The following is a 230,686-nucleotide window of genomic DNA, read 5'->3' as shown; positions in this document are numbered from 1 at the left end:
AGGTTTAGAAATTATTGCGGTCCCTTCCAACCAGTTTGGCGAGGAAGAGCCTGGTTCTAATACCGAAATTCAATCCTTTTGCAAGGTAAATTATGGGGTTACTTTTACTGTGATGGGTAAATCTGATGTGCGTGATGAAAGTGCCTTGGATTTATTCAAATATATGATTAAAGAGCAACCATTTAAAGGGTTCCCACCTAGTGATAAGACAGAAATGCTTACAGACTATCTCAATGGCATTGATCCTAACTATTTAAAGGACGATGAGGTAAAGTGGAACTTTACTAAGTTTGTTATAGATCGTAAAGGTAATGTGGTAGGGCGCTTTGAGCCTGTTGTAAAACCGATGGAAATGGAATCTTTTATTGAAACATTATTATGATTTTGGCAGACGACTAAATTTTAGGGAATAAGTGACATTGATTTATAATATCTCTTGCTTCTTAAAAGAGTTCGTTTAGTAGTGTCCTTAGTATGGTAAAGAAAAGAACCGCTAGTTTTGTAACTAGCGGTTCTTTTGCGTATACAGTAATGGAAGATGTTTATGTGCCTAGAAAACTAAATTTTCTAGGATATGTTTTGTATCTGTGTAGTTAGTTTTGCACCGCTGTAAAGCGTTGACGACCAAATTTGTGGTTGTTGATTTCGTCTACTAGAATTTGTGCGAATGTATCATAAGAGATATAAGGCTTGCCTTCTCTGTTTACGATAACATTTTCATTACCTAATATATAGTCATTAGATTCTGGACCTTCTGCATCTAAGATTGGTGGTGGGGTAAACATTGTCCAGTCTACATTGCTAAATTTACGCAAGATATCGTCAGATTTACCATGGGTTTTGGAACGAACTAGAAATTCTGGAGGAAACTCTGGTGTATCATTTAGTTGAACTGTGTGATCTTCGTCTACATAGAGGCTACCTGCACCACCTATAGCGATGAGGCGTGTATTTGTGTTAGCTAATGCTTTCACGAGCAATAATGTCAAATCTGCTGGTAAATGATACATATCTGGTGTGAAAGCACTTGTAGCGTTTACTACTACATCAAATTGACTTAGTTCTTGTTTTGTTAATTGCAATGCGTCTTTTACGATAGTTGGAATACCTTTAATCGCACCTTCACGGCGAACAACGCCTGTTACTTGATGACCCGCTTTAAGGGCTTTTTCTACAATACGACGACCTGCTTTACCATTTGCACCGATCACTAAAATGTTCATGTTGATTCTCCTTTTTATGTAAAGTGCCAAACAATTAATTCTAAGCTTGATGGCCTATGGCCTAGGCAAAGTTGTTTAGAACTAATCATTTGCTACTACTCTAACATATGATTAGTGAATATATGTTCATCTGATGACATCATTATATAGAGGTGCATCTATTTTGAACAGTAGAATCATTTGTGATAGGTACTATCAAAAATGATAGAATTGTGATGATTACTAAATAAAAAAAAATTCAAAAAGTTTTGTACCCTAAAAAAAGATACCATAAAATGCTTGAAATAGTAAAAATATGTGATAACATTTGAATTATATTAGAGCGAAAAGGAGAATCACCATGGCAGAGCAACTCGTAAATGTTCATGATTTAGTGGGCCGCTGTCCCTATGCAACGAGCCAAAAGTTATTAGCCGGCAAATGGTCTTTATTGATCATGCACGAATTATCTGAAGGTCCTGTGCGCTTCCGTGAGTTAGAGCGCCGCTTATACCCAATTACACAAGCAACACTTACTAGAGCGTTACGCCAATTAGAAGATGATGGCCTTGTACACCGTGAAGTATACGGCACCATTCCACCAAAGGTTGAATATAGCCTTACGGAAGTCGGAGCTGGATTCAAAACTGTTCTTGCATCTCTTGAAATATGGGGGAACCAATATATTGATTATATGAAAGCCGCTGGCCGCATGTAAGAAGCGGCAGCGGCATTTCTGCCCTATTACGATTAAACATATGTGTTTTATAGAGCTCTTTGTACGAAGTATAAAAGGTCTTTTGTTTATGCCATGTATTAAGAAAAATATGGTATAATAAACAATACGAATGATATAAATTCTCAATAAATGAGAGGTATTGATAATAATGATAAATGTTACTTTTTTAGCGCATAGCGGCTTTCTTGTAGACGACGGTAAGCGTTGCTATGTGTTTGATTATTATAAAGATCCTAACAATATTGTTTGGCAATTAGCAAAGCGTGGTCGTGAGCTTTGGTTCTTTGTAAGCCATGTTCATGCGGATCATTTTAATCCATCCATTACAGAGTTTGATGGTCCTCAAACACGCTACATTTGCCATCAAGATGTGCCCTTAGAAGGCAAGGTAAAGAAATGCATTACCATGCGTCCAGGTCATGATGCTACATTAGATGATGTAGGCATTCATATGTATGGTAGTACCGATGAAGGCGGTTCTTTCTACGTAAAGACAAATACTGCTAACATCGATTCTGATTCTATCTTCCACGCCGGTGACCTCAATTGGTGGCATTGGCTTGGTGACACGCCAGAGAATAATGCTGATGCAAAGCGCATGGCGTGGCGTGAATTCAAAGAATTGGATGGTTTATCTGTCGATGTAGCGATGTTCCCTGTAGATAATCGTTTGGAAGATGCTATGGAGTGGGGCGCCATTGAGTTTTTGCGCCGTGTAGAGGTGAAAAAAGCTTTTATTCCGATGCATCTAAATGGACCACTATGGACACCATCTGTGTATTTTAAAGCTCTCTTTGGCGATGTCCCTGTATGGGAACCTCAAAAAGAAGGCGATGAATGCACATTTTAACTGAAGTGTTAATCGGATGCTCTAGCAGATGATTGATACACATATTAAATATACTTTCACAAGTTGTTGTAGTACGTGAAAGTTCGTGGCCTCTATGGTCACTACGTTATATGGGGAGAGTCTGTATACGTAATTTAGTAAGTTAGGATCAAGTGATGATGAAAACTAAACCAGTGGCAACCACCCTATTGGTTGTCATGGCGATTATATTTTTAATTTCATATCCACAACGGCAAGATATGTTTTGGGCATTTATCATGCATGTATCTGGGGCCGCTATGATCGGTGGCTTGGCGGATTGGTATGCGGTGACGGCGCTCTTTACAAAACCGTTGGGGATACCTTTTAAGACTGCTATCTTACCACGCAGTAAGGAACGTCTTATACAAATGGGGCGCACCATGCTCAGTGAAGAACTATTGCGCGTGCCTCAAATGTACTATGCCATCAAAAAAGAACGGGTTATGGTCCGCATTATTGAATATGGCATGAGTGATGTAGGACAAGACCAAATGCGTGATATTTTGTATGGCGTAGGCAATCAGGTCTTGTCTCATATGGACATTGAACCTATGCGTCAGGAAATCAATAAAGCCATATACAAAGGCGTGACAAACTGGAAGGCGACACCGCTCGTTATCTTGTTTGGCCGCTGTATGTTAGAACGCCATACGGCGAGCATTTTCTGGCTATATTTTAACCGTACTTGTCAGCGCGTCATAGCATCGAATCAGGTATATCCGTACTTGTACCGCGTAATGTTAGACATTATGAAAACCTATACGAAGGATTCCTTCTTCCGTGAATTGGCTATTGCCTTTGGTGGTGATGGGCTTTCACCAGAACGATTGGTAGAAACGGTACAGAAAAAGGCTGTTCAATTCCTTAAGGATAATGAGTCCATCGACTCTGATTTAGGCCGTTACATATGGGGCCAAGCCATTCGCTTCTTCAATAATTTGGAAACGAATGCAGAGTGGCAAGCTTTCATCGAAGAGCATAAAGATCAATGGATTAAGATGGTTCTCGAAGAATGGGAAGGCAAGCTCATCGACGGTGATACTGTGGACTGGAAACGTCTCATGGACATCGTTATCGGCCGCTTTAACGTGCTCGGTACAGAGATTTTGCTGAACCCAGACAAGCAAGCACCGTTTGAACGATTTTTCTTGTTACGCAGCATTCCGTGGTTACAAAAATTAAACCCTCTCATCGATAAGGTGGTAGGGCAAGAGTTATCTCGATATTCCCCTGATGAAATCACCCAAATTGTACGAGGCAAGATGTACTATGACCTTCAAATGGTTCGTATCAATGGATCCCTCGTAGGGGCTGTTTTAGGCGGTATATTCTACGGTTTATACCTTTTGGTAGAGGGGGTGCTCAAATGATTCAGTATTTGAAATCCCTCACCTTACGGCAGCGTGCTAATGGCATTCTTGGTTTGACTGCTGTATTGTACTGTTTTGTATTCATAGGTCAATTTTTCTATGGTCGTGAAAGTTGGTATCAGCCTCTTTATTGGGCTGTGCAGTCCGCACTTATCGGCAGTGTGGCAGACTGGTTTGCCGTAACTGCTTTATTCCGTAAGCCACTAGGTTTCCCGTATCATACAGCATTAATTCCTCGTAATAAGGATCGCCTTATCAACGGTGTTATCAAGCTCGTTGAGACAAAGATGCTCACGAAGGAACGGTGTAAAGTGTTATTGAGCAATGTTCAATTTGTACCATTGTTTGAGAAATTCTTGCTATCTCCAGAAGGGCAACGGGCAGCGCGCCTTGTAATCCATCAAGGGTTACATCTCTTATGGAAGTCTCAAACGAACGAGGAATGGGCACAATGGGGGGCAAAACGCATTCGTGGATTGCTTCAAAAACATTCTCTTGTACCGGTTTTGAAACACGTATTGCTCGACTTATGTGAACATAATCGCTATGAAGGCATGGTTGTACAGGTATTGAACGTAATTCAAGAACGTATTAACCATCCAGCTATGGTTACATGGCTTACAGCGGTTGTTGCAGAAGAGGCGCATAAGAAAAAGAGAAAGGGCTTCTGGTCTGATTTCCTCATCTCCATGTCTGAAGCTACGGATGTGGTGAACTACAAAGAAATAGCGCAAGCTATTGTTCAAGAGGCTTATGCTATGCTTGAAAATTGGAAGCGACCAAATAGTCCTGAACGGACTGCATGGCTTCGCCAATGGGTAGACCCAATTCGCCATATAGAAGAAAACCGCGAGGTTTGTGACGCTCTTGATGAAGCGTGGGAACGCTGGATTCGCGAACAAGATTGGGAATCTGTCATTGAGAACCATTTATGCCCGTATGTAGAGGAACTATTACTTGTAGGGGATGAAAATGGAGAAACACCAGCACAAGTCCTCGTAAATATTGCCCTTGAATTGTGGGCTGTATACGGTCAATCCGAAGATTTGAGAAATCGTATAGAAGATACATTACACAATATTGGTATATATGTGCTTGAACAGGGCTATGACCTTATTGAAACCATCATACGCCAAGTTTTGGGCGGCCTTAGCACAGAGAAGTTCATCTACTTCATCGAATCTAAGGTAGAGGATGACCTCAGCTGGATCCGTATCAATGGTGCCATTGTTGGTGCTATTGCAGGGCTCGTTGTATGGACCTTCCTCGAATATGTGTATATGCCACTATGGCAACAATTCATAGGCTAAACAATTAAATGCTAAATAATTAAGCGCTTCATAATAAAAGGGACTGACCCGTTGGTCAGTCCCTTTAGTTTATTCTTCTGTTCTGTTGTACGGCAATCGTACTGTAAATGTAGTTCTTACTTGTGGCTCGCTTGCGGCTGTTACTGTGCCATGGTGCAAGTTAATTACCTTATTTACAAAGTATAAGCCAAGTCCAATACCGTGATTTGATTTCTTGTTTCGAGATTGCTCTGTTTGGTACATGCGATCCCAAATATGCTCAAGGTTTTCTGGCTCGATACCGATGCCGTTATCTGTTACTGTAATAATGAGTTCACCGCCGGCAAGCTTGGCTGAAATGTCGATGGTGGAATTCGTAAACTTGATAGCATTGTCCACCAAGTTTGTAATGGCACGACGTAAGGATACCTCATGGGCAACGATACTCATATGCGGTTGAATATTGGATGTGATAGAAATCTTTTTTTCTGTATTCTCTGCAACGAGTCGTGTATAGTCATGAACCATATTGGTTAACATCAATGATACATCTACAGGTGCTAAGTTGAGTTCATGCGCATTCTCTAGACGTGCTACATCGAGCAATTGACTTACGAGGTTAGTCATAAACTTGGCTTGTTCTAAGATATGTGTTAAGCCTTCTCGCAAATCGTCCTCTGTACGGCCGTATTTTAAAGCGAATTCACTTTCTGCTTTGATAACAGCAATTGGTGTACGCAACTCATGAGATACGTCAGAACTAAACTGTTTCTCCCGATTAGAGGAGTCTTCCAGACCTGAAATCATGCGGTTGAATGTGGTGGTAAGCTCATATATTTCATCGCGCGCAGTACGAGCAGGAATATCAATACGGCGGCTCAAGTCATTGTTCTTACCGATAACCTTAGCTGTTTTCGTTAAGGTTCGGACCGGCTTGAGGCCTTTTTTGATGAATAGATAACCACCTAGTGATGAAATCAACAAGAAGATAACATCACCTAATAATAAACTATATAATAGGTTTTCTGTCTTTTTAGAGGCTGTTTTTACCTTTGTAACAGCACGCAAAATACCACGATAGTTTGGTTCGTTAACCGGCGTATCGTAGTAATAGAATGTGTCGTCACCAACAGCAATTTCTCCAACCTGTCCTAGGGAAAGGACTGTTTGGTTTGGGAAGCCGTCTGGTAAGGCGCCTTTAATAATATAGCCGTCTTGGGTGGAAACAAAGAAGAATGTATTATCTTGGTACGGTTTAAATTTGCGAATATCCGTAGCCATAATCATTGCTTGCTGCTGCAAGCGCTCACGTACTTCTTTATTATCGGACTCGTGCGTATATGCATAAATCCATGCAGAGGCAACCATCAAAATGATGAGCAAAAAGATGGTATACCAAGACATAATTTTAAAAGTGAGGGGCAGCCGATTAAATAAATCGGTAGCTGCCCCAGACATGGTGTCTAGATCTCGGTGAGGATCATTAGTTTTCTGTTTTGAGGACATACCCTACTCCACGAACTGTTTGAATGAGTTTTACATTCTCGTCAGTATCGATCTTTTTACGTAAATCTTTGATGTATACATCGATAAGATTAGAGTAGCTTTCATAGTCGTATTCCCAAACATGGTCAAGGATTTGTTGACGGGATAATACGATGTTTTCGTTACTTGCTAAATAGAATAAGAGGTCGAATTCTTTAGCAGTCAATGTGATTGTTTCACCATCGCGTTTAACGGTACGTTGTGGCACATTGATTGTAAGCGGACCTACGTGGATATCATTTTGTGCATGGCGCGCATTACGACGAGCCAATGCATAAATACGAGCTGTTAATTCTTCAAGATCGAAAGGTTTTACAAGGTAATCGTCAGCGCCTGTGTTGAGGCCTGTAACTTTATCTTGTAAGGAATCTTTTGCAGTTAAAAGCAATACAGGTGTTGTATTGCCGTCGTTACGCATTTGTGCAAGAGCGCTAATGCCGTCAAGAACTGGCATCATAATATCCATAACGATAACGTCATAGCTGGATGTATTTACATAATCAATAGCTTGTTGACCATTGAAGCATGTGTCAACTGTCATATTCTCTGCACGCAAATATTTGGCCGTAATGCCATTCAGCATTTCTTCGTCTTCTACAAGTAAAATTTTCATTCTCTGTTCTCCTTATGTATGAGTTAAAAATATAGCTCTCCAACTACATTAATATAGTCATTATATATATATGCTTTCATGTTGGTGAAAGCCACAACACCATATAGAGTTGACTATATATATAATATTATATAACTTATTTATCTATTATCATACCTTATACAACAGGAATGAGCAAAAGATGAATGTATATGCGAGTTTATAAGCCTGTTCTTCATGTTTTGAGAGCTTAAAAACGAAAAAACTTGAAACTTAATGAATTCTGCTAATGAATGAAGATGAACTATATCGAAGATTGCCGTATGCGCATAGATGAACAGGATTTTGCCAATTTTAGCGAGTGTGAAAGAAATCACTAAAAAAACTTATGATAATAATTATCAGAGAGTTAAATACCAATAATAGCCGTAGAAATTTGATGATTTTCGATGATTAAAATCTAGGTAGTTTTAGTAGGAATTTAACGGATATTAATTATTATGAACAGTTTGGTAATCTTATAAAGTCAGTATTAATAAGACTTGTTAAGGGTCTAACGGAAATAAAAATATACAAAAATTTCGGAACCGAATTACTTTCGTAATATCCTTAACTTCCTGTATGAAATATTCATAAATCTATTTTAAATGTTCATAAGTAAACAAGAAAAATACTAAGTGAAATAAATTATCAGTTAGATTAATCGAAATTAATTATGCATAATAGGGTTTAGACATCATACAAAATGCTCTCTATAATTATATGTAAAGCTATAAGAAAAGTCGCATAAGTATGGGGCTTTTCTTGAAAGAAAAATGATTAGGTTATCAAAAATTTTTATAAGTTTTTGAAATGAGATAGTCTAACAAGTTTTCTTATTAATAGGTAGTTATGAGGAGGTCATTATGGAACAGTTTGATGTTCTAGTAGTAGGTAGCGGTGGCGCTGGTCAACGCGCGGCTCTTGAAGTTGGTCGTCGCAAAGGCTTAAATGTAGCTCTTATTACTAAAATTTTCCCAACTCGCTCTGCAACAGCAATGGCGCAAGGCGGTGTAAATGCATGTTTGAACAACGTTGCAGCTGAAGACACAATCGAAACACATACTTTCGACACAGTAAAAGGTTCTGACTATCTTGGCGACCAAGATGCGATCGAATTCTTCTGCTCTCGTTGTCCAGAAGGCGTACTTGAAATGGACCACATGGGTGCTCCATTCTCCCGTACTCAAGAAAACAAAATTGCGCAACGTAACTTCGGTGGTCAATCCTATCCACGTACTTGCTACTCTGCGGATAAAACTGGTCACGTTATTTTGCACACAACTTACGAACAATGCTTGAAAGAAGGCGTACACTTCTTACAAGAATGGTACCTTTTAGATCTTGTTAAATCTGCAGAAGGTCACGTTGGTGGCGCTGTAGTTTGGAACATGAAAGAAGGTCGTGTAGAACAAATTAAAGCAAAAGCTATTATCTTGTCTACTGGTGGTGCAGGCCGTATCTTCTGGACTCGTACTACTAACCCATTCCTTTCCACAGGCGATGGTATGGCAGCAGCGTTCCGCGCTGGTAATGCATTGAAAGATATGGAAATGATCCAATTCCATCCAACTGGTCTTGGTCGTACTGGTATCTTGATGTCCGAAGCGGTTCGTGGTGAAGGTGGTTACCTTCTTAACGCTGAAGGCGAACGTTTCATGAAAAAATATGCGCCTAACAAAATGGAATTAGCATCCCGTGACGTTGTAGCGAAAGCAATCGAAGATGAAATCGCTGCAGGTCGTGGTTTCGGTTCTGGTCTTAACGCATACGTAGTAGCTGACCTTCGTCACTTAGGACCTGAAGTTATCATCGAAAAACTTCATGGTATCCGTGACTTGGCTATGTGCTTCGAACATTGCGATCCATTGACTCAACCAGTACCTATTCGTCCTACATGTCACTATACAATGGGCGGTATCGACGTAGTAGATTACAAAACTTGTGCATGTGAATTGCCTGGTTTGTTCTCCTCCGGCGAAGCTTCTTGTATCTCCATCCACGGTGCTAACCGTTTAGGTGGTAACTCCTTGGCAGACGGCGTAGTATTCGGTAAAGTATCCGGTGCTGGTGCAGCTGACTATGCTGAAACACATGAACAAGTTAACGTAGATGCAGAATTAGCTGCAGCTGCTAAACACTGGGAAGAAAAATTCACTGAAGTAACGACTCGTGAAGGTGGCCGTCCAGTAGTTGAAATCCGCGATGCATTGGCTGATGCAATGTGGAACAAAGTAGGTATCTTCCGTAATGAAGAAGGTATTACTGAAGCATTAAAAGAAATCGACCAATTGATGGAAGATTACAAAACTTGTTATGTAGGTGACCCTGAACGTACTTACAACATGGCATTCGTAAACTATTGTGAAATCGGTTCCATGTTAACAGTAGCTAAAGCTATTGCTATGGGCGCTTTACACCGTCGTGAATCCCGTGGTGCTCATATCCGTGAAGACCATCCAAAACGTAATGATGAAAGATACTTAAAACACTCTTTGATCAAATTGGGTGCTAACGGCGAGTACGAATTGACTGAACGCGACGTAGTGTTCACTAAATACGAACCACAAGAAAGGAAGTACTAAGATGAGACAAATCACCTACCATATTCACCGTTACCAACAAGGTCGCGCGTTTGTACAGACTTTCAAATTCGACTATGAAGCTGACCGTACAATTCTTTGGGGCCTTCAAAAAATTAAAGATACTCAAGATCCAACTTTAACATTCTTGGCAGCTTGCCGTTCCGCAGTTTGCGGCGCTTGCTCCATTCGCGTAAATGGCGAAGCAATGCTTGGTTGCGAAGCTAAAATCGACGAATTAACAGAACGTTATGGTACTGATGAATTGACAATTGCACCTATCGGCAACTTCCGCGTTATCCGTGACTTAGTTGTTGACTGGGAAGCAAAAGTTGATCGTTTGAAAACAGTTGCTCCTTGGATCTTCCTTAAAGCAGAATTCAACGAAGGTGACAAAATCGTTCGCCAAACTCCAGCTGACTTCAAAAAATTCGTTGCTGGTACAGAATGTATCCTTTGTGGTTGCTGCGCATCTGAATGTAACAAATTGACTGCACGTCAAGATGACTTCTTAGAACCATATGTATTCACAAAAGCTAACCGTTTCGTATTGGATAGCCGTGATGATGCACCTATGGCTCACATTCAACCTGCATTCGACAACGGTCTTTGGAAATGTGTTCACTGCATGAACTGTATCTCCCGTTGTCCTAAACACTTAAAACCTGCTCAAGATATTTCCAACTTGCGTAAAGAAGCTACAAAAGCTGGTCTTACTAACAGCAAAGGCGTTCGCCATGCAGTTGCTTTCAAAGAGGACCTTTACAAAACTGGTCGCTTGAAAGAAGTTTCTATGAGCTTGAAATCTGATGGTGTTGTAGATTCCGCTAAACAAGCATTCTATGCTTTACGTTTGTGGAAACACAGCAAAATCAATCCATTCGAACTTGTAGTACCTCAAAAACCTGTAAATGGTATTGATGGTGTTCGCAGACTTATGAAAGCAGCTGAGGAGGTAAGCAAATAATGAAATACGCATTTTTCCCAGGTTGCGTTCTTGAAAGCGCTGCCAAAGAAGACTACTTAGCAACAGTTGCTGTAGCTAAAAAATTAGGCATCGAGTTGGAAGAACTTGACGGTTGGACTTGCTGCGGCGCGTCCCACGTTCAAGACATCGCTCCAGAAATTACACTTGCTACAAATGCTCGTAACATTGCATTGGCAGAAGAAAAAGGTTTGAACCTTTTAACTGTATGTAACACTTGTACTTTGATGCTTCGTGAAGCTAAAAACGAGCTTGATAACAACGAAAAAGAAAAGAACGAAGTTAACAAAAAATTAGCTCAAATCGGTAAACAATACCGCGGTACAACTGATATTACTCATTTCTTATGGGTATTGATCCGCGATTACGGTTTGGATAAATTGAAAGCTAAAGTTGTTAAACCTTTAACTGGTTTACGTGTAGCTGAATACTATGGTTGCCATATTCTTCGTCCTCAAACTGAATTGGGCTTCGAAGATTATCAAATGCCTACATCCTTAGCAGATTTGATCTCTGCTATCGGTGCTACACCAATCGACTTCTCCCGTAAACTTGATTGCTGCGGTTTCCATGCTGTATACCCTGCACATGATTCCGTAATGCAAATGACTGGCTCCATCAACAAAGATGCAGCTACAGAAGGCGCAGATTGCGTAGTAACTCCTTGCCCACTTTGCCAAATGCAACTTGATATGTTCCAAAAAGAAGCAAAAGAAGTTGTTGGCGGTGGCAAAGATATGCCAATCTTGCACATGTCCCAATTAGTGGGTCTTGCTCTTGGCATCTCCCCTGAAGAAATGGGCATGCCTAAACGTCACTTAACTGATACTGCAGCAGTGACTAAATTCGTTGGTTAATTCGTTTGATTTAGACATGACCTCAGTTGGTCCTCGTACTGTCTTAAATCTAAACCTATTATCATAATTACCAGAAGAACCCCCTAGCTTTGGCTAGGGGGTTTTTCTTTTGATATCAGGTCATAATTGTAGTATAATAAATACATTAATTGTATACACTTATATGAGTAACAGCTAATGTGTTGTTACTTTTAATTAATTATAGAGATATATAATCTATTTGAATAAGAATGGATATGAACAAATATGAGGCATGTGTAATGAGTGCACTTACTTAGCCTAGATGGAGAGTTTTGTATTCAATAATTTAGATTCTGTATAAATGGGAGTATTAGTGTTGTAGAGTGTTATACAAGGGGAGGCCGTAATGAATGATATGTTATTAGAATATATCGATCGCATGATTGATCAAGAGAAAGACCATCGTGTTTTTCCTGTAGAGTTTAACGATAAAACCTATTATGTAAAGCAAGATATCAGTAATCGCCGCTCCAGTTGGATTAAACCATCTCCTAGAGCTGCCTTTGATTATGAGTTCTATAAAATATCCTTTATAAATACACAGCTACCTGTAGCGCCTGTAATTGCTGGTTTTAGAGAGCATTATTTCGTTACAGAAGGGTCTGGTAAAACATTAACCTATTATAGTGAATTGCCGGCGCAACATCCTGATGATGATAGTTTACAAGATATGGTGACTCATATCTTCTATAGTTTTGGTAAAACATTGGGACAACTTCATGACTATGGTTTATCTCATGGGCGCCCTGCCATGAGAGATATTACCTATGATCCTGATACAGATAAGATTACTTTGTTAGATTGGGAAAATGGCCGTCGTTGGCCTGAATTAACAGCGCAAGGTTGGGATTTGCTGATCTTCGTTCACAGCTACTTGCGTGAAGATAATTTGCCGATTTCTTACCTATATGCCATGATGAATGGTTATAGCTCTGCTCGTACGGCTCGAGATACTGTATTACATGTGAAAGATGTTTTACGTAAACACGAATATCTCTTTAAATTCTGTCGCATGTTAAATCCGTTACACTTTGTGGATACAGAAGCAGCTGTTAAAGCCTATGACTTCATGTTAGCCTTGAAAACCGAATAGTGTTGAACTTAAGCGTTTTAACATACCAGTACTATTGCTAATGGTGCTTTATAGTGTTTATAGACCTTTACGGTTCCTAGTTATATATCTAGGAATAGTAAAGGTCTTTTTGTATTTATTTAACCTTATTGCTTTAATACTGCTATAAGGTTAATGAAATATATGTAGTTAGTTTTGAATCTATATAGCTGCTATAAGAAGTATGTAGTTACCGCCATAAGTACAGAGTTAGAGCCGTAGTTCCCAGACTTTCACAATGATTACCGTAATTATTCTAGAGGGGGTTGTCGAGAGGGAACCTCAGGAATATAAGAGGGTGAAAGGAGGTGATACGATGGCTAACATTAAACGCACAAAATTGGTATTGCGCTTTAACATCGGCACCGAAGATGCGCCGAAGTACAAAGACGTAACCTATACTCGTGTTGCAGAAGAAGCGTCCGACGATAATGTGAAAACCGTTGGTAATGCGCTGGCAGCCTTGTATGACCACAGCTTGTCCGACGTGGTCCGCGTCAATGAAGTATCCTTAGGACATTAATCAAGATGATTAAATTACTTTTGTAGGTGATCCAAACACATCCTTATTGCTGATTTTATATACCTATAAATAGTCGTAACAAGGTATAGAAATCGCAAGTCCACACATTCCCATCCTTATTGATATGAATCGTAGATAGACATATTTGATCTTAGAGGAACTATATAATTCCAACGATTGCCTCGTTCTATCTAGATTTGAGAACTTGTTTATGAAACGTGAAAGGAGGCGCCCACATGGCGGAAAAACGCGTTGTATATCTTACATTTTCTACGGTCGGTGGTAAAAGCACATCAGTCACAATTAGTGCTCCTCGTGCTGGAATTACTTTACAAGATGCTAAAACAGCGGCTAACGCGCTAGTAGCTAACAAAGTAATCCTTGGTTCTGGTGATGCAGAACTAGCTGCATTTACTACGGCTCGTGAAGTAACAACTCAAACTACTGAATTGCAATAATCGTATACAGTTAAATAGTAAAAAGGCTTTCACCTGTGGTGAGGGCCTTTTTATTATGGTAAAATATAAGGTATACCGAATAGGTATGATAACAATGAAAATGCTATGTGCAAAATTTTGTACATGTGGAACCCATATGGGAATTTAAAAGGGGTAAAACAGTGGAATATATTATTTCGTTCATGGAAACGTATGGCTATGCAGCCATGTTTATTGCAATGGTTCTGGAAAATGCTAACATTCCTATTCCTAGTGAAATCGTTCTTGGCTTTGCAGGGTATCTGATCGCTCAAGGTATATTTGATTTGCATACGACTATGGTTGTAGGTATTTTAGCAGGGATTGTGGGCTCTATTTTATCCTACTGGATGGGTGAGTACGGCGGACGTCCGCTCCTTTTGAAATACGGTAAATACATATTCTTTAATGAACATAAATTTGAGCTAGCTGAAAAGATGTTTAATAAATATGGTGGTGCTGCGGTATTCTTTGGCCGTTTGTTGCCAGGTGTTCGTACATTCATTTCTTTCCCAGCTGGTATGGCTCGCTATCCTATGTGGCATTTTGTCATTTGGACTGTACTAGGTACGATTCCTTGGACAATCCTTCTCGTTTACTTAGGCAAAGTGCTTGGGGAAAACTGGAAGGATCTAATCCAATACAATCATGAGTTCCTAGTTGTTATGATTGTTGTATTCGTTGTTATAGCTGCTGTGTTGGGCTTTAAATACTATCGCAATCGCCGATAAGGAGGCCCCTTATGAAACTTTCACGATTAACGCCAGTCGTATTTATTGTATGGCTCGTTTTTTATTTGTTTGGCAATAATATGTTGCCTGTTACCGATCCTGTTGAATCCAACTATGTATTAACTGCTAAAGAAATGGTTCTCTCTGGGGATTGGTTGTCGCCTCAAATTTACGGTACCTATTGGTACGATAAACCGATTATGATTTATTGGCTCATCGCTCTTGGATTTAAAGTCTTTGGTATCGCCGATTGGGTAGTTCGTTTACCAAGTGCTATCTTTGGCGCGTTGTCTGTGGCGACCATGTATCAATCGACGCGCACTATGAGTGGTAAGTGGGCTCTTGGCTTAATTGGGGCCGCTGTACTTGGTACATCCCTCATGTTCTGGACCGTAGCCCATGGCGTCATTACGGACATGGTGCTATTGTATACGACGATCATGGTCATGATTTATTCCTATAAGGGTATGGTGGAGCAGAAACCACATGCTATGATTGTGGCCTATATCTTTGCGGCCCTCGGGGTGCTCACAAAGGGGCCTGTGGCACTTGTTTTGCCAGGTATGATTTTGCTCGTCTTTGCCGGTATCAATCGCTCTTGGTCAATGGTGAAAGCCATCTTTGACTGGCGTGGTATCCTTGCTTTTTGTGTAGTCTGCTTGCCGTGGTATGTGTATATGTACAGCGTTCATGGTCAGGATTTCATCAATGGCTTCTTAGGGCTTCACAATGTAACACGGGCCACTCAATCTGAACATCCTGAAGATAATGTATGGTGGTATTACATCGCAATCTTCCTAGGTGCATCTATGCCGTGGACTGGTGCCGTTATTTACGGTATCATCGATGGCTTTAAACAACGACATACTGGGTTTATTTATAATTTAACTTGGGGTGTAGGCATTCTTTTATTCTATACCTTAATGGCTACAAAATATCCTTTATATACATTCGTCAGCTTAGTTCCATTTAGTGCTATTGGTGCTATGGGCGTTATGAAGATTATACGTAAAGGTAAATCGAGAGCTATAAAATGGGTTATTATGGGGCCTACATTACTCTTATGGATCGCTTACGTTGCGGGCTCATTCTTCGCACCGTGGGGCTTCTATTTCTTGCTCTATGTTGTGGTGGCTGTAGCCGTACTCCTTTTATTCCACGCATGGTATACGAAAAAAGGGTATCGCCTTGTTAGTATTATTGTCCTAGGTACTATGGTTATTTCCTCCATCGTTGTTGTGGAAGGTTTAGAACCATTTGTAAAACAGCGTAGTAATATTGATGTAGTGCCTGTTGTAGACTCTTATGATGGTGATATCTATTACTACAACGGGTATAGTACAGCTGCTGTATACTATACAGGTCATAAGATTATTAAGATTAACGGTGATGAAAGTCGCTGGGACGATCGGGATAAATTGAAAAAGCGCAGTGCTGAATGGTCCAAGAAATATCTTATGGAACAAGTTGACGAAGAGGAGTTTAACAAGATTATCGCATCTGGTAAACCTGTGATGTTAATCGTTCCAAAAGGAGAGATTAAGCACTTCCGTCAATCTTCTATTTATCCAAATGTATCTGAATCTAGCGAAGCAGGTACATCCGAGGTATATGTATTAAATAAAAAGACTTTGTTCAAGTAAATATATACATATGCAATATCAGTAAATATATACATATGCAATATCAGTAAATATATAGAGTATAACTAAATATATATGAAATAACTTAATACAATGTGTGAATAGACGCATATAAAAACAGGTAGTATCCGATGGATACTACCTGTTTTGTATTTCGTGCGTATCTTTTGTTTGTTTTGCTATTAGCTAGTAGCTACTATGCTTATTGTTATATGTGTAGTAGAGTGCCTATATTGATACTTTTCGCGCCTAAATAATAATACCTACAATATTACTGTGTTTTATTGACAGAATTAATACATATTGTTATAGTAGGGTATAAATAAGTTTAGAAGACGAGGTATTCTAAAGCCAGATTTCATCTAGGTTTTAGAAAAGTGCGAAAAATGACATGTGTCAAAAACGCCCCTTGTTGTGAGGTAGAAAGAGGGGAAGTTATGAAGAAGACCTGGTATCTAATCATCGGAGTGGTTCTCTTGGTTATTGGCTGCATAGCATATGGTTATTATGAACACCATAAACCAAAGACGGCACAAGAATTAAAGACTGTACGCGTAGCCTATTTACCAATTACTCATGCATTGCCAGTATTTGCTACAAAAGAGTTGGAAACGGCAGATGGTCCTGTACATGTAGAGCTTGTTAAATATGGATCTTGGCCAGAGCTTATGGATGCGTTAAATACTGGTAAGGTAGATGCCGCAGCTGTTCTTGTTGAACTTGGTGTAAAGGCTCGTGAACAAGGCATTGATGTTCGTGCTGCTGCTCTTGGTCATACAGAAGGTAATATTATCATCGTAAATAAGGATATTAACTCCGTTCAAGATTTAAAAGGCAAATCCTTTGCTATCCCTCATAAACAATCTACTCAAAAAATTCTCGTGGATTGCATGCTTGAAGAAGCGGGTCTTTCTGAAAAAGATGTACAAATCGTAGAAATGAGCCCTCCAGAAATGCCTTCTGCTCTATCGGTAGGACAAATTGCTGGGTATAGTGTTGCCGAACCATTTGGCTCTCTAGCCATTGAAATGGGAACTGGGAAGGTCTTCGAAGATCCTGACCATCTCTGGCATGATAATATTTGCTGTGCTCTTGTGTTTAATGGTCAATTCGTCGATGAACATCATGACTTGGCAAAAGCTTTCACAAAAGCCTATCTCGATGCAGGTGAATACCTAGATGAGCATCCAAAGGCACAAGAAGAGATTTCCTTAAAGTACATGAAGTTTAATGACCCAGTTATTGAACGTTCCCTCAAGGTGATTGGGTTTAAAGATTTAGCCCTTACAGAGGACCGTTATAATGCGCTTGTGCATCACATGACACATATTGATTTAATCAAAAAAGTGCCGGCCTATTCAGAGTTTGTAGATCAATCATTGTTACCATAGGAGGGGGACCATGAAGAAATATACATATGTGCCAGGTTCATTTATCGCAGCTTGGCTAATTTGGGAGTTAATCGTTTGCCTCGGCGGTTTTAATGAAGCGCTATTGCCAACGCCGTATAAGGTGTTGGTCGGCTTTGGTGAACTCATTGGAGACGGTGTCCTCTTTAAGGATATTGCAGATAGTTTAGTACGGTTCTTCATTGGTTACATCATTTCTGTTGTGGCTGGTGTATTCTTCGGCCTTATCTTGGGGTGGTATAAGGGGATTTGGAACTACATCAATCCAATCGTTCAAGTCATTCGACCAATTTCTCCTGTGGCGTGGTTGCCCTTTATCGTTCTCTTCTTCGGTATCGGCCAAGCACCAGCTATCGTTATCATCTTTATCGCAGCATTCTTCCCGGTACTATTGTCCACCGTGTCTGCTATTCAAAATATTGACCCTGTGTACATCAAGGTAGCGCGCAACTTTGGCATTAAACAGCCTGAACTGTTATTTAAAATCGTGTTGCCTGCCGTATTCCCTGGCATCGCATCTGGTCTTCACATTGCCCTTGGTACGGCGTGGATTTTCCTTGTAACAGGCGAAATGGTAGGCTCCCAAACAGGTCTTGGCTTCCTCATCATCGATATGAGAAATAACTTGCGTAACGACCTATTGATGGTAGCCATCTTGACCATCGGTTTCGTTGGGCTTTTACTCGATTGGGGCGTATCCCTCATCGAAAAATGGATTTACAAACGTTGGGGTATTGAGAAATAGGAGGTGGCCTCATGGGTTACATTTCGGTGCGCAATGCACACAAGGAATTTATGAAAGATGGGGAACCACTCACCATTCTTGAAGATATTAATTTAGACATTGAAAAAGGCGAGTTTATTTGCCTCTTAGGTCCTTCTGGTTCTGGTAAAAGTACGCTATTAAATGCTATGGCAGGCTTTGAGCTCGTTACATCTGGTTCTATTACTATCGACGGCGAAGAGGTGAAAGCCCCTCAGCTCAGATATGTAACAGTATTCCAAAACTATGGCTTGTTGCCATGGCGTACAGTAGAAAGCAATATTGAGCTTGGCCTTGAAAGTAAAAAGGTACCTAAAGAGGAACGTCCTGCTATTATCGATAAATACGTTAAGATGGTAGGTCTCGACCATGCCCGTAATCGCTATCCTGCAGAACTATCTGGGGGCATGCAACAACGTGTATCCATCGCTCGTGCACTAGCTGTTGATCCAGATATTATCTTCATGGACGAACCATTAGGCGCACTTGATGCACTAACACGTATCAACTTGCAAGACGAAATCTCTCGTATCTGCCGTGAAGAAGGCAAGACGGTTGTATTCGTTACCCACGACATTGAAGAAGCCGTAGTTCTAGCGGACCGCGTTGTAGTACTAGCAGCAAACCCAGGTCGAGTACAAACTATTATCCCTGTAAACATCATCGATAGAACCGACCGTACATCGCCGAACTTTGTTAATATACGGAACCACATCTTCGAACAATTCCAATTGGCAAAAGAAGACAAAATCGAGTTCTATATTTAGTTTTATATATCAGTTATATACATCTCAAAATAAACACTCAAGAACTTTTCTGCTTGGGTGTTTTATAATAGACAAAATCCTAAAATAATGTATACTATAAGTAGCTGAAGGATTATAAGAATTCACTGTTAGCACAAAAAAACTCCCTCAAGAACGGCGAAATACTTGAGGGAGTTTTTTATTGCTTATGGTCGTCTAAGCTAACGGGGTTAATCACCATGAAATTTCCTATCTAACCACTTGCAAATGAGATAGCTGGTCACATTTACCATGATAGGAACTAGAAGAATTATAAGAATATCTTTCACTGGTGCACCTCCCTTCTGTACCTGTTTCCCCAGAACGGAGTGGTGACATCTTGATTGTAGTACATATGACTATATATTTCTTATGCAATTCGTGTAATTATCATGTATAGTAGATATATATCGGTAATAACATATGAAATTTAAATTGGAGGCTGTATGTCTTTATTTGAGTTAGAGAAGACCTTGTCTTTTGATGAATATATAGGGTCCTTTGATACAGAGCGCGTAGAGAAGGTGCGCGGTTTTGTAGATTGGCTCTCCCAGTATTCGGGTAGTCTTGTCCATAATCCTTGGGGTGAGGTTAATCCTGATTTAGAGATTGTCACAATGGGCTTTGATGCGGCACAGGTGCGTCGAGATAATTTGGTCGCTTATTTATTGCCGCGCTTGGGTCAAGCTGAGGTCTTTGTAGTGGCTGAGGCAGTAGGATACCAAGGAGGACGCTTTACAGGGATTGCCATTACTTGTGAAAGAATGCTACTAGATAAGCACAAGACCATTCGTGCGAAGGATATCACGACTATTCAGTTGGAACGTACTAGTTCACCTACTAGCTCTTTGTTAAAAGGAACACAGCAAAAGGATGGTTTTAATGAACCTACTGACACTGTGGTGTGGAGTGCTATTGTTGAAAAGGGCATCAATCCTTATGACACATTGCTATGGAACATATTCCCGTTTCACCCACATAAGGATGGAAATCCATTGACTAACCGCACACCTACGGATAGAGAACAACAACTAGGTTGGGAATATACAAAACGCTTGTTGGATTTACATCTTGAACTCGGTGGTGTAGAACCTCTCGTGCTCGCAGTAGGGCAAAAGTCTGCTGATACAATGGGCAAATTTGGTCTGGCTGCTATTGGTTTGCGGCATCCCGCAAATGGTGGAGCTAATCTCTATCGACAAGGATTTGCTGAGGCGGTAGATACCTATTTAAAATAATAGGTGATTGAGATTATTAAAATAATAAAAGATTGAGAGTTTCGGAGAGAAGTTTATGAAACGTTATTGTGATGCTTGCCGTCATTATTGTGATGAGGCGGCTATGTTTTGCCCTACCTGTGGGCAGTATACAGTGGCAACAGAGGTGGAGCGTATCGCGCCAGAAGGCGATGTAATCTATCCTTTCGCCCATTACCAAATGAGTTATAAGGATACATTCCTCTATGTAATGGGAAAAAAGTTTATGGATACGGATGGACGTGCCTCTCGTAGAGAGTTTTTCCAGTTTCTATTGTTGTGGCATATTGCTATTGTCGGCTTGCTAGCAGTATTTTATGGCTTAACAGCCATATTCCATACGGGTCCATATCTAATCGGATTAGCAGGTCTTATCGTTGCCATACTCAGTTTAGTTTCCTTGATGCCTTTGGCTGCGTTATCTGTACGACGCCTCCATGATACGGGTAAAGGTAGTGCTACATTGTTGCTGTTTCTCATTCCCTTTGTAGGACCACTGATCGTATTAGGATTATTATGCTTAAAAGGTCAGCCTCAAGACAATCAATATGGTAGTGCGTTGCAGCATCTTGTTATAGACAAGCGATTGGCATCTATTATGAAAGTATCTCCTACGAGCAGTGCTCTCACAACACGCGTTCTTGTAGGTATACTTGTGGTTGTAATTTGTGTATTTGGTGTATCTTTACGTTCGATGGGCCCAGCTAATGAAGTATTCCCTGACGGATGGCTTACAAACTCTATCGTTGGTGAAGGCAGTGCAGAAGCGGCGCGAGCTGCTGTACAAAATTATTTTGATGCTGTAAATAACAAGGATTATGATAAGGCTTTCACCTATATCATTAGCCAAGCTAGTACAAATTCGACAGAAAAACAAAAATGGCTAGCATCTATGAAACAAGCGCCAAAGGTAGATGTAGTGTCCTTAGGTGCTACACGGGTGAGTCGCACAGGAGACTTGAAACGTATTGTTTTTGAGGCGAATCTACAAACGACAACAACAGGCGCCGGAATTGTGGAAGCTACGCCGATGAAGCGCTATATTTCTGTTATCGAAGAAAATGGTGCTTGGCGGATTGAAGGTTTTTACAAAACTATGCCAAAAGATGATTAAAACTATACTTTAGCGTTAACAAGGGGGCTCCCCTCTTTTGTTAACGCTATTTTTATGTTACAATAACAGTAACGTATGAAAGCGAGGCTTTCATCAAAATCGATCGGATTATATTGCAAGACCCATTGGATAGGAACGAAGAGAACGTACCCGTCGCGGCTGACATGTCTAATGATGGCAATATACTCATTTGCTATGGCAAATGGTCACAACAACACTAGGAACGGCAAAAGTTGATAGCGCATTTTTGCGCCCATTTGACGAGACGCTAGTATTTTAGCGCCTTTTTCTTTGTGTGGCCTCCATAGCATAGATCAATTCAAGTGATAGGTGAGAAAAGAAACTATGTTAAATAAAATAATGAACAAAATTTTAGGAGGAACTGTGAATACAACAGATAATCAGGTTACTGCACAAGTGAAAGCAGAACCAACAGTAGCGAAAACTGCTACTCGTACAGCTGCGGCTGAAGGCGAACATAAACAAGCTCGCCGCCGCACTAATACACGTCGTCCTGCTGGCGAAGGTCGTACTCGTCAACATGCAGCAGGTGAAGGTGAAGGAACAACACGCCAACGCCGTACAAATACTCGTACAAATGCAAATGGTGGTCGTACTAATACGACACGCCGTACAAATACACGTCGCAATGCTGAACAAGGTGAAGGTCAAGAACGTACAGAACGTAAACCTTGTCAAACTCGTGCACCACGTGGTGAACGTAGTGAAAATACACGCAATACGCGAACTAATAATGGTCGCAATGGTCAAAACCGTAATAACAACCGTCCAAATAATCGTTCCACAAACCGCAATAATCAAGAGGCTCTTGTGGAATTAGTCGGTCGTACACCAAATGGCGCTAACAAGGGTAAATTCCAAATCATCCCATTAGGCGGCCTTGGCGAAATCGGTAAAAATATGACCATCTTCCAATATGAGGATGAAATCATCGTTCTTGATGCGGGTCTTGCGTTCCCTAGCGAAGATATGCTTGGCGTAGATATCGTTATTCCTGACATGAGCTATATCATCGAGAATAAGGACCGCGTAAAAGCAGTCGTTATCACGCATGGTCACGAGGACCATATCGGTTCCTTGGCGTACCTTATGAAGGAAATCAATTGCCCAGTATATGCAACAAACCTTGTTTGTGGTTTGATCGAAGGCAAATTCAAAGAGCATAAAGTATCTCCAAAATGTCTTCGTACGATTGCAGCAGGCGATGAAGTGCAAATTGGTCAAGTTAAGGTTGGCTTTATCCAAACCAACCACTCCATTCCTGACTCCTGCGCTGTGTACTTCGATACACCAATCGGTACTGTACTTCATACAGGGGACTTTAAAATCGACCAAACGCCAGTTGATGGTCGTTTGATGGATATGCACAAATTTGCTGAGCTCGGTAACAAAGGCGTATTAGCGTTGATGTCCGACTCTACAAATGTTGAAAAACCAGGTACTACAGGTTCTGAAAGCTCCGTAGGTCCTGCTATTAAACAAGCTGTGGGTGAAGCGAAAGGTCGCGTTGTATTGGCTACATTCGCATCTAACGTATCCCGTATTCAACAAGCTATTGATGCAGCAGTTATGTATAACCGTAAGGTTGTCGTTATGGGCCGCAGCATGGTAAATGTTACAGAAATCGCTCAAGAACGCGGTTACTTGAACATTCCACCAAATACAATCATCGACGTAGATGTAATGCACAACTACACGGATGATCAAATCATGATCTTAACAACAGGTTCTCAAGGCGAACCGATGGCAGGCTTGTCCCGTATGGCTACTAGCAATCACCGTACTGTAGAATTGGCACCGAATGATACTGTTATCATCTCTGCTACACCAATTCCTGGTAACGAAGGTGCTGTAGGTAGAACTATTGATAACTTGCTTCGCCTAGGTTGTCATGTAGTATATGGTAAGGATCGTGGTATCCACGTATCTGGTCATGCGAGCCAAGAAGAGCTTAAAACAATGCTTAACCTTGTTCGTCCAGAATACTTCATCCCAGTTCATGGTGAGTACCGCATGTTGCGCCGTCATGGTGAACTCGGTGTTGCTATGGGCGTAGATCCTAAGAAAGTCCTTATCGGCGACAATGGTCAAATCTTTGAATTCGATAAAGATGGTGGTCGTAAAGCCGGTCGTGTACAAGCTGGCGCTATCTTCGTAGATGGCCTTGGCGTTGGTGACGTAGGTAATATCGTTATCCGCGACCGTCAACAATTGGCTCAAGAAGGTATGGTTATCGTTGTTATGGCGATGGACAAAGCTTCTGGTACAATCGTAGCGGGTCCAGACCTCGTATCTCGTGGCTTCGTATACGTACGCGATGCAGAAGAACTTATGATTGCTGCAGAACATCGTGTAGACCAAGTCCTTGAAGAATGCGAAATGCAACGTATTAAAGATTGGACTACTATTAAGCAAAACGTACGTGACGCGTTGGGTAAATTCTTCTATGATAAAACTCGCCGTCGTCCTATGATTTTGCCGATTATTCAAGACGTATAATCAAATACAATATATGAAAGTACCGCACCTCAAGGTGTGGTACTTTTAACATTTTAAAAAGGACCTATGAAATCTACTATAAATAGCGGTGTTATCGCATTTGTCTACTACATAGGGTATTTGAAGTTACCTTTTTAAACTGTTATAATTAAAAGATACCAATTAATCTATCTTCTTTTATTTAGAATGGAGATTTATGAAACAAACAAATACAAGAGCGATGGTAGAGACAGCATTTGTATCGGCCATCGTTGTTATGTTAACCATAGTAGGTTCTACGGTTCCTATCCTCAGTTTGTTGGCAACCTTGGTTGCGCCAGCTGGGATTGCAATCATTGGTATCCGTTGGGGCAGCCGATATAGTTGTGCTGCATCAGTGGTAGCATTCGTTCTTGTTTCCCTTTTAGTAGGCCCATTAATGGCAATGGCGACCATCTTGGCATATTCCTTGCCTAGTATTTTCCTCGGTGAAGCTTTCAGAGCCGATTGGTCCTTTGGTAAGCTCATCGTTATACCAGCTATTGCACTTACGTTAACGAGCCTCATCGGGATTCTCGTGTCTGCAGGACTTACATCCTTTGATTTATCTCAGATTAATCATATGATTGATGTAGACCTTAAGAATGCTATTATTGAGTCTGTGAAACAGCAACCTATGACACAAGAGCAAATGAATGAGTATATTAACCGCTTAGATTTTGCTTTTGATCAAGCAAAGCGTATGCTGTTAGCATACTGGTTTGCTGCCAATGTAATCGTAACCTATATTTCAGCAAAGCTTGTATGCTATATTGGTCGTCGCACTAATAGTGTTATGCGTACATTGCCAACAATGGATACATGGCGCATGCCGATTTGGGGTGCTGGTGTATTAGCAGTAGGTATTATCCTTGCTTATGGCGGACAGTATTTAGGCTATGCTAATGGCATTCTTTCAGACGTAGGCCTCAATATTGCCTTATTTGGTGGCATGATATGTGGTCTAAATGGCATTACATGTTTGCTATCCATTATGAAGTCTTATAACTTGGCAGGCCTCTTTAAGTTTGCTATTATAGGCTTCTTGTATGTGATGAGTCCTATGGCACTTGTTATATATGGTATTTTAGATATGTTTTTAGATATGCGAGTACGTTTCCAAAAACGTAGCTTGTAACAGAAAGGAGGCCGTTATGAAATCCTTTCAACGAAAATGGGAAGGTTTAGAAGTTACCATTATTACCGTTATCGTATTGTTGTTATTATTGCTGGCCTATTTGAACTGGGCTGTCGCAGTTTTAGCATTAATTATCGTAGTAGCGGCATATTTGGTAAACTACAATACCCTTCATAACCGGCGTCGTTTAGCAAGAGAACAGTTTGGGGCGATGATGAAAAACGTCACACAAGCTTCTAACTTTGCTTTACAAAATTTACCGATGGGCATTGTCCTTGTTAATAAACAAGGCACCTTGGTATGGAATAATAGCGTCTTTGCAGACTGGGTTACAGTAGACTGGAATAAATTCCAAAAAATGTCTGCTCTATTGCCTGGATTCCGTATCGATAAAATCTGGGGCAAATCCGGATATATGACGGAGAAATATGATGAAAGATATTTCCAAATTATCTATAAATTCATCGACCCTCGCGATACGCGACCAGATATTCATAGTGAAGATGAATTGGCTGAACATGCAGTAATGGCTCTGTACTTTAAGGACATTACGGCTCTCGAAAAGGCCCGCATTAAAGCTGAAGAGGATCAGCCTGTATGGGGCATGATTCAAATCGATAATCTCGAAGAATTGACTAAAGGTCTTAGTGACCGTGAGTATACTAGTGTTTGGGCAGATATTAACAATATTATTATGGATGAAATTGACCGCTATGAAGGCTTTATCCGTAACTTCCAAGACGATATGTATACCTTTGCTATTTCTCGTGGCGCCCTTCATGAGATGGAGGAAAATGGCTTTAAAGTGCTTGAACGCATTCGTAAATTGCCTTCTCCTCGTCAAGTGCCAGCTACGATTTCTGTGGGGATTAGCGAGAATGTAGGCTCTGTAAAAGAGGTGTCTAGTCGTGCTCGTGCTGCCTTAGATATCGCATTAGGTCGCGGTGGTGACCAAGTGTGTATTATGGATGGTGAAAGTACCCGCTTCTTCGGTGGCAATACAGCTGGCGTCGAAAAGAATACGCGCGTTCGTGCTCGTGTGGTATCACAAGCTTTACATGAGCTTATGCTTGATTCCGATAAAATTCTTGTAATGGGTCATAAACGTGAAGACTACGATGCATTAGGTGGTATTATCGGTGTTGTAGCCATTGCACGTACCTTGGGTAAAGAATTGCGCATCGTGCTTTCAAAAGAAACGAGCGCCATCGATAAAATGGTGACTGTTCTTAAAGAAGATGAGTTCTGGACGGAACATATTATCACCCCTGATGCAGCAAAAGCGTGGGTAGATGCGAATACGCTCACTATCGTATGTGATACGCATCGTCAAGAAATGGTAGCCGCTCAAGAGGCTCTTGAAATTTCTGAACGACGCATCGTTATCGACCATCACCGTCGTGCAGCGGACTTCGTAGAAAATCCATTGCTTACGTACTTGGAACCAACGGCGTCATCTACATCTGAGCTCGTAACAGAGCTTGTACAATACGCAGGTGGTGGCGTAAAACTTTCAAAAGCTGAAGCTACAGGTATTTATGCGGGTATCGTACTTGATACGAAGAACTTTGTTCAACAAACTGGTGCCCGTACCTTTGAAGCGGCAGCATTCTTACGCCGTGCAGGGGCGGATATTGAAAAGGTTAAACAATTATTTATTGAAACCTTCGATTCTATCCAATTGCGTGCTAAAATGGTATTTGAAGCCAGTCGAACTGAAGGGATTGCTATTTCTGTAGCACCTGAAGGTTTGAAGGATATGATGGCATTAGCTGCACAAAGTGCGGATATGCTCATCAGTAATGAAGATATTGAAGCAGCCTTTGTACTTTACTCCTTGAATGACGGCGGTATCGGCGTTAGCGCTCGATCCAAAGGCAAGGTAAATGTACAGGTTGTAATGGAAGCCTTGGGTGGCGGCGGTCACAGAACTGTGGCTGGTGCCCAATTACAAGGTATGACAATAGAGGAAGCGAAGAAGGCTATCTTAGAGCATGCTCTTGAAGCCCTTCATTCCGCTGAGAAAGAGGAGGAAGAACAATGAAAGTAGTATTGTTAGAAGACGTTAAAAAGGTTGGTAAAAAAGGCGAAATCGTTGAAGTTAGCGATGCATATGGCCGTAATGTATTGATCAAAAAAGGTCTTGGCCTTGAAGGTACAGCAACTAACGTAAATAATGCGAAACAAAAACAAGAATCCATCGCTCACCACAAAGTTGTAGCGAATGACGAAGCTAAAATCTTGGCAGCTCAATTGGCTAAGGTTGAAGTAACTGTAAAAGTTCGCATGGGCGAAGAAGGTCGCGTATTTGGTTCTGTTACTGCAAAAGACATTTCCGATGCAGCTAAAGCGCAATACAAAGTAGATATCGATAAAAAGAAAATCGAAATCAAAGAACCATTGAAAACATTAGGCGTGCATGACGTACTCGTTCGTGTTCATCCTGAGATTACAAGTACTATCAAGGTTAACGTAGTAGCTGAATAATAGTGTTCACCATGCTCTTTGAGTATGGTGAATTCTTTTATCCATAGTGGTTTTGTAAAGGGGATTATCATGGATGTACGCATTCCACCGCATAATCTAGATGCGGAAAAGGCCGTTTTGGGGGCTTTGTTAACGAATGGATCCAACTCGGGTGCTGTTGTTGATACAGTGACGAGTATTCTAAAATCTGAAGACTTTTACCGCGATGCGCATCGTATTATTTATGATGCCATCTTAGAAATCGTGCATGCTAACAAGACGGCGGACTTCATCACCGTAGGTGAAGAATTAGACCGCCGTAAGCGACTCGATGCGGTAGGTGGTCTTGCTTATATTACATCTCTCGCCAATGAATCTGTATCCTACAATGTAGAGGAACATGCGAAGATCATCAGCGAGAAAGCTCAGTTGCGCCGTCTTATCGATGCAGGGAATAAAATCGTAGGTATGACGTATGCTGGTGAAGATGAGCCAACGGCTATTCTTAACAAGGCAGAGCAAATGGTACTAGACGTAAGTGGTCAAACACAGTCTGAATCATCCTTTGCGCCTATTGGTGAGGTAGTATTATCTAACTTAGATAAGCTAAATGCATTGCAACAGCATGATGGTGCTATTACAGGCGTGCCAACGGGCTTTAAGGACGTAGACCATGTATTTAATGGTTTACAAAAATCTGACCTCATCCTCGTAGCAGCTCGTCCTGCGATGGGGAAAACGGCTTTCACCTTGAACATCGCTCAAAACGTAACGATGTTGTACGATAAGACGGTAGCATTCTTCTCTCTAGAAATGGGCAAGGAACAGCTCGTTGGTCGTATCCTCTCCTCCGTGGCAGGTGTAAGCTCTGAAAAGTTGCGCCGTGCGAATATGGACCCAGCTGATTGGGAAAAGGTTATCGCTGCGGCGGATCGCATGAGTAAATCCAAGCTCTTTATCGATGATACGCCGGGCCTTACCGTACAAGATATGCGTTCTAAACTGCGCCGCCTCAAGGTAGAGCATGGTCTCGATCTTGTTATCGTCGACTATATCCAGTTGATGCAAGGCCGTAACGGTGGCAAGGGCAGCGAGAACCGTCAACAAGAGGTGTCTGAAATCTCTCGTAACCTCAAATTGATCGCCCGTGAGTTTAACGTGCCGCTCATCGCCTTGTCTCAGTTATCGCGTAGTGTTGAAAGCAGACCAGATAAACGGCCTGTGCTTTCTGACCTTCGTGAATCTGGTTCCCTTGAACAAGATGCGGATATTGTTATTTTCTTGTACCGCGATAAATATTACGATGAAAACTCCGAAAAAGGGGACAACGCAGAAGTCCTTATTCGTAAACACCGTAATGGTTCCGTCGGCACTGTGGAACTTCAATTCATCGGAGAATTAACACAATTTAGAGACGTGGAATTCCGAGACATGGGACCGGAACAATAATGAAAACTATCGGGGCGTGCCTATATTGATGGGGCCCCGTAACATAGCTACATTTTAACTAAAAAGAAAGGACTATACTTCTTTGCTCCTCGTGACCTGATGTCGCTGCATAAGTATAGTCCTTTCTTTTTATCACTGTACATATGAAGGTGTCCCATCAATATAGTGGCACTAGATAGTTTTCGTTGTATTGTTGGAAGAACTGGGAATAGAAGTTTTGGGGTATGTTAGTAGAAAATAAGTCTTATTAAAGTGTATAATAGTACTAGATAGATTTTATTAGTGTCGTACAATATGTAAGTATTGTGAGATGGAATATAAGGTTTCCATCCTATGTATGATGAATTTAACTATTAGTGGAAAACGAAATATTGAATTTTATTTGTTGATGGTTGGATTAGGTGCTGCAGAGGCTTATAAATATAATCGTATTAGTCTAGGTGTATTTGAGAGCCTGCATTATCATTTGTCCATGATAGATTTAATTGATGAATACCAGTTGTCAAAGGACTTAAGGGAGATTGTTTTCCAAGGTATGGGCATGGAAGATATTGTTGATGCAGCAGAGTGGTTTGAAGACTTTGATTGGGAAGGTCATTTGCGTGATGCGATAGATTACTTGGAACTAGATTGTGTATCTAGATTAATGGAACCCTCATATCATACTTGTATTAATGATTTCACCTTGTTTGATGTACCTAATACGGATAGTGTTGATCATCTCTATATTTCTTTTCTATCTCATTATAGTTTTGAGCAAATTATGATGATTTTTATGCTAGGGTATACAGTGTTTTTGAGTGAGTTAGGTGAGTATTGCGTTGATGCCTTTGATACTTTTAAACGTAACTACCTTACTACTCTTCGAGCTATAAACTGTAATCAGTCCGAGGTTTTAAGTGAAGCTCTTGAATTATTTGATTCTTGTGATAATCGGAAAGATTTTTTGAGCAATAAACGACAAGAATTGTGGTTAAGAAAGATTTCTATAGATCTTAGGGGGCATTTTTGTAGGCTTAAAGAGACTAGCATGGATTATAGAAGTGAAAAGGGATTAGTTTATTATAGAAGTCCTAAAGAAACCATATTGGGTTAAGTTATATGCGTACTTAAGAGTACCTACTATTAGATTTGATGTCTAATAGTAGGTACTCTTTTTATTTTTTATGTTCAAAATTTACTGATATAATAACAAACATATGTTTGAAAATACTCAGTATTTTTGTTATACTAATCATAGAAATTATTCTTCTTGTAAAATCTAGTGATTTAGCGGTTTAAGGAGGTGTTGATATGGGTTCAGCTGATACGGATCGGATGTATATGTGCATTGATTTGAAGAGTTTTTACGCGTCTGTGGAGTGCGCTGATTTGGGGCTGGATCCGTTTACAACGCCTTTGGTAGTGGCCGATGGGTCTCGTGGCAAAGGGGCTATTACGTTGGCTATTTCACCGGCCTTAAAAAAGTTAGGCGTTAAGAATCGCAGTCGTCTTTTTGAGATTCCTCCGCACATTGAATATTTAACGGTAAAGCCCCATATGAAGCGGTATATGCAGGTATCCGCTCAGATTTATGGGACCTTGCTCAAGTATGTGGCACCGGAGGATGTGCATGTGTACTCTATCGATGAGTATTTCATTGATATAACTCCTTACTTGCCACTTTACAAGAAAACGCCTCGTGAGCTAGCGCAGATGTTACTTGATGCAGTGCTCAAGGCGACTAACATTTATGCTACTGTTGGAATTGGAACGAATTTATTCCTCGCCAAAATTGCTCTCGATATCCTCGCAAAACATGCACCTGATTTTATAGGGTATCTTGATGAAAGCCTCTTTAAAGAGAAAATTTGGTATCATCAGCCGTTGACCGATATTTGGCAGATTGGTAAGGGTATAGCCAATCGTTTGCACAAGTATGGCGCTTATGATTTACATGGCATCACCATGGTGCCAGAGGCTAAGTTATATAAGGAGTTTGGCATTAATGCAGAGCTCATTATCGATCATGCTTGGGGCCGTGAGCCGTGTACGATTGCAGATATCCATGCGTATCGTCCTATTAAGCATTCTATCTCGCATAGCCAGATTTTGTTGCGTAACTATACTTACGAAGAGGCGTACGTGCCTATGCGAGAAATGGTGGAGTCCTTGGTATTAGAGCTTTTACAAATCAAAGGGGTTACGAACCATATTCATGTTCATATTGGCTATGCAGATGATATGGTGCGCTCTACTGGAGGTTCTAAAAAGCTTAAACAGTACACTGATTCGTTGCAAACATTAACGACGGCAGTAATTAAATTATATGAACAACATTGCCATAAAAATGAACTTATACGGCGTATAGGCGTAAGCTTTGAGGATTTAGTCAATCGCTCTGCTATACCTCAGGAGGTAGATTTATTCAGCTCTCTTGCGACGGAGGAAGAGGAAAAGGAGCGGCAAGTACATGAGGCGATGTTATCTATCAAGGAGCAGTTCGGTAAAAACTCTATTTTACGTGCCTCTAGCTTGCAAGATGAAGGGACAATGCGCTTTAGAAATACCTTGGTAGGTGGCCATAATGGGGAATAAATAGTGTAATGGATACAATGGCAATTGAACGAAGAATACAATTGAAAATAGATTAGTCGCATAAGGGGAGGTATACATTAATGAAACATCGTATGTCTCGTTTGCAACGAGCAAAACAATTTATGCCCTTTGCGGCATTAAAGGGATTTGAAGTATTACTGGCAGCTGTGGCACGGCCTAAAGAGCATCGTGTAGAGCTATCGGAGGATCAAGTAGATGAGTTAAATAAGGTTTTACAGACTATACATTGCGGAGAATGGGTGCGAATTGTTTACTACAATAAACAAAGATATACAGAGCTTATAGGGGCTGTTGATATGATTAGTGCGCAAATGCAAATTATATCTGTTCAAGGCATAGATATTCCCTTTAGATCTATTAAGGAATTGAATCTGTATGATATGACAATATAAAGAGTTGTCTTTATATATGGTTTAAGGGCTAGAGTTAAGGTGTGATTCGGTATACAATGATGAAAAGGGTTGTAATTTAATTATATTCTCGTATAAAAATACCCTATATGATTAGCTGTTATATGACTATATATACTCTTTGTATTGTTTTATGAGAAAGGCGGTATCTGTAATGCATGAGGTCATATCATTACTTATCAATCGCTATGATTTTTTCCTCCAGTTGTTATGGGAACATATAGAAATTTCAGTATTAGCTTCTGTTATTGCTACCATCATCGGTGGATTATTGGGTGTGTTTATATACGAATATAAACGGCTAGCTGCGCCCGTTATGGTAGTGGTTAATTTCCTATATACGATTCCATCTATATCGATGTTAGGCCTTTTGTTGTATGTATCGGGTGTTGGTAATACGACCGCTATCATTGCATTGGTTATCTATGCCTTATTACCGATGGTACGAAATACATTTACTGGTCTTAACCAAATTGATCAATCTATGTGTGAAGCGGGAATTGCGTTAGGGCTTACGCGGATTCAACGTTTGTGGAATATAGAGATTCCCTTGGCCATGCCAACTATTATGGCTGGTATACGGACTATGCTCGTTATGACCATTGCCTTGACAGGTATTGCATCCTTTATTGGTGCTGGTGGCTTAGGTGTGGCGATTTATAGGGGGATTACAACGAATCAAAGTGCTTTGACAATTGCAGGCAGTCTACTGATTGCCCTATTAGCCATTACCGTTGATGCTCTCTTTTCTCTAGGTGAAAGAGTAACGCGTATTAGCCCTCATATGAAGCGCTATACGATTATATTTGTTTCGATTATGATGATAATTGCGATGGGTATAGGTGGCTGGGCTATGTATTGCCGTCATGTGAAGACTGATGTTATTCATATTGCAACGAAGCCTATGACGGAACAGCTTATTTTGGGGAATATCTTAAAAGAATTAATCGAGAAGAAGACTGATTTAACCGTAGAGGTTACAGAAGGTGTCGGTGGTGGTACATCAAATATTCAACCAGCTATGCTTTCTGGCCAATTTGATATATATCCTGAATATACTGGTACGGCTTGGTCTGCTGTGCTAAAACGTACAGATACGTATGATGAAAGTCTATTTAATGAGCTTTCACAGGCCTATAAAGAGAAATATAATTTTGAGTGGGTCGGCATGTACGGTTTTAATAATACCTATGGCATAGGAGTGCGTAATGAAATTGCTCAGAGTTATGGCGTAAAAACGTATTCGGATCTTGCTCGTATAGCACCATCCCTAACATTAGGAGGGGAATATGATTTCTTTGGACGTGAAGATGGCTATGCTGGATTACAACGCGTGTATGGCATGAGTTTTAAAGCTACTAAAGATATGGATATAGGGCTAAAATATACGGCTATTGGTCGTGATGAGGTGGATGCAATGCCGATATTCACGACTGATGGTCAATTAAGTATTACACCGATTACGGTGTTACAAGATGATAAACATTTATATCCATCTTATATGTCTGGTAATGTGGTGCGTAGCGAAGTATTGATTGCTCATCCTGAACTGCGCCCTGTATTAGAAAGTTTGAATCATACGATTACAGATCAAGAGATGGCGAAGATGAATTACGCCGTTGAAACGGAACACCAACTGCCAGCTGATGTAGCACATAAATTCCTGGTAGAACGAAATTTGATATAAGGTGAATATAGTTAGAACTAAAGTAAATAAAATTTGATATATGTTGAATATGATTTTGTATTGACATTTAATCTCCTTTGATGTAATATAAACATATGAACAGATATTCATATAAATAAAATATCTGATGAAAAATGTTTAGGAACATATATAACAAGATATGAAACAAGATATGTCTAATAAGTATTAGAAAAATATTACCTATTAATTTACAATACAGGATAGAAGATTTCACTATTATCAAAGGAGATATCATGGAAGAAACATTGCTATTGAAGGATTTGAACTGTCCGAACTGCGCAGCAAAAATTGAAGATCGTATCCGTAAAATGGATGTGGTAGAGACTGCAAATTTCACACTTGCTACACATCAATTAAAATTAACCGGCTCTTGGGAAGACCGTGAAGCTCTTAAACGTGACATTCAAGACATTTGTGATACCATCGAAGAGGGCGTAACCGTAGCAGATTATGAACGTAAATCTAAAGCGGCTATGAATGATCATGGTTCTGACCAGGATCGTGGTAGTGATGCTGTAACAATTGCAGTCATCGTAGCAGGCTTGTTATTTATGATTTATGACGTTTTGTCATCCTTTGTCCCATCTATCAGCTTGCCAGAGAGTATTGAGACTCCAATTTACTATGTTGCGTATATTCTTCTTGCGTTCCCAGTATTGCGCATCGCAGGTCGCAATATCTTAAAAGGCCAAGTGTTCGACGAGAACTTCTTGATGTCTATCGCTACATTGGGCGCTATTGCTATCGATGCATTGCCTGAAGCCGTAGGCGTTATCTTGTTCTACCGTATCGGTGAGTTCTTCGAAGAAAAAGCAACTGATCGTAGTCGTACAGAAATCATGAACGCTGTCGATATGCGTCCTCAAGAGGTGCGGGTTGTAGATACAGACTGCGGTGGTGAAATCGTAGTTATGGCTCCTGAAAAGGTTGAAGTAGGCTGGACTATCGAAGTTCGTCCTGGCGATTTAATTCCTCTAGACGGCACAGTGCTTGAAGGTGAAACACGCGTTAATACAGCGCCTGTAACAGGTGAACCTGTACCTGTTCGCGCCGTACCTGGCACTCAACTTATGTCTGGTTGTATCAACGAATCTGGTCGCATTACAATGCGTGTAGATAAGGTTCTTGAAGAATCCATGGTTACTAAAATTCTTGATGCCGTGGAAAATGCAGCATCTTCTAAACCTAAAATCGACCGTTTCATTACGCGTTTTGCTCGCGTATACACTCCAATCGTTGTATTCCTTGCTCTTGCTGTTGCCATTATTCCATCCCTTATTACAGGTGAATGGCATAAATGGATTTACACAGCCTTAACATTCCTCGTTATTTCTTGCCCATGTGCATTGGTGCTTAGCGTGCCACTTGCATTCTTCTCCGGTATCGGCAATGCGTCTAAACACGGTATCTTATTAAAAGGTGGTCGTGTTATCGAGGCATTGGCTAATGTGAAAGCCGTAGCTCTTGATAAAACTGGTACCATCACATCTGGTGAGTTCAAAGTTCACAGCGTAGAAACTGTAGGCTCTCATGTAAGTTCCAGTCAATTGTTATCCATGGCGGCAGCTATTGAAGCCGTTTCTACACATCCAATCGCAACAAGCATCGTGTCTGAAGCAAAAGATCAAGGCCTTACAGTGGAACCTTCAGATTTCGTTCAAGAGTTAGCTGGTGAAGGTATGGTAGGTATGACTGATGGTCAACAAGTACTTATTGGTAACCGTCGTCTTATGGAACGCTATAATGTTCAAGGCTATCCAACAGAAGCTGCTGAATATGGCACAGAAGTTCTTGTTGCAGAAGGCAATACATACTTAGGTCGTATCATCATCGCCGATGAAGCTCGCCCAGACTCTGCTGAAGCGATTGCTAATCTTAATGGTCAAGATATTAAAACTGTTATGCTTACAGGTGATGCTGAAGCAAGTGCGAATTACATCGCTAAAGAAACTGGCGTAAGTGCTGTACGTGCTCAGTTGTTGCCTCAAGATAAATTGTCCGTTGTACAAGATATTCGCTCTGAATATGGTCCAACTATGTTCGTAGGGGATGGCATCAACGATGCTCCAGTACTTGCAGGTGCTGATGTAGGTGGCGCGATGGGTAGTGGTGCTGATGCGGCTATCGAGGCAGCAGATGTTGTGTTCATGCGTCCATCTTTGACTGCTATTGCACATATCCTTGACTTGTCCAAAGCGACATTGCGTGTAGCATGGCAAAACGTTGTATTCGCTATTGCTGTTAAAATCCTTATCATGGCGCTTGGCCTCATGGGCTATGCATCCATGTGGTGGGCAGTATTTGGTGATACTGGCGTATCCATCCTTTGTATCTTGAACTCTGTTCGTATCTTGCGCCGCAATTAAGTGAAAGCAGAGTTTATATCTCTGTAGAGGAACGAAATAAATTACATTCTCCTGATCTGAATGATTAGGGTTGATATAAATAACCTCTAGGTTAGTAACTGACTAACTTAGAGGTTATTTTATTGTGTGGATTAAACATTTACGATACTTTTACTATATACATTTGTACATCATAAATAGACATAAAACTGTATATGTATGTTCTAGATACACAAAACTTTCACAATTGAATTGAATAATAGCTATAAAATAGTATATAATTTATTAGATGATTACTATAAGTTCGTTGGAAGGAGGGATAGCATGATTACGGTGTATAAACATATAGAAGAAGAGTTAGTTTCCGATAGCACTGTATCAGATGCCACAAAAGGTTCTTGGGTAAATTTGGTGAACCCAGACCCCGATGAGTTATCCCTTATCAATATTTTGACGGAAATCCCAACGGACGTTTTAAAGACCGCTCTCGATATGGAAGAACGTTCTCACGTGGAGTTAGAGGATAACTACATCTTTATCGTTATTAATATTCCGGTTATCCGCGGTAACGATATGTATGATACAGTACCGCTTGGTATCTTCTTGACGCCAGACTTCTTCATTACCATCTGCTTAGAAGAGTCCGAAGTATTGTATCCATTTATTTCTAATCAGATTTCTACGTTCTATACATACAAAAAGACGCGTTTCTTGTTCCAAATCTTGTATCGTACAGCGACTATGTTCTTGCGTTACTTGCAACAAATCAACCGTCGTACCGACGATATTGAAATCCAATTGCGTCATACTACAAAAAATAAAGACTTCTTCCAATTGTTGGAATTACAGAAATCCATGACATACTTTACCTCTGCATTGCGCACAAATGGTACTGTTATGGAACGTCTATTGCGCTTGCGTGGCCATAGCTCCTATAAACACCTCCTCAAGATGTATGAAGAGGATGAGGACTTACTAGAGGACGTTATTATCGAAAATAAACAGGCCATCGAGATGGTTGAAATGTACTCTAATATCTTGATGAACATGATGAACGCCTTTACATCCATCATTTCTAATAACCTTAACTTGGTTATGAAAATGTTGGCTACTCTAACGATTGCCATGGCAGTTCCTACCATCGTATTTAGTTTGTGGGGGACAAACGTGCCATTGCCATTCCAAGAGGATCCAAATGGCTTCTATGAGGTTGTAGGCATTGCACTACTTTGCTCTATTATTGCCATTATTGGGATGTGGAAAAAAGATTTGTTCTAATTTTTGAGAGTTAGTTGAATGCTTAATTCCGTAGCAAATAGATGAAAGTATAATTTGATAGTAAATAGTTGAAAACTTTACTCAACATTAAATACACATGGAAAAAGCTGGCTTTGAGCCAGCTTTTTTCTTGTCTTATATTACGTTGTTGCTTATTATTGGGCCAATCTGATATAATAATACCGTTATGGAGAGGTGTCCGAGTGGTTTAAGGAGCTGGTCTTGAAAACCAGTGACTCCGCAAGGGGCCGTGGGTTCGAATCCCACCCTCTCCGCCACAATTTAGAAAGCCCTTTAGGTTATGCCTAGAGGGCTTTTTATTGTATTTTGTTAATCTTTGAAGTTTGTAATATACCCTGTATTTATAGTATGATTACTTTATATGTTTTTATTCTGTAGAAAGGAGCTCGTATGAATCGACTTAGTTTCTCACGAACTCAGATTTTAATTCTTGTCAGCGTATGGCTAACATTTTTGATTAGTTTTGTTATGCGCTTATCTTGGGCGTCCTTGATGCCTATTGTTAATGAAGCGTTGAGTTTCACGCCTCAAATGGGTACGGCTTATTTATCCGCCTTTTATATGGGTTATGCCATCATGGTTTTACCAGGTGGTATCTTAGCGGATCGAATTGGTTACCGTTATACCATTTTGTTTAGCTTGCTTGCCATGGCTGTTATTACGGCATTAATGAGTACCATCGATAATTACACCTATGGTTGGGTATTGCGCTTCTTATTAGGTATCGTATCTGGTCCAGTTCAAGCATCTTGCTTAAGTGCTATTGGGGATTATTTTGGTCCTAATCAACGTGGTGCTGCAGTGGGTATTTTTATGTCCTGTACATCCCTTGGATTGACCACTGTAAACCTTTACGCACCATATGTAGCTACTAATTATGGTTGGCAAAATGCATTCCTCTTAACAGCTGTATTACCAATCCTTGTTTTCATTCTTAGCTATTTCACTGTTCGTAAACCAAGTGCTGAAATCTTGGCGCAACGAGAAGCAGAGGCGAGTGCTGCGTCTGCGCATATAGGGGAAAAAACTTCCTTAAAGGAAAATTTGCTACATGTTTTGAAAAATCGCAATATTTGTTGTCTTGCCTTTGCAGGCTTCTTTGCTACAGGTGCTACCTGGGCCGTGGCTCAATGGTCAAATTTGTACATGGTTAAACAGCTCGGCGTTAATGCTATCTATGCAGGTCATGTAATGTCTGCCTTTGGTTTAGCAGCCCTTATTGCAAAGCCGACCATCGGTATCTTGTCGGATATCTTACCGATTAAGAAAAACCATTTAGTAGCTCTTGTTATGTTCTTATTCGCACCAGCATTGATCCTCTTTGCGAGCACTACAAATCCAGATATGCTCTTTATAACAGGTCCAATCCTTGGTATTGGCGCTTTCATGCATAGTGCATTGACCAATGCTCTCGTAATTCAATCCGCAGCACCTCATTTACGAGGTACAACAGCAGGATTTGTAAACTTATTTAACCAAATCGGTGTTATGTTGGCACCTATGATTTTAGGTAGCATGTTAACTGCTACAGGTAGTTATCAATCTGCATTGATGACTCTTGCCATCGCTCCTGTTATCGGTGCCATCGCATTGTTCTTTGTACGTCTTAAATAATGTGAAAGTATCAATATAATACATTCATCTGATCGTATAGAAACAAAATATGAAAAAAGAGACTGAACAGTTCTCCTAAGGTAGGAGGCTGTTCAGTCTCTTTCGTTTTTATATTAGTTATATTGCCTATGGTTTTTGTGGTGCGTGATAGTCCGGTTGCGGTCTCCATTCACTCATAGGTGTATTAGGATCTGGCATATCTTGATTTTGGATATCAAGGATCCAGTCACTAGGTCTTGGACCTTGTGGAGAAGGTGGTGGGACAGGACCATATACACCTAGTTTAGATGGTGTTAACCGTGGTTGATTAGAAGTATAAGGTGATTCTAATTGGTTTAGCGGTTTATATACGCCTGGTGGTGGTTGAACACCAAATAATGGCTTACCTTCTGTAGGAGGTGGTGTATTGATTGGCTTATATGGACGTGGCGGTACATAGGGGTTCGTAGAAGTATATGTAATACGTTCCATTTCCAATGCATTATGTAAAATAAATTGTCCTATTTCAGCTACGGCAGAACCCTTTGTAGCGACATGAGCACCTGTAGATAGGACGGAGCGCTGATTGTTAGCAGCTCCTATAGGAGCACCATTTACTTGGTAGAATTTCGCCGGTGCTACATGCCAATCCATAAGATAAATATCTTTAGATGTATTACCTCGATGATATGTATAATTAGTTGAATAATCGGCTATGATATTCTGATTTTTATACAGACTAATTGTACGAGCATGAAGCGTACTATACGTAGGACCTGCCTGTGCTAGACTGATTGTACTTAAGTCGATATACACAGTCTCTGAAGGGCTATTATAAGCTACTTGGTATTGCGTAGGCTTGTTCTCTAATTCATATTGTGAAATGGCACTAGCAGATTGTAATGTTGCTAATGCTAGTATTAAAAAGGGATATAGTTTTCTCATCTTTGACCTCTCTTATGTGGAATTAGTATACCATAGTCATACATGTAATTCCATGAGAAATGCATATAAAACTCCATAATATGTATATTGTGTATAATCATCTTTTTGTTATATGATTATTGCATAGTATAGGAGGTCTTGATATGGAAATTATCTGTTTTGGCGATAGTATTACCCGTGGTTATGATGTGCCTTATGGCCAAGGATGGGTTGAAATCTGTGATGCATCTATAGAGAATGTACATTTTACAAATTATGGTGAAGATGGATGCTCTGTGCAAGGCATGATTTATAATATTGAAAAATGGCTGCCTACAGCTGTAGCTGACCCAACGCGTCATATCTTCTTAATGTGTGGCACTAATGATATATTGCAAGGTCGAGATAGTGCGTATGTGTTCAAGACCTTGGTGAAAGCCATTGAATTAGCGAGCACAAAGGGGAAGGTAATTATTGGTTTGGAAACACAAATCGATAGCGATATGGATGGGTTAGACCTTGTTGTGCGAGATGTAAATGAACAATTAAAAGCTTATGCAGAAGAGCATGACTTAAAGGTTATAGACTTCTATACAACTTTATATGAAGCAGATCAAATCGGCCAAATTGTCTTTGCTGGTGAAGTACATCCCAATGCGCGTGGCTATCGTTTGATGGCCTATAAGGCATTAGAGATCTTTACAAGACTATAATTAAAGAATCATAAAACTAATCATTCATCAATTCATCAATTCATCAAGTTTAGGACCTAGTTGGTAATATGCGACATCTTAATTTGCTTAGGTATGAAGGTTAGCCCTTAGATCCTGAGATTTATAATTAGCTAAAAAAATCCCCGAATGAGATACCTCATTCGGGGATTTAGTGATTTATATAGTCTTTATATGTGAAGGCTTGTAGCTTTCACCATTATATTTAATTCGTAACGAATTGTAGTTTAAATTAGCGAGTACGTGCGTTAGATACGCGAGCGGATTGAGCGATTGCGTATGCAGTACCTTTTACTAAATCGTAAGCATCAGCAGTGTTGCCAGATACTGTTACAGCAGCTACAGTGTCATCAGTTACTGCGAACAATGCAGTTGCGTAAGGGTGTTGTGCACCGTTTGGAACAGTTACAGCACCGGATTTAACAACGATGTAACGGCCGCCGTTGTTGAATACATCGTAATGAGCAGCTTGTTTTACACCATCATAGCTTTCATTGTAAGCGAACAATGCCGCTACTTCGCCACCTGCTACTTGACCAGTTTGTTGCATGGAACGCAATTTAGCAGCTGCTACAGCTGTTGGTTGAGTCATGTTAACAGTGATACGCAAGGAGTTGTTGTTTACAACTGCTTCAGTGATTACGTTTGTAGAGAATACGTTTGCAACGCCGTCACCAGCACGGTTATAGGAGCTAGCAGTTTTAACTTGGTAGCCGTTAGTGTATGCTGGCAAGTCGTATGTATAGGATTTGCCGTTCAACAATAAGTCGAATGCGTTCAATTGGTTAGTTTTGTAACGGGAAACATATGCACTGCCGTTGCCATTAGCTGTTACGGAAGTTACAGTTTCTTGGTATACAGGTTGGTTGTTAGTAGCGATAGGATCCATGATTTGAAGACCTACAGCTGTTGTTTGAGGTGCTACAAAGATTGGGTCGCCCAATTCTTTGGATACAGGCATTTGTTGAGCCATGTCACCTGCTGTGTAAGGTACTGCTGGTAATGGTTTGTAACCAGGGCGTGGTGCGCTTGTTACATAACCAGATTGGTACGCTGGTGTAGCTGCTTGAGGTGCAGCGTAAGTATATTGTTCAGCTGCAGCACGTTCGTAAGCGCGTGCGTTAGCATCAACGGATGCTGCGAAAGCAGAGAAAGACATAGTTGTAGCTGCGAATACTGCGAAAGCAGCTGCTAAATGTTTTTTGTTCATAATAATTCACTCCTAAATACATGATTTTTTACAAATAACACAAATACTAATCTGTATTATATATGAAATTCTGTTAATTGTAAATAAAATATAAAATATTTTCTTAATTATAAACAAATTTAATCTAATGAGTCAAATATTGTACAATTTGCCTTTAATTACCCCATAATTAGGCACAGAATATCATATTACTATATAATAATACGTAGTATAGTAATATATTATATCGAAAAATTTAGTTTAAATCTATACCTAAGGAAAAGAAATTTAAAAATAAGATGAAGTTTGTGATTTCTATAAATTGAGATGGTGAAAGTTTCACTAGGGAGGTCTCATGAGTATTAGCGTCTATTATGGACGAGCAGGATCTGGTAAGACACGTGCCGTATATGAACGGATACGTCAAGTCATGACCGATTGTCCAGGGGAACCGATAATCTTACTCGTTCCTGAACCAGCGACCTATCGGGTAGAACGGGAGCTTGCTGAATTTATGCCTGAAAAAGGCTTTACTACAGTTCGCGTCGTAGGCTTTGGTCGTTTGGGGTACCAAGTATATCAATCCATAGGCTCTAAGGGGGCCGGTCAATCAAGCTTATCTAGCTTTGGCCGGTCTATGTTGTTGCGCCTTGTTATGAAACGAAAACAAAAGGAATTAGGCCTCTTAGAACAGGCTACAAAACGTCCTGAGTTTTCTTCTGTATTGCAACAACTCTTTTCTGAGTTTCGCGCATTCCGCGTAGGTCCTACAGACCTAGAACGTGGAGCGGAGTCTGTTAAAAATAAAGTATTACAAAAGAAATTGCGGGAACTTGCCATTTGTATGGCCGCTTATGAAGAGGAAATCAGCCGTCATGGGGAACGCGATATCGATCCTATCATGGAAATTGTTGAGGCTTTGCCACAGTCTCCTCTGATGGAAAATAGTCATGTCTTTATCGATGGCTTCCATTGGTTTACGCCTACACATTACGAGTTGATCTATACCTTATTTGATTTGGCTAAGGAAGCGGTTATAACCATCGACTTACCGATGGCTCCGAAGGCGTTAAATCTCGCTCGTCGAGGGGAACATCTCTTCAGTCGTCCTTTAGAAATTTATGACACCTTAGTGGCTCGTTATGGATCTAGTATTAACTGGGTTGGTTTTGACGGGAAACGGGGCCCTCAAATCGTACAAGAATTAGAATCTAATTACTTTACTAGTCCTAGCAAGCAAAATACTACAGATACTACGATTCCGCTTATTCGTGGCTATAACAGAGAACGGGAAGCTGATGCGGTGGCTCGCCGTATTTTAGCCTATGTGGAGTCTTCTCCAGAGGCACGTTACCGCGATGTATGTATCATGCTTCGCGAGTCCGAAACGTACGGAGATACCTTAGAAAAGGTTTTTGCCCGCTACGGTATTCCACACTTCATCGACCGCCAACGGCCTATGAAAAATCATCCCTTAGGCGAATTATTGACGGCTCTCTTTGATATTGTGCGCCATAGTTACAGCCGAGACAGCATGTTCCTCTTGCTGAAAACAGATTTGATGCCTCTTACTCGTGAGGCTGTAGATGAATTAGAGAACTATGTGCTCGAGTTTGGTATTGACCATTATAAATGGGAACGTGAAAGCTGGCCGTACTTACGCGGTTTCCACGAGGGGCAAGATGAAGAAAGTCACCCTGATGCACCGCGTAGATTCCGTGTTAATCAAGCACGACAAACCATTATGGATATATTATCTCCATGGTTTGACTTTGCTGCTCATAGCGAAGGCCATACGGGGTCTGAATGGGGCGAACAGCTCTATGGTCTATTAGAAACCTTGCAAGTTCCACAGCGCCTCTATGAGTGGGCGAAGGACGCAGAAGCCATGGGCGATCAAGAGTCCAAAGCCAGCCATGAACAGATGTACAATGCAGTTATTTCTTTCATAGACGAAATCTCTATGGTCATGAAGGATGAAGTGTTGACCTTAGATGAGATAATGTTGCTCCTCGAAGAAGGCTTGAGCGATGTAAATTATTCTATGATTCCTCCGTCCTTGGACCATGTGGTAATCACCACCATCGAACGTGGTTATAGCCAATGGTGGCCTAAGGTATTCGTCATGGGCCTCAATCAAGGCGTATTCCCACAAAGCATGGGCGATGAAGGCCTTATTAAGGATAAGGAACGCCAAGAGTTAGCCGATGCAGGTATTACCCTTGCTGAAGGTGCTTTGCCGAAGGCTTTCAACGAAAATTTCCTATTATACCTAGCTATGACGCGGGCATCCGATTCCTTGACGCTGTCCTATGCAAGTTCTGGTGAAGATGGAACCGGTCTTGAACCATCCCTCGTGGTGAAGCGCTTAGAATCCCTCGGGTATGTCGGTAAGGCTGTAGATATTCCGTTATCCATAGAGCCTGATACAGAGCAGGAATATGTGTGGCGTCCGCTCCAAAGTTTATCCTTATTATCTGAGCGTTGGGGTGCCCTCTTTAGTGGTCATGAGGTCAATCCACTGTGGTGGGGCCTCTATAACTGGGCTCGTGAAAGCGACACTTACCGTCCACGTTTAGGTGAGGTGTCTCGTGGTATTCGAGATAATAACGATGTACCGGTCATTACAAAGGATTTAGTGAATGGATTGTTCTTATCTAAAGGCTACATGTCTGGTTCTGTGACGCGTTTAGAGCGATACCAACAATGTCCGTTCAAGTTCTATGCTCAATATGGTTTGAAGCTAGAGCCACGTCGTGTGCGTTCTTTTGGTGCTCCTGAAATTGGTACATTCTTACATGCTAATTTAGAGCGTTTAGGTAATTATCTACTAGAAAATAATAAACAATGGCGTGATCTTAACGAAGAAGATCAACTTAACCTATGTCGCTCTGTAGCAGATGAAATCTTACAAGAAAATCATTCTGGTGAGGAAACGAGCGATGCTTACCAAAAGGCAATCGAGCAGCGTGTACAACGAACATTACATGTGACGGTAGACCGCCTTGTTGAGTGGTCCAAGCGCAGTGATTTTGATACAAAATACTTAGAGCAAGATTTTGGACGTCAAGGCGGCTGGGATCCGATTCGGGTGCCTCTTGGGGAAGACCGTTATTTACGACTTATTGGTCAAATTGACCGCATCGATGAATATACTCGAGATGGTCAAACCTATGGTATGGTTATTGACTACAAATCGGGTGGCGCTCATGTAACAGCCCAAGATGTGTACTATGGTCTTAAATTGCAGCTCATGACCTATCTATTGGCCTTAGAATCCGCTTATGGCAAAGCAGAAGGAAAATCTATGTCGCCTGCGGCTGTAGTGTATTCCTATGTGAAGAACCCTAAAATCCCTGCAGGTACACCTATATCTTATGAAGATGCAGTGTCATTGGCTAAGGAAAGTAATGCATGGCAAAATAGTGGGTACTTCTCAGATGATATTGAGTTGTTGACGCATATTGATAATAAGTTCTTATCTTATGGTGCAAAACAGGGCCCGTATGTGCCAATTGCGACGAAGAAGGATCAAACTATTTCTAATAGAGACTTGCGCAAGGTTAAGAACCCAGGAGAATTTGATGTGTTGTGTCGTTATACCAATCACGTCATGGCTGAAACAGGGCGTAATATTGGAGATGGCCAATTCCCAATTAAGCCATATCAATTGAATGGCTTTAGACCTTGTACGTACTGTGATTATCATACGGTATGTCGTTTTGACTCTAGTCGTAATAAATACAATTATCTGTCAGGATTATCTGAAGATGATGCATTAGAACGAATGAAAGAGGTCTTAAACGACGGAAACAACAGTAACGATAGAAATAATAGTAACGAAGGAGGTGAAAACTATGGGTGTTAAATGGACGCCAGAGCAGGAGTCTGCCATCATAGCTCCTAAAGATTCGTCTTTAGATAATCAAACCTTGCTCGTAGCAGCAGCGGCTGGCTCAGGTAAAACGGCAGTTCTCGTAGAGCGTATCATTACGCGTTTAAAGGATATGGATAATCCTTTGTCCGTACAAGAGCTCATGGTTGTAACCTTTACAAAGGCGGCGGCACAAGAGATGAGTGCTCGTATTGGGCTTGCTTTGGCAAAAGCCATGGAGTCTACCGATGATGCGGTCATGCAAGAGCGTCTTGAACGACAGCTTAATCTCTTACCGTCTGCGCATATTTCTACGTTGCACTCTTTCTGCCAATGGGTGATTCGTTCCTATTTCTATAAGCTTGATATTAATCCAACGGCTCGCATTGGTAACGAAGCAGAAATGGCACTCTTACAACAAGAGGTATTAGCCGATTTATTGACTAAATCCTATGAAGAGGGCCTTTATAATATCTATGAATTGGCGGACTTTTTCAGCGATGATAAATCTGATGCAGGCTTAACGGCAAAGATTATGTCTTTGTATAACTACGCTATGTCCCTTGCTAATCCTGATGGATGGCTACGTAAAGCATTAGCACCTTATAAAGAGGCAATGGAAATAAACCCAAGCGATACGCTATGGGGCCAATATATGTGGGATCAACATATAGCTGTTATAGACCGCATTCGTGAGCGCTTAGAGCGGATGGAACAAATTTTGCTAGATCCAGTGGGGCCTCATAAATGGCAAAACATATATGATAACCAATTGGCTGCACTAGGCATGCTTTCAAATGCTCAAACCTGGGATGATATGGGCGAAGCGTGTAAGCATATAGACACCTTTATTAAAGATCAGTTCCGCATGGGTTCAAAAGAGGCTCAATCCTATGACCCTATATTAGTAGCTGAGTTTAAATCCTTAGGTGCTCAAAATAAGGATGACCTAAAAGCCATGCAAGCTTCTGTATTCACAGTGCCAGAAGCTACCTTGCAAGAGCAGTTCAAAGCTCAATATCCTATCATTGAAGGTCTTGTGGAGCTCACCATTGCGTTCCACCAAGCCTATCGGGATATGAAGCAAGAGCAAGGCATTATGGATTTTAGTGACTTGGAGCATTTATGCTTAGCCCTTCTCGTTGAGCCTGGCACAGAGGATGATCCTCAGCCGTCTGACGTAGCGAGGGAATTGCAAGATACTTTCAAAGAAATCATGGTCGACGAATACCAAGATACAAACGGTGTGCAAGAGACGATTATCAACTTGATTTCTCGCGTCGATAATCGCTTCTACGTGGGTGACGTGAAGCAGGCTATTTATAGCTTCCGTATGGCGGACAGTTCTCTGTTTATGGAGAAATATAACACATACGGTGGTAATGATGCGGTAGAGCGCCGTATCGATTTGGCGAAGAACTTCCGATCTCACGAAAATATCTTGGCTGCCACGAATTTCTTGTTCTATCAAATCATGACGGAAGAGGCGGCAGAGCTAAATTATACTGAGGCTGAATCCCTCATTCCTGGCCGCATTGTAGAGGATGCGCCTGAGGATTGGGTTGGAGGCGACGTGGAATTGCAGCTCTTAGATGTTAGTAAGGATACCCTCGGTGCTAGTGAAAGCGACGAAGACGAAGGGGATGACCCTGAGAATAACGAGCGAGAGCTAGATTTTATCATTCAAAAGATTAAGGAAATCCACGCTGCTAAGAAGCAGGTGCAAAATCCAGATGGCACATTCCGTCAAATCGAGTGGCGAGACTTTGCGATTTTGCGTAGATCCTTGGCCGGCTGGGGCACCCGTGCCGTAGAAGCCATGCGCCAAGCAGGCATCCCTGCGGTAGTAAATGAACGGGATGGTTACTTTGAAGCCCAAGAAATTCAGCTCTTACTAGCGTTGTTATCCATCATAGATAATCCTGAACAAGACTTGCCGATGGCAGCGGTATTGCACTCTGGTCTAGTTGGGCTTGATGCAAATGAACTAGGTGCGTTACGTTTATCTGGTGAGGGCTCTTTGTGGTCTCTCATGCCTGCTTATGCAGAAGCGGCTCAAGATGAGCGCTTATTATCCTTTATTGGACATATGGAGCGTTGGCGTACCTTATCACGTCGTCACGGTGTGACCGATTTATTGTGGGATATTTACGAATCCCAAGATTACGTAAACTATGTAGGGGCCATGCCGAATGGTCTTGTGCGCCGCGCGAATGTGCTCGCCTTATATGACCGTGCCAAGGGCTATGAGGCCTCTGGATTCCGAGGTCTATTTAGATTCTTGCGATTCGTTGAAAGCTTGCGTGATAGCAATCAAGATATGCCTCTTGCCAATGTAGTCAGTGAAGCGGACAATGTAGTGCGCATCATGACTATCCACAAGAGTAAGGGTCTTGAGTTCCCTGTTGTATTCCTATCTGGGATGCAAAAGAAATTCAATATGATGGACCTTCGGTCAGAACTTCTCATCGATAAGAATGCAGGGCTTGGTCTTAAGGGGTACTTCCCAGATATTCGAGTATCCTTCCCAACCATGCCGTGGTTCTACGTGAAAGACGTTAAAGAGGCGGCCCTGAAAGCCGAGGAACAGCGTATTCTCTATGTAGCCTTAACACGGGCGCGAGATAAGCTGTTTATGACAGGCTTTGTGAAAGGCTTTAAGAATTCTAAGGGCGGATTGAGTACCTTAGGTGAGCTCATTAAAAATGCTGCCTCTGTAGAGGGGCAACAACTACCTACAGATATTATTACCCAAGCCAATACATATTTAGAGTGGCTCATTATGGGCTTTGCTCGTCATTTAGACGGCGGCAATCCATTGCGTGTAGCTATTGAGTACGAAGGGCCCACCTATTTTGACTTACCAGACAAGAAATGTCGTATCAAGGTTGAAATTCACGATGGCTCCCTCTATGGTGATCTAGACTACAAAGCAGATATCGACGAAACCACTATCAACAAGGTGCGTGAGTTAAAGGCTGTTAACTCTGTAGAATTACCGCAGGAAATAGTAGACCGCTTTAACTATACCTATCCGTATAGCGATGCCACACGTCGCACTGCTAAAATCTCTGTTAGTGAATTAAAACGACGATTCCAAGAACGAGAACTAGAAGCAGGGACAATTGATACTCTTAATACACCTACTGAAGCAGTAGATATGGTAGAGGCTGGCTCTCAACGAGCTGTTTCAGGTGCGATTTTAGGTCAATCCAATGATTTAGCGAATTCTGTATTCGGTCGTAAACCACAGGCGTTACAGTCCGAAGAGGATGTGTTAACAGGGGCTCAATGGGGTACCTTAATGCATGAGGCTATGCAGTGGTTACCTCTTACCGAGTACACGCAGGATTCTTTAACAAAAGAACTTGATGCACTTGTAACGAAAGGGACTTTCACAGAGGAAGAACGAAATTTATTAAGTGATACAAGTCTTTATAAATTCTTCAGTTCTAATCTTGGGAAACGTCTCATCAACGCGAAGCGTATCGAACGAGAATTGCCATTTAGTATGCTCTTTGAAGGGAAACGGGTATACGATACGCTTGAAGATGGAGAAAATCTATTCCTTCAAGGTATTATCGATACCGCTTTTGAAGAGGACGGCGAATGGGTTCTTGTAGATTACAAGACGGACCGCGTTAAATCTGGGGAAGATCTCATCAAGCGCTATAAAATCCAAATGGACCTCTATAAAGAGGCCTTGCAACGATTGACAGGAATGCCGGTAAAAGCATGCTATATCTATAGCTTCCGCTTGCATGATGCCATCATTATAGACTGATTAATATAAAAAGCTCTCTATCCACGGATAGAGAGCTTTTATGTTCACTGTGTATTTTATTATATTATTTATTACAAGTTATAAGCGACATGTTATAAGTCGATATGCGGTAATTTAGGCAAATTCAAAGCTTTTTTCTTTTTGTGTTTTGCTGGTGCAAATACTTTTAGTACACGCGGCAATACTTCGATATCTACCGGCATGGATGGACCTTGATCGCCGTCCATATTAGTAGGTAAATCACCGATATCAGATAATAGTTCAATTTGAGCTTTTTTCACAGTTAATGATGTTGTATAACGAGAGTTATAGATGGCACCACTGAGGATAAGTGGTAATACGCTGAGGATATCGAGGATGAAGTATTCCTTGAAGATGATGATACGCATATAACCGTCGTCTACAGAGGCTTCCGGCATAAAGCGTTCAAAGCTAGACACTACATTGGTAAGCAATGCAAGAACGAGCGGGGATTTACAAATAAAATCGTCGTTCTCTGTTTTGATGCGGTATGTGTAGTCTTTCGTTGTGAACAAGGCTTGGCCTGCGCGCAAGAAGTAGGCGAGTGGTCCTAAAATACTTTTTTCCTTTGGTGTAACCTCTTCGATTACCTTTGGAATCACACCGGCTGCGATATTGTTGCAGAAATATTTATCATTGCAACGACCGATATCAATGGTACGCGTTTGATTGATATCAATGCGTTTGATTGCTTGTGTTGGATTTTGATGAATGCCAAGGGCACGAGACATATCGTTAACAGTACCTACTGGTATAAAACCAAAGGTAGATTTGAAGCCACCTTGGGCAATACCATTTACGGTTTCATTTACGGTGCCATCACCGCCCATGCAGAATACAGCATCGAATCCGCGTTCGCAAGCATCCTTTGCAAAACGTGTAGCATCTCCTTCACCGGTGGTGAATTTGACCTCAATCGTTTCGAATAAGGTGCTCAATTTCCATTGTAAATCGAGGGCATACCGGCGCGCCGCACCGCCACCCGATACAGGGTTTATGATTACCAAACAACGGCTCATGATATAACTTCCTTACTTTCAAAAATGAGATATAGCTATTATCTATCGTTAAATTGACAGTCTTAGATATGGGCTCTATAATTATATTATATGCACTAAATCATATATGACATATTTATTCAAAATATAAAATATATCGTACAATATATTATACTCATTTTAGCCGTTCTTTGAAAGTATGAAAGATATAACGGGACACAAGATTAGGGGATAGTAATGGGAAAACAAGATTCGAAAGATAAATATAAATTGTCCGCTGTGGACTCTATTGAAAGATTACCTCTCAGTGAACAAGTGTATTTAACATTAAAAAGAGCTATTTTAACAGGCGAATTGATGCCACAAGAAAAGCTTAACGAAGTAAAAATTGCAGAGCAATTGCAAGTGAGTGCAACACCTGTGCGTGAAGCATTCCGTAAATTGGCTAAAGATAACCTCGTAGTGATCGTTCCTTGGAAGGGCGTTACTGTAAAGTCCGATACTCCAGAGGAAATCATTGCATTGTATCAAGTGCGTGAAGTAATGGAAGGCCTTGGTGCAAGACTTTGTGCACGTCATGCTACAGACGAACAAATTAAAGAATTGCGTGACATCTGCAAAGAAATGCATGAAATCGAAGATGCTACAGAACGTGTTGAAGTAAACAGTCGATTCCATACAATGATCGCTCATTACTCTGGTAATGAACGCGTTGTAGAGTACCTTGCTAGCTTCCGTGAACGCGTTAATCGCGATATGTACATCAGCTCTTTCAATGCAGTGCGTACGCATGATTGCGACGATGAACATGATCATATTGTAGATGCTATTGAGCGTCATGATGAAGTGGCAGCAGAAAATGCTATGCGTCAGCACATTAATAATGCATTTATCTTCAAAAAGGCAAATGCAGAAGTGCAACATAAAAAACTTAATGAAGTATAATGCCTTTTGTTGGGCATGCTATATGAAAGGCTTCGCTATTGGCGGAGCTTTTTATGTAGTAGATGTTTACTGTATTTAATTAATTTAATTTAACTTAGCTTAGCTTTGAATCAGCTTTTGCTGGTGTATTGTTACGTGTATGACTTAGAAATTCTAATCGTTTGTAGTGTGATGAAAGATGTGCATTACAGCTTTTATAATCTACGATGCGTAGCCTTATGAGTTGTGCTGCGTCAATTTGGAATGCTTCAGCGATTTTAAATAAAATCTCTAAGGACATGCCAGATATACCTGTGCCACATTCTAGCTTGCTCAAATAACTGCGGCTAATGCCCACGTGGTGTGCTAGCTCATATTGAGACATATTTAGAGATATGCGAATATGGGCAATTTTATGGCCTAAACAAACATACTGATGCTGTAAGACCGGATCTTCATAGGTGTTGATTCGTAGCTCAGTTAGAGGTGTCGATGCAGATTTCATAGGGATTCCTTCCTTTTCCCTGCTCTCTAAATATAGTATACTGAGACTATTGGTGATTGACTAATATAGAAAACTAGATAATTATCGGTTATTTCAGATAATTACACGTATTGTGAAAATCGTAGGATAGTACTGTAAGTAGTGGAGGCAATATGGAAAAATACATTGCAGTTGCCCTCGGTGGAGCCGTTGGAGCGTTATGTCGTATGGCTCTTGGTGAATGGGTTATGACAAAGGTGAGTTCCTTTCCGTATGGAACGGTCGTAGTAAACCTCATCGGTTGCCTCATTATTGGCCTTGTACTAGGTCTATACATGCAAAAGCCAGATTTGCCGCAGTTGGCGAGATTTTTCCTCGTTGTAGGTGGGCTAGGTGCATTTACAACCTTCTCTACCTTTGCTTTTGAAATGCTACAACTAATGATGTCTGAGTCCTATGTACAAGCTTTATTCTATGGCTTTGTACAAGTTGTAGGTGGCTTAATCCTTTGCTGGATTGGAATACTACTTGCGCGCATTCTCTGTGCAATTTAAGGTGATTTGCGTTACAGCATATATAAAGCCATTTTTATATGATTAATACATAAGACTATTTAGGTCTTATTCGTAAGATATTTATATACTAATTTGCAAGATATTCATAATAGGATTAGATACATTTTGTTGTTATAACATACATTGTATAGAATTCAGAATTTAACATTTGAGCAGATTTTAGAATTTAACACTTAAGCTGACTTTAGAATTTAACACTTAAGCTGACTTTAGAAATTAATATGTGAGTAGAATTTAGAACTCCATATATGGGAAAGATTTTTGAGTTAAAGGGGAAAGAAATGAAATCTATTAGAACACAAGATGCTGTAGGGCATGCGTTAATACATGATTTAGTACGTATCGTCATCGGTGAGGTGAAAGATACGCCGTTCCGCCGTGGCCATGTGATTACGGAAGAGGATATTCCAAAATTATTAGACCTTGGTAAAGAGCATATCTTTGTAATGGAACCTGAAGATGAAGGGTTCTTGCACGAAGAGGATGTGGCACGCGCCTTGTACAATATGGCAGGTGGCGAAAATATGCATGACGGACCTATGGCGCAAGGCAAAATCGAAGCCATTGCAGACGTAGACGGCCTCTTTAAAGTTGATGTAGATCGCTTACATGCTATTAATAGTATTGGCGAGCTTACCATAGTAACGAGATTTAACAATACACCTGTGAAAGCAGGCGATAAATTAGCAGGCATGCGTTGTATTCCATTGTTATTAGAGGAACAACAAGTAGAGGATGCGAAGAAAATCGCTAATGGTCATCCTTTACTCAATGTAAAACCATTCGTACGCAAAACAATGGGTATCGTTACTACAGGTTCCGAAGTATTTGAAGGCCGCATTAAAGATGCTTTCACCCCAATCATTGAAGAACGTTGTGTTGAATTCGGTGTAAAAAAAGTAGCTCATGAAATCGTAACAGATAATACAGACGATATCGTGGCGGCTATCGACAAGGTAAAACAAGCTGGCGCTGATATTATTTTCTGTACTGGTGGCATGAGCGTTGACCCAGACGATTTAACACCAGGAGCCATTAAACGTTATGCAGATCGCGTAGTGACTTATGGTTTGCCTGTATTGCCAGGTTCCATGGTTTGTATCGCATATTGCGCAGATGGTACGCCAATCCTCGGCGTTCCAGGCGGTGTATTATTCAGCAAACCGACTGCCTTTGACGAAATCTTGCCACGCCTTGTCGCAGACGATGAAATCACAAAAGAGGATTGTATTCGCATGGGCCATGGTGGTTTCTTGGGATAATCCCTTTATGGAATATCTAAAAACTGTATAAATCTATACAAAAAGCGGGTAGATATCTACCCGCTTAATTTGTTCGTGCCATTATAGTATTAAAATGATTTTTTCCCTAGTGTAGGATGGCTACAACGCTTTAACGTAAGGGTGTCAATCATGTGGACTGCTTCGTCCAAGGTGATATCCTCACGCTTTGTCGGTGTTTCCAGAACTGCCAATGGCTGGTCGGTGCCTACCTCACCAGAGGGCAAGTAAATATATTCTTGGTTAACAGTATCACCAAAAATATAGCCCGCTTGTAAATGTTCTTTATGAATGCGACTCATGGTCTCTCCTTACATAATTTCTTTTAGTCTAAAGTCTAGATAGTCTGCAGATACTAGCTCTAATTTTGTGGCGCCAAACTCCTTTGGAATACGTTTAAATGATATTTGATCGTGTAAATGTCCAAAGATACACGTATCTACCTTGTATGTCTCCATGAGATACGTAAAGCCAGAATGCGTGTTGGACTCATTGAATGGAGGATAGTGTAACAATAGGATTTTTGTTACTGGTATCTTGTCTATATCTATGGTTGGTGGATTGTTTTTATTAGAGTCTGTAGTATCCACGTGTATTTCTGAGTTGAATGATTTCATTAGTGTTTCTACAGCTTTATCCATTTCTTGCAGCGCTGCTTCGGTGCGCATTAGTTCTCTGTCGTAAATGGATTGGTCTGTTTCTGGTGTGAAATGGGAGTCTCCAGGGCAGAGGTAGGCGCGTGTTCCACCAAAGGCGATGATGCGAGGGCCTTCTTCTGTTTGAATAAGCTGTGCTGTACCGTGACCTTGCAAGAAGGTGATAGCATCACCCATAAGGTTTCGCATTTTGTTGGCAGAGGCCCACCAGTAATCGTGGTTGCCGCGGATCATATATTTCTTGCCCGGCATGGATGCAATTTCTTGTAAGTCGTAAGCCGCTTCATCGAGGCGAAGGGCCCAACTCATGTCACCTACAAGAAAGACTATATCTTCGTCTGTTACACGGGTCATCCAATCTTCTTTGATGCGGCTCCAGTGATTATCCCAATGGGGACCAAAAATATCCATCGGCTTCGTCGGAGGATTGCCAGATAGATGGAGATCGCCGATGGCAAATACTTTCATAAACATCCTTTCAAATATAGCAAAATTATTTAGATACAATATGCATGAGTAAAACTATTTTGACGCGTGGAAGTACGGCGCAATGTCTTGGATGATTTTTGCAGCCCGCTCTTCATCGCAAGTTTGAGGAATTTTATAGCCCACATAGAGTGGTGTTGTTACGTAACGGGCCACAACCTTGATATAGTCGTAGCCGTCCTCAAGATTATATACAAAATAGTTATAGGAATGGCTATAATTGGCGATGCTGCGCAATACATAACGCAATACTTGTTGTAATCTTAGCGCTACGGAGCGTACAGGTGCATCTGGTTTAAAGCGTATATTGTACTCGAAGAAGCCAATGATAGGCTGCGTGGACAAGGTAATGCGTACATCTTGATCTTCGTACAAGAGCCAGCCTTCCATATTTTGGGCCGTAATATCTTCGTGGTAATCGTAATCCTCAAGACCTATAATTTGGCTATGCGGATGACGGATAGAACCGCCAGACATGTATCCGTGATTTTTGAAGAAGAGTACGGATTTGAACTCTTTCCGTTCCCGTGTTTCACGCCATTTATCTAGGCCAAATTGGAGAATACGAGCTGCTTCATCGGCAGATAATGTAGAAAATTCGCCTTCGTCCGTTTCTGTTTCAATAATAACCGTTGGCCATGTTTTATCTAATACAGGATATTTGTTCATGAGCCATATGATATGACCTGATGTATCTAGAATATCCGTTAATTTTGAACGATCACAGAAGGGGCAGCGCACTTCTTCGTTGCGAATATTAACAGGCTTTGTGCGCCCTAGTGCGATGTTAAATCGTAGTGGTTTATTCATCATGTGCCTCCTTCCTCGTAAGAAAATCTATACTCTTAATCATACCATAATTAGCCCATTCGTACATGAAATAATGGTATAATAATAGGGTATTATATAAATGATTAAGGAGGCTCTATGAAACCGACGACGCTTGTATTTCCTATTGATGAACAAAATCGTATATTGCTAGGTCGTAAAAAACGCGGTTTCGGGGCTGATAAATATAATGGGTTTGGTGGTAAACTCGAGGCTGGTGAAAGCTTCCGAGACTGTGCCATCCGTGAGTTGTTTGAGGAATCTGGCCTTCATGGTCGCTCGGAAGATCTAGAATGTGTGGCGGCTTTTGACTTTCAATTTCCTTTTGATGAAAGTTTAACACATGTAGGTTATGTGTACTTTTTGCGTACTTTCACAGGTAATGTAGAGGAAACCGACGAAATGGAGCCTCATTGGCTGACAGTAGATGAAATTCCCTACGAGCACATGTGGGATGGTGACAGTCAATGGTTGCCGATGCTGCTAGAAGGTAAGAAATTAAAAGGGCCTATCGTATTTGGCCGAGACAATAGCTCTGTAGATAAAATGGATTTAACCACCGTCGATACCGTTCTTGAAAGTGAACACTTGGCGCGCATTGATCTATATATTAATGGTTAAGAGGTAATATGACTGATAAAAAGAGCCCCAAGTGGGTGCCACAGCTATTGGCGTGGTATGATGTGAATAAGCGGGATTTACCGTGGCGCGATTGTGGAGACCCTTATAAGGTTTGGGTTTCCGAGGTGATGAGCCAACAAACGCGCATTGAGGCGATGAAGCCCTATTATGATAACTGGATGCGCCTATTTCCAACCTTAGAGGATTTGGCAAAGGCGTCTGAAGATGATGTAGTTCATGCTTGGCAAGGGCTTGGCTATTATAGTCGAGCTCGTAATTTGCGCCTTGGTGTAAAGGACGTTGTGGAAAATTATGGTGGTATTGTGCCTCATGACCGAAAGACCATGGAGTCCTTGAAGGGCGTAGGTTCCTATACGGCTGGGGCGGTACTATCTATGGCGTACAATGAACCAGAGGTGGCTGTAGATGGCAATGTACTGCGCATTTATGCTCGTTTATATCGCATCTTTGATGATATTTTGAGTACTAAAGGTAAGAAGGCCATAACCGCTATCGTAGAGGAAACATTGCCTCACGACCGACCTGGCGACTTTAATCAAGCATTGATGGACTTTGGGTCTGCCGTGTGCATTCCAAAAAATCCACGCTGTGGAGAATGTCCTATTGTAAACATGTGCGAAGCATATCAACATAAGGATACTGACAAACTACCTGTACGCATAAAGAAAACGAAGGTAGTAGAGGTACCTCTGTTTGTGGGCATTTTGCAATACAAAGACCATTATCTATTGCACAAACGTCCTAACCGTGGACTGTTACGGTCCATGTGGGAATTCCCATCTGTGGAAATGGTATCTGCCTTTGAGGTCGGAGAACAAGGTCTTGAGGCTTTAGTAAAGGACTTAGGTTTTGACCTATCTTTACAACCAGTATTAGTAAAAGAGATAACTCATATTTTCTCTCATCGAAAATGGTTTATGAAAGCATTCCGTGGTGATTTAACGTATGCAGGAGATGCTAAGAATATAACAATCGGAGATATCCAAAAGCAATTGCCGAAGGATTGGATGCTCATCAAGCGCGACGAGTTCGCCAACTATGCTTGGGCAGGTCCTCATGGTAAATTGACGGAGATGGCAAAATAATTTCTAGGAGCTATGAATGAGAATTCTATTTAATATCATTTTTTCTGCTATCCTCATAATAGGATTGGTAGGATTTTGGGCGCTTTTCCTGAACTTGTGGAAGCCTAAAAAGAAATGGCCTGCCTGGGTGGGCTATATAATTATTATCGGTGCGTGGTTCGCTGCCATCCGATACTATATACTCAATCAAGTGGATCTATACGGAACGATGTATTATCCGTTGATGAATCTATTCCGTACTGAAAGTTACGGTTCCCTCTTTGGCTTATTCTTGGCTATTCCTGTATTCATCGTCCTCGGTTTACTATACTGGGCGGTTAATAAAATTTGGAGCAAAACGCCAGAGGAAAATAGAACAGGCCGTCGTGCTTTCTTTAGAACGGCAGCCACAGTGGTGCCGTTAGCAACAATCGGTGGTTCTAGCTATGCAGCCTATGTAGGTCAACATGAGATTGAGGTTACTCATGAAAGCTTTGGCTATACGAATTTACCACCTGGCTTAAAGGACTATAAAATCGTTCAACTCAGCGATATCCACGTTGGGCCAAGCATCGATTTAGATGATCTTGATGAAATTTTAAAACTCGCCCTTGTAGAGAAGCCTAATCGCGTTGTCATCACTGGTGATTTAATCGATAAAATCGCTTGGTTACCACAAGTCTGTGAAAGACTGACAACCTTTGCAAAACAAATCCCAGACGGTGTCGATTTCATCTTGGGCAATCATGAGTACCATCACGATGTGAATAAGGTACTAGACGAATTGAAACACAATACACCGATGAACATCCTTGTGAATAGCAATATTCAAATTATGGGTGGTAAGCAACCTGTATACATTGCTGGTGTTGCGTATGACAATGATCGGGAAAAAGAAAAACGTGAAGCTATGATCGATAAGGCTTTATCTGGTATTCCGGACTATGCCTTTGTTATCTTACTAGCACATCACCCTGAATTCTTTGAAGAAGCCATTGAACGTAAAATTCCATTGACCCTCTCTGGTCACACTCACGGTGGTCAAATTGTCTTTATGGGTATGCCGTTGGTACCAACAGGCACACCATATACAAAAGGTCGCTATGTAGAAGAACAAAGCGTGTGTTACGTTAATAATGGCTCAGGACATTGGTTCCCAATCCGCATTAACTGTCCACGAGAAATTACAGTCATTACATTCTTTGACGGAGTAGCTTAGAAATAAAGGTGAGCTCCTTAAAATAAAAGATAAGCTTATTAAAGGGATACTATCATGTATAATACATCCTTTATCCATAAAATCCTTATATGTATTATTGTGCTCATGCTATTTGATATCTCTCTAATCTACGATATGACAGCGGATATATATAAGGGATATCTTAAAATAGCAATACTCGTGGCCATTGGATGCCATTTAGATATATACTTGGAACTCAGTAAACAAGAGGAATTACTGATACAGGCATTTAAGAATAATACATTTAACGAGACCTATGAACTATTAAGTACGAAACAGATGGTTTTTATCATATCTTTGATTCTGTTAATGACTATAAAACTTGTGAGATATTAGAGAAGTAAAAAGTGGAGTATAAAAGAGTATTTATATAGAGTTTTTTGTTTTGTGGGAGTAGTAATGTGAAACGTGTTTTTAAATTTTTATTTTATAGTATTATAATCGTAGCTATTATATTTCCTATAGTTCAGATTGTATATCGTCTTTTAAATGGTATTCCAATTGATGAATTGCTAAGCTCATTACCATATGTATATTTTGGTGTAGTAATATTTTATGCTTTAGGTTTTCTTCTTATTAAATATGTAATGAAGTCGTAATTTAAAATAAAGCCCCGATACGTTATGTATCGGGGCTTTTTCCGTTCATTTGAGGTATGAGAGGATGTTACAGATATGTCATAGAGATGAGGGAGGTTTTATTTCATGCGAACTGCTTCAGCAAATTCGTCTTCAGTCATAAGTTTTTCTTCCAAGATGATTTCTTTGATAGAGCAACCGCGTTTGTACGCTTCTTTTACGACTTTAGCGCTCTTGTCGTAGCCGATGTATGGTGTTAAGGATGTAGCAATCATGAGGGATTGTTCTACAAAGAAGTTGAGTTTTTCCGGTACAAATTCTACACCGTCGATGCAGTGTGTTGTGAAAGAGTTCATAGCGTCTGAGAGGAGGCGACAGCTTTCAACAAAGTCATAGATCATAATAGGCATGTACACGTTCAATTGGAACGCACCGCTGCCTGCACAGAGTGTCATAGTCGTATTATGGCCGAATACTTGGGCGCATACCATGGCCAAGGCTTCACATTGTGTAGGATTTACCTTGCCTGGCATGATGGAGGAGCCCGGTTCGTTTTCAGGAAGATGCCATTCGCCATAGCCACAGCGAGGGCCAGAGCCTAAGAAACGGACGTCGTTGGCGATTTTGAATAGTGTAGTAGCCAACGTATTGAGTGCACCGTGAGCCATCATGAAAGCATCTTTCAAAGATAGGCCTTGGAATTTGTTGTTCTTCATGCGGAATGGAGCACCTGTTACCTCTGGCAATACAGTTTCCATAACGTCTAGATAGCCTTTAGGTGTGTTGACACCAGTACCAACGGCAGTGCCGCCGAGGGCTACGTCGAGTAGGTAGTCAGCGTTTTGGACAAGCATAGTTTTGGCAGTTTTTAGGCCGTCTACAAAGGCGCTGATTTCTTGGTCCACCATGATGAAAGTAGCATCTTGTAAATGCGTACGACCAACTTTTTGCAAGCCTTTACCTTTTTCTTGCAAATTTTCAAAGGATTGGATAAGGCCGTCCAATGCAGGAATTACGCGTTTTGTAATTTCAAAGTACGCGCAGATATGCATTGCCGTAGGGAATGTATCGTTTGTACTTTGGCCGCGGTTTACATCGTCGTTAGGATGAAGCGGGTTGCTTTCATCTAACTGTTTAGCCCGGTGAGCGATTACCTCGTTCACATTCATGTTAGTTTGTGTGCCAGAACCTGTTTGGAATACAGTCAATGGGAATTCGTCATCCCATTTGCCGTCCACGATTTCATCTACTACTTGAGCAATGAGTTTTGCTTTTTCCTCAGTTACTGCTCCACATTTTGCATTGGTTAAAGCACATGCTTTTTTTACAAGCGCAAGCGCTTTGATTTGTTCAATAGGGATGCGGTGGTCACCGATCTTAAAGTTATTGAACGAGCGTTGCGTTTGAGGTCCGTAAATTCGTCTAGCGTCGACTTCGACTGGTCCCATTGAATCATATTCAATTCTTGTTTCCATAATGTTTACAACCTCCTTAAAAGACATGCCGACCTTATCGTCGGTAATTTAATTATATAAAATCCTGTATATTTGTACAGAATAAAAGATAATGATTTCTATTTTCATATAGAGAGGTCTTATATATGCGATTTGTGCATATACACTAATATCTTCCTCTCCGATATATATGCGATGATTTATATTTAATTTGTATACATGTTTCATAGAGGGTTGATTTGAGAGGGGAAAGGCGATAGTCCAAAAATGACTTAGCGGCCCCGCGTAGCGGGGTAGGTGGCTTTGGAGGCTTTTGGACTGTTGCCTTTTTCTACATAGTTAATGGTCTAATGAAACATGTATACATTATAAATATCGCATATATATTGAAATCAGCGCTTTAACACGATAAAATGGAAGTAGCTTATTATATGTTGTAAGCTCTAGTTTCACAGAGGAGGTAAGTACTTATGAAACATGACTTTATGAGCCATGACCTTCATCTGCCGGAACTGACACTACGTGGGATGCTACTTGGTGCATTGATTACTGTAATTTTTACGGCATCTAACGTATATCTCGGTTTGAAGGTTGGTTTGACATTCTCGTCATCCATTCCGGCAGCCATTATTTCAATGGCAATTTTACGTTTCTTCAAGGATTCTAACGTTCTTGAAAACAACATGGTACAAACACAGGCTTCTGCAGCCGGTACTTTGTCCGCAATTATCTTTATCTTGCCAGGTCTATTAATGCTTGGTTATTGGAATGGCTTCCCATTCTGGCAAACATTCTTGCTCTGCGCATGCGGTGGTTCCCTTGGTGTGTTATTCACTATCCCATTGCGTCGTGCTATGGTAGTAAATAGTGATCTACCATATCCAGAAGGCCGTGCAGCAGCAGAAATCTTGAAGGTTGGTTCCCATAATGGTGGCCAAGGTCCTCAATCTAGCTCCGGTATGGGAGATATCGTATCCGGTGGTCTTGTAGCTGGTATTATCAGTCTTTGTGCGAATGGCTTCAAAGTGCTTGGCGACAGCATGAGCTTCTGGCTTCCTGTAGGTAGCAAAGGTATTACTCAAATTCCATTGGGCTTCTCTACAGCGTTGTTAGGTGCTGGTTACCTTATCGGTATCGCTTCCGGTATCGCTATCCTAGTTGGTGTACTCATCGCTTGGGCTGGCTTCGTACCTTACTTGACTAACATGCTTGCTCCAGATGGTGGTGCTACAGCTAAATTTGCAATGGCTGTTTGGAAATCTAAAGTTCGTTTTATTGGTGCTGGTGCTATTGGTATCGCAGCGATTTGGACTTTGATTACATTGATCAAACCTATCATCGAAGGTATGAAAATTTCTGTTAAATCCATGAATAGCAGTTCCTCTGAACGTGAATTGCATCGTATGGATACAGATATGAGCACAAAATCTGTTATTATCGTATTCGGTATTATCCTTTTAGGCTTAGTTCTTACATTCTGGGACTTCGTATCTGCAGTACCTATTAGCGCAGGCTTAATGTGGACACTTGTTATCGTAGGTGTTCTCGTAGCATTGCTAATCGGCTTCTTCGTAGCTGCTGCATGTGGTTACATGGCAGGCCTTATCGGTACATCTGCATCTCCAATCTCTGGTATTGGTATCTTGGCGACTATTATTTCTTCTCTAGTGGTATACTTCATCGCTTCTGAAAATAACTTGTTTGCTACAGAAGCAGGCGTACAATTCGCTACAGCTATGGCTATCTTCATGACATCCGTAGTTATCGCGATTGCATCTATCTCTAACGATAACTTGCAAGACTTGAAAACAGGTCAACTCGTTGGTGCTACACCTTGGCGTCAACAAATTGCGTTGTTACTTGGCTCCGTAGCTGGTGCGATTGCAATCGCTCCTGTTCTTAACTTGCTTTACCAAGCATATGGCTTCACAGGTGCGTTACCACGTGCTGAAATGGATCCTAATGCTGCATTATCCGCTCCACAAGCAACTTTGATGACTACAATTGCTCAAGGTATCTTTAGTTCTAGCATGGATTGGGACTACATCTTGATCGGCGTTGGTGTTGGCGTAGTAGCAATTATCGTTAACTTAATTCTTAAGAGCACAACAGCTTCTTTAACATTGCCTCCATTGGCAGTTGGTATGGGTATCTACTTACCTCCAACATTGGAAGTACCTCTTATCTTAGGTTCTTTCATTAGCTATTTCGTAGGTCGTTACCTAGTAGCTCGTGCTAAAATGCGTGCTGGCGAACTTGCTGAGTACGATGTTGAACAATCTAACCGCCGTGGCGTTCTCTTCGCTTCTGGTTTGATTGTTGGTGAAAGCTTGATTGGTGTAATCATAGCTGTTATTATTGTATTGTCCGTTACAACTGGTGGTGGTGAATCTCCACTTGAACTAGTAGGCCCTGATTTTGAAAGCACAGCACAATGGTTAGGATTGCTTGCATTCATCTTCTCTGGTTTATACCTTGTTCGCCGCGTTGTAACTCACAAATTCAATAAAGAAGAAGCTTTAGCAATGAAAGCTGAGCAAGAACAACAATAAGAGGTAAACAATGAAATTAAAACAGTCTGTACTCATCATGATGGCTGCTGCATTGCCAGTAGTATCCTTCGCAGCAAGCGAAATTCCTGTAACTAAAGACACTGCTACAGTGCAAGCTGATACGAATAAAGTAAATCGCAATGATTTAACATACCGTATCTCTAGCACTGCTACACCAGAGCAAAACCGTGCGTTACGCTCTGTAGCAACTAAAGTTGATCGCAATGCAGTTGAAGTAGTAGCACCAAATGCGGACCGCTATATGGACCGTAAAGAGGTGGCTGTATCTCCAGTGGAATCTACTACAGATCATCTTGATCTAGTGTTCCCAACAGTTAAATCTGTTAGCCCAACTGTAGAAAAAGCAATCAATAACACTATCAAAAAATACGTTGCTAAAGTACAAAATGACGTAGAAAAATTGAATGCCAAAGAAGCTGATAAAACAAATGTAGTTATGTACTACGATGTTAAAATAGATAAAAATGGTATCTTCAGTGTATTGATCCATACGTACACAATGCGTGACCGTGATGCTAATGGCGTCAACTATGTAAAAGGCTTTACATTCAATACTACAACAGGTCGTCAATTATCCTTGTATGACCTTGGTGGTCTTAATAAAAAGGAATTAGTGAATGCTATTGAGAATAATCAAGATGTGAAAAATCAATTAGGCGGCGAAGTAAATATCGATAAAATGCCTACTGAATTCTACACAACTGATGATTATTCCGTTGTAATGGTTTTACAACAAGACGTGGATACAATCCACAGTGCAGGTACCGTATATGTACCAGTTGGTAACTTACGTGACCGCCAAAATGATGTAACAAAAAAATAATCGAACTGTGTGAATTCGATTATGTGTGTATAGTAACAGCTGTTTAATTGTGAGAAGAACCGCTCCTTCGGGGGCGGTTCTTTTTTGTATTATAGCAATTAAAGTATAAAGGGAGATTACTATTTAGTTTTGAATGAGGGTAAAACAAAAAGCCGTGTAGGAACACGGCTTTTTATTGTTGAGATTATTTAATTATTTATTTGTTGTATCGTAGTAGTTTACGCGTGGAGGCAATGGGAATTGGATAGCTGCATCCGGTTTTACTGTCTCAGGTTGTGGTAATTGTACGACTACATTGTTTTTGAATTTCTTTTTGAAAGCTTTCACAGTGTCCTTTTGAACGGAGTCGGCTGTAATGATAAGAGCGCTTGTATCGTCGTTAGGACGGATGGAGATGATGTTACCTTTTGGCTCTTTTGCTTTGTATAAATCTAGCGCATCAGATTGGTAATCTTCAAGTTGTGCTTGATTTAACTTGCCTTGAGATACAACAAGGGCACTTTCAAGTTGAGGATCTTGCGCTTCAGAGATTGCATGAGCGACAGCCTCTGCTTTTTTCTTATCGGTTAAAGACGCATGTAACTTGCCACCATCCCAGAAGAGGGCACCGTCTTGACGGAATTTTGTGAAATCATTGCCATAGCCCAATGTTTTATCGATGATAGTAGCTGTTTTGCTTTCTACTTGTTGCTTGAACAATGTGTTATGGAACGCAAGAGCTTGTTCTGTTTGCGTCATGCGATATGCAATTTCAGCTGCTTCAGCACGGGTTACATATTTTTCAGGGTTAAATAATGTGCCAGGAGCGTAGTTTGTGAAGCCAAGGTATGCAAGTTCACGAACTGCATCTTGAGCCCAAGGAGCTACAAATTTTTGGTCTCCATAAGCAATATTATCAAGGGCTGTTGGATCTTCTGTTGTGTATCCTAAGTAGTGAATGTAGTTGTCTGCTACGACTGCAAATTCTTGGCGAGACATATATTTTTCTGGTTTATATGTGTTATCACCATAACCGCTGATGATGTTTTTACGCGCTACAGACTCTATAGCGAGGGCAGACCAGCGATCGGATGTAATATCTTTAAATTTGCTAGATAAGAAGGCAGCTGTACCATCATCAGTAATGTTGTTGAAGAGAGCCGCTACTTCTTCACGAGTCATAGGTTGATTAGGTCGGAATGTACCGTCAGAATAGCCTTTCATTAAATTTGCTTTTGTTACAGTACTGATAGAATTGGCAGCCCAGAAATCGCTAGGCACATCGGAGAAGATATGGGCACGGATTTTTTGAATGTCTTGTGGCGTACCAATAGATGTATTTACGACTACAGGGGTAGCAGCTTTAGCGGCATCAAATTTATGATTCTCTGCTTTAGTTGTTGCTACATTAGGAGCATCTGTGTTTATAGTAACTGCTTGCGTGGAGGCCGCTGTAGGCGCTTCAACCTTTGCGGATGCTACTGCAGTAGCAGGAGCATGAGTCGTAGTATTTGCAGAAGCAAAGCCAAAACTTGTTGTGGCTAATAATGTGCCTAGAACGAGGGCACGTAATGCGTAAGGGGTATTCTTGTACATAAAAATCCTTCCTAATTATGGTAAAGGCTAGTGCCAAGTAGCCATAGAATATAAACTTTCACCAACAATAAAATCTATATTCATTATATAGCGAATAATAGGGCATGCATAGTGATATAAACAAAGCAGCGTAATACTAAACGTATACGCTGCCTTGGCTAGTTGAGTGAACGCCGATTAGCGTTTTACTGTCATTTTTACTTTGGAACCGAATAATTTTGAGATCCCTTGTTGAGTTGCTTTAGATGCAGTTGTTACAACAGCGTAAAGTTGGTTGTTTTCTACATCTGGGAATGTAGCTAGAATTGTGCCAGCTTTTTCGTTTTTGTTGTAATAGTTGCGGAAGTTCGCATCGATTGCATCGTATTCAGTTTGGCTGTATTGGGATGGTTCAACTACAACGTAGTTATTTACAGTGGAATCACCACGTGCTGCAAGATTTGCTTTAACTGTGGAAATATCGCTATCTGTTTTCAATGCTACGTGCAATTGATTGTCACGCCAGTACATTACACCGTAATCTTGGAAAGCATCTTCTGTTTTGTATGTTTTATTCAATTCAGCGAATACTTTATCTTCCAAAGCAGCTTGTTGTTTTTGATCAAGTGCTTTTAACGTGCTGCGACGAACAGGACGAACTGTGCGAGTAGGTTCAGTTTTTTGAGCTACTGCGGCATTTTTATTGCCCTTTACGTCTTTTTCAACTTTTTTTGCATCAGCTTTTACGGCTTTGTCAGCTTTAGCTACATCTTTTTTAGCATCTTTGCTTACTTTGGACGCATCTTTTTCTGCTGCTGTATCAGCTTTTTTTACATCTTCTTTTACAGCTGTTTCAGCTTTTGCTTCAGTTGTAGTATGTTTTGGTGTTGCAAGACCAGCACCATTAAGCATGCGGTTCAAGATTGTTGCCGCTTGTGCTCTTGTTACAGGTTGTTTAGGGTTGAAGTTTTCAGTCGCTCCAGATGCTACGATGCCACGTTGTGCCATGTATTGGATATCTGCCAAGTAAGCAGAGGAGATGCTAGCTTCGTCTTTGAATGTTACTTTTTCTGTTTTTACAGGTGTAGAAAGATTCAATTTTTTAGCTAGGCTAGCTGCGGAAGCAACGAATTGTTCGCGGTCCATAGTTTTGCTAGGTGTGAAAGCTGTTTTAGATGTGCCTTCCATTACGCCTGCAGCACTTACTAATTTGATAGCAGAGCTAGACCAACGATCTGCTTCTACGTCAGAGTAGGAAGTAGAAGCTTCTTTAGTTACAATATCAGCTAATTCTTGTTCGTTTAAGTTATGTTGTAATACTTTACCGTAAATAGCCGCAGCTTGTTCACGAGTGATTTGTGCACTTGGTTTGAATGTATTATCAGCATAACCAGAAAGGTAACCAGCTTGTGTCATTGCTTGGATCGCATCGCGAGCCCAGTTATCTTTTGTGTCAGGGTATACGCCAGCAGGTAAGTTTTCTTTAGCTTTTACAGCTTTTTTACCTTCTACTTTAGCAGCATCTTCTTTTACATCATTTTTAACAGATGTATCAACGCGTTTAGCGTCATTTTTTACAGAAGTGTCAACACGTTTTGCATCGTTTTTCACAGATGTATCTACACGCTTAGCATCGGCTTTAGCGGATGTATTAGCATGTTTTGCATCATGTTTTACAACTGTAGTGCCATGTTTAGCATCATTTTTTACGGATGTATCAACGCGTTTAGCGTCATTTTTAACGGATGTATCAACGCGTTTAGCATCATTTTTTACGGAAGTATCTACGCGTTTAGCATCGTTTTTTACAGATGTATCTACACGGTGTTCATCAGCTTTAGCTGCTACTTCAGCTTTATTAGCTGTAGCAGATATTTCAGATTTTACATGAGCCGCAGTTGTTTCGGCGTGAGCCATGCCGAATGTGGAACCGAGGGCTAATGTAATAGCTAAGGATAAAGATAATTTATTTAGTTTCATTGAAAAGGCTCCTTTCAAACTATACTTATATAAAATAAATTATAACACTTTTTAAATTTATACTCTACTATAAGAAAATGTAATATATGAGGATAAAAATTACATGAATTTGGTATTTCTCTGTTATTTATATAAATATTCAATGAATTATAGGTAAAATACGATATACATCACTCTAAAATATGCGAAATGATAAACATTCCCAAAATCTAGATTTTATGTGGCTTTCACAAGAAAAATTTATAAATAGAATGGCATTTGTGATAAAATGCAATGTTTGTTATTACAAAAAGTCATAACGATATAGGAAATAAAAGGGTACATACGAATATAGCAATCCTTTGGACATTTTCTATATGATTAATTTATAATTATATCGATAAAGCTTTTGAATATTTATTTGAAAGCATAAGTAATGTTTCGGGCGGAAAATTATTGAAAACTTTCACTAGAATTCTTGCCATAACACATACATATCAAAATTTTTTATTAGGTTAAGTACTAGAAAAGACGAGGACGATAATATGAAAATTCATCTTTTCCAACAGTGTTTGATTGACATGTTCTACCCACATGTAGGCATGGCTGGTGTAGAAGTACTTGAAAGATTAGGTTGCGAGCTCGTAGTGCCTAAGAAACAAGTATGTTGTGGCCAAATGTTCACTAACTCTGGTTACAATGATGCAGCTATGGATGCCATTAAGAATACAATCGAATGCTTCGAGAACGCTGAATATGTAGTCAGCATGTCCGGCTCTTGCGCATTTGCAATCCGCGATGAATATCATCATTTTTTGAAAGATCAACCTGAGTGGTTGGCACGTGCAGAAAAATTGAGCGGCAAAATTTATGAGTTCACTCAATTCATTACTGACGTATTAGGTGTTGAAGATGTGGGCGCTCGTTTCAACGAATCCGTTACATATCATACATCTTGCCACGTAACTCGTTTGATGGGCATTAAAGAACCTCCATTCAAACTCCTTAGAAATGTTAAAGATATCAACTTGATTGAATTACCACGTGCAGACCGTTGCTGTGGTTTCGGCGGTACATTCTCCGTTAAGAACCCTGAAATTAGTGAAGTTATGACACGCGAAAAAGCCTTGGAAATCGCTGGCACAGGTGCTAACGTTATTTCTGGTTCTGACCAAGCGTGCTTGATGAACATCGCTGGTATGCTTGACCGTCTTCATAAAGAAGGCGAAATCGATCGCCGTATCAAAGTAATGCATATTGCTGAAATCTTAAACTGCCGTTAAGGAGGAGACGACATGGCACTTATATATGACAATCGCCCCTATAAAACACGTATAAAAGAATGTTTGGCTGACGATTTCAAAGTTGCAGCTATCAAAAAAGCACAAGACGTGTTTTATGATAAACGTAATACAGTAGTTGCGGACGTTCCTGAATGGTTAGATTTCCGCGCAGAAGCAGCTAAACTTCGTGATCACGTTCTTAACAATTTGGATTACTATGTAAACCAATTCGCTGAAAACGCAGAAAAAGCTGGTTCTAAAGTTCACTTTGCATTCGACGATAAAGAAGCGACTCAAATCGCTTTAGATATCCTTCGTGAACGCGAAGCTAAAATGATCGTTAAATCCAAAACTATCTTAACTGAAGAAATTGGTTTGAACGAAGTTCTTGAAGAAGCTGGTATCGAAGTAAACGAAACTGACTTGGCTGAATTCATTTTGCAAACAGCAGTGAGCCCACCATCTCATATCGTTGTACCAGGCCTTCACTTCGAACGTAACAAAATCCGCGAAATTTTCGCTGAAAAATTAGGTTACACTGGTACTGAAAACCCTACAGAAATGACTCACTTCGTACGTGGTTATGTACGTGAGCGCTTCTTGAAAGCTGACGTAGGTGTTAATGGTTGTAACTTTGCGGTAGCGGCATCCGGTACTTGTACTATCGTTTCCAACGAAGGTAACGGTCGTATGTCTAGCTCCATTCCTAAGACTCAATTGATCTTCTTAGGTACAGAACGTATCGTTCCTGACTTCAAAGCTCTTGACGTTATGATGGAAATGTTGAACCGCTCTGCAGTAGGTGCTAAAATTTCCAACTACTTCTCCATGATGACTGGCCCTGGTCGTGCTGGTGAAGCAGACGGTCCTGAAGAAACTCATATCATCATTATTGATAACGGTCGTTCCGGTATCTTAGGTGGTACATTCCAAGAAATGTTACGTTGTATCCGTTGTGGTGCATGTATGAATATTTGTCCTGTATACCGTCACATCTCTGGTCACGGTTATGGCTCCGTATATCCAGGTCCAATGGGTGCTGTATTGACACCATTGTTCAAAGGTTACGAAGTAGCAGGCGATCTTCCATATGCGTCTACATTGTGCGGTGCATGTACAGAAAACTGTCCAGTAGCTATTCCATTGCATGAATTATTGATGGAACACCGTCATATTATGGCTGACATCGAAAAAACTCGTCCAAAAGCAGAAGAAGCAATCTTTACTGCAGCAGCTAAGATGTTCGGTAACTCCACATTATTCGACCTTGGCACAAAAGCTGGCGCTATCGGTATGAACTTGATTAGTAATAAAGAAGGCAATATGCCTACATGGACTCAAGCTGTTCCAGTTATGAACGGCTGGACTAAATCCAAAGAAATGGGTACATTGAAGTTCAAAAAATTCCGTGACTTATATGCTGAACATGAAAAGAACAAGAAGAAGGAGAAAAAATAATGGATGAAGCTAAACGTAAACAATTTATTGCACGTTTATCTCGTGCATTAGGCCGTGATCAAGAAATGTGCCCTGCATTCGTAGAGGGTTTTGATTACAGCCATGGTCCTCAAGAAACTATGTTCAAAGATTTGAATAAAGATCAAATTTTGACAATGTTTAAGGAACAATGTCAACGTGTTGGTACAAAATTCGTTGAAACTACACCTGATAAATTAGGTGAAACAATTTTGGCAGCTATTGAAGACTGGGGTAACGGTAAAGTTGTATTCCCAAGTGTTCCAGAAGTAAAAGAATATAAATTAAAAGAATTATTCGAACAAGATGCAGCTAATAATGGCGGCATTCGTACATACTTCCAATGGGATCCAGCTAAAGGCCGTGAAGAATGTATCTCCAACACTGCTAATGCAGATATCGGTATTACATTCCCATACTGCGGTATTGCTGAAACTGCTACTGTAGTACAAGCGTCTGGTGAAGAATCTGGCCGTTCTATTAGCTTGTTGCCTACTACACATATCGCTGTATTGTACACTGATACAATCAATCCACGTATGACTCAAACAATGGAACATTTGGCTGAACGTTATCACAACGATCCATCTAAATTCCCTACAAATATCTGCTTGATTTCCGGTCCATCCCGTACAGCTGATATTGAGTTGGTTACTGTAGATGGTGCTCATGGTCCTATCCAAGTAACTTACGTTTTAGTTAACAGATAATCCTATAACTAGGTAGTGTTATAACTAAATACATTTAAAGGTGATCTTCCTATGGAAGGTCACCTTTTTATATGCGTACCTTTCTATTGTGATATAGAGCATCTTGAAAAGGCAAAGGTATCGGTACATCCATGGAGATTAAGATATTTAGAAAACTTGCAGAATCCGCATAGAAAAACTTATATAATTTGAATTATTTTACTTGTAAATTTTTCGATATATGATATACTGAGTTCATAACCTATTATTGTGATATGAATTAGAAGAGGTGTATTATGAATATTCCATTCTTTACAGATTACCTCATGCTAAGCAATCCATTAAGTATCGGTATTATCGTAGTGTTTGTACTTGCGTTAATCGGTATTTATGCTTTGCAACGCAAGGGCACATCCTTTGGTAATCTCGTTATTATTGGTACTATTGTTGGTGCCGTACTTGGTATTGCTATTCAAATTATTGCAGGCTTCCCAGATGATCCATCTAAAGTGGTTTACATCAAGGAAAGTACAAAGTGGTTCTCCCTTGTAGGGGGCGGCTTTATTGATTTGATCCGCATGCTTGTTATTCCTATCGTATTTATTTCCATTGTACATGTTATCTTGCACATGGAAGCAGGTGCAAATCTTAAGAAATTAGTGGTTGCCATGGTTTCTACAAATCTTGGCATGGTAGCTGTTGCTGCTATCATTGGCCTTATCTTGGGTAATGCTTTCGGCTTAGGTCAAGGCTTTGATATTGTTGAATCTGGTAAAAAGATTCGTGAAATCAAACCAATGGTTGATACATTCCGTGCATTGATTCCAAGTAACCCAATTCAAGCTGCAGCTGAAACAAATGTTATCGGCATCGTAGTATTTGCAATCATCTTGGGCAGTGTTGCTCGCTTGTTGAAGAAAACAGGCACAAATAGTATGGAAATCTTTACAAAGCTATTTGATGAGCTTCACCAATTAATTTCTTGGGTTGCAGACTTCATTATTGGTCTTATGCCATACGGCGTAGTTGCATTATTGGCATCTACATTGGCAACACGTGGTTTGCAAGCTATCTTAGATATGGGCCTATTCGTAGTATTGCTTTACGTTGGTCTTTTAATTATGTTCGTTGTTCAAGCTATCTTGATTTCTAGCTTCGGTTACAACCCAATTACATACTTCAAAAAAGCAAAAGCTCCACTCTTGTTAGCTTTCACATCCCGTTCCTCTATGGGCGTATTGCCTTTAACTGTTGAAACATTGACAAAACGTCTTGGCGTAAATGCTACAACCGCAAATACAGTAGCATCCTTCGGTACTACTGCAGGCATGCAAGGTTGTGCCGGCGTGTTCCCAGCGCTTGTTGTTGTGTACATCTCTAACGTAGCGGGTATCCCATTTGATTTGACTATGTACATTATGAGCGTTATCGTTATCGCTATTGGTTCCGTTGGTATCGCAGGCGTTCCTGGTACAGCTACAATGGCTGCATCTGTATCCCTTAGCGGTACAGGTCTTGGTGCATACTTTACATCCATCAGCCCAATCCTTGCTATCGATCCATTGATCGACATGGGCCGTACATGCTTGAACGTATCTGGTTCCTTAACAAATGCTCTCGTAGTAGATAAGATTATGGGTACTATCGATAAAGACGCCTATAATAACCCTAATGAAGGTCGTGTCTAATCCTAGACCATAGAACTGACTTGAAAGAATAGTTAGTTAACATTAAAACTAAAAAAAAGAACAGTCTTTGGACTGTTCTTTTTTTTATCTACTCTTTACTGATCTAACTCTTATTAAAAGTAATAATTATTACAGATTGTAAAGCCTATTATTTGTAATTGATATTAAAATTGTGAGCTTGGCTACTAACATACGTATGCGTGTATGGTATACTAACCAATACAAAGTTTTGTATTATGCTTAATAGATATAAGCCAAGAGGGTAATAGTATGATTACACAAGAATTGAAAGATCGATTAATTGCAGACTATCCGAAGTTTGAAGATATGACGCATAAATTCTATAAGAAAGAAATGTCTATTGCAGACTATAAGGGCCAATCTGGTACCTATGGTAGCTACGCAGAACGCGGTGCTAACTCCGGTATGAGCCGTTGGCGTTTCAATGGGGGACGCATGACTCGTCAGCACATGCAGTTCTTAGCGGATGCTATTCGTAAATACAATTTACAACACGTACATTTTACTACTGGCCAATGCTTGCAAATGCATGGCCTCGATGGTGATACAATTCTAAATCTATATAAAGAATGTTATGATCACGGTATCTATAACCGCGGTGCTGGTGGTGACAATCCAAATGTGGTAGCTAGTATTTTGCGCGGTATTGATCCTCGTGAAACCTTAGATATTACGCCATATGCAACGGCTATTAGCGAGTTTCTTCTAGAGCAAATGTTCTACATCAAAATCCCTCGCAAATTTAAAATGGGTATCGATAATGGCTTTGATAGTACGCCGCATGCTACGTTCAAGGACCTTGGTTTCAATTTAACGAAACACAATACCTTTGATGTATACGCTTGTGGTGGTATTGGCCCAAATCCTCGCATTGGTATTCCTGTGGCCCATGATGTGGCGCCTGAGGATGTTTTATATCATGTGAAAGCTATGCTTATGGTTTTTGCTAATCATGGTAACTTTAAAAACCGTGGCAAAGCTCGTACCCGTTACATGCCTGCGGAAATGGGTGGGGCCGAAGCTTTCATCAAGACCTATGAAGAAACATTGGCGATGGTGAAAGAAGTTGAACAATTAACAATTAATCCTGCTGATTATGCTTATGAAATTACAAAAACTGGTAAGCGTGATGATTCTGTGGAAAATGATCGCATTCACCGTCAAAAACAAGAAGGTTTATACTACGTAGAATACCATCCAGCAGGTGGCGATGCGAATGTAGAACATCTATTGGCTGCGCTTGATTATGCTGTAACACTTGATCAAGTAGAAGCGCGTATTGCGCCAGACCAAGCCTTGTTCTTTATCAACCTTACTGCTGATGAGGCTCGTAAAATCGCAGAATTAACAGATGACAGTGCTAAAAATGATTTCCGTCGTTCCGTATCCTGCGTAGGCTCCACAGTATGTCAAATTGGTATGCAAGACTCTAATGGCCTTTTGAAAGATATTTTTAAACACCTTGAAGAAAAAGGTGTAGATACAAGTAAACTACCTCGTCTACACATCTCTGGCTGTCCACACTCCTGTGGTACACACCAAATCGGTGAAATTGGTTTCCACGGAGCTGTAAAATTAGTAGACAAGAAACCTACCGTAGCCTTTATCCTCGTAGACGGTGGTTCCGAACACATGGGCTCCGAAAACTTCGGTAAAATGGCAGGTAATATCGTAGCCACAAAAATCCCAGAATTCCTAGAAGCACTAGCAAATATCCTAAACCAATCCCCAGAACCAGACTTTGGATCCTGGAGAATGACACACAAAGCGGAATACATGGAACTTATAAAAGCATTTGAGTAAATTCCTTCTCCGCTTGTGATGGGGTCCCAGCAATTGAGCAGATATTATGTCGTTTGCTATGGGGCCCCGTTTCACTACGACAACTTAATTAAAAATAAAACTAGGTATCTCCTTGCTCCGTCCTTCGTAAAGTCGCTGCAGAAATACCTAGTTTTATTTTTATAACACCTGCTATGAATTAGTCCCATAGCAAACAACATCTACTGCTTAGTATACAGAAATCCCCATCACAAGCTACATCTGATCTTTACTCAATATGCTTTTATGTGATGGGGGAAGGCACCACTACTATAAAGCCTAGCCGCAGGCTAGCTTCTTCCAGATGGAGGGCGTGGCGCCACTACTCTAAAGCCTTTTTATATAGATCAATCAGGTTATCTAGGTATTATGTGTTTTATGTGTGTAGTTCTATTTTGATGGGACGCCTTTATGAATATAGTTATAAAAAAGTACAAATATACTTGTGCAGCGACTTTGCGAAGGACGGAGCAAGCAAGTATATTTGTACTTTTTTAACTAGGTTGTAGAAATGAAATAGGGCCCCATCAAAATAGGGAGAATAACCTTGAAAAGCATATGTTGCCTAGATAACCCTTGATTGATTGTGTTATAATAGGCTTTATAGTAGTGTTTGGAGGATTTATCAGATGTTATTTACCGTCAATACAGAAGTCTGTACACGATGCGGCCTTTGCGTAGCTGACTGTCCAACAGGCTTGCTAGTGATGTCCGAAAATGGGCCTGTGACTGGCAAGGGAGGTTGTATCTCCTGTGGGCATTGTATTTCCGTATGCCCAACGCTTGCTCTTGATAGTGATATGACACCACGTAAAGAGCAAATCGATATCACAAAAGAACAAAAATTAACGCCAGAGCAAGCTGAGTTATTCTTGCGCAGCCGTCGCTCTATTCGTAATTATCAAAATAAACCAGTTCCTGCTGAGCTTATTCGCAAGGTGTTAAACGTTGCGAGAATGGCTCCAACAGCAACAAATACACAAGGTATTTCCTATATTGTAATTCGGGACAAACAAAAGTTGCGCCGCATTGCTGATCTCGTTCTTGAGTGGATGCATTTGGCTGCGAAAACTGTGCCGATTATGCGTCTTTATGCTCGTGCAGCACAAGCTGAGGTCGATAAGGGTAAGGAATACATCTTGCGCGATGCGCCTGCGTTAGTAGTGGCCATCGGTTCTAAAAAAGATATTCACCGTACTCACGATAGCGGGCATTCCTGCTTGTCTTATGCAGAGTTGTATGCACCAACATTAGGTTTAGGCACTTGTTGGGCTGGCTTCTTTGAACATGCAGGCGAAGCAGAGTATAAACCACTATTGGAACTATTAGGTGTACCAGAGGATAAAATCATCGCTGGTGGTATCTTGATGGGCTATCCAAAGGTTCGTTACCGTAACATCGTGGAACGCCAACCATTGGACGTAACATTCGATACTGAAGAATAGTAGTGATTGATTACTAATAATAGTGATTGATACTAAAGAATAAAATAAAAGCGATACTCTAAACAGTTAGGGTATCGCTTTTTGGCATTATACATATTTTGCTGTAGTTACTACATTTGTTATGGTGATAGTCGTATTTATAAATCTATAAAAGATTGTTTATCAAAAAGACCGGCCTCGTATTGAGGTCGGTCTTTTGGTTAGTTTGCAGATGTAATGCTACCTTTGAAAGTATCGTTGATGAATTGTTTAATTGCATCAGATTTGTAAATGTCTGCAATTTTTTTGTAAGTTTCGTTGTCTTTGTCTTCACTACGTACCGCAAGTACGATGACTGTTAGTGGTTCATCTTTTGATTCGAAGAAGAAGCCTTGTTTTTCTACACTAAGGCCAGCACTTTGTACATAATTCATTGGAATAACTGCAATTGTTACATCATCTAGACTACGAGGTAATTGAGCTGCTTCTAATTCTTGAATCTTTATATTTTTCGGGTTAGATGTGATATCTGCAACAGTTGCTTTGAAGCCGACACCATCTTTTAACGTAATTAATCCAGCTTTAGCTAATAATACTAATGCACGACCACCATTAGTAGGGTCATTTGGAATAGAAACCGTAGCGCCTTCAGGTACATCTTGTACGCTATGTACACTATTACTATATAATCCCATACGCACTAAAAGGGTTTTACCGATTGCTACTAAGTTGGAACCATTTTGTTTGTTAAAGTTTTCCATAAATGGCACGTGTTGGTACGCATTCAATTGAATGTCGCCATCAGCAAGAGCTTTATCTGGTGTTACATAATCGGAGAACTCTACAACTTTAAGGTCGATACCTTGTTTTTTAGCTTCTTTTGCAACTGCTTCAGCTACTTGAGCGTGAGGACCTGCAGTAGCACCGATTTTAATTTCTTTTGGTGCTTGGCTAGATTGATTTGTATCTGTGCCGCAACCTGCGATGGCGAATGCTAGAACGCCAACGAGAAGAGGGGCAATAAATTTTTTTAATTTCATGTGAACATCCCTTTCTACTTATACATATAATGTATATATCCTATCATGTGAATGGGATTTTGTATATAGAGCAAAAGATATCGGTTAGCTATAGATTAAAGCTATGGCTTTTATGAGCTCGCTAATGATAAGGGGTGTAGCATATCTAAGAATATCGAAAAAATGATATAATAGATATAAATTTCGTACAATTAGACTTATAGGTTTTATATGATATACATAGGAGGTCACTATGTTTAACTTTGATTTTTATAACCCTACACATATTGTATTCGGTAAAGATCGCTTGAGCGAATTAAATGCATTAGTGCCAAAGGATGCAAAGGTGCTCATTACGTATGGTGGTGGCTCTGCAGTGCGCAGTGGTCTTATTGACCGCATTGTTGCAGCTCTTGGCAGTCGCAAGGTAGAACAGTTTGGCGGTATTGAGCCAAATCCATCTCTTGAAACTTGTGAACGTGCCGTTGCTTTCATTAAAGAACATGGCGTAGATTTCGTCCTCGCTGTAGGTGGTGGTTCCGTAGTGGACGCTACAAAGCTCATCGTTATGGGTGCTACTTACGATGGCCCAGTTATTGAGGTTATGAAAGCTGGTGTTCCAGAGGTTCCAGTGGAAATGGTGCCAAATCCATTACCATTTGGTACAGTTATGACATTGCCTGCCACAGGTTCCGAAATGAACAATGGCGCTGTTATTACCTATGGTGATGGTAAGTTCCCTGTGTTCAGTAGCTTAGTTTTCCCTAAGTTCTCTATGCTCGATCCAACATTGACTTTCACATTGCCAGAAAAACAAGTTAAGAATGGCGTTATTGATACATTCGTGCATACCACAGAGCAATATTTAACATATCCTGTAGACGGCCGTATTCAAGATCGTTTCAGTGAAGGTATTTTGAAAACTATGATTGAAATCGGCAAAGAAACCGTAGAAAATCCTGAAAACTACGATGTTCGTGCTAATCACGTGTGGGCCTCTACCTTGGCGTTAAATGGATTGATTGGTGCCGGTGTACCACAAGACTGGGCGACACATCTTATCGGTCATGAGTTAACGGCGGTTTACCATCTAGACCACGGCATTACATTGGCTATCGTATTGCCTGCATTGTTAGAGGTGAAAAAAGCAGATAAACTCGATAAATTGGCCCAATATGCTACACGTGTATGGCATATTACAGAAGGTACAAAGGAAGAGAAAGCGGATAAGGCTATCGCAAAAACTCGTGAATTCTTCGAGTCCCTTGGTGTATCTACCCATTTAAAAGATTATGGTCTTGGTGCTGAAGCAGTTGATAAAATCGTAAAACAATTAGAAGACCATGGTATGACACGACTTGGTGAAAAAGGTGATGTAACACCAGAAGTAGCTCGCGAAATTTTAATGCGTGCTTTATAATAAATGACATTAACACTTTAAATGTATATGATGTGGAAGGGAGGCAAGCCCTATGAATGAAATAAAACATCGAAGTGCATTTTCCTTTGCATTTCCTATTATGGTTCCTATGGGCATTAGCTTCTTTTTCATAGGTTTAGGATTTGGTTTATATGCAACGAGCCAAGGGTTCCCTTGGTGGACAGCGCCAGTTTTAGCAGCTACCATTTTTGCAGGCTCCATGGAGTTTGTGACGATTGGCATGTTGATGGCCGGATTTGATCCGATTAATGCGTTTATACTGACCATGTTCGTTAATGGACGCCATTTCTTTTATGGACTATCTGCACTACAACGATATGTACATATGGGCTGGAAATGGTTTCCTACGGTTGCTTGGATGTGTGATGAAAGTTTTGCCATTAATATGGCTACTAAGCTGCCCGATGATGTGGATGAAAAGTGGTTTTACTTCCACGTGTCTTGGCTCAACTATGTGTTCTGGGTATTTAGCACCTTTGTAGGTGGTCTGTTTGGTAATCTATTGGCTACCGTAGATTTACGGGGTATCGATTTTGTATTACCCGGTCTGTTCATAGTGGTATTTCTTGAAATGCTACTCAATGCAAAAAATAATAAGATTAGAGCCTTTGGTGTAGCTGGTGCAGCTATGGCCATAGTTATGCTCTTATTGGTAGGCAAATCACTCTTTATGCTTTTATCTATGAGCTGTATGCTAGTAGCCTGCTATATTGCGTATAAGTGGGGAGGTGTGCATCTTGACTAGTACAGAAATGGTCATCACCGTTGCTATTGTTGTAGTCGGTACATTACTCACTCGTTTTGGTGCCTTCCTCGTATTTCCACCAGGAAAAAAGGCGCCAGATTTTGTACTCTTTTTAGGTAAGGCTTTGCCGGCTGCCGTTATGGGTATGCTCGTTGTGTATACCTTTAAGGAGACCGTCGTTTTAGCATATCCCTATGGTATCCCTGAGCTTATAGCATTAGTCATTACGGTTGGATTACATTTGTGGAAACGTAACATGCTCATATCGATTGCTGCCGGTACAGTAATTTATATGATACTAGTACAAGCCGTATTTAATGTACCAAAATAAAATAAACCACTTATATCTATCTAACTTAGATATAAGTGGTTTTTTACATATATTGTTTTATTTACTTTGTCATCATAGTTGTAGTGTGTATTATAATTGATGCTAACTACAAATAGGAGTTAGTATGTACTATTTAAGTTGTAATAGTCGTTCAAGACCTGGTGCTGTATGGTGATCTTCTAAGAAGTCTTGTTGGTCTAATAGTTCCATAACGTCCATATCGATGTTTGTGAGCTTGAAATCGAATACATCAAAGTTAGCCTCCATATGGCTTACGTTATTTGCCTTTGGCAATGGAATGATGCCACGTTGGATGTGCCAACGCAAGATGATTTGATGTTTAGACACTCCGTATTTTTCAGCCAAGCTTTTGATGATAGGATGGTCAAAAATAGGTTGGCGGTCACGAGTGAATGGAGACCAAGCCATGCCTACTACTTGATGCTTTCTCATCAATTGGATAAGAGATTGGCGTTGGTTGAATGGGTGACATTCAATTTGGTTCACTACCGGTTTCACATTGCAGTGATATAGCAAGTCGATTAAGCGATCTTCGTAAAAGTTAGACAGGCCTAACCCACGCAATACGTTTTGATCGTATAACTCTTCCATGGCACGCCAAGAACCATAATAGTCGCCAAGGGGTTGATGTACGAGCATAATGTCGATGTAATTAGTGTCTAATTTTTTTAAGGAGCTTTCAACAGCACGCATTGTATTATCGTAGCCTGCATCGGTATGCCAAATCTTGGTAGTTACAATAATGTCCGTACGTTTAACGCCAGATGCTTTGATGCCTCTGCCAACGGCCTCTTCGTTGCCGTAGTAGGCAGCTGTATCGAGTAATCGATAGCCTACGTTTAGTGCGTTGGTTACGGCTTGCTCTGTTTCTCCTTCGCTGCCTGTTTTATAGGTGCCATAACCGATAGAGGGAATAAAGCTACCGTTATTTAAAATTCTAAAATCCATCCGTTCTTCCATGAGAACCTCCGTTATATCCATTAATTAAAGGAATTAGCTTTCATACAATTCTAATTGATTTTATGATATACTAAGGTATTGATAAAAATCAATATGACAGGAAGTGACAGAATGAAATTAAAACGAATTTATTCTGTAGTTGCTATGCTTGGTGTTGTGATGATGGCCTTGGCCATCGCTGGTTGCGGTACGAAAACGGTATCCGTTGCTGATGTAACATACAAGGATATGCCACTGCAGATCCATAATGACGCCAATGTAACAGCTCTCAATAAGGCGACGGTAACGCCGACGTTGACGGGGCAGGTCGCATATGCTGTGAAAGTAGGCGACCAAGTACAACAAGGTCAAGTCTTGGCCACTGTAGATACATCGGCTTTACAGCAACAGCTAGCATCCTTACAAGGTCAGTTAGCGCAAGCCTCAGCTCAGTCCTATGCGACGTCTGTGACAACTACGACAGCAGCGTCTGTAGATAGTGCTCAATTGGCACAAGCTCAGAAGATGCGCGAAGCGGGCATGATTACTCAAAAAGAATATGATCGCATTGTAGAGCGGTCTCAGCCACAAACTACGACAGTAACAACTGGCGGTGGCGGCGGTGGTGCTAATACGGCGGCTATTGAGGCTCAAATCGCTCAAGTATCTGCACAAATGGCAGCATCTACAATTGTAGCGCCTATAGCTGGTACGGTAACAGCTATTTACAATGAAGACCGTCAAATGGCGATTGCAGATCGTCCATTCATGATGATTCAACAATCTACACCGATGGTAGCATCCCTTAGCATTCCTCGTGATGCGGCGATGAAGTTAGGCACACCTGACGCTAAAAAGGGGATTAAGGTACTCCTCAAGGTAGGCGACCAAGAATTACCTGGCGAATTGACCTATGTAGATGTAACACAGCCAGAAAATGTACCAAGTGTTCTTGTGAAAGCTACTTTCAACAATGACAAAGGCCTTATCAAGGCTGGCGAGTTCTATACGCTCATCATCGAGTCAGATATAAAAGCGAAAATGCTCACTGTACCAAGTAAAGCAGTTCGTGAAAACCAAGACGGTAAATACGTGTATGTATTGACTGAAAATAATACAGTTGACGTACGTGTCGTTGAAGTAGGTATGACAGAAGACGATGATGTAGCCATTATTTCAGGCCTAAACGAAGGTGACAAGGTAATCACAAGTGATGGAACCTTTGAATTAGGCGAATCCGTTAAATTATAATGAACAACATTAAACTTTCACTGATGGTGAATACCTCGACTGAGGAATCTGATAGGAGGGATTATTATTTTAGAATTTAAACGTTTTGAACTAAGAGATAAACCATTAATCGATAAATATTTTGAACAACATCATTACGAAGCATCTGATAACTGTTTTACTACATTGTTTATGTGGCAAGATGCATATGGCATTCGTTGGGCTGAGGAAAATGGTGTATTGTACATCCAAGGTGGTGGCAAACGTGAACCATTCCTATTGCCTCCATTTGCCGGTAAAGATGCAAAGTTCCTCGATGGTTTATTGCGCGCTAAAGAATGGTTCGTAGAAAATAACTTACCATTCCGTTTCAAAGGTGTTAGCAAAGTTGTAAAAGAACGGATGGAAGAGTTATGTCCTGGCCGTTATGAATTTACACCTGACCGCGATAACTACGAATACATTTATAAGTCTGAAGATCTTATCAACTTGTCTGGTAAGAAATTCCGTCAAAAGAAAAACCATTTGAATCAATTCCGCATGCAATATTCTAACTATGAATATATGCCAATCACTGAAGATATCATTCCATTGTGCCGCGAAACAGCAGCATCTTGGGTAGAAACTCATCATGAAGAAGGTATCGAAGATGAATTGGTAGCTATTAACTTGTTATTCGATAACTGGGATGCGTTAGGCCTTAAAGGCGGCGCCATCAAATTGTTTGGCCGCGTGGAAGCCTTCAGTATCGGTGAATTGTTGAATGATAAAATGGCGTTGATTCATATTGAAAAAGCAAATCCAGATATTCGTGGTTTGTACCAAGCCATTAATAATGAATTCATTCGTCATGAATTTAGCGATGTAGAATTCATTAACCGTGAAGAAGATATGGGCTTGCCTGGTCTTCGTCAAGCAAAAGAATCTTACAATCCAGATCACTTTGCTGAAAAATATGACGCAGTATATGCTAACGAAGCAGACAATGCGACAGGCGGTAAATAAAAATCTGAGCTATGAAGCCGATGTGCTTCATAGCTCCTTTTGTTATAATAGAAGTGTTAGCCTATCTATTTGACTGTATGTTTTGTATCATCATGGCGATGCGATGCGATGCGATGCGATGCGATGCGATGCGATGCGATGCGATGCGATGCGATGCGATGCGATGCGATACGATACGATACAACAGATAGAAAGTAGTTTATTACTATAACGAGGATATACTTATGGAATTTAGAATTGCAACGGCTCAAGATACGCCACATGTGGAAAATCTATGGGCATACTGCTTTGAACCAAAGGAAGATCCATTCTTCCAATATTACTTTACAAATTGCTATGAACCAGAAAATACAATGGTTGGTCTTGAACAAGATCAATTATTGAGTACCGTTCATTTGCGTCAATATAATATCAATGTTCGTGGTGCTGTATTGCCTACAAGCTATATGGTTGGCGTAGCCACACATCCAGCGGCTCGTCGTGGTGGCGTAGGTGGTGCGTTGTTAAAGGCTTCTCTTGAAGAACTTCGCAACCGAGGTCAAGCATTGACGATTTTGATGCCTTCCAAGGCTGCATTCTACCAACAATATGGTTGGGAACTCTATGCTCATCAATGGGTGAACGCTATGTCTCTTGAGGACTTGCGCCCTATGACTGATAAATCCTTGAGCTTTGGTTTACTTAATAGCGTTGACCAATGGACATTGCTTGATCCTGTATATAAAACATATACAGCCCGTCTTTCTGGTTATGCAGAGCGCGGTGAAAAGGAATGGAAACGCTTGCTCGGCAGCTTCTTTGCGGAAGGCGTGAATATCGCTGTAGTGCGCAATGATGAAGGAAGTATTGAAGGCTATGCGGTATATCGCTTAGGTCAATCAGAAATTCCAGTATCCGAATTAGTTTATACTACACGCCGTGCCCAACGAGCATTGTTGAACTACTTCTATAACCACCGTTCCCAAGGCACTACTATTCGTTGGAATGAGGGCCTTCACGATACATACTATCGCTTCTATCCAGATGGTAAAAGCGGACATTCCACAATGCCGTACATGATGAGCCGTATTGTGGATGTGAAAACTGCCTTCGAATCCATTCCTGTAAACCCAGAGGCTTTGATGATGCCTATTACAATGACCTTTGGTGTGAAAGATAGCCTTTGTGAGTGGAATGAAGGGTGCTATGAAGTCCAATATGGCGGCGCATTGACACCAACTGTTAAAAAGGTATCTGACACATTAGATGGGGACGCAGATATTACTGTTGAAGTCGGTGCTTTAAGCCAACTCTTGATCGGTACATTAACAGCTCGTGATCTTGCCTTTGAAGGTAAACTTTCAGCTAATGAAGAATGGCTAGAGTTTTTTGATATCTTGTATCCTGAACAAAAAACATATATTAACGAATGGTGGTAATATGAGCTGGAAAACGTATACAGTGAAAGAACCGACAGAATTGACGGTTTCTAAATATGTAAAGGAACGCTTTTCCTTATCCTCTCGGGATATTCAAATGATGTTCCGCAAGAAACGGGTGAAAGTAAATAGCCGTGTAGCCCATTCCCAGCGTTCCCTCAAAAAAGGTGATGTATTAACCTTGGAGTTGCCACAGGATAAGGACTATGGTGTGGACGTAGAAAAAGGGCCTATTACCGTGCTCTACGAAGATTCCCATACCTTGGTAGTTAATAAAGCACCATTCATGCTTGTTCATCCTGCAGGACAAACTAAATCTGGTACATTGAGTAACTATGTGGCTGGATACTATGCGAAAAAAGGTGTAGTGCACAAGGTGCGCCCTGTACATCGCCTTGACCGAGATACATCTGGTTGTATTCTTTTTGGTAAAACAAAGGAAGCTCAGCAATATTACACCGATGAACTACAAGCGGGGCGTATGGATCGCATCTATACGGGCTTAGTAGAAGGCGTTATTAATGAAGATGGCGTGGTTGATGCACCTATCGGCGTTGATCCAGTATTTGATAACCGTCGCGTTGTCGATGAATTTGGTCAACCGGCTCAAACGGAATATACCGTTCTTGGTCACGAAGGCGATCATACATTACTAAAGTTCAAGTTACTAACAGGCAGAACACACCAAATCCGTGTGCACATGGAACACATTGGTCATCCTATCGTTGGTGATGCCATGTATGGTATACGGAACAAGCCATATACACGCCAATGCTTGCACGCATCAGAACTCACCTTTGTTCCCTATGGTAAGGATGAGCCTATGACGGTAACCTGTGAAGTAGGGGACGACTTTGGTCGTGAAAAATAGTAATTGCTTTTATAAGTATCATCAATTATAATTTATACGATGATGTGGTCATAGAGCATGCCACGTAAAATAAAGAAAGCTCAATCGTTAGATGTGGACATAGAGCGTGCCACGTAAAACAAAAAAAGCTCAATCGATGAAAAAATATATCACTTGATGCTTATGTATACATGTATACAAAAAACAATGGTGATAAAAATGCATAGTCTATGACTTAAAGTCATAGACTATGTTTTTTTTATATTTTCAATTCACAGTGGACAGGAGTATACTATGTATAGACAAAAATTCTATAGAATTTAAAACTTAGATGAGGTTATGGACGATCACAGCCGATAATATCACTACAGAATGGATTCTTTAGAGGTAGTTTATAGTTTATACTTTCACCAAGACCGAACGGAACGATGCCGCAGAGCTTGGATTGATCAAGTGATATGAAGGAGTGCACGTTATGGATATGAATCAGAGCACAATCGAGCAACAACGTCTAGATCAAGCTAGACTAGAAGCCAATGGTATGTACAGCAGCCAATTTGAAAAGGATGCGTGCGGCATGGGCTTTGTCGTTAATATTAAAGGGAAAAAATCCCATGATATTATCGATGATGGCTTGCGCATTTTAGAGCGTCTTGAACACCGTGGTGGTGCTGGTGCAGATAAGGACACAGGGGATGGTGCCGGTATTTTGGTACAAATTCCGCATGAGTTCTTCAAACGCGAATGCGAAGTGCTTGGTATCAACTTGCCTGCAGCTGGTGAGTACGGTGTGGGTATGATATTTGCTCACAAATATGAAAGCCTCCGTAACGAGCAAAAACGCATTTTTGAAGAGGTGGTACGTGAAGAAGGTCAAGTAGTTCTCGGCTGGCGTGAAGTACCAGTAGATGGTACAAAGGTTGGTAAAGAAGCGGCTGCTATCCGTCCTTGGATGATTCAAATCCTTATCGGCAAAGGCCCAGACGTAACGAATAATAAAGAATTTGAACGCAAATTATATATTATTCGTAAATTAGCGGAAAAACGTATTGTTCCATTGAGCAAGGAATTATCTAGCGATTTCTATATTGCATCCTTGTCCTCTAAAACAATCGTATATAAAGGTATGTTGACACCTGGTCAATTACGTGACTTCTATCTTGATTTGAGTGACCTTGACTTTACATCTGCATTGGCTATGGTTCACTCCCGTTTCAGTACGAATACATTCCCAAGCTGGGCTCGGGCGCATCCTAACCGTTTCTTAGTTCATAACGGTGAAATTAACACAATCCGTGGTAACGTAAACTGGATTAATGCTCGTGAAGGCAAAGCAGAATCTCCATTATTCCCAGATATTAAAAAAGTATTCCCTGTAGTTGATGACAGCGGTTCTGACTCCGCTATGTTCGATAACACATTGGAATTCTTGCACATGACAGGTCGTTCCTTGCCTCATGCGATTATGATGATGATTCCTGAACCTTGGGAACGCAACAATCTCATGAGCCAAGAAAAACATGATTTCTATGAGTTCAATAGTTTCATGATGGAACCATGGGATGGTCCTGCAGCTATGGGCTTCACAGATGGTACTGTTATCGGTGGCGTACTTGACCGTAATGGTTTGCGTCCTGCTCGTTATTATGTAACAACTGATGACCGTGTTATCATGGCATCTGAAGTAGGTGTAGTCAACGAAAACGCTGAAAATATTCGCGCTAAAGGTCGTTTGGAACCAGGCAAAATGCTTCTCATCGATACTGAAGAACAACGTATCATTTCCGATGAAGAAATCAAACAACGCGTTGCTACTGAATTGCCATATGATGAATGGGTAAAAGAACACGTTATTCACTTGTCTGAAATTACTCAAGCTGATGAAAAAGACGTTCCAAAAGTTGAAGATTTATTCAAAAATCAACAAGCCTTTGGTTATACTCAAGAAGATCTTGTACGTATGATCGTGCCTATGGCAAAAGATGGTAAAGACCCTGTAGGTGCCATGGGTGCCGATGCTCCACTTGCTATCTTGTCCGATAAACCACAATTGTTATACAGCTACTTCAAGCAAATGTTCGCGCAAGTAACAAATCCTCCAATCGACTCCATTCGTGAGGAAATGGTTACATCTACACGCGTTATGCTTGGTAACTCTGGTAACTTAACAGATCCTAACAAAGCTGGTACCTATGCATTATCCATGCGTACACCAATCCTTACTAACCAAGAATTGGCGTCCATTAAGGCTCTTGATTGCCGTCGCATGAAATCTGTTACATTGCCAATCCTCTTCGATCCAACTAAGGGTGCTGATGGTTTGCGCGATGCATTAAATGAATTATGCGAAAAAGCAGAAGAAGCAGCACGTACAGAGCAAAATGTATTGATTTTGTCTGACCGTGGTGTCGATGAAAATCATGCACCAATTCCTGCATTATTGGCTGTAGCAGCTGTTCACAATCACTTAATCAGAAAAGTATTGCGTACAGAAATCGGCCTTATCCTCGAATCTGGTGAACCTCGCGAAGTACATCACTTCTGTACATTGATCGGTTATGGCGTAACAGCTATCAACCCATACTTGGCTCTTGAAACTGTACGCGATTTACAAGCTCGTAAACGCCTTGGTGATATTACACCAGAACAAGCAGAAAAGAACTACATCAAAGCTGCTGTAGGCGGTATTATGAAGGTTATGTCCAAAATGGGTATCTCCACAGTTCGTTCTTACCATGGTGCACAAATCTTTGAAGCCTTGGGCTTGAATACAAACTTCATCAATAAATTCTTTGTAAATACACCAACACGTATTGGCGGTATTGGCCTTGTAGGCGTTGCCAACGAAGCATTGGCTCGTTTTGACCGCGCTTTCAAATCCGATGAATCCGTACTCGAACCAGGTGGTTGGTATGGTCCTGTAAAAGATGGGGAAGAGCATTTATTCAATCCTAAAACAATCGATCTTTTACAAGAATCCCTTATCAACGGCGATTATGCAAAATATAAAGAATACTCTAAAGCGATCCGCAACGATTACCATGTAACATTGCGTTCCTTAATGGAATTAAACTACCCTGTAGGTGGCGGTATTCCTATCGAAGAGGTTGAACCTGAAGAATCCATCGTAAAACGCTTTAAAGCGGGCGCTATGAGTTATGGTGCCATTAGTAAAGAGGCCCATGAAGCTATCGCTATCGCTATGAACCGCTTAGGTTCTACATCTAACTCTGGTGAAGGTGGCGAAGACGTAGCTCGTTTCAAACCATTACCAAATGGGGACAGCATGAATTCCGAAGTAAAACAAATTGCATCTGGTCGTTTTGGTGTAACTGCAAACTACCTCATTCATGCAAAAGAATTGCAAATCAAATGTGCACAAGGTGCGAAACCAGGTGAAGGTGGTCAATTACCAGGTAAAAAAGTATACCCTGAAATTGCAAAAGCTCGTCACTCCACTCCAGGCGTAGAGCTCGTATCCCCACCACCACATCATGATATTTACTCCATCGAAGACTTGGCAGAGTTGATTTACGATTTGAAATGCGTTAACAAAGATGCTCGTATTTCCGTTAAATTAACATCTGAAGCAGGCGTTGGTACTATCGCTGCTGGTGTAGCAAAAGCAAAAGCAGATAATATCTTGATCTCTGGTTACGATGGTGGTACAGGTGCGGCAGGTCGTACATCTGTAAAACACGCTGGTGTGCCTTGGGAATTAGGTTTGTCCGAAACTCATCAAACATTGATGCTCAACAGATTGCGTGACCGCGTTAAATTGGAAGTAGACTCCAAGTTGATGACTGGTTTCGACGTAGCTGTTGCTGCTATGCTTGGTGCTGAGTTATTCGGTTTCGGTACATTGCCACTCGTTGCTGTAGGCTGTAAAATGGCTCGTGTATGTAACCTCAACACATGCCCTTACGGCGTTGCTACACAAGACGAAAAATTGCGTGCTCGTTTCACAGGTAAACCTGAGTATGTAGAAAACTTGATGATCTTCATCGCTCGTGAATTGCGTGAAATCATGGCTCGCTTAGGCATTCGCTCCGTAGCTGAACTCGTAGGTCGTATCGATCTCGTTCGTCAAAAATCTCAAGACGATAACTTCAAATTGTCTCGCGTTGACCTTAAACGCGTATTGTTCCACCCATACATCGATGCATCTGTAGGTCATATGCACATGATTGACCAAGATCATGAATTGGAACGCACATTGGATATGTCCAAGCTCTTGCGTATGTGCCGTCCTGCCATTGAGGACCAAAAACCAATTCGCGCTAAATTGGCTATCAACAACATTAACCGTGTTGTAGGTACCTTGGTTGGTTCTGAGGTGACACGTCGTTATGGTGAAAGCGGTTTGCCAGATAACACAATCAAGTTGAACTTTGAAGGCTCTGCAGGTCAATCCTTTGGTGCTTTCATTCCTAAAGGCATGACATTAGAACTTGAAGGTGATGCGAATGATTACCTCGGTAAAGGCTTGTCCGGTGGTACAATCACTGTATATCCGCCTAAGAAATCCATTTTCGAAGCGGACGAAAACATCCTTATCGGTAACGTTGCCTTCTATGGTGCTACATCTGGTATAGCCTACATCAATGGTGTAGCTGGTGAACGTTTCGCTGTTCGTAACAGTGGTATCACTGCTGTTGTGGAAGGCTTAGGTGACCATGGTTGTGAATACATGACTGGTGGCGAAGTTCTTGTACTCGGTAAAATCGGCCGTAACTTCGCAGCAGGTATGTCTGGTGGCTATGCATACATCCTCGATTGCGATGAACGCTATGTAAATACAGGCCTCGTAGAATTACGTCCTGCTAATAATGATGACCTTAAACGCATTAAAGAATTAGTAGAACAACATGTATTGCACACTAATTCCGCTAAAGGCCGTCACATCCTTGAAAACTGGAATAACTTTGTAAACAGATTTACAAAAGTTGTACCTGTAGCATACGAAGAAATGCATGCTGCTATTGAACGCTATAAAGAACAAGGTTTATCCTTGGAAGAAGCTCAATTAGCTGCATTCAAAGAAAAATATGCAAAATAATTTCTAATCTAACTGTATCCTTTAGATAAGACATATGAAATGCCTCTATAGCTTTGACTATAGAGGTATTTTCATGTATAATATTTGTATTGCAATATTGGATCATGGCAGTTCTCGGGCCTGTGCAATGGGGGCCTGTGAATCGTGTCAGGACTGAGAGGTAGCAGCACTAAGCGGTAACCTTCATGTGCCACGGGGAACCCGGGGGCTGTCGTGATCGAATATTGCAAGGCGGCCTATGGGGCCGCTTTTTTTATGTCTAATTTAGGATAAATGATACTTTATTTTGAACTATACGATGTTTTATTGTGAACCATATGATGAAATTTTGACTAGGCAATATCAGCATTATTTATAAGTAAATATATTACTTTCGTATTGGGGAAAGAACTTTATTAAGGAAGTCAGAATTTCCTGAATATGGTATAATAAAGTATTGTAATTTTCGGAAAAAGGGGGTGTTCCAATGGCATATATTGCGTTATATCGTAAGTACCGTCCGCAGACCTTTACCGATGTGGTTGGTCAGCATCAAGTATCGGATACGTTGATGCGCGCTATCCGCGAGGACAAGGTGGCTCATGCGTATTTGTTTGCTGGTCCGCGAGGGACTGGTAAGACGAGTATGGCCAAGATTTTTGCACGCGCTATCAACTGTGAGCATGGGCCAACGGATCATCCTTGTAACGAGTGTAGTGCTTGTAAATCGATTTTGAGCGGTCAGTCCATGGACGTTCTTGAGATCGATGCTGCATCCAATCGTGGTATCGATGAGGTCCGTGCCCTTCGTGAAAGCGTTAAATTCATGCCAGTTGAAGGGCGTAAAAAGGTATTCATCATCGACGAAGCGCACATGCTTACGACCGAAGCGTGGAATGCACTCTTAAAAACTATCGAAGAGCCACCGGCTCATGTTATGTTTATCTTCGCTACTACAGAGATTGAAAAGTTACCTGTTACCATCGTATCTCGCTGTCAGCGATACACCTTTAGACGGATTACGTCTGACGATATCGCTCAGCGCTTATCCTATGTAGCGGAACAAGAAGGCTTTGGCTTAGATCCTGCAGCGGCACAGCTTATCGCAGTTCATGCAGACGGCGGTTTGCGTGATGCGTTGAGTATATTAGACCAATGTGCCGGTATGGCTACAGGTACTATTACACCTCAAGTCGTAGAGGAATTGATTGGCCTTGTTAGCAAGGAATGGATCATTCATTTCTTAGATGCCTTACGTAATGGGGATGGCCCCAAATTACTGTCCTATATTCACGATGCGTTATCAGAAGGTCGCGATGCAACGCAGATTATGGAAGCCCTCATTCAGCACGTACGTGCCTTGCTCGTTGGCAAGGTCGCTCCTGATGCGGATGAGCTCAAGGTATATGATGCCTTTAAAGATGAGTTTTTAGCTCAAGCTGAAAGTATCGATTTTAATGAGCTTAACCAATATGTGCGCAGTGCTCAATCCATTATGAATGATGCGAAACAGGTGGATAATCCACGAACCATCATCGAAATGGGCTTGCTCGTTTTATGTGCTAAATTAGGTTCTGTTGATGAAAGCCTAGAAGATCGTGTATATGCATTAGAGTCTTCAGAACGGTCTGAACGGAATGACTTATTGAACCGCATGGCTCAATTAGAACAACGAGGTCCGGCGGCTTCTACGCCTGCTTATGGTGCCAATGCATTTGGTCCGCCTAGCGGCTATGCAAATAGCTTTGTTCCTGTAGACAATACGGCTACTGCACAGAGTACTCCTTTGAGTAGTGCTCAAAATACTACTGTTGGTACAGTGCCTCCTCCAAGTGGTGTAGGCATGACACCGCCGCCTGCGAGTGTAGGCATGACACCTCCACCGATGGGATTACCAGGTAGCACACCGCCTCCTATGAATGGAGTAGGTATGGCTCCGCCTCCAATGGGCGGCGTTGGTATGGCACCACCACCAACTACAAGTAGTGCACCAGAACGACCTGCTAGAAATCAAGCCAAAGGTCGTGGTAAAAAAGGCATTAGCACGCAAGCTATCATTAGTGATCAAATCTTGTCTGCTCAAGAGTATCGAAATATACAGTCTAATGTCATTAAATACTTGAAGGACAGTAATCGCAATATGACCTCCACCGTTATCGGTCAGGGGCAGCTTGTCTACGTGGACCAAAGTAAGGCGGTTATGGCCTTTAAAAATACATTGCACCTCAATGTAATGACCAACGAAGTAAACTTAGCAGAAGCGGCAGATGCTTTTACCTATACACTGGGCTATCCAGTACATGTAGAAATCGTAGATGCTCTTACACAAGTTTACAAAGACTATAAAAAGGCCTCTGGTAGTACGACACAGCACCAAGTAAAAGCGCCACAACGACCACCAGAACCGATGGTTGATGTACAGAAAACCTCTGGCGGTCAGCCGACGCAAATGGATTTAACAAATCCATCTGCACCACAAGGCACTAACAATGCATTAGTGGGAAATAGTTCAGCAGCGGCTAATAGCGCTCAAGGTAGTAACGCGTCACAAGCTCAACAACCTGCTGCACAGGCTGGAGGTTCAACTACTGAAAAACAAGCTAGCAAACCTGATTCTGCAGCAGTAGATGCGGCAAAGGCGGCAGCTTTGGCCTTCTTAGCGAAGAAGACGGGCGGTGCCAATGCTGCTAGCAGTAGTGTGAATACAGGTACAACAGTTGCTTCAGCAGAAGGTCAAACATCTGGCGGAGATGTGCCGATTACATCCTTTGATGGTAGTCCGTCTACTCAGGTTCCAGATGGAGAGATCCCTATCGAGTCGCTAGCAGGTTCTATTGAAGGTGATGATATTCCTGTTCATTCCTTTGATGATGTGCCTGTAGATGATATGGAGGAATCCTATGTATCATCCTTAGATGATATGCCACCACATCCGTTAGATAGTGTTACTGTTATTAGCGATGATGGGGAGGTCTTAGAACGCCCTATGGATAGCGGTGCGCATATTGAGGTAGAAGCTGTCCCAAAGTCTAATGGGGGCGAACAACAGGGAACCCCTTATCAAAGTGATGATCAGGCTGTGCTTTCACAAGCACCTATTGAAGTAGCACCCATCGATAGCGTGACGGTAGCTCGTGAATACGCATGGGATCCAGAACATATGACGGAAGAGGAGCGAAACAATCCTCTTTTGGCAGAAACATTAGAGAAATTATCTGAAGACCACGATATCATCGTCGAGGTCATCGAAGAATAAATTAATTAACATATGAGTATAGGACGCAGGTCCTAAAAGGAGGAATTACAATGTTTGGTAAAGGTATGGGCAATATGGCTGGCATGATGAAAAAAGTTCAAAAAATGCAAGCAGATATGAAGAAAATGCAAGAAGAATTAAAAACTCGTACAGTAGAGGCTTCCGTTGGTGGCGGTGCTGTAACAGTTGTAATGAACGGTGAAAAAATCATCGAGTCTTTGAAATTGAACCCAACTGCAGTTGATCCTGAAGACGTAGAAATGTTAGAAGATTTAGTAATGGCTGCTGTAAACGAAGCTAGCAAAAAGGTAGACGACCTCTTGGCTCAAGAAATGGGCAAAGTAACTGGTGGTCTTAACTTGCCAACAGGTTTATTCTAAATGACAAATGCTTTAGAACGGCTCGTAGAGCAGCTGCGCCGCTTGCCGGGTATTGGCTCCAAGTCGGCTAGACGCTTGGCCTATCATTTGGTAGAAATGCCGAAGGAAGAGGTAGACCGTCTCGTGGAAACCATCGTGGAAGCGAAGGGGGCTACGCGTCACTGTTCTATTTGCTTTAACTTATCTGCTCAAGACCCTTGCGAATTCTGTAGCAATCCAAACCGCGATCAAACGACAATCATGGTCGTTGAAACATCTCGCGATGTCATTGCTATCGAGCGCAGTGGTGACTATAAAGGCTTATATCACGTATTAGAAGGCGCCTTGTCCCCTATGGAGGGTATCGGTGCTGACGATATTCGCGTAAAAGAATTGATTGCTCGCCTTCGCGATGGTGTCGTTCAAGAGGTTATCCTCGCTACTGACCCAGACGTAGAGGGGGAAGCGACTGCTCTCTATTTGGCGCGCTTGTTAAGCCCAAGTGGCATTAAGGTAACGCGTATTGCCCGCGGTGTTCCTGTGGGTGGCGATATTGAATATGCCGATGAATTAACGTTAGGTGGTGCTGTAGTGAACCGCCAAGAAATGAAAGGATAATATGGAAGCTTTATTAGCATCAACGCCTATTTCAGCAGTTATTTCTATTGCTGTAGCCTACATCGCTTTTAAAGTAGCATTTTTCACGCTTAAAAGAGTGGTTTTAAATGCTGTAACAGGTGCTTTAACGTATTGGGTATGTGTGAATGTGCTTAATATTCCTATGGACATTGGTATGGGTACATGGGCATTGACTGCAATTTTAGGCCCTATTCCAATGATTATCGCTGCTGTATGGCACAGCGTATTATAAGAGGAGGCTATCATGCTTATCAATCGTGAACAACAACGCGTTATTGATGAAGTTGAACAGAATATCCTCTTGTTAGCGTCCGCTGGGACGGGAAAAACGAATACACTTGCTTATCGAGTGGCTCACCTCATCGAGGGCGGCTATGCGAAAGCGGAGAATATCTTGTGCATGACCTTTACGAACAAGGCGGCAAACGAGATGAAAGACCGCATTCAATCGCTCGTAGGCAGTCCTGCAAAGGCTGTGGAGGTTAGTACATTCCACAGCTTTTGCTTTTTCGTGCTTCAACAAGAGGGCAAGCGCAATGAAACCTTATATACGGACGTGACCATCTTTGACGAAGAGGATTGCAAGGAGTTGTCTGAACCGTATCGTCCAGGTAAATTGCGAGAAATGTCCTTTGCGAACATCATCGCCATGGTGAAAGAATATCGTTCCTTATACGGTTTTTATTCTGATGATCTCCTAGGCGATTATAAACGAACTATAGAGCGTTTGCAAAAGGAACAACGATCCTCAATTGAGCAACAGTTCTCTAGCTTTGGCAATGTTCTATATAGTGAACTCCATGATTTCTTGAACCATGGTCATGAATGGATTGCTCGTTATGATGAAAGCTTAGCTTCTGTACACGGTCTAGATTTTACGGATCTCATCTGTGGTGTTCATCGCTTATTCCAAGATCTTGTAGTTCGGGAGCGTTGGCGCAGTCGTTATAGCTATATTTCGGTAGACGAAATGCAAGATACAGGCGTACTAGAGTATAAGGTTCTCGAAATGCTATGGGAAGGTAATCACGTTCTTTTATGTGGTGACTATTTCCAAACCATATACGAATGGCGCGGGTCTGATCCATTTCGCTTGCTCAAGCAGTTTGATGCGGACTTCAAGCCTTTAAAAATCATTTTCTACGAAAATTACCGCTCTAATTGGACGCTCTTTACGATGGCTTTCAGAACATTACAAAATATGTTCCCTGACCTCGTAGGTTCTATTTATACTGAATTGCCACGTGCCAATAGTGAAAGAAAGGGTAAGCCCGTCCTCATTAAAGACTGTAAAAACAGTTATTTAGAGGGCCGATATATTTACGAAGCCATCTGTGCCTTGCCAAAGGATGCCAATATTGGTGTTCTTGTGCGGGATAATAAAAAGGCGCAGCGTCTGAGTGACTCCTTTGAACGCCTGAACAACGAAAAACCTGAAGAAGAACGCCGTCATTTCATGATTATCGACGAGTTCAAATTCTTTAGACGTCAAGAAATCAAGGACGTTATGGCTTACTTCAAACTGCTCATGAACCCGAACGACTCTGTCAGTGCTAAGCGTATTATTAAACGCTATGTTGCAGGTATTGGTGACGCTCGTATTGCCGCTATTGAAAGCCAAGAGACGCGTCAAGTAGGCTTAAAATTGACGGATTTTATGGATATGCCTATCTTTGAAGCGGAACCTTACGCTAAGCTTGTCAGTGGTTTAGAGAACCATGAGGTTGTAGTATACGATGTGGAAAGTACGGGCACTGATACGTCTCAAGACCGCATCATTCAAATTGCAGCCATCCGTATCGATGAAAACGGACAAGTGTTAGAGACCTTTGAACGTTTTATCAACCCCGGTGTGCCTGTGGGGCAATCCGAAGAGGTACATGGCTTCTCCGATGCGTATTTACAAGAGCACGGTGAAGACCCAGCTACGGTGCTACAAGCCTTTAAGGAGTTCTCCAAGAATGCCATTATCGTAGGTCACAATGTAAACTATGATGTGACTATCTTTACGAATGAATTGGCACGGCATAATTTAGGAAATCCTCAGTTCAAGGCGATTTATGATACCTTAGATATTTATCGTCGTTTTTACCCTAATTTGCCAAATCATAAATTGGGCTTCCTAGCATCCGAGTTCCCTATCCATCATGAGCCTACGCACAATGCGATGGACGATATCTTGGCCACTGCACAGCTTTTAATCTATGCGGTGAAAGAAAACATCGTGCCTACAACGACTGGTCGTATGGTGGCGATTAACAAATATAAAGCGGCTTTCACCAATATTGCGTCCCAAATGGCAACCTTGCGTAGAAAGGCCTATACGGAATTACCAACGAAATTATTGGCGTACATTATGAACCAAATGGGGGTTCTAGAGTACTATAAATCCCATGGGGAATCGGCGAAGGTAGAGCATATACGGGATCTATATCGCATCATGGAAAAACTAGATGCAGCCTATGAAGGGCCAGCTGGTTTGGCTCGATTAAATCAAATCTTGCAGATGGCAGCCCTTACAGCCGGTGAACCTGCTCAACAGGTACGCAACGAAGATCGCATTCCAATCATTACCATCCACCAAGCCAAAGGTAGCGAGTTTGACCACGTGTTCTTGGCAGGCCTCAACGAAGGCACCTTCCCAAGTCCCTTTGCCATTGCAGAAGGTCGTGAAGACGAAGAAAAACGATTGTTCTATGTGGCCATAACACGGCCTAAACAAGAGCTGACCATTACCTTTGAACAAACTAATATACGTGGCCGAGCTGTTCAACCAAGCTCGCTACTGAACTACATGCCACGAGACCCTGAACTCGTAGAAAGGAGATACTAATGGCCCGAAAAACACATCGTCCAGACGATATTTTGTGGACTGTCACTGCCGCAGATATAGAGGCTGCACGTAGTGAAAAAACTGAGGTTACACTTGGTGCAGTACTAGATACTCGATATCCTCGTAAGTCCTTAGTTAAGCTATTTGAGGAAAAACTAATCCACATCAACGGCCATAAGGCGACGCCAAAGGATATTATCTCCGAAGGTGATGAGATTTGGATTGCTATGGCGAAGGAAAAAATCGATTACGAACCAATTGAAATGGATCTACATATCTTATATGAAGATGATGATCTCCTCATTGTGGATAAGCCAGCTGGTGTGACAGTAAACTCTAAAGACCAAGTATCCCTTGCTAATGGGGTAGCATACTACTTCAAAGAGAATGGTATTAAGCGGAAGGTTCGTTTCTTGAACCGCTTAGATAGAGATACAACGGGGTGTATCGTAATTGCTAAAAGCGGTTTAGCCCAAAGTCTTTATCAACAGCAAATGGATGATAATACCTTTGAGAAGTGGTACATGGCTGCTGTAGAGGGTATTGTAGAGGTGGATGCTGATTCTTTAGTATTACCTATGGATCGCAGTACTGATGGTATTCATTATGAAGTCAATCCAAAGGGAAAAGAAACGCGCACAGATTATTCCGTCCTATGTAGACATCCTTCACAACCTGTGGATAACTCTGTGCATAAGTTGGTAAATTCTGTGGATATAGCTCAAGAAAATGTGGATATAGAATTACAAAATGTGGATAAACATGGTGCAAATGTGGACAAATCTGTGCATAACTCCCAAAAATGTGGATATACAGAGGTTTTAGTTCGTTTGTACACAGGGAAAACACATCAAATTCGTGTGGCTTTTAGTCATATCGGTCACCCTCTTGTAGGGGATACATTATACGGTGCACAACCAACGGGGCAGCCGTTCCAATTGCGGGCTCAGAAGGTAGTATTTACACATATGCGCACAGGGGAGCGCATTACGGTTACCGCGTAATTTGATCTGATTACATTATTGTTAACAATAGATTTGTACTATAAATTGTGAAGTCACAATACATCAAATATTCTAATTGAGAATTGAGAATTATTGATAATTCAGTAATTACAATGATTTTATAAAAACTTTTCAAAAAATATGATGACAAATGATAATCAATAAGCTATAATAAGAACATAAATAAATCGATAGGCTTCGATTTATAGCTTAGTTAAATGAATGTAAGAGGTGTAGTATGATTTTGCAAGAAAATAGTGCAGCACGTAATCGGGGGATTACGCTTGCCAGTATAAAAGGTATTATTGGTAATGTCGTTCTCGTTATCTTTAAAATGATTGTAGGTCTTGCGTCTAACTCCATCGCCATCATCCTTGATGCGGTGAACAACTTAACGGACGTATTGTCCTCTGTATTGACCATTGTTGGTACAAAATTAGCAGCCAAAGGTGCCGATAAAGAGCATCCATTTGGTCATGGTCGCATAGAATATATGACCACCATGGCGATTGCCTTCATCATCCTTGGTGCAGGTATTGGCTCTCTTAAGGAATCGATTGATAAAATTCTTCACCCTGAGGTATCTACCTTTGATATTCCAAGCCTCGTTATCATCGCCGTTGCTATTGTGGTGAAAGTTGTGATGGGCCGCTATATCAAGGCTCAAGGTGAAAAATATAAATCTGATGCGCTTGTAGCGTCTGGTATCGATGCGTTATTTGATGCGGTGATTACTTTTGCCACATTGGTATCTGCAGGCTTAGTATTCTTCTTTAACTTTGACATTCAAGGCTATGTAGGCGCAGCAATCTCTGTTTTGATTTTGAAAGCTGCTTATGACATTTTAAAAGAAATGTATAATCACTTGCTTGGTGTTCGTGCAGATGATAACTTAATCCGCGATATTAAAGAAACTATCGCACAACATCCAAATGTAGGTGGTGTATATGACTTGGTTTTGAATAGCTATGGTCCAGGAGAAACAATTGGTTCCGTCCATGTTTCCGTACCAGATACGATGACTATGGCTGATATCCATCCATTAACAAAAGGTATTGCTGTTCATCTTTATAAAAAATTTGGCATTAATATGACCGTTGGCGTGTATGCTGAAAACCAACCAAGTGTGGAAGTGCTTGAAATTAGACAAGCTCTTGACCAAGTTGTAAGCTTATATACACATGTTGTACAAGTACATGCCTTTTACGTACACGAAGAGAAGAAAGTTATCTACTATGATATAATCTTTGACTTTGACGAAGAAGATCCACATGGTACATTAGAAAAAATTAAAGCAGAAATGCAAAAACGCTGCCCTGACTATGTACAATTTGCTATTGTAGATACAGACTTTAGTAACTAATAGAATATAAATAAAGGCTTCAACCAATCATCGACGAAAATATTTCGCTAAGAAATGGTTGAAGCCTTTTCTTTTACTAGTTGATAGATTTAGCTATACTATAAGTAAGAGAGAGGGTGATTCTATGTTACGGTGGAATCAGGTAATTAAGAATACAAGTTCTACAAAGTTAGACTAACTTGAAATTTATGCACTAAGTGCATATAATATATTGTGTAAAATATAATTTGTTTAGGGAATCCTATATGAGGAGAGATAGAATGAAGAAATTTGCTCTTACAACACTAGCTGTAATGGCGGCCGTTGGTGTGTTGGCGGTTCAGCCTGCGGATGCGAAGAAGGTGCAACAAGATTCTGTAGTATCACCTATTGAAATGCCTATGAATGATGAAATTCAACAGGTTAATGGTGTATCCAAGTCCACCAATAAAGAGACACAACGTTTATCTAATAAGTTAGCAGATGCTACAAGAGTGATGATAAAGAAGAATTGGAAGACTATCTATATTAAAGCAGTGCCTACAGGAGATAAAGCGGCTGTACGTTTCTATTACACAGATAAAAATGGTCAAGTCTATAATGGCCAAGTGATTAGAAATACAGGACTATCCAAAGGCAAATATATGACTGGATCTTTACGACAAGTTGAAGCATTACAAGAATTAGTAAACCATTTGCAACAGAATGGTCAAGAGGTACCATCCTCCATTGATCTTATCATTACCCAAGGCGGATATCGTACTAAGACGATTTTCAATTATGGTGAAGACACAAGAAATCTACCAGCTTATCAACAACAATATGAACAACAAAACTTCCCTACTATGAAGTAATAAAAAGCCCGTGCTATGCACGGGCTTTTGTGTTAGATGATGTAATCGTCAGAATCATCTTTTTTAGGTTTTTTGTAAATTTCTTTTACACCAGCCATTTCGATAAGTTCTTCGCTAAGAGCATCTTCATCGTCCGTATTAAGCATGGAGTAGAAGGCCCAGAGGATAACGAACCAAATCGGTGTGAACAAGAGGGCAATTCGAGTGTCTTCGTTTAAGGCAAGAATACCTAGAATGAAGACAAAGAATGCAAGGATGATATAGTTCATCACAGGGAATAGAGGCATTTTGAATTTAGATTGTGCCGCTAATTCAGGATTTTTCTTGCGATATTTGAGGTGACAAATAACCATCATGGCCCAAATAAAGATGAAGCAGAATGTAGAGATAGAAGTAATCATAACGAATACTGCTTCTGGCATTACATAGTTGAGTACAACCGTAATCAATAGTACAGCAGCAGAGAAAATCGTTGCTTGATATGGTACGCTACTGTGGGTTAAGCGACGCATAGAGCTTGGTGCATGACCGCGTTTAGCGAGGGCATAAATCATACGGCCTGTACTAAAGATACCAGAGTTTGTAGCAGAGGCAGCAGATGTAAGAACTACAAAGTTTACGATACCTGCAGCGGCTGCAATACCAACTGCTGTAAATACAGCCACAAATGGGCTAGCAGAAGGGTTAACGGCTGTCCAAGGGTAAATACTCATGATGATGGCCAAAGAGCCCACATAGAACAAAATAATGCGTAATGGGATGTTGTTGATTGCCATAGGAATAACCTTTTCAGGATCTTCTGTTTCACCAGCTGTCAAACCTACGAGCTCGATACCTGTGAAAGCGAAAACAACCATTTGGAATGATAAGATAAAGCCCATCGTTCCGTTCGGGAACCAGCCCCCATAATTCCACATATTACTAAAGGCGGCAACGCCCGCATCTGTAGTAAAGCCTGTAACAATCATGATGATACCGATGATGATGAGGGAAATAATGGCGATTACCTTAATCAAGGCAAACCAGAACTCCATTTCACCGAAGTATTTTACAGCTGTTAGGTTCATCAATAGCAATGCGACCAAGACGACAAGGGCCGGTATCCATTGAGGCAGCCATGGTATCCAGAACTGCATATAGAGGCCTACGGCTGTTAAATCGGCCATGGCTAGTGAAAGCCAACAGAACCAGTATGTCCATCCTGTGATAAAGGCTGCTCGATCACCTAAATACTCTTCTACGAAATCGATAAATGAGTGGTGGTTCAAGTTAGACAATAATAATTCGCCTAATGCTCTCATGATAAAGAAGCATATAATACCTGTAATTAGGTAAGCAAAAATGATGGATGGACCTGCCAAGTGAATGGCGCGGCCGGAACCTAAGAATAAGCCTGTACCGATGGCACCGCCAATGGCGAGCAACTGTACGTGCCGGTTCTTAAGGCCCCGTTTTAACTGATGCGTATCAGACATAGTAAAGACCTCTTTTCTACAAACTATCTACAAATATAAAAAGCCATGGATGACCATAGCTTTTATAATCTATAGAATCTATAAAACTATTTTCTTATAATACAGTATCTATTGTAAAAAGTCAAATGTATTTATACAGTAGACATATACTAGAAATAGTATTATTAATATACGAATAAAAGAGTGCTTATTCATGCAAAAAGCATTCTATCATACAAGGTATAAAAAGTTTGCTATAATGATACGTAGATTATCTTATACGTAAACTCGTGGAGGCTATATGAGACGACAAGATCGTAAGGTTACAGATATAGATGAAATTAAAAGTATTTTAAATAGTACTCGTATCATTCACCTAGGTATGATGGATGGTGATTACCCTTACGTAGTACCCCTACATTTTGGATACGAATTTATAGATGAGGTGCTTTATATCTATGTACATGGGCATCATGAGGGTAAGAAGTTTGACTTGATTAAAGCAAATCCGCATGTATTTATCGAAATTGATGGCAGTGATGAGGTTCTTGTTTCAGGTGGAGATATTCCTTGTAAATATAGTTCAGTTTATTCCAGTGTCATGGGACGAGGATTGGCGACTTATTTAGAGAGCATTGATGAAAAGACTCATGGATTACAAGTTTTGATGGACCATCAAACAAATCGTGAATTTGCTTTTAGGGAAGCTATGGTAAACTCTGTGGGCGTAGTTCAAATTAAAGTGGTGGACTATACTGCAAAACGACGAAGACAACTTGAACAAGATATTATTATGCCTCCATTAACTAAATAATGATACAACATCCTATTGAGTTCTTTTAAGATATAGCGCTCAGTAGGATGTTTTTTATATATCAAACTCGTAAGCCCTAGAGATAGTATTAGTTGATGACTATACTTTCACAAAAGGAAAGATAAAAGTTTTGTGAAGTAGCTAGGGCAACAGAATCGGTGGCTTGATTCTGATATAAATAAGAAAATATATCATTATATGTGTGAAGTATATTATAAATTTTTATAATAGGAGAGAGTATGAGCAAAACAATATATAAGTCCATTTTAGCTGTTATAGCAACGGGTCTATTATCTGTAAGCTATGTATCAGCAGAGACTGTTGATCAGTCTGTATCTACTAATAATTCTGAGGCCCTATCTAATTCTAAAAATGTTACACCAAACATGGCTAATGCTTCTGTAATTATTCAACTACCAAGAACGCAATTAGTAGGTTGGCCTTTGATGACTCAAGACAGTGCTCGTAACTTTAAGGGCGTAGTAGAGGCTACTCAGAAATTACCGTATGAGGCTGAGGTACCTAGTTATATACCTTATGGATATCAGCTGTATACAGCGCGTCACGATCGAAATGATGTACTAGAGGTTGTATATTACAAAAGAAATGCACCTATCTATCAGGATGGGAGAAAATTCATTACTAATGCTATGGCCTATCGAATGGGATACTCATTGGATACCGTAAGAGATACAGCGTATATTCCTGCAGAGTATAAGGACTATGAATGGTCTGAACAAGGTGAATCTGGCAAGGTGTATTACACAGGTAATCCAGGAAAACAATTGATTCGTAGCATTACGTGGACGGAAGGTGGAATGGCATATTCCTTATTCTTCTTAGAACCTGTGAAAGCAGCTGATGCAGAATTCTATAAGGAACATATCGTGCCTGTTAAAACTATAGATAGCTCACGTTATGAACTATTAGGAAACTATCCGATTACGAAGACTTTTACTAAAACAAAAGAACGAATAATTCCTTAGGAGATAAACGGGATGTAATACAAGCTGTATGTAATACACACCGTATCTAGAACAATATATTGTGTAATAGCGGTGAAATATGTAATCGCTTAACGAGGAAAGAAGATGAATAAAACTATATATAAGTCCATCTTAGCTACTATAGCTGTTGGGTTACTATCTGTAGGAAGTGTAACAGCAGATACTGTAGACACTGCTATATCTGCAGATAATTCTGTATCCACTAAAACACTTAAGCTAGGACATAATTTTAAAAATGTCGAGCCTAGAATGGATGGTTTACAGTGGCGCTTTCATGATTGGCCTATAGAGAATACACAAAAGGCTCATACATTTAAGGGAAACCTAAAAGAGGCAGCGAAGAAGCTTCCATATGAGGTTAAGGCCCCTAGTTATATCCCTTATGGCTATGAAATTTATACAGTACGTCAAGAAAAAAATGATGTATTAGAGGTTGTATATTTTATAAAAAATTCCCAAACATATCGAGTTGGGAAGAGAAACTCTGGTAGTATTTTCGTTTATAGAATGGGCTATTCCGTGAACGATGTAAAAGATGTACCGTATGTTCCCGGTGAGTATAAGGATTTTGAATGGTCTGACCAAGGCGAATCTGGTGAAGTCTTTTACACCGGTGATCCAGCAGCACAACTAATCCGTAGCATTACGTGGACAAAGGACGGTATGGCGTACTCCTTATTGTTCTTAGAATCTGTGAAAGCAGTTGATGCTGAATTCTATAAGGAGCATGTGGAGCCTGTGAAAATATAGATGCTCACGTAGCAAATTATTTGGAACAAAGCGGTAACGTATGTAACCGCTCAAAGAGGAGAGAATATGAAGAAAATATTAACATCTGCTGTGTTATGTGCCGCTATGGCTACGGCAGTAAGCACCTTTGGCGTACAGCCAGTTAATGCTACATACCCGTTAATAGATAAAAATGGGAACACTGTTCCTGTTGAACGAGATGTAGATAATAAAAAGCTTATCGATGATAATGAAAAACTCGCTGATCGCTATCGCTGGTATGATCAAGTTGGTGATAATGATTTAGTCGAACCTAATATAGAGAGTGTTGCGCAGGAATTTGGCTATCCTATACAAGTTCCGTCTTATATGCCTAAAGACTATGCAGTACGCGATGTAACGGCCAAGGACCATGATGTATTAGAAATCGTTTATACAGAAACAGGCCATGATGGTGAATATGGTCCGAAATTAACCTTCTCTAATACAGATATTGTATATCGCATGGGTTGGGCTATCGATACAGTAGTAAAGCCTATATTAGAAAAGACAAATTACAATGCTAAGGATGCAGTTACATTTACTACGCCTAATGGAATCTCTGTACATATCTTAGGCCCTAGCAAAGATGCTATTCAAATCGCCTACTGGGAAAAAGATAATAAAGTGCATATGCTCTACTTTGCTTCTTTAAGAAACCAAAACTATGTCAACAAAATTGTAGACTCTGTAGGCCCGCTCACTAACGTAGCCGCTGATGATACTCGATTACGTGGTGTCCGCAATGATGAGCAACATGTTGAAGAAAACGATGCAAAAAAGGTTAAACAAAATGACGAGCCTGAATGGCCTCCTTATGAATCGATTGGGCTGCCATTACGTACACATACAAATTTTGTGTGGCCTATACTTACCAGCAAAACTATTGGTCTACCTAGCGGTGTAATCGATGCATCTCATAAGATGTCCTATGACGTATCTGTACCAAGTTACTTGCCTCTTGGCTATACATACTATGCTACGCATTATTATGATAATGATGTATTAGAAACAGTATATTGGAAGCAAGGTCAAGAGTATCAAGAGCGCAGTGGCCGTTGGGTAACTCATACGATGGTCTTCCGCATGAGTTACTCTATGGATACTGTATGGCCAGAAGAATATATTCCAACCGAGTACCATGACGTACAGTGGACTGACTCTACGCCATTAGGTGATGTTGACTATACAGGGGATATAGATAAGGGCTTAGTACGCAGTGTTACGTGGTACAAGGATAATATGGCGTATTTCTTGTTCTTCCAAGTGCCTGTGAAAGCATCTGAAGCAGACTTTTATAGAGATCATGTAGTTCCGTTAAAGGATATCGATCCAAGTCGTACAGATTTAATCGGTGTAAAAACAATTCGTTAGTACTGAATTGTAATAAGATTTTAGAGCATGATTTACCGATGATATACGGTATTAGTGTTTAGTATAAAACTGTACATAAAAAAGTACATAATAAAAAGAACCTATCTCCTAGATATTTTACTAATATCTTTAGAGATAGGTTCTTTTAGGTATTAATTAGAAGAATACGTAGCGGATGATAACGAGTACCGCCAATACGTACATAATCCAGTTAACTTCTTTTGCACGGCCTGCAATGATTTTGAGTAGAGGATATGCAATAAGACCTGCAGAGATACCATTAGCGATGCTGTATGTGAACGGCATCAAAACGATAACGAGGAATGCAGGGAAGCCTTCTGTCCAATCATCGAAGTCGATATTGCGAATAGCACCTAACATGAGGGCACCGACAATGATAAGAACAGGAGATGTGGCTGCATTTGGTACCAAGGATACGATTGGAGCCAAGAACAAGCAGATTAAGAATAATACGCCTGTTGTGACAGCCGTTAAGCCTGTACGGCCACCAGCACCTACACCTGCTGCACTTTCAACAAAGGCAGTAATCGTAGAAGTACCGAGCAATGCACCAGCACTAACGCCGATAGCATCGACAGTCATGGCTTTACCAAGACCTGGGAATTTACCAGATTTAGGATCTGCAATTTTCGCCTCTGTAGCAGTACCAATCAAAGTACCCATGGAGTCGAACAATTCTACGAAGGTGAAGGAGAAGATAATCGTGATTAAGCCCATGTGGAGCGCACTAGGAATATCTAATTGAAGGAATGCTGCTTTAGAGAAATCAGGCACTGCCAATACAGTGAAGTTCTCAGGCATTGTGGAGAGGCCAGTAGCATAGGAAAGAATTGTTGTTACTGCCACACCAATCAAGAGAGAACCTTGAATTTTACGAGCCATTAATAGAGCCGTAAAGATGAGGGAGAATAGGGCCAACAATGTTTCGCCACTGTGCAAATTACCGAGCGTCAAGAGCGCTTCGGATGCTGGAGGTACTAAATTACCATGTGTTTGCACAACTTGGCCTAAGGAGTTTGGAGACAAACTAATAGAAATTGCCATCAAGCCGGATAATTTCAAGCCGATGATAGCGATGAAGAGGCCAATACCAACAGTAATGGCAACCTTCATAGAGGCTGGGATGCCTTCAACGATCATTTGGCGTATCGACGTAAGTGTTAATACGAGGAATACGAGACCGGAGATAAATACAGCACCCAAAGCTGTTTGCCATGTTACGCCCATACCGAGAACTACGGTAAAGGAGTAAAAGGCTAAGAGGCCAACCCCTGGAGCGAGGGCAATTGGATAGTTTACAAATAAACCCATAGCAATCGTTACAAGGCCACCACCTAAGGCTGTAGCGATGAGGACTGCGTCTTTATCCATCCCTGCAAGACTAAGAATGTTAGGCGCTAAGAATAGGATGTACGCCATCGTGATAAACGTAGTAATACCTGCTAAAATTTCAGTTTTAACAGTGGTACCACGCTCACTGAGTTGAAATAGTTTATCTAACATTAGATAACATCCTCCTATATGAAATTAAAAAATACCCAAATAAAAATATTTCGATATATGTATAGTGTATCATATTTCCCACCATTTTTTGTATGAATTTGTGATATACTATAAATATATTATGAATGATTTAGAGGTTAACTTATGAAAATATCTACTAAAGGGCGTTATGCTCTACGGATATTGGCTGATATTGCAGAGCACGGGGTAGAAAAAAATGTACCAATTCGTGAAATTGCTGAACGCCAAGGATTTTCCGATAAATACTTAGAGGGGATTGTATCTCGCTTATCCTCCGCTGGCCTCGTTAAAAGTGGCCGTGGTAAATACGGTGGATATCGCTTGGTGAAATCGCCTGCTGAATACAATGTATATGAAATTTTATATGCTGCAGAGGACTCCATTGCTCTCGTATCTTGTTTAGAAGATGATGTTGAGCCATGTCCTATGTTTAATGATTGCTTGACTGCTCCATTGTGGCAGTATTTGCAAGATGAATTCCGTCACGTTATGGAACGCGTATCCTTACAGGATGTAATGGATCACAAATTTCCAACGGAATAAATGAGAGAGTCGCGTTTTATATGCGGCTCTTATTTATATAGAATGTAAAAGTATATTGCTATATATACTTTTATATATGAAGGGAGGCAACGAATGAGCACAACTGCATATGATGCTCGTGGTGGTATGCGCAATGTATGGATTATTACAGCTGCCATGACGGTATTGGCCGTATGTTACACCATGATCATTCCGTTTTTGCCTATCTATCTTTTAGAGTTAGGTGTGCCAAAGGCTGATGTAGCTCTTTGGTCAGGCCTCGTTTTCGGTATTACCTTCCTCATCGCCGGCATTATGGCTCCTATATGGGGGAAGATTGCGGATAATAAAGGTAAAAAACGGATGGCTTTGCGCGCCGGCTTTGCCATTGCCATCTGTTATGTATTAATAGGTTTAGTTACAGACCAATATCAACTACTCATGGGGCGTGCGCTCGTTGGTTTTGCCAATGGGTTCTATCCAGCGGCGATGACCATGGTATCCCTCAGTGTTGATGAGAAACAGGTTGGTAGGGCTTTAGGCATCTTCCAAACGGGGCTTATCTTGGGTAATGTCATCGGTCCATTTTTAGGTGGCGCCGTTGAAAGTGTGGTAGGCATGCGCCCTGTGTTTTATGTATCTGGTATCGCTGTATTTATTGCGACTTTGGCCGTATTGTTCTTTGTGAAAGAACCAAAATTACATGCTAAAGGTGCTGATGGAAAGGAACAGCCGGCTGAACCTACTAAATCTACATCCTTACGTGAAGACTTTAAAGCTGTTCAACAACAGCCAGTATTAGTACGATTACTTTGGATTTTCTTCTTCATGCAATGTGCTATCATGATGTTGCAACCTATCTTGGCTCTTTATGTAGGAGATATGCAAGGTACCATGGAAGGGGCGGCTATGATCTCTGGTACAATCCTTAGTATCGGCGGCTTAGCAGGATCTTTAACGACTAACCTATGGGTTCGTCTTGGCGAACGTCGTGGTTATTTTAAGACCATATCCTACTGCATGATGGGGAGTGGCATCGTCCTTCTACTTCAAAGTTTGCCAGTAGGCATTTGGTGGTTTGGCGTATTACAAGTCTTAATTGGGTCATGTATTGTAGGTATTAATCCATCCTTAAGTGCAGCGGTAACACTTAATACAGATCCAAGCTTTAGAGGTCGCATGTTTGGTATGACAACAACAGCCCAACAATTTGGGTCTATGGTTGGCCCTGTATTTGCCAGTATTGTATCCACTTATATAGGTATATCCTATGTATTTAGTATTACAGGCCTGTTATTGTTATATATGGCATTCCAATCTAGAAAACTATCTGCCAAGCACGAATAATACCATAAAAGAAAGCTCCACACGATTATGTGTGGAGTTTTTATTGTTTGGACAGATTATTTAGATAGATTAGATATACTCATCAGGATTGAATAATATGACCAATTTTAATAAGACCGTGAAAATAGGATATAACAAAAAATTATGTTAATCGTTAATCTAAGAATACGGTTTTAGTGCATAATAACTGGCTTTCATACGGTTTTTGTGAATAGCAATCCAATATAGCCGGATTGATTGCTTTTACCAAAATATTGGTATATAGTTAGTTTAAGGTAAGTCATTTGTCTCACCCTGTGGGACGGAAAGGAGTTATTATGGTCCGTATCGGTCATACTGTACTCGGTGAAAAGGGTACAAAGATATGTGTGCCTATTGTGGGTACAACAATGAAAGAAATTTTAGATGCCACTGCGGTTGCATGTAATACACCATGTCATGTAGTGGAGCTACGCATTGACTATTACGAGCGGGCCCACTCCATTGACGCTATTATTGAACTGTTAATGCTCATCAAGCCTCAATTAAAAGGTCGTGCTTTGTTATTTACATGGCGTACAAAGGGTGAAGGTGGGGAGAAATCTATTTCCTCACAAGACTACTTCACAATGTTAGAGCGTATTATTCCTACAGGTTTAGTAGATGCTATCGACATTGAACTATTCTTTGATCAAGATAGAATGCTCAAAACCATTGAGTTTGCCAAGGTACATGGTATTACGATCATTATGAGTAACCATGATTTTAATGGCACCCCAAGTCATGAGGTTATTGTAAATCGCCTCATCCAAATGAAAGAATTCTTAGCAGACGTGCCAAAGATGGCGGTCATGCCGCATACAACGGGCGATGTTCTTACGCTCCTCGAAGCGACGGCTGAAGTAAAGGCCTTATATCCATCAGATCCAATTATTACGATGGCCATGGGTCCACTAGGGGCTGTGACACGCGCTGCCGGCGCTCTATTCGGCAATGCTATGACCTTTGCCTCTGCAGGCAAAGCATCTGCACCAGGCCAAATCGATGTACATGAACTAAAACGAATTCTTGACACCATCGACGTAGATGGCGTATTCGACGAACAACAACATAAACGCGTAAAAGTACATTGAAAAAGTCGGCGAGAGCCGACTTTTTTATATGTTCATACCTTGTGCTAGTATTTTATTAATTATTACAGTTTTATTTTTTATAGAGTATAAGATAATATAATGTTTTGTGACCATTTTTCGTAAATTTTTCTTATTATATTTTCCGTGATATAAAGGATACCTTTCAGGAAAAATATCAAGGGAGAATGCATTATCAATGATTTCTGACTGATGTTGAAGAATAAGGTTTAAATCTTCTGTTTTTTCCTTTAAAGATAATAGTATATTTCGTAGGTCTTTCTTAGCGATTTTAGATAGTACAATCTTATGTATCATAAGAGAAGACCCTCTTTCTTTAATTCAGAAATAACATCTTCTAAAGGCGTTAGATTACCTTGTTCTATATCTATATATGACAAGTCCAGTAGTTGGTCGATTTCTTCGTCAGTAAGAAAGTCTGCATTCATAGAGTCACAAGCAAAAGGCTTGTTTACTGACTTAGGAATTGCTTTTGAAAATTGTATTTGTTTAGATACAAGTGTAATAGTTTGTGATATAGTTAATCCCATTTCTTTTAAGATAGCTGTTGTTAGTGTCTTAACTTTAGGGTTTATCCGGATATTGAGAATGCCTGTTTTATCAATTTTGTCAAAGGATATTTCTATTTCATTTGCTGTTGATTCTGCGTATGTATTTATAGTATCTGAGGCCTTTAATGTAGTTTTTGGTTGTTCATATGTGCCATTTTTATTGAGTGTGCTTGGTGTAGGCGTATCTTCTGGAGTTGTTGTTGGTAAAGCAATGGCAAATGGGATACGGCGTTCTTTGATGATTTGACGAAATAGTGCATCTAGCATAGATGTATAGGATAGGCCCTGTGCCTTTAATATGCTAGATACTTCTTGCTTTAGATCTTCGTTGATGCGGACTTGTAGGTTTACGGTTTTCATGGTATTCTCCTAGTATTTTTTGATTGTGACTGAAATGTTTTGCTTATATTGTTAATTGTATATTCAAAGGTATTTAAGTAATCAACCCTATTTTGTAATTACATTGTAATTGCAAATGTAATTTTCTACAAATACATATAATACATAGAACATAGAAAAAAGCAGTAGTTATCTTAGGGATAACTACTGCTTTTCAGTTTATATCATTGATGTCATGATATGAGTTTTAGTTTTATCTAGAAAGACCGATGTAAAGCATTCTAAAAATACGCTATACAAGCTCTTACAATAAGTTTGCTTCGAAGTCTTCTAGGATAGCCGCTACTGTTTCTGGTGCATTGCGGTTATGTTCTACGATGCATTGAGCAAAGCTTTCATACATTGGTGTACGAATTTCTTCGAGCTCGCGTAAACGGTCTAGACCTCCACTAGAGAGTACGCGGCCGGTGGTAGATAGGTTTTCTACTGGTTGCGTTAATTGGTAGATACGACCATTTTGTCGTAGGTGCGCGAAGTTTTTAGGCACTGTTACACAGCCACCACCAGTGGAGATCACAAGGCCAGTTTGAGTGCCGAGTTTGGCAATCATTTCTGCTTCTTTTTCGCGGAACGCTGGTTCCCCTTGTTCCGTAATATAGGTAGAAATGTCACCGATTTCTTTTTCTAGTTCTTGATCCACATCAATGCAAGTACGGCCCATTTTTTCGCCAAGGGCTTTACCAACTGTTGTTTTACCTACACCAGGCATGCCAATGAGGATGATATTCTCCTTTTCACGTCGCATATCGCGCAAGATTTGCTCGATTTCTTTCGTGCCAAAGCTTTGGCCTTGGAAATGGTTAGCCGCCTCAACGCCTTGAGCTACAAGGAATGGCAAGCCATCACAATGAGGAATTTCCATCATTTCTGCTTGTAATAGTAAAATCGTGCGGCGTGGATTGTAGATGAGGTCTACAACACCTTCCAATTTAGAAAACTGCGTAATATCGATGAGATTGGCTGGATTATGAGGGTACATGCCGATAGGGGTGCAGTTAATAATAATCTGCGCTGTTTCATAATAGTTTGGCGCATCACCATAGAATGGAGCCGTTTTGCGAGATAAATGGACGATATTTTTAGCGCCTAAATCTTCGAGGGCTACGTGAACGGTAGCAGAGGACGCACCATCACCAAGAATGATACATTCCTTGCCAGCTACATCGATGCCTGCATGTTGTAGGGTAAACACAAAACCATCATAGTCTGTATTATAGCCGTGCCATTTGCCATCCTTGCGAACCATTGTATTTACACAACCGATACGTTCAGCACGAGGATCCACCACATCACAAGCTTCAAGGGCATTTACCTTGTAAGGAATGGTAATGTTAATACCTTGTAATTCTGGATCAGCGAAGAACTCTTGTAATTGGCTTGGTTCGCGCTCAAATAATTCATAATTTGTATTCCCTAATGCACTATGAATGCGAGGGGAGAAGCTATGGCCCAACGTACGGCCAAGTAAACCAAATTTCATAGGACCTCCTAGGTCAATATACATAGAATGGCTAATAGGCTGGTACCTATTAGCCATTGGAATTTTATAACTATATTCATTGTACTATATATGCCCTTATAGGCACTAGTACGGATGAATATATTAGTTTTCTGGATAATTACCGAGCAAGCGGAACTTATCTTGGGATGTATGAAGCTCTGCTAGAACGGATAATACCTTCGGATCCGCTAAAGATGCCTCTAAATCGAGGTAGAACAAGAACTCAAAGTTATGGCCTACGATAGGGCGAGACTCGAGTTTTGTAAGGTTGACACCGATGTTAGCAAATTTGGTAAGCAATGTACCAAGACCACCTGGAGCGTGACTTGCTGTGGTTACTACAGAGATTTTGTTAGCCCCTGGATACACATGGAAGTCCTTGCTAATGCAGATAAAGCGGGTATAGTTGTTATCGCTGTTTTGGATGTTGCGCATCAATGGAGACAAGTTGTACAAGTCTGCACATTGAGGTGCTGCGATAGCGGCTACACCAGGATCATCACTAGCTGCTACTAGCTGTGCAGCACGTGCTGTATTATCAAAGGAGCGCAATTCGACACCTTCTAATTTTTCTAGGAAGTGGCTACATTGGCCCAATGCTTGTGGGTGAGAGATGATAGTATGAATATCCTCTAGTTTTGTACCTTTTTTTACGAGTAGGTCGTGAGAAATCCATAGGCGTGTACCGCGTACGATATAGCACTTGCGATCTTCTAGAAGGTCGTATACCTCTTTTACAGAGCCATTAGAGCTATTTTCGATAGGTAATACACCAAATTGACATTCGCCAGACTCAACGGCGTCGAATACGGCGCGGAATCCTGTTACGTAGTGAATTTGGCTAAGTGGTAATAATTTATCGCATGCCACTTGTGCATTGCTACCGAATACGCCAGCACAAGCTACGCTGCCTCGTTGAGGCGGCAAGGTAGGGGATTGCTCAATGGCTTTTTTCATTTTTACAGTGAACTCATTATCTTGGAATAATTGTTCAGACTGGTACGTACGGCTCAAGCTAAATAATGCTTCGAAGAAACGACGCGCATATAAATCGAGGTCAGGACCTGCATCCCTTGTGACTTTGTCGAGAATATCGCGCTCCCGTTTAGCATCGTAAATGGCCTTATTCATCTCTTTTTTCGCCGCTGCTACGTCTTTGGAGAGTTCCATGCGCTCTTTGAATAATTCGAGCATTTGATCGTTTATGTCGTTAATTTTAACGCGTACTTCATCTAAGTTCATGGTCAATATCTCCTAAGAAATCAAGAATAACGAGGGCTGTTACAGCTTCGATAACAGGTACTGCACGAAGCGCTACACATGGGTCATGACGACCTTGAATGGTGAGCAATGTGTCCTCTTTTCGTGAAAGTGATACAGAATGTTGTTCTTTATAAATGGATGGTGTTGGCTTGATGCCTACTTGCATAACGAGCGGCAAACCATTGGTAATACCGCCTTGGATACCACCGCTATTATTGGTAGATGTTGTAATCTTGTCACCGTCCATGATGAAAGCATCATTTACTTCGGAACCAAGCTTAGTACACATGTCGAAACCGCCGCCGAAGGATACGCCCTTAATAGCAGGTACACCAAAGATAACGCGAGCCAAACGGTTTTCGATGCCGTCAAAGTTTGGATTGCCAAGGCCAATTGGTAGGCCTGTAGCAACGACTTCAACGATACCACCGGTAGAGTCGCCATCTTTTTTGAGCTTCATGACCAAGTTTTCTACTTCAGTACGTTTTTCTGGATCAACCATAGCAATCGGCTCTGTAGCGATGCTAGCTAATGCTTTCATATCTGGATGAACCATATTGATAGGAGCATCTTGGATCGTTCCCACTTGTTTTAAATGGCCGTGGATTTCGATACCTTTTTCGCGTAATAGTTGAAGGGCAATGCCACCAGCTACGCAAAGTGGTGCTGTAAGGCGAGCTGAGAAATGGCCACCTCCGCGCATATCTACCTTATCACCGTAGCGCATGCGAGCCGTGAAGTCCGCATGAGATGGGCGAGGGATATCGCGCAAGTTATTGTAATCGCTAGAATGCTGCGATGTGTTGCGGATCATAAATGCCAATGGAGAACCACTGAGCATACCGTCTACGATACCTGCTAAGAACTCCGGTACATCGGCTTCCTTACGTTGCGTTGTTAATTGATTTTGCCCTGGCGCACGGCGCTTTAAAAAGGCTTTTAATTCATCGATATCGATGGTATGTCCACAAGGTAGACCCTCTACAATACCGCCGATGGCATACCCGTGAGAGGCGCCAAAGGTAGATACTTGTATGGTTTTACCGAAATTAGATGCCATTATATTAACTCCTACTATATAGTACGTACTATTTCTATTATCTATTAGATTAAACCAGATACGATTAGAAATCTAAACTGGTTGTGCATTACCGCCCAGTAAGTTCCAGTCCTCAAAGAAGTCTGGATAGGATTTTGTGATAGCTTCGCTATCTTTTAAGGTAACAGGGGCTTCACTGATGAGAGCCATCAATGTGCCAGCCATAACGAGGCGATGGTCATTTACGCAATCACCTTGGCCACCTTTAAGTATACCACTACCGATGATGTATAGGTCATCACCGTCTTCACGAACTGTACCGCCTAAGTCTCTTACGAGATTAGCAACGGCTACGAGACGATCCGATTCTTTTAAGCGTAGGCGAGCACCCTTAACAAAGGCGCTTTCACCAGAAATAGAGCAAGCAAGGGCTGCCATAACAGGCAACATATCAGGCATTTGCTCAAGGTCTGCATGAATCGGTTTAGAAGCGCGACCTGTGACCGTCACATTCATACCATCCCAGACAACATCACAACCAGCATCAATCATAACTTGCATGATGCGGCGGTCCGCTTGTACAGAGTTTTTATTCATACCTGTAATCGTAATTGGTTTGCCAGTCATACCAGCTGCTACCATCCAAATCGCTGCATTAGACCAGTCGCCTTCGATTTGGTAATTATCGCGACCGATGAAAGATGCACCAAATGGAACGGTGAAAGCCTCATTAATATCGGTATCTGGTAAGGTATGCTCTACTTCTACACCAAAATCGCGCATAGTTTCAGTTGTTAATGTTACATAATCGCTAGATTGTAGTGGCGTAGTAGCGGTAATAGTAGATAAGCCGATTTGAGGAGCAGCCAACAATAAACCAGAGAAGAATTGGCTACTCACATCGCCTACCATGGAGAAATTGCCCCCTTGAAGACGACCTGTCATAGTAAATGGCGGTTTATCTTGGGAAAAAGTTACGCCGTGCGCTTTCATTTCACCTAGCATAGGTTCTAGTGGACGATCTGGTAAACGACCTTTAGCATCTACATCTACATCATTACAGATGGATGCTGCTACAGGTAATAAAAGGCGTAATGTAGTACCTGATTCGTGTGGTACTACATTGCCTTTTGCTGGAGCTGGGCCAGGAGTAACGGTAACAATTTTATTTTCATATACTACGTGAGCCCCTAAGCCTCGCAAGGAGTCCATCGTTGCATCGATATCCTTAGAGGTACGACTCAGTAATATTGTAGATGGAGAGGTAGCAAGGGCTGCACAAATCAATGCGCGGTGTGCATGTGCCTTTGCTGGAATGGACGCAATCGTCCCTGTAGGAATGGCGTTCGTTACGGAATGCATATAAATCTCCTTAATCTAAATAGGTGGCAAGCTCTTCGTGTGTTACCACCTTAAGTTCACTATGTCCATAGCTTGTTGGAACTACGATTTTTATAGTTGCCCCGTCGCTTTTTTTATCATGTTTAGCAGCTGCTAAGATCTCTTTTTTCGTTATGGTCGTAGTAGTTGGCAAATCGTGTGCTTCGATGAGGGCTTTTAATTTTTCTAATGCCTCTACATCTAATTCTCCATGTTTTACAGCACCTTGTGCCATGAGGACCATACCGATGGCTACAGCATAGCCATGGTGGACCTCAAAGTGACTGGCCTTTTCGATGCCATGACCAAAGGTATGACCAAGGTTTAAGAGGGCACGAACACCGGATTCGCGTTCATCTTGCTCAACGATATCCGCTTTTGCTTGAACGCAGCGAGCGATAACGGCACTTACGCTATCGCGATGTTTAGTTAATGGTTTATGTTCGAGTTGGGTTAATAAACCTGGTACATCGAGGAAACCGTATTTGATAATCTCGCCACATCCATTTTTCCATTCCATGTCTGGCAATGTATTGAGCGTAGTTGGATCGCAGAGAACAAGGATAGGTTGTTTGAAAGCACCCCAAAGGTTTTTGCCAGCTTCGAGATTAACCGCTGTTTTACCGCCTACAGAGGAGTCTACTGCAGCTAATAGAGATGTAGGGACCTGTACATAGTCGATGCCACGTAGGTAGGTAGCTGCTGCAAAGCCTGCCATATCGCCTACAACACCACCGCCAAGGGCGATGAGAAGGTCTTTACGCGTTAACGATTGAGCTGCCATATACTCTACTAAATCGATGAGTTGATGAGCATTTTTGGAGCTTTCACCAGCAGGGAACACATAATCACAAACAGTATAACCCGCATGTTCCATATTAGCTTTCACAGAATCCAAATAGTGTGGTGCCACGTTGCTGTCGCTAACGATGATAACACGGCAATTTGGTTTTAACGGTTTAATATAATCGGTGATGCGTTGTAAAGCGCCTTCCTCGATGACAACATCGTAAGGTGTGGACGCGTTAATGTGGATGCGAGTCATAACGGTTCCTTTCATAAAAGAATAAGCTAGTATCTATTATAACGGATACTAGCTTATTTGTGTGCTGTTTAAGATTATTTAGTGCATTCTACCAATGCTTGGCGCAATGCGATAACTTCTTTCATAAGGCTAGTGAATTGGTCTGGACGTAATGCTTGAGGGCCGTCGCATAATGCTTTGGATGGATCGTTGTGAACTTCAATCATAAGGCCATCTGCACCGCCGCCTACGGATGCAAGGGAAAGTGGACGAACCATGCGGCTCATACCTGCAGCGTGGCTAGGGTCCATGATGATTGGCAAGTGGGATAATTCATGCATCATAGGAATTGCTGTTACGTCTAATGTATTACGAGTTTTAGTTTCGAATGTGCGGATACCACGTTCGCATAATACAACTTGTTCATTGCCTTCAGACATGATGTATTCAGCAGCCATCAACCATTCTTCGTATGTAGCAGATAAACCACGTTTTAAAAGAACTGGTTTGTTTAATTTACCTACTTCTTTTAAAAGTGTGAAGTTTTGCATGTTACGAGCGCCGATTTGAAGCATATCTACATTATCGAAGTATTGTAATTGGGAGATATCCATAACTTCGGAAACGATAGGTAGACCTGTTTCTTTTTTAGCAAGCTCTAATAACTCCAAACCTTCAGGACCCATGCCTTGGAAGGAGTATGGAGAAGTACGAGGTTTGAAAGCACCGCCACGAAGAATTGTAGCGCCTGCTGCTTTACAAGCTTTTGCTGTTTCTAATACTTGCTCAGGCGTTTCTACGGAGCAAGGGCCTGCCATTACTGCGAAGTGACCGCCACCGATAAGTGCACCACCTACGTTGATTACAGAATCATCTGGATGGAATTTACGGTTTGCTTTTTTGTATGGTTCTTGGATGCGAGTTACTTTATCTACGAAATCAAGAGATTCGATTTGACGAGCATCAAGAGATGCAGTATCGCCGATAAGACCTAAAATATTATAGCGTGCACCTTCTACAGGATGGATAATGAAGCCTTTTTCCTCTAATTCACTGCGTAAACGAGACACCTCTGTTTCTGCTGCGTTTTGTTTCAATGTAATAATCATGATAAATCCTCCTTGTATACTACAGTGAATAGTAGGGCTCACCATACGGGATAGCAAACAAAAAAGGGCTACCCGTAGTCTAATACGGGCAGCCCTTTTACTATTCTAAGCAACTAATAATGACTCAATCTTAATTAGCGTACCACAAATAGTTCCTTACCCGTACGTTGGATAAAGAACCAATAAAAGTATTGTTTTGTAGCTAAGCTAATTTGGTTAGTCATCTTTGGTTGCTCCTTTCTAAAAATTATGGGTATAGTATAAACCCAAATGATAAAATTATGCAATACCTAAAAATGAATTTCATAGAAGTTTTAAAATATTTTGGCTGTGGGAATTAATAGAATTTAAGATGTTTGTTGGAATTAAGCGTGTTTTTGATATAATAAAAATAAGAAGTTTTCAGTGTTTATATTATGTTTCGTAATAAGCTTAAATCGATTTTTATAAATATACTTATTCTGCGAAAGGGTTACCTATGATTATTCAAATCTTAGATCATATAACTGATGAAATAAAACAAATACGCATTGATGTGTTTATGAAGGAACAGGGTTTTGAAGACGAGTTTGATGAAATCGATGAGACTGCAAAATTTGTCCTCTTATCCATAGATGGTAAGCCAGCTGGCACGTGCCGATATTTTCCTAGTGACGTAGCTGGAGATGCCCATATTGGCCGTATGGCGGTACGTAAGTTATATCGAGGACAACATCTAGGCACTAAAATTATGATGGCTGCTGAAAATGCTATTCGTCGCGATGGATATAAAACTTGCTCCTTATCTGCACAAGTGCAGGCAAAAGCATTCTACGAATCCCTTGGCTATAAGGCAGAAGGAGAGGAATATCTCGATGAAGGTTGCCCTCATATCTTGATGAGGAAGGTTTTATAAGTCGTTATAAGATAACAATAAGTGGATACTTATATGAAATAGATTCCTATAAGATTCGTAATGGAAAATAGGTAATAAATAGGTAAGGTAATATATTTTTGGTTGTGAGGTGAAAATTCATGAAACTAGCGGAAGCATTACAAGAGCGAGCTGATTTGAATTATAAAATAAGCGATTTAGAGCTTCGTTTGACTCAAAATAGTTTAGTGCAAGAAGGGGAAGCACCAAATGAGAACCCTGAAGAGCTCTTGAAAGCATTAGATCAATGTGTAACTAGACTTCAAAAGTTAATTGCAGATATTAATTTAACAAATTGTAAAACTATTGTAGAAGGTCGCTCTATTACTGAAATTATTGCGGAAAAAGATAGTGCTGCATTGCGTCTAAGTGCTTATCGGACATTGGCGTCTAGCGCAGGTAGTATCAATTTTCGTGCGAGAGGGTCTGAAATCAAATTAATCCCGACCGTCAATGTCAAAGATATCCAAAAAGAAGCTGATTACATCGCAAAACAAGTTCGTTTATTAGACAATCTATTACAGTCTGCTAACTGGACCACCGAATTGATTGAAAGCTAATATCTATATAGTTGGTAGTTTGATACAGGGTGGACACAAAACTTTTGCTTTTACCAAGCGTTTTATGAATACATTCATGGGGCGAATGCGAATCTACAGTGTAGGCCTATTTGTGCACAAATGTATTGATACAATTTATAATGTATTACCACGTGTCGACTGTAAAAACGAGGGTGGCGTTGGGGACTATTTCTAAATATAAACGATAAAAAGATACCCAATTCAAAGATCTGGATTGGGTATCTTTTTTCTTAGTATTCTAATTTATCGAAATCAAATACCGCTACCTTTGATTATAGGTACGTTAGCAGCATGATATATTTAATTTTTTGATAAGAATATTAATTTTACTTCTACTTAGTGAATTATGTTATAATATAATTGAATAATAATCATTATTTAATTATATAGAATTTCTTAAGTAAGGAGATTTCATTATGACAGCAGAACAAAAAGCAGCTACGGCAGCAACAAGTTCTACCGCAGCTAAACCAATACCTGAACAAGGTACTGAATGGATAATTTGCCGTGTATGCGGATATATTGAGGATGCTAAGTACAGGGATCAACCTTGTCCAACATGTGGTTTTCCTCCAACAGTTTGGATGGATTACAAGCCACGTCGCATTGATTCAAAACGTGAAAAATTGCTAGATCTTCATTTACATCCAATTGCGGTACATTTCCCAATCGCAGCAACAGCAGCTTCTTTCTTAGTACCTGTTATTGCATTGTTGATTCCATCTATTGCAAATGTATTATTTCCTGCCATTACATTAGTAGTAATGATTTTACCACTTCTCGTTATTATTGGTGGTATTTCTGGTTATATTGGTAGTAAATTACGTTACAAAAAAGGAACATCTAAAATTCCTAAAGCAAAGATTTACTTAACAGTTATCTACTTTATTCTTTCCTGTGCACAAGCCTACATCGCTATTGCTAACGGTGTAAATGCTGATAACGCATGGATTATGATTATTTTAGGTATTGTAGCTTCTATCTTTGCTGCCAAACTTGGTAAAATGGGGTCCTATCTATTTGCAGGTCGATTCGGCCCATATACAGCTGGCTAACCGTTATTAACTGAATAACCTTTATAATGAAAAAAGTGATTCTCCCACCGTGAGAATCACTTTTTCTTTTATCATTTTTTTTATTATTCTAAATCATCGAAATCAAATGCCGCTGCTTTTGTATAGTTTGTAACTTTTGCTTCGAAGAAGTCAGTTTTTGTGCTATTCAAGTTGGAGAAGCTTTCAATCCATTCCATTGGATTGTCCTTGATTTCAGGGTATAGGTGAGGCAAGCCGATTGCTTCTAAGCGGATATTGGCAAGGTATTTGATATAGCGTTCAATAAGAACGTTGTTAAGGCCGAGGATTTTATCATCAGTGATGTATTGACCCCAAGCGATTTCGTTTTCTGCACCTTGGCGAATCATGTCAGTGATTTTCGCTTCCAGTTCAGGCGTGAACAAGTCAGGGCGTTCACGCCGTAACTCGCGGATGATGTTTTGGAACAATACAAGATGAGTTACTTCGTCGCGGTTGATATATTTGAAAATAGTGGATGTAGCTGTCATTTTACCTTGGCGTGCCAAAGTGTAGAAGAAGCTAAAACCAGAGTAGAAGTAGATACCTTCTAAGATATAGTTGGCGATGATTGTGTGGATAAGGTTTGCTTCGCTAGGATCGTCGCTGAAACGTTGGTATGCATCGGCGATAAAGCGGTTACGAGCAAGCAATGTCTTATCTGTACGCCATTCGTCATAAATTTTGTCACGTGTAATAGGATTTGTTACAGTGTCCAAAATGTAGGAATAACTTTGAGCGTGAATTTCTTCTTGGAATGCTTGGATATTCAATAAAGATGCCACTTCAGATGCTGTAATATAACGGCTCAAGTTAGGTAAGTTTTCAGATTGAATAGAATCAAGGAAGTTCAAGAATGCAATAATTTTGTCGAATGCACGGCGTTCGTAATCTGTTAAGTATGGGAATTGCTTAACGTCTTCGTTCAAGGAAATCTCTTCAGGAATCCAGAAGTTGTTGAGCATTGTACGGTACATTTGGTTCGCCCAGTCGTACTTGATACGGTTCCATTCGCGAAGGTTTGTGGTGTTGCCGCCAATCATAGATTGCGTGCCACGTTCACCATGTTCGTTGAAAATCAGTTTTTTATCCATAGTAGGACTCCTTTATACAACGATGCGACCTATACTGCTATAGGTCGTCATCAGATTTATATACACATCTCGTATTAGGAGGAGCAGCTAGTGCACTCATCCATTTCAAGGGATTGATTACGGATGTAGTAGATTGTTTTGATACCTTGTTTGTAAGCCTCAACGTATAGGTCTAGAATTTCTTTTGCTTTCATTTGAGGTGTGATATACAAGTTGAAAGATTGTGCTTGGTCAATATGACGTTGACGTACTCCACAAGCTTTGATGGACCATTGTTGGTCGATTGTATGCGCCTCTTTGTAGAGCCAGAATGTTTTGTTGTTCAAATCTGGTGCAGTTTTTGGTGTGAAAGAACCTTTCTTCTCTTCGATAAAGAATTTTTTGAAGATAGGGTCGATACCAGCTGTAGTATTTGCAATGTTGGAAGTAGAACCGGTAGGCGCTACAGCCATCAAGTAACCATTGCGGATACCGTATTTAGCAACGTCTGCAGCCAATTGTTTCCAACGATCAGATGTGTAGCCACGACGCGTGAAGTATGCACCAGTTTCCCATTCGGAACCTTTGAATGCAGGGTATGCACATTTTTCTTTAGCCAATTCCATGGAAGCTTTGATGGAATAGTACGCGATGTTTTCGAACAATTTATCTGCTACTTCAATGTGCTCATCAGATTCCCATTGGATATCGTGGTTTACAAGGTAATGGTGGTAACCAGAAGTACCAAGACCAATAGCACGGTATTTATCAGAAGTCATGCGAGATTCTGGAACTGGTGCTTGGTTGATAGAAATAACATTGTCTAACATGCGGATTTGAAGAGCGATATTTTCTTCCAATTCTTCGTCAGAAATACGGCCAAGGCTGATGGAGTTCAAGTTACATGTAACCATGTCGCCTGTATTTGTTTTTGTAGTGATAGTGCCGTCTTCGTTGATGATTTCTTCAGCAAGGTTTGTGAAGCCAACGTTTTGTGCAATTTCGTGGCACAAGTTGGACGCGTAAATCATACCTGCATGTTTGTTAGGGTTTGCAGCGTTTACAGTGTCGCGGAAGAAGATGAATGGTGTACCAGTTTCAACAGCAGAGCGCATGATTTTTTTCATCATGTCTAGTGCTGGCACTTCGATGCCGTGTAAGTTCGGATCTTGTTCACATTCAAGGTAACGTTTTGTGAACTCTTTGTTATCGTCTGTGTCGTAGAAGTCCTCTAGAGCATAGCCTTTTACAGCCAAGATTTCATGAGGGTCGAAGAGGGTGAAGTTTTCACGGCCGATCATGCGTTCCATGAAGATGTTTGGAACAGAGATAGCAGGGAAGATATCGTGTGCTTTACGACGGTCGTCACCATTATTTGTACGAAGCTCTACGAATTCGTAGAAGTCTTTGTGCCAAATATCGAGTGTTACTGTAGCACCGCCTTTGCGTTTACCCAATTGGTCTACTGCAACCGCTGTATCGTTGTATAAACGGATCCAAGGAATAACGCCACCAGAGGAGTTTTTGAAACCGCGGATATCGGAGTTCAATGCACGAACTTTACCAAGGTAGATACCAAGAGCACCACCGTGTTTAGATACGCGGGAGAATTTGCTGTTTACATCGTAAATGGACCATAAGTTATCATCTACACCAGAGATAAAGCAAGAGGACAACTGATGGAATGGTGTACCAGCGTTTGCCAATGTAGGTGTAGCTGTTGTCATTTTTAACTGGCTCATCAAATCGTAGAATTTCTTAGCGTATTCTACTTTGTTTTCACCCTCTACCAATGCCAAGTGCATTGCTATAGCCATGAAGCGTTCTTGTGGCAATTCAAAGATTTCTTTGTTGAAGCCTTTTACCAAGTAACGGTCAGCCAATAATTTAAGACCTTCATAGTTGAAGAGGTAGTCGCGCTTAGGTTTGATGTAATCGCCTAACTCTTGCAATTCATCAGGTGTATATTCTGTAACGAAGAAGTCAGCGTATTTTTTCTCTTCTACAAGCATGTGTACAAGATTTGGGAAGTTGCCATAACCGAATGCTTTATAACGACGAGTGATAGCGGCTTCTTTATAGAGATCGAACAAGAAGAGGCGAGCTGCTACAAACTGCCAATCTTGGTTCATTTTATTAACTTGGTTGCCGAAACCGTCGTCTTTTTTAGAGATAACCTTTTCGATAGCAGTTTGTACTAAAGTTTTTTGAATCTCTTTAGTAGTCATGCCATCAACGAATTGTAACTTCGCATCTAACTCCAATTCTAGTGGATCACAAGAATCTAACCCCAAACATGCGAAGGCAATCATACGTTTCGTTTTTTCAACGGATAAAGGCTCGAAATGGCCATCCCGTTTCTTGATCATAATCTCCATTACTGTTCCCCTTGAGTCTTAAAAGTAATAAAACTGTTAATCTAAGCATATATAAGATTAGACTGAAAAGTATAAAATATCTTTAAGTTAAATCTAATCAGAAAAATAAGAAAACTACTATATGTTGTAGTTTTCCTATTAATCTTATACATTATGTTACGATTATAGCGAAAAAAATCTATACATTCAATATTGACATTTAGAAATTTATAAATATAGTATGCTTAAATTTATCGATATAGTTATAAATACTAGAAAATACTATATGGGATGCATATATGATGATTTTGAATGCTATATCTCTTTTGAGAATAGTAAAATAGTACGTGGCAGTATATAAAATTCCGTTCTATATCGTTCTGTATACTATTGTGATTTATTTTATTAAAAGCATGTCATACATGTCCTATAATAGATATATAGTAAATAGGAGGTAAGACATGAAGTCTATTGTTATATATTCATCCCTTACGGGAAATACTAAACAAGTGGCAGAGGCTATTACTAGCGTATTGCCTGCAGGTACACCATGTGTATCTATGAAAGAAGTGCCGTCCGATTTATCATCTTACGATCTTGTATTTGCAGGATTCTGGGTGGATAAAGGGACAGCTAATAAAGAGGCCCGTGATGTACTAGGCATATTACATAACCCTCATATTGCTCTGTTTGCTACAGCTGGCGTACCACCGCAAATGGCACATGCTAAGGAGAGCTTAATCAATGCAGCAAATTGTTTACCCGATGGCATAGAGCCTGTAGGAACATTCATTTGCCAAGGTAAGGTAGATCCTAAGGTTATCGAAATGATGTACAAGATGTTCCCGAAAGGGCATAGCCACGGTCAATCTGCTGATCGCGATGCACGTCACAAACAAGCTGCAGTACATCCAAATGAAGACGATTTTAAAGCGGCCCAAGATTTTGCCCAACATATTCTAGTCAAGTTAGATCGATGAATAAAAGCAGTACCCTGTGGGGTACTACTTTTGTCATATTATATATGATGTTGTAATTATTACTATTTTGTATTATATGCTTAATTATAAAGTACGTTAAATTTAAGTTTACGTGTATCGAATTGGTTTATGAAGTACGACGTAATCAATAGCTTATATCCATTGCCTTCTATAATGACAGGATCGATAGCTGTTTTATCGACTGTAAGGAACTTATCATAAATATGATGCACCTCTGTTATTCCATTTGGTAGAGACACCTCTAAATCAAGGCCGTTGTTGAGGAACTTGAAGGAGATGGAGTCGAAGTTGGCAGACTCTACTTGGTATTCTTTAAGATCTTGTTCGTATACAATTAACTCGATGTTTTCAATGTATTTATCGTATCCTGCAATAGAGATAACCTTTGGTGCAGACAAAGCATCAAAATTGATATACTCGACGCGTCTGCCGTTTGTTGGATTTGTATCTGGCAGTTTTAAATCATCTACAGGTACATATGGTGTGCCGTAGTCTGTGAAGTTAGAATCAAAGGTAGCAGCTATTGGTAGGCTTGCATGCCATTCGCCATCGACTTTAGTATAGGTCACAAATTCACGATACGTTGTATAGCCTATGAATGGCGTCAAGAGAACAGCACCTAAGGCAAGAGCCATAACTGTTGTGTGTACAGAAGGTTTTAAACCCTTCACAAGAGAATATACATTGTGTACTAAGAAGATTAAATTGAATGCACTCACGTAAATCGTATTGAGCCAGAGAACTGGTTCATTAATCACACGTTTACCGATAAGAACTAAGCACAGTGTAGTTAGTGTAATGAACAAGAAGCATAGGATTTGCTGTGTTCTGCTACTTTCACTGGATCTAAAGCTAGCCAAGTAGAATAGGTAGAAAATGGCTACATACGGATAGTAGGTATAGAAGAAACGCGTATCTTCTCGAAGCCCTAACAGAATCAAGACTAAATAGATATTAGCTAGAATGCCTGTAATAATCGACGCCTTAGGCAAGATGATGCCGAATACAACAGTAAAAAATGAGTTTGGCGCTGGAGGACCTGCGGGATCCTCTTTGTAAGAACATACCATAGATAGACAAATGAATATATTAATGGATGCGAGTACCTTAAAAATGGTTTCTTCAAAGTTGAATGGTTGGTCCACGATGATGAAGAAGAACCATAAACTCATGATGATAACAATGTTATATAGCGTAGACGTAACAAGGGTGATGCCAATCCGTTTGATGCGGTTAATGATTTCACCGATGTAGTGTTCACCAGGCGATGTGAAATACAAGGCAATCATGGAGTACAGCCATAGGTACGATATGTTTTCCGTAGCTAGTTCAATACCCCGCACATAGCCGTAGCTTTCGTGAATCATATAAAGGCCAACGCCGATTCCGATACTTACTAAGGTATATAAAATGGAAAACTTTCGGGTTCTTGTTATATAGCTTTGTAATATAACGATAAAGAAATACAGTGAGTATAGCTTAATGTCGATTTCGGCAAACCAATCTTGTTCAATATACAACGGTGTACATGAAAATATGGCAATTAATGCCAGTAATATAGGCGACTGCGTTGCTAGGTCCCGCAGCGAAGACCATAAATGTTTAATGGCAAATTTCATAGATGTTCTCTCCCTCTATAAATATAAATATAAATATAAATACCTCTCTTATTATTAGTATACCTGTTTTCTGGTGAAAGCCCTATGAGGTTTTACATGCTTTTAAATATCCTTTACAATAACACTAAGAACTAGTTTTCAAAGAAAAGAGGTTATCACATGGAATTCTCTTATTTTTTACCTGTAAACATCCAATTCGGTTGGAATAAAGTAGATAATGTTGCTGATTTTGCTGCACCGTATGGCAAGAAAGCACTTATTGTAACTGGTCGTACTAGTGCTAAAAAATCTGGTTTATATGACCGGGTGGTAGCAAAGCTTGATGCAGCTCATATCGGTCATGTATTGTTTGATCAAGTAGATGCCAATCCATTGACCACGACAGCCTTAGACGGCGCTGCATTAGCTAAATCTGAAAGCTGTGATATGGTTATTGCTATCGGCGGTGGTTCCATCATGGACTGTGCCAAAGGAATTGCCTTTATGGCGGTGAATGAAGGCGATATTAACGACTATATTTTCAACCGTAAAGTTAGTGATAATGCATTGCCTCTTATTGTTATTCCAACGACTTGTGGTACCGGCTCTGAAGGCAACGGGTTTGGTGTTCTTACTAATCCTGAAACAGGTGATAAGAAATCCTTACGCTGCAATGCTATTGTGCCAAAGGTTTCTATTGTAGACCCTGCTGTAATGGGTACAATGCCACCTCATGTATTGGCATCTGTAGGCTTTGATGCACTATGCCACAACATCGAGGCCTATACCTCTAAAACGTCACAACCTTTCACCGATGCGTTAGCTCATTATGCAGTGACATTATTAGCACAATATCTTGTACCACTATATAAACATGTGAAAGCAACGGCGGAAGGCAAATCAGCTGTTCTCAACGAAATTCAGCTTACAAAAGCTTGGGAGTCCGTTACATTAGCTAGCACAATTGGGGGCATGGTTATTAACACAGCTGGTGTAACATTAGCACATGGTATGGAACATCCAGCCAGTGGCCTTAAAGATATTACCCATGGTGTAGGCCTTGCTATTATTGAACCTGTTGCAGTGGAATATACATGGAGTGCAAACCCTGATAAATTTAGTGCCTTAGCTCGGATATTTAACCACGGAGATGGTTCCGAACTAGGAGAAGCATTACGCCTAATCGTACATGACCTAGACCTTACTACAAACCTTACAGAATTAGGATTTACGAAAAAAGACATTCCATGGCTCGTAGATAATGTATACGTTGTAGCTACAGGCAATATAGCTAATACAGTAGCTGAAATAAGCCGTGAAGATATTGAAGCGTTGTATAAAAAGATGTTTTAAGTGCTGTCATTATAGGAGAGAGTTTTGTTCGAAGGATTTTATGGCTTATTAACGGTTATGCTATGCGTGTTGTTTACAATTGTGGTAGTGCTATTTAATATAGCACCTATTACATATATTGTTTTTGGCATAGCCATAGTATCGAGTATATTTCTACAATATAGGCGCTTTAAGAAACAGTCCATATCTGAAAAAAGGCACACTCAGTTGGCTTGGTGTTTGTATATTGCCTTTACCCTCAGCTTTTCTTGGTTAGTAAGCGATTGGTTTAGGTACGACTTAAAAACAAGCATTGAGCAATTTGATTCCTTCGAGTATAGTACCATGGATTGGACTCAAGGGTGGCCTAATAGTGGAGAACTACCAGAGGGGTTAAAACGACCAGGAAAACTTCCCGACGGTATTTATAGAGCGTCTGCTTTTCGTAGTAGTTTAGCTTGGGCTAATGCATATCCAGAGAGATATACTGTACTTGAGGGGGACCCTAAAGTAATTGCACAATATGAGGCAATAGCAAAGCAAAATGCAGCCTATACAGCGCAAATTGATGCGGATGGTGTATTGCGTGATTTAGATACGGGGGAGAAAAAGCGTTTTATATCTCACCCTAATAGCTATAATATTGTAGAGAGTATAGAAGAAGAATCCCTCAATTTGCCAGAACGGACTTTTATTGAGTGGCTACGCTTTGCACCTCGAAAAGAAACAAAAACAGTAGTCAAGGATACATATAATTCTACTCGAAATCATAGACTATATGTCTTTGTAGACGATGGGAATACTAAAAGACCTCATTTTGTAGAATTGCTAATTAGTAATGATGGGACACGAGCTGTGTTTTATCAATCTAAGTAATTAGAATACATATCCAAAAGATAAAAATGTATTGGTTAGGGACATAAACAATTATTATGAGATTATCACTATTCAACGACAAAACTGGAAATTATTTCCCTGGTTAATTGATGGCAGCCAGAGTGTCGGTGATGATCCTAATGAAGATTTTTATTATAGTACTCGTGTATCAGTTGAGAAATATGTAGTATATGTTGTTTACCATAACTTTGATCATGACCAGCCAAGAGTGATTTACTTTATGTTTAATCCGGAACGAACGCGAATGATTACTGTAGATATAGATATGTATCATTAGAGTTGGGCAGAGTTTGTATATAAAATTTGGAACAAAGGGGCTGTTTTGTTACAGCCCCTTTGATGATTCTACAAGTATTAAAAGGTACAATACTAGTAGAGATTGAAGTTGATTGTAGTGGTTGTTATAAAGCTAAGGAGTTGTATTGTGAAAAGAATATATTCATACATTGCTGCACTGTTAATGCTAAGTCTTATGGCTTCACAAGTACATGCAAAAGAGCCGGTTACTCAAAGTGATATTTCTGGTAGTGCTAAAGAGAAGTGTGTTAGTAGTGAACAAACTAATGATAAGATTGAAGCTGATTTACAAAGACATTTGGAAAGAATGAAGTCAGAGGACATAGCTAAGGGGTATTTACGTGAAGAAAAAACGTATGCTGAAGAAGTTAGTTTAGTTCGGGGCAGATTGTATCATTCAACGGATAAGCTCATTCATGATGAGAAAAAGACTACTCTTTTATCGTATCCTGTGGAAAGGAAGGTTCCTTGTAAGAAGAGTTTAAAGGATATAGATTCATATACAGACACAATTACTCGTAAAGGCATGACATTCCGCATTCCTAAAGGTGCAGAGTTGAAGATGTTCTATATGTTAGATAACAATATTTTTATAGTGTATGAGATAGGAGATATTTGGTATTCTATTCAGATTATTCCTTTAGATGTAGATCATCCTGATAGTAAAGATATAGAAAATAAGGTGCTTGTAGATAAAGAGTATAATTTTTATCACACATTGCAAGTATATTGGCGTATGTGGGGAATCTTTGATGATTTACAAAATCCTACTTATTCAGCGGTATGGAATAATGGCTTGCCTGGAATGTTAGTGGATTCATACAATCCAGATAAGAAATCTAATTTACTATTTGCTGCATATGATGGACGGTATGCTGTATTTAATCAGCTTGTATATAATCCAAGTACGAGTCCTTTTACTCATGAGCAGTTAAGAAATACAATTGAATATTTTGATTCTAATAACAATCCAGAGTTTAAGGCTAAAAAGCATAGATTATTCCCTGATGAGAGGATAATTCGTATATATGAGTACTAGTACAAACCTTATATTACTAATTATATAATTTGTGTTATACTTCTATATAGAATAATATCGAATTAATAGAAGGCTAGTTGGCATATTCTGTGCAGACTAGAGATTAGAATGAAAGATAAGTCAGTATTACCAATTGAGGAACAATTAAATAGATTTCTTCAACCAAAATGCCTAATCCCTGGTGGCCTAGGCTTGTGGGAGGATTATTTCCGAAAGATTTGTACTGCTTGGGGCGAGATTAGTGGTGAAATTCGACCTCAGCATATCATATTTTCTGCTGATAATGGTTGTAATATGGAAGGCTATGTAGGTTATAACTATGAGGTAACGCAAAAGCAGTCGCGTAATATGCTCTTGGGTCGTTCGTCGGCTACACAGTTTTGTAACTTTAACAACATTCCTTATGAAGTTGTGGATGTAGGAATTGCCTCAGATGATGGTATCGGAGTGGATCGCAAGGTCGCAAAGGGGACAAAGAATATATTAAACCACCCTGCTATGACTGAGGATGAATTTAATAGTGCCTTTCAAGCTGGCTATGAACGAGTTGAACATTATGTAAAGCAAGGGATAAATCTTTTTTCCTTTGGTGAAATGGGACTTGGTAATACGACGACTTCTGCCTGTGTGTTGTCTGCCTTAACTGGAGCTGATCCCACTGAAACAGTAGGACCTGGTTCTTGGCCGAATAAACCAGATTTGATGAAACGAAAAATTGATTTTGTGCGCGCTGTATTAGATAAGCATAAGGCTAGTATTGTTTCTGATAGTGAAGTTGAAAGAGTTCGTAAAATTGTAGCCCATGTAGGGGGCTTTGATATTGCTGCTATTCTTGGGGCTATGCTGTCTTGTGTTGAGTTTAAAAAGCCTTTTGTCATTGATGGCTTTATTACAGCTGTAGCGGCAGCTTGTGCGGTACATATGAACGAGCGCATTACAGACTATGCATTGCCGTCACATCATTCCCGCGAAAAAGGCACAGAGCTAGCTTTAGCAGAGGTAGATATTACACAAGACATGGTTCCTATTCAAGCCCACATGTCGATGGGGGAAGGGACAGGAGCTATCTTAATGGTTCAAATGTTGAAAACGACACAGCATATGTTTGTAAATGTAGGGACCTTTGCAGATTTGATGAAATTATAAGGAGAAAGAATGAAAATAAATAAATACTTTGATATACATTTTGAGCGCGCTGATGATGCAACTATCTCTAAAAGGTTGATAGGTGGGGCTAAGATTAAGGGACCTGCGTTGGTTACCCTGATTCTCTCCATATTTATCGCCTCTATTGGGTTGAATATGAATAGTACGGCAGTTGTTATTGGTGCTATGCTTATATCACCGTTGATGGGACCTATTTTAGCAACTGGTTTTGGCTTTGCTACGCTTAATTTTACAGTTGTAAAAAGCGGTATTTTAAGATTGTCCTTACAGGTTACGATTGCTGTTTTGGCATCTGCTTTATATTTTTATATTTCTCCCGTTCAGGCGGCTACATCTGAACTATTAGCACGTACAGAACCGAATATTTTTGATGTATTCATTGCTATATTTGGTGGGTTAGCTGGGATTATTGGGCAAACGCGTAAGACCTTAGATAATGTTATACCAGGTGTTGCGATTGCGACTGCACTTATGCCACCACTATGTACGGCAGGATATGGACTGGCTAATGGAAATTGGCAATATTTCATTGGGGCTGGCTATCTATTCTTTATAAATGCATTTTTCATCTTCTTTGCAGCTTTTATTGTTTTAAAGGGTGTATATAGTTTGCCATTCCATAAACAAGCAGAAGAGGTTAATCGTCGTAACCAGCTAATATTTCTCGTGATTGGTCTTATTATGGCTATACCAAGTATTTATGCAGGCTATGATATGACTATCAAGTATTCTGAGTCAAACCATATGGAGCAGTTTATTAAGAATGATATTAATCAAGAGGGCCGTCGACAAGTGATTGATTATTCATTAGATCAAACGAATAAGCTAGTAGACATAGTAGTTATAGGAGCTCCTGTGACTTCAGAGGAGCGAGCCCAGTTGGATAACAAGTTACAGAAGGATGAGTACTTGCAGAATTATACATTACGATTTGTTAATAGCGTAGATGAGAAAAAATCTACTATGGATAAGACGAACTTGAATAAATCTTCAGAGAATCTTGAAACATATAAAAACTTGAATAATCTATACCAGCCGACTTATCAATTAGTAAGTGAAACTATAAATACTATGAAAACGACAGAAGCTGAAGCAAAGGCGTTATTCCCGTTTGTAAGCAAAGTGGAAGGCATGCCTTTAATAGATAATCTAGAACAGCCTAAAGCGAGTCGCTATATGGTGATCATCCATACTACATCCGCTGTATCTGATGCAGATTTGGAACGAATAAAAGCTTGGTTAGAGGCTAAATTATCAGCACCTGTAACTATTTCTGTGGAGCAAACAACGTCAACTCCATAAGTTGATTTTTGATTTTGAGTATATTGTTTATTATATAGAGCGATATTTATAACGGTACTAAGTTTGATTGTACCCATTAGGTATATTACCTAGTAGTACGGGGAATCATCTTAGTACCGTTTTTATGTACTTGGCATAGCTAAATGTAATTACTCTTATCTTGCTATAGATTAAAGTTATATTATTACATATATAAAATCTATTATACGAGTAGGAATTAAATTGCTATACTTACTACATCGAAATTATTAAATAATCAAATGTAGATACAAGATAAGAAAAATAGATTTATTATAATATCTACGAATGTTGTATACGTATGAGTCCTCGTCCGAGATGGAGGTTTTCATCGTAGATAGGAGGATTACATGAAAAAATGGTTAGCATTAGCAGCGACGGCCGTACTGGGTGCGTCCTTATTGATTAGTGGTTGTGGTTCTTCCACAAATAACGCGAGCTCTAGTGGCTCTAAAGAGGTATTAAAGATAGCAGCAAATCCTGTACCTCATGCTGAAATTTTAGAACAAGTTAAACCTATTTTGGCTAAGGAAGGTGTAGACTTACAAATCGTTGAATTTACAGACTACATCCAACCAAATATGGCTCTATCTAGCCATGAAGTAGATGCAAACTTCTTTGCAAACGTACCTTACCAAAATAACTACAATAAAGATCATGGTACAAACTTTGTAAGCTTTGCACCAGTTCACATCGAACCATTGGCTATCTACTCTCAAAAAATTAAAGACTTGAAAGACTTGCCAAATGGCGCAAAAGTAGCTATCCCGTCTGACCCAACAAACAGTGCTCGTGCACTTCTCTTGTTGCAAAGTGCTGGTCTAGTAACATTGAAAGATCCAACTGGTTTGACTAATACACCATTCGATGTGACTAGCAATCCTAAAAACATCCAAATTGTTGAGTTAGAAGCAGCTCAAATTCCTCGTTCTATCCAAGACTTAGATGCAGCAGTAATCAATGCTAACTATGCGTTGCCAGCTGGTCTTAATCCTACAAAAGATGGCTTATTCGTAGAAAAAGCTGACTCTCCATATGCAAATCTTCTTTCTGTTAACCCTGGTGATGAAAATAAACCAGCTATCCAAAAATTAGCTAAAGCATTACAATCTCCAGAAGTTAAGAAGTTCATCGAAGAACACTACAAGGGAGCTATCATCCCAGCGTTCTAATTGATCGTTAATAATATATGTATCTGATACAATACCTTCTCATGACAAACTCTATAGATACGAAAAAGGCGTAATACCAATGGTGTTACGCCTTTTTTATTATATTATGGATGAATTGGTTTTGCATATTTTTTCCGATATGAATGTGGTGTTTCAGTGGTAGCCATTTTGAAAATTTTACAGAAATAACTAGTTCTGTTATAGCCCAATGTTTTACTGATCTGATTAACTGTTAGTTGGGAATATACTAATAGTTTTTTCGCTTCTTGTATGCGCAATAGTGTTATATATTGCACTACTGAAAGCCCCGTATCATCTTTAAAAATCTTAGAGAAGTAGGACTCGCTTAAATGAATATGTTCCGAAATCCTTCTGAGCGACACTCGTTTGCTCAGATTTTTTTCTATATATAACATAGCCTTTCGAATTTCTGGACGATTAATAGGTCGTTCAGACTCCACAAAGTCTGGTAATTGTTCATAAGGCATCTCTTCTGCTATGGCATCGTTAAATGGGAAGTAGTGTTCTACCAAAATCCGTAAAACCTTTGTAGCACTGTAGATTTGTTCTGCTGTAAGAACTGGTAATGCCTGATATAGTGCACGAAGTTTGGTGTCATCATGCCAATCGGTTTGGGTAGGCAAAATAGGTTTGATTGTTGTATCTTCTGTTTTTGTTTGTCCTGCCATGATGAAGCCTAAGATGGCGCCATCTTTCATGATGGGCACGGAGAAATCTATAAGGCCCATATGACAGCGGTACGGACAGGAGGATAGTTCTTTTGTAGCATCTAGTCCACCATATAAGTCGCATTGATTGCAGCGTTTGGCGTAAGCTGGATTGCGTCTTACAACCTTGCAAAAAGGAGAAAAGTTATATTCTTGAGATAACACTTTTCCACGATTATTAACAAAAATAGCCGCAATCTTTGTTATGTTTGTAAAATCGCGCATGATTTCATTAATAAGCTTAGTATCTTCATTCGTACAAATCATGGTAAAACCTCCAATCACAAATGTGTTAAGAGGTCTAGTAAGCACACCGTTAAATAGCTCTACTTGCTCTCTATCTAATGGGACGGCTCTAAACCTGAGAAAAGAGAAAAGTGACATACCACCTAAAATTCATATACCTATAAAATTAAGTTATTTCTTGCTTTTATATGTATAAGTATAACAGGATTGTCGTATTTTAGTAATAGAAAAATCGCATTTTTCGAATATACATAAAAAAGTTACATTTAATAATTTTTATAATAAAGGTAGATAAAAGCCTTATAGTACATGTATTTAGAAAGGATTGAGTCCGATGGGTTGTGACTGAATAGCAAGGCATGCTCTATAGCAATATATGGTGTACAGAATCTAGGGTTGCATACATATGAATAGTTAAAGAAATGATAAAAAATATAAAATGGTATACCGCAACATAGTTTTCTGTACATAGATACTTTGATACTTTCATTATACGTATGGAGGGTATTATGGCGACAACATGTGGATTAACTGAATTTGTAGGGACTAGTAAAACTGGTGATACTATTGGTCTCGTAATTGCTAACGTAGATCAACAAGTATTAGATGCGATGAAACTAAAGAAAAAATATCGTTCCATCGGTATTTTAGGTGCTCGTACTGGTGCAGGCCCACACATTATGGCTGCTGATGAAGCAGTAAAAGCAACCAATACTGAAATTGTTAGCATTGAATTACCTCGTGATACTAAAGGTGGCGCAGGCCATGGGTCGTTAATCATTTTTGGTGGTGATGATGTATCCGATGTAAAACGAGCTATTGAAGTAGCATTAGCTGAAGTGGAACGTACTTTTGGCGATGTATACGCAAACGATGCTGGTCATATTGAACTTCAATATACAGCACGCGCTAGTCATGCAGTAAATGCAGCATTTGGCGCTCCCGAAGGTAAAGCTTTTGGTCTTATCGTAGGTGCTCCAGCAGCTATTGGCGTAGTTATGGCCGATGTAGCTGTCAAATCTGCAAACGTTGATGTAATCGGTTATGCATCTCCTTCTGCAGGTACAAGTAATTCTAACGAAGTAATTTTACAGATTTCTGGCGATTCTGGGGCTGTACGACAAGCGGTTATTTCTGCTCGTGAAGTAGGTAAACAATTGCTCGGTACGATGGGTGACGAACCAGTGAACGGAGCCCCTTCCTATATCTAATCTGAAAGGATGGTATGCCCTATGAAATCAAAACGTTTCGAAGTCTTAAGTCAACGTCCTGTTAATCAGGATGGTTATGTAAAGGAATGGGTAGAGGAAGGTTTTATAGCCATGGAATCTCCTCAAGATCCAAAGCCTAGCCTCAAAATCGAAGGTGGTCGCATCGTTGAACTCGATGGTAAACGCCGAGAAGATTTTGATCTTATCGATACATTTATTGCAAATTACGGTATCGTTTTCGATGGTGCTGAACAAGCAATGGCAAAGGATTCAAAAGAGATTGCTAATATGATGCTTACACCATCAGTACCTCGTGAAGAAATCGTTAAGATTTGTAAATCTATTACTCCAGCGAAAATGTTGGAAGTTGTTTCTTCTATGAACGTTGTTGAAATGATGCAATGTATGCAAAAAATGCGTGCTCGTCGTACAATGGCTAACCAAGCCCATGTAACGAACGTAAACGACAATCCAGTGCAAATCGCAGCTGATGCTGCGGAAGGTGCACTTCGTGGGTTCGCAGAAGAAGAAACAACAGTAGCAGTTGCTCGTTACGCACCACTCAATGCGATTAGCTTACTCGTAGGCTCTCAATGTGGTCGCCCAGGTGTATTGACACAATGCTCCTTGGAAGAAGCGACAGAATTGGAACTTGGCATGCGTGGCTTCACAGCATATGCAGAAACAATTTCCGTATATGGTACAGAAGACGTATTTACCGATGGTGATGATACACCTTGGTCTAAAGGATTCCTCGCATCTGCTTATGCATCTCGTGGTCTTAAAATGCGCTTCACCTCTGGTACAGGTTCTGAAGTACAAATGGGCCAAGCAGAAGGTAAATCTATGTTGTACCTTGAAATCCGCTGCCTATATATTACAAAAGGTGCTGGCGTACAAGGTATCCAAAATGGTTCTGTAAGCTGTATCGGTATTCCAGCAGCTGTACCTTCTGGTATCCGTGCTGTATTAGCAGAAAACCTTGTAGCAGCTATGCTCGACCTTGAATGTGCATCTAGTAATGACCAAACATTCAGTCATTCTGATTTGCGTAGAACAGCTCGTACATTGATGCAATTTGCACCAGGTACTGACTTTATCTGCTCTGGTTATAGCTCTACACCAAACTATGACAACATGTTCGCTGGTTCCAACTGGGATGCAGAGGACTATGATGACTGGACAGTTATCCAACGTGACCTCAAGGTAAATGGCGGTCTTATTCCTGCTCGCGAAGAAGAAGTTGTAACGGTTCGTAATAAAGCGGCTCGTGCACTACAAGCGTTGTTCAAAGCATTAGGCTTGCCTCCAATTACAGATCAAGAGGTAGAGGCTGCTACATATGCAAATGGCTCTAAAGATATGCCTCCTCGCGATAAGGTTGCAGATATTAAAGCGGCTCAAGACTTGTTAAACCGCGGTGTTACAGGCGTTGACTTCGTAAAAGGCTTAGCTAAAGAAGGCCATCAAGATGTAGCACAAAGTATTTTGAACCTATTAAAACAAAAAATCTCCGGCGATTACTTACAAACATCGGCCATCTTTGACCGTGATTTCAACGTTATCTCCGCGATTAACAATAGAAATGACTATCAAGGTGTTGGCACAGGGTATCGTGTGGAAGGTGAAGATTGGGAACGTATTAAAGATATTCCAAACGCCATTGATCCACGGGATATATAAGGAGGTGTCATGATGGCTGAAATTAACAGAGATGTATTACGCTCTATTATCCTAGACGTTTTACAAGAAATGGGTGGTGTTCATGAGGCACCACAATTTAAGGCTAATGTTGGTGAAAGTGCAGCACCTAGACATGAAGACCCAACTGGTGACGATAGCTGGCTACAAACTGGTAGCCCTGCACAACCTGGTACTAGCGCAGATGAAGTAGTGATTGCTGTAGGTCCTGCCTTTGGTCGCAGTCAACGCCAAACCATAGTTGGTGTACCGCATCAAGAGGTAATTCGTCAATTAGTAGCTGGTATCGAAGAAGAAGGATTAAAAGCTCGTGTAATCCGCGTATACCGTTCCTCTGACGTAGCGGCCGTAGCCGTTGAAGGTGATTCTATTTCTGGATCCGGTGTATGTATCGGTATTCAATCTAAAGGTACAACCTTGATTCACCAACGGGACTTACAACCACTTTCAAACTTGGAATTATTCCCTCAAGCACCGCTATTAACAGCTGAAACATACCGTGCTATCGGTAAAAATGCTGCTAAATACGCTAAGGGCGAATCCCCAACACCAGTACCAACATTGAACGATCAAATGGCTCGTCCAAAATACCAAGCATTGTCTGCGTTGCTTCACATCAAGGAAACTAAGCATGTAGTAAAAGGTAAGCCAGCTGATGAAGTTCGTGTCACTGTATAAGGAGGTTTACTATGGCTAACGAATTAGAAGCCTTAATTCGGCAGATCGTATCTGAAATAGAAGGGGCGAAAGGCAGTACAACACAGTACTCAGCGCCTCATACACCATCTACAACAAATACAGTAGATAGAGTGGTTACAATCGAAGATTATCCGATTGCTAAAAAACATCCAGAATGGATTGATCTTGGTCAAGGCCGTGATTTGAGCCACATTACGATGGATAACGTAATGGCAGGTCACATCACAATGGATGATTTGAAAATTTCTCCATCCATTTTGAAAGCTCAAGGTCAAATTGCTAAGGCTGGGGGCCGTGATCAAATTGAACTCAACTTCTCCCGCGCCGCAGAAATGACGAAAGTTAGCGATAAACGCTTACTTGAAATGTATAATGCACTTCGTCCATATCGTTCTTCTAAACAAGAACTTTTGGATATTGCTAGCGAACTTGATGGTCTAGGTGCTCCTATTTGCGCAAACTTTGTACGTGAAGCAGCAGAAAACTACGAACGTCGTAAAAAACTGAAAGGTGATAATTAACCTATAGGAGATGTCATTATGAAACGAATTGTTGGCATCGATATCGGAAACTCTACAACAGAAGCGGCCTTGGCCGAAATTCATAGCAATGGAGAGGCAAAGTTCTTATCTTCTGCTATTGCTAGCACCACTGGTATTAAAGGAACGCGCGAAAATATCGTAGGCCTCATGGATGCCCTCAAGTCGCTAATCAAGTCTGCTAATCTTACACTACGAGACATTGACTTAATTCGCATTAATGAGGCTACACCAGTTATCGGTGATGTAGCTATGGAGACCATTACGGAAACCATTATTACGGAATCTACCATGATAGGTCACAATCCTAAAACACCAGGTGGTTTAGGACTTGGTGTAGGCTATACAGTTCCTATTGAACAACTCATCGACAAGCCACAAGATAAGCCATACATCGTGGTAGCTCCTAAAATTATCGATTTTGAATTGGTAGCACAGCTTATCAATGCGTACTGTCAACGCGGTTATGATATTCGCGCTGCTATTCTTCAAGCCGATGATGGAGTACTCGTCAATAATCGATTAGATCATAAAATTCCTATCGTAGACGAGGTTGCGTATATCGATAAAATTCCAATGGGAATGCTTTCCGCTGTAGAGGTTGTAGAACCGGGGCAAGTGGTATCACAATTATCTAATCCGTATGGTATTGCCACTGTATTTGAGCTTTCACCAGAGGAGACAAAGAATATTGTACCCATTGCTAGGGCCCTCATCGGGAACCGCTCTGCAGTAGTTATTAAAACGCCTGCAGGGGACGTTAAAGAACGGGTAATACCGGCAGGATCCATCATTGTTATGGGAAATGACCGAACTGTATTCGTCGATGTATCTGCAGGGGCAGAGAAAATCATGGAAACCCTTGAATCCGTTCATCCTATCGAGGATATCAGCGGAGAAGCAGGTACGAATGTAGGTGGCATGCTTGAAAAGGTTCGCCTCACAATGGCGCAATTGACGAATAAATCACCTCAAGACGTATATATTCAAGATTTACTAGCTGTAGATGTGGCTGTTCCTATTAATGTGAAAGGCGGCCTTGCAGGTGAGTTCTCTATGGAACAAGCTGTAGGTATTGCCTCTATGGTTAAGTCAGATCATCTACAAATGGAAATCATTGCGAAGCAGGTAGAAAAAGAGTTAGGCGTTCCTGTTGAAATAGGTGGCGAAGAGGCTGAATCAGCTATCTTAGGCGCTTTGACTACACCGGGGACAGCCAAACCAATGGCCATACTCGATTTAGGAGCAGGCTCTACCGATGCATCTATCATCAATCAAGAAGGAAAAATTAAGGCCATTCATCTTGCAGGTGCAGGAAATATGGTAACAATGTTAATCAACTCCGAGCTTGGTTTAGAGGATATGCATATTGCGGAAGCTATTAAACGAGATCCATTGGCTCAAGTACTCAGTGTATATCACATTCGTCACGAAGATGGAACGGTGCAGTTCTTTAATGAACCACTTCCGGCAGCATTGTTTGGCCGCGTTGTTATTGTCACTCTTGATGGGCTTGTTCCTGTAGAGCGAGATATCCCACTAGAAACGATTAAACGTGTTCGTCAAACCGCCAAGAAACGGGTGTTTGTAACAAATTCTCTTCGTGCTTTGGCATCTGTTAGTCCTACTCATAATGTGCGAGATATACCATTCGTAGTTATCGTAGGTGGTTCTGCATTAGACTTTGAAATTCCTCAACTCGTCACCGATGCACTTTCACAATATGCATTAGTAGCAGGTCGAGGCAATATTCGAGGCGTTGAAGGTGCACGTAATGCGGTAGCAACAGGTTTGGTATTATCCTATGTACAGAAGGGAGGCCTATGATGGACCAAAGTATCGTTAGTAAGCCAACCATATTGCTGTATGCTACAGAGTATATCAGTGAGGATATACTAAAACCCGTTCTATATGGAATTGAAGAGGAAGGTCTACCTGTTGTCATTGAGTCCCATAGTGGTACGCATATGACATTGGCCGACCTAGCATCTCGTAATTCCGCTTTATCTGTTGGGATAGGCGTTGATGATGAGGCGATTGTGTTGACCTATAAAAACATACCAATGCATCAATTTATTTATCGACTTACGGGTTATGCTCAATATCCAGATAGCTTACGCACCTTAGGTGTCAATGCAGCCCGCCTTGTAAAAGGTAATCCTTTCGTTCCTGATGAACGATTGGAAGTAGCTTTTTAAATCTAACTAACTTTAGAGGTGGTGCATATGGCTATTTATACGAAAACCGGTGATGCAGGTACAACGGCCTTATTTGATGGCACTAGAGTACCTAAAAATTCACTTCGTGTGGACACATATGGAACCTTTGATGAATTAAATGCACAGGTTAGTGTATGTGAGAAATTAGTCGTCTCACCAGACAATAAACATGTGCTTCACACATTACAACATCAGCTATTCCGCTTATGTGCGGAGGTAGCCACGCCTCATGTGGAAAATCTAAGTGAAAGTAGTAATCTAATTTCACAACAAGATATAAGCGAATTGGAATACATGATTGATGACTATACTAAGCGATTGCCACAGCAACATAGCTTTATATTAAGCGGAAATTATCTATCTGCTGCAGAGCTACACGTGGCACGTACTATTTGTCGTCGTGGAGAACGATTGCTTATAAGCTTAGGTTCTGTAGAACCTATTCGCGATGAGGTTCGTAAATTTATTAATCGACTATCTGATGCTCTATATATCATGGCTCGCATGGAAGACTATATACAATTTGTAGAAACAATTGTAGAACGCGTTTCAGAACGTGTAGCAACTAGTCGCGAGGAAATACTGACAGGAAGCAATCAATGCGTAGGTAATATAGAGCATTCTGCTGAAAATGGAGTTAATGATATGACAACTGGAACAGAGTTAGAGCATATTATGACGAAGCTTTCACAAGCGGCAATGGACTACGCTCAGTCCATAGGCGTACCTATCGTTGTATCTATAGTAGATGCAAACGGTGTATTAATGTATTTCCAACGTATGTCAGATGCATTGCTCATCAGTAACGACATCGCTCAGGCAAAGGCGTACACCGCAGTAGCGCTTAAATCAGCAACTCATGAAATACATCAAAGCGCACAGCCTGATGGCGATCTATTCAACATAGAATCCATGGTAAACCGTAAAATTTGCACCTTTGGTGGCGGATATCCAATCATGATTAATGGAAAAATGATTGGTGGACTCGGCATTAGCGGTGGTACCGTGGCACAGGATATGGACATTGCATCTCATGCATTACAATCTCTGTTAACTCAATGAGGTGAAAACAATGGACGTAACGCAAATGTATATTAGTGAGTTTGTTGGTACTGCCGTTTTAATTGCATTTGGTAATACTACTAATGCATCTATCTTGTTAAAGAAAACCATTGTTAGTATTTTTGGTACTAACTGGCTACACATTATCTTCGGATGGGCATTTGCCGTAGCCTTTGGTGTATATGTAGGGATTACACTTGGTGGCCCAGGGCATTTGAACCCTGCCGTTACCTTTGCTCTTGCTGTAGCAGGTATATTCCCTTGGGATCAAGTCATTCCAATGTCCATAGCTCAAATTGCAGGTGGTTTTACAGGTGCTGCCATTGCTGCATTGTTCTATTATCCACACTTTAAAGTAACCGGTCCTGACGAAGGAAACTGTGTAGGGATTTTTGCAACAGGTCCAGCAATCGATAATAAACCTTTCAATTTGATATCTGAGATCATAGCAACATTTATGTTTATGCTAGCGATTCTCTGCTTAGGAAAAATGGCCGATGGTTTAGCACCTATGGTCATCGGTATCTTGGTAGCATCCATTGGTATGTCCTTTGGTGCAACTACTGGATATGCATTAAATCCAGCCCGTGACTTTGGTCCACGGTTAGCATATTTCTTATTACCGATTCCTAATAAGGGAACTGCGAACTGGCAATATGCATGGGTACCATTTATTGGACCATTGATCGGGGCAGGCTTAGCCGTGTTGTTCTTCCAATTAGTGGCACCTTAACTATAGCTAGAGTATATAAAACAACGACAAACTATAACATGTCAGTATAGTTTAAAGAATACATATTAAATTAGGAGGAGACTATATGGCCTTTCAAGAGGTAATTGATGCAAAACAGCGCATCATACAAGAGTTTGTACCCGGAAAGCAGGTTACGATAGCTCATGTTATTGCCAATCCTAAGCCAGATCTATTTAGAAAAATGGGGCTTGAGGAAAAAGGACGCAATGCCATTGGAATTCTTACCATAACACCTGGTGAAGGGACCATTATTGCAGCCGATATTGCAAGTAAATCTGGTGATATCGAAATCGGTTTCATCGATAGGTTTTCGGGGGCACTTCTCATAACTGGTGATGTATCTGCTGTTGAATCTGCTTTGCGCAGCGTAATTGAAGGTCTGCAACGCATATTAGGATTCTTCCCAACGGATTTAACAAGATCCTAATGAAAGGGTAATTATGAGCACCGAAAAGAAAGAAAAACGCATCCTTCTAGTAGGTCGTAGCGGTTGTGGTAAGACTACATTAGCAGATACGATTACTCATGGCTCGGCTACGTATCATAAGACACAAGCCATAACGAGAGTGGGAAACTTCATCGATACCCCTGGAGAATATATGGAGAATCCTAATTACTATCGAGGCATTATCTTACACGCCTATGATGCGGACGTAGTGATTTTCATGATTCCTGCAGGTGATGAAACAACCATATTCCCACCAAACTTTGGAAACTCCTTAAATCGCGAGGTTATAGGGGTTGTATCAAAGGTGGATACGGGTAAAGATGTTGAGGCGCCTCGGCGCAATCTTAAACTAGCGGGAGCCACTAATATTTTTGAAATATCAGTTCACGACGAAGAGTCGTTAAAACAATTATGTAACTACATATATAGTTAGTTGAAAGAAGGTTTTTCCATGGACAAAGTGTTTGAAGAACAACTTAATCAATTTATTTTAAATAAGGCGATCATTCCAAAAAGCTTGGGTCTATGGGAACGATATTTCAAAAAAATGTGTCTCGCGTGGCAGGATATGAAACCTGAGATTCAGGCTCAGCATATTATCTTTTCTGCAGATAATGGTATTTCCGTAGATGGCCTAATCGGTTATAACTATGAGATTACTCGTAAACAGTCTCAGAATATGATTGATGGTAAAAGTGCAGTTGCTAATTACTGTATCTTTAACCATATTCCTTATGAAGTGGTAGATGTAGGCATTGCGTGCCCACAAGGTATTGGGATAAATCGAAAGGTAGCTCAAGGCACAAAGAATATATTAGACGGTGCTGCTATGAGCGCTGAAGAATTTGACCTAGCGTATCAAGCGGGATATAACCGCGTTGTCTACTATGCAGAATCAGGTATCAATCTATTTTCCTTCGGTGAAATGGGTGTTGGTAATACCACAACTTCAGCAGCTGTCTTGAGTGGTCTTACAAAATTAGACCCACGGATAACCGTAGGTCCTGGATCTGGTCCTGATGAAGAGGCGTACATGAATCAAAAACGAGAATTTGTACGTACTGCACTATCTCATCATAAGGGACACTTAAACAGTCCAAAAGAGGTAATCAGCCGCGTAGGTGGCTTTGATATAGCCGCTATTACAGGCGCTATGGTAGCTTGTACAGACCTACATATTCCATTTGTAATCGATGGATATATTACAGCAGTTGCTATGGCTTGTGCTACTCAAATGAATGGAGAGGCTCCATTATATGGCATTCCATCTCATTATTCTCGTGAGGTAGGGATGGCAGCAGCATTAGCCTATGCAAATATTCGTCTTGATGAAGTTCCAATCCATGGGCAAATGGCATTAGGTGAAGGAACTGGTGCCGTATTAATGGTACAACTGCTTAAAACAGCACACTTTGCCTTTATGAATATAGGCACTATGGTGGAACTATTAGAAAAATAAATTTGTAATCTTTGCTCTATGTTTTGTAAAAGGAGAGAAAACAGATGACACAAGAAGCATTAGGTATGGTGGAAACTAAGGGCCTAGTAGGCGCTATTGAAGCAGCTGATGCAATGCTTAAAGCAGCTAATGTAGAACTCGTAGGCAATGAAAAAATTGGCTCTGGTCTCGTTACTGTTATGGTTCGCGGTGATGTAGGTGCTGTAAAAGCTGCTGTAGATGCAGGTGCAGCGGCTGCTGAACGCGTAGGCATTGTTATCTCTACTCATGTAATTCCAAGACCACATAAAGATGTAGAAGGTATTTTACCAACAAAGGGTGAATAATTATGGCCGATACTAAAAGTATGGTAGATGAGATTTTAAAGCGCGTATTGATGCGTATCGATGGTGCTGATTTAAGCAAAACTACAGGCGCAACAGGTAATGCATCATGTGTTTCGTCACCTGTAAGTTCACCTACTACAAATCAACTACAAACTTCAATGATTACTGAACACGTAGGCAGTACTACAACAGGCGATACAATTGGCCTCGTAATTGCCAATGTAGACAGTCAAGTATTGGAAGCTATGAAGCTCACTAAGTCATATCGATCTATCGGTATCTTAGGTTCACGTACAGGTGCAGGGCCGCAAATTATGGCCGCTGATGAAGCTGTAAAAGCAACGAATACCGAGATTGTTAGCATTGAACTTGCCCGTGATATGAAAGGTGGCGCCGGTTCTGGTTCCCTTATCATATTTGGCGGCGATGATGTATCTGATGTAAGACGTTCTGTAGAAGTAGCATTGCGTGAATTAGAACGTACCTTCGGCGAAGTATATATGAACGAAGCAGGTCATGTGGAGGTTCAATATACAGCTCGCGCAGGAGAAGCATTAGTGACTGCATTTGGAACACCAGAGGGTAAAGCCTTTGGCTTGATCGTTGGGGCCCCAGCAGCTATTGGTGTAGTTATGGCAGATACAGCAGTTAAATCAGCTAATGTAGATGTAGTAGGCTATCGTTCTCCATCGAGTTCAGCTATGAGTAACGAAGTTATTTTACAAATCTGTGGTGATTCTGGCGCTGTTAAACAAGCTGTAAAAGCAGCACGTGATGTAGGATTAGCTTTACTAGAAACTATGGGAGATATACCTAAGAATAAAGGTAATGCTTACATTATTTAATGAATGTTGCTTCAAAGAGACATTCATTCATTACATATGATTACGTCACTATAGATGATACTTTCACAATGTGAATAGGAGGATTCATAATGGCAGAACTAAATGAACAAATGTTACGGGCTATCATTATGGACATAATGGATGAAGTAGGTATGCTCAAGGATGAGCCTGTTCAGGTGACACCGAAAGAAGAACCTAAAACAGAATCTCAAGAACCAAAGTTAAAAGATTTGATTCGTCAAATGTTAGTAGATATGCAACGTAGCTAACGTTATAGGAATGCATGAATCCTGTTGCGAATCATCAACAGAAATAGACGTCGGGAGGTGGCATAGTGAAAGATTCACTAGGGTTACTAGAAGTAGCTGGTTTACTGGGGGCTATCACCGCATCAGATGCAATGGTTAAAGCTGCAAATGTACGGTTGATAGGCATAGAAAAGACGAGAGGCCTTGGCTGGATGACAGTAAAGGTTGCCGGTGATGTAGCAGCTGTAGAAGCGGCTGTTCAGACCGGTGTGGCTCTTACAAAAGGGATGAACCTGTATGTAGCTCATAAAGTAATTCCACGGCCTGCAGAAGGCTTAGTAGAATCCTTTAATGATGACTTTACAGATAAGCCAGCTAAAGTATCTGATGATACACAGTTAACTAAGGCGAGTGCTAGTGTTCAAGAAACTAAAGAAATTATAGAAACTGAACCAGTCAAAGCTGAAGTTACAACTTCTAAAACAGAGAAACCCAAATTAGATGAAAAGGTTGTTGAAGTGTTAGATGAAATTGTATCTACTATCATAGAACCGAAAAGTTCTAAGTCCACAGGTACAAAGAAAACAACGCCAAAGAAAAACTCTAAAAAGAAATAAAGTAGTAAAAATAAAGGAGATTATCATGAATAACGCATTAGGCATGGTAGAAACAAAAGGTTTAGTAGGCGCCATTGAAGCGGCTGACGCAATGGTAAAAGCAGCTAACGTTACATTAGAAGGTACTGAAAAAATCGGTTCTGGTCTTGTAACAGTAATGGTTCGCGGTGATGTAGGCGCTGTAAAAGCAGCGGTTGATGCAGGCTGTGCAGCAGCACAAAAAGTAGGCGAAGTAGTATCCACTCATGTAATTCCACGCCCTCATAGCGACGTAGAATTAATCTTACCTAAGAAAGGATAATAGCTTATGGATCGGGAACAGATTCGTGCTATCGTACGAGAAGTGATCGAAGCCATGTTCGAATCGTCCATTCCCGTAGGTGTGAGCAATAGACATGTCCATCTATGTCAGGCGGACTGGGATGTATTATTCCCTAATCAGGCAATTACTAAGAAAAGTGACTTAAAACAAACTGGAGAGTTTGCTTCAGAACAAACAGTTACTTTAGTGGGGCCTAAAGGAGTCATTCAAAATGTCCGCGTACTAGGTCCTCTTAGAAAGCAGTCACAAGTGGAGGTATCGTTGACCGATGCTCGTACATTAGGCATAAAGCCTCCTATTGTGCTATCTGGTCATTTAGAATCAGCCGTAGAGATCACTTTATGTACGGAAAACGGGGAAATAACAAAACCTATTTGTATCGTTGCAAAGCGACATATTCATATGTCGCCTGATGATGCAAAACGGCTTAATGTAAATAATGGCGATAGCGTTAATGTTGAACTTCAAACGCCAGAACGCACCACTGTATTTGGTGATGTCATCGTTCGGGCCGTGCCTGGTTTTGTCCTAGAACTCCATATTGATACAGATGAGGCGAATGCTGCCAATGTACAAGGTACAGTGATGGCGAGAATTGTACAGTAAAGTAGGTGATACGATGAAGGGTTTGAAAAAGGCAAATAATACATTGCAAGAGTTCTCTGATCTTGTAGAGTCCAAACAAGTGAGCTCGCATAATCAAAAGAATTTGCGTGTAGGTATTGACCTTGGTACATCATCTATTGTCCTATCCGTAGTTAACGACAAAGGTAAACCTATTTATGGTGCCTTTGAATACAATGAGTCCATTCGAGATGGCCTTGTAGTTGACTATGTGGGAGCTGTTACAATTACGCGAGCGTTAAAGGCTAAGGCGGAAGCAGCCTTAGGCACAGAACTTGTATATGCCGCAGCAGCTGTTCCACCTGGAACGATAGGCAAGAATAAAGATGTAGTAGGTCACGTTCTAGAAAGCGCCGGTTTTGAAGTGACTTGTATTCTAGACGAACCTACCGCTGCTGCTAATGTGCTAGGCATTACTGATGGCGCTGTTATCGACGTCGGTGGTGGGACTACTGGCATAAGCATTTTAAAAGATGGCCGAGTTGTATATACCGTAGATGAGCCTACAGGAGGCACCCATATGAACCTTGTTATTAGCGGGGCCTATGGGATTTCCATCCCTGAAGCGGAGGCTTATAAGCGGAATGAAGCTAATAAACGCGATGTATATGCAACCATACGGCCTGTTGTAGAGAAAATGGCAGCTATTTCTAAGCGTGCGTTACAAGAGGGTGGCTATGAAAAGGGGACTCCTATTGTTGTTGTAGGTGGTGCTTCTAATTTTGAGGAGTTTACCAAAACTTTCAGTCAATATATAGGATTACCCGTAGATAAGCCATTATATCCAGAATTTGTAACGCCCTTAGGGATTGCCATGGGAAGTGAGCATTAATATGGATGCATTAGTTAAACTGGTGCTAGAACGCCTAGAAAAGCGCATGACATCCACTGCTACGTTTATGGTCACAGAATGCAATAACTATGATGAACATATATTGTTGCAGAATCAACTCATTTCTTTTGCTGGTATAGATTATGGTCATATACGAGAGTTAATGAGCGATACATTGGTGCCTTGGGTAGCCTGTTTGCACCGTGCATTAGCCTATGACTGTGAGGTGACAATACGACTCGCAGTCCCTGTAACCTCGTTGCTGAATCCATCAGTTATTCTAGATTGGCCTATCAAATTTCTAGATAAATTTGGTCGTCCTATATATGCCAGCCATCAAGGATGGATAACGGCCTCTTTTGTAAGATCTTGTGAAAGTCAGTCTATTATCGTCATATATAGGGGACAACGGTTTACCATGGCTGCTCGAGATGAAATTGAGCGCTTACATATCACAATAATTGAAGGGAACGAGAAGTATGCAAGTCGGTAAAGTAGTGGGTAGTATCGTATCTACTCAAAAGCATGAATCTCTAAAGGGAATGAAACTGATGATGGTGGACATTCTCGATGGAGAACAAGAGTTGACGGGGCGCATAGAAATCGCCGTCGATACAGTATGTGCTGGTGAAGGTGAATATGTGCTTCTAACTCGAGGCTCATCGGCACGGCATATTTTCGAAGATGATAAAGGCACCGCAGTAGATTGCGCTATTGTGGGTATTATTGATAGTTTTGAAAAATAATTGTATAGGAAATAGCTGGTGCCAGAGTTAAACCTAGTTATTGTGTCACATCATGAATGTATCCTTGATTGTGTACACCGTTAGTTGACATGGTCATTGCATCAGCAATGCAACCTATATGGAGGTTCATGATGGAAAACAATACACAGTTGAAAGAAATGATCCGCTCCATGGTTATAGATGTATTACAGGGGCAAAAGCAAGAAGCAGCCTCATCAAAACCTTTTAAACAAGCGCCTAGAGGTCAAGTTGAACCAGGTGTATTTGATACCGTTGATGAGGCCATTCAAGCAGCAAAAGCAGCGCAAGCGCGCTTTGAAGATTGCACCTTGGCAACCCGTGAAAAGGTAATAGCAGATATTCGTACTGCTATGCGCCCACGAGTACAAGAGTTGGCTCAAAAAACTGTTGAAGAAACAGGAATGGGTCGAGTTGCAGATAAAGTATTGAAATTAAACCTTACACTCGATAAAACACCGGGTGTAGAAGATCTCGTTACAGAGTGTGAAACTGGTGATAACGGCATGACATTATACGAATTGTCTGCCTACGGTGTCATCGGTGCTATTACACCAAGTACAAATCCGGCAGAAACGTTAATATGTAATACAATCGGTATGCTAGCTGCAGGGAATGCCGTATTCTTTAGTGTTCATCCTGGCGCTAAGCATCTTAGTCGATTGCTAGTTAGTGAACTTAATCAAATTATTGCTAAATCGATTGGCATTGAAAACCTTATCGTAACACTTCGTGAGCCATCTATTGAGTCCGCTCAAGAGATGATGTTGCACCCCGATGTGAGTCTATTAGTTGTTACTGGTGGCCCTGGGGTTGTAAAACAAGCACTTCAAAGTGGTAAAAAGGTTATCGGTGCCGGTGCTGGTAATCCACCTGCCTTTGTAGATGAAACAGCAGATATTAAAAAGGCAGCTCAAGATATCGTCCTCGGTGCTAGCCTCGATAATAATATTCTATGTATCGCTGAAAAGAGCGTCGTTGCCATGCGCCAAATCGAGTCACAGCTAGTTCAAGAAATGGTGAAAGCAGGATGCGTCCTTATTGAAAATCAACAAGATATTCAACGCTTAGTGGATTTAATTGTATTACCGAATGGGACACCAAACAAAAAGTTCGTCGGTAAGAATGCAAGCGTCATTCTTGATGCGGCACATATTCCGTACAATGGTGATCCACGGTTGATCATCATGCGTACACCAAAAGACCATCCATTTGCAGTGATTGAAATGTTAATGCCTATTCTACCGGTTGTAACGGTAGATAGCTTTGATGAAGGCCTCGATGTATGCTTGATGTTAGAAGCGGGCTTACATCATACGGCAACAATGCATTCCTTAAATATGGAACGCCTCAATCGGATGGCTCGTAAAATGAAAACATCTATTTTTGTTAAGAATGGTCCATCTTATGCAGGGCTTGGTTTTAGTGGTGAAGGTACGACAACCTTTACAATTGCTACACCAACTGGGGAATCGACTACATCAGCGCGCTGCTTTGCACGACGTCGTAGATGTTGTTTAACAACAGGATTTAACATTCGATAGGTGGTGAGCATATGAATAAATGGACTTTTCCAACTCAAATTTATGCAGGACCAGATTCGTTGAATCGTCTTACAGAATTTAATAATGAATCCATCCTTATCATATGTGATCCATTTTTAAAAGATTCTCCGAGCCTTACGTATGTGATTGGCTTAATGGACAGTAAAAATAAAGTAACTATCTACACTGATGTGGTACCTGATCCGCCCATAACGCATGTAGTAAAGGGCATTGAATTTATGGAAGGCATTAAGCCATCCGTCATTATTGCCATAGGTGGGGGCTCCTGCATTGATATGAGCAAAGGGATTGCTTATTTTGGTCGTAAATTAAAGCATATGGATATCAAATCCTTTATTGCCGTGCCAACGACTAGTGGCACAGGATCTGAAGTGACCTCTTTTGCTGTTCTTACTGATAGCGAAACACAAATTAAGTATCCTCTTGTGGATGATGCGGTATTACCTGATGAAGCTTTATTAACGCCATTGTTTGTAAAAACATCTCCACCAAGTGTTACTGCTTTTAGTGGTATGGATGTACTCGTTCATGCGCTAGAAGCTTATGTAGCGACTGCTGCTAATAATTTTACTGATGCATTGGCCCAACAGGCGATTGAGCTTGTTTTTGAATATTTACCAAAATGTCATAAGCCAACAGCAACAGAACAAGACCTCATGTCTATGCATGAAGCATCATGCCTTGCAGGGCTTTCCTTTAACAAGGCTGGCTTAGGTATCGTTCATGCCATGGCTCATCAGTTGGGAGGACAATTCCATGTGCCTCATGGCCTAGCTAATAGTATGCTCTTGCCGTATGTAATTGGATTTAATTGCTCCCACAATCCGGCGGTAGCTAAAAAATATGCTCATTTATCTGCTAAATTAGGCTTTGCAGGTCATAATGCATCAGAGGTGGATAAATTAGCTGCTCTTATAGAAGCTATCGTTACATTGCAACATACATTAGACTGTCCAATGAATCTGACAGCCTTTGGTGTAGATAAAGCTGTATCGGAAACTAAGCTCGACCTTATGGCAGATAGAGCACTAGAGGATATGTGTTACAGATTTAATCCATATCCAGCTAACCATGATGATCTTATTGGTTTATATAAAAAAGTATTGTAATTTATATAGATTGAGTACTATATAGATTGAATACTAAAACTAGAAAATATAAGACCGAAAAAAGAGACTTTAATGACTTCATTGAAGCCTCTTTTTTATTTGTATAGGAATAGATAGTATTACTGAGGTTATGTGCCATTAGGTACACCTTTTTTCATCTTAGAATGATATAATAACTTTTACATCCTATCTCGATGTAGAGGTATTATTCAAGTTTAGTCATATTCCATATAACTCATTGGAATATAGAATAACATAGATTTTATCTACATTTGTTGTATAATATGTATAGGATATTTAAAAAATTAGATATTTTTGTGAAAGTGTATCCTCGCCTAATTTAATTAGATGCTTAGTATATTTTATGTGAGCTTCATAGTAAATGTACTACTTTCACAATATGAGTATGATCTTGTGTGGTCATACGGTTTTTGAAAAGAGAGGTATTTATGCAACACATGCTACGCATGGGTATTGACGTGGGCTCTACAACAGTTAAAGTTGTACTATTAGACGAACACGATAATTATTTGTATAAAAAGTACATACGCCATTATGCGAATATTTTGGACACAGTATATACCTTGCTCCAAGAGGCTCAAGTGGGTCATGAAAATGATCAAGTTCATGTATGTATTACCGGTTCTGGTGGTATGGCAATGGCTGATAAAGTACGTATTCCATTCGTACAAGAGGTTATTGCTGAAACGCGTGCTGTAAAAGCATTATATCCAGAAACTGATGTTATCATCGAACTTGGTGGTGAAGATGCGAAGGTAACCTATTTAGGTCAAACGGCAGAACACCGTATGAATGGTTCTTGTGCAGGTGGTACAGGTGCTTTCATCGACCAAATGGCGACTTTATTGCAAACTGATGCATCTGGTCTTAACCAATTGGCCATGAATGCTGATACGATTTATCCAATTGCAGCACGCTGTGGCGTATTTGCTAAAACAGACGTACAAGCTTTGTTAAACCAAGGCGCATCTCATGAAAATATTGCAAAATCCGTATTCCAAGCGATTGTAAACCAAACAATTGCGGGCCTTGCATGCGGTCATAAAATTGAAGGTAATGTAGCGTTCCTTGGCGGTCCATTGACATTCTTGTCTGAATTGCGCCAATGCTTCTGCGATACCTTAGAACTAGATGAAGCGCATCGCATTATCCCTGAGAATGGTGAATTGTTCATCGCTTTAGGGGCGGCTTTGATGAAAGAAGACTGTCGTGAGATTACAGTTGGTCAATTAACAAAAGAAATCGGTGCCCTCATCGGTATTCCTATGGAGGCTACAGATCGTGTAGAACCTCTATTTAAAAATGAACAAGAATTAGAAGAATTTCGCGCTCGTCATGCTAAGGCAGTAACGCCAAAGGCAAATATTGAAGATGCGCAAGGTCCTTGTTACCTTGGTATTGATGCTGGTTCTACTACACTTAAGGTAGTTCTCATCAATAGTAATAAGGAAATTATCTTCTCTCACTATGGTCCAAACCATGGTAAACCATTAGAAAAATCTCGTGAAATGATCGAGAAAATTTATGAACTCTTACCAAAAGGCGCTTATATTGCGCATTCTGGTGTAACGGGTTACGGCGAAGCGTTCCTTAAACGCGCCCTTGGCATCGATATTGGTGAAGTAGAAACAATGGCTCACTATCGTGCAGCTCGCTACTTCTGCCCTGATGTTTCCTTTATCTTGGACATCGGCGGTCAAGATATGAAATGCTGTAAGGTCCGCGATGGCTATATCGAAGATATCGTATTGAATGAAGCATGCTCCTCTGGTTGTGGTTCCTTCATCGATACATTCGCATCCGGTCTACGCATTCCAATCGACCAATTCGCGAAGGAAGGTTTATTGGCATCCTTGCCAATCGACTTGGGCTCTCGTTGTACCGTATTTATGAACTCTAAAGTTAAGCAGGCTCAAAAAGAAGGTGCTACGGTACAAGATATCGCAGCAGGCCTTGCTTACTCTGTTATTAAAAATGCCCTTTATAAGGTTCTTAAGGTAAAAGATCCTAAAGAATTGGGCGATCATATCGTTGTACAAGGCGGTACATTCTACAATGAATCCGTATTGCGTGCCTTCGAGAAATTGATGGGCGTAGAGGTAATTCGTCCTGACGTATCTGGCTTGATGGGTGCGTATGGTATGGCCCTTCTTGCAGCTGAAACAGCAGAAGAGTTACAAAAGGAAAAAAGTACTTTGCTCGATAGCAACGGTCTTAACTCCTTACAAGTATCTACGACAATGCGCAATTGTGGACTTTGCTCTAACAATTGTATGCTTACCATCAACGCTTTCTCCGATGGTCGTACCTACGTAACGGGTAACCGTTGTGACCGCGGTGCAGGTGGTATGATTCAAGAGGAACGCAAAGCAGTTCCTAACTTAGTAGACGTTAAATTGCGTCGTTACTTCGACTACTACTTAAAGAAAAATATTCCAGAGTTCGAAGGTAAAATGCGCGTTGGTATTCCTCGCGTCCTCAACATGTACGAGGATTTCCCATTCTGGTTTACATTCTTTAATACACTTGGCTATGAAGTAATCCTTTCCGATTACACAACGAAGGACCAATACAACAAGGCTATCGATACAATCCCATCCGATACAGCTTGCTATCCAGCAAAAGCGGTTCATGGTCATATTCGCGATCTTGCGAATGCACAGGTAGACTTTGTTTGGTATCCTTGTATTCAACATGGCCCTAAGGAGTTTAGCCGCGACAATAATTACCATTGTCCAATGGTTATTTCCTATCCAGAACTTATTAAAAACAACATGCAAGACGTGTTAGGGGATACTCCATTCCATGCACCATTCTTGCCGTTAGCTGATAAGAAATCACTTGTTCCTGCTCTTGTGAAAGCATTGGACTTCTTGAACCTCAAGAAGAAAGATATTGCTAATGCAGTAGAAAAAGCTTGGGAAGAACAAGAAAACTGTAAGGCTTCTTACCGTGAAACAACGAAGAAAACCGTATCTCGCCTCGTAGCAGAACAAATTCCTACCATCGTATTAGCTGGCCGTCCATATCATTTGGACTCCGGTATTAACCACGGTATTCCAGAGCTTATTACATCTCTTGGCATGGCTGTTCTTACGGAAGATGGCGTTGCTCCACTAGGTAATGAAATTAAGCATTTGCGTGTTGTAGACCAATGGTCCTACCATAGCCGTCTATATCGCGCTGCTGAATTCGTAAGTAGAACTGAAGGCTTCCAAATCGTTGAACTTAACTCCTTCGGTTGTGGCCTTGACTCTATCGTAGCGGATCAAGTTAAAGATATACTTTCAGCAAACCATAAAATTCATACCTTACTCAAAATTGATGAAGGTACAAACCTTGGTGCTGTAACCATCCGTTTGCGTTCCTTGCAATCCGTAATGGAACGTAGCTTGCGTCGTCATCATAACCCAGAAGCACCAGAAGTGGTGGAAGAGCAATTACCAACGTACGATTATAATCGCGTTGTGTTCACTGAGGAAATGCGTAAGACTTATAAAATCTTGGTGCCACAAATGTCACCATTGCATTTTAGTCTCTTAGATCCAGTCCTCAAAAATGAAGGCTATGACTTTGAAATGTTGCCAGCTCCAACGCGTGACGACATTGAAGTGGGCTTAAAATACATCAATAATGATGCATGTTACCCAGCGATTATCGTTGTAGGTCAGCTCATGTCTGCTCTATTATCTGGTAAATATGATATCAATAAAACGGCTGTTATCATCTCCCAAACAGGTGGTGGTTGTCGTGCTACTAACTACATCGGTTACTTGCGTAAGGCTTTAATCGATGCTGGTATGAAGCAAGTACCAATCCTATCCCTCAATGCGAGCGATATGGAACGTCAACCAGGCTTCAAATTGACAAAAGGTTTCTTACATCGTATGATCCAAGCCGTTGTTTACGGTGATGCCCTCATGCAATGTGTATTGGCTACACGTCCATACGAAACTAACCCAGGCTCTACAGATGCATTATGTGATTACTGGATTAAAAAATTACAGCAAAACATTACATCTGCAAGCCTTCGTCAGTACAATAAGTACATCAAAGAAATCATTCATGACTTTGATAACTTGCCGGTTAATAAAGATGTACAAAAACCTCGCGTTGGCGTCGTAGGGGAAATTTATGTTAAATTCCATCCAAGCGCTAACAACCATATCAATGAACTCATTGAAAAAGAAGGTGGCGAAGTTGTTACATCTGGCCTATTAGACTTCTTCTTGTACTGCGCAATGGATAGCACATACCGTGCTAAACACCTTGATGGTACATGGCTATCTGGCTTCTTCGGAACATTGGCTCGTGAAGCCCTTGAACTCTACCGATTGCCATACGCTAAAGCCGTAGCGGCGTCCAAACACTTCGACCCTCTACAACGTATGACAGAAGTAGCAAAAGAAGCTGCTCAATTCATCGGACTTGGTAACCAATGTGGTGAAGGCTGGTTCCTCACAGGCGATATGATCGACCTCATCGAAAAAGGGGCAAAACAAATCGTATGCTTGCAACCATTCGGCTGCTTACCAAACCACGTAACAGGTAAAGGCATGGTAAAAACACTATCCGCTGCCTACCCAGACGTGCGCATTGCCGCTATCGACTACGATCCAGGCTCCAGTGCAGTAAACCAAGCAAACCGCTTGAAACTACTACTATCGACCATGTTCGAGTAAGTAGTTAGTGTATTGCTAATTTTAGCTAAAATAATAGTTTTGTAACTCGATGGAGCTATTGTAAATAAGCGATAAGGTGCTTCCATTTTATAATGGGGCCCGGATACAACTGCATATTATTAGTATAGAAAAAATACAGCCCTCTCTTGGCTCAGTACGTCACTACGTTCCGTAAAATCGCTGCAGAGAGGGCTGTATTCTTTTTTTCCTACAATCAGTTGGACAGTAGCTTTCCGTTATTGTGCCTAGGTATTTGTAGAGTTAAAGAATTAATCTATTTTGAAATATGCTTGTAAAGTCCCACAATGGGACGCCTCCACAGGTAGTGTTAATATAAATAAGATACCCCTTTCCGCAGCGATTTTACGAAGTACTGAGCAAGGAAAGGGGTATCTTATTTATATACTAAAATATGCTGTTGTAAAGGGGCCCCATTGTGGGACTTACACAAATGTAAAATAGATTATTCTTTCTCAACTAAACCATATAGGCACAATAAGGAAAGCACTGCACATACTAGCATTGTAATCCCCATGGGTACCCCTGTATGATCCCCACCAATACCAACGAGTGGAGATACGATGCCTGCCGCAAACATGCTAGCAAAGCCGAGTATGGCAGAGGCACTACCGGCCATTTTTCCATATTTGGTCATTGCCATGGAGAAGGACGCGGATCCGAATAGGGATACGGTACATACGGTAAAGAATAGGATAGTTGTTACAGGAATGAGTGACCATTCGAAAATCATGGCAATTAAGAATAGTAAGGAACCGATTGTAAGTTGCCACAGGCTGAATGTTAGTAATTGTTTAGCTGTTATCACATTACTAACACGACTACTGATGGCACTAGCTAAGACAATACCACAGCTGTTGATACCAAACAGATAGCTAAATTCTTGGGCGGAAAGATTAAAAATATTTTGGTATACAAAGGATGAACCTGAGATATATGCAAAAAATCCGCCAAAAGCAAATAATTGGATTAATGTTTGTCCTAAGAATGGTTTATCTTTGATGAGCGTAATATAATTTTTTACTGCTACACCTACGCCACCAATAACACGTTTTTCTTTTGGTAAGCTTTCACGGAATAGAAGTGAGCCTGCTAATAGAATAGCAGAGAATACTGCTAGAATTACAAAAATTACACGCCATGTAGTGAATAAGAGCAATTGGCCACCTATGAGAGGGGCAAGTACTGGCGCTAAGCCGTTAACCATCATGAGTAAGGCAAAGAGTTTTGTCAATTCTTGACCAGAGGCAAAGTCTCGAGCGATAGCCTTGGCGATTACAACACCTACAGAACCAGTTAAACCTTGTAGGAATCTACCTAGTAAAAGTATTTCGATGCTAGGTGCAAAGGCACAAATGATGCCAGAGATGACACATAGTAAATTGCCTACGATGAGTGGTAATTTACGACCCATTGTATCGCTAATAGGACCCCCAAATAATTGGCCTACTGCAACACCAAAGGTCATAATACCAATGGTCATTTGAATATTAGATGCGGTTGTATTTAATTCGCCAGGCATAATCGGCAATGCTGGCAAATAAAGATCTGTTGCAAGCGGTGTTATGGCTGTTAACATGCCAAGGAATACTACTAAGATAAAGGAAACCTTAGCAGAATTTTCTTGATTCATAAAATCCTCCTATCTTAAAATGGGAAAAATAAAAGCCTGCGAATCGCACTTCGCAGACTGCATTTAATTTTTTCTATTTGATACGATGTATTGTAACATGATTAGTAGATAATTTCTATAGATTTTTCTTAATAAGAATTATGATTTGCTATCTTTTCTCTCATCGATTACAATAAGTTATATTATTTATATCTAAAAGTATCAATTTGATTTATGTGGGTAGGAGAGAATTATATGAAAAAAATGGTAAAATCTTTGATTTTGACTGTAGTAGCTATCCTGAGTAGTACTATAGTATCCTCAGTGGAAGCTATTAGTTCTGATGAGGCCGTACAAAGTGCATTGGCACGCGTACCAGGTGCAACGATTGCAAATGTAACTGAGTTCAATCGCGATTATGATCGTGGCCGTTTAGAGTATGAAGGTGAAATTCATTATAATGGTTATGAATATGACTTTGAAATCGATGCAGATACTGGTACATTTACAAAATGGGAAGTAGAGCAAGAGGTCTATTAATAGACTGAGATCTTATAATGTGTAACAATGTGGATTAACTCCTTAAGGAGCATTATTGGGAGTATCCTAATATATAACAATAAAAAAGAACAGCTCATTAAGAGCTGTTCTTTTTATGTTACCAAATCTTAGAAGAAGAAGTGGTGAATTTCATGGATGAAATGTTGACCGAAGAAGGAGATACAACCATGCATAATGATGAAGATCAAGAAGTATTTGAACGCGCTGTTCATGATAACGCTTGCTTCGATTTCATGTTCTAAGTTGTGAGCTTCTTCAGAGTTAATTTCTTTGTGGTTTTCTAGGTATGCTTTCAAAGCAGGACCTACGGCACCAATAGAAATCGCGATGGATTGTGGGGACAACATTTTACCGATACCAGCTGCACCGGAGTTAACAGCTGCCAACCAGAAGCCAAGGTCTTCGAAGTTTGTAGGATCTAAACCTTGAGCTGCAGCGATTTGAAGTGGGCCAAACAATACGTTGGAGTTTGTACCGGAACCAGTTAAGAAGGCACCCAACGCACCTACGATAGGAGCGAATAGAGGATACAAGGAACCTGTACCAGCAACCATTGCTTTCGCAATATCTGCAGTCATACCAGAGTAAGTCATCAATTTAGCTGTCATAACAACTGTGATGATTGTAAGGTATGTGAATTTCAAGTTTTTAACTGTGGAACCCAATGTACCGAAGATTTCGCCAGCTTTTGCTTTTTGGATGAAACCACCAACAATACCAGCGATGAAGATCATGATACCAGGAGTTGCAATCCATACGAATGTGTAAGGTTTTGCACCAGCGCCTTGGTAAATAGGTACAGATGTTTTAATGGATGCAAGAGGACCATTAATTGCAGGGAATAATTTGGAAGTTAATAACAATAATACGAAGATCAAGATGAATGGCATTGCGGCAATAAGGCCTTCGCTACCAGAAACTTTAGGAACTTCGCCAGTTTGTTTAACTGCATATTCAGGATCATTAGGAGGCATAATTTTTGCACAACCAATGATAACTGCCATAATTACGATGGATGCAGAAATTACGGATAATTCTGGACCCATTACAGCGTTGATTATAGTTTCAGGAACAGCTAATGCTAAACCGGAAAGTAATGTAACAAGGAATACGCCTTTTAACGCTTTGATACCGCCACCAATAATCATAACAACGAAGAATGGAGCGATAAGGTTAAGTAAGAATAATTGTACGGAAATGAATGTACCTAAATGGCTTGGATCAAGGTTTGTTAAGGATGCCAAAGTAGTTGTTGGAATACCGATGGAGCCAAATGTTGTTGGTACGGAGTTCGCAACGAGACATGCGATGATAGATTTTAGTGGATCAAAACCTACTGCAACCATCATAGCAGCTGGAATTGCAACGGCAGTACCAAAGCCAGCCATACCTTCCATGAAGGCACCAAAGCCCCATGCAAGTAACAATGCAAGTACACGAGTATCAGATGTTACAGAAGAAAGCATTGTTTTAATAGTTTCCATTGCTTTCGTATGTACTACCAAGTTATAAACGAAGATAGCAGCTGTAATAACTAATAGGATTGGCCAGATTGCCAAAGCGGCACCTTCAAGGGCACCAGTGACCATAATGAATGGGTCAGATTGGAATGCTGTAATAGCGATGATGAAAGAACCGATTGCAGCAACACTTGTTGCTTGCCATGCAGGTAATTTCAAGATGGATAACGCTACGATCAACCAAATGATTGGAGATAGCGCTAATAGAACGGTGATAGCACTCATTTCTAAAATCATCCTTTCAAGAAAAATAAAAATATATGCTTAACAGGACGATGTAGCTTAATCAATTTAATTGATGAGTAAATCGCTATTGTATTAAGTTGTAAAAGTTCAGTTAAAATAAAAGCTTACAATAAAATAACAGATAAACTTATCATAAAAATTAATATATCTCTTAAAATTTTTTAACCTCATGGTTTTTGAGGTTAATGAGATTAAAAAAATATAAGAGAGGGGACATAAACAGTGTTTATGTCCCCTTCTTTACTGACTACATGTCCACGTTAGGGCCTTTGTAAGGTCTTAGGTATTAGTAGTTACCTTTGAACATTGTAGCAGGAGCTTCTGGTACATAATCGCCGAAGTAGGATTTGAAGTCTAAACCTAATTCATTGCAAAGGTCTTGAACTTCAAGCATTGTACCGTTAAGTACAGGGATGCCTTCAGCTTTAACTTTAGCAACAGATTCATGTTCTTTTTCGCCATGAGTGTAGATACGGTCTTGACCTTGAGCTTTAGGAGCTTCACGTAATTCTTGTAAGAATTGGGAGAAGTGTTTTTTGATTTCAGCTGGGTCACCGAAGAATTCAGGGTTGATAGCCATGAAGCCGTGGCAGATGTTGGATTTACCGCCAACCATACATTTGTTGGAAGTACCGCCTTGAGACAAGATGGAGGAGAATAATTCAGCAATCATGCCGTTACCATAACCTTTGTGGCCGCCAAGAACTTCTGTAGCACCACCTAAAGGAAGGATACCGCCGCCTTCATGACGGGAGATGTTGCCCAATACTTCAGCTGCGTCAGTGGAAGGAACGCCGTCTTTGTTAACAGCCCAGCCATCTGGAGTAGCTTTGCCCATTTTGTTGTACATTTCAAGTTTACCACGAGTTACTACTGTAGTGGAGCAATCGAAGAAGAAGTCAACAGGATCAGCAGGTACAGTCCAAGCGATAGGGTTGGAACCAAGCATAGCTTTACGAGCATATACAGGAACCATGATTGCTTCGGAGTTTGTACAAGAGAAACCGATTAAGCCTTGGTCGGAAGCCATTTTGGCATAGTAACCAGCGATACCATAGTGGTTGGAGTTACGTACGGATACGATACCAACACCGGATTTTTTAGCTTTTTCGATAGCCATTTCCATAGCCATGTGACCCAACAATTGGCCCATGCCGTCATGACCGTCGATAACTGCGGAAATTGGAGTTTCTTTTACGATTTCAGGTTTTGCGTCGATTTTGATCAAGCCATTAGTGATACCTTTGTGGTAACGAACCATACGTTGCATACCATGGCTTTGAATACCGAACAAGTCGGAAGTCAAAAGTACGTCTTGGATGATGTCAGCTTCTTTTTCGGAGAAACCGAATTTTTGGAAAGCGTCCATGCTTAATTTTTTCAATGTTTCATAAGGGAATAACACAGTGTTTTTTGCGTCTGCCATCGTTAAAACCTCTTTTCAGAAAATATGTACCTGATATAGTAACATCACTCTAAAATATCATGAAATTTAAATGATATCTTGTGAGCTCTATATCCTCTCAAATGACAATGTCAGTATAGCACAGAAAGATGTGAGATTGAATAGTCTTACAGTCTGAAACACATTACTAAATACGCATACGTACCGGTGATGTTTGTCACATATTCCTAGGGTAGTTACTGAAACAACTGATTATACCTAAAACTATATGGTTATGACTTTTAGTTATGGTTGCATAATTTTTTTATAGATTTGCAGTATTTTTATAGAGCTTATTAGTATATCTGTTTAGGCTTTGAGTAAGAATGAGAATGGATAAATATCGATAAAACTTGAAATGTTTAGTGTTATATATAAAAAATATTGATGAGTATATTAACGTATTGTGATAACTGAATGTATTGTTATGCAATATATGCAGTATTCTTAATCTTTACAAAGTTAGAAAATGTATTAAAGGTTACACTTATACAGAGGATGCTGTAATATAATATAAATATACATCCTATAGTTTATATAATTTATAAGCGAGGTGCTTATTTTGAAAGAATACAAATCAGTATGTCCATATGACTGTCCAGATGCATGTGGTCTAATCGTATCGGTAGATAACAATAGAGTGGTATCTGTTCGTGGTAACAAAGATCATGCTTTTACAAGAGGTACATTATGCCCTAAGATGGCGCATTATGAACGAGTGGTTCATTCTCCGTTGCGTTTACAGTACCCAATGAAACGGGTTGGCAAGAAAGGTATTGGAGAAGATCAATATGTGCGTATCAGCTGGGATGAGGCATTAGATATCATTGTTAATAATTTTAAAGATACCATTAGTACTTATGGTAGTGAAAGTATTTTACGCTACTCCTATGCCGGCACTATGGGAGTTATTCAAAGCCCAGCAGCAGATTACTTTTTCCGCTGTATTGGGGCGACAGATCAAGACCGTGGTATTTGCTCTCCCGCTAAGCAGGCAGGTTTCCGCGCTGTTTACGGTGATACATTAGCCATTAAACCGCAAGAGGCACAACATAGCGATTTAATTGTTTTATGGGGCATTAATGCGACTGCTACCGATGTTCATATCTTACATGATGTAAATATAGCCAAAAAGAATGGCGCTCGAGTTTGGATTATAGATACTCATAAAACATATACCTTTAATCAAGCTCATGAACATATTTACGTAAAACCTGGTAGTGATGTCGCCTTAGCGTTAGGTATGCTTCATATTATTCATCGAGATGGATTAGCAGATATAGATTTTATTAAGAAACATGTACAAGGTTATGATGAGCTTGTAAACGATGTGTTGCTTGATTTTACACCGGAAAAAGCATCTGAGCTTTGTGGCGTTTCCGTAGAGCGTATGACCGAGTTTGCTCATGCATACGCTAACGCTAAGGCTCCATTCATTCGTCTTGGCAGCGGATTGTCACGCTATGGAAATGGTGCCATGAGTTGTCGTGCGGTTAATGCATTACCTGCTGTAGTTGGTGCTTGGCAACATTTAGGAGGTGGTTTGCTATCAAGTGCAAGTGGCAGTAAGTTTGTTGGTAAAGACGTAATGCAACAAGCTGATGTCGATGCACCAGCCAAGCGATTGATGCCTATGATTAAACTAGGTGAAATGCTTACAAATCCATCAGGTACGGCTGTGCATAGTCTTTATGTGTTCTCTAGTAATCCTGCCATAACAGCACCTGATCAAAATGTGGTGCGAAACGGTCTGATGAGAGATGATCTGTTTACGGTTGTTCATGAACGGTTCTTTACAGATACATGTAAATATGCGGATATTGTGTTGCCGGCCACTACATCAGTAGAGCATGACGATATATATAACTCCTATGGGCACTATACAATCGGAACTGGCTATAAATTAATCGATCCTGTTGGCGAATCTCGCTCTAACTGGCAAGTGATTTCTGAATTAGCTAAACGTATGGGGCTTGAAGATGAATTCTTTAACCTTAGTGAACGGGAGCTAATAGAACAAATTGTTCGTACATCTAGTCGTATATCTGGGGTCGATCAAGATGTAATCTTACAAGGTGAACCTGTAGAGATGACATTACCTGAAAATTATAAATTAGACTTTAAAACGCCATCTGGAAAAATAGAGCTATATAATCCAAATGATGTGGAACCATTAATTCGTTATTTGCCTCCATATGGAGATAATGCACCGTTTTGGCTCATCATAGGGAACGATATTCGTATTTTAGATTCTAGCTTTTGTGAACTCGAGTTTGATGATCCTGAGCTTATGAAACTTCGTATCAATCCTGAAGATGCAAAGGTATATAACATTAATGATGGGGATGAAGTAGAAATCTATAATAATCGTGGTAGTGTAAGAATTAAAAGTTACTACGATGAAGAGGTACAACGAGGTACATTAGTAACACTTGGCGTGTGGTGGCAATCACAATCTAGTGATCCAAATGTAGCTATCAATGCGCTTACTGCAGACAGACCAACTGATCAAGGTTGGGGCAGTACATTCTACGATGTACAAGTTCATATCAAAAAGGCGGATGTTTAATCCCTTTTACTTACGGGAATAGTGTTATGCTGATATATCATGATAAGGATATTTTTATTGCATACATATACTCGTTAGGATTATAATAGTAATATTATTTCTATATATAACCTAAAGGGGGTTACTTTTATGAATGGTAATGATAAATTATCTGCCCGTGCCTATTGGGCTATAGGCATGATGTTATTCGCCCTATTCTTTGGGGCAGGGAACTTGATCTTCCCAGCGGCCTTAGGTCAACATGCTGGTGATAATGTGGGTTGGGCTTTGTTCGGCTTTGTATTAACCGGTGTAGGCCTTCCACTATTAGGTGTTGTAGCTATGGGCTACTCCTCTTGTAAAGATGTTGAAGAGTTAGCGAGTCGTGTTCATCCAATTTATGGCTTAATATACACTATCGCACTTTACTTGAGTATTGGGCCTATGTTTGCCACACCGCGTACTGGTACAGTGGCTTATGAAATCGCCATCAAGCCATTTGCTGAAGGCTTGCATATGAATATGGAACCCATATTCCTCGCCATATTCTTTGGTGTATCTTTATGGTTATCCATTAGCCCTCACAAGCTTGTAAATCGCATTGGTAACATTTTAACTCCAGCTTTATTATTAGTTATCTTGTTACTTATTGTTAAATCCTTTATTACGCCAATTGGTGGTTATCCATTGCCACAACCAGCGTATGGAGATGCACCTACTGCTGTGTTACAAGGATTCTTAGATGGCTATAATACAATGGATGCGTTAGCTTCTGTAGTATTTGCTATTCTTGTTATCGACTTTGTTCGACTTAGTGGCGCTACAAATCATGAAGTAATTACTAAAACCGTGATGGAAGTTGGTGCTATTGCCGTAGGTCTTCTCGGTATTGTGTATGTATTTATCGCTAACATTGGTGCTACTAGTGTTGAACGTTTTGGTCTATTCGATACAGGTGCGCCTGTCCTTTCTACAAGTGCTAACTATTTATTTGGTGATTTTGGACAAATAATTCTGGCTATTATCGTTCTCTTGGCTTGTTTGTCTACAAGTATCGGTTTAATTACTTCTTGTGGTACATACTTCCATAAGTTGACACCGAAGATTAGCTATAAATTATATGTAGTAATCTTCTCCGTAGCAGCATTTGGTCTTAGCATGTTCGGTTTGAAAACAATCATCAGTGCTGCCATTCCTGTGTTAATGTTGTTGTATCCATTGACAATTGTAATCATTTTACTCGCATTAATTAACGATGTCTTTGGCGGTCGTCGTTGTATATATGCATGGACAATTGGTCTTACAATGATCTCTGCACTTATGACTGGCTTAGAAACCGCTGGTATTGCACCAGATGCTTTAGAGGGGTTATTTACTCAATATATTCCGTTCCAAGCAGCCGGTATGGGTTGGGTGAGCTTTGCAATACTCGGTTTTATTGTAGGTCTTATCCATAAAGGGCTCGTGTCCGAAAATAAATAATAGTATTAAAGGTTCTATACTTTCGTTTTTGGTGAAAGTATAGAACCTTTTTGTGTCTTAAGGGTTGTCATATAAAATTGATTTTGTGAGTAGAAGTTTCTATAATAAGTATAATAAGAATATAGATAATGAAGGAAGGAAGATTTTATGCGTAGTACTCATTGTTTACCTAGTTATAGTTTTGGCGGTCATGAGGTGTTCGACACTATTCCCAAATTTACAAAATTATATGGTAAGTCTGTAGCTATCATCGGTGGTGAGACAGCTCTTTCTAAAGCTTTGCCACACATTCGTCCAGTGCTTGATAAAGCAGGGATTAAAGTGCTAGATATTATTCACTTTGGTGGAGAGTGTACTTTCTCTCGAGGTAAGGAAATTGCACAAATGGCTTCTGTAAAAGATGCGGACTTTATGTTTGCTGTTGGTGGCGGTAAGGCCATGGATACGGTAAAAGTAGTAGCTCTAGAGTTAGATGATAAACCATTCTTTACAATTCCGACCATTGCCTCTACTTGTGCTGCAACGTCAGAAGTAGCAGCTGTATACACTGCAGAGCATACTTTTGATGACGTAGCCTTTGTAAATCATCCTCCTGTGCACTGCTTTATTGATGCTGATATTCTCGTAGAAGCACCAAGCCGTTACTTGTGGGCGGGAATGGGAGATACTATTGCAAAACACTATGAAACTCATCTTTCTGCTCGTAATCGTGAGCAAGATTATAATACTCAGTTAGGCCTTACTCTAGCTTCTATGTGTAGTGAACCAATTTTAGTACATGGTATACAAGCCTATAAAGACAGTCAAGCTAAAAAACGTAGTGATGCATTTGATACCATTGCTATGACTGTTATCTTTACTACCGGTATTGTATCGGGTTGTGTTCCTATGGCATATAATAGTAATATGGCTCATGCTGTATGTTATGGCTGTGTTACTAATAAAGAAACAGAAGAAAACCATTTGCATGGTGAAATGGTAGCATATGGCTTACTTATTTTGTTAACCGTTGACCAACAAATGGATGAATTACAACGGTGGTTGCCAATATACCGCGAATTAGGTTGGCCTACTAAACTTTCACAGTTAGGTCTTACTGCATCGCATATTCCTCAAATTGTTGAAAAGGCTACATCTGTTCATGATATTGATGTATCTCCGTACAAAATTACTGCAGATATGTTGACTAAGGCTATTCAATATATGGAATCTCTTGATTAATATAATTTGTAACCGTTTGTGTATGTTATGTGATGAGGTTATAAATGCGAAAAATTGTAAAGGGTGGCTTATATCGTCATTTTAAAGGCATGTACTATTATGTGTTAGATGTTGCAACTCATTCGGAAACGAGTGAACAGTTCGTAGTGTATCAAAAATTATATGATCAACGTGACTTATATGTACGACCACTAGATATGTTTTTGAGTGATGTGGATCAAGAAAAATATCCTGATGTAGAACAAAAAGAACGGTTTAAGCTAATGAGCGGACGTGATTAGGAGGGCCTGTGGAACAGAAGTTTTTCTTTTTCGATATCGATAATACATTAGCTGTATGGCCAGAAGGTAAAATCCCTGACAGTGCTCAATATAGCTTAGATGAATTAAAGCGCCGTGGCCATCGGGTAGCACTAGCGACAGGCCGTATCCAAGTAGATGCAAAGCGCTTTGCGGAACAAGCGGGGCTTACAGATTTTGTAGCAGATGGCGGACATAGTGTGACCGTTAATAATGAATTAGTATCCATGATTGGTATGGATCGTGATGCGTGTATTAAGTACTTGGAGTATTTAGAATCTCACAATATTCCTTGGGCTGTAACAGATAGGAATAAATTAGGACGTATTACACCGTATAAAGAAATTTTAGAGTGGCATCCGAATTGGGATGTATTTAAAACGACAGTAGACCCTAATTTTGACTTTCATAGTGTAGAAGAATTTTACAAGATTTATGTATTCTTTAAAGAAGGGGAAGAAGAGGAGAAAGAAATTGAGCATATGACACATAAGCTCATCCGTTATGGTGATGGCTGTGTTTTGTATGAACCAATGGAAAAAGCCTTGGGCATTCGTAATATGCTGGATTATTTTGGCATGAAGCCTAATCAAGCCGTAGTATTTGGCGATGGGTATAACGATTTATCCATGTTTAGACCGGAATGGCTTAATATTGCCATGGGTAATGCACGCCTTGAATTAAAAGAAAAAGCTGATTATATCACTACTGACTGTGATAAGGACGGTATCTATAATGCGTGCAAGCATTTCAAGTGGATTGATTGAGTTCTAATGTCCTCATTGTAGACTAAAAAACTGAACAATTTGATGGTAAATAATTACTGATATATAACTGAAAGTATAAGGTTATATAAATTGGTAAATTTAATAATTATTTAAACCAAATTTTCTCTAAAACATGATATACTAAAAAAGAGCCGCTCACGGGTTGAGCGGCTTTTCTATGTGAATTTTACATACATGTTAGTATAAACAATATATTGGGGGAACTATGAACTGGAAACGCTTAGCTTTATGCGCAATGTTGGGGATTACAATGCTTGGTACAGCAGCTTGTGGTACAAAAAGTGGGGAGCAACCACAAGGTAATACTGTAAAGGCAGAATCTGTAACCATGCCTAATTTCTCTAATGCGCCAATCGCTGATGAGTATGCTATTTTTGATACAAATTATGGTCAATTCAAAGTTCGTTTGCTAGGATCTAAGGCGCCTATTACGGTAAAAAACTTTGATTATCTAGTGAAGAAAGGTTTCTATAATGGTGTTACATTCCACCGCGTTATTGAAGGTTTTATGATTCAAGGTGGGGATCCAGATGGTACAGGTGCTGGTGGCCCTGGTTATACCATTCCTGATGAGTTCTCCAACGATTTACACTTCAATAAAATGGGCGTCCTTGCTATGGCGAACCGTGGCCCTAATACAGGGGGTTCTCAATTCTTCATTACCTTGGGACCTACAGACTGGTTAGACAATAAACACACTATCTTTGGGACTGTAGTACAAGGTATGGATGTAGTTGAAAAAATCGGTAAAGTAAAAACAGGCCGTAATGATAAACCAGTAGAACCTGTAATCATTAATACCATTACATTAGAACCGATTACTGACGATGCGAAAAATGGCAAATAAAGACGCTAAGTCTGAAGAGCGACACTATGTGTATTTAGTGCGTTGTGCAGATGATTCTTTGTATTGTGGGTGGACTACCGATCTTGAGCGTCGTATGGAGGCTCATAATGGCCATGTTCCAGGCGGTGCGAAATATACGCGGGGGCGACGTCCTGTTACGTTGGTATATTCTGAAAGCTTTTACAATAAACAGGACGCACAACGTAGAGAATATGCCATAAAACAGATGACAAAGACTAAGAAATTGCAACTCATTGAGGGTGCAAAATAGTCCTTAATTATGGTATAATATGATGATTAATTACTGCCATGGAGGTTACGAAATGAAGCGGGTTCTAGTGTCCGTAAAAAGTGTACAACGAGATATGGACGGCAAGGATACCGTAGTGGAGCTGATTTCCCCTGGCACGTCACATAAAAAGGGTAATACACAGTATGTGCGTTACGAAGAATCTAGTGTGACGGGCATGGATGGGGTTAAGACGACCATTAAAATCCATGATGATTCAATTGTGCTGCTTCGTACAGGGGCGGTTAATATGCGTCATCAATACGTCCGTGGTGAAGAGCGCGAGTCCGTGTATGAAACGCCGTATGGCGATTTACACATGGCCGTAAAAACTCATGAATTAACAGTAGACTTTCACGAAGGCGTAGGTCATGTTCATTTAGGATATGATATTTCCGTCGAAGGTGAATGGCAATTTTATAATCAGTTAGATATAGACGTGCGGGAGGATACAGAGCATGGACATGAAGGAAATCCTGAAATCGGGGATTGAACAGGCATTACAAGATACGATTAACAGTGGTGGCTTACCAGCTGGTGAATATCCAGAAATCGTTCTCGAAGTGCCACCTCAAAAAGAATTCGGTGATTTTTCTACAAACATTGCGATGCAATCCGCTCGTGTAGCTCGTCAAAATCCTCGTGCTATTGCTGAGGCTTTGATTAGCCATATGAATTTTGACTGGCTTGAACGTGCTGAGGTTGCTGGTGCAGGTTTCATTAACTTCTTCTTGAAATCAGATATGGTATACGATACGTTGAAAGCCATTTTAAATGCTGGTGATCAATATGGTGTACAACCATTGCGTGCGCGCGATACGATTCAAGTTGAATACGTAAGTGCGAACCCAACAGGTCCTTTGCATGTAGGTCATGGTCGAGGTGCTGCATACGGTAGTGCTCTTGTAAACTTGTTGCGTGCAGCAGGTTACAACGTACAATCTGAGTACTATATCAATGATGCGGGTAACCAAATCGATAACATGGCTATCTCCATTGAATACCGTTTCCAAGAGTTGCAAGGTGCTACATTAGTATTCCCACCTAAGCGCAACGAAGACGGTTCCATGCCTGATTTCGACATTCCAGAAGGGGCCCTTGTGTTCCCTGAAAATGGTTACCGTGGTCCAGATATCATTGAAACGGCTAAAGCAATTGCTGAACGCGAAGGTTTCGATAAATTGAATGCTATGAACGAAGCTGATCGTGTAGCTTTGTTCAAAGAAGAAGGCTTGAAAGAAAAATTAGCTCGCTTAGAAGAAACATTAAGCAACTTCCGTGTTACATTCGATAATTGGTTCTCTGAACGTACAGTTCATGAAACTGATGAAATTCATCACTCCGTAGAGGCGTTAAAGGCTCTTGGTAAAGTGTATGAAAAAGACGGTGCTTTGTGGTTGAAATCCACTGACTATGGCGACGATAAAGACCGCGTAGTTATCCGTGATAATGGGGTTCCTACATATTTGGCGGCGGATATTGCATACCACCGCAATAAATATGATCGTGGATTCAAAGAAATGATCGATATTTGGGGCGCTGACCACCATGGCTATGTATGCCGTGTTAAAGCGGCTATGGCTGCCTTTGGTTATGACCCAGATAAATTAACAGTATTGTTATTACAAATGGTAGCATTGTTCCGTGATGGACAACTCGTTAAATTATCTAAACGTAGCGGCGACAGCGTTACATTAGATGAATTGATTGAAGAGGTTGGCGTAGATGCATCTCGTTACTTCTTCTTGATGCGTTCTCTAGATAGCCAACTTGATTTCGATATTAACTTGGCTAAATCTCGCAGCAATGATAACCCAGTGTATTATATCCAATATGCTCATGCTCGTATTCACAGCATTTACAACCAAGTGCGTGAAGCTGGCATCGCATTTGGCGATTATAGTGAAACTGATTTCACAACGCTTACAAGCGAAATGGAATTAGAATTGATTAAGAAATTAGCTGAATATCCAGAAGAGGTAGTTCAATCTGCCGAGCATCGTGCACCACATCGTATTGCTCGTTACTTATACGATTTGGCAAGCATGTTCCACTCCTTCTACCGTCAAGGTCGTATCATTGGCGTAGATCCAGCGTTGCAACAAGCTCGTCTTGGATTAATCACAGCGATTGCCCTCGTACTTCGTCAAGGCTTGGGTATTTTAGGTATTTCCGCTCCGGAAAAAATGTAATAGGTGGGAGGCATCATGGCAACTAAGTATATTTTCGTAACTGGCGGCGTTGTTTCTTCTCTTGGTAAAGGGATTACAGCAGCATCCTTGGGTCGCTTGCTCAAAAACCGCGGTTTCAATGTAACGATTCAAAAATTTGACCCATACATTAATATTGACCCTGGTACGATGAGCCCTTACCAACATGGTGAAGTATTCGTAACAGATGACGGTGCTGAAACTGACCTTGATTTGGGCCACTATGAACGCTTCATCGATATTAACCTTAGCAAACGTTCCAACATTACAGCTGGTAAAGTATACTGGTCTGTAATCAATAAAGAACGTAAAGGTGACTACTTGGGCAGCACTGTACAAGTAATTCCACACATTACAAATGAAATTAAACAAAACGTATACCGCGTAGGTAAAGAGGATAATGCTGATGTAGTTATCACTGAAATCGGTGGTACAGTAGGTGATATTGAAAGCTTGCCATTCATGGAAGCTATCCGCCAAGTGAAAAAAGAAGTAGGCCGTAATGACGTACTTTATATTCACGTAACATTGGTGCCTTACATCAATGCTGCAGGCGAATTGAAAACTAAACCTACACAACATAGTGTAAAAGAGTTACGCAGCATCGGTATTCAACCAGATATCTTGGTATGCCGCAGTGAAAAACACATTTCTGATGAAATGAAAGAAAAACTTGCTTTGTTCTGCGACGTAGAGCCAGAAGCTGTTATTGAAAACCAAACTTGCAGCTCTATCTATGAAGTGCCATTGATGATGCAAGACCAAGGCCTTGATGACATTGTTATCAAAAAATTAGGTCTTGAAGAACGCCCTTGCGATATGACTGAATGGAAAGAAATGGTTCATAAAATCTTGAACCCAAGTAAAGACATTACAGTTGCCATCGTTGGTAAATATGTAGCATTGCATGATGCATATTTATCTGTAGTGGAAGCATTAGATCATGCAGGTATCGCTACAGGTACTAAAGTTAACCTTCGCTGGATTGACTCTGAAGAACTTGATGATACATCTGTAGACCCTAAAGAAGTATATGAAGGTATTGATGGTATCGTTGTACCTGGTGGTTTCGGTTCTCGTGGTGTAGAAGGTAAAATCCGTACAATCCAATACGCTCGTGAAAACAATGTTCCGTTCCTTGGTTTATGCCTTGGCATGCAATCTGCTGTAATGGAATTTGCTCGTAACGTATGCGGTATGGAAGGTGCTACATCTAGCGAATTCGACGAAAACGCTAAATATAAAGTAATCGACTTGATGAGTGATCAAGTTGATGTAGATAAAAAAGGCGGTACAATGCGTCTTGGTATCTATCCATGTAAAGTGGAAGCCGGTACAAAAACTCATGAAGCTTATGGTAAAGATTTGATTTATGAACGTCATCGTCATCGTTATGAGTTCAACAATGAATATCGTCAACAATTGACTGATGCTGGTCTTGTTATCTCCGGTACATCTCCAGATGGTCGTTTAGTTGAAAGTATCGAAGTGAAGAACCATCCATTCTTTATTGGTACACAAGCTCATCCAGAACTTAAATCTCGTCCGAATAATGCTCATCCTTTATTCCGTGGCTTCGTGGACGCAATTTTAGAACTTAAAAAATAGAGAATAGACATGGGATCCATTTTATCTATTATAGGTATCTTTATATTAGCTGCACTTAAATTAGAGCAGTTCGTATATGGTAAATCCGGTAAAGAACAGTCTACAACAGGACATATGGCGCGACGTGGGCTCGCTAATATAGCAGGCTTAATCGCCTTTGATCATTCTACGGTGAGTAGTAAGTCGGTTGTAGTACGTCAAAAGAAGAAAGATGCTCAGAAATGAGCATCTTTCTTCTTTTTTTATTTATATCGAAAAAAGTTAGAAAAATATATCGATAAATTTAAAAATAACACTTGCAATCTTGAATGATATTTGTTATTATATAGACAAAGATAGATATAGATTTGGTGATAAGTACACCGATAATATATAACTGTTACATTAGAACTCAAGTAAGGAGGACATAACATGTCTATTATTGGTAAAAAACTTCCTGAATTTACTCTAGATGCTTTCAAAAAACCTGAATTAGTAAAAGTTAGTACTGCAGATGTATTGGGCAAATGGTCCATCTTCGTATTCTATCCAGCAGACTTCACATTCGTTTGCCCTACAGAATTAGAAGACGTACAAAACTCCTATGCAGAGTTGAAAGAACTAGGTTGCGAAGTTTACTCCGTATCTTGTGACTCTGAATTTGTTCACAAAGCATGGTCCGATGCTTCTCCAAGCATTAATAAAATCGAGTACTACATGTTAGCTGATAAAAAACATGAATTAGCTGATTTCTTCGATGTATTCCAAGAAGAATCCGCTATGGCTTACCGTGGTACATTCGTAGTAGATCCTGAAGGTTTCGTTCGTACAGCTGAAATCCATGACATGGGTATCGGCCGTTCTGCTGAAGAATTGGTTCGTAAAGTACAAGCGGCTCAATTCGTAGCAAAACATGGTGATCAAGTGTGCCCTGCACGTTGGAAACCAGGTAAAGACACATTGAAACCAGGTCTTGATCTCGTAGGTAAAATCTAATTTAGAAACTAACCTAAAACGCTAGAATAATCTAGACAACTCCTCAAATGACAAAACGGGCGCGCATCGTTTTCCTGACGATACGGTAAGTCCCAATACCAGATGAACCCTCTCCAATTCATCATGGTAAACCTCATATAACAAACTACAAACTATACGCAAAAGGACTGGCCTTCGGGCTGGTCCTTTTGTGTTATGTAAAATAGTTAATGTATCGATATGTGTGATTGCTAGTCTAATAATAGAATAAAATAAATCAATAATATAGGCTTAGACCAATAAATATAAGGGTTTTAAATATCCCTTTGTAAAAGTAGGAAATAAGTTCTTGCATTTTTGAATTTAGTGGTCTATAATGAAATTAATTCCTATTGATATACAAGGTTTTATAAATGAAGTAGGATGAGTGTTTTATAACATGGGGTGTGTTAGCACTAACTTTTATAAAGAGAGGCAAGATATATGAGGATTTCCACAAAAGGTCGCTATGCATTGATGGTTCTCATCGATTTAGCAGAGCAAGGTCAGGATAAACCGGTTTCTTTGCGATCCGTTGCAGAACGACAAGGTATATCTGAGAAATACCTTGAGGGTATTGTGGCTCGTTTGGGTGCCGCTAACCTAGTGGATAGTATTCGTGGTAAATACGGAGGCTATCGCTTATCTAAAAGCCCTAAAGAGTACACTATTATTGAAATTTTGCTTGCCACGGAAGAATCCATGGCTATCATCTCCACTCTTGATGAAGGGGTGAGTACTGATACAGTAATCAATGAAAGAACTGTTGGTTTCTGGGCAGGATTACAAAACTATATTCATGATTATCTAGAAAACGTAACTCTTCAAGATGTAATTGATGGAACTTACGCTAAACTTGATACAAAATATGATAATTGGGATGGTTCTATTTAATAAGGAGTAACTATTATGTCTAATATTGCAAAATCTTTCGTTGAATTAATTGGTAAAACACCTTTGTTGGCAGCTACACGTTTTGGTAAAAAATATGGCGCAGATGCAAATATTTTTGCTAAATTGGAATACTTTAATCCAGGTGGCTCTGTTAAAGATCGTATTGCTGCAGCAATTATTCAAGCAGCTGTTGAATCTGGTGAATTACAACCAGGTGGTACAATCGTAGAAGCTACATCTGGTAACACTGGTATCGGTTTATCCGCTGTTGGTGCTGCTCTTGGCTATAAAGTTGTAATCGTAATGCCAGAAACAATGTCCATCGAACGCCGTAAATTGATGCTTGGCTATGGTGCTCAACTCGTGTTGACTGATGGCTCTCTTGGCATGAAAGGTGCTATTGCAAAAGCTAAAGAAATCGTAACAGCTACAGCTGGTGCCATCGAGGCGGGTCAATTCGTAAATCAAGCAAACCCAGCAATTCACTATAAAACAACTGGTCCTGAAATCTGGCAAGATACAGATGGTACAGTAGATATCTACGTAGCTGGTGTTGGTACAGGCGGTACTTTGACTGGTGCAGGTCGTTATTTAAAAGAACAAAACCCTGACGTAAAAATTGTGGCTGTTGAACCAACTGATTCCCCAGTATTGTCCAATGGCAAACCTGGTCCTCACAAAATCCAAGGCTTAGGCGCTGGCTTCATTCCTGATACTTTAGATACTTCCATTTATGATGAAGTAATCCAAGTAACTAATGATGATGCATTTGCTACATCTCAAGCATTTGGACATACAGAAGGTATCTTAGTTGGTATTTCCTCTGGTGCTGCTCTTTGGGCTGCTCAAGAATTGGCTAAACGTCCTGAAAATAAAGGCAAAAACATCGTAGTAATTCTTCCTGATACAGGTGAACGCTACTTGTCCACTGCATTATTCCCAGAAGTATAATAGAATATGATTAGTGAAAGCAATAATCTGCCTTTCCTGATATAGTAGAGCCCCTCGGTAGAGGGGCTTTTTCTAATGTTACAATTTTATATAAGAAAAAGGAGCTACTAGATAGCTCCTTTTTTGTTATGGTATGTATTTAGTTGTTATTATCTACCGTTTTTAACGATATTATCCATCCAGTTGAATAATTCATCTAAATCGTAGTCTCCAGAATGGTCTACACCAAATGGTGTTGCCATATCAACATTGTACCCAAGGTTTTGAGCACGTGTACCTACGATCAATGGAATAGCTACGGATGTATTACTATCAGCTGTACCATAGCGGATACGATAGTAGCGTGCATTTGTCGCTGCTGGAGAACCGAGATAGTTCATTGGGTTCATCATAGTAACGATTTTAGCATTTTCTACGTATACATCTTGGTTAGATGTTGTATCGTGTAATGCAGCAGTAATGGTAAAGTGATTATTATCTGTAGTACTTGTACCGAACAGACTATTTTCGCCAGAGTCATTAGAACGGGAATCGAATGCACCTGGTGCTTTAGAACGGCTCACAAATTGGTTGTAAGCTTCCCAGTTAATGTCTTTGATCGCGCCTGTTTTATTATCTCGTACAAAGTATGTATGTTTAGATAAATCAGTACCTTTAGCTTGTGCTTTATTAGCTGCATCGATGATGAATGCTTTCACATAATTTTTGAAAGTACCATTGCCATTCTTATCGAGTTTCAACACACGACCCATGGCATCACGCAATTGTAAATTGTTTACGTATTCAGGGAAGTGTTCACTTAATAAGTTGGAGTATGCCACATCATCAGCATTCAAGTTTACACGTTGTATAGTACGTTGCGGAGGAGCTGTATTACCACCTACGTTGGCTTGAGGCAATTCGCCTTGGCCCATTGTTACTTTATTGAAAGAAGTGATACCTTTATAGCTCCATTCATATGCCATATCAGCCGCATCAAGATTTGTAATAGGTGCATAGGCAGAAACTGCATATACATTGGTAGCTGCTGTAGCAGCACCTAATGCTTGTAAATATGGTTGGAAGTCGGAGTTATTACCAGTGGCACCTTGCAATAAGGATACGGCACCACCAGCACTTGTACCATTTGTGATAATACGGTTTGCATTACCTGGCATTGTGGAGTCGTTAGCATGTAAGTATGCTGTGGCAGCTTGCAAGTCAACGATTACAGCGGGAGCTTTACCGATGAAATTGCCATCGGATGCTTTATTTGTACGACCACGTGTAGCTGGGGATGCTACGACATAACCACGAGATAATGCGTAAAGAACACTGTTAGGTTTGCCATTCTCAACTTTAGGCGTCATAGCTTGGCTAGGCATGTATCCACCTACCGCATTTGGCATGAAGATAGGGGCTGTTTGCGTATTATAACCATTTACAGTGCCATTATTAAAGTATTCTTCTGGTACATAGATATTCATGTACTGTTGATCGATATCGATAGGATTAGCCACGTAAGGGATATATTCAAAGGCACGATATTTGATTTCCTTATTATCTACTGTAGTAGACATGGACTCATAATTTTTCGCATCGAAGGCAAGGCTAATTTTTGCAGAAGAATCAGCTTGCAATGGTGGTTCCATTGGTTGAGATAGAATATTTTTCTCTTCTGTTACAGCAGAACCTTTTGTAGAAGCTTCATTTCGTGCATCTACATAAGATTGAGGTAATTTGCTTTCTTGAGCTTTAGTAGCTTCTGCTTCAGCCTTAGCTTTTGCCTCTGCCTCAGCTTGAGCTTTAGCAGCCGCTTCAGCTTCGGCTTGTGCTTTAGCCTTAGCTTCTGCCTCGGCTTTAGCTTTTGCTTCTGCCTCAGCTTGAGCCTTAGCAGCAGCTTCAGCTTCTTCTTTTGCTAATTGTTCGGCAGCTAAACGTTCTTGCTCTTCTTTGATAGCAGCTTGTCTTGCCATTTCTGCTTGTTGAGCAGCAATACGATCTTGTTCAGCTTTTAGAGCAGCTTGGCGCTCAGCTTCAGCTTTAGCAGCAGCTTCTGCACGTTGACGAGTAGCTTCTTCCGCAGCGATACGTTCTTGTTCAGCTTTTAAAGCCGCTTGGCGTTGAGCCTCAGCTTGCTCAGCAGCAATACGTTCTTGCTCAGCCTTTAAAGCAGCTTGGCGTTGAGCTTCAGCTTGTTGAGCAGCAATACGATCTTGTTCAGCTTTTAGAGCAGCTTGACGCTCAGCTTCAGCTTTAGCAGCAGCTTCTGCACGTTGGCGCGCAGCTGCTTCAGCCGCAATACGTTCTTGCTCCGCTTTTAAATCTGCTTGGCGTTGAGCTTCAGCTTGCTCAGCAGCGATACGTTCTTGTTCAGCTTTTAAAGCAGCTTGACGTTGAGCTTCAGCTTGCTCAGCCGCGATACGCTCTTGTTCAGCTTTTAAAGCAGCTTGGCGTTGAGCTTCAGCTTGCTCAGCAGCGATACGATCTTGTTCAGCCTTTAAAGCCGCTTGGCGTTGAGCCTCAGCTTGCTCAGCAGCAATACGTTCTTGCTCAGCCTTTAAAGCAGCTTGGCGTTGAGCTTCAGCTTGTTGAGCAGCAATACGATCTTGTTCAGCTTTTAGAGCAGCTTGACGTTGAGCCTCAGCTTGTTGAGCTGCTAAGCGTTGCTGTTCAGCTTGGATAGCAGCTTGGCGTTGAGCTTCAGCTTGCTCAGCAGCGATACGCTCTTGCTCAGCTTTTAAAGCAGCCTGGCGTTGAGCTTCAGCCTGTTGAGCCGCTAACCGTTGTTGTTCCGCTTGTTGTTGCGCTGCAATACGGCGTTGTTCTTCTTGGATACGAAGACGTTCTTGTTCTGCAGCTTGACGTTGAGCTTCTGCGATACGAGCTTGTTCAGCTTGCTCCGCGGCAATACGTTCTTGCTCAGCTCTTAGAGCCGCTTGGCGTTGAGCCTCAACTTGTTGAGCAGTCAAACGTTGTTGTTCCGCTTGCATAGCAGCTTGACGTTGAGCTTCAGCTTGTTGATCGGCTAACCTTTGTTGTTCGGCTTGTTGTTGTGCTAAGCGTTGCTGTTCTGCCTGCATAGCCATTTGACGTTGTTGCTCTGCTAGAATAGCCGCTTGGCGCTGTGCTTCAGCTTGCTTTTGTGCAACCATTTGCTGATCAACTTGATTTGCACTTGATTGTTGTGCTGCTTCTTCAGCTGCTAGTTGAGCTAATCGTTCACGCTCTGCACGTTGAATATCGCGAATAGTTAATCTTTGTTTGGCTACAACGGCTTTAGTTTGAGTTGTATTAGCAATCACTAAAGGTGTTGTAGATTCTTGTTGGACCATTACAGGCGTACGTACCACTTGCGTCGTTTGTACTTGCTGTTTGCCATCAACTTGTTTTTGTACTGTAACAGGTTCTGTTTTACGTTGTACATTCATCAAGCTGTGCATAGCCAATGTTGGTTCCATTACAGCATTAGTTTGTTTATTAACAACATATTGTGGCTGTGAAACGGCTCTTTGTTGATCAGATAAAGCTTTTGCGATATCGTTTACCGGTACTGGACGTACACGGGGAATTAAAGGTGTTACCTTTGGAGCCGCTTGTGTGGTAGCACTTGGTTGCATAACTTGTTGTGTTTGCATTACCGGTTGTGCTTGTGTAGGAACCATTTGCGGTGGTGCTACGCGAACTGGAGCCATTGGTTGTGCCTGTACAGGTCTTACGGCTGCTTGTTGTGGTGCAACAACTATTGGTTGTGTAGTTGCAGGGGTAGGCTGAGTAGCCATAGGTCGCACGACTGGCGTTGCTACATTTGTAGTACCTTGTGTCGTTGATTCAGTGGTAGTGTTCGAACCTACCAAATCATTCATGTTGAGGGTAGGGGCTGCGTGGGCAACACCACCCAACGCTGCAGCTGCAAAAAATGCAGCGGTAACCTTACGTTTCCTAGATGATTTCATGAATTACTCTCCGAACTAGATTTCAAATAATAATTTATAATTTTAAAATTTATTTATATTTATATAGTTTAACATAAATCGATATATTTGTACAATTTATGAAAATATAGATGAATACTGGATGGGTGTAAAGAAGATGAGATTAGGAAAATATAAATAAATTTAAAGTGCATAGAATATTACATATTGCTTCTAATGATTTGAAGTAGTTTTTTATTATATGTACATATTTCCATAATATATGATATGCTTTTGATAATTTGATTGACTTTCAATTATAAAGGAGAGAGTATGCTTAGAAAATTTTTACTAGCGTGTATGGTGCTAGGAACTTTCACCATACAGACACAGGCTATATCGATTAATGAGTTGAATGGATCACCACAGTTTAAAAATGTGTATGAAAAAACATATTCTTATGGTGATGGTTCAAGTAATAGGGATGTATTCTTTTTAAATACCTATTCTGTAGAGTCTCTAGAATATGCAGCACCACATTATAAATTGAAAGGTACTGTTTATTCTGTAAACGAACGTGCTCGTGATTGGGCTATTACGGAATATGAATTGACTGCTACCTATGATACGAATTATTCCTTGGCTAGCTTAATACAAGCCCAGCAGAGTGTAAAACCATCGCCAGCTATGTATGCTGTGATTAAGGCTGCACAAGATGAGTCTGGTATACAAATTGAGTTACAAGCGGTCAAACGATACACTTGGGATGGAACTGTGGTTAATAGCCCAGCTAGATTGCTACATGAATCACGACCGCTTGACCGTAGTCGTTCAGATCAAGATCTCTTTACCATAGCAGATGCCATGTTTGTCGTTGCTTATCAGCAACATTTTGATGATATTGTCGTGAAATGAGGTGCCATATGAAACGTTTCTTATTTTTTATGGCCATCTTATGCGTATGGTGCGTGTCTTTTACTTCTGTGAAAGCCGTTTCTAATGTTGAATTACGAGATACAAGTCGTTTTGAACATATTATATCTAAAGGTGATACTGGTGGTGGAGATGGTAAGTACATTGAGTTGAGTACAGTCAAAGATGTATCTACAAGTGCCAGTACCAAAAGTATAGAGGCTAAGATTTATGTTGTATTACCTTCGTCTAATTTGATTCGAGAATACACAATTCATTATGACTATAACTTAAATTACTCCTTTGCGAATTTAGTCGCAAGAATGCCAGAGTTTAAACAACAATTTCCGGATTTCTATTTAGGTGAAATATGGAATATAAAAATGGATGATTCTGGAATTGTTGGTACTGTTAAGGCTCAACAGGATTACACGTTGCATGGTGAAAGAAAACCTACACAACCAGGTTATAAAGGATATGAGCATGTAACCTTCTTAACACCTACAGACTTTGATTTTGAAAGTTATCACGTTGCAAATCGTGTTTTCAAGAAAGTATTTGGCGTATTTTATGATGATGTAATCCGATAGTGTTACATAAGAAAAGGACTAGAACTCTAGGAGTTCTAGTCCTTTTGCTATATGTACTTATTTAGCATATGTACGTTTTGCTATATCTACTAGTATTATACTAGCTTTCACCATTATTTTTTTAGGCTTGGTTTTAATAGTGCCAAGATGATACAAGCAATAACGGAGCCGATTGCAATGGATGCAAGGTAAAGAAGTGGGTTACCGATTGTTGGAACTACGAAGATACCGCCGTGTGGAGCATGTAGTGTACATTCGAAGAACATGGATAACGCACCAGCTGTACCAGCACCGATGATGCAAGCTGGTAATACGCGAACTGGATCGGCAGCTGCAAATGGGATAGCGCCTTCTGTGATGAAGGAAAGACCCATGATGTAGTTTGTGATACCAGATTTACGTTCAGCTTCTGTGAAGCGGCTAGGGAAGAATGTAGTACAAAGAGCGATTGCCAATGGTGGAACCATACCACCTGCCATTACAGCAGCCATGATACCATATTCGCCAGTCGCAAGAGCACCTGTACCGATAACGTAAGCAGCCTTATTCACAGGACCGCCCATATCAACGGACATCATAGCACCAAAGATAAGACCTAACAATACGCGGCTAGTAGTGCCCATGGATTGTAAGGAGTCCATTAACCAGTGGTTAAGTGCAGATACAGGAGGGTTGATTACGAAGGTAATAGCGAGACCGATGAACAATACGCCTAGTACAGGATAGAAGAGTACTGGTTTTGTACCTTCTAATGCTTGAGGCAAACCAGATACTAATTTCTTAACTAATAATACTAAATAACCTGCTGCAAAGCCGGCAATCAATGCGCCAAGGAAACCAGAGCCACCTTGGTTAGCTAATAAGCCGCCAACGAAACCAGCTACAAGACCTGGGCGGTCAGCAATACTCATAGCGATGTAACCAGCTAATACTGGCAACATGAAACCAAAGGATGCACCACCAATTTGCATTAAGAAGCCAGATAAAGGGGTGCCGGAACCGAAATTTTTAGGGTTTGCAGGATCAAATGTATCGAATAAGAATGCAAGGGCAATCAAGATACCGCCACCAATAACGAATGGCAACATGTGAGATACGCCGTTCATCAAGTGTTTGTAGATTTGACGGCCTACACTGTCAGATGCGCTAGCAGCGATTTCAGCGGATTCGCGGTCAGCAGCAGATGCGTGGTATACAGGTGCTGTACCAGCTGTAGCTTCACGCAATAATTCCTCTGCTTTGTTGATACCATTCGCAACTTTAGTTTGAATCATAGGTTTGCCATCGAAGCGAGCCATTTCTACTTGGCGGTCAGAAGCGACGATAATGCATTTTGCATGTTCGATTTCTTCTGCTGTAAGCGCATCTTTTACGCCAGATGCACCGTTCTTTTCTACTTTTAAGGAAATGCCCATTTCTTTAGCTTTCCGCTCTAAGGACTCAGCAGCCATGTAGGTGTGGGCGATGCCTGTAGGACAACCTGTAACGGCTAATACTTCATAGTGAGGATTGTCTACAGAAATTTTAGGAGCCACCTTTTCGATAGCTTCTGTAGCTTTTTCTTCAATAGCTTCAGTGATGCTTGGTGCTTCTTGAGTTTCAGGTTGTTTAATAAAGCCTTCTACAGATGGATCAAAGTTGCCGTCTTCTTTAGCCGTGATAAGCTCTAAGAAGCGGTCTACAGTACCTGCTTGAATTAAAGCGTTTTTGAAGTCTGGATCAATGACCATAGTTGCTAATTTGCTCAATACCTCTACATGGGTATCGGCAGCGCCTTCTGGTGCAGCAATCATGAAGAATAAGCGAGATGGCTGACCGTCGAGGGCTTCGAAATCAACACCATTAGGTACGACCATAGCGGCAAGGCCGGCTTCTTTTACACCTGTAGATTTAGCATGTGGTGTAGCGATACCATCACCAAGGCCTGTGGAACCAGATTCTTCACGAGCGAAAACAGCTTTTAAGTATTCTGCTTTATCAGATAAGTTGCCGCCTTTTTCCATTAATTCACCTAAGGTGTAAATGGCATCGGCCTTACTTACTGGATCTGCATTCAGTAGAATGGATTGAGGTTTTAATAAATCAGTGATTTTCATATGTGTACTCCTTGATGCACATAAAATAGAAAACTAGTTAACTCGTACTTGTGAAAGTAGTGCTTCTACTTCTGCCAGAGTAGCGAGATTTTCAGAGTAAGCGGAGGCAGAACCACTGGAGATACCCCAGTAGAGCGCCTCTTGTAGGTCGCCTGTCTTTTCAAAGCCTGTAATAAAGCCAGCTACCATGGAATCGCCGGCGCCTACGGAGTTTACGAGTGTACCCTTAGGGGCAGGACTTGTATATACAGTGCCGTCAGCAGCTACTAAGATAGCTCCATCACCAGCCATGGAGATGAGCACATGTTGTGCGCCTTTCTCTTGTAATGCCTTAGCTGCCTCTACTAGGTCATCCTTTGTGGAAAGGGTACGACCAAAGATTTCGCTAAGCTCGTGATTGTTAGGTTTAATTAAGAACGGTTTATAAGGTAAGACCCGTGTAAGCAAATCTTTTGTAGCATCTACGACAATGCGAATATTTTTATGTTGTAAGCGCTCCATAATGAGTTCGTACATATCGCTTGGTAAGCTAGAAGGAATACTGCCTGCAAGGATCAATGTATCCTGCTCAGTTAATGCATCGAGCTGTTTATAGAGGGCTTCTAGTTCGTCGTCTGCGATGATAGGGCCACGGCCGTTAATTTCTGTTTCTTCGTCAGAGGCTTTCACCTTAACATTGATGCGCGTTAAACCTTCGCGGAGACGGATGAAATCCTCTTTCACACCGAATTGGTTCAGTTGTGTTACGATTTCTTCCCCTGTGAAACCGGCGATGAAACCGAGTGCCGTTGTATCCATGCCTAGGTTGTTGAGCACGATGGATACATTGATACCCTTGCCGCCACCGAGAACGTACTCTTGGGTGGTGCGATTAATGGTGCCCGTCTTGAGTTGATCAAGACGAACAATATAATCTAGGGCTGGATTAAAGGTAATGGTGTAAATCATACAAATTCCCCTTTAAGATAAATTTAATTAGCCTATGATTGGTTAATCTTGTAATTAGTGTAAATTTGATTGATTTTGTAATTAGCGTAAATTCGATTGATTTTATAATTAACGTATAATTGGTTGATCTTGATTCCGTAGTCGTAACCAGTATAGGAGTGGTACGAGGTATAGGAAGAAGGCGAATGGTACATAGCCAGCTGTACTAGTACCCATCATAACTACAGGTACATAAGCAGCGATGTTCCATGGTTGTAATGGAGCAATGAGAATGCCGCTGTTTTCAAAGTCGAGCATCACATCTTCATCTTGAATGCCTCTCTGTGCATAGGTAATGCGCATAATAGAGTGGGTCATCACCACCGCAATAGCTTGACTACAACCTACAGCACCTGTTAAAAAGGCGAGACCTACGTTTGCCGCAAATACATCACTTCGTGTTTTCGCTCGTTCTAATAGCTGTCTCACATCGTTCCAGAAGCCAACCCCTTCGAGCATGCCAGAAATGGCAGTTGCCATAAAAATGGAAAGGGTAGGGATGAACATCGTTTGTAAGCCGCCGCCGTGAATGATATCTGCTAGTGGATTATAATGTGGTAGTTCAAAGCCTGTTAAGGTATACCAGCCTAAATCAGAAAGGGTAGCTCCCTGATTGGTATAAGCTAGAATTGCCGCTACTAATGCACTAAGGCCGATAGGCCAACGGATAGATACTTTCAAAGGCAATAGACCAATGACGATGATTACAGGAATCCACAAAGTCCAATCGATGTTGAACACAAAGTGAATCGTATCAGACAGTAAGCTATTTGCATAGTTGAGAGGGAACCACTGCGATAGTATTAGGTAGAGCACTGTGGAAATAACAAGTGCTGGTAGACCATCTTTAAACATAATAGGGATGTTGGTCGATACCTTTGTATGCGTTAAGGTCGCTACGAGAGAGGCGCTAGACGATAAAGGCCCGTTCCGATCACCAAAGTAAGCGCCAGCAATGATGGCGCCTGCTACGATATTTTCTGGAATGTTACCGGCTTTTGCCATCGTAATGAGTACAATACCTATGGTACCCACAGTGCCAAGGGCAGTTCCTAATAGCATGCTCACCAGTGCTGTTAATAAAAAGGCACAAGCGATAAAGATAGAAGGATCAATCAAGTCGATGCCTGTGGCGATAATCATAGGTATAATACCTGCCGCTTGCCACATGGCGATGAGCCAACCGATGAGCAGGAATATTTGCATCACTACAATAGATGTTTTAGCACCTGTCCATGATAGGTTTAGTAGTTCCTTTGGTTGGTACCCTTTGCGGTAGAACACATAAGCCATAATGCACCATACTACAATCAAGGCGTAACCGATGGCAATGCTATTGGCTACGGCGATGATGATGACGAGTATGGATAGGAGTAAGCCTAAGAGGGGCTCTGTATTTTTCGGCATCAGTGAACGGCCTTGTTGATACTTTAGAAACGCATTTAATATGAGTTGTAACCACTTCATCTTAATCGATAGGAAGTTCTGTTTCGAAGACTTCCTCAGCAGGGCCTGTCATGAGCACCGTGCCATCCTCCAAGTATGAAATATGCAATGTTCCTAAGTAAAGTTCTACGTCTACTTCGCGACCTGTTAAGCCTTTTTCGAAGGACATAACGGCAGAGGCACAAGAGCCTGTACCACATGCTAGTGTAGCGCCAGCACCGCGTTCCCATGTGCGAACCTTGATGTGTTTGTCGTTTACTACTTCAATGTAGTTAACATTTGTATTGGATGGGAATGCATCGTGTTTTTCAAGGATTGGACCTTGTGTCGTAACAGGGGCGTTTGTAATATCTTCTACGTAAACCTCTGTATGCGGTACACCGAGCAATACAGAGCTCACTGTTACAGTTTCGCCATTTACATCAATGTCTACGTCGATGACCTTATCCATGTCTACATTCATAGGTACATCTTTACTGTTAAAGAATGGCTTGCCCATGTCTACTGTTACTAGTGTAACCACACCATTTTCGATGGTTAAGGTTGGCTTCATAACACCGGCTAATGTTTCGATGGTGAAAGTTTCTTTTGTAATTTCTCCGTGTTCGTAAGCGTATTTGGCAAAGCATCGAATACCATTGCCGCACATTTCAGCTTCACTGCCATCGGAGTTGATGATGCGCATGCGTACATCACATGTGTCAGATGGTACAACAATAACTAAACCATCAGCGCCAATGCCTGTACGACGATCGCAAAGGCGAATGGCTAAATCAGTATAGTCCTTGTTAGCACCTTGAGGGTCGGCAAAGAGGATAAAATCATTGCCAAGACCATGCATTTTTGTTAATTTCATAAAGTCTCCTATCAATAAGTAAGACTTTCACCATGAAGCCCGTGAAAGTCTCATATGTATATTATTATATATTCTATATTATTATATCATAAATGGCTTTCAATTATGGGGTGTAACTTTATAAAATTAAAGTAAAAACAAGCAAAAAATGACCTCCTTTTAAAGTACTTGTTATAGTACGTATTAAGACGGTTGAGAAATATGAACATGAGGTAAAAATTAACCCACGTGGGACAACCTGAAAGGCGGATATATAGGGCTCTATTACTTTATTGTTTACCGTAGAAATGATAAAATAAAGAGTAATGTAGTTTATCGTAATAGAAAGAGGAACACATATGCGAATTCAAGGGATTTCTGGATCTCGTGGCGTTGCAGTAGGCAATGTATATAGATATATTCAAGAGGAAATTGTCATTCCTGATTACACTGTAGCAGAGGGTCAGGTCGAAGCGGAAATTGGTAAGTTTGCTGCTGCTATGGCATCTACCTTAAAACAATTGGATACAATCCGTCAAAAGGCTTTGAAAGAAATGGGCCCTGAAGAGGCGGCTATTTTTGAAGCACATATGCAAATTGCTCAAGATCCATCTTTATCTGATGGTATTAAATCCCTCGTTGAGTCTAGCCATACTAATGTTGTAGCGGCTACAGCTCAAACCATTGAAACCTTTGCCAATATCTTCCTCGGTATGGAAGATCCATACATGCGCGAACGCGGCGCAGATATCAAAGATATCGGTGATCGTTTGATGCGCAACATGTTAGGTATGAACCCTCGTGGCTTATCCCATATTTCTGGGGAGGTTATCTTAGTAGCTCATGATTTAGCACCATCCGATACGGCATCTCTAGATAAAAATGTTGTAAAAGGCATTGTAACAGCTGCTGGTGGCCCTACATCTCATGCGGCTATCATGGCACGTACATTGGAAATTCCTGCCGTTATGGGCGTTGGTGATATTGAAGGCTTTGTTGATGGCGAGAAAGCCGTTGTACTTGGTACAGATGGTATTGTCGAAACAAATCCATCTGATGCGGATTGGGCTGAATATACAAATCAAGCTACTGCTTACCAAGAGGAATTAAAACGCCTACGCGAATCTGCCAATCTTGAAGCTAAGACTACAGATGGTCATCATGTAGAATTATTTGGCAATATCGGTAAGTCTAAAGATGCTAAACATGCTCTTACAATGGGCGCACAAGGTATCGGCTTATACCGTACAGAATTCTTGTACATGGAAAACGATGAATTGCCAGCAGAAGATGTACAGTTCGAAGAATATAAAAAGGTTGCAGAAGATATGCAGGGACAGCCTGTTATCATCCGTACCATGGATATCGGTGGTGACAAGGAGTTGAAATGCCTTGATTTGCCAACGGAAATGAATCCATTCCTTGGTTACCGTGCCATTCGTATTTCCTTGAACCGCCCAGATATCTTCAAAGTACAATTGCGTGCGTTATTGCGCGCTAGTGCCTTTGGTGATATTCATATCATGTACCCTATGATCGCTTCCGTAGAAGAAGTGAAACAAGCGAATGCTATGCTTGAAGAATGTAAGGCAGAACTTACAGCTGAAGGCAAAGAATTCAATAAGGATATTAAGGTTGGTATTATGATTGAAGTACCAGCAGCTGCTGTTATTTCTCCGATCTTGGCAAAATACGTAGACTTCTTCAGTATTGGTACCAACGATTTGTGTCAATATACATTGGCAGTAGACCGTATGAACGAATCTATTGGCGCTCTATATCAACCATTGCATCCAGGCGTATTACGTCTTATCAAACATGTTATCGATGCGAGCCATGAACAAGGTAAATTTACAGGCATGTGTGGTGAACTCGCTAGTGATCCTGTGGCTACCATGATCTTATTAGGCTTGGGTCTTGATGAATTCTCCATGACAGCATCTTCTATACCACTTATTAAGAAAATCTTGCGCTCTGTTTCTAAAGCAGAATGTGAAGATGTGGCTAATAAAGCACTTTCCATGGATACAGCAGAAGAAATTACAGACTATGCTAAATCTGTACTAGCTGAAAAAGGTTTACTATAATTCTGTTGTATAGCAAATAACTTTCAATATACTTGAATTGAAAGGCTTGAAATTGATACAATATATCTATTAGAACGTATGGGATAGGCACAGCCTATCAAGATAGAAAGAGGTTATCATGAAAGAATTAACAGTAGAAATTACTAACGAATCTGGTTTACATGCTCGTCCTGCTACAGCTTTCACACAATTGGCTGCTAAATATGCTTCCAAATTGACAATCGCTGCTAACGGCAAAACAGCTGATGCTAAATCCATCTTAACTGTATTGACTTTGGGCGCTACAAAAGGTACATCCGTTACATTGACAGCTGACGGTGCTGACGAAGACGATGCACTTACTGCATTAAGCGAATTCTTAACAACTAACCACGACTAATACAATGTGGTAATACAAAGGACTCTACGAATGTAGAGTCCTTTTTTGTTGATCTATATGTTTTATGTATATGATTTTTGTATATGTTTTATGTTTTGGTTGATTTGATTAAATGTTACCTTTAATTTAATATGGCGAATTTACAAAACTATTAGCGTGTAGTTTCAAGTAAAAAAAGAAGAGGCGGTTTAGCCTCTTCCTTATTTTCCCATGTTTGCAAAGCGCTCTACAGCCTTTGTAAAGTCGCTAATGGTTTTTTCTACGTCACCGTGTTCGATACCATCTCGTACGCAGTGGTTGATATGCCCTTCAAGGACTACTTGACCTACTTTATGTAGTGCAGACTTAGCTGCATTAATTTGGCTCAACACATCTTCGCATGGAATGTCTTCTTCAATCATTCGATCAATAGCTTGCACTTGACCAAGGATTTTACGCAATCGACGATGTAGATTTTCTGAATCCATACATTGTTTCATAATACTCCTCCAATGGGCATGTTTTTTATCATCCTTATTATTATACTCCATGTAAAGTTTGTAATACAACTTAATAAGTATACCTAATATGCATTAAATCTACATATATAGATTTATATATCCTCTTCTTAATTGATGTGATACAATACATTTAATACACAATGTGTTTGTATATGTATATAAGGTGCTGTAAAACATAATAGATTTTAAATTTGTCTATGGGGATATACTACGGACCTTTATGAAATAGGTGAAAGCAATGAAAGTGTTTCGCTACCTTCGAAACTTAGTGGTATTTGTGCTAGTTATGATACTGGCCGTGTTTATATATGATGGATACCATAGGGTTCAAGGTACAGATCGTGAAAGCAACGCGCATACAACTGTTGAAAAACGCATAGAACAAGGTGAAGATACCCTTAGTCGCACCGATCGTATTATACGATTATTTACCTTTAAAGAAAAGGTAGAGACGGCCCTGAACCAACGTGTTTCTAAGGAGCATTGGGTAAAGGGAGATGTCATTCCAGAGTATACAAAGAATGCACTCATCGCCATAGAGGATAAGCGATATTATAAGCATGGTGCTATAGATGTACTTGGTATCATTCGTGCTTTTTATACGAATACCATCGCTGGTGAAACTGTAGAGGGTGGCAGCACGATTACACAGCAAGTAGTAAAAAATCTTTTCCTTTCATCAAAACGCATTATGAGCCGTAAGATAGAAGAAGCTATCTTGGCGAGTGAAATGGAACATTACTACACGAAGGAAGAAATTCTCACCATGTATTTAAATACTGTATATTATGGTCACAATTACTACGGTATCTACGAAGCAGCACATGGTTACTTTGGAACAAGCCCGAGCCGATTGACATTAGGTCAAAGCGCTATGCTCGCAGCCTTACCTAATGCACCATCCTACTTAGATCCTTATACGAACTATAAAGGGGCTAAGGCACGACAAAAACTAGTGCTCGAACAAATGGTAGACCAAGGTATGATTACACAAGCCGAAGCTGATTATGCATACAAACAAGATTTGGGCCTTGTGGACGAATAATTAAATAACTATAGTAACATCTCTGTTAGTTGATTGGTAATTGGCTAACAGAGATTCTTTTGTTACATTAAATAATAGACACATTTAGAGAGAGTTTTAACTATTAGGAGTGTAAATATTGGATAATGTTGAATTAAAGCAGTATGAGAAAGGTAATTATTTATCTATTTATATAGGTGCAAAACCTATTATTAGGTTTGCTATGCTTAGATTGGAGAATTTTATATCTTATTATTTAAGAGGACCTGGAGGATTAGACTATAAGTCTGAAGTACTTGCTGTTGATTCTTATGCTCGTGAAATATTTTATATTGAACAAGCAGATGTTAATAAAATAGAAAACTGGATAGTTTATTACGATGATGAACATGATTGTATGGCTGTAAGATATTGCTTTTGGGATAAAGCATTAGATAGAGATATTCTAATGGCAGATGAATCTTTAAGGGTGCAAGTAAGAGAAAAATATATCGTTGATAAAATTCCCCATATTAGTAATCAAACTATTATTGGTGTAGATAAAACGATAAAACATAATATTTTAAATAGTATAAATACTTTTGATGCAGCGATATCTAAGATGAATATATTAGAACTATTTGAGAATGTAGACTACTCTAAAGGTAATTATAGAATTACAAGATCTTATGATTTAGATGTTCGTATTGAAGCTATTATCTGTGAGGAACAAAGTAATCTTCATTCCATCATAAATGAAATTAAGTCTTTGGTAGTGGGAAGGGTAAAAGAACCCATTGAAACAACTGACTACGAGATTGCTTTGGATTACCAATTTTCACCTATTGATATCAAGTAAGGACAGACGGATAATCGTAAGAAGTGAAGCTATATCTAGTGCTAAATTACTAGATATAGCTTTTTTATAATTGATTAGTTCGGAAACGAAATATATTATTAAAATGAATAAAAATAATGCTTGCATTTATAATTATACAGGTGTATACTATTTTTTGTCAGAAAGAGGGAGTAACCGTTGAGCTAGATGCCACGGTGTTTTCACAATTATCTGATATAATATTGATTATATGAGTTTAAATACATAGTAAGTTTTTTATGAGGTGTTATCATGGGTAAAGCAAATAAAGTAGTACTCGCATATTCTGGTGGTTTAGACACATCCGTTATCATTCCTTGGTTAAAAGAAAATTATGGCGCTGAAGTTATCGCCGTATGCGTAGATTTAGGTCAACCTGAGGATTATGATGCAGTTGAGAAAAAAGCAATCAAATCTGGTGCTTCTAAAGCGTACATCGTTGATGCTAAAGAAGAGTTCGTAAAAGATTATGTATGGCCAACAGTAAAAGCTGGTGCAGTTTATGAAGGTAAATATTTATTAGGTACATCCTTCGCTAGACCTTTAATCGGTAAAATCCTTGTAGATATTGCTAAAAAAGAAGGTGCTGATGCAATTGCTCACGGTGCGACTGGTAAAGGTAATGACCAAGTTCGTTTCGAACTTGCTATCAAAGCATTGGCTCCTAATATGAAAATCATCGCTCCTTGGAGAGAATGGGATTTGAAATCCAGAACAGACTGCATGGAATATGCAGCTAAACATGATATTCCAGTTGTAGCTACGAAATCCCATCCATATTCCATGGACCAAAACGTATGGCATTTGTCCCATGAAGGCGGCGATCTTGAAAATCCAGCAAATGCTCCTAAAGATGATGTGTACTTGGTAACACATACTCCTGAACAAGCTCCAGACGAAGCTGGTTATGTAACTGTATCCTTCAAAGACGGCGTACCTGTAGCGGTAGATGGCCAAGAAGGTACTCCATTACAATTGTTAGAAAAACTCAACGAAATCGGTGCACACTATGGCGTAGGCGTTGTAGATATCGTTGAAAATAGATTGGTAGGCATGAAATCCCGTGGCGTTTATGAAAACCCAGGTGGATCCATCATCATGTATGCTCACAGAGAACTTGAATACCTTTGCCTCGACAGAGCTACATACCACTACAAAGAACTTATTGCTAACAAATACGCTGAACTTGTATACGATGGCATGTGGTTCGCACCATTGATGAACGCTTTGCAAGCATTCGTTGATGAAACTCAAAAAACTGTAACTGGTGAAGTAAAACTTAAATTGTACAAAGGCAACATTATCTCTGCTGGTGCAACTTCTCCATACTCCTTGTACAGCGAAGATTTCGTAACATTCGAAGAAGATGATGTATACAACCAAGCTGATGCGGCTGGTTTCATCAACTTGTTCGGTTTACCTCTTAAAATTAATGCATTGATGAAAGAAAAGGCAGGTAAATAATGGCTAAATTGTGGGGCGGGCGTTTCACAAAAGGCACTGATAAAGCGGTAGAGGATTTTACATCCTCTATCGCTTTTGATGCGCGGATGTACGCCGAAGATATTGCAGGTAGTAAAGCACATGCGACTATGCTGGCAAAACAAAATATTATCTCCGACGCAGATCGGGACGCTATTGTAGGGGGCTTAACAAAGATTAAAGGCCAAATCGATAAAGGAGAGTTCCCATTCTCCGTAGCTCTTGAAGATATTCATATGAATATTGAAAAACGTTTAACTGATGACATTGGTGAGGCAGGTGGTCGTTTACATACGGGCCGTAGCCGTAATGACCAATGTGCAGTGGATTTACATATGTACGTTCGTAAAGCTGTTGTAGAAATGGGCGAGCTTATCGTAGATATGCAAAAGGCTCTCATCGAAACGGCTGAAAAATACAGCGATGTTATCATGCCTGGCTATACACATTTACAACGTGCTCAACCTGTATTATTTGGTCATCATATGATGGCGTATTTCTCCATGCTAGAACGGGACTTTGATCGTTTGTTGATGGTCTTCAAACATGCGGATATTATGCCACTTGGTGCAGGTGCATTAGCTGGCTCTACATATGGTATTGATCAAACGTATACGCAAAAGCTCTTAGGCTTCTCCCGTATTTACGAAAATAGTATGGATGCCGTATCCGACCGTGACTATGTAGTTGAATTCTTGTCCTTTGCATCTCTTGTGATGATGCACTTGAGCCGCCTTAGCGAAGAATTGATTTTGTGGTCTACCAATGAGTTTAACTTCATTGAACTCGATGATGCTCATTGCACAGGCTCTAGCATTATGCCACAAAAGAAAAATCCTGACGTATGTGAACTTGTTCGTGGTAAAACAGGTCGTACCTATGGCCACTTGTTAGGTTTATTAACTACATTAAAAGGCTTGCCACTTACATATAATAAAGATATGCAAGAGGATAAAGAGGGCATTTTTGATGCTATCGATACAGTACACTTTGCATTGTCCATTAATGCGGCTATGGTCCGCGGTATGAAGGTCAATGGGGCGCATATGAAAGCTGTCCTCGATGATGACTTCTCTAATGCTACAGATATGGCCGATTACCTTGCGAAAAAAGGCGTTCCATTCCGTGAAGCTCACGAAATCGTAGGTAATGCTGTACATCATTGCATTGAAAAAGGCTGCGTATTACTTGATTTATCTGTTGAGGATTTCAAAGCTATCTCTGATCACTTCGATGCAGATATCCTTGATGCTATTTCCATCGAAGCCTGTGTAGCAGGACGTAATAACTACTCTGGTACAGCTCCAGAATGTGTGGAAAGACAACGTAACAATGGTAAAGCTGTTATCGCCGGAGAGGAAAAACAAATTGCTCAGTGGAAAGCAATTGTTGAATCTGTGCAAGCATAGCTGCTTTAGTAATAAGCCTAATGTTTTGATTTAGGGCCACATCCTGTATAAGAGTAACATTCAGAGTAATCGTTACTTGTGACATTGAAAATTTAAGATCGATATACATATAAGTCTTATGTTAAAGCGCTTTATATTAACCTTTAAGCTTATGTGTATATCGATTTTTTTATTTGAATGATAGATAATTTCTAGAAAAGCGTTATTCTAATTGATAAATTACTATTAAAATGGTGTAAATTTATGTACGTATACAGTGGACTGCTCGAAAACAATAGTCTTGTACTACGACACTATAATCATGATAGATAGTAAAAATTACATATATACACAGAATAAAATGGGGTAAAAATATACCCTGTCATTGTTAAAATGAGTTCTGTTCGTTTTAGATGATAAATTAACTATAATTTATTCAATTCGTGTAATAATGCTTGTCCGCCAATAAAGTACTTTCATTTTGGGTTCATAGGTGTTATTATTTAATTCGTAATAAGAATAACAACGGTAAATTCACATTCAAGCCCATCACAGCACGAACTGAATTTACTTAGCGGTATATTATATTTAAGTGAATTATGGACGAGAAAAAATTCACCTTTCGAAAGGGGATTGATACATGAAAACCACCGCTAAAAAAATGTCTGTATTCCAGCTAACCACAATGGTAGCAGCCAATATGCTAGGAGCTGGGATCATTATGTTACCAACTAATTTGGCTCAAGTTGGTACTATTTCAGTTTTATCTTGGCTCGTAACAGCTGTGGGTGCGCTTTTACTAGCGTATATTTTTGCTCAAGCGGGTATGTTCTCCCAAAATAAAGGGGGCATGGGCGGTTATGCAGAACACCGCTTCGGTAAAACTGGACATTTTATGGCGAGCTATGCTTACAGCATATCTCTCATCATTGCTAATATCGCCATCGCGGTTTCTGCCGTAGGTTATGGCGCAGCTTTCTTTGGTGTTGACCTTAATGCAACACAAACAAGCCAAGTAACAATTGTGCTCTTGTGGTTTGCAGCGATTTTGAACTTCCGTGGTAATCGCTTCACAGGTCGACTCAGCAATATGACTATTTGGGGCTCTATTGTTCCGGTTCTTTTAATCGGTACAATCGGCTGGTATTGGTTTGATCCGTCTATCTATTGGGCGGCATGGAACCCAAATGATCTTCCGTTTTACGATGCAGTAAAACAATCCATTTCCCTCACTTTGTGGGGCTTCCTAGGGTTTGAGTCCGCAGCGGCTAATGCTGATGCTGTTGAGAATCCAAAGAAAAACGTACCTATTGCAACTGTTGCGGGTACATTAGCAGTGGCGGTGATTTACATCTTGTCCACAAACGTTATGGCCGGTATCGTTCCTAACGTTGACTTATTAAATTCTAACGCACCATTCGGTTTGACATTCGTATACATGTTCAATGATACAATTGCAAACATCGTTATGGCTGCTATGGTTATTTCTTGCTTTGGCGCTTTACTTTGCTGGCAATTCACATTGTCTCGCGTATTCAAAAGCGCAGCGGAACACGGTTACTTCCCTAAAGTATTCGCTCGTGTAAATAGCAAAGACGCTCCTGTTCGTGGCGTATTCATTTTACTCGCTGTTGAAACATTACTTACTTTGTTCACTGCAAGCGACTCCTTGCGTGAACAATTTGAAATCTTAGTAAACTTAGCTGTTGTAACTAACGTAGTACCGTATGTATTGTGCATCTTGGCAGTACCTACAATGATGCGTATGGCTGGTGTAGCTGAAAGCCGCATTAAACGTTCCAACTACCTGTTCGGCGCAGGCGTTATCTACTGCTTGTATGCAATCTACGCATGTGGCTTTGATGCTATGGTAGGTAGTGCAGTAGCGGTAAGCATCGGTTTCGTGATCTATGTTTTGCGTAAAGCGTGGGATACACGCAGAGCACACCGCTTACAACAAAGTATCGATTAATTAAATAACTCTCGTCTTATAAGAGGCTGTTACTTAGTAACAGCCTCTTTTTGGTATATTAATCAAACTTATTAATTATGATTTTATTGATTATAAATAATTGATAGTTGCTAAAGTGATTAAGAGTTTTTTCGGTATGTATAAAAAAAATTCATGAGAAAATTACCATTATAATAATAATTAATATATATACAGTTGGATACAGTTAATACGGAAAAAATCATATATATAAAGTGATTTGTATGGGTTTATACATAAATAGAGACTTGTTCAGTAATCGATAATTTTTATTAGTATAAAAATTACATTGAAAATCTACGATGTACGAATACCCCTAAGGGGTATATGTATTGTAAACATAATATTAATATAGTATATTTATAATCGATAAAAATGAATGAACTAGTGAGTGTCGGTATTCACCGAGCGTAAAAGAGGAAAATGGGTGTAAATCCCATACTATGCAAATAGCTGTAATGAGGAGCAAGGTTTCATTATAGGGTCACTGGGAAACTGGGAAGGCCGAAATATTGCGATGAATCATGAGTCAGAAAGCCTGCTCTAAATATATGGTATTGTACATACTATACTTAATTTAGGTTAGTCAGGTGGACTAACCTTTTTTGTCGTTTTCCTATATGCACCTCTGCTATATCGGGAGAGATAAGCATATTAGTTGTTCATTTAGATTATTGTAGTATTTAGAGAGTATAGGAGGAGGCGCCTATGGGCAAACGCTTTGCTAAACAGCTAGGTCAATTCATTGTTACACTGTTTGGCATTACTTTTTTAACATTTTGTCTCACTTATTTAGCACCAGGCGATCCAGTTACGATGTTACTAGAAACGGCAGATACTATCGTGTCTCAGGAGCTTATCGATGAAACTCGAGCTCAGCTTGGGTTAGATAAACCGTTTATAGTGCAATATGCAAACTGGGTTGTGAATGCTGCACAAGGTGACTTAGGGATGAGTTACTCTGCTAAAAAGCCTGTTGTAGATCGTATGTTGGAGGCTTTGCCAGGGACAGTTATGTTAGCAGGTACATCATTAGTATTTACATTGCTTTATGCATTGCCGGCAGGGATTATAAGCGCCTTAAATCGAAACAAATGGATCGACTATCTGTTGCGCGTTGCTTCCTTTGTAGGCGTGTCTATGCCATCATTCTGGTTAGGCCTTGTACTGATTTATATCTTTGGCCTTAAATTAGGACTTGTTCCTATTGCATCTTCTCGTGTAACTCCTATCGGTGTAATTCTACCAGCCGTTACATTAGCTGTTGTAGTCGGGTCCAAGTACATGCGCCAAGTTCGTCTCGTTATTCTTGAAGAAATGCAAAAGGATTATGTTATCGGCGCACGTGCTCGTGGTGTGAGTGAGATGAAAATTTTATTCGGTCATATTTTGCCTAATGCAGTATTACCACTTATCACTATACTGGGTGTTGTTATCGGTTGGTTATTAGGCGGTGTTGCAGTTATTGAAATGGTATTCTCCTGGCCTGGCCTTGGGAATATGGCAGTATATGCCATTACCATGCGCGACTATCCATTGATCGAAGGTTTTGTGTTGTGGGTTGCCTTAGCATATATGTGTATTAATGCATTAGTTGATGCGTCATATATCTTGTTAGACCCTAGATTAAAAAGGGAGAGAGCATAATGGCAGAATTTATTCAAAAACATAAATTGTTCTCTTTCTACAGTGCCTTGATGATTGTGGTAGTTCTCATAGCTATATTTGCACCATGGCTTGCTCCGGGTGATGCTTTTAGCTCAAATCTGAGTCAAGCATTACAAGCGCCAAGTAGTCAACATTGGTTTGGTACAGATAAGCTTGGTCGTGATGTATTGTCTCGCATCATTTATGGTACACAGTTATCCTTGTTTATGGGTGTCAGTATCGTTGTTATCATGGTAAGCATTGGTACTATTATCGGTGCCGTAGCTGGTTATTTCGGCGGGAAAATCGAAATGGTCCTCATGCGTCTTGCGGACATTATGCTATCCTTCCCGGGTGTAGTATTAGCCATTGCCATTGCTGGTATTTTGGGTGGTAGCATTGTGAATACGATTATAGCGCTATCTGTAGTTGGTTGGGCAAAATATGCTCGTCTTGTACGGTCTATGACGTTGAAAGTTCGCGGTGAAGAGTATGTAACGGCGGCTGTCATGATGGGGGCCTCTACAACGACTATTCTAAGACGTCATATCATTCCCAATATCCTTCCTCTTGTTGTTACAACAGGTGCACTTGATATTGGGGCTATCATGATTGAAGTAGCAGGTCTATCCTTCTTAGGTTTTGGTGCTCAACCGCCAACACCAGAATGGGGCCTTATGCTCAACGAAGGTCGTCAATATTTACAAACCAGTCCATGGCTGATGGCCTTCCCTGGTATGTCCATTCTTATCGTAGTTGCTATCTTTAACCTTTGGTCTGATTCCTTACGGGACGTAGTGGATCCTAAGAACCAAGGTTAGTTACGTGTGATGCTTATTTATAGGTTGTGTTGTGAAAGTTGTTATATAAATAGGCGGTAATAAGGTTTTTCCATTATGACTATTGTAGATTGTAGTGGTCATGATGTGTATGTTTTATGTTTATATGTAATGGTACAAGGAGATTTTACATGAAAAAATCTTGGAAAAAAGCCCTCTTAGCAGGTCTTAGCATTGTAATGATGGGTTCCTTCATCGCTGGTTGCGGCTCTGATAATAGTGGTGCTGCTAATAAGGATGTTTTAAAAGTTGGTGTAACTAACTTTGCATCCACATTAGAACCTACAGAAAACTTCTTCGCATGGGTTGTTATGCGCTATGGTGTAGGCGAAACATTGGCTAAGTTTGACGAACAAATGAAACCTCAACCATGGATTGCATCTAAATGGGAAGTATCCCCAGACCATAAAACGTGGACTTTCACAATCAATGATAAGGTGAAATTCTCTAATGGTAAAAAAGTTGATGCTGCAGCAGTTAAAGCATCTATCGAACGGGCTTTTGAAAAATCCAATCGTGCAAAAACATTCTTCGAATATGACTCTATGGAAGCTAATGGTCAACAATTAGTTATTCATACAACAAAAGAATATCCTAATATGCCTGGCCTTTTAGCGGATCCGTTATTCCTAATCGTTGATGTACAATCTGAAAAAGATGGCCGTAACTTTGCGAAGGAAGGTCCTATTGGTACAGGTCCATACGTAGTTAAATCTTTCACAAAAGAACGTGCTGAGATGGCTGCTAACGAAAACTATTGGGATGGTACAGTACCATTTAAAACTGTAGAAATTCCTTCCATCGATGACCCTAATACTCGCGCTATGAGCTTACAATCTGGCGACGTAGATATGGCTGTTAACATCGGTCCTGGTGAAATTGGTTTATTCCAAGGCAATGATAAATTCAAAGTAGATGAAATCGCATCTCTTCGTGTCGTATTGGCTCGTATTAACCAAAAAGGTGTTCTTGGTGATGACAAAGTACGTGCTGCAGTTATTTCTGCAACAGACCGTAAAAACTATGCTGATGTATTGTTAAAAGGTACATTCATTCCTGGTTCCGCACCAATTCCACCATCCATGGACTATGGCTTCAAAGATTTGAAAGATCCTAATGCGTATAACCCTGAACGTTCTAAACAATTATTAGCAGAAGATGGTTGGAAAGATACTGATGGGGACGGCATCCTTGATAAAGATGGCAAACCATTGACATTTGACTTCGTAGTATATAATTCTCGTGCAGAATTACCACTTTATGCAGAAGCTGTTCAAGCAGACCTTAAAAAAGTGGGTATCGACATGAAAATCAAAACAGTTGACTATAACTTGATTGATAAAATGGGTCAAGATGGCGACTATGATATGCTTATCTCCAACATCGTAACTGCTAATACAGGCGATCCAATCTGGTTCTTAGCTAACTACTGGCATACTAATGTGGATGGTTCCAACCCTCAAAACGGTTCTGGTTACTCCAATCCACAAGTTGACCAATTGTTAGATGCTGCTGAAACTGAATTTGATCCTGCAAAACGTCGTGACTATGCAATTCAAATTCAACAATTATTGATGAATGATGGTGCTGCATTGTTCTTAGGTTACCCTAAAACTAATATCGTTACTGGTTCTTACTTGAAAGGTGCTGTCATGTACCCAAGTGACTACTACTGGATTACTAATAAAATTACAAAATAATAAGGAGCTATAATGGCAGAAAACATACTAACTGTAGAGAACCTTAACATCGCGTACCAAGGTGTGCCTGCTGTTATGGATGTAAACTTTACCTTGGAACGCGGTAAGGTATTGACCATTGTAGGGGAATCTGGATCCGGTAAAACTACCGTGATCCGGGCCCTCATGGGTTTATTGCCTATAGGTGGTGAGGTCACAGATGGTACAATGCTCTTTAATGGTCAAGACCTTCGCACCCTATCTAAGTCTGAATGGAGAGCTATACGTGGTAAAGACATGGCCATGATTTTCCAAGATAGTGGTAGTGCTTTAGACCCAATAGTTCGCATTGGTAAACAGTTTAGAGAATTATTTAAATCTCATATAGAAATTACCAATGATGAATGTGATCGACGAGCAATTGAGTTATTAGAATCTGTTTCTCTCCCTAATGGGGCAGATATATTGCGCCGTTATCCACATGAGTTATCCGGCGGTCAACGCCAACGTGTGGGCATTGCTATGGCATTAGCGCTGGATCCTGCGTTATTAATTGGTGATGAACCTACATCTGCTTTAGATGTAACAACACAATCTCAAGTAGTTATGCAAATGCTAGAACTTGCTAAAGAGCATAATTCTGCTATCGTAATGGTTACGCATAACCTTGGTGTAGCGGCCTATATGTCCGACTATATCATTGTTATGAAAAAGGGCCGTGTTGTTGATGCTGGCACACCGCAAGATATTTTAGAAAACCCATCTAATGAATATACGAAACAATTAAAAGATGCTGTACCAACATTGGAAGGAGGTCGTTACATTGACTAACTACGCTGTAGAATTAAAAAATGTATGTAAACGATTCCCACTTCCTACTGGTGGTGAGCTCGAAGCGTGTAAGAGTATTAATATCACCTTAGAAAAAGGCGAGTCCCTTGGGATTGTAGGGGAATCTGGCTCTGGTAAAACTACATTGGTTCGTATGATCATGAAGATGCTTCCGATTACGGAAGGTGAGATTTATGTAGATGGCGTAGAAATCCAACATATGAACTCTGAGCAAACGAAAGAGTACCGCAAGAAGATTCAAATGGTATTCCAAGATCCATCAGCAGCCTTCAATCCACGTATGAAGGTAAAGGATATCATCCTCGAACCGCTATACAATTTTGGGCTTCTTGAAAAGGGCAAAGAAGAACAAATAGCTGGTGACTATCTTGAGATGGTAGACCTACCTCGTGAGTTCATGCATCGCTATCCTCATGAAATGTCTGGGGGCCAACGCCAACGTGTGGCCATTGCCCGTGCCATCGTACTGGAACCGGAAATTCTTGTGCTAGATGAAGCAACAAGTGCTCTAGACGTTTCTGTACAGGACTCTATCGCGTACCTATTAGCGCGTTTACAAAAGAAGAAAAACTTAACATACCTATTCATTGCGCATGACATTGCGTTCATTCGTACCATGTGCCATAAGGTAGTGGTTATGTATAAAGGTGCTATTGTTGAAGAGCTAGATGCATTCCATTTAGCAGATGCAAAACATCCTTATACGAAGGTTCTGTTGAGCTCTATCTTTGAAATTGGTAAAGATCATAAGCCGCTTACGTTAGAAGAAGCGACTAAAGAAGCATAAGGTTTCAGTATAATGTATCAGTGCTTTTACTATAGGCACTGTCTGAGATGAATCGCTTACTATAGTAGGAAAATAATAGGTATATAAAATAGCAGTTAGCCAAATGGCTAACTGCTATTTTTTCGTTTACAAAGCTATTCTCACATACATGCAAATATATCGAAATTTTTCTTAAAAAAGATTGTGTTAACACTGAATATATAGTATAGTTGACTAAGCAATATACCCCCATGGGTATAATTAAAATATGCTCATATGAAGTGATATACATATAGATATATAGGAAAAGGATAGGTGTAAATGAAAGGACTGCGTAAGGCTTTATTAATTGGCATGACTCTTGGTGTCACATTGCTTAGTACTGTAGGTTGTATGAATCAATCATCTAATTCATCTAATGATGTATTAAAGGTAGGGGCTATTAGCTTTGCTGGTACATTAGAACCAACGGAAAATTATTTTAGTTGGGCCGTTGTGCGATATGGTGTTGGTGAAACACTCATAAAATTTGATGACCATATGAATGCTACACCATGGTTGGCAACATCATGGAAACAAAGCGATGATAAGATGAGCTGGACTTTCACCATCAACGATAAGGTTAAGTTCTCCAATGGTAATCCTCTTACAGCAGAGGCTGTAAAAGCATCCTTGGAAAGAACCTTTGCTAAGAGTAAACGAGCTAAGTCATTCTTTAACTACACAGAAATGACAGCTAATGGACAAGAGCTTACCATTAAGACTGATAAACCCTATTATAATTTGCCAAACTTGTTGGGGGATCCATTATTCTTGATTATGGATGTAACGGCTGAGGCAAATGGTCGTGATATAGCGAAGGAAGGCCCAATCGGTACAGGTCCTTATGTGGTGAAATCCTTTACAAAGGAACGGGCTGAGCTCGCTAGAAATGAAAATTACTGGGATGGTAAAGCTGGTTTTGCCAAGGTTGAAATTCCTTCTATTAACGATGCGAATACGCGTGCTATGGCACTACAAGCAGGCGATGTAGATATGGCTATTAGCATTGGTCCTGGTGAATACAGCATCTTCCAAAACGATAAGAACTTTACAATCTATGAAGAGTCATCTCTTAGAGATGTATTCGTTCGTATGAGTCAAAAAGGAAAGCTCAAAAATGCTAATCTTCGAGCGGCTCTCATTGCAGCAGCAGATCGTGAGTCCTATGCGAAGAACTTGATGAAGGATACATTTATCGCTGGTAAGGCTCCATTGCCACCATCTATTGATTATGGATTTAATCAATTGCGGGACCCTAATGGCTACAATGTGGAACGTGCCAAAGCCTTGTTGAAACAAGAAGGTTACGTAGATACGAATGGCGATGGCATTGTCGATAAAGATGGCGAAAATCTAGTGCTAGATTTCTATGCGTATACATCTCGACCTGAATTGCCATTATATGCAGAAGCATTACAAGCAGACTATAAGAAAATCGGTGTAGATTTACACATCAAGATTGTAGACTATGCAGTGATTGACACATTAGCGCAGTCCGGCGATTACGATATGTTAATCTCTAGTGTAGTAACGGCCAATACAGGACAACCAGTATGGTTCTTGAAACAATATTGGGGAACAGGTTCTGAAACGAATGGTTCTGGATTCTCTAATCCACGTTTTGATGAATTGTTAACTCTTGGTGAAAGCGCCAATGATCCAGTGGTACGCAGAAATGCAGTTATCAATGCACAACAATTGATGCTTGATGACTCTGTAGCATTATTCCTTGGATACCCTAAGATTAATATTGTAGGAAATAAACATATTGATGATATCAAAATATCTCCATCAGAATACTACATCATTACGAAAGATTTGAAGCGTAAATAATGTAAGTTATTTCTCGGTATTTAGTATTTAGTGATTTAAAATATAATAACTAACAAAATAATAGAATCAGATGGATAAAAAAGAGGACCTACTGTATAAGTAGGTCCTCTTTGTATTGTTCTTATTTTTTCTTTTGATCTGTTGCATCAAGTTCTGCCATATTTACGACATTTGCTTTACCAACCATTTTGTTATATTTAATAAATAGTTGTGTATATGCTTCGCCGTAGGAAGAGTTGATGATGATATAGTTACGAGCCTCTGCAACAAACTCTTTCACAGAGTCTTGATACTCACGTACTGCATTTTGTGTTTCTGATGTAGTACCAGGTTGCAATTTATTAATACGTTGTGTAATTTGTTGCAAGTTTGCTTCGACCTTTTGGGTATCTGTATTTCCATCTGGATCGATAAGGTCAATTGTTTGGGCAGTCATGAGATTTAACTCAATAAAGTTAACTGCATTTTCACGTTTTTCCCCTTGATACTCGTTCATGCGCTCTGTATAGAGCTCATTATTACGATTATCTAAGGCTAAATCTAACGCATTGTATGTAGCATAGAATTGTTCAGCTAGTGGTACATATTGTGCAGCTAATTCATCGCTACCTTTGAAATTATCTTTTTCGAAACGACGCTCTACATAATAGGCTTGCAATTGATCTGCAACCGGAATTAATTGGTCTAGAATCGCTAATACATCATTAGTCGATTGGTTTACATCTTCGTATGGAGTTGGACTATCTTGTTTTGCAGCCTCTAAAGCTGTTTTAAGGTCCTTATATTTTGGCAATGTTATGGTCGTGTTATGGGACCCATTACGCAACTCTTCAAGAGTTGGTTGTAATTGGTTAGCATAGGCTACACTATATGAATTATATGTGTCTAATGCGACAATGTAAGGACGGATAGCGTTGATTTTGTCGTCAACGGTTGATCGATATAAAATTGTCGTTGTATTGGATGACAAGAGTGTATACACCCCGTAGATCCCACCACCGATAATAGCAATGCCAAGCACAACAGCTGCTATTAACTTGATGTATCCCTTTTTCAACTGCGCACGCTCCTTGAAAACACACTAACTCTTATTGGATCCATTTGGGCGCACTACGCCCCTAGAGTAATTAGTTACATTATATCATAAACTTACGTCCCAAAAAAGACGTATAGAGCAGAGAATCATAAGGAATAGATGAAATTATTTGATGTGAACATATATTAATATTTATAATTCGCGATTTATAGATGAATAACATTAGAAGAGCTTTATAGAAACAAGTTATTTTGTATAAAAATATATTTTCCTAGACGCTGCAGCTGCGGCTGGTATAATAGCAAGTATAGTATTCATTATATGGGGAGTCTATTATGTCAGAATCGAATCGTTTGCTTAATTTTGCTACGTCTTCAGAACTCATTGCAAACGGGGAAGGGCGCAATGTGCTATCTGCTATTGAAGATGGCTTGCGCAATTGTGATGAGTTTTTAATATCTGTAGCGTTTATAACACCAGAAGGCCTACTAACATTAAAACCAATTCTTAAAGAACTAGAAGAACGTGGAGTACATGGTCGTGTGTTAACGACAGATTATCTTGGTTTTAATAGTCCAAAAGTTTTGGAAGATTTAGGAAGTTTAAATAACATTGATTTAAAGGTGTACTGTACGACTCAGGGGAGTAACCATGGTTTTCACACAAAGGGCTACATTTTTAAAAAGGATGAATCTTACCAGATTATAGTCGGCAGTTCCAATTTAACGATTAACGCATTAAAGAAAAATCGAGAGTGGAATACCCGTTCTGAAGCCCATTGCGATGATACATATGCACGTGAGATTACGGAAGAGTTTGATTTATATTGGAATTCCGAGTTTGCCATTCCCTATGAAGAGTTTATTCCTTGGTATAGGCCTCGATGGGTACGACCAGATCATACTTCACAAAAGAATATTGCTGAACAGTTTAGAAAAGTAGAGTTAGTACAATTAGAACCTAATAGCATGCAAGAGCAGTTTATTAATAATTTCAATGAATTGAGAGCTAATAACGCTAAAAGGGGGCTTTTAATTTCTGCGACAGGTACGGGGAAAACTTATGCAGCCGCATTTGCTATGCGTGAAATGAATCCGAAAAGAATATTATTCTTAGTACACCGTGAACAGATTGCAAAACAAGCGATTAAAAGTTTTGAACGTGTTTTTAATGATAGTTCTATTCACTTTGGACTCGTATCTGGACATGCTAAGATGTATAACGCTACACACGTCTTTTCTACTATGCAGATGATGGGGCGCGACGATGTAATGAAACAATACGATCCAAAGTCTTTTGATTGTATTATTATTGACGAAGTACATCGTGCAGGATCTGATAGTTACCAACGTATTATTGATTATTTTAAACCAGAATTTCTATTAGGTATGACAGCGAGTCCTGAGCGGACTGACGGATACGATTTGTATGAGCTTTTTGACCATAATATTATTTATGAAATTCGGTTACAACAAGCCTTAGAAGAAGATTTACTTTGTCCATTCCACTATTTTGGGATTAGTGACTTATGGGTAGATACTCAAGAAGACCTATCAGATATGGAGGTATCTTTCTCTAATTTATCTACAAAAGAGCGAGTCGATAAGATTATTGAAAAGATTCGTTACTTTGGTCATAGTGGGAGTCGAGTAAAAGGACTTGTGTTCTGCAGTAATAGAGTTGAGGCCAAAGAACTATCTGATGCTTTTAACGAACGTGGTATTTATCGTACGATCTGTCTAACTGGTGAAGATAGTCAAGAAACTCGAGAAAAAGCTATTGCTCGATTAACCGGTACTGGCGACTATGAAGGTAGACTTAGTGAGCAATTAGACTACATTTTTACTGTAGATATCTTTAATGAAGGTGTCGATATCCCTGAAATCAATCAAGTTATCATGCTTCGTCAAACTGAAAGTCCAATCGTATTTATTCAACAGTTGGGGCGTGGTCTCCGTAAGTTTGAAGATAAAGAGTATGTAGTTATCTTAGATTTTATAGGTAATTATACAAATAACTTTATGATTCCGTTGGCTTTATCTGGTGATAGAAGTTATAACAAAGATACATTACGTCGATATGTACAAGCGGGGAATCGCATTATCCCAGGTAGTTCAACAGTACATTTTGATAAAATTGCAAAGCAACGTATTTATGAATCCATTGATACTGCTAAGTTTTCTGATATGAAATTGATTAAGGAAGCCTATTTTAACTTGCGCTTTAAATTAGGTCGTATTCCTAAAATTTCGGATTTTGCAGAGCATGGTTCTATTGATGTAAGCCGAATTTTTAATAAATTTAAGTCCTATCATAATTTTTTGATAAAAATCAAAGATAAGGATTATGATATATCATTTACACCAGTTCAAGAGCGAATGTTACATTTTATATCACAAAAATTAACGACAGGAATACGTGCTCGAGATCTTTTAGTATTACAAGCTTTACTAGACGGACATCATGATGTTATTACCTATGTATCTCATGAGCTTTCAAATTCTTATAATGTAGAACTATCTGAGCATGGACGAATCAATCTTATTAATGTGATGACCAATCAGTTTGGTGTTAAAGCCGCTCAAAAAACATTTGAAGATAGTGTATTTATTGAATTATCTAATGGCTGTTACGGAATATCCCAAGTATTTAAAGATGCATTAGAAGATAGTAATTTTAAAGCACATGTGCAAGAGCTTGTTACCTATGGTTTGAAACAGTTTGATGATAAATATAAAAGCAATATCTATCCCAATACTCCATTTGCTTTGTACGAAAAGTATACTTATGAACAAGTATGCCAATTATTAGAATGGCCTCAAAATGAAGTGCCACTAAATATTGGAGGATATAAATTCCATAAGGAAACAAAAACGTATCCTGTATTTATCAATTATCACAAAGCAGATGATATTCAAGATACTATTAAATATGAAGATAGATTTGAAAATCCTGGATTACTAAAAGCTATTTCTAAAAATAAACGATCTTTTTCTTCTGATGATGTGCAGACTGCATTTAATGCTGATGCGTTAGGTGTTGCTATGCACTTATTTATGAGAAAGAATAAGGATGATGAAGAATCTAAAGAGTTTTATTATTTAGGTCCCATCCATTCTACTGGTCAAGAACGGGCTAAAGAAATTTTTATGGCAAATGGTACAATGGCAGTAGAATTAGAGTATGAGCTCGAAGTTCCAGTACGGGATGATATTTATGATTATATTATTAATGGGTAAGGATATATGAGTGAACAACGAAAACATATAGAAGTGGTAGCAGCAATTATTAAAAAAGGTAATACTATATTAGCTACTCAACGTGGTTATGGTGATCTAAAAGACGGTTGGGAATTCCCAGGTGGTAAGATTGAGCCTGGTGAAGCTCATGAGGTAGCACTCAAACGAGAAATTCAAGAAGAACTGAAAGCAGAAATTGCTGTTCAAGAACATATTATTACTGTCGAATATACAGGATATGAGAAGTTTGATTTAACTATGCATTGCTATTTATGCTCGTTGGTAAATGATTCTGACATTACTCTATTAGAACACGAAGCAGCGAAATGGCTTTCAAAAGATACCTTATACACTGTAGATTGGTTGCCAGCTGATATTGAAGCAGTAGATGCGATCTATAAACGTTTATAATGTTTCAGTAAAAGCATTTAAAAAATATTATAAAGTTATCTTTTAATTACGAAAAAGTCTCTATCTACGATAGAGACTTTTTAACATTAAAAATAATGTGACTCTCATTACTTTCTCATTAACAGTAAGTAGGATATAAACGATTATAATAATTTGAGATACAGTAGGAGAGAGAATTATGAGCGAGAATGCATACGTATGTCCATATTGCCAATCAGAAAATATCCAAAGTTATAATATTGCTTATGCTGGTGGTTTTTCCAATGTAAATGGTGTAACTACAGGTGTAGGTATTGGTGCCGGCGGTCGAGTTGGTGTTGGTATTGGTAATACAGTAGGTACGCAACAAACAGCACTTTCTATGATGGCAAAACCACCAATGAAAAAATCAATTGTTACATATATTTTAAAGTGGTGGATTGCCATTCAATTTGGTCTCGTATTGTTGCTTTGGATCTCAGGGCTAAGCAAGCATGAGGCTTCTCTAATTATTTATTTTGGTGCATATGCGTTGTTAATATATAAAACATATCAACGATATGTTTGGAATAGAGACACTTATCCAGTATTACGTCGTGACTGGGAGCATACATATGTATGTTTACGTTGTGGAAATTCTTTTCTTTTATAATTGAATTACATTAATATATATAAGGGTACGCCTATAGTTATATAGACGTACCCTTTATTTTGGAGTAGGATACTATGAATATTAAAGTCGTATTTGCACATATATGAGTATTATTCAAATTATATTTTGATATTCATTGTCCATAGTTACATATCGTTATATAATAATATTATCAAATTTGTATTTTTCGATATAATCATAGAAAGGAGTACATATGTCAAATTTCATCACTCCTAAAGAATTATTAGCTTGTCTCGATGAGGTCATCGTGTTAGATGCCCGCGGTTATCAAGATTATAAAAAAGGTCATATTAAGGGTTCTTTTCCAGTAGATTTAGATAAAGATTTAACAGGTCCTTTGGGACAACATGGCGGTCGTCATCCATTGCCAGATATGGAGCAATTGGCTCATACCTTTGAGTCTTATGGTATTACTCGTGACTCCAAGGTTGTTGTGTATGATTCTTGGCTCTTCTTGGCGGGGCGCCTCTGGTGGACTTTGCGCTACATGGGGTTGTCTGATGTGCGCGTGTTGTCTGGTGGTATTGAACGTTGGGTTAAGGAAGGTCATCTTCTTACTAAAGATCCTACTCCGTTGCCTACAGAACCAACTGTTTTCAACTATGAATTGCAAACTCATATGGTTATGAGCCGTGATGAGGTTCTCAAGGCTAGTGAAAGCGGGGATCATGTTATCATTGATGCTCGTGCGCCGTATCGTTACGATGGGTCTCAAGTAGATACGATGGATGGTATGACTGGGCATATTCCTGGTGCTGTTAATCATTTTTATGAAAGTGGCTATACCGCAGATGGTCCTAAGTCTGTAAAAGATTTAGAATCCCAGTATTATAATGAAATTTACCAAAATAGACCTGTTGTGACCTATTGTGGTTCAGGGGTAACGGCTTGTAATGCGTTATTGACTATGAGTGAGGTAGGGCTTGAGTCTGCCTTATATGTTGGTAGTTCTAGTGACTGGGTAACCTATGATGGGTTCCCACTTAAGACTGGTGTAGAAACATTAAGATAATGCAGGAGGCCAAATGAATATTTTAAAACATTTACTAACCCTTGTTGCTTTTGGCTATTTGTGTTATCACATCTATACCTTCGGTCCAGGCATGTTTAATGTGACTGTATTGGTAATTCTCGTTTTGTCTACAGCGGCAAATTATTTCCGTGAAAAACGTGAAAGTGACTTGAGAGCAAATGAGAATGCTCGAAAAGCTCGTGCAGAAGCAAGACATGCAAAAAAACACAAAAAGTAGTAATGAATAGCTTAGTTATGTTTAAGTTGTAGTATAGTTAAGTTTAGTTAAGCTAAGCTGTATTACACTATATAAAATATTATGATTACTAGTATACATAAGGAAATTTTTGCAATATAAGAACATGGTTAAAATAGAGGCTTTCACAAAATATATCAGTATGTTTAGCCCTATTAGAATAAGGAGTACGAATTGAAGTTAATTTCTTGGAATGTAAACGGCCTACGCGCCGCTGTAACAAAAGGATTTATGGAATCCTTTAACGAATTGGATGCGGATATTTTCTGCTTACAAGAAACAAAATTACAACCTGATCAAATTTCTTTGGAATTACCAGGCTATGAGCAATACTGGAATAGTGCTGTGAAAAAAGGCTACAGTGGAACAGCAGTATTTACACGCATTAAACCATTGTCTGTAACTAACGGTATTGGCATTGAAGAACACGATCAAGAAGGTCGCGTTATCACTGCTGAATATGAAAACTTCTATTTAGTATGCTGCTATACACCAAATAGCCAACGTGAATTAGCACGTCTTGAGTACCGTATGGCTTGGGAGGACGCATTCCGTAACTATTTACTAGAATTAGATAAGAAAAAACCAGTCATTCTCTGTGGTGACCTTAACGTAGCTCACCAAGAAATTGACCTTAAAAACCCTAAGACAAACCGTAAAAATGCAGGCTTCTCTGATGAAGAACGTGCAAAAATGACAGAACTCTTAGGTGCTGGTTTCACAGATACATTCCGCCATCTATACCCAGATGCTATTGAAGAATATAGCTGGTGGTCTTATATGGGTAAAGCTCGTGAACGGAATACAGGATGGAGAATTGACTATTTCATCACATCCAAGCGCCTTGACGATAAGATTCAAGAAGCAAAGATTCATCAACAAATCTTTGGCTCTGATCACTGCCCAGTAGAATTGGTAATTGATCTATAAAATTTCAGTGAATATAAAAGCACAGCCTCATCTACGGATGGGGCTGTTGTAATAGTTGAAAGGAGATAATATGGCTCAAAAACAGAAGGCTGTCGTATTATTTAGCGGCGGTGTTGATAGTACTACATGCTTAGCGCTCGCTATTGAAAGATTTGGTAAAGACAATGTCGTACCACTATCGATTCAATATGGTCAAAAACATAGTAAAGAATTGGAAGCCGCTGTATCAATCCTCGGTTATTATGGAATTGAAGGTAAAACGATAGATGTTACGAAATTATTTGCCTTCAGTAATTGCTCTTTATTAGCTCAATCCACTGAAGAAATCCCTCAAGGCTCTTATAAGGAACAACAAGAAGCCGAAGGAGAGGGTACTGTTAGCACTTATGTACCGTTTAGAAATGGTCTATTCCTATCTGCCGCTGCATCCTTGGCACTCTCTTTAGACTGTGGCTACATCTACTACGGTGCCCATAGCGATGATGCAGCTGGCAATGCATACCCAGACTGTACTGAACACTTCTATAAATCTATGGGTGATACCATCTTTGAAGGATCCGGTAAAGAATGCTCATTAGAAGCACCATTCATCAACCACAACAAAGCAGACGTCGTAAAAGAAGGCCTACGCCTCGGCGTACCATACCACCTAACCTGGTCCTGCTACGAAGGCGGCGACAAACCATGCGGACACTGTGGCACCTGCATCGACAGAGCCGAGGCATTCCGCGCTAACGGCGTAGAGGACCCGGCACTATAACACTCGGCTCTATAATCCTCATCTCTACAACACCTATAAACTGGCTTAGACAAGTAGTCGCCTTTTAGGCGGCTACTTTACATATATTCTAATAGAGTAGCAGGTATATGTGATGCAAGGCGGACTTGTACGTCACTAAATCACCTTAACTGGCTTAGGCTAGTTGAGTCGCTTTGATGAGTCATATATTTTATATTATTTATCATGTGTAGGATGCTGAGTTAAAGCGGCTTTTTGATTTACAAGTATCCGTAATATTGATTTGCTAAATTTGGAGTGGAAGAAAATACCTTTTCAAAGAGCGACTTTGGCAGGTCGAGGCCCTAGGCCGATGACCGGTTCGCCAGTGGAGCGATGAGGAAAGGTATTTTCTGACACCCCGTCCTTGCCAACAACACAACAATAGCAGTTACTGTAACAAGCCGCTTTAATCTTCCCATAACTTGTGAATATCGAAAATATATGATATTATAAGGACACAACTAAATAAGACAGTTTGAAACCATCCTGTCTCTAAACAAAACTACGGAAATTCATAAGCATTTTTAGCATGGTAGTTTTGCCATGCTTTTTTTATTTGAGGAGGTGAGTGTTATGATTACTACACGTAAATTGACTATTTCTGCCATGGTTGTGGCATTGTACATCGTTGTACTCTATTTAACGCAAAGCGTTTCCTTCGGGGCGTATCAAATTCGTATAGCAACATCATTATATGCACTTGCTTATGCCTTTCCGTTCTTGGTGATTCCCATGGGGATTGGCAACCTCATTTCTAACTTCTTATTCGGCGGCCTTGGTATCCTTGATATGGTAGGTGGCTTTGGCGTTGGTATCTTAACAACAGGTATCATCGTTTGCATGCGCAAGATGGGCCTCAGTGCGTGGTGGGCAATTTTGCCAATCATCTTTGTGCCAGCGCTCTGTGTACCATTATGGCTCAGCCCATTACTAGGCCTTCCATACTGGCCATTGGTATTGAACCTTATCGTAGGTCAAACAATTCCTGCCGTTCTTGGTTCTGTATTGGTGAAAGCTTTGATCAGCCGTCCTAGCATGGCTGCTTTATTAGGTGCTTTCAAATAAAAAGATTTATAGTCAAACAAAAAGGCGTAAGCTCGAAATGAGCTTACGCCTTTTTTATGGCTAAATGTTATGGAGGTTGAAAGGATTAGCAGTTATAGCCGCGCCATTTAGTTTCTACTACGAGGCGTTCAAGGGCAACCATGTACGCTGCTTGACGAGGTGGTACATTGTATTTATGTTGCATTTCCCAAACTGCTTCAAAGCTATTTTGCATATTCTTAGTTAACCGTTCGTTAACTTCTTCTTCAGTCCAGTAGAAGCTTGCTTTGTTTTGTACCCATTCATAGTAAGATACAACTACGCCGCCGCCGTTCGCAAGAACGTCAGGGATGATGTCGATACCTTTTTCATAGAAGTATTTATCTGCATCATTAGTAGTAGGGCCGTTAGCGCCTTCCAAGATGATCTTAGCTTGGATGTTTTCCATGTTGTCTTTGTTCAATTGGTTTTCAAGAGCTGCCATGTACAATACATCAACTGGTTGAGCTAATAACTCTTGAGGTCCAATTGTAGTCATGCCTGGTTCGCTGTAACCTTCAAGGGAACGACCATGAGAGTTAGCATATTCGTATGCTTTTTCTACATCAATACCATTAGGATTGTAGATATTAACGCTTACGTCACCGATAGCAACAACTTTAGCGCCTGCTTGAGCGATAAGACGAGCACCTACAGAACCTACGTTACCGAAGCCTTGAACAGCTACAGTAAGGTTTTTGATATCTAAGTTTTTCTTAGCTAGGTAGCTTTGTAATGCGATGAGACAGCCACGGCCAGTCGCTTCATTACGGCCTAAGGAACCGCCTACTTCGATAGGTTTACCAGTAACGATACCAGGGCTCCATTCGCCTTTCAATGTGCTGTATTCGTCAGCAATCCAGCTCATGATTTGCGCATTTGTATTTACGTCTGGTGCAGGAACGTCAGTATTAACACCAATGATAGGCGCAATACGACGTACAAAGTTACGAGTCAAGCGTTCTAATTCGCGAGGATTCAAAGTTTTAGGATCAACTTTGATACCGCCTTTACCACCGCCGTAAGGGATGTTAGCGATAGCATTTTTAATAGTCATCCAAGCAGCCAATGCACGAACTTCGTTTTCATCGGAGTCTGGATGGAAGCGAAGACCGCCTTTAGCACTACCACGTAATGTGGAGTGTTGGCAACGATAGCCTTCGTATACGCGAACTTCACCATTATCTAGTTGAAGTGGTACAGCTACTTTTAGTTCTCGTTCAGGATGGCGTAATACTTCGTATTCACTACGAGTATAGCCCAGCTTTTCGGCTGCTACATCTAACGTATTTAGCATGTTTTCATAAGGATTATAACCGCTCATAATAATGACCTCCTGTATATAAGATTAAATGAAGTCTTGCTAATTTTACACATACTGAAGTATTCGACATTGTATACAGAATACCCTTTCTAATTTTATAAATATATTCTATAGTTTTTAATGCTCAAAAAGTGTATAGAATATAGATGTTTACTGTGATAATAGTCACTCGAAGAGTTAGACATAAATCGTAGTTTTTACAGTATAAATGGATACTTTTACAAAAAATAAAAAGAGACCGGTGAAAGATACTTTCACCAGCCTCATAAGAGAATATATTTTATTTTTCCACTGTATCTTCCACTGGAGTAGGAGGTACAGAAGAGTCTGTAGTTTGACCGTCACCCCACCATACGATACCGTATGTATGATTAAGAACAGAACGGTTAAATACAGGTGTTTCGATGCCTGCCTTGCGTTGTTTAATATAGTCTTCAAGAGCAAGACCTGCAGTACGACCCATACGTACGATGGAACTAATATTAGTTAATACTAAGAAAGCCATGAATAAATCGGCTAAATTCCATACTAGATCAAGGGAGGCGATAGAGCCTACAAATGTCATGATAATTACGCCGATACGGAACAAATGAAGATAGAATCTCTTATCTGTTAAGTGGCTAATGTTAATTTCACCGTAGTAATAGTTACCAATTAAGGAACTGAAGGAGAACATTACGATAAAGATTGCTACCGCTGTAGGTGCCCAAGAACCGAGTTGTTGTTCAAGGTTATGTTGCACTAGAGCTACACCAGTTAAGCCTGTTGTGCTATAGTCGCCAACGACGAGTACGATGAAAGCAGAAGCTGTACAAATGATAAATGTATCAAGGAATACACCGAATGCTTGTACAAGACCTTGTTCAACTGGGTGGTTAACAGCTGCAGTAGCCGCTGCATTAGGTACAGAACCTTCACCGGCTTCATTGGAGAATAGGCCACGTTTAATACCATTCATTACAGTGGCACCTAATAAGCCACCACCTGCCGCAACTGGTTCAAAAGCGGAAGAGAAAATAGTGTAGATTACATGTGGGAATTGAGTAATATTCATAATTACTACGAATAATGCAGTAGCGATGTATAGAACCGCCATGATAGGAACGATGATTTCAGATGCTTTAGCAACGCGGCTAATGCCACCGAAAATAATAATACCAAGAAGAATTGCTACTACAGCGCCAGTATAGGATACATCAAAGTTGAATACTTGGAGAGATGCAGCTAATGTGTTAGCTTGTACAGAGTTGTAAATCCAACCGTATGTAATACTGATCAAAATAGCGAATAAAACAGATAAAGCTTTGTTGTTTAAGCCGTAGCGAATGTAGTAAGCTGGACCACCGTAAAAGCCGCCTTTAGCAACAGGTTCTTTGTAGATTTGAGCCAATGTAGATTCGATGAAACCTGTAGCAGCACCGATAAGAGCGATAACCCACATCCAGAAGACCGCACCAGGACCACCGAGTACAACGGCGATTGCAATACCTGCGATATTACCAACACCTACACGAGATGCAGTACTAACACAGAATGCTTGGAATGAGGATACATGATTTTTTTCAGTAGAACTACCTGCACCACTGATTACGAGGCGAATCATTTCTTTGATCATGCGAATTTGTACAAAATTCGTTGTCATTGTAAAGAAGAGACCTGCGCCGATGAGGATAAAGATGATGAAATAGCTCCATAAATAACCATTTATGGTAGAGATAGCATCATTGAGCATTGCTTCCATAAAAAAGCCCCTTTCATATAAAATAATTCTATATAGTTATTGATGTTATTGTATCAATTTCTATAGAGTCTGTAAAATAAAAATCCCTCACAAACGTGAGGGATTTTGTTAGTAGTTAACTATTCTATTGTAGGTAAGGATATTCCCTATGCCTTGATAAACTCTTGGGATTCTTCCATACCTTGTAATAAGGTCTGTTCAGAGTGTTCCATGTGAATCTGAGCCAATTTACGAGCTTGTGTTGCGTTATGAGAAGCAATAGCCTCTACGAGTTGGCGATGTTCTTCCCATGTTTTTCTAAGACGACCCGGTTGATTCATGGAGAAGCTGCGGAATCGGTATGTTTGCTCGCGTAAGTTGTGCACGATGTCTGCAAGGCGTTCGTTACGAGAGGCACGATATAGTACTTCGTGGAATTCCACGTCCGCTGCTACAACGGATTCCATATCTTTGTTTTCCATATGGTCGCCAATCTCTACGAGCATTCGTTCTAATGTTTCAATTTCTTCTGCAGTGATACGTTCTGCTGCAAGACCAGCTGCTAGCTCTTCGAGGGCAGACCGAATTTCGAATACTTGGGTAATATCTTTTAACGATATATTGGCTACGTATGTGCCACGGCGAGGCACCATAACAACAAAGCCTTCTAGTTCGAGTTTACGTATAGCTTCGCGAATTGGTGTACGACTTACACCGAGTTCTTCTGCTAGAGGAATTTCCATGAGGCGTTCGCCTGGTTTTAAAATACCATCTTGAATTGCTTGACGCAATGTTTCACTTACAACTTCGCGTAGAGGTTTATACGCATCGAGGCGTATTGGTTGTAACCGTTTTGTCATGGTAAGTCCTCCTGTGTACATGTTTTTGTAATGAGCGATAGCCAATCATGGCCTGCTGCTTTGATTTCTTCTTGTAGTTGTAATGCTTCCATCGGCTTGTCTAGCAATACAACCATTGTAGGTCCACTGCCGGTCATGATGGTTGGGTACCCACGACTTGTAAAGAACTCTTTGCAAATGACAAGTTCTTCGTGGTCTGGGAAGAGTAGTTCTTCAAATGTATTAGCACTAGTAAGGAACGCTGATTTTAAGTCATTGTTTTCTAGGTGTCGTTGGACTGTATCGATGGTTTGTTTTGTTGCCACTGATTTGCCATTAAAGCGTCCATAAGCAGCCGCTGTAGATACAGAAACCTTAGGTTTCACTAGCAATAACCAATGTGGCTCTGGAGATTTTCCATAGGTTAATATTTCGCCACGACCTGTGCCACGTGCTGTACCGCCTTGTAATAGGAATGGCACATCAGAGCCAAGTGTAGCACCTATTTTTAATAGTTCCTCTTGAGTAAGGCGCAAGTCCCAGAATCGGTTGAGGCCCATTAACATAGCAGCCGCATCAGCACTACCACCGCCAAGACCGGCTTGAATAGGTACCCGTTTTAATAGGTGAATGGCAGCTCCTGCTTTGCAGCCTGTATAGGCTTGGATTGCTCGTAATGCTTTGAGGGCAAGATTCTCTTCGCCGTAAGTAACGAGTTTTTGCATATACTCAGGCAATTCTGGAGCGCCGCCGGAGAATACTACAGAATGATGCTTAGCAAAATAAATGGAATCGCTAAGGCGAATAGATTGGAAGATGGAGTCGATATCGTGGTAGCCATCTTCACGCTTGCCTGTAATAGCAAGACCAATATTAATTTTACTGCAACCGAGTTGCTCAAAACTTTTACTCATAATAGCCTCGTTTATAACGTACATAATATATGCAGTATATATGTTTATTTTATACTCTTATAAAGTGATTGAAAATAACCATTAAGTGGTTTATGATGAATTTGTATACGCATATTGTTTTATTCCTAAATGTATTGTAAATAGCGTATGTTTTAGTTAGTTCATTATAGAATATTTATAGTGAAATGGCAATTTGGAGGGAGCTATGTTCGCTAAGTATAAAACTGTTGTCTATGAAAGCCTCATGGTCATCCTTGGGTGCGCCATATTTGGTGCGGGCATTGATGCCTTTGTATTGCCACATAAATTGGTTAGTACAGGTATTAGTGGGGTAGGCTTAATTTTGTATTACTTAACGGGCTTATCCGTTGGTTCTTGGAATATGATTTTAAATATTCCTATATTCTGGGCCGCCTGGAAGTGGCTAGGTACCCGTGTTGTTATCAAGACCTTGTATGGCACATTGATGCTGTCATGGATGGTTGACCTATTTAACTTCTTGCAATATGACATGATTATCAAAGACCCTTTGTTAAGTTCCATGATGGCCGGTATTACTACTGGTGTAGGCCTTGGTATTGTGTACCGTGTCGGTGGTAACACGGGCGGTCTTGATCCGATTGCTCTTATTGTACGCAAGTATTATGGACTTCAAATGGGGTCCATTAATAGTGCCATCAACTGTGCTATCCTTGTGGCCGCCATTGGCGTTGTTGGCCTTGAAGCGGTTGCGGTTACGCTGATTAGTGTGTATGTGTACACCATCATTACAAATAAGGTGGTTATCGGCTTTAATCAGCGGAAGGTTGCTTTCATCATTACCTATCGTACTGATGAGGTGTGTGAATGCATCATCAATAAGGTTGGCCGTGGAGCAACTATCATTAATGGCATTGGTGCTTATACAAGGACGCCGAAGCAAATCGTTATGGTAGCCGTTAATCTCTTGCAAGTAAATAAATTAAAAGAGGTTATTCAAGAGGCGGATCCAAATGTATTTATCTTGATAACTGATGCGCAAGAGGTCATTGGGCAAGGCTTTACACAACCTATTATTCCTACTGAAGTGTGTGAACAGTTAAAAGATAAGAGTACCACACAAGAGGGTAATACACAGACTATACATAATCGCTAAGTAAAGCAAAATGTAAAATCAGAAAAGTAAAATTCAAAATGTAAGCATTAGTCATCTCATATTAATTATGTGTAAATATAATATTTTATGAATGACATATACATTTGAGATTAGGAGGTTCCTATGGCTCATAAATTAGCAGGTACGCCTGTACAAGAACAAGATATTATAGATGTACAAACTCTGGTAGATGCCTATTTTGACAATGCGCCAGATGTAACTGATCCGACACAACTCGTATCCTTTGGTACATCAGGCCACCGTGGTACCTCGTTGAATGGTACCTTTACGGATTTACACGTAGCGGCTATTACACAGGCAATCTGTGATGGTCGTGGTCAATTTGGTGCGACAGGACCCATTTTTGTGGGCCAAGATACACATGCTTTATCTCAGCCTGCATTAGTAACAGTGCTTGAGGTACTTGCTGGTAATGGTGTGACTGCCATGGTTGATGCGGATATGGACTTTGTTCCAACGCCATCTGTGTCTCGTGCAATCATTCGATATAATGAAAGTAACGATAAAAAAGCAGATGGTATCGTTATTACACCATCTCACAATCCTCCAGATAATGGGGGCATTAAGTATAATGCTACCAACGGTGGCCCTGCAGATACGTTGATTACAAAATGGATTGAAACCCGCGCCAATGAGTACGTTCGTGCTTATTGTGAATTAGAAGGGTTCAAACGCATTAGTATTGATAATATTGAACCAGATCAACAAGTTCCGTATGACTATAAGGGCTTATATGTGGAAGAATTATCCTCTATTATTAATATGGAGGCCATTCAAAGTGCGAAGCCTAAAGTTCTTGTCAATGCATTAGGTGGTAGTGGCCTTGGTTATTGGCGGGCCATTAAAGAACGATATAATCTTAATATGGATATTATCAATGATGAGTACGATCCAACCTTTAGCTTTATGACCTATGACCATGATGGCAAGGTGCGTATGGATTGTTCTTCTGAATATGCGATGGCGGATGTAACTAAACAAATTGGCAATTATGATCTCGCTGTTGGTAATGATCCTGATTATGATCGCTACGGTATCGTTACTGCAGAGGGACTTGCTTCTCCTAATGCGTTCCTTACGGTTGCTGCAGATTATTTGTTTACAACCCGTGGTTGGACAGATAAAGGGGTAGGTAAAACCGTTGTTTGTACCACTATGATTGATAAATGGGCGGCTGTTAAAGACATTCCGGTTTATGAGGTTCCGGTAGGCTTTAAATATTTTAGCTCTTTATTATTTGATGGTGAGATTGGTATCGGCGGTGAAGAATCTGCAGGCGCATCGTTCCTTAAAAAGGACGGCACCGTATGGACTACCGATAAAGACGGCATGGTAATGGCGCTTCTAGCAATGGAAATGTATGCCGTTATGGGCGCAACTGTTGATCGCCTCTACAATAATATTGTTGAAGGTTGTGGTGACCCACGATTTGGTCGCATTGATGCGGCTTGTACAAAGGCAGCAAAGGCTAAGTTGAAACAGTTGAATGCAAGTTCCATTACAGCTACAGAGGTAGATGGAGACGCTATTACTAATATACGCACTACATCCTTATACAAGGATATGCCCATCGATGGGGTTCGCGTAGAAACTGAAACAGGTTGGTTTGTAGCGCGTCCGTCCGGTACAGAGGATTTGTATAAAATTTATGGTGAAAGCTATAAAGGGGATAAAGGATTAGTAGCGTTATTGACAGCAGGAGAGGCTATCGTAACAGCTGCATTATCCGAAGAAGTATAAAATGTTACTTTTACATGAAAACTCATGAAGATTTCACCGTAGAAAAGTAATAAATGTGATATAATATATTAATATAGTTTATTGAATGCTCTCTATGGGTTACATAGTTTGTAGTGCTCTGAAAAGGTGATGTTATGAAATTAGTTGTTACCGTTGTCGGCGTTGACCGCGTTGGTATCATAGCTGGGGTTAGTACCGTACTTGCTGACCACGGTGTAAATATTATGTCCATTAACCAAACCATTCTTGATGGTGTTTTTAATATGATTATGATGTGTGAAACGAAGTCTGAAGATATGAAAGATTTAACATCTATTCAGGAGGCTTTAACTACACTCGGTAAAGAGCTTGGTGTTGAAATCCGTGCACAACATGCTGATATTTTCTTAAGCATGCACCGTGTAGGATAGGAGGCACTATGTTATCTATCGACAATATTTTAGAAACGAATCAGATGATTCATGATAACAAGCTTGACGTACGTACCATTACAATGGGTATTAGCTTGCTTGAATGTGCATCTAGCTCTGGTAAAGAGTTATGTGATCGCATTTATGATCGCATTACGAAAGAAGCAGAACATCTGGTATCTACTGGTGAGGATATTGAGCGTGAATTTGGTATTCCTATCATTAACAAACGTATCTCTGTGACTCCTATCTCCTTAGTGGCTGGTGGCAGTGATTTAACATCTTATGTTCCTATTGCAGAAGCGATGGATTGTGCAGCAAAAACAGTAGGTGTAAACTTTATCGGTGGTTTCTCTGCTCTTGTAACAAAAGGTGCTACACGTGCTGACCGCATTTTGATCGATTCCATTCCAGAAGCGTTGGCAACTACAGATATCGTATGTAGTTCTGTAGGTGTGGGCTCTACTAAAACGGGTATCAACATGGACGCTGTTCGCGACATGGGTATCATCGTTAAGAAAACAGCAGAGCTCACAAAGGATAATGATGCTCTTGGTTGTGCTAAGCTCGTTATTTTCTGTAATCCTGTAGAGGATAATCCGTTCATGGCGGGCGCCTTCTTCGGTGTAACTGAAGGTGATAGCGCTATTTCTGTAGGTGTATCTGGTCCAGGCGTTGTAAAACACGCACTAGAATCTGTACGTGGTCAATCCTTTGACGTTGTAGCAGAAACGATTAAACGTACTGCCTTCAAAATTACTCGTGTAGGCCAATTGGTAGCACAAGAGGCATCTCGCCGCCTTGGTAAACCATTCGGTATTATTGACTTGTCCTTGGCGCCAACACCAGCTGTAGGTGACTCGGTAGCTCACGTTCTTGAAGAAATGGGCTTGTCCTCTTGTGGTTGTCATGGTACTACAGCAGCACTTGCATTGCTGAATGATGCGGTGAAAAAAGGTGGCCTTATGGCTTCTTCTCACGTAGGCGGTCTCAGTGGTGCATTTATTCCAGTATCTGAAGATGCAGGGATGATTGATGCCGTATCTTGTGGCAGTTTATCCCTCGATAAATTAGAGGCTATGACATGTGTATGTTCTGTAGGCCTTGATATGATTGCTATTCCTGGAGACACAACAGCGGATACTATTTCTGCGATTATTGCTGATGAATCTGCTATTGGTATGATTAATAATAAGACAACTGCGGTTCGTGTAATTCCTGTACCTGGTAAAACAGTAGGTGAGGTTGTTGAGTTTGGCGGCTTGTTAGGCTATGCTCCAATCATTGAAGTGAGCCCATATAGTGCAGCTGAGTTTATTGCACGCGGTGGTCGTATTCCAGCCCCTATTCGTAGCTTAACGAACTAATATTGTTTTTAACCCAGTTGTTGGAGGTGTCTTATGAGTGATTATGTGCTCGATTATGTATGGGCCTTTGCTCTAGCGCTCATCATAACCTTTGCACTTACCCCTTTGGTGAAACGCTTCGCCGTTGCTGTTGGGGCAATAGATAAACCTGATGCACGCAAGGTACATCATGGTGCTATTCCACGACTTGGTGGGTTAGCAATCTTTCTCGGTTATATAGGATCGGTTCTCTTTAATGGATCCATCCCTCATGACCACAAACTATTTGGCTTTGTACTTGGTACCGTTATTCTTGTGCTTGTGGGCATATGGGATGATATTAAACAAATTGAGCCAAAGACTAAGTTAATGGGTCAAATTATAGCAGCCGCTATTTTGGTGGCTTACGATATTCGCGTAGACTTCATCAACCTTCCTTGGGGTGGTGTAGTATATCTTAAATATTGGGCTGCTCCATTGACTATTTTCTGGATTGTAGGCTTTACGAATATCGTAAATCTCATCGATGGCCTAGATGGCTTAGCAGCAGGGATTTCCTTTATTGCTTGTATTGCTGTTTGCGCTATGACATTACAACTTGGTCAAACAGACCTTGCCTGTATTTCATTGGCACTAGCAGGTGCAACAGTGGGGTTCTTGCGGTATAACTTTAACCCAGCGAAAATCTTCATGGGTGATACGGGCTCTATGCTCCTTGGTTATACATTAGCAGCTATTTCTGTAATGGGGGCTGTTAAAACAGCGGCTACTATTGCATTAGTAGTACCAGCAATCGTGCTAGGCTTACCAATTCTCGATACGTTGTTTGCTATCGTACGCCGTAAAATCAGCGGCCGTCCGATTTTCAAGCCTGATAAAGGCCATGTGCATCATCGTTTGTTAGCACAAGGCTTATCTCAAAAACAAGCGGTGCTAATGATGTATGCGGTAACGGCTCTATTCGGTGGCGTATCCGTCATCGTAGCAGAGGTGAATGCTTGGATTGGTATCGCATTAGTACTCGTTATCTTCTTAGGTAGTATTTATGTGGCTCGTCGCCTTGGTGTTATTACTCACAGTGATGCGGCAGGTCATCCACTACCACGTCCTACAATTGAACGCAGCGATTCAGATGAAACTATTTCCTTTGATCGTGAAGAATTGGCAAAAGCTTTAGAGGAATCCGAGGATTCCCATAAGAAATAACCATGTGGGGCGCTTGGCGCCCCATTTTTTCTATCCTACTATGTTGGAGGCAACTATGTTAAAAGTTATGACAATCTTTGGTACAAGACCTGAGGCTATCAAGATGGCTCCTCTTGTAAAAGCATTAGAAGTAGCACCGGATATGGAACCGATTGTAACCGTTACGGCACAACATCGCGATATGCTCGATCAAGTACTAAACTTGTTTAATATTACCCCTGATTACGACTTGAATATTATGAGCCAAGGTCAAACATTGTACGATGTAACAAACCGTGCGTTGATGGGCCTTAAAGATGTATTAGAAGAAGCTAAACCTGATGTGGTTCTTGTACATGGTGATACTACAACTACCTTTGCAGGTGCTTTGGCGTCCTTCTACCAAGAGATTCCTGTAGGCCATGTAGAAGCGGGCCTTCGTACAGGTGATATTTACTCTCCATTCCCAGAAGAGATGAACCGCAAGTTGACTGGTTCTATTGCGACATATCATTTTGCACCAACAGCTAGTTCTGAAAGTAATCTTAAAAAAGAAAATATAAATACAGACCATTTGTATGTAACAGGCAATACGGTTATTGATGCCCTTGATACAACAGTACAAGAAAATTATGTGTTTGATGATGCTGCTATCAATGCATTAGATCCTGAAAAACGTACCGTTCTTGTTACTACACATCGCCGTGAAAACTTGGGTGAGCCTATGCGCCATGTATACCAAGCTATTCGCGATTTGATTAATGAATTTAAAGATATTCAAGTGGTCTTCCCTGTACATAAGAATCCTAAGGTTCGCCAAGTTGTACAAGAGGAACTCGGTTCTGTAGAACGTGTTACATTGATTGACCCGCTTGATTACGAACCATTTGCTAATTTGATGGCTAAATCCTATTTGATTCTTACTGATTCTGGTGGGATTCAAGAGGAAGCACCAGCTCTTGGTAAACCAGTTCTCGTATTGCGTGATACTACAGAACGCCCAGAAGCTGTTGAAGCTGGTACTGTGCGCCTTGTAGGTACTGACAAAGACGCTGTACATGCAGCAGCTCATGAATTGTTGAGCAATGCAGAGGCTTATAAATTGATGTCTAATTCCGTTAACCCATATGGTGACGGCAAAGCATCTGAACGCATCATCCAAGCGTTGCGCCATGAATTTTTAGGCGATCCTAATCGTCCTGAACGTTTTGGTAAATAATATGGATAAGGACCTTGTGAAAGCCCTCGCCATGGCAACATCAGCGGGGCTCACACTCGTTTTCTGTATAGGTGGCTTTATTGGGATTGGATATATACTAGATGGTTGGTTTAGAACTGAACCATTATGTATGGTTATATTTGGTCTTATTGGAGCTATAACAGGCTTTTATATGTTATATAAACAAGTTAAGTAGTGAGGTATATATGAATCAATATATTAAATTCATAGTGCGTGTGCTACTAACTTGTTTTTTTATTGCCTTTTTAGGCGGTATAATACAAGTTTTATGTGGCTTAGAAGTGTATCTATGGGGATGGCTTTGGGGCATTTTTATAATGGTACTCTACTTGCTTAGTTTGGCTTTGCATGGACAATCTATTGTGTCAGGAGACCCTTATAAAGCCGTACGTAAAGCTCGCAGGCAGATGATATGGCGTCTTATGTTAGTAGGCTCTTTGGTCGTCTTAGGATTAAAAATACCTGGTGTTGAAGCTGTTAGCATGTTTATAGGTATTGCACTCATACAACCGGCATTATATGTGGTGTATTGGTGGCTTAGTCGGCATTTCTGACCCCGTAAGTAGCAGTAAGAATGATAGGTGTATACCGATAATGCATTATACACAATGTGATTATGAGTAATTGGAATTGTTTACCTTGTAAGTGTTGATTATATATCTATAACGATGTATGATGATACATATATAATATATTTATATTAATTGTAAATATATAAGGTTTTTATTATGACTATGGAAGGGGTTGAGAACGTGGAATTACATGCGGGACACCATGAGGTCGTGCAGTGGTTGGGGTTAACATTTAATATTGATACCTTGATTGCTACATGGGTTACTATGGCTATTGTAATACTGGTAACAGTATTGGCCACCCGAGGACGTAAATTGGTGCCTGTAGGCTTGCAAAATATAGTGGAAGCTATATTAGAAGGCTTAGAGGGGCAGCTAGCTCCGAACTTGGGTCGTCATTGGCCGATGGTAAGTTCCTTGTTATTTACGTTTTTCTTATTTATTTTTGTAGGGAACGAACTGGGTTTAATGCCAACGTTTAAGGCTTTAACATCACCAACATCCGATATTAATACTACAATTGCATTAGCTCTATGTAGCACATTAGTGGTATGGGTTATGGGGATTAAAGTTAAAGGCTTATCCTATTTCAATCATTTTGTACAACCTTATAAGGCTTTGCTAATCCTTAATATTTTTGAGGAAATTGCAAAACCAGTTACACTTGCTTTCCGTCTATTCGGCAATATCGTAGCTGGTGAAATTTTGTTAGAAGTATTGTATAACTTGCCTTGGTTTGTACCTGTACCATGGGTTTGGATTGCTTTTAGTTTATTTATCGGTATTATTCAAGCCTTTATTTTCACAGTTCTTACTGCCTCCTACTTGGGGATGGCTCTTAGTGAGGAACATTAATTATTTTATATGGAGGATATATTATGGAAGCTCAAGGTTTATTCGCATTAGCAGCAGCAATCGCAGTAGGTTGTGGTGCCATTGGTGCAGGTATCGGTGATGGTCTTGTATCTAGCAAAGTAATCGAAGGTATTACACGCCAACCAGAATTACGTGGTCAATTGATGTCTACAATGTTCGTAGCGATTGGTTTGATCGAAGCGATGCCTATCATCGGTGTAGTAGTAGCATTTATTTTGTTATTCAGATAATAACGAGGAGGAATAACCTTGGTTGACTTAAGCCTTGGAACGATTCTTGCTCAAATGTTGAACTTTTTTATATTAGTTTGGCTATTGGCTCGTTTTGCATATAAACCATTATTGGCTATGATGACAGAACGTAAAGAACGAATTGCTAAAGACTTAGAAGCTGCAGAAAAAGCTCGTGCAGAAGCAGAGGAATTTAAAGCTGATTATGCAGCTCAAATTTCTAATGCTCGTGTAGAGGCACAAAAAATTGTTGAAAAAGCAATTCAAGAAGCAGAAAATACAACACGTGAACAATTAGCAACAGCTCGCGAGCAAATTGAACAAGAAAAAAATCGTGCTCGTCAAGATATTGCCATTGAACGTGATCGTGCTATGAACAGCTTGCGCAATGAAGTTGTTTCCTTATCTGTAGCTATGGCTGGTAAAGTTGTTGCTAAAGATATGAACAGCGAAACTAATACGAAATTGATCGAAGACGCTATTCGTCAACTTGATAGTAAAACGATAGGGTTGTGATACGATGAGCATAGAAATTGTAGCAGATAAATACAGTTCAGCTATGTTTGAATTAGCTCAAGAACAAAATAAGTTGGATCTCATGGAGGAGCAATTAGGCTATGTAGCATCTGTAATGGATGAGCAACCTGAATTAAGCTCATTCCTTGAAAATCCAACTGTTACAGAAGATGCAAAGATTAAGCTGATTGGTAAAATTTTTGAATCTAGTCTCGATAAGGTTGCTTTGCATTTTATTTATGTGATGATTAAACGTGGTCGTGATCGCTATATAAAGCAGACTATTGCGGCATTTATTAAGAAATCACGCGAAGCTCGTGGTATTCTAGAAGCTACTGTCACTGTAGCAGAACCAATCACAGCTGATATAGAAGCATCTGTACAAGCTAAATTACGAGAGGTAACGGGCAAAGATGTTATTCTATCCGTGCGTCAAGATCCTTCCATTATGGGTGGTATTATCATTCAAGTAGGGGATAAACGCATTGATGGCTCTGTATCTCGTCGCTTGCAAGAATTAGAAAAATCTTTATTAAGAACGAACTCTATTAGATAGGGGTGAATGGGTATATATGAAAATGAAGCCTGAAGAAATCACTGCTATAATTAAACAGCAGATTCAGGACTATGATGTTGACCTCAATGTCGATGACGTGGGTACTGTTCTCGACGTAGGGGATGGCATCGCCCATATTTATGGTCTTGAAAGAGCCATGGCCGGTGAGTTGTTAGAGTTACCACACGGCGTATATGGCTTGGTTTTGAACTTAGAATTAGATAATGTTGGTGCCGTACTATTGGGTGATGACTTCTTGATTAAAGAAGGTGACCAAGTACGCCGTACTGGCAAAATTATGGACGTACCAGTAGGTGATGCACTTATTGGTCGTGTAGTAAATCCGTTGGGTCAGCCTATCGATGGTAAGGGTGCTATTCAAGCGACAGAACGTCGTCCTGTAGAACATCCAGCTCCTGGTATTGCGGATCGTCAATCCGTAAATGAACCTTTGCAAACTGGTTTGAAAGCCATTGATGCAATGGTACCAATTGGCCGTGGCCAACGTGAGCTCATCATTGGTGACCGTGGTACTGGTAAAACTGCAATCGCTCTTGATACAATCATCAACCAAAAAGGTAAAGATGTTATTTGTATCTATGTAGCTATTGGTCAAAAAGAATCTACCGTAGCTCGTGTAGTACAAAAATTAGAAGAAACAGGTGCGTTGGATTATACAATCGTCGTTTCTGCTAGTGCTTCTACAGGTGCTCCATTACAATACATTGCTCCGTATGCAGGGGTTGCTATGGGTGAATACTTCATGTACAAAGGCAAACATGTACTTTGCGTATATGATGACTTAACTAAGCAAGCAGCTGCTTACCGTGCTATGTCTCTATTATTACGCCGTCCACCAGGGCGTGAAGCGTATCCAGGCGACGTATTCTACTTACACAGCCGCCTATTAGAACGTGCTGCTAAACTTTCACCAGAACTTGGCGGTGGTTCTATTACAGCGTTGCCAATCATTGAAACACAAGCGGGTGACGTATCTGCATACATCCCAACAAACGTAATCTCCATCACTGATGGTCAAATTTTCTTGGGGACAGATATGTTCTACTCTGGTATCCGTCCAGCTGTTGACGTAGGTTTGTCCGTATCCCGTGTAGGTGGTAGTGCA

At 40.3% G+C, this 230,686-nt stretch carries 197 protein-coding genes, 1 tRNA gene, 1 other RNA gene and 1 riboswitch (2 of these 200 only partly in view); of the genes, 156 read left to right on the top strand and 43 right to left on the bottom strand.

Annotation, left to right across the window (positions count from 1 at the left end; genetic code table 11):
• On the top strand, positions 1–382 hold the 3' portion of the coding sequence (locus VRHSUH10_RS06495) for a glutathione peroxidase (protein ID WP_105089885.1). Its footprint begins 161 nt before the window's first position; the window shows 382 of its 543 coding nt (coding positions 162–543); the start codon falls outside the window, past its left edge; its stop codon occupies positions 380–382.
• 211 nt (positions 383–593) lie between these two features.
• On the opposite strand, the gene VRHSUH10_RS06490 is transcribed toward VRHSUH10_RS06495, so the two are convergent.
• Positions 594–1,223 (bottom strand): NAD(P)-dependent oxidoreductase, encoded by a 630-nt coding sequence (locus VRHSUH10_RS06490; protein ID WP_105089884.1) that lies wholly within the window; start codon positions 1,221–1,223, stop codon positions 594–596.
• 340 nt (positions 1,224–1,563) lie between these two features.
• On the opposite strand from VRHSUH10_RS06490, the gene VRHSUH10_RS06485 reads away from it, so the two are divergent.
• The 4 genes from VRHSUH10_RS06485 to VRHSUH10_RS06470 all read left to right on the top strand — a co-directional run bounded on the left by VRHSUH10_RS06485 (position 1,564) and on the right by VRHSUH10_RS06470 (position 5,492).
• Positions 1,564–1,920, top strand: coding sequence for a helix-turn-helix domain-containing protein (locus VRHSUH10_RS06485; RefSeq protein WP_105089883.1), 357 nt, complete (start codon positions 1,564–1,566; stop codon positions 1,918–1,920).
• Between the two features lie 169 nt (positions 1,921–2,089).
• Positions 2,090–2,791, top strand: coding sequence for an MBL fold metallo-hydrolase (locus VRHSUH10_RS06480; RefSeq protein WP_105089882.1), 702 nt, complete (start codon positions 2,090–2,092; stop codon positions 2,789–2,791).
• 155 nt (positions 2,792–2,946) lie between these two features.
• Positions 2,947–4,182, top strand: a complete 1,236-nt coding sequence (locus VRHSUH10_RS06475; protein WP_105089881.1) for a DUF445 family protein — start codon at positions 2,947–2,949, stop codon at positions 4,180–4,182.
• The gene (locus VRHSUH10_RS06470) at positions 4,179–5,492 is read left to right on the top strand and encodes a DUF445 domain-containing protein (RefSeq protein WP_105089880.1); all 1,314 of its coding nucleotides are present in this window, start codon (positions 4,179–4,181) and stop codon (positions 5,490–5,492) included. Before VRHSUH10_RS06475 ends, VRHSUH10_RS06470 begins: the two co-directional genes overlap by 4 nt.
• 69 nt (positions 5,493–5,561) lie before the next feature.
• Here VRHSUH10_RS06470 and VRHSUH10_RS06465 read toward each other — a convergent pair whose 3' ends face one another.
• Positions 5,562–6,977, bottom strand: coding sequence for a HAMP domain-containing sensor histidine kinase (locus VRHSUH10_RS06465; protein ID WP_199176269.1), 1,416 nt, complete (start codon positions 6,975–6,977; stop codon positions 5,562–5,564).
• Complete coding sequence (locus VRHSUH10_RS06460; protein WP_005385087.1) at positions 6,955–7,629, bottom strand: response regulator transcription factor; 675 nt, start codon at positions 7,627–7,629, stop codon at positions 6,955–6,957. The genes VRHSUH10_RS06465 and VRHSUH10_RS06460 overlap by 23 nt, the downstream gene beginning before the upstream one ends.
• Before the next feature lie 884 nt (positions 7,630–8,513).
• Between VRHSUH10_RS06460 and VRHSUH10_RS06455 the strand changes: the two genes are divergently transcribed.
• From VRHSUH10_RS06455 to VRHSUH10_RS06330, 26 genes are all read left to right on the top strand, one after another.
• Positions 8,514–10,232, top strand: a complete 1,719-nt coding sequence (locus VRHSUH10_RS06455; RefSeq protein ID WP_105089879.1) for an FAD-binding protein — start codon at positions 8,514–8,516, stop codon at positions 10,230–10,232.
• A gap of 1 nt (position 10,233) precedes the next feature.
• The gene (locus VRHSUH10_RS06450) at positions 10,234–11,196 is read left to right on the top strand and encodes a succinate dehydrogenase/fumarate reductase iron-sulfur subunit (RefSeq protein ID WP_060919145.1); all 963 of its coding nucleotides are present in this window, start codon (positions 10,234–10,236) and stop codon (positions 11,194–11,196) included.
• The gene (locus tag VRHSUH10_RS06445) at positions 11,196–12,071 is read left to right on the top strand and encodes a CoB--CoM heterodisulfide reductase iron-sulfur subunit B family protein (protein ID WP_005385098.1); all 876 of its coding nucleotides are present in this window, start codon (positions 11,196–11,198) and stop codon (positions 12,069–12,071) included. The genes VRHSUH10_RS06450 and VRHSUH10_RS06445 overlap by 1 nt, the downstream gene beginning before the upstream one ends.
• A 367-nt stretch (positions 12,072–12,438) precedes the next feature.
• Entirely contained in the window at positions 12,439–13,185 is a 747-nt protein-coding gene (locus VRHSUH10_RS06440) for a hypothetical protein (RefSeq protein WP_105089878.1), read from the top strand.
• A gap of 334 nt (positions 13,186–13,519) precedes the next feature.
• The gene (locus VRHSUH10_RS06435) at positions 13,520–13,726 is read left to right on the top strand and encodes a DUF1659 domain-containing protein (RefSeq protein WP_009352393.1); all 207 of its coding nucleotides are present in this window, start codon (positions 13,520–13,522) and stop codon (positions 13,724–13,726) included.
• Between the two features lie 236 nt (positions 13,727–13,962).
• Positions 13,963–14,184, top strand: coding sequence for a DUF2922 domain-containing protein (locus VRHSUH10_RS06430; protein ID WP_009352278.1), 222 nt, complete (start codon positions 13,963–13,965; stop codon positions 14,182–14,184).
• 161 nt (positions 14,185–14,345) lie between these two features.
• A complete protein-coding gene (locus tag VRHSUH10_RS06425) occupies positions 14,346–14,933 on the top strand; it encodes a DedA family protein (protein ID WP_105089877.1) in 588 nt (195 codons plus the stop codon).
• Positions 14,934–14,944: 11 nt separating this feature from the next.
• A complete protein-coding gene (locus tag VRHSUH10_RS06420) occupies positions 14,945–16,576 on the top strand; it encodes a glycosyltransferase family 39 protein (protein ID WP_105089876.1) in 1,632 nt (543 codons plus the stop codon).
• Between the two features lie 437 nt (positions 16,577–17,013).
• Positions 17,014–17,967, top strand: coding sequence for an ABC transporter substrate-binding protein (locus VRHSUH10_RS06415; protein WP_105089875.1), 954 nt, complete (start codon positions 17,014–17,016; stop codon positions 17,965–17,967).
• A 10-nt stretch (positions 17,968–17,977) separates the two neighbouring features.
• Positions 17,978–18,730 carry an ABC transporter permease gene (locus VRHSUH10_RS06410; protein WP_005381247.1) on the top strand — a complete coding sequence of 251 codons (753 nt, stop codon included), beginning with the start codon at positions 17,978–17,980 and terminating at the stop codon, positions 18,728–18,730.
• A gap of 11 nt (positions 18,731–18,741) precedes the next feature.
• On the top strand, positions 18,742–19,515 hold the full coding sequence (locus VRHSUH10_RS06405) for an ABC transporter ATP-binding protein (RefSeq protein WP_105089874.1): 774 nt from the start codon (positions 18,742–18,744) through the stop codon (positions 19,513–19,515).
• Between the two features lie 464 nt (positions 19,516–19,979).
• Positions 19,980–20,771, top strand: coding sequence for a uracil-DNA glycosylase (locus VRHSUH10_RS06400; RefSeq protein ID WP_105089873.1), 792 nt, complete (start codon positions 19,980–19,982; stop codon positions 20,769–20,771).
• Between the two features lie 55 nt (positions 20,772–20,826).
• Complete coding sequence (locus VRHSUH10_RS06395; protein WP_105089872.1) at positions 20,827–21,903, top strand: DUF805 domain-containing protein; 1,077 nt, start codon at positions 20,827–20,829, stop codon at positions 21,901–21,903.
• Positions 21,904–22,287: 384 nt separating this feature from the next.
• Complete coding sequence (locus tag VRHSUH10_RS06390) at positions 22,288–24,423, top strand: ribonuclease J (protein ID WP_233187085.1); 2,136 nt, start codon at positions 22,288–22,290, stop codon at positions 24,421–24,423.
• A 196-nt stretch (positions 24,424–24,619) separates the two neighbouring features.
• Positions 24,620–25,579, top strand: coding sequence for a DUF2232 domain-containing protein (locus tag VRHSUH10_RS06385; RefSeq protein WP_105089870.1), 960 nt, complete (start codon positions 24,620–24,622; stop codon positions 25,577–25,579).
• A 16-nt stretch (positions 25,580–25,595) separates the two neighbouring features.
• Complete coding sequence (locus tag VRHSUH10_RS06380) at positions 25,596–27,623, top strand: DHH family phosphoesterase (protein ID WP_105089869.1); 2,028 nt, start codon at positions 25,596–25,598, stop codon at positions 27,621–27,623.
• Positions 27,620–28,066 carry a 50S ribosomal protein L9 gene (gene rplI, locus VRHSUH10_RS06375; RefSeq protein ID WP_105089868.1) on the top strand — a complete coding sequence of 149 codons (447 nt, stop codon included), beginning with the start codon at positions 27,620–27,622 and terminating at the stop codon, positions 28,064–28,066. Before VRHSUH10_RS06380 ends, rplI begins: the two co-directional genes overlap by 4 nt.
• A 69-nt stretch (positions 28,067–28,135) precedes the next feature.
• A complete protein-coding gene (gene dnaB / locus VRHSUH10_RS06370; protein ID WP_105089867.1) occupies positions 28,136–29,494 on the top strand; it encodes a replicative DNA helicase in 1,359 nt (452 codons plus the stop codon).
• 337 nt (positions 29,495–29,831) lie between these two features.
• Positions 29,832–30,590 carry a DUF3969 family protein gene (locus VRHSUH10_RS06365; RefSeq protein ID WP_105089866.1) on the top strand — a complete coding sequence of 253 codons (759 nt, stop codon included), beginning with the start codon at positions 29,832–29,834 and terminating at the stop codon, positions 30,588–30,590.
• 197 nt (positions 30,591–30,787) lie between these two features.
• Positions 30,788–32,071, top strand: a complete 1,284-nt coding sequence (locus VRHSUH10_RS06360) for a DNA repair protein (protein WP_105089865.1) — start codon at positions 30,788–30,790, stop codon at positions 32,069–32,071.
• An 80-nt stretch (positions 32,072–32,151) separates the two neighbouring features.
• Positions 32,152–32,484 carry a YolD-like family protein gene (locus VRHSUH10_RS06355; RefSeq protein WP_060923691.1) on the top strand — a complete coding sequence of 111 codons (333 nt, stop codon included), beginning with the start codon at positions 32,152–32,154 and terminating at the stop codon, positions 32,482–32,484.
• Between the two features lie 172 nt (positions 32,485–32,656).
• Positions 32,657–34,189, top strand: a complete 1,533-nt coding sequence (locus tag VRHSUH10_RS06350) for a glycine betaine ABC transporter substrate-binding protein (RefSeq protein WP_105089864.1) — start codon at positions 32,657–32,659, stop codon at positions 34,187–34,189.
• A 254-nt stretch (positions 34,190–34,443) separates the two neighbouring features.
• Positions 34,444–36,576, top strand: coding sequence for a heavy metal translocating P-type ATPase (locus VRHSUH10_RS06345; RefSeq protein ID WP_105089863.1), 2,133 nt, complete (start codon positions 34,444–34,446; stop codon positions 36,574–36,576).
• A 303-nt stretch (positions 36,577–36,879) separates the two neighbouring features.
• Positions 36,880–37,833, top strand: a complete 954-nt coding sequence (locus VRHSUH10_RS06340; protein WP_105089862.1) for a magnesium transporter CorA family protein — start codon at positions 36,880–36,882, stop codon at positions 37,831–37,833.
• 189 nt (positions 37,834–38,022) lie between these two features.
• Positions 38,023–38,111: transfer RNA gene (locus VRHSUH10_RS06335), tRNA-Ser, on the top strand.
• Positions 38,112–38,244: 133 nt separating this feature from the next.
• Positions 38,245–39,468: an MFS transporter gene (locus tag VRHSUH10_RS06330; protein WP_105089861.1), complete on the top strand. Its 1,224-nt coding sequence runs from the start codon at positions 38,245–38,247 to the stop codon at positions 39,466–39,468.
• A 126-nt stretch (positions 39,469–39,594) separates the two neighbouring features.
• On the opposite strand, the gene VRHSUH10_RS06325 is transcribed toward VRHSUH10_RS06330, so the two are convergent.
• A complete protein-coding gene (locus VRHSUH10_RS06325) occupies positions 39,595–40,392 on the bottom strand; it encodes a hypothetical protein (RefSeq protein WP_105089860.1) in 798 nt (265 codons plus the stop codon).
• A 143-nt stretch (positions 40,393–40,535) separates the two neighbouring features.
• Between VRHSUH10_RS06325 and VRHSUH10_RS06320 the strand changes: the two genes are divergently transcribed.
• Positions 40,536–41,084: a GDSL-type esterase/lipase family protein gene (locus VRHSUH10_RS06320; protein ID WP_105089859.1), complete on the top strand. Its 549-nt coding sequence runs from the start codon at positions 40,536–40,538 to the stop codon at positions 41,082–41,084.
• A 250-nt stretch (positions 41,085–41,334) separates the two neighbouring features.
• On the opposite strand, the gene VRHSUH10_RS06315 is transcribed toward VRHSUH10_RS06320, so the two are convergent.
• Positions 41,335–42,312 carry a hypothetical protein gene (locus tag VRHSUH10_RS06315; protein WP_105089858.1) on the bottom strand — a complete coding sequence of 326 codons (978 nt, stop codon included), beginning with the start codon at positions 42,310–42,312 and terminating at the stop codon, positions 41,335–41,337.
• A gap of 334 nt (positions 42,313–42,646) precedes the next feature.
• On the opposite strand from VRHSUH10_RS06315, the gene VRHSUH10_RS06310 reads away from it, so the two are divergent.
• Together VRHSUH10_RS06310 and addA are read left to right on the top strand one after the other, a co-directional pair.
• Positions 42,647–46,159 (top strand): PD-(D/E)XK nuclease family protein, encoded by a 3,513-nt coding sequence (locus tag VRHSUH10_RS06310; RefSeq protein ID WP_105089857.1) that lies wholly within the window; start codon positions 42,647–42,649, stop codon positions 46,157–46,159.
• Positions 46,149–49,949, top strand: coding sequence for a helicase-exonuclease AddAB subunit AddA (gene addA / locus VRHSUH10_RS06305; protein ID WP_105089856.1), 3,801 nt, complete (start codon positions 46,149–46,151; stop codon positions 49,947–49,949). Before VRHSUH10_RS06310 ends, addA begins: the two co-directional genes overlap by 11 nt.
• A gap of 92 nt (positions 49,950–50,041) precedes the next feature.
• On the opposite strand, the gene VRHSUH10_RS06300 is transcribed toward addA, so the two are convergent.
• Positions 50,042–50,989: a diacylglycerol kinase family protein gene (locus VRHSUH10_RS06300; protein WP_105089855.1), complete on the bottom strand. Its 948-nt coding sequence runs from the start codon at positions 50,987–50,989 to the stop codon at positions 50,042–50,044.
• Between the two features lie 216 nt (positions 50,990–51,205).
• On the opposite strand from VRHSUH10_RS06300, the gene VRHSUH10_RS06295 reads away from it, so the two are divergent.
• Positions 51,206–51,913, top strand: a complete 708-nt coding sequence (locus tag VRHSUH10_RS06295; RefSeq protein ID WP_105089854.1) for a GntR family transcriptional regulator — start codon at positions 51,206–51,208, stop codon at positions 51,911–51,913.
• A 94-nt stretch (positions 51,914–52,007) separates the two neighbouring features.
• Here VRHSUH10_RS06295 and VRHSUH10_RS06290 read toward each other — a convergent pair whose 3' ends face one another.
• Entirely contained in the window at positions 52,008–52,397 is a 390-nt protein-coding gene (locus VRHSUH10_RS06290) for a helix-turn-helix domain-containing protein (protein WP_105089853.1), read from the bottom strand.
• A gap of 152 nt (positions 52,398–52,549) precedes the next feature.
• Here VRHSUH10_RS06290 and crcB point away from each other — a divergent pair, with 152 nt between their 5' ends.
• Together crcB and VRHSUH10_RS06280 are read left to right on the top strand one after the other, a co-directional pair.
• Positions 52,550–52,930 carry a fluoride efflux transporter CrcB gene (gene crcB / locus VRHSUH10_RS06285; protein ID WP_105089852.1) on the top strand — a complete coding sequence of 127 codons (381 nt, stop codon included), beginning with the start codon at positions 52,550–52,552 and terminating at the stop codon, positions 52,928–52,930.
• Between the two features lie 302 nt (positions 52,931–53,232).
• Positions 53,233–54,213: a molybdopterin-binding protein gene (locus VRHSUH10_RS06280; RefSeq protein WP_105089851.1), complete on the top strand. Its 981-nt coding sequence runs from the start codon at positions 53,233–53,235 to the stop codon at positions 54,211–54,213.
• An 89-nt stretch (positions 54,214–54,302) separates the two neighbouring features.
• On the opposite strand, the gene VRHSUH10_RS06275 is transcribed toward VRHSUH10_RS06280, so the two are convergent.
• Genes VRHSUH10_RS06275 through VRHSUH10_RS06265 form a run of 3 tightly spaced genes read right to left on the bottom strand, consistent with a single transcriptional unit; the run spans position 54,303 to position 56,183 of the window.
• Positions 54,303–54,533: a hypothetical protein gene (locus VRHSUH10_RS06275; protein WP_105089850.1), complete on the bottom strand. Its 231-nt coding sequence runs from the start codon at positions 54,531–54,533 to the stop codon at positions 54,303–54,305.
• 9 nt (positions 54,534–54,542) lie between these two features.
• Positions 54,543–55,355 (bottom strand): metallophosphoesterase, encoded by an 813-nt coding sequence (locus VRHSUH10_RS06270; RefSeq protein ID WP_105089849.1) that lies wholly within the window; start codon positions 55,353–55,355, stop codon positions 54,543–54,545.
• Between the two features lie 54 nt (positions 55,356–55,409).
• Entirely contained in the window at positions 55,410–56,183 is a 774-nt protein-coding gene (locus VRHSUH10_RS06265; protein WP_105089848.1) for a DUF4931 domain-containing protein, read from the bottom strand.
• Positions 56,184–56,300: 117 nt separating this feature from the next.
• On the opposite strand from VRHSUH10_RS06265, the gene VRHSUH10_RS06260 reads away from it, so the two are divergent.
• Genes VRHSUH10_RS06260 through VRHSUH10_RS06250 form a run of 3 tightly spaced genes read left to right on the top strand, consistent with a single transcriptional unit; the run spans position 56,301 to position 59,126 of the window.
• Positions 56,301–56,822 carry an 8-oxo-dGTP diphosphatase gene (locus VRHSUH10_RS06260; RefSeq protein WP_105089847.1) on the top strand — a complete coding sequence of 174 codons (522 nt, stop codon included), beginning with the start codon at positions 56,301–56,303 and terminating at the stop codon, positions 56,820–56,822.
• 8 nt (positions 56,823–56,830) lie between these two features.
• Entirely contained in the window at positions 56,831–57,928 is a 1,098-nt protein-coding gene (gene mutY, locus VRHSUH10_RS06255; protein ID WP_105089846.1) for an A/G-specific adenine glycosylase, read from the top strand.
• A 16-nt stretch (positions 57,929–57,944) separates the two neighbouring features.
• Positions 57,945–59,126, top strand: a complete 1,182-nt coding sequence (locus tag VRHSUH10_RS06250) for a metallophosphoesterase (protein ID WP_105089845.1) — start codon at positions 57,945–57,947, stop codon at positions 59,124–59,126.
• Positions 59,127–59,844: 718 nt separating this feature from the next.
• Here the strand turns inward: VRHSUH10_RS06250 and VRHSUH10_RS06235 are convergent.
• Positions 59,845–61,200 carry a lyase family protein gene (locus VRHSUH10_RS06235; RefSeq protein ID WP_105089842.1) on the bottom strand — a complete coding sequence of 452 codons (1,356 nt, stop codon included), beginning with the start codon at positions 61,198–61,200 and terminating at the stop codon, positions 59,845–59,847.
• A 449-nt stretch (positions 61,201–61,649) separates the two neighbouring features.
• On the opposite strand from VRHSUH10_RS06235, the gene VRHSUH10_RS06230 reads away from it, so the two are divergent.
• Complete coding sequence (locus VRHSUH10_RS06230) at positions 61,650–63,731, top strand: OPT family oligopeptide transporter (protein ID WP_105089841.1); 2,082 nt, start codon at positions 61,650–61,652, stop codon at positions 63,729–63,731.
• A gap of 10 nt (positions 63,732–63,741) precedes the next feature.
• The gene (locus VRHSUH10_RS06225) at positions 63,742–64,575 is read left to right on the top strand and encodes a hypothetical protein (protein WP_105089840.1); all 834 of its coding nucleotides are present in this window, start codon (positions 63,742–63,744) and stop codon (positions 64,573–64,575) included.
• Between the two features lie 192 nt (positions 64,576–64,767).
• Here VRHSUH10_RS06225 and VRHSUH10_RS06220 read toward each other — a convergent pair whose 3' ends face one another.
• Positions 64,768–66,150: an S-layer homology domain-containing protein gene (locus tag VRHSUH10_RS06220; RefSeq protein ID WP_105089839.1), complete on the bottom strand. Its 1,383-nt coding sequence runs from the start codon at positions 66,148–66,150 to the stop codon at positions 64,768–64,770.
• Between the two features lie 177 nt (positions 66,151–66,327).
• The gene (locus VRHSUH10_RS06215) at positions 66,328–68,109 is read right to left on the bottom strand and encodes an S-layer homology domain-containing protein (protein ID WP_105089838.1); all 1,782 of its coding nucleotides are present in this window, start codon (positions 68,107–68,109) and stop codon (positions 66,328–66,330) included.
• A gap of 524 nt (positions 68,110–68,633) precedes the next feature.
• Between VRHSUH10_RS06215 and VRHSUH10_RS06210 the strand changes: the two genes are divergently transcribed.
• The 6 genes from VRHSUH10_RS06210 (at position 68,634) to VRHSUH10_RS06185 (ending at position 76,511) form a co-directional block, all read left to right on the top strand.
• A complete protein-coding gene (locus VRHSUH10_RS06210) occupies positions 68,634–69,371 on the top strand; it encodes a (Fe-S)-binding protein (RefSeq protein ID WP_105089837.1) in 738 nt (245 codons plus the stop codon).
• 12 nt (positions 69,372–69,383) lie between these two features.
• Entirely contained in the window at positions 69,384–70,829 is a 1,446-nt protein-coding gene (locus tag VRHSUH10_RS06205; protein WP_105089836.1) for a LutB/LldF family L-lactate oxidation iron-sulfur protein, read from the top strand.
• Positions 70,829–71,557, top strand: coding sequence for a lactate utilization protein C (locus tag VRHSUH10_RS06200; RefSeq protein ID WP_105089835.1), 729 nt, complete (start codon positions 70,829–70,831; stop codon positions 71,555–71,557). The genes VRHSUH10_RS06205 and VRHSUH10_RS06200 overlap by 1 nt, the downstream gene beginning before the upstream one ends.
• Before the next feature lie 275 nt (positions 71,558–71,832).
• Positions 71,833–73,224, top strand: a complete 1,392-nt coding sequence (locus VRHSUH10_RS06195; RefSeq protein WP_105089834.1) for a cation:dicarboxylate symporter family transporter — start codon at positions 71,833–71,835, stop codon at positions 73,222–73,224.
• Between the two features lie 270 nt (positions 73,225–73,494).
• Positions 73,495–75,048 carry a nitrite/sulfite reductase gene (locus VRHSUH10_RS06190; protein WP_105089833.1) on the top strand — a complete coding sequence of 518 codons (1,554 nt, stop codon included), beginning with the start codon at positions 73,495–73,497 and terminating at the stop codon, positions 75,046–75,048.
• A 647-nt stretch (positions 75,049–75,695) separates the two neighbouring features.
• On the top strand, positions 75,696–76,511 hold the full coding sequence (locus VRHSUH10_RS06185) for a nitroreductase family protein (RefSeq protein WP_105089832.1): 816 nt from the start codon (positions 75,696–75,698) through the stop codon (positions 76,509–76,511).
• Positions 76,512–76,711: 200 nt separating this feature from the next.
• Here the strand turns inward: VRHSUH10_RS06185 and VRHSUH10_RS06180 are convergent, their stop codons facing one another.
• A complete protein-coding gene (locus tag VRHSUH10_RS06180; protein WP_105089831.1) occupies positions 76,712–77,530 on the bottom strand; it encodes a MetQ/NlpA family ABC transporter substrate-binding protein in 819 nt (272 codons plus the stop codon).
• A gap of 232 nt (positions 77,531–77,762) precedes the next feature.
• Between VRHSUH10_RS06180 and VRHSUH10_RS06175 the strand changes: the two genes are divergently transcribed.
• The 3 genes from VRHSUH10_RS06175 (at position 77,763) to VRHSUH10_RS06165 (ending at position 80,026) form a co-directional block, all read left to right on the top strand.
• Positions 77,763–78,929, top strand: a complete 1,167-nt coding sequence (locus VRHSUH10_RS06175; protein WP_105089830.1) for an iron-containing alcohol dehydrogenase — start codon at positions 77,763–77,765, stop codon at positions 78,927–78,929.
• Positions 78,930–79,029: 100 nt separating this feature from the next.
• Positions 79,030–79,695, top strand: coding sequence for an AzlC family ABC transporter permease (locus VRHSUH10_RS06170; RefSeq protein WP_369819991.1), 666 nt, complete (start codon positions 79,030–79,032; stop codon positions 79,693–79,695).
• Positions 79,688–80,026 carry a branched-chain amino acid transporter permease gene (locus tag VRHSUH10_RS06165; RefSeq protein WP_105089828.1) on the top strand — a complete coding sequence of 113 codons (339 nt, stop codon included), beginning with the start codon at positions 79,688–79,690 and terminating at the stop codon, positions 80,024–80,026. Before VRHSUH10_RS06170 ends, VRHSUH10_RS06165 begins: the two co-directional genes overlap by 8 nt.
• A 129-nt stretch (positions 80,027–80,155) precedes the next feature.
• On the opposite strand, the gene VRHSUH10_RS06160 is transcribed toward VRHSUH10_RS06165, so the two are convergent.
• A complete protein-coding gene (locus tag VRHSUH10_RS06160) occupies positions 80,156–81,007 on the bottom strand; it encodes an aldo/keto reductase (RefSeq protein ID WP_105089827.1) in 852 nt (283 codons plus the stop codon).
• 93 nt (positions 81,008–81,100) lie between these two features.
• On the opposite strand from VRHSUH10_RS06160, the gene VRHSUH10_RS06155 reads away from it, so the two are divergent.
• The 14 genes from VRHSUH10_RS06155 to VRHSUH10_RS06085 all read left to right on the top strand — a co-directional run bounded on the left by VRHSUH10_RS06155 (position 81,101) and on the right by VRHSUH10_RS06085 (position 100,814).
• Complete coding sequence (locus VRHSUH10_RS06155; RefSeq protein WP_369819990.1) at positions 81,101–82,237, top strand: efflux RND transporter periplasmic adaptor subunit; 1,137 nt, start codon at positions 81,101–81,103, stop codon at positions 82,235–82,237.
• Positions 82,238–82,285: 48 nt separating this feature from the next.
• Positions 82,286–83,221 carry a DUF2156 domain-containing protein gene (locus tag VRHSUH10_RS06150; protein ID WP_199176271.1) on the top strand — a complete coding sequence of 312 codons (936 nt, stop codon included), beginning with the start codon at positions 82,286–82,288 and terminating at the stop codon, positions 83,219–83,221.
• A gap of 224 nt (positions 83,222–83,445) precedes the next feature.
• Positions 83,446–84,639: an enhanced intracellular survival protein Eis gene (eis, locus tag VRHSUH10_RS06140; protein WP_105089824.1), complete on the top strand. Its 1,194-nt coding sequence runs from the start codon at positions 83,446–83,448 to the stop codon at positions 84,637–84,639.
• A gap of 1 nt (position 84,640) precedes the next feature.
• Positions 84,641–85,510 carry an RluA family pseudouridine synthase gene (locus tag VRHSUH10_RS06135; protein ID WP_105089823.1) on the top strand — a complete coding sequence of 290 codons (870 nt, stop codon included), beginning with the start codon at positions 84,641–84,643 and terminating at the stop codon, positions 85,508–85,510.
• 454 nt (positions 85,511–85,964) lie between these two features.
• A complete protein-coding gene (gene gltB, locus VRHSUH10_RS06130; RefSeq protein WP_105089822.1) occupies positions 85,965–90,548 on the top strand; it encodes a glutamate synthase large subunit in 4,584 nt (1,527 codons plus the stop codon).
• A gap of 111 nt (positions 90,549–90,659) precedes the next feature.
• An RNA gene (gene ffs / locus VRHSUH10_RS06125) (signal recognition particle sRNA small type) lies at positions 90,660–90,759 on the top strand.
• Positions 90,760–91,014: 255 nt separating this feature from the next.
• Positions 91,015–93,783: a DNA polymerase III subunit gamma/tau gene (gene dnaX, locus VRHSUH10_RS06120; protein WP_105089821.1), complete on the top strand. Its 2,769-nt coding sequence runs from the start codon at positions 91,015–91,017 to the stop codon at positions 93,781–93,783.
• A gap of 50 nt (positions 93,784–93,833) precedes the next feature.
• A complete protein-coding gene (locus tag VRHSUH10_RS06115) occupies positions 93,834–94,163 on the top strand; it encodes a YbaB/EbfC family nucleoid-associated protein (protein ID WP_008602262.1) in 330 nt (109 codons plus the stop codon).
• Complete coding sequence (gene recR / locus VRHSUH10_RS06110) at positions 94,164–94,760, top strand: recombination mediator RecR (RefSeq protein WP_004694915.1); 597 nt, start codon at positions 94,164–94,166, stop codon at positions 94,758–94,760.
• A gap of 1 nt (position 94,761) precedes the next feature.
• Positions 94,762–95,013, top strand: coding sequence for a hypothetical protein (locus VRHSUH10_RS06105; protein WP_105089820.1), 252 nt, complete (start codon positions 94,762–94,764; stop codon positions 95,011–95,013).
• Positions 95,014–95,025: 12 nt separating this feature from the next.
• A complete protein-coding gene (locus tag VRHSUH10_RS06100) occupies positions 95,026–97,614 on the top strand; it encodes a 3'-5' exonuclease (protein WP_105089819.1) in 2,589 nt (862 codons plus the stop codon).
• On the top strand, positions 97,614–98,618 hold the full coding sequence (locus tag VRHSUH10_RS06095) for an RluA family pseudouridine synthase (protein ID WP_105089818.1): 1,005 nt from the start codon (positions 97,614–97,616) through the stop codon (positions 98,616–98,618). The genes VRHSUH10_RS06100 and VRHSUH10_RS06095 overlap by 1 nt, the downstream gene beginning before the upstream one ends.
• 238 nt (positions 98,619–98,856) lie before the next feature.
• Entirely contained in the window at positions 98,857–99,981 is a 1,125-nt protein-coding gene (locus VRHSUH10_RS06090; protein WP_105089817.1) for a cation diffusion facilitator family transporter, read from the top strand.
• Between the two features lie 260 nt (positions 99,982–100,241).
• Positions 100,242–100,814: an immunity protein YezG family protein gene (locus VRHSUH10_RS06085; protein ID WP_105089816.1), complete on the top strand. Its 573-nt coding sequence runs from the start codon at positions 100,242–100,244 to the stop codon at positions 100,812–100,814.
• A 32-nt stretch (positions 100,815–100,846) separates the two neighbouring features.
• Here VRHSUH10_RS06085 and VRHSUH10_RS06080 read toward each other — a convergent pair whose 3' ends face one another.
• Positions 100,847–102,289 (bottom strand): amino acid permease, encoded by a 1,443-nt coding sequence (locus VRHSUH10_RS06080; RefSeq protein WP_005385234.1) that lies wholly within the window; start codon positions 102,287–102,289, stop codon positions 100,847–100,849.
• Positions 102,290–102,569: 280 nt separating this feature from the next.
• Here VRHSUH10_RS06080 and VRHSUH10_RS06075 point away from each other — a divergent pair, with 280 nt between their 5' ends.
• The 4 genes from VRHSUH10_RS06075 (at position 102,570) to VRHSUH10_RS06060 (ending at position 106,231) form a co-directional block, all read left to right on the top strand.
• The gene (locus VRHSUH10_RS06075) at positions 102,570–103,082 is read left to right on the top strand and encodes a pyridoxamine 5'-phosphate oxidase family protein (protein WP_105089815.1); all 513 of its coding nucleotides are present in this window, start codon (positions 102,570–102,572) and stop codon (positions 103,080–103,082) included.
• Positions 103,083–103,321: 239 nt separating this feature from the next.
• A complete protein-coding gene (locus VRHSUH10_RS06070; RefSeq protein WP_105089814.1) occupies positions 103,322–104,068 on the top strand; it encodes a hypothetical protein in 747 nt (248 codons plus the stop codon).
• Positions 104,069–104,173: 105 nt separating this feature from the next.
• A complete protein-coding gene (locus VRHSUH10_RS06065) occupies positions 104,174–104,839 on the top strand; it encodes a hypothetical protein (protein WP_105089813.1) in 666 nt (221 codons plus the stop codon).
• Between the two features lie 66 nt (positions 104,840–104,905).
• On the top strand, positions 104,906–106,231 hold the full coding sequence (locus VRHSUH10_RS06060; protein ID WP_105089812.1) for a hypothetical protein: 1,326 nt from the start codon (positions 104,906–104,908) through the stop codon (positions 106,229–106,231).
• A gap of 156 nt (positions 106,232–106,387) precedes the next feature.
• Here the strand turns inward: VRHSUH10_RS06060 and VRHSUH10_RS06055 are convergent, their stop codons facing one another.
• On the bottom strand, positions 106,388–107,755 hold the full coding sequence (locus VRHSUH10_RS06055) for an NCS2 family permease (protein ID WP_105089811.1): 1,368 nt from the start codon (positions 107,753–107,755) through the stop codon (positions 106,388–106,390).
• A 144-nt stretch (positions 107,756–107,899) separates the two neighbouring features.
• On the opposite strand from VRHSUH10_RS06055, the gene VRHSUH10_RS06050 reads away from it, so the two are divergent.
• The 3 genes from VRHSUH10_RS06050 to aroD all read left to right on the top strand — a co-directional run bounded on the left by VRHSUH10_RS06050 (position 107,900) and on the right by aroD (position 110,757).
• Entirely contained in the window at positions 107,900–108,319 is a 420-nt protein-coding gene (locus tag VRHSUH10_RS06050; RefSeq protein ID WP_005385239.1) for an Rrf2 family transcriptional regulator, read from the top strand.
• Between the two features lie 93 nt (positions 108,320–108,412).
• The gene (locus tag VRHSUH10_RS06045) at positions 108,413–109,645 is read left to right on the top strand and encodes an MFS transporter (protein ID WP_105089810.1); all 1,233 of its coding nucleotides are present in this window, start codon (positions 108,413–108,415) and stop codon (positions 109,643–109,645) included.
• 317 nt (positions 109,646–109,962) lie between these two features.
• Positions 109,963–110,757, top strand: coding sequence for a type I 3-dehydroquinate dehydratase (aroD, locus tag VRHSUH10_RS06040; protein WP_105089809.1), 795 nt, complete (start codon positions 109,963–109,965; stop codon positions 110,755–110,757).
• Positions 110,758–110,781: 24 nt separating this feature from the next.
• On the opposite strand, the gene VRHSUH10_RS06035 is transcribed toward aroD, so the two are convergent.
• From VRHSUH10_RS06035 to aroF, 8 genes are all read right to left on the bottom strand, one after another.
• Positions 110,782–111,072, bottom strand: a complete 291-nt coding sequence (locus tag VRHSUH10_RS06035) for a type II toxin-antitoxin system RelE/ParE family toxin (RefSeq protein WP_105089808.1) — start codon at positions 111,070–111,072, stop codon at positions 110,782–110,784.
• On the bottom strand, positions 111,069–111,686 hold the full coding sequence (locus VRHSUH10_RS06030; protein ID WP_105089807.1) for a type II toxin-antitoxin system RelB/DinJ family antitoxin: 618 nt from the start codon (positions 111,684–111,686) through the stop codon (positions 111,069–111,071). The genes VRHSUH10_RS06035 and VRHSUH10_RS06030 overlap by 4 nt, the downstream gene beginning before the upstream one ends.
• 283 nt (positions 111,687–111,969) lie before the next feature.
• On the bottom strand, positions 111,970–113,205 hold the full coding sequence (locus VRHSUH10_RS06025) for a shikimate kinase (RefSeq protein ID WP_105089806.1): 1,236 nt from the start codon (positions 113,203–113,205) through the stop codon (positions 111,970–111,972).
• Positions 113,206–113,328: 123 nt separating this feature from the next.
• On the bottom strand, positions 113,329–114,468 hold the full coding sequence (locus VRHSUH10_RS06020; RefSeq protein ID WP_005385244.1) for a bifunctional chorismate mutase/prephenate dehydratase: 1,140 nt from the start codon (positions 114,466–114,468) through the stop codon (positions 113,329–113,331).
• Positions 114,455–115,549 (bottom strand): chorismate synthase, encoded by a 1,095-nt coding sequence (gene aroC, locus VRHSUH10_RS06015; protein WP_105089805.1) that lies wholly within the window; start codon positions 115,547–115,549, stop codon positions 114,455–114,457. The genes VRHSUH10_RS06020 and aroC overlap by 14 nt, the downstream gene beginning before the upstream one ends.
• Positions 115,550–115,621: 72 nt before the next feature.
• On the bottom strand, positions 115,622–116,890 hold the full coding sequence (aroA, locus tag VRHSUH10_RS06010) for a 3-phosphoshikimate 1-carboxyvinyltransferase (protein WP_105089804.1): 1,269 nt from the start codon (positions 116,888–116,890) through the stop codon (positions 115,622–115,624).
• Positions 116,891–116,900: 10 nt separating this feature from the next.
• Positions 116,901–117,953: a 3-dehydroquinate synthase gene (gene aroB / locus VRHSUH10_RS06005; protein ID WP_105089803.1), complete on the bottom strand. Its 1,053-nt coding sequence runs from the start codon at positions 117,951–117,953 to the stop codon at positions 116,901–116,903.
• Positions 117,954–118,027: 74 nt separating this feature from the next.
• Positions 118,028–119,041 (bottom strand): 3-deoxy-7-phosphoheptulonate synthase, encoded by a 1,014-nt coding sequence (aroF, locus tag VRHSUH10_RS06000; protein ID WP_105089802.1) that lies wholly within the window; start codon positions 119,039–119,041, stop codon positions 118,028–118,030.
• Positions 119,042–119,519: 478 nt separating this feature from the next.
• Between aroF and VRHSUH10_RS05995 the strand changes: the two genes are divergently transcribed.
• The 3 genes from VRHSUH10_RS05995 to VRHSUH10_RS05985 all read left to right on the top strand — a co-directional run bounded on the left by VRHSUH10_RS05995 (position 119,520) and on the right by VRHSUH10_RS05985 (position 121,590).
• Positions 119,520–119,936, top strand: coding sequence for a GNAT family N-acetyltransferase (locus tag VRHSUH10_RS05995; RefSeq protein WP_105089801.1), 417 nt, complete (start codon positions 119,520–119,522; stop codon positions 119,934–119,936).
• 119 nt (positions 119,937–120,055) lie between these two features.
• Positions 120,056–120,514, top strand: coding sequence for a DIP1984 family protein (locus VRHSUH10_RS05990; RefSeq protein WP_105089800.1), 459 nt, complete (start codon positions 120,056–120,058; stop codon positions 120,512–120,514).
• Between the two features lie 437 nt (positions 120,515–120,951).
• Positions 120,952–121,590, top strand: a complete 639-nt coding sequence (locus VRHSUH10_RS05985; protein WP_024064063.1) for a hypothetical protein — start codon at positions 120,952–120,954, stop codon at positions 121,588–121,590.
• Between the two features lie 83 nt (positions 121,591–121,673).
• On the opposite strand, the gene VRHSUH10_RS05980 is transcribed toward VRHSUH10_RS05985, so the two are convergent.
• Together VRHSUH10_RS05980 and VRHSUH10_RS05975 are read right to left on the bottom strand one after the other, a co-directional pair.
• Positions 121,674–122,702 carry a ribonucleotide-diphosphate reductase subunit beta gene (locus VRHSUH10_RS05980; protein ID WP_009661519.1) on the bottom strand — a complete coding sequence of 343 codons (1,029 nt, stop codon included), beginning with the start codon at positions 122,700–122,702 and terminating at the stop codon, positions 121,674–121,676.
• Positions 122,703–122,776: 74 nt separating this feature from the next.
• The gene (locus VRHSUH10_RS05975) at positions 122,777–125,059 is read right to left on the bottom strand and encodes a ribonucleoside-diphosphate reductase subunit alpha (RefSeq protein WP_105089799.1); all 2,283 of its coding nucleotides are present in this window, start codon (positions 125,057–125,059) and stop codon (positions 122,777–122,779) included.
• 440 nt (positions 125,060–125,499) lie between these two features.
• Here VRHSUH10_RS05975 and VRHSUH10_RS05970 point away from each other — a divergent pair, with 440 nt between their 5' ends.
• Entirely contained in the window at positions 125,500–126,018 is a 519-nt protein-coding gene (locus VRHSUH10_RS05970) for a flavodoxin family protein (RefSeq protein ID WP_060924434.1), read from the top strand.
• Between the two features lie 80 nt (positions 126,019–126,098).
• On the opposite strand, the gene VRHSUH10_RS05965 is transcribed toward VRHSUH10_RS05970, so the two are convergent.
• Positions 126,099–127,658 (bottom strand): hypothetical protein, encoded by a 1,560-nt coding sequence (locus tag VRHSUH10_RS05965; RefSeq protein ID WP_060924433.1) that lies wholly within the window; start codon positions 127,656–127,658, stop codon positions 126,099–126,101.
• A gap of 159 nt (positions 127,659–127,817) precedes the next feature.
• Here VRHSUH10_RS05965 and VRHSUH10_RS05960 point away from each other — a divergent pair, with 159 nt between their 5' ends.
• The 6 genes from VRHSUH10_RS05960 (at position 127,818) to VRHSUH10_RS05930 (ending at position 134,861) form a co-directional block, all read left to right on the top strand.
• On the top strand, positions 127,818–128,990 hold the full coding sequence (locus VRHSUH10_RS05960; protein WP_060924432.1) for an iron-containing alcohol dehydrogenase: 1,173 nt from the start codon (positions 127,818–127,820) through the stop codon (positions 128,988–128,990).
• 57 nt (positions 128,991–129,047) lie between these two features.
• The gene (locus VRHSUH10_RS05955; protein WP_060924494.1) at positions 129,048–129,845 is read left to right on the top strand and encodes a hypothetical protein; all 798 of its coding nucleotides are present in this window, start codon (positions 129,048–129,050) and stop codon (positions 129,843–129,845) included.
• 445 nt (positions 129,846–130,290) lie between these two features.
• A complete protein-coding gene (locus tag VRHSUH10_RS05945; protein WP_060924430.1) occupies positions 130,291–131,202 on the top strand; it encodes a hypothetical protein in 912 nt (303 codons plus the stop codon).
• 108 nt (positions 131,203–131,310) lie between these two features.
• Positions 131,311–132,348, top strand: a complete 1,038-nt coding sequence (locus VRHSUH10_RS05940; protein WP_060924429.1) for a nicotinate-nucleotide--dimethylbenzimidazole phosphoribosyltransferase — start codon at positions 131,311–131,313, stop codon at positions 132,346–132,348.
• Between the two features lie 9 nt (positions 132,349–132,357).
• Positions 132,358–133,671 carry a DUF389 domain-containing protein gene (locus VRHSUH10_RS05935; protein ID WP_105089797.1) on the top strand — a complete coding sequence of 438 codons (1,314 nt, stop codon included), beginning with the start codon at positions 132,358–132,360 and terminating at the stop codon, positions 133,669–133,671.
• 368 nt (positions 133,672–134,039) lie between these two features.
• Positions 134,040–134,861, top strand: a complete 822-nt coding sequence (locus VRHSUH10_RS05930; protein WP_105089796.1) for a MetQ/NlpA family ABC transporter substrate-binding protein — start codon at positions 134,040–134,042, stop codon at positions 134,859–134,861.
• Positions 134,862–134,965: 104 nt separating this feature from the next.
• On the opposite strand, the gene VRHSUH10_RS05925 is transcribed toward VRHSUH10_RS05930, so the two are convergent.
• Complete coding sequence (locus tag VRHSUH10_RS05925; protein ID WP_105089795.1) at positions 134,966–135,856, bottom strand: PocR ligand-binding domain-containing protein; 891 nt, start codon at positions 135,854–135,856, stop codon at positions 134,966–134,968.
• A 488-nt stretch (positions 135,857–136,344) separates the two neighbouring features.
• Between VRHSUH10_RS05925 and pduB (VRHSUH10_RS05920) the strand changes: the two genes are divergently transcribed.
• The 23 genes from pduB (VRHSUH10_RS05920) (at position 136,345) to VRHSUH10_RS05810 (ending at position 157,882) form a co-directional block, all read left to right on the top strand.
• Positions 136,345–137,046 carry a propanediol utilization microcompartment protein PduB gene (gene pduB, locus VRHSUH10_RS05920; protein WP_038124004.1) on the top strand — a complete coding sequence of 234 codons (702 nt, stop codon included), beginning with the start codon at positions 136,345–136,347 and terminating at the stop codon, positions 137,044–137,046.
• A 21-nt stretch (positions 137,047–137,067) separates the two neighbouring features.
• The gene (locus VRHSUH10_RS05915) at positions 137,068–138,729 is read left to right on the top strand and encodes a propanediol/glycerol family dehydratase large subunit (RefSeq protein WP_105089794.1); all 1,662 of its coding nucleotides are present in this window, start codon (positions 137,068–137,070) and stop codon (positions 138,727–138,729) included.
• Between the two features lie 9 nt (positions 138,730–138,738).
• Complete coding sequence (locus tag VRHSUH10_RS05910; RefSeq protein WP_105089793.1) at positions 138,739–139,425, top strand: propanediol/glycerol family dehydratase medium subunit; 687 nt, start codon at positions 138,739–138,741, stop codon at positions 139,423–139,425.
• A gap of 11 nt (positions 139,426–139,436) precedes the next feature.
• Entirely contained in the window at positions 139,437–139,967 is a 531-nt protein-coding gene (locus VRHSUH10_RS05905) for a diol dehydratase small subunit (protein ID WP_105089792.1), read from the top strand.
• Between the two features lie 18 nt (positions 139,968–139,985).
• A complete protein-coding gene (locus tag VRHSUH10_RS05900; RefSeq protein WP_105089791.1) occupies positions 139,986–141,812 on the top strand; it encodes a diol dehydratase reactivase subunit alpha in 1,827 nt (608 codons plus the stop codon).
• Positions 141,809–142,183, top strand: a complete 375-nt coding sequence (locus tag VRHSUH10_RS05895) for a glycerol dehydratase reactivase beta/small subunit family protein (RefSeq protein WP_105089790.1) — start codon at positions 141,809–141,811, stop codon at positions 142,181–142,183. Before VRHSUH10_RS05900 ends, VRHSUH10_RS05895 begins: the two co-directional genes overlap by 4 nt.
• Positions 142,184–142,210: 27 nt before the next feature.
• Entirely contained in the window at positions 142,211–143,266 is a 1,056-nt protein-coding gene (locus VRHSUH10_RS05890; protein ID WP_105089789.1) for a cob(I)yrinic acid a,c-diamide adenosyltransferase, read from the top strand.
• Positions 143,267–143,276: 10 nt separating this feature from the next.
• Entirely contained in the window at positions 143,277–143,999 is a 723-nt protein-coding gene (locus tag VRHSUH10_RS05885; RefSeq protein ID WP_105089788.1) for an MIP/aquaporin family protein, read from the top strand.
• An 85-nt stretch (positions 144,000–144,084) separates the two neighbouring features.
• Positions 144,085–144,447 carry an ethanolamine utilization microcompartment protein EutS gene (eutS, locus tag VRHSUH10_RS05880; protein WP_038117203.1) on the top strand — a complete coding sequence of 121 codons (363 nt, stop codon included), beginning with the start codon at positions 144,085–144,087 and terminating at the stop codon, positions 144,445–144,447.
• A 13-nt stretch (positions 144,448–144,460) separates the two neighbouring features.
• Positions 144,461–144,901, top strand: coding sequence for a EutP/PduV family microcompartment system protein (locus VRHSUH10_RS05875; protein WP_105089787.1), 441 nt, complete (start codon positions 144,461–144,463; stop codon positions 144,899–144,901).
• Positions 144,902–144,919: 18 nt separating this feature from the next.
• A complete protein-coding gene (locus tag VRHSUH10_RS05870; protein WP_105089786.1) occupies positions 144,920–145,927 on the top strand; it encodes a nicotinate-nucleotide--dimethylbenzimidazole phosphoribosyltransferase in 1,008 nt (335 codons plus the stop codon).
• Positions 145,928–145,971: 44 nt separating this feature from the next.
• A complete protein-coding gene (pduA, locus tag VRHSUH10_RS05865) occupies positions 145,972–146,253 on the top strand; it encodes a propanediol utilization microcompartment protein PduA (RefSeq protein ID WP_005385289.1) in 282 nt (93 codons plus the stop codon).
• 2 nt (positions 146,254–146,255) lie between these two features.
• Entirely contained in the window at positions 146,256–147,098 is an 843-nt protein-coding gene (gene pduB / locus VRHSUH10_RS05860) for a propanediol utilization microcompartment protein PduB (RefSeq protein ID WP_105089785.1), read from the top strand.
• An 89-nt stretch (positions 147,099–147,187) separates the two neighbouring features.
• Positions 147,188–147,367 carry a hypothetical protein gene (locus tag VRHSUH10_RS05855; RefSeq protein ID WP_105089784.1) on the top strand — a complete coding sequence of 60 codons (180 nt, stop codon included), beginning with the start codon at positions 147,188–147,190 and terminating at the stop codon, positions 147,365–147,367.
• A gap of 65 nt (positions 147,368–147,432) precedes the next feature.
• Positions 147,433–147,963 (top strand): BMC domain-containing protein, encoded by a 531-nt coding sequence (locus VRHSUH10_RS09585; RefSeq protein ID WP_255403555.1) that lies wholly within the window; start codon positions 147,433–147,435, stop codon positions 147,961–147,963.
• 25 nt (positions 147,964–147,988) lie between these two features.
• Positions 147,989–148,264, top strand: a complete 276-nt coding sequence (gene pduA / locus VRHSUH10_RS05845) for a propanediol utilization microcompartment protein PduA (protein ID WP_005385294.1) — start codon at positions 147,989–147,991, stop codon at positions 148,262–148,264.
• 6 nt (positions 148,265–148,270) lie between these two features.
• A complete protein-coding gene (pduL, locus tag VRHSUH10_RS05840) occupies positions 148,271–148,891 on the top strand; it encodes a phosphate propanoyltransferase (RefSeq protein WP_105089782.1) in 621 nt (206 codons plus the stop codon).
• Positions 148,892–148,904: 13 nt separating this feature from the next.
• Complete coding sequence (gene eutJ, locus VRHSUH10_RS05835) at positions 148,905–149,741, top strand: ethanolamine utilization protein EutJ (protein ID WP_105089781.1); 837 nt, start codon at positions 148,905–148,907, stop codon at positions 149,739–149,741.
• Position 149,742: 1 nt separating this feature from the next.
• Positions 149,743–150,234 (top strand): PduM family microcompartment protein, encoded by a 492-nt coding sequence (gene pduM / locus VRHSUH10_RS05830; RefSeq protein WP_105089780.1) that lies wholly within the window; start codon positions 149,743–149,745, stop codon positions 150,232–150,234.
• Complete coding sequence (locus tag VRHSUH10_RS05825) at positions 150,221–150,487, top strand: EutN/CcmL family microcompartment protein (protein WP_024066335.1); 267 nt, start codon at positions 150,221–150,223, stop codon at positions 150,485–150,487. Before pduM ends, VRHSUH10_RS05825 begins: the two co-directional genes overlap by 14 nt.
• A gap of 128 nt (positions 150,488–150,615) precedes the next feature.
• Positions 150,616–152,049 carry an aldehyde dehydrogenase family protein gene (locus VRHSUH10_RS05820; RefSeq protein ID WP_233187082.1) on the top strand — a complete coding sequence of 478 codons (1,434 nt, stop codon included), beginning with the start codon at positions 150,616–150,618 and terminating at the stop codon, positions 152,047–152,049.
• 11 nt (positions 152,050–152,060) lie between these two features.
• Complete coding sequence (locus VRHSUH10_RS05815; RefSeq protein ID WP_105089778.1) at positions 152,061–153,179, top strand: 1-propanol dehydrogenase PduQ; 1,119 nt, start codon at positions 152,061–152,063, stop codon at positions 153,177–153,179.
• Between the two features lie 449 nt (positions 153,180–153,628).
• Positions 153,629–157,882, top strand: a complete 4,254-nt coding sequence (locus VRHSUH10_RS05810; protein WP_105089777.1) for a 2-hydroxyacyl-CoA dehydratase — start codon at positions 153,629–153,631, stop codon at positions 157,880–157,882.
• Between the two features lie 463 nt (positions 157,883–158,345).
• Here VRHSUH10_RS05810 and VRHSUH10_RS05805 read toward each other — a convergent pair whose 3' ends face one another.
• Positions 158,346–159,533, bottom strand: a complete 1,188-nt coding sequence (locus VRHSUH10_RS05805) for a multidrug effflux MFS transporter (protein WP_105089776.1) — start codon at positions 159,531–159,533, stop codon at positions 158,346–158,348.
• A gap of 234 nt (positions 159,534–159,767) precedes the next feature.
• Here VRHSUH10_RS05805 and VRHSUH10_RS05800 point away from each other — a divergent pair, with 234 nt between their 5' ends.
• Entirely contained in the window at positions 159,768–160,052 is a 285-nt protein-coding gene (locus tag VRHSUH10_RS05800; RefSeq protein WP_105089775.1) for a PepSY domain-containing protein, read from the top strand.
• Between the two features lie 128 nt (positions 160,053–160,180).
• On the opposite strand, the gene VRHSUH10_RS05795 is transcribed toward VRHSUH10_RS05800, so the two are convergent.
• Together VRHSUH10_RS05795 and VRHSUH10_RS05790 are read right to left on the bottom strand one after the other, a co-directional pair.
• Positions 160,181–161,818 (bottom strand): L-lactate permease, encoded by a 1,638-nt coding sequence (locus tag VRHSUH10_RS05795; protein ID WP_105089774.1) that lies wholly within the window; start codon positions 161,816–161,818, stop codon positions 160,181–160,183.
• A gap of 307 nt (positions 161,819–162,125) precedes the next feature.
• Positions 162,126–163,265, bottom strand: coding sequence for an Ldh family oxidoreductase (locus tag VRHSUH10_RS05790; protein ID WP_005385319.1), 1,140 nt, complete (start codon positions 163,263–163,265; stop codon positions 162,126–162,128).
• Positions 163,266–163,845: 580 nt separating this feature from the next.
• Between VRHSUH10_RS05790 and VRHSUH10_RS05785 the strand changes: the two genes are divergently transcribed.
• The 14 genes from VRHSUH10_RS05785 (at position 163,846) to cysK (ending at position 177,413) form a co-directional block, all read left to right on the top strand.
• The gene (locus VRHSUH10_RS05785) at positions 163,846–165,852 is read left to right on the top strand and encodes a molybdopterin-dependent oxidoreductase (protein WP_105089773.1); all 2,007 of its coding nucleotides are present in this window, start codon (positions 163,846–163,848) and stop codon (positions 165,850–165,852) included.
• Between the two features lie 129 nt (positions 165,853–165,981).
• Positions 165,982–167,313, top strand: coding sequence for a branched-chain amino acid transport system II carrier protein (gene brnQ / locus VRHSUH10_RS05780; protein ID WP_105089772.1), 1,332 nt, complete (start codon positions 165,982–165,984; stop codon positions 167,311–167,313).
• Positions 167,314–167,460: 147 nt separating this feature from the next.
• Positions 167,461–168,534 carry an iron-containing alcohol dehydrogenase family protein gene (locus VRHSUH10_RS05775; RefSeq protein WP_105089771.1) on the top strand — a complete coding sequence of 358 codons (1,074 nt, stop codon included), beginning with the start codon at positions 167,461–167,463 and terminating at the stop codon, positions 168,532–168,534.
• Positions 168,535–168,578: 44 nt separating this feature from the next.
• Positions 168,579–168,815 (top strand): DUF1653 domain-containing protein, encoded by a 237-nt coding sequence (locus tag VRHSUH10_RS05770; protein ID WP_005385326.1) that lies wholly within the window; start codon positions 168,579–168,581, stop codon positions 168,813–168,815.
• 8 nt (positions 168,816–168,823) lie between these two features.
• Positions 168,824–169,600, top strand: coding sequence for an HAD family hydrolase (locus VRHSUH10_RS05765; RefSeq protein WP_105089770.1), 777 nt, complete (start codon positions 168,824–168,826; stop codon positions 169,598–169,600).
• 226 nt (positions 169,601–169,826) lie between these two features.
• Entirely contained in the window at positions 169,827–170,468 is a 642-nt protein-coding gene (locus VRHSUH10_RS05760) for a peptidylprolyl isomerase (protein ID WP_105089769.1), read from the top strand.
• Positions 170,458–170,739 (top strand): GIY-YIG nuclease family protein, encoded by a 282-nt coding sequence (locus VRHSUH10_RS05755; protein WP_105089768.1) that lies wholly within the window; start codon positions 170,458–170,460, stop codon positions 170,737–170,739. Before VRHSUH10_RS05760 ends, VRHSUH10_RS05755 begins: the two co-directional genes overlap by 11 nt.
• A 52-nt stretch (positions 170,740–170,791) precedes the next feature.
• Positions 170,792–171,250, top strand: a complete 459-nt coding sequence (locus tag VRHSUH10_RS05750) for a DUF1934 domain-containing protein (RefSeq protein WP_105089767.1) — start codon at positions 170,792–170,794, stop codon at positions 171,248–171,250.
• Entirely contained in the window at positions 171,216–172,949 is a 1,734-nt protein-coding gene (gene argS, locus VRHSUH10_RS05745; protein WP_105089766.1) for an arginine--tRNA ligase, read from the top strand. Before VRHSUH10_RS05750 ends, argS begins: the two co-directional genes overlap by 35 nt.
• A gap of 15 nt (positions 172,950–172,964) precedes the next feature.
• On the top strand, positions 172,965–174,575 hold the full coding sequence (locus tag VRHSUH10_RS05740; protein WP_105089765.1) for a CTP synthase: 1,611 nt from the start codon (positions 172,965–172,967) through the stop codon (positions 174,573–174,575).
• A 9-nt stretch (positions 174,576–174,584) separates the two neighbouring features.
• Positions 174,585–174,800: a hypothetical protein gene (locus VRHSUH10_RS05735; RefSeq protein ID WP_105089764.1), complete on the top strand. Its 216-nt coding sequence runs from the start codon at positions 174,585–174,587 to the stop codon at positions 174,798–174,800.
• A 186-nt stretch (positions 174,801–174,986) separates the two neighbouring features.
• Entirely contained in the window at positions 174,987–175,550 is a 564-nt protein-coding gene (gene ahpC, locus VRHSUH10_RS05730; RefSeq protein WP_105089763.1) for an alkyl hydroperoxide reductase subunit C, read from the top strand.
• A 462-nt stretch (positions 175,551–176,012) separates the two neighbouring features.
• Complete coding sequence (locus VRHSUH10_RS05725) at positions 176,013–176,462, top strand: Rrf2 family transcriptional regulator (RefSeq protein ID WP_004698292.1); 450 nt, start codon at positions 176,013–176,015, stop codon at positions 176,460–176,462.
• A 15-nt stretch (positions 176,463–176,477) separates the two neighbouring features.
• Positions 176,478–177,413: a cysteine synthase A gene (gene cysK / locus VRHSUH10_RS05720; RefSeq protein ID WP_005385347.1), complete on the top strand. Its 936-nt coding sequence runs from the start codon at positions 176,478–176,480 to the stop codon at positions 177,411–177,413.
• Positions 177,414–177,562: 149 nt separating this feature from the next.
• Here the strand turns inward: cysK and VRHSUH10_RS09515 are convergent, their stop codons facing one another.
• Positions 177,563–181,348, bottom strand: coding sequence for a subtype B tannase (locus VRHSUH10_RS09515; protein WP_199176268.1), 3,786 nt, complete (start codon positions 181,346–181,348; stop codon positions 177,563–177,565).
• Between the two features lie 291 nt (positions 181,349–181,639).
• Here VRHSUH10_RS09515 and VRHSUH10_RS05710 point away from each other — a divergent pair, with 291 nt between their 5' ends.
• Together VRHSUH10_RS05710 and VRHSUH10_RS05705 are read left to right on the top strand one after the other, a co-directional pair.
• Positions 181,640–182,221: a hypothetical protein gene (locus VRHSUH10_RS05710; RefSeq protein WP_105089762.1), complete on the top strand. Its 582-nt coding sequence runs from the start codon at positions 181,640–181,642 to the stop codon at positions 182,219–182,221.
• Between the two features lie 8 nt (positions 182,222–182,229).
• Positions 182,230–182,808 carry a hypothetical protein gene (locus VRHSUH10_RS05705; protein WP_105089761.1) on the top strand — a complete coding sequence of 193 codons (579 nt, stop codon included), beginning with the start codon at positions 182,230–182,232 and terminating at the stop codon, positions 182,806–182,808.
• A 113-nt stretch (positions 182,809–182,921) separates the two neighbouring features.
• On the opposite strand, the gene VRHSUH10_RS05700 is transcribed toward VRHSUH10_RS05705, so the two are convergent.
• The 4 genes from VRHSUH10_RS05700 to dapF all read right to left on the bottom strand — a co-directional run bounded on the left by VRHSUH10_RS05700 (position 182,922) and on the right by dapF (position 188,193).
• The gene (locus tag VRHSUH10_RS05700; RefSeq protein ID WP_105089760.1) at positions 182,922–184,904 is read right to left on the bottom strand and encodes a fructose-specific PTS transporter subunit EIIC; all 1,983 of its coding nucleotides are present in this window, start codon (positions 184,902–184,904) and stop codon (positions 182,922–182,924) included.
• A 33-nt stretch (positions 184,905–184,937) separates the two neighbouring features.
• A complete protein-coding gene (gene pfkB / locus VRHSUH10_RS05695; protein ID WP_105089759.1) occupies positions 184,938–185,852 on the bottom strand; it encodes a 1-phosphofructokinase in 915 nt (304 codons plus the stop codon).
• 108 nt (positions 185,853–185,960) lie between these two features.
• A complete protein-coding gene (locus VRHSUH10_RS05690; RefSeq protein ID WP_233187081.1) occupies positions 185,961–187,298 on the bottom strand; it encodes a Na+/H+ antiporter NhaC family protein in 1,338 nt (445 codons plus the stop codon).
• Between the two features lie 61 nt (positions 187,299–187,359).
• Positions 187,360–188,193 carry a diaminopimelate epimerase gene (dapF, locus tag VRHSUH10_RS05685; protein ID WP_105089757.1) on the bottom strand — a complete coding sequence of 278 codons (834 nt, stop codon included), beginning with the start codon at positions 188,191–188,193 and terminating at the stop codon, positions 187,360–187,362.
• Positions 188,194–188,531: 338 nt separating this feature from the next.
• Here dapF and ptsP point away from each other — a divergent pair, with 338 nt between their 5' ends.
• Positions 188,532–190,259: a phosphoenolpyruvate--protein phosphotransferase gene (gene ptsP, locus VRHSUH10_RS05680; protein WP_105089756.1), complete on the top strand. Its 1,728-nt coding sequence runs from the start codon at positions 188,532–188,534 to the stop codon at positions 190,257–190,259.
• A gap of 118 nt (positions 190,260–190,377) precedes the next feature.
• Positions 190,378–190,638, top strand: coding sequence for an HPr family phosphocarrier protein (locus VRHSUH10_RS05675; RefSeq protein ID WP_105089755.1), 261 nt, complete (start codon positions 190,378–190,380; stop codon positions 190,636–190,638).
• Positions 190,639–190,838: 200 nt separating this feature from the next.
• On the opposite strand, the gene VRHSUH10_RS05670 is transcribed toward VRHSUH10_RS05675, so the two are convergent.
• Complete coding sequence (locus VRHSUH10_RS05670) at positions 190,839–191,117, bottom strand: metal-sensing transcriptional repressor (protein WP_004695033.1); 279 nt, start codon at positions 191,115–191,117, stop codon at positions 190,839–190,841.
• A 259-nt stretch (positions 191,118–191,376) separates the two neighbouring features.
• Here VRHSUH10_RS05670 and VRHSUH10_RS05665 point away from each other — a divergent pair, with 259 nt between their 5' ends.
• The 11 genes from VRHSUH10_RS05665 to VRHSUH10_RS05615 all read left to right on the top strand — a co-directional run bounded on the left by VRHSUH10_RS05665 (position 191,377) and on the right by VRHSUH10_RS05615 (position 205,536).
• The gene (locus VRHSUH10_RS05665; protein ID WP_105089754.1) at positions 191,377–192,183 is read left to right on the top strand and encodes a transglycosylase domain-containing protein; all 807 of its coding nucleotides are present in this window, start codon (positions 191,377–191,379) and stop codon (positions 192,181–192,183) included.
• A 118-nt stretch (positions 192,184–192,301) separates the two neighbouring features.
• The gene (locus tag VRHSUH10_RS05660; RefSeq protein WP_005385368.1) at positions 192,302–193,000 is read left to right on the top strand and encodes a hypothetical protein; all 699 of its coding nucleotides are present in this window, start codon (positions 192,302–192,304) and stop codon (positions 192,998–193,000) included.
• 270 nt (positions 193,001–193,270) lie between these two features.
• Positions 193,271–194,482, top strand: a complete 1,212-nt coding sequence (locus tag VRHSUH10_RS05655) for an argininosuccinate synthase (protein WP_005381291.1) — start codon at positions 193,271–193,273, stop codon at positions 194,480–194,482.
• A complete protein-coding gene (gene argH, locus VRHSUH10_RS05650) occupies positions 194,482–195,909 on the top strand; it encodes an argininosuccinate lyase (protein WP_105089753.1) in 1,428 nt (475 codons plus the stop codon). Before VRHSUH10_RS05655 ends, argH begins: the two co-directional genes overlap by 1 nt.
• 619 nt (positions 195,910–196,528) lie before the next feature.
• On the top strand, positions 196,529–197,860 hold the full coding sequence (gene potE / locus VRHSUH10_RS05645) for a putrescine-ornithine antiporter (protein ID WP_105089752.1): 1,332 nt from the start codon (positions 196,529–196,531) through the stop codon (positions 197,858–197,860).
• Between the two features lie 390 nt (positions 197,861–198,250).
• Positions 198,251–198,439: riboswitch (cobalamin riboswitch) on the top strand.
• A 147-nt stretch (positions 198,440–198,586) separates the two neighbouring features.
• On the top strand, positions 198,587–199,525 hold the full coding sequence (gene nikB / locus VRHSUH10_RS05640; protein ID WP_105089751.1) for a nickel ABC transporter permease: 939 nt from the start codon (positions 198,587–198,589) through the stop codon (positions 199,523–199,525).
• Positions 199,525–200,346 (top strand): nickel transporter permease, encoded by an 822-nt coding sequence (gene nikC / locus VRHSUH10_RS05635; RefSeq protein WP_105089750.1) that lies wholly within the window; start codon positions 199,525–199,527, stop codon positions 200,344–200,346. The genes nikB and nikC overlap by 1 nt, the downstream gene beginning before the upstream one ends.
• A 149-nt stretch (positions 200,347–200,495) precedes the next feature.
• Positions 200,496–202,064, top strand: a complete 1,569-nt coding sequence (locus tag VRHSUH10_RS05630; protein WP_105089749.1) for an ABC transporter substrate-binding protein — start codon at positions 200,496–200,498, stop codon at positions 202,062–202,064.
• Positions 202,065–202,076: 12 nt separating this feature from the next.
• Complete coding sequence (locus VRHSUH10_RS05625) at positions 202,077–202,874, top strand: ABC transporter ATP-binding protein (protein ID WP_005385379.1); 798 nt, start codon at positions 202,077–202,079, stop codon at positions 202,872–202,874.
• Positions 202,867–203,682: an ABC transporter ATP-binding protein gene (locus tag VRHSUH10_RS05620; RefSeq protein ID WP_105089748.1), complete on the top strand. Its 816-nt coding sequence runs from the start codon at positions 202,867–202,869 to the stop codon at positions 203,680–203,682. The genes VRHSUH10_RS05625 and VRHSUH10_RS05620 overlap by 8 nt, the downstream gene beginning before the upstream one ends.
• A gap of 300 nt (positions 203,683–203,982) precedes the next feature.
• Entirely contained in the window at positions 203,983–205,536 is a 1,554-nt protein-coding gene (locus tag VRHSUH10_RS05615) for an ABC transporter substrate-binding protein (protein WP_105089747.1), read from the top strand.
• A 121-nt stretch (positions 205,537–205,657) separates the two neighbouring features.
• Here VRHSUH10_RS05615 and VRHSUH10_RS05610 read toward each other — a convergent pair whose 3' ends face one another.
• The gene (locus VRHSUH10_RS05610; protein ID WP_105089746.1) at positions 205,658–206,593 is read right to left on the bottom strand and encodes a DUF3829 domain-containing protein; all 936 of its coding nucleotides are present in this window, start codon (positions 206,591–206,593) and stop codon (positions 205,658–205,660) included.
• Between the two features lie 314 nt (positions 206,594–206,907).
• On the opposite strand from VRHSUH10_RS05610, the gene VRHSUH10_RS05605 reads away from it, so the two are divergent.
• The 8 genes from VRHSUH10_RS05605 to VRHSUH10_RS05570 all read left to right on the top strand — a co-directional run bounded on the left by VRHSUH10_RS05605 (position 206,908) and on the right by VRHSUH10_RS05570 (position 214,918).
• Positions 206,908–209,811, top strand: coding sequence for a DEAD/DEAH box helicase (locus VRHSUH10_RS05605; protein WP_105089745.1), 2,904 nt, complete (start codon positions 206,908–206,910; stop codon positions 209,809–209,811).
• Between the two features lie 6 nt (positions 209,812–209,817).
• Positions 209,818–210,222 carry a (deoxy)nucleoside triphosphate pyrophosphohydrolase gene (locus tag VRHSUH10_RS05600; protein ID WP_105089744.1) on the top strand — a complete coding sequence of 135 codons (405 nt, stop codon included), beginning with the start codon at positions 209,818–209,820 and terminating at the stop codon, positions 210,220–210,222.
• A 178-nt stretch (positions 210,223–210,400) separates the two neighbouring features.
• Entirely contained in the window at positions 210,401–210,853 is a 453-nt protein-coding gene (locus VRHSUH10_RS05595; protein ID WP_105089743.1) for a hypothetical protein, read from the top strand.
• A 214-nt stretch (positions 210,854–211,067) separates the two neighbouring features.
• Positions 211,068–211,886 carry a sulfurtransferase gene (locus VRHSUH10_RS05590; protein WP_105089742.1) on the top strand — a complete coding sequence of 273 codons (819 nt, stop codon included), beginning with the start codon at positions 211,068–211,070 and terminating at the stop codon, positions 211,884–211,886.
• A 13-nt stretch (positions 211,887–211,899) separates the two neighbouring features.
• Positions 211,900–212,124: a hypothetical protein gene (locus tag VRHSUH10_RS05585; RefSeq protein WP_105089741.1), complete on the top strand. Its 225-nt coding sequence runs from the start codon at positions 211,900–211,902 to the stop codon at positions 212,122–212,124.
• A gap of 192 nt (positions 212,125–212,316) precedes the next feature.
• Positions 212,317–213,072 carry an exodeoxyribonuclease III gene (locus tag VRHSUH10_RS05580; RefSeq protein WP_105089740.1) on the top strand — a complete coding sequence of 252 codons (756 nt, stop codon included), beginning with the start codon at positions 212,317–212,319 and terminating at the stop codon, positions 213,070–213,072.
• Positions 213,073–213,142: 70 nt separating this feature from the next.
• Positions 213,143–213,832: a 7-cyano-7-deazaguanine synthase QueC gene (gene queC, locus VRHSUH10_RS05575; protein ID WP_105089739.1), complete on the top strand. Its 690-nt coding sequence runs from the start codon at positions 213,143–213,145 to the stop codon at positions 213,830–213,832.
• 594 nt (positions 213,833–214,426) lie between these two features.
• Positions 214,427–214,918: a QueT transporter family protein gene (locus VRHSUH10_RS05570; RefSeq protein WP_105089738.1), complete on the top strand. Its 492-nt coding sequence runs from the start codon at positions 214,427–214,429 to the stop codon at positions 214,916–214,918.
• Positions 214,919–215,003: 85 nt separating this feature from the next.
• Here the strand turns inward: VRHSUH10_RS05570 and VRHSUH10_RS05565 are convergent, their stop codons facing one another.
• The 4 genes from VRHSUH10_RS05565 to ispE all read right to left on the bottom strand — a co-directional run bounded on the left by VRHSUH10_RS05565 (position 215,004) and on the right by ispE (position 219,733).
• The gene (locus VRHSUH10_RS05565) at positions 215,004–216,260 is read right to left on the bottom strand and encodes a Glu/Leu/Phe/Val dehydrogenase (RefSeq protein ID WP_105089737.1); all 1,257 of its coding nucleotides are present in this window, start codon (positions 216,258–216,260) and stop codon (positions 215,004–215,006) included.
• A 280-nt stretch (positions 216,261–216,540) separates the two neighbouring features.
• Positions 216,541–218,001, bottom strand: coding sequence for a sodium:alanine symporter family protein (locus VRHSUH10_RS05560; protein WP_105089736.1), 1,461 nt, complete (start codon positions 217,999–218,001; stop codon positions 216,541–216,543).
• Between the two features lie 146 nt (positions 218,002–218,147).
• On the bottom strand, positions 218,148–218,840 hold the full coding sequence (locus VRHSUH10_RS05555) for a GntR family transcriptional regulator (RefSeq protein WP_105089735.1): 693 nt from the start codon (positions 218,838–218,840) through the stop codon (positions 218,148–218,150).
• Positions 218,837–219,733: a 4-(cytidine 5'-diphospho)-2-C-methyl-D-erythritol kinase gene (ispE, locus tag VRHSUH10_RS05550; protein ID WP_105089734.1), complete on the bottom strand. Its 897-nt coding sequence runs from the start codon at positions 219,731–219,733 to the stop codon at positions 218,837–218,839. The genes VRHSUH10_RS05555 and ispE overlap by 4 nt, the downstream gene beginning before the upstream one ends.
• Before the next feature lie 205 nt (positions 219,734–219,938).
• On the opposite strand from ispE, the gene VRHSUH10_RS05545 reads away from it, so the two are divergent.
• The 13 genes from VRHSUH10_RS05545 to atpA all read left to right on the top strand — a co-directional run.
• Positions 219,939–220,868: a YitT family protein gene (locus tag VRHSUH10_RS05545; protein WP_105089733.1), complete on the top strand. Its 930-nt coding sequence runs from the start codon at positions 219,939–219,941 to the stop codon at positions 220,866–220,868.
• Positions 220,869–220,991: 123 nt separating this feature from the next.
• Entirely contained in the window at positions 220,992–222,629 is a 1,638-nt protein-coding gene (locus tag VRHSUH10_RS05540; RefSeq protein ID WP_105089732.1) for a phosphoglucomutase, read from the top strand.
• Between the two features lie 134 nt (positions 222,630–222,763).
• Positions 222,764–223,039: an ACT domain-containing protein gene (locus VRHSUH10_RS05535; protein ID WP_105089731.1), complete on the top strand. Its 276-nt coding sequence runs from the start codon at positions 222,764–222,766 to the stop codon at positions 223,037–223,039.
• Between the two features lie 8 nt (positions 223,040–223,047).
• A complete protein-coding gene (locus VRHSUH10_RS05530; protein WP_105089730.1) occupies positions 223,048–224,406 on the top strand; it encodes a PFL family protein in 1,359 nt (452 codons plus the stop codon).
• Positions 224,407–224,439: 33 nt separating this feature from the next.
• Positions 224,440–225,591: a glycosyltransferase family 4 protein gene (locus tag VRHSUH10_RS05525; RefSeq protein WP_105089729.1), complete on the top strand. Its 1,152-nt coding sequence runs from the start codon at positions 224,440–224,442 to the stop codon at positions 225,589–225,591.
• A gap of 55 nt (positions 225,592–225,646) precedes the next feature.
• Entirely contained in the window at positions 225,647–226,789 is a 1,143-nt protein-coding gene (gene wecB, locus VRHSUH10_RS05520; protein ID WP_105089728.1) for a non-hydrolyzing UDP-N-acetylglucosamine 2-epimerase, read from the top strand.
• A 1-nt stretch (position 226,790) separates the two neighbouring features.
• A complete protein-coding gene (locus VRHSUH10_RS05515) occupies positions 226,791–226,985 on the top strand; it encodes an AtpZ/AtpI family protein (RefSeq protein WP_105089727.1) in 195 nt (64 codons plus the stop codon).
• A 10-nt stretch (positions 226,986–226,995) separates the two neighbouring features.
• Positions 226,996–227,364 carry a hypothetical protein gene (locus tag VRHSUH10_RS05510; RefSeq protein WP_005385424.1) on the top strand — a complete coding sequence of 123 codons (369 nt, stop codon included), beginning with the start codon at positions 226,996–226,998 and terminating at the stop codon, positions 227,362–227,364.
• A gap of 174 nt (positions 227,365–227,538) precedes the next feature.
• Positions 227,539–228,237 (top strand): F0F1 ATP synthase subunit A, encoded by a 699-nt coding sequence (gene atpB / locus VRHSUH10_RS05505; RefSeq protein WP_005385425.1) that lies wholly within the window; start codon positions 227,539–227,541, stop codon positions 228,235–228,237.
• Positions 228,238–228,260: 23 nt separating this feature from the next.
• A complete protein-coding gene (atpE, locus tag VRHSUH10_RS05500; protein WP_004695064.1) occupies positions 228,261–228,488 on the top strand; it encodes a F0F1 ATP synthase subunit C in 228 nt (75 codons plus the stop codon).
• Between the two features lie 18 nt (positions 228,489–228,506).
• Complete coding sequence (gene atpF, locus VRHSUH10_RS05495; RefSeq protein ID WP_105089726.1) at positions 228,507–229,004, top strand: F0F1 ATP synthase subunit B; 498 nt, start codon at positions 228,507–228,509, stop codon at positions 229,002–229,004.
• A gap of 4 nt (positions 229,005–229,008) precedes the next feature.
• On the top strand, positions 229,009–229,560 hold the full coding sequence (gene atpH / locus VRHSUH10_RS05490) for an ATP synthase F1 subunit delta (RefSeq protein ID WP_105089725.1): 552 nt from the start codon (positions 229,009–229,011) through the stop codon (positions 229,558–229,560).
• A 16-nt stretch (positions 229,561–229,576) separates the two neighbouring features.
• Positions 229,577–230,686 carry the 5' portion of a F0F1 ATP synthase subunit alpha gene (gene atpA, locus VRHSUH10_RS05485; RefSeq protein ID WP_105089724.1) on the top strand. Its footprint extends 429 nt past the window's final position, so the window shows 1,110 of its 1,539 coding nt (coding positions 1–1,110); its start codon is at positions 229,577–229,579; the stop codon falls past the right edge of the window.

The organism is Veillonella sp. T11011-6 (genome assembly GCF_002959755.1).
Classification (GTDB): Bacteria; Bacillota; Negativicutes; order Veillonellales; family Veillonellaceae; genus Veillonella.
The sequence above is the reverse complement of the archived record's forward strand: the minus strand, read 5'-3'. Positions and strand labels throughout refer to the sequence as shown.

Excerpts from the sequence above, each read along its gene's own strand:
- brnQ (WP_105089772.1), top strand. The coding sequence starts at position 165,982 with ATGAATGGTAATGATAAATTATCTGCCCGTGCCTATTGGGCTATAGGC.
- VRHSUH10_RS05710 (WP_105089762.1), top strand. The coding sequence starts at position 181,640 with ATGCTTAGAAAATTTTTACTAGCGTGTATGGTGCTAGGAACTTTCACC.
- VRHSUH10_RS06380 (WP_105089869.1), top strand. The coding sequence starts at position 25,596 with ATGAAATCCTTTCAACGAAAATGGGAAGGTTTAGAAGTTACCATTATT.
- VRHSUH10_RS05810 (WP_105089777.1), top strand. The coding sequence starts at position 153,629 with ATGCAACACATGCTACGCATGGGTATTGACGTGGGCTCTACAACAGTT.
- ahpC (WP_105089763.1), top strand. The coding sequence starts at position 174,987 with ATGTCTATTATTGGTAAAAAACTTCCTGAATTTACTCTAGATGCTTTC.
- VRHSUH10_RS06325 (WP_105089860.1), bottom strand. The coding sequence starts at position 40,392 with ATGAGAAAACTATATCCCTTTTTAATACTAGCATTAGCAACATTACAA.
- VRHSUH10_RS05515 (WP_105089727.1), top strand. The coding sequence starts at position 226,791 with ATGGATAAGGACCTTGTGAAAGCCCTCGCCATGGCAACATCAGCGGGG.
- VRHSUH10_RS05670 (WP_004695033.1), bottom strand. The coding sequence starts at position 191,117 with ATGAAACAATGTATGGATTCAGAAAATCTACATCGTCGATTGCGTAAA.
- VRHSUH10_RS05760 (WP_105089769.1), top strand. The coding sequence starts at position 169,827 with ATGAACTGGAAACGCTTAGCTTTATGCGCAATGTTGGGGATTACAATG.
- aroF (WP_105089802.1), bottom strand. The coding sequence starts at position 119,041 with ATGATTATTACATTGAAACAAAACGCAGCAGAAACAGAGGTGTCTCGT.
- VRHSUH10_RS06045 (WP_105089810.1), top strand. The coding sequence starts at position 108,413 with ATGAGCACAACTGCATATGATGCTCGTGGTGGTATGCGCAATGTATGG.
- VRHSUH10_RS06205 (WP_105089836.1), top strand. The coding sequence starts at position 69,384 with ATGGCACTTATATATGACAATCGCCCCTATAAAACACGTATAAAAGAA.
- VRHSUH10_RS05555 (WP_105089735.1), bottom strand. The coding sequence starts at position 218,840 with ATGACAAAACGGTTACAACCAATACGCCTCGATGCGTATAAACCTCTA.
- nikC (WP_105089750.1), top strand. The coding sequence starts at position 199,525 with ATGGCAGAATTTATTCAAAAACATAAATTGTTCTCTTTCTACAGTGCC.
- VRHSUH10_RS05540 (WP_105089732.1), top strand. The coding sequence starts at position 220,992 with ATGGCTCATAAATTAGCAGGTACGCCTGTACAAGAACAAGATATTATA.
- VRHSUH10_RS06320 (WP_105089859.1), top strand. The coding sequence starts at position 40,536 with ATGGAAATTATCTGTTTTGGCGATAGTATTACCCGTGGTTATGATGTG.
- VRHSUH10_RS05690 (WP_233187081.1), bottom strand. The coding sequence starts at position 187,298 with ATGCCGAAAAATACAGAGCCCCTCTTAGGCTTACTCCTATCCATACTC.
- VRHSUH10_RS06095 (WP_105089818.1), top strand. The coding sequence starts at position 97,614 with ATGGCCCGAAAAACACATCGTCCAGACGATATTTTGTGGACTGTCACT.
- VRHSUH10_RS06175 (WP_105089830.1), top strand. The coding sequence starts at position 77,763 with ATGTTTAACTTTGATTTTTATAACCCTACACATATTGTATTCGGTAAA.
- VRHSUH10_RS05875 (WP_105089787.1), top strand. The coding sequence starts at position 144,461 with ATGAGCACCGAAAAGAAAGAAAAACGCATCCTTCTAGTAGGTCGTAGC.
- VRHSUH10_RS06105 (WP_105089820.1), top strand. The coding sequence starts at position 94,762 with ATGGAAGCTTTATTAGCATCAACGCCTATTTCAGCAGTTATTTCTATT.
- VRHSUH10_RS06395 (WP_105089872.1), top strand. The coding sequence starts at position 20,827 with ATGAAACGTTATTGTGATGCTTGCCGTCATTATTGTGATGAGGCGGCT.
- argH (WP_105089753.1), top strand. The coding sequence starts at position 194,482 with ATGGCTAAATTGTGGGGCGGGCGTTTCACAAAAGGCACTGATAAAGCG.
- VRHSUH10_RS06355 (WP_060923691.1), top strand. The coding sequence starts at position 32,152 with ATGAAACATCGTATGTCTCGTTTGCAACGAGCAAAACAATTTATGCCC.
- VRHSUH10_RS05560 (WP_105089736.1), bottom strand. The coding sequence starts at position 218,001 with ATGGAAGCAATGCTCAATGATGCTATCTCTACCATAAATGGTTATTTA.
- VRHSUH10_RS06195 (WP_105089834.1), top strand. The coding sequence starts at position 71,833 with ATGAATATTCCATTCTTTACAGATTACCTCATGCTAAGCAATCCATTA.
- aroA (WP_105089804.1), bottom strand. The coding sequence starts at position 116,890 with ATGCATTCCGTAACGAACGCCATTCCTACAGGGACGATTGCGTCCATT.
- VRHSUH10_RS05870 (WP_105089786.1), top strand. The coding sequence starts at position 144,920 with ATGGACAAAGTGTTTGAAGAACAACTTAATCAATTTATTTTAAATAAG.
- VRHSUH10_RS06265 (WP_105089848.1), bottom strand. The coding sequence starts at position 56,183 with ATGAATAAACCACTACGATTTAACATCGCACTAGGGCGCACAAAGCCT.
- crcB (WP_105089852.1), top strand. The coding sequence starts at position 52,550 with ATGGAAAAATACATTGCAGTTGCCCTCGGTGGAGCCGTTGGAGCGTTA.
- VRHSUH10_RS05800 (WP_105089775.1), top strand. The coding sequence starts at position 159,768 with ATGAAAAAAATGGTAAAATCTTTGATTTTGACTGTAGTAGCTATCCTG.
- VRHSUH10_RS05855 (WP_105089784.1), top strand. The coding sequence starts at position 147,188 with ATGGCAGAACTAAATGAACAAATGTTACGGGCTATCATTATGGACATA.
- VRHSUH10_RS05925 (WP_105089795.1), bottom strand. The coding sequence starts at position 135,856 with ATGATTTGTACGAATGAAGATACTAAGCTTATTAATGAAATCATGCGC.
- pduL (WP_105089782.1), top strand. The coding sequence starts at position 148,271 with ATGGATCGGGAACAGATTCGTGCTATCGTACGAGAAGTGATCGAAGCC.
- VRHSUH10_RS06340 (WP_105089862.1), top strand. The coding sequence starts at position 36,880 with ATGATTACGGTGTATAAACATATAGAAGAAGAGTTAGTTTCCGATAGC.
- VRHSUH10_RS06310 (WP_105089857.1), top strand. The coding sequence starts at position 42,647 with ATGAGTATTAGCGTCTATTATGGACGAGCAGGATCTGGTAAGACACGT.
- VRHSUH10_RS05770 (WP_005385326.1), top strand. The coding sequence starts at position 168,579 with ATGCGAAAAATTGTAAAGGGTGGCTTATATCGTCATTTTAAAGGCATG.
- VRHSUH10_RS05775 (WP_105089771.1), top strand. The coding sequence starts at position 167,461 with ATGCGTAGTACTCATTGTTTACCTAGTTATAGTTTTGGCGGTCATGAG.
- VRHSUH10_RS05970 (WP_060924434.1), top strand. The coding sequence starts at position 125,500 with ATGAAGTCTATTGTTATATATTCATCCCTTACGGGAAATACTAAACAA.
- atpB (WP_005385425.1), top strand. The coding sequence starts at position 227,539 with ATGACTATGGAAGGGGTTGAGAACGTGGAATTACATGCGGGACACCAT.
- VRHSUH10_RS06050 (WP_005385239.1), top strand. The coding sequence starts at position 107,900 with ATGAAAATATCTACTAAAGGGCGTTATGCTCTACGGATATTGGCTGAT.
- VRHSUH10_RS06170 (WP_369819991.1), top strand. The coding sequence starts at position 79,030 with ATGGTTCCTATGGGCATTAGCTTCTTTTTCATAGGTTTAGGATTTGGT.
- VRHSUH10_RS05815 (WP_105089778.1), top strand. The coding sequence starts at position 152,061 with ATGAATAAATGGACTTTTCCAACTCAAATTTATGCAGGACCAGATTCG.
- nikB (WP_105089751.1), top strand. The coding sequence starts at position 198,587 with ATGGGCAAACGCTTTGCTAAACAGCTAGGTCAATTCATTGTTACACTG.
- VRHSUH10_RS05990 (WP_105089800.1), top strand. The coding sequence starts at position 120,056 with ATGAAACTAGCGGAAGCATTACAAGAGCGAGCTGATTTGAATTATAAA.
- VRHSUH10_RS06025 (WP_105089806.1), bottom strand. The coding sequence starts at position 113,205 with ATGAAATTTGGTTTACTTGGCCGTACGTTGGGCCATAGCTTCTCCCCT.
- VRHSUH10_RS05960 (WP_060924432.1), top strand. The coding sequence starts at position 127,818 with ATGGAATTCTCTTATTTTTTACCTGTAAACATCCAATTCGGTTGGAAT.
- VRHSUH10_RS05935 (WP_105089797.1), top strand. The coding sequence starts at position 132,358 with ATGAAAATAAATAAATACTTTGATATACATTTTGAGCGCGCTGATGAT.
- VRHSUH10_RS05675 (WP_105089755.1), top strand. The coding sequence starts at position 190,378 with ATGAAAGAATTAACAGTAGAAATTACTAACGAATCTGGTTTACATGCT.
- VRHSUH10_RS05940 (WP_060924429.1), top strand. The coding sequence starts at position 131,311 with ATGAAAGATAAGTCAGTATTACCAATTGAGGAACAATTAAATAGATTT.
- VRHSUH10_RS05570 (WP_105089738.1), top strand. The coding sequence starts at position 214,427 with ATGATTACTACACGTAAATTGACTATTTCTGCCATGGTTGTGGCATTG.
- cysK (WP_005385347.1), top strand. The coding sequence starts at position 176,478 with ATGTCTAATATTGCAAAATCTTTCGTTGAATTAATTGGTAAAACACCT.
- VRHSUH10_RS05665 (WP_105089754.1), top strand. The coding sequence starts at position 191,377 with ATGAAAGTGTTTCGCTACCTTCGAAACTTAGTGGTATTTGTGCTAGTT.
- aroD (WP_105089809.1), top strand. The coding sequence starts at position 109,963 with ATGGTCCGTATCGGTCATACTGTACTCGGTGAAAAGGGTACAAAGATA.
- addA (WP_105089856.1), top strand. The coding sequence starts at position 46,149 with ATGGGTGTTAAATGGACGCCAGAGCAGGAGTCTGCCATCATAGCTCCT.
- ispE (WP_105089734.1), bottom strand. The coding sequence starts at position 219,733 with ATGAGTAAAAGTTTTGAGCAACTCGGTTGCAGTAAAATTAATATTGGT.
- VRHSUH10_RS05705 (WP_105089761.1), top strand. The coding sequence starts at position 182,230 with ATGAAACGTTTCTTATTTTTTATGGCCATCTTATGCGTATGGTGCGTG.
- VRHSUH10_RS05820 (WP_233187082.1), top strand. The coding sequence starts at position 150,616 with ATGATGGAAAACAATACACAGTTGAAAGAAATGATCCGCTCCATGGTT.
- VRHSUH10_RS06455 (WP_105089879.1), top strand. The coding sequence starts at position 8,514 with ATGGAACAGTTTGATGTTCTAGTAGTAGGTAGCGGTGGCGCTGGTCAA.
- VRHSUH10_RS05965 (WP_060924433.1), bottom strand. The coding sequence starts at position 127,658 with ATGAAATTTGCCATTAAACATTTATGGTCTTCGCTGCGGGACCTAGCA.
- VRHSUH10_RS06250 (WP_105089845.1), top strand. The coding sequence starts at position 57,945 with ATGAGAATTCTATTTAATATCATTTTTTCTGCTATCCTCATAATAGGA.
- VRHSUH10_RS05980 (WP_009661519.1), bottom strand. The coding sequence starts at position 122,702 with ATGGATAAAAAACTGATTTTCAACGAACATGGTGAACGTGGCACGCAA.
- VRHSUH10_RS05655 (WP_005381291.1), top strand. The coding sequence starts at position 193,271 with ATGGGTAAAGCAAATAAAGTAGTACTCGCATATTCTGGTGGTTTAGAC.
- eutS (WP_038117203.1), top strand. The coding sequence starts at position 144,085 with ATGGCCTTTCAAGAGGTAATTGATGCAAAACAGCGCATCATACAAGAG.
- atpH (WP_105089725.1), top strand. The coding sequence starts at position 229,009 with ATGAGCATAGAAATTGTAGCAGATAAATACAGTTCAGCTATGTTTGAA.
- VRHSUH10_RS05740 (WP_105089765.1), top strand. The coding sequence starts at position 172,965 with ATGGCAACTAAGTATATTTTCGTAACTGGCGGCGTTGTTTCTTCTCTT.
- VRHSUH10_RS05545 (WP_105089733.1), top strand. The coding sequence starts at position 219,939 with ATGTTCGCTAAGTATAAAACTGTTGTCTATGAAAGCCTCATGGTCATC.
- VRHSUH10_RS05805 (WP_105089776.1), bottom strand. The coding sequence starts at position 159,533 with ATGAATCAAGAAAATTCTGCTAAGGTTTCCTTTATCTTAGTAGTATTC.
- VRHSUH10_RS05900 (WP_105089791.1), top strand. The coding sequence starts at position 139,986 with ATGAAACGAATTGTTGGCATCGATATCGGAAACTCTACAACAGAAGCG.
- VRHSUH10_RS06470 (WP_105089880.1), top strand. The coding sequence starts at position 4,179 with ATGATTCAGTATTTGAAATCCCTCACCTTACGGCAGCGTGCTAATGGC.
- VRHSUH10_RS06400 (WP_105089873.1), top strand. The coding sequence starts at position 19,980 with ATGTCTTTATTTGAGTTAGAGAAGACCTTGTCTTTTGATGAATATATA.
- VRHSUH10_RS05985 (WP_024064063.1), top strand. The coding sequence starts at position 120,952 with ATGACAGCAGAACAAAAAGCAGCTACGGCAGCAACAAGTTCTACCGCA.
- VRHSUH10_RS05725 (WP_004698292.1), top strand. The coding sequence starts at position 176,013 with ATGAGGATTTCCACAAAAGGTCGCTATGCATTGATGGTTCTCATCGAT.
- VRHSUH10_RS05915 (WP_105089794.1), top strand. The coding sequence starts at position 137,068 with ATGAAATCAAAACGTTTCGAAGTCTTAAGTCAACGTCCTGTTAATCAG.
- VRHSUH10_RS05795 (WP_105089774.1), bottom strand. The coding sequence starts at position 161,818 with ATGAGTGCTATCACCGTTCTATTAGCGCTATCTCCAATCATTTGGTTG.
- VRHSUH10_RS05595 (WP_105089743.1), top strand. The coding sequence starts at position 210,401 with ATGAGCGAGAATGCATACGTATGTCCATATTGCCAATCAGAAAATATC.
- VRHSUH10_RS06020 (WP_005385244.1), bottom strand. The coding sequence starts at position 114,468 with ATGAACTTAGATGAAGTACGCGTTAAAATTAACGACATAAACGATCAA.
- eis (WP_105089824.1), top strand. The coding sequence starts at position 83,446 with ATGGAATTTAGAATTGCAACGGCTCAAGATACGCCACATGTGGAAAAT.
- VRHSUH10_RS05565 (WP_105089737.1), bottom strand. The coding sequence starts at position 216,260 with ATGAGCGGTTATAATCCTTATGAAAACATGCTAAATACGTTAGATGTA.
- VRHSUH10_RS06430 (WP_009352278.1), top strand. The coding sequence starts at position 13,963 with ATGGCGGAAAAACGCGTTGTATATCTTACATTTTCTACGGTCGGTGGT.
- aroB (WP_105089803.1), bottom strand. The coding sequence starts at position 117,953 with ATGACTCGCATCCACATTAACGCGTCCACACCTTACGATGTTGTCATC.
- VRHSUH10_RS05790 (WP_005385319.1), bottom strand. The coding sequence starts at position 163,265 with ATGGCAGACGCAAAAAACACTGTGTTATTCCCTTATGAAACATTGAAA.
- VRHSUH10_RS06405 (WP_105089874.1), top strand. The coding sequence starts at position 18,742 with ATGGGTTACATTTCGGTGCGCAATGCACACAAGGAATTTATGAAAGAT.
- VRHSUH10_RS05735 (WP_105089764.1), top strand. The coding sequence starts at position 174,585 with ATGGGATCCATTTTATCTATTATAGGTATCTTTATATTAGCTGCACTT.
- atpE (WP_004695064.1), top strand. The coding sequence starts at position 228,261 with ATGGAAGCTCAAGGTTTATTCGCATTAGCAGCAGCAATCGCAGTAGGT.
- pfkB (WP_105089759.1), bottom strand. The coding sequence starts at position 185,852 with ATGATTTACACCATTACCTTTAATCCAGCCCTAGATTATATTGTTCGT.
- VRHSUH10_RS06115 (WP_008602262.1), top strand. The coding sequence starts at position 93,834 with ATGTTTGGTAAAGGTATGGGCAATATGGCTGGCATGATGAAAAAAGTT.
- VRHSUH10_RS06290 (WP_105089853.1), bottom strand. The coding sequence starts at position 52,397 with ATGAAATCTGCATCGACACCTCTAACTGAGCTACGAATCAACACCTAT.
- VRHSUH10_RS06075 (WP_105089815.1), top strand. The coding sequence starts at position 102,570 with ATGAGACGACAAGATCGTAAGGTTACAGATATAGATGAAATTAAAAGT.
- VRHSUH10_RS06350 (WP_105089864.1), top strand. The coding sequence starts at position 32,657 with ATGCATGAGGTCATATCATTACTTATCAATCGCTATGATTTTTTCCTC.
- VRHSUH10_RS05975 (WP_105089799.1), bottom strand. The coding sequence starts at position 125,059 with ATGGAGATTATGATCAAGAAACGGGATGGCCATTTCGAGCCTTTATCC.
- VRHSUH10_RS06490 (WP_105089884.1), bottom strand. The coding sequence starts at position 1,223 with ATGAACATTTTAGTGATCGGTGCAAATGGTAAAGCAGGTCGTCGTATT.
- VRHSUH10_RS05625 (WP_005385379.1), top strand. The coding sequence starts at position 202,077 with ATGGCAGAAAACATACTAACTGTAGAGAACCTTAACATCGCGTACCAA.
- mutY (WP_105089846.1), top strand. The coding sequence starts at position 56,831 with ATGACTGATAAAAAGAGCCCCAAGTGGGTGCCACAGCTATTGGCGTGG.
- VRHSUH10_RS06315 (WP_105089858.1), bottom strand. The coding sequence starts at position 42,312 with ATGAACAAAAAACATTTAGCAGCTGCTTTCGCAGTATTCGCAGCTACA.
- ptsP (WP_105089756.1), top strand. The coding sequence starts at position 188,532 with ATGCGAATTCAAGGGATTTCTGGATCTCGTGGCGTTGCAGTAGGCAAT.
- VRHSUH10_RS06185 (WP_105089832.1), top strand. The coding sequence starts at position 75,696 with ATGTTATTTACCGTCAATACAGAAGTCTGTACACGATGCGGCCTTTGC.
- VRHSUH10_RS05510 (WP_005385424.1), top strand. The coding sequence starts at position 226,996 with ATGAATCAATATATTAAATTCATAGTGCGTGTGCTACTAACTTGTTTT.
- pduA (WP_005385294.1), top strand. The coding sequence starts at position 147,989 with ATGAATAACGCATTAGGCATGGTAGAAACAAAAGGTTTAGTAGGCGCC.
- VRHSUH10_RS06060 (WP_105089812.1), top strand. The coding sequence starts at position 104,906 with ATGAAGAAAATATTAACATCTGCTGTGTTATGTGCCGCTATGGCTACG.
- VRHSUH10_RS06180 (WP_105089831.1), bottom strand. The coding sequence starts at position 77,530 with ATGAAATTAAAAAAATTTATTGCCCCTCTTCTCGTTGGCGTTCTAGCA.
- VRHSUH10_RS05955 (WP_060924494.1), top strand. The coding sequence starts at position 129,048 with ATGCTATGCGTGTTGTTTACAATTGTGGTAGTGCTATTTAATATAGCA.
- pduM (WP_105089780.1), top strand. The coding sequence starts at position 149,743 with ATGGATGCATTAGTTAAACTGGTGCTAGAACGCCTAGAAAAGCGCATG.
- VRHSUH10_RS06065 (WP_105089813.1), top strand. The coding sequence starts at position 104,174 with ATGAATAAAACTATATATAAGTCCATCTTAGCTACTATAGCTGTTGGG.
- VRHSUH10_RS06415 (WP_105089875.1), top strand. The coding sequence starts at position 17,014 with ATGAAGAAGACCTGGTATCTAATCATCGGAGTGGTTCTCTTGGTTATT.
- VRHSUH10_RS06280 (WP_105089851.1), top strand. The coding sequence starts at position 53,233 with ATGAAATCTATTAGAACACAAGATGCTGTAGGGCATGCGTTAATACAT.
- gltB (WP_105089822.1), top strand. The coding sequence starts at position 85,965 with ATGGATATGAATCAGAGCACAATCGAGCAACAACGTCTAGATCAAGCT.
- VRHSUH10_RS06345 (WP_105089863.1), top strand. The coding sequence starts at position 34,444 with ATGGAAGAAACATTGCTATTGAAGGATTTGAACTGTCCGAACTGCGCA.
- VRHSUH10_RS05590 (WP_105089742.1), top strand. The coding sequence starts at position 211,068 with ATGTCAAATTTCATCACTCCTAAAGAATTATTAGCTTGTCTCGATGAG.
- VRHSUH10_RS05585 (WP_105089741.1), top strand. The coding sequence starts at position 211,900 with ATGAATATTTTAAAACATTTACTAACCCTTGTTGCTTTTGGCTATTTG.
- VRHSUH10_RS06260 (WP_105089847.1), top strand. The coding sequence starts at position 56,301 with ATGAAACCGACGACGCTTGTATTTCCTATTGATGAACAAAATCGTATA.
- wecB (WP_105089728.1), top strand. The coding sequence starts at position 225,647 with ATGTTAAAAGTTATGACAATCTTTGGTACAAGACCTGAGGCTATCAAG.
- VRHSUH10_RS06055 (WP_105089811.1), bottom strand. The coding sequence starts at position 107,755 with ATGTTAGATAAACTATTTCAACTCAGTGAGCGTGGTACCACTGTTAAA.
- VRHSUH10_RS06330 (WP_105089861.1), top strand. The coding sequence starts at position 38,245 with ATGAATCGACTTAGTTTCTCACGAACTCAGATTTTAATTCTTGTCAGC.
- VRHSUH10_RS06270 (WP_105089849.1), bottom strand. The coding sequence starts at position 55,355 with ATGAAAGTATTTGCCATCGGCGATCTCCATCTATCTGGCAATCCTCCG.
- VRHSUH10_RS09515 (WP_199176268.1), bottom strand. The coding sequence starts at position 181,348 with ATGAAATCATCTAGGAAACGTAAGGTTACCGCTGCATTTTTTGCAGCT.
- VRHSUH10_RS05885 (WP_105089788.1), top strand. The coding sequence starts at position 143,277 with ATGGACGTAACGCAAATGTATATTAGTGAGTTTGTTGGTACTGCCGTT.
- VRHSUH10_RS06360 (WP_105089865.1), top strand. The coding sequence starts at position 30,788 with ATGGGTTCAGCTGATACGGATCGGATGTATATGTGCATTGATTTGAAG.
- VRHSUH10_RS06480 (WP_105089882.1), top strand. The coding sequence starts at position 2,090 with ATGATAAATGTTACTTTTTTAGCGCATAGCGGCTTTCTTGTAGACGAC.
- eutJ (WP_105089781.1), top strand. The coding sequence starts at position 148,905 with ATGAAGGGTTTGAAAAAGGCAAATAATACATTGCAAGAGTTCTCTGAT.
- VRHSUH10_RS06410 (WP_005381247.1), top strand. The coding sequence starts at position 17,978 with ATGAAGAAATATACATATGTGCCAGGTTCATTTATCGCAGCTTGGCTA.
- VRHSUH10_RS06440 (WP_105089878.1), top strand. The coding sequence starts at position 12,439 with ATGAATGATATGTTATTAGAATATATCGATCGCATGATTGATCAAGAG.
- VRHSUH10_RS05910 (WP_105089793.1), top strand. The coding sequence starts at position 138,739 with ATGATGGCTGAAATTAACAGAGATGTATTACGCTCTATTATCCTAGAC.
- VRHSUH10_RS06300 (WP_105089855.1), bottom strand. The coding sequence starts at position 50,989 with ATGAGCCGTTGTTTGGTAATCATAAACCCTGTATCGGGTGGCGGTGCG.
- VRHSUH10_RS06090 (WP_105089817.1), top strand. The coding sequence starts at position 98,857 with ATGATTTTGCAAGAAAATAGTGCAGCACGTAATCGGGGGATTACGCTT.
- VRHSUH10_RS06295 (WP_105089854.1), top strand. The coding sequence starts at position 51,206 with ATGGGAAAACAAGATTCGAAAGATAAATATAAATTGTCCGCTGTGGAC.
- VRHSUH10_RS06080 (WP_005385234.1), bottom strand. The coding sequence starts at position 102,289 with ATGTCTGATACGCATCAGTTAAAACGGGGCCTTAAGAACCGGCACGTA.
- VRHSUH10_RS06450 (WP_060919145.1), top strand. The coding sequence starts at position 10,234 with ATGAGACAAATCACCTACCATATTCACCGTTACCAACAAGGTCGCGCG.
- VRHSUH10_RS06475 (WP_105089881.1), top strand. The coding sequence starts at position 2,947 with ATGATGAAAACTAAACCAGTGGCAACCACCCTATTGGTTGTCATGGCG.
- VRHSUH10_RS05905 (WP_105089792.1), top strand. The coding sequence starts at position 139,437 with ATGGCTAACGAATTAGAAGCCTTAATTCGGCAGATCGTATCTGAAATA.
- dapF (WP_105089757.1), bottom strand. The coding sequence starts at position 188,193 with ATGAAATTAACAAAAATGCATGGTCTTGGCAATGATTTTATCCTCTTT.
- VRHSUH10_RS06220 (WP_105089839.1), bottom strand. The coding sequence starts at position 66,150 with ATGTACAAGAATACCCCTTACGCATTACGTGCCCTCGTTCTAGGCACA.
- VRHSUH10_RS06210 (WP_105089837.1), top strand. The coding sequence starts at position 68,634 with ATGAAAATTCATCTTTTCCAACAGTGTTTGATTGACATGTTCTACCCA.
- VRHSUH10_RS06215 (WP_105089838.1), bottom strand. The coding sequence starts at position 68,109 with ATGAAACTAAATAAATTATCTTTATCCTTAGCTATTACATTAGCCCTC.
- VRHSUH10_RS06200 (WP_105089835.1), top strand. The coding sequence starts at position 70,829 with ATGGATGAAGCTAAACGTAAACAATTTATTGCACGTTTATCTCGTGCA.
- rplI (WP_105089868.1), top strand. The coding sequence starts at position 27,620 with ATGAAAGTAGTATTGTTAGAAGACGTTAAAAAGGTTGGTAAAAAAGGC.
- VRHSUH10_RS05600 (WP_105089744.1), top strand. The coding sequence starts at position 209,818 with ATGAGTGAACAACGAAAACATATAGAAGTGGTAGCAGCAATTATTAAA.
- VRHSUH10_RS06445 (WP_005385098.1), top strand. The coding sequence starts at position 11,196 with ATGAAATACGCATTTTTCCCAGGTTGCGTTCTTGAAAGCGCTGCCAAA.
- VRHSUH10_RS05530 (WP_105089730.1), top strand. The coding sequence starts at position 223,048 with ATGTTATCTATCGACAATATTTTAGAAACGAATCAGATGATTCATGAT.
- aroC (WP_105089805.1), bottom strand. The coding sequence starts at position 115,549 with ATGGCATCTAATTTCGGTAAAACCATACAAGTATCTACCTTTGGCGCC.
- VRHSUH10_RS06085 (WP_105089816.1), top strand. The coding sequence starts at position 100,242 with ATGAAGAAATTTGCTCTTACAACACTAGCTGTAATGGCGGCCGTTGGT.
- pduA (WP_005385289.1), top strand. The coding sequence starts at position 145,972 with ATGACACAAGAAGCATTAGGTATGGTGGAAACTAAGGGCCTAGTAGGC.
- VRHSUH10_RS06190 (WP_105089833.1), top strand. The coding sequence starts at position 73,495 with ATGATTACACAAGAATTGAAAGATCGATTAATTGCAGACTATCCGAAG.
- VRHSUH10_RS06135 (WP_105089823.1), top strand. The coding sequence starts at position 84,641 with ATGAGCTGGAAAACGTATACAGTGAAAGAACCGACAGAATTGACGGTT.
- dnaB (WP_105089867.1), top strand. The coding sequence starts at position 28,136 with ATGGATGTACGCATTCCACCGCATAATCTAGATGCGGAAAAGGCCGTT.
- potE (WP_105089752.1), top strand. The coding sequence starts at position 196,529 with ATGAAAACCACCGCTAAAAAAATGTCTGTATTCCAGCTAACCACAATG.
- argS (WP_105089766.1), top strand. The coding sequence starts at position 171,216 with ATGGACATGAAGGAAATCCTGAAATCGGGGATTGAACAGGCATTACAA.
- VRHSUH10_RS05700 (WP_105089760.1), bottom strand. The coding sequence starts at position 184,904 with ATGAAAATCACTGATTTATTAAAACCTCAATCCATTCTACTGAATGCA.
- VRHSUH10_RS05535 (WP_105089731.1), top strand. The coding sequence starts at position 222,764 with ATGAAATTAGTTGTTACCGTTGTCGGCGTTGACCGCGTTGGTATCATA.
- VRHSUH10_RS06275 (WP_105089850.1), bottom strand. The coding sequence starts at position 54,533 with ATGAGTCGCATTCATAAAGAACATTTACAAGCGGGCTATATTTTTGGT.
- recR (WP_004694915.1), top strand. The coding sequence starts at position 94,164 with ATGACAAATGCTTTAGAACGGCTCGTAGAGCAGCTGCGCCGCTTGCCG.
- pduB (WP_038124004.1), top strand. The coding sequence starts at position 136,345 with ATGGCGACAACATGTGGATTAACTGAATTTGTAGGGACTAGTAAAACT.
- VRHSUH10_RS05750 (WP_105089767.1), top strand. The coding sequence starts at position 170,792 with ATGAAGCGGGTTCTAGTGTCCGTAAAAAGTGTACAACGAGATATGGAC.
- VRHSUH10_RS06420 (WP_105089876.1), top strand. The coding sequence starts at position 14,945 with ATGAAACTTTCACGATTAACGCCAGTCGTATTTATTGTATGGCTCGTT.
- VRHSUH10_RS06465 (WP_199176269.1), bottom strand. The coding sequence starts at position 6,977 with ATGTCCTCAAAACAGAAAACTAATGATCCTCACCGAGATCTAGACACC.
- pduB (WP_105089785.1), top strand. The coding sequence starts at position 146,256 with ATGGCCGATACTAAAAGTATGGTAGATGAGATTTTAAAGCGCGTATTG.
- queC (WP_105089739.1), top strand. The coding sequence starts at position 213,143 with ATGGCTCAAAAACAGAAGGCTGTCGTATTATTTAGCGGCGGTGTTGAT.
- VRHSUH10_RS06230 (WP_105089841.1), top strand. The coding sequence starts at position 61,650 with ATGAAACATGACTTTATGAGCCATGACCTTCATCTGCCGGAACTGACA.
- VRHSUH10_RS05525 (WP_105089729.1), top strand. The coding sequence starts at position 224,440 with ATGAGTGATTATGTGCTCGATTATGTATGGGCCTTTGCTCTAGCGCTC.
- VRHSUH10_RS06100 (WP_105089819.1), top strand. The coding sequence starts at position 95,026 with ATGCTTATCAATCGTGAACAACAACGCGTTATTGATGAAGTTGAACAG.
- VRHSUH10_RS06030 (WP_105089807.1), bottom strand. The coding sequence starts at position 111,686 with ATGAAAACCGTAAACCTACAAGTCCGCATCAACGAAGATCTAAAGCAA.
- VRHSUH10_RS06485 (WP_105089883.1), top strand. The coding sequence starts at position 1,564 with ATGGCAGAGCAACTCGTAAATGTTCATGATTTAGTGGGCCGCTGTCCC.
- VRHSUH10_RS06460 (WP_005385087.1), bottom strand. The coding sequence starts at position 7,629 with ATGAAAATTTTACTTGTAGAAGACGAAGAAATGCTGAATGGCATTACG.
- VRHSUH10_RS06225 (WP_105089840.1), top strand. The coding sequence starts at position 63,742 with ATGAAATTAAAACAGTCTGTACTCATCATGATGGCTGCTGCATTGCCA.
- VRHSUH10_RS05930 (WP_105089796.1), top strand. The coding sequence starts at position 134,040 with ATGAAAAAATGGTTAGCATTAGCAGCGACGGCCGTACTGGGTGCGTCC.
- VRHSUH10_RS05995 (WP_105089801.1), top strand. The coding sequence starts at position 119,520 with ATGATTATTCAAATCTTAGATCATATAACTGATGAAATAAAACAAATA.
- VRHSUH10_RS06435 (WP_009352393.1), top strand. The coding sequence starts at position 13,520 with ATGGCTAACATTAAACGCACAAAATTGGTATTGCGCTTTAACATCGGC.
- VRHSUH10_RS05630 (WP_105089749.1), top strand. The coding sequence starts at position 200,496 with ATGAAAAAATCTTGGAAAAAAGCCCTCTTAGCAGGTCTTAGCATTGTA.
- VRHSUH10_RS06365 (WP_105089866.1), top strand. The coding sequence starts at position 29,832 with ATGATGAATTTAACTATTAGTGGAAAACGAAATATTGAATTTTATTTG.
- VRHSUH10_RS06235 (WP_105089842.1), bottom strand. The coding sequence starts at position 61,200 with ATGGAAACAAGAATTGAATATGATTCAATGGGACCAGTCGAAGTCGAC.
- dnaX (WP_105089821.1), top strand. The coding sequence starts at position 91,015 with ATGGCATATATTGCGTTATATCGTAAGTACCGTCCGCAGACCTTTACC.
- VRHSUH10_RS06160 (WP_105089827.1), bottom strand. The coding sequence starts at position 81,007 with ATGGAAGAACGGATGGATTTTAGAATTTTAAATAACGGTAGCTTTATT.
- VRHSUH10_RS05605 (WP_105089745.1), top strand. The coding sequence starts at position 206,908 with ATGTCAGAATCGAATCGTTTGCTTAATTTTGCTACGTCTTCAGAACTC.
- VRHSUH10_RS05755 (WP_105089768.1), top strand. The coding sequence starts at position 170,458 with ATGGCAAATAAAGACGCTAAGTCTGAAGAGCGACACTATGTGTATTTA.
- VRHSUH10_RS06155 (WP_369819990.1), top strand. The coding sequence starts at position 81,101 with ATGACAGGAAGTGACAGAATGAAATTAAAACGAATTTATTCTGTAGTT.
- VRHSUH10_RS05825 (WP_024066335.1), top strand. The coding sequence starts at position 150,221 with ATGCAAGTCGGTAAAGTAGTGGGTAGTATCGTATCTACTCAAAAGCAT.
- VRHSUH10_RS05895 (WP_105089790.1), top strand. The coding sequence starts at position 141,809 with ATGATGGACCAAAGTATCGTTAGTAAGCCAACCATATTGCTGTATGCT.
- VRHSUH10_RS06070 (WP_105089814.1), top strand. The coding sequence starts at position 103,322 with ATGAGCAAAACAATATATAAGTCCATTTTAGCTGTTATAGCAACGGGT.
- VRHSUH10_RS06035 (WP_105089808.1), bottom strand. The coding sequence starts at position 111,072 with ATGATACATAAGATTGTACTATCTAAAATCGCTAAGAAAGACCTACGA.
- VRHSUH10_RS06385 (WP_105089870.1), top strand. The coding sequence starts at position 24,620 with ATGAAACAAACAAATACAAGAGCGATGGTAGAGACAGCATTTGTATCG.
- VRHSUH10_RS05890 (WP_105089789.1), top strand. The coding sequence starts at position 142,211 with ATGGCTATTTATACGAAAACCGGTGATGCAGGTACAACGGCCTTATTT.
- VRHSUH10_RS05615 (WP_105089747.1), top strand. The coding sequence starts at position 203,983 with ATGAAAGGACTGCGTAAGGCTTTATTAATTGGCATGACTCTTGGTGTC.